Raw genomic sequence first — 230686 nt, 5'->3', positions numbered from 1 at the left:
CTGGTGGAGGACGTGGATGGCCAGGAGTACATCGACTTCATCGGCGGCCTGGGCGCCAACATGCTGGGCCACAATGACCCGGCCGTGCTGAACGCCATCCGGGAGCACCTGGAGGAAGGGGTCCTCCACTCGCTGCCCACGCCCGTGGAGGTCTCCGCCGCCCAGACGCTGGTGGACCTCATCCCCGGCGCGGAGATGGCGCGCTTCTTCAAGACGGGCGCGGATGCCACGTCCGCCGCCGTGCGCCTGGCGCGCCACATCACCGGCAAGCAGAAGATCATCACCGTCGGCTACAACGGCTGGCACGACCACTTCATGTTCGACACGCCGGGCGTCCCGGCCGCGCTGGCCGCGCTGACCCTCCGGTTGCCGCTCTTCACGCCCCCGGACGAGCCGGCCCTGCTGGCCGCCATCGAGCAGAACGCCAGCGAGCTCGCACTGGTGCTGCTGTCGGTGCCCTACAACCGGCCCCTCACGTCGACCTTCCTGCAGCAGGTGCGCGCCACCTGCACCGCGAACAACGTCCTGTTCGCCCTGGACGAGGTCGTCACCGGCTTCCGGCTCGCCGTGGGCGGCGCCCAGGAGTTCTTCGACGTCCGCGCGGACTTCGTCACCCTGTCCAAGAGCATCGCCGGGGGCATGCCGCTGTCGGCCATCGCCGGTCCGGCCAAGCACCTGAGCCGCCTGAGCGAGCTCCAGGTGTCCACCACCTTCGGCGGTGAGCTGCTGTCGCTGTACGTGTGCGAGGCGGTGCTGAAGGGCTACCGGGATGGTGCCTACGTCCAGCACCTGGCCCGCCTGGGCCGCAAGCTGCGCGAGGGCGTCAACGCCCAGGCGGAGGCCGCGGGCTCGCCGCTGCGCGTGATTGGCTACGACGCCATTCCCTTCTTCCTGTTCGCCAAGGACCCGGCGGAGCACGCGAAGCAGATGCAGCCCTTCCAGGCGGGCATGGCCCGCCGGGGCATCCTGCTGCGCCGCGACGTCACCTTCCTCAGCACGGCGCACACGGAGGAGCAGATTGACTACGCCATCGAGATGACGGGCGAGGTCCTCCGCTCCCTCGCGAAGCCGGCGGCGGCCTAGCCCTTCGCGTCGTGGTGGTCCGAGGTGCCGCGCTTCCAATAGCCCGTCACCCGGACCCAGCTCTTGTTGGCGCCGCGCTCGTTGATGAGGTGGTCCTTGATGGGGCGCACGGTGTGCGCCTCACCCGCCACCCAGGCGAAGTAGTCCCCCGCGGGGAACTCCAGCTCGCGGATGGCCTGCTGCAGCACGTCCGAGTGCCCCGCCTCCACGCCGTCGCGGTGCAGCCACGTCACCGTCGCGTTGGCGCGGGTGGTGAACCGCTGCTCTTCTGACGCGTCCGGCACCTCGCAGAACACGATGGCGCGCGTCCCCTCCGGCAGCTCGTCCAGGATGCGGCCGATTGCGGGCAGCGCTGACTGGTCACCCGCGAGCAGATACCAGTCGAAGTCCTGCGCGATGAACGTGGAGCCGCGCGGCCCACCCACGGCCAGCAGGTCCCCCACCTGCGCCTTGCTCGCCCACGTCGTCGCGGGCCCCGTGCCGTGCACCACGAAGTCGATGTCCAGCTCGCCCGCGGCGGCGTCGTACCGGCGCGGCGTGTAGTCACGCGCGTCCGGCTTGCGCTCGCCTTCCTTCAGCACCAGCCCCGTGGGCGTCACCGTGGGGATGACAGGCATGCGCGTGCCCTCCTCCGGGAACAGCAGCTTCACGTGGTCGTCCGCCCCGGGGCTGTAGAAGCCCTCCAGGTCCTCGCCCGCCAGGGTGATGCGGACCATCTGCGGCGTCACCCGCGTCACCCGCTTCACCTCCAGGAGGCGGAACTTCACGGGGAACGGTCCCCGCCGATAGACACGCTCAGTCGTCGTCGTCACGAATGCTCCAGGTATCGATATTGACTCTCATTTTCGATACCATGGCCCCCTCAGTCGGGCAACGAATGAAGGAGCCCCGCGGCGTGCCGCCCTTCAGCGAGCGGCCCGCCGCGGGGCCGCCTGGCAGGTGCGCTGAGAGGCCCCGCGCACCTGCCAGGAAGCGAGCTCAGCCGCAGGTCAGGGTCCAACGGCAGTTGTTGGACAGGCACTCGCGGGCGCTGCCGCAGATGGCGCCCTTGGCCTTCTTGTTCTGGCACTTGCCGGCGTTGAGCCCCCAGCCGCAGTACTGGGTGCTGGCGCAGTGGCTATCGTTGGTGCAGGTGGAGGTGGTGGGGTACCAGGACGCGCGGGTCTCCTTCGGCACGTAGGCCGCCACGCCGCTGGTGTCGATGTTCGTCGCGCTGTCCGCCATGCCGGTGCGCGTACCGGTGGCGCGCTCCCACATGCGGATGAACGTCTCGGACGAGCCCTCCAGGCCCGTGGTGTTGACGCCGAGCTGCTTCAAGTCCCGCACCACGTCCGGCAGCAGCCCCACGTGGGCCAGGCCATAGTTGTCGAAGTCCGTGCCCAGCGGCGGCGGGCCGCTGGTGAGCTGCTGCTGGGCCTGGGCCGCCGCCTCCGCGGCGAAGCCGGCCGAGCAGGCGCCGTGGGGACCGAAGCGCGGGCGGGTCTGCTGGATGAAGCCGTTGAGGTCCGCGCCGAAGCCCATGTTCACCTTGAGGCCCAGGCGGCCGAACTCGTAGGCCTGCGCCAGCGAGCGCGTGGAGCCCTGGCAGTTGTTGGCCACCGGCGTGCGGGTGTAGTCGCGCGTCTCGTCGTGCGCGGTGCGCAGGCCGAACATGCCGCCCGTCTGGCGCAGGTAGCGGATGATGGACGCGGGCGTCGTCTTCTCGTTGGCGGCCAGCCCCGGGTGCATCACCTCACGGAAGTGACCGTGGGAGATGTACATGGGGTAGTAGTTGCGGCCCTGGGCAATGGCGTACGTGTCGTTCACGGAGCGCTCGGACATGTGCGCCACGTCGACGAGCATGCCCTTGTTCATCATCTCCGCGACCAGGGCCTTTCCTTCGGCCGTCAGGCCCTTGGTGTTCTTGCAGTTGGCGTCCACGTTGAAGCCCAGCGTGAAGCCGTTGCCCGTGAGGCCGCAGTCGGTGTCGATGTGACAGTTCTCCAGGAACTGCGCGACCTGGAAGATGGCGTTGTGGGGCGCCGCGCCGCCAAAGCGGTTGTCCAACTGGTGCACCGGCTGGATGGAGCGCACGCCCAGCGAGTAGACGCGGTTGAGCTCGGACTGCCAGTTCTTGGTGCCGAACAGCTTGCTCGACTCGATGGAGAGCACCATGGCCAGCTTGCCGGAGGCGATGATCTGCCGCGCGTGCGCCGGCGACAGCGCAATCTCCGCCCACGACGTGCGGGCGTCGAAGTCACGCGCCATCTGCAACTGCACGTCCACGTCCACCATCTCGTCGCAAGGACGCTTGATGTTCTGGTACGGCAGCGCCTTGCAGAGGAACTCGTTGCTCACCAGGGAGATGGTGACCAGGGACATGCCCCCCAGGTGCGCCTGCCGCAGCCAGCCCTCCCAGGCCTGCTGATGCGCGATGGTGTCCCAGCGCGGCCACTGCGTGGGCACGCTCATCCGGCCCAGGTGGAGGCCCGTGTCGCCCTCCGTCCCTTCGACCTGCCCGATGATCTCGGACGCCACCGCGCCGCCCACACCGAACAGCTCTGACAGCACCGGCACGCCGCCCAGGTCCACGCCGCCCGCGTTGGGACACACGTTGAGCATGGAGCCCAGGTCCATGCGGACGCGCGCATGGTCGCTCTCCGGGAAGCCACCGTCACAGCTCACCAGGGAGCCGTTGTGCTTGCCGTGGAACCAACCCCCGCTGAACGCCTCCTCGGCGAACATGTGGTGGTGCATCTCCGCGAAGCCCGGAACCGCGACGGGCTGTGCGACTTCGCCGGTCGCGGACTCCTCGACAGGCACGTCTTCATCCGTGGGCTGGCACCCCTGGCTCAGCGCCATGACGGACATGAGTGAGAGGGACAGGAAACGCCGTGGGGCTGCTCCGATATATCGCTGCATGCAGTGCACCTTTCCGATACCGCGGTGAGGTGCTCCTGGAGTACCAGGAGTGTGTCCTGTTTTTCAATGTTTTCAAGTTTTTCTTGGGACATAAAACTGCCAGGTGTCGCACGATGAATCAGCGGTGGAACCCCTTGTGATGACGACTGTTCCCCTCTTGCGGGGACGCGAGTCGGTGTGAAGCGTCACGTTACAAACGGCGTTCAGGACCCGTGGGCAGGTGAGGTGTGCCCCCGCCATTCACAGATTGACGCTCCAAGAGGGTCTCCACCTCAGGGAGCTGCTGATGACGAAGTCCTGGCGTGTGTTCCCGATGCTGCTGACGCTTGTGGCTGCCTGTGAGCCGCCATCGGTGGAGGACACGCATCCGTCGTCCGATGAAGCGCCCGCGCGGCAGGCAGCGGCCCCACGAACGTGGGAGCCCTGCGGGGACAGCGTGCGCAGGCTCGAGGACCTCCACCCCGGCCGCGAGGGCGCAGCCATCCAGGAGCGCCTCCACGGCGATGGGCTGCTCTTCTTCACCGCGGATGACGGTCAACACGGTGCCGAGCTGTGGGCGAGCAGCGGCACACAGGGCGAAGGAACCCGGCTGCTCCGGGACATCGCGCCGGGGCCGGAGGGCTCCAATCCCACGGACCTCACGCGCGTGGGCGACCGGGTCTTCTTCATCGCGGACGATGGGGTGAATGGCCGCGCCCTGTGGACCAGCGACGGCACGTCCGAAGGGACGTCCCTGGTGAAGCGCGTGCTTCCCGTCGGCGCCAGTCTCGGAGATGGACAGACGCTGGTCGCGTACAAGGGCCGGCTCTACTTCTCCGCCGCCGCGCCGGGTGGCGCGCAGGGCAACGAGCTGTGGACCAGCGACGGCACGGACGTGGGCACCTACGCGGTCGCGGACCTCGTCCCGGGCGAGGACAGCTCCTTCCCTCGCCGCTTCGCCGTTCACGACGGCTCGCTCTACTTCGTCATCAACGTGGGCAATGAGAACTGGCTCGTGCGAAGCGAAGGCGGCGCGGCCTTCACGCCCCTCCTCAAGGTCTTCGAGGACACGGTCATCTTCCGCATGAAGTCCGCGGGCGGAAGGCTCTTCTTCCTGGTGGACCCCGACGAAGGCGAGGCCACCCTCCACGTCACGGACGGCACGGCGGAGGGCACACGCAGCCTGCGCTTCTTTCCGGGCCAGTACCCGCACGACCTGGTGGCGTTCCAGGGCCGGCTCTACTTCAGCGCGGGTGAGGAGGCGCCAGAGGGCGAGGAGCTGTGGGTCAGCGACGGCACGGTGTCCGGCACGCGGCGGGTGAAGGACCTCCGCCCCGGAGCGGAGGGCTCGGCGCCGGCGTTCCTGACGGTGCTCGGAGACCACCTCTACTTCGCGGCGGATGACGGCCGGCACGGCCGCGAGCTGTGGGTGAGCGATGGCACGTCGAGAGGAACGAAGCTCTTCGCGGACCTGGTGCCTGGAACGGCTGGCGCATCTCCCACCGAGGTGACCGCCATCCAGGGCTGGCTCTTCTTCAGCGCGGTGACGGGGCATGGCGGGGAGCCCTGGGTGAGCAACGGCACCGAGTCCGGCACCCGGAAGCTCGACGCGGGGACCGCACGTGAACCACGCGCCTTCATCCGCTCTGGCTGGGACGTGTTCTTCACCGCCGAGGACGCGGCCAGCGGCCGCGAGCTCTACGCCCTGCCCTTCCGTCCCACCAGCGAGTGCGACCACGCGATGCCCTGAGGCCACGCGGTGGCGGCTCAAGTGATGAGCGTGTCTGCCTCATCACCTGAGCCGGAGGAACGATTACGCCTTCCGTGTCATCGCCGCCGCGAGCACGTCGACCGCTGGCGCACGGAGGATGGAGTGGTGGTCGCCGGAGAGTTCGTGCACCTCCACACCGCCTTCCACCAGCGCGCCCCAGCCGCCGTCCGTGCCCGTGGGCACGTGCGTCTCGCTCGCCCGCAGAAGCGTGACGTGGCCACCGTAGCGTCCCGGCTGGTAGTCCCAGAGAGCGCGGAGGTTGCTCTCGTAGACACGGTACAGCGCGTGGAGCTGCTCGGCTCCGACGCCCGGAGGGAGTACGCCGGCGCGCCTCCCCAGCGCCAACAGGCGGCCCAGCAGCGAAGCCTCGTCCGCGGGCTGGGCATCCGCCATCAACTCCGAGACGGGCAGGCCCAGGAGCTGGCCCGTGAACTCCACGAACCGGGCGGCAATCCACTCCGCGCCCACGGGCGCCGCTGGCCGCTGGTCGAAGGCGTAGGCGTCGATGAGCGTCAGCTGCTCCACCTGCTCCCCCTGCTGCTCCAACTGCCGCGCCATCTCGAAGGCCACCACACCGCCCAGGGACCACCCCGCCAGCCGGTAGGGCCCGCTGGCCTGGACGCCGCGCATGGCCTCCACATAGGTGGCGGCCATCGCCTCCACTGTCGCGAGCGGAGCCCGCTCGCCTTCGAGGCCCGGGGCCTGGAACGCGTAGAACGGCTGGTCTGGCCCCAGGCGCCGCGCCAGCTCCAGGTACGGCAGGACGTTGCCGCTGACAGGGTGGACGCAGAAGACGGGCCGCCGCGAACCGCCACTCTGGATGGGCACCAGCGAGGATACGTGCCCGGGTGCCTGTCGGAGCCGAGAGGCCAGCTCCGCCAGCGTCCCCGCCTGGAACAGTGAAACCACGGGCAGGCTCCGCCCGAGGCGCTCACGGATGAGCGACACCAGCCGCATGGCCAGGAGCGAGTGCCCTCCCAGCTCGAAGAAGTCGGAGTGGATGCCGATGGGGCCGGTGCCCAGCAACTCCTCCCAGATGCGCGCGAGCACGAGTTCGAACGCATCCCGAGGCGCCACGTAGGTCCGCGTCGACTCCGGACGGAGGGCGTCCGGCGCCGGGAGCGCCTTGCGGTCCACCTTGCCGTTGGGCGTCAGCGGCAGCGCGGCCAGCACCTTCACCACCGAGGGCACCATGAAGTCCGGCAGCCCGTCCTTCACGAAGCGCCGGAGCGCCGTGACATCGGCCACCGTGTCCGGCTGGGGCACGATGTACGCCACCAGGCGACGCCCTTCGCTCCCGTCCTCGCGCACGAGCACCACGGCCTCGCGCACGTCCGGATGCCTTCGCAACGCCGCCTCGATTTCACCCAGCTCGATGCGGAAGCCACGCACCTTCACCTGCTGATCGATTCGGCCCAGGTACTGCAGCGCGCCCTCCGGCAACCACCGCACGCGGTCTCCAGTGCGGTACAGCCGCGCCCCGGGGCGTGGACTGAACGCGTCTGGAACGAAGCGCTCGGCCGTCAACTCGGGTCGGTCGACATACCCTCGGGCGAGCCCGGCCCCGCCCAGGTACAGCTCTCCCGCCACGCCCTGAGGCACGGGCTGGCCGAGCGCATCCAGCACGTACGCGCGAGTCCCCTCAATTGGTCGCCCCACGGTGGGCTCCCGCGCGGCGTCGCGAAGAGCCACGGTCCAGGTCGAGTACGTCGTGTCCTCGGTGGGGCCGTAGAGGTTGAGCACGCGCTGCACACCGGGTGCGGACTGGTGGATGGCGTCCACCAGGGACTGAGCCAGCGGCTCTCCCGCCAGGTTCACCGTACGCACCGAGTCCGGCATGGCCTGGGCGCGCACCAACTCCGCCATCGCGGAGGGCACCGTGTTGACGAGCGTGACCCGCCGGGCCCCGGGGAGCGACGGCAACTCCAAGGCGTTGCGAGCGAGGACCACGGCCCCGCCACGGAGGAGCGGCGCGAACAGCTCGAACACGGACAGGTCGAAGTTGAGCGACGTGGAGGCGAGGACTCCCGCCAGCTCGTCCGACGAGAAGGCCCGCGTCGTCCAGCGCAGGAACGCCACGGCGCTGCGATGCGCCAGGGCCACGCCCTTCGGCCGGCCCGTGCTTCCTGACGTGAACAGCACGTAGGCCAGATGGTCCGGACTGGCCATGGATACAGGCGCCGCCCCGGCCTTCTCCACGAACTCATTCACATCGTCGAGCGCCAACCGGACCACGTCTCCGTGAGGCAGCGCGTCGAGCAGCGCGCGCTGGCCCACCAGGACGCGAGGCTGGGAGTCCTCGATCATGAAGGCCAGCCGTTGGCTCGGGTAGGCCGGGTCCAACGGGACGTATGCGCCTCCCGCCTTGAGGATGCCGAGCACCGCGACCAGGAGGTCCGCGTTGCGCTCCGCGCAGAGGCCCACGCGAACCTCTGGCCCGACGCCCAACGCGCGGAGCTTCCGCGCCAGCCGGTCCGACCGCAGCATGAGCTCGCGATACGTCAGCACTTCGTCTCCGGCCACCACGGCCACGGCTTCCGGCGTGGCCACCGCCTGCCGTTCGACCAGGGCGTGGATGCTCGTCTCCGCGACTTCGCCGGAGCCGGTGTCATTCCACTCCACCAGCAACCGCCGCGCTTCGGCCGCGTCCAGCAAGGGCAGCGCGAACACGGACCGATTCGGCTCCGCCAGGGCACCTTCCAGCAGCGTCTTCAGGTGGGACAGCAGCCGCGCCGCCGTCTCGGGCTCGAACAGGACGGTGCTGTACTCCAGTCCACCGGAGAAGCCGTCCTTGCCCTCCACGAAGCCGAGCGAGAGGTCGAACCGCGACACCCGGTGCTCCACGGCGACGTGCTTCATCCCCATGTCGGTCTGCGCGTCTCCCCCAGCGTCTGGCGTGCTGTCGAAGGTGAGCATGACCTGGAACAGCGGCGAATGACTGAGGCTGCGCTCCGGACGCAGCGCCTCGACGAGCTTCTCGAACGGTACGTCCTGGTGCGCGTAGGCGCCCAGCGTGACCTCCCGGACCCGAGCCAGCAGCTCGCGGAAGGACGGGCTGCCGTCCAACCGGGTCCTGAGCACGAGCGTGTTCACGAAGAAGCCGATGAGCCCCTCCGTCTCCGCGCGAGTGCGTCCGGCGATGGGCGAACCGACACTCACGTCGTCCTGCCCCGAGTAACGCGCCAGCACGGCCTGGAACGCCGCCAGCAGCACCATGAACGGCGTGACGCCTTCACGGCGGGCGAGTGCATGCACCGCGTCGGACAGCGCACGGCCCAATGAGAAGGGCACGTACGCCCCTTCCAGGGACTGGACCGCCGGACGCGGCCTGTCCGTGGGCAGCTCCAGCAGCCGGGGCGCGCTGTCCAGACGTTGCTTCCAGTAGCCAAGCTGCGCGTCCAGGACGTCTCCCTGGAGCCACTCGCGCTGCCACACCGCGTAGTCCGCGTACTGAAGCGGCAGCTCTGGCAGGCGCGACGGTTGCCCCTGGGAGAAGGCCGCATACAGCTCGGTCAGCTCGCGAACCAGGAGCCCCATGGACCAACCGTCCGATACGATGTGGTGCATCACCAGCACCAACACATGGTCCTGCTCCGACAGCGCGAGCAAGGCGAGCCGCAACAGCGGACCGCTTTCCAGGTCGAACGGGCGCTGAGATGCCTCTTGCGCGATCCGCTGCGCCTCCTCTTCCCGCCGCGCCACTGACAACGAGCGCAAATCCACGATGTCGAGCCGAGCGCTGCCCTGCGGGTCGATGACCTGTACCGGCGAACCGCCCTCGGTCCGGAACGTGGTGCGCAGCGCTTCGTGACGGCGGACCAACGCGTCGAAGCTCTGCTCCAGCGCGGGAACGTTCAAGGCGCCCGACAACCGCACCGACGCAGGGACGTTGTAGACGATGCTCCCCGGCTCCAGTTGCGAGAGGAACCACAGGCGCTGCTGGGCGAACGACAAAGGCAGCGCCGTGTCGCGAGCAACCCGTACCAACGGCGGTGGCTGTGCGCCACCCTCCGTTTTCGAAGTGCGGTCCAGGCGGCGGGCCAACTTCCCCACCGTGGGACACTCGAAGATGTCTCGAAGGGGGAGCTCCACTTGGAGTTCTTCCCGTACGCGAGACACCAACTGCGTGGCCAGCAATGAGTGGCCGCCCAGCTCGAAGAAGTCTCCGTCGAGCCCGACCCGCTCGACCTTCAGGACGTCGACGAAGATTGCGGCCAACGTCTTCTCGGTCGCCGTTTGAGGCGCCACGTACGTCTCGCGCGCCGTGCCCTCCGTGTCCGGCGCGGGCAGCGCCTTGCGATCCACCTTGCCGTTGGGCGTCAGCGGCAGCGCCTCCAGCACCACGTACGCCGACGGCACCATGTACTCCGGCAGCCGCTGCTTCATGTGGCTTCTCAGCGAATTGGCCTCCAGTTCCGCGCCCGCCTGCGCCGTGACGTAGGCCACCAGTCGCTTGCCTTCACTCCCGTCCTCGCTCGCCACCACCACCGCTTCGTTGACGCCACTGTGCTGGGCCAGCGCCGCTTCCACTTCGCCCAGCTCAATGCGGTAACCACGCACCTTCACCTGCGCGTCCGCTCGGCCCAAGAACTCCAACGTCCCGTTCCCCAGCCACCGCACCACGTCGCCCGTCCGGTACAGCCGCTCTCCGTCGCCGTATGGACTCGGAACGAAGCGCTCCGCCGTGAGCTCCGGGCGTCCCACGTATCCCACTGCCAGCCCGTCTCCGCCCACGTACAGCTCGCCAGGCACTCCCACAGGCACTGGACGCATTGCCCCGTCCAGCACGTAGGCCACCGTGTTCTTCACCGGCCGGCCGATGGACACCGAAGCGCCCACTTCCTCCAGCCTCTCCATCCGGTACGTGCTGGAGAACGTCGTGTTCTCCGTTGGGCCGTACCCGTTGATGAGCAGGCCACCTGCCGCCAGTCGCTCCTTCACGCGAGACACCGGCAGCGCGTCGCCACCGGCCAGCAACTGACGGACGTTGGCCAGGGCCTTCGGCTGCCGCGCCTGCATCTGCTCGAAGAGCGCCGCCGTCAGCCACAGCGACGTCACCCTTGAAGACTCCAGCTTCCGGCCCAACTCCTCCAGCGACGGCGTGCCCGCTGGGTACACCACCAGCTTTGCCCCGTGCAGCAGGGCGCCCCACACCTCCAACGTCGATGCGTCGAAGGAGATGGGCGCCAGTTGCAGCCATACTTCCTCCGGCCCGAAGTGCGCGAAGTCCGTCCCCAGCACCAGGCGTGACACCGCTCGGTGCGGCACCCCCACGCCCTTCGGCTTCCCCGTGCTTCCCGACGTGAACATCACGTACACTAGGTTTCCGCCGCCCACGTTGGCCACGGGCGTGCTCTCCGGCTGCAAGGCAATCTGCGCCTCCCACTCCGTGTCTACGCACACCACCAACTCGCCACCCGCGGCCACCTCGTCCGCCAGCTTCTCCTGCGCCACCAGCAGCGCGACGCGTGCCTCTCCCTTCATCCACTCCAGCCGCTCCAGCGGGTAGCTGGCATCCAGCGGGACGTACACGCCTCCCGCCTTCAAGATGCCCAGCACGCTCACCACCAACTCCAGTGAGCGCTCCACGCACAGCCCCACCCGTACCTCGGGCCCCACGCCCATTCCCCTCAGGTGGTGCGCCAACTGGTTCGCACGCCGGTTCAGCTCCGCGTACGTCAGCCGCTGGTCCTCGTACTCCACCGCCACCGCGTCCGGCGTCCGCTGCACCTGCTCCTCGAAGAGCGCACTCAGGCTCGCATCGCGAGGATACGTAGTCGCCGTCCCGCTCCACTCCTTCACCAACCGCTGCTGCTCCTCACTGCCCATCAATGGCAGCTCAAGCAGCCGCTTCTCCGGCTCGGCGACGGCGGCCTCCAACAGCACCTTCAAGTGTCCGAGCATCCGGTCCATCGTCCCGGCTTCGAACAGGTCGCTGTTGAACTCCAACGCCCCCGTCAGTCCGCCTTCGCTCGACTCACTCAACCCGAGCGTCAAATCGAACTTCGACGTCTTTCCAGCCGACTCCGCTGCCTCCAGCTTCAGTCCTGGCAGGGTTACCACGCCTCCTGGCGTGTTCTGCAGCACCAACATCACCTGGAACAGCGGGCTGCGGCTCAGGTCCCGCTCGGGCTGAAGTTCCTCCACCAGCCTCTCGAAGGGCACTTCCTGGTGCGCGTACGCACCCAGCGTCACTTCGCGCACCTGCGTCAGCAGCTCACGGAAGCTGGGATTGCCATCCAAGCGTGTCCTCAGCACGAGTGTGTTCACGAAGAAGCCAATCAGCCCCTCCGTTTCGGCTCGCGTGCGGTTGGCGATAGGGGAACCCACAGAGACGTCGTCCTGTCTCGCATAGCGAGACAGCACCACCTGGAAGGCTGCCAGCAGCACCATGAAGGGCGTCGCATTCTCCTGCTGCGCCAACCCCTTCACTCCCTCCCACAGCCCCTTCGGCCACTCCAATCCTCGCGTGTCCCCTCGGTACGTCTGGACCGCCGGCCTCACCTTGTCCGTCGGCAACTCCAGCGCCGCGGGCGCACCAGCCAGCTGCTTCCTCCAATACCCCAACTGCTCCTCCAGCACCTCCCCCTTCAGCCACTCTCGCTGCCACACCGCGTAGTCCGCGTACTGCACCTCCAGCTCGGAAAGTGGTGACTCCCTCCCCTGCGAGTACGCCTCGTACAGCGCCACCAACTCCCTCACCAGCACCCCCATCGACCACCCGTCCGACACGATGTGGTGCATCACCAGCACCAACACGTGCGCTTCCTCCCCCTCCTTCAGCAGCGTCGCCCTCAGCAGCGGGCCCACCTCCAGGTTGAACGGGCGCAGTGCCTCTTGCTCCGTTCGACGCTGGACCTCCTGGGACTTCTCCGTGCCCTGGAGTGAACTCAGGTCCACGAAATCCAGCGCGCCCATTCCCGCAGGAGAGATGACCTGGGTGGGGACGCCTGCCTCGGAACGGAAGGTCGTGCGCAGCGCCTCATGACGGAGAACAAGCGATTGGAAGCTCCGTTCCAGCGCAGCAACATCAAGAGCCCCCGAGAGCTTCACCGCCACGGGCACGTTGTAGAAGGCGCTGTCGGGATCAAGCTGGTGGAGGAACCACAACCGTTGCTGCCCGAACGACAGGGGAAGCGCGCCGTCACGTGAAGCACGAACCAGCAGAGGACCTCTCAGCGCAAGAGCGGCTCCCGAGTCACCGTCCAGCCGCCTCGCCAGCGTCTCAACAGACCGGGACTCGAAGACCGTCCGAAGCGGCAGTTCGATTCGGAAGGCCTCGCGCACGCGAGACACCAACTGTGTTGCCAGCAACGAGTGGCCGCCCAGCTCGAAAAAGTCTTCTTCGACGCTGACGCGATCGACATTGAGCACCTCGCTGAAGAGGGACGCCAGCTTCTCCTCTGTCGGTGTCCGTGGCGCCTCGAAGTGCGCTGGCTTCAGACCTTGGGCCTCTGGGGCTGGCAGTGCCTTGCGGTCCACCTTCCCGTTGGGCGTCAGCGGCAGTGACGCCAGCACAACATACGCCGACGGCACCATGTACTCCGGCAGCCGCTGCTTCACGTGGCTTCGCAGCGCGCCCGCGTCCAGCCAGGCACCCTCCTGCGCCGTGACGTAGGCCACCAACCGCTTTCCTTCACTCCCGTCCTCGCGGGCGACCACCACCACTTCGTTGACGCCACTGTGCTGGGCCAACGCTGCTTCCACTTCGCCCAGCTCGATGCGGTAACCACGCACCTTCACCTGCATGTCCGCGCGGCCCAGGAACTCCAACGTCCCGTTCCCCAGCCACCGCACCACGTCGCCCGTCCGGTACAGCCGCGCTCCCTCTCCATACGGACTCGGCACGAAGCGTTCCGCCGTCAGCTCCGGACGCCCTACGTACCCCACCGCCAGCCCGTCTCCGCCCACGTACAGCTCACCGGGCACGCCCACCGGCACTGGACGCATTGCCCCGTCCAGCACGTAGGCCACCGTGTTCTTCACCGGCCGGCCGATGGATACCGACGCCCCGACTTCCTCGGGCTTCTCCATCCGGTACGTGCTGGAGAACGTCGTATTCTCCGTCGGGCCGTACCCGTTGATGAGCACGCCGCCCGCTGCCAGCCGCTCCTTCACGCGCGACACCGGCAAGGCGTCGCCACCCGCCAGCAACTGACGGACTTTGGCCAGGGCCTTCGGCTGCCGCGCCTGCATCTGCTCGAAGAGCGCCGCCGTCAGCCACAGCGATGTCACGCCTGAAGACTCCAGCTTGCGGCCCAACTCCTCCAGCGACGGCGTGCCCGCTGGGTACACCACCAGCTTCGCGCCGTGCAGCAGCGCGCCCCACACCTCCAGCGTCGACGCGTCGAAGGAGATGGGTGCCAGTTGCAGCCACACCTCCTCCGGCCCGAAGTGCGCGAAGTCCGTCCCCAGCACCAGGCGTGACACCGCTCGGTGCGGCACCCCCACGCCCTTCGGCTTCCCCGTGCTTCCCGACGTGAACATCACGTACGCCAGGTTGCCCCCGCTCACATTGGCGCTCGAAGTGCTCACGGGATGGTGGGCAATCTGCGTCTCCCACTCCGTGTCCACACACACCCTGGACTCGGCGCCGGAGCGCGCCATGGACTCAAGCAACCGCTGCTGCCCCACCAGCAGCGTGACGCCCGCCTCCTGCTTCATCCACGCCAGCCGCTCCAGCGGGTAGCTGGCATCCAGCGGGACGTACACGCCTCCAGCCTTCAGGATGCCCAGCACGCTCACCACCAGCTCCAGTGAGCGCTCCACGCACAACCCCACCCGCACCTCGGGCCCCACGCCCATGCCCTTCAGGTGGTGCGCCAACTGGTTCGCACGCCGGTTCAACTCCGCGTACGTCAGTCGCTGGTCCTCGTACTCCACCGCCACCGCGTCCGGCGTCCGCTGCACCTGCTCCTCGAAGAGCGCACTCAGGCTCGCGTCGCGAGGATACGTAGTCGCCGTCCCGCTCCACTCCTTCACCAACCGCTGCTGCTCTTCACTGCCCATCAACGGCAAATCAAGCAGCCGCTTCTCCGGCTCAGCGACGGCTGCATCCAACAACACCCGCAGGTGCTCCAGCAGTCGCTCCATCGTCTCGGCTTCGAACAGGTCGCTGTTGAACTCGAGGCCGCCAGAAAGGCCCTCATCCGTCTCACCCAACCCGAGCGTCAAATCGAACTTCGACGTCTTCCCGGACGACTCGGCCGCCTCCAGCTTCAGCCCTGGCAGGCTCACCGCCCCGCCCGGCGCGTTCTGCAGCACCAACATCACCTGGAACAGCGGGCTGCGGCTCAAGTCCCGCTCCGGCTGCAGCTCCTCCACCAGCCTCTCGAAGGGCACTTCCTGGTGCGCGTACGCACCCAGCGTCACTTCGCGCACCTGCGCCAGCAACTCCCGGAAGCTCGCTGTCGGTGACACCTTCGTCCGCAGCACCAGCGTGTTCACGAAGAAGCCAATCAGCCCCTCCGTCTCAGCTCGCGTCCGGTTCGCTATCGCCGTCCCGACGCTCACGTCCTCCTGCCTCGCGTACCTCGACAGCACCACCTGGAAGGCCGCCAGCAGCACCATGAAGGGCGTCGCATTCTCCTGCTGCGCCAACCCCTTCACTCCCTCCCACAGCCCCCTCGGCCACTCCAATCCTCGCGTGTCCCCTCGGTACGTCTGGACCGCCGGCCTCACCTTGTCCGTCGGCAACTCCAGCGCCGCGGGTGCACCAGCCAGCTGCTTCCTCCAGTACCCCAGCTGCTCCTCCAGCACCTCCCCCTTCAGCCACTCTCGCTGCCACACCGCGTAGTCCGCGTACTGCACCTCCAGCTCAGAAAGCGGTGACTCGCGCCCCTGCGAATACGCCTCGTACAGCGCCACCAGCTCCCTCACCAGCACGCCCATCGACCACCCGTCCGACACGATGTGGTGCATCACCAGCACCAGCACGTGCGCCGCATCCCCCTCCTTCAGCAGCGTCGCCCTCAGCAGCGGGCCCACCTCCAGGTTGAACGGACGAAGTGCCTCTTGCTCCACGAGGCGTTTCGTTTCCGGTCCTCCTTCACCGCCGTCCGGAGTTCCGCGCTCCACGACTTCCAACCGCGTCGTTGCAGTGTCGGAGACAAGCTGGACAGGCATCCCGTTCTGAGCACGGAAGGTGGTTCGCAACGATTCGTGTCGACGAACCAGTTCATCAAAGCTACGGCGCAATGCTCCAACGTCGAGGACGCCGGTGAGCCTCACTGCAACCGGCACGTTGTAGAAGGCGCTGCCGGGTTCCAGTTGGTCGAGGAACCACAGCCGCTGCTGAGCGAACGATAGCGGCAAGGCCCCCTGGCGCTGTGCTCGCTTCAGTGGCGGCGCCTGGCGCACCGAGCCCCTCACCTGCGCGTGGTCCAGCCGAAGAGCCAGTTTCTCCACCGTCGGCGATTCGAAGACGTCCCTCAGGGGCAGTTCCACCTGGAAGGATTCGCGGACGCGCGACACCAACTGCGTGGCCAGCAATGAGTGGCCGCCCAGTTCGAAGAAGTCTTCGTCGATGCTGACTCGTTCGACGTTCAGCACCTCGGTGAAGATGGACGCCAGCTTCTGCTCGGACGCGGTGCGAGGCGCCTCGAAGTGCGCTGGCTTCAGACCTTGGGCCTCTGGGACTGGCAGTGCCTTGCGGTCCACCTTCCCGTTGGGCGTCAGCGGCAGTGACGCCAGCACCACATACGCCGACGGCACCATGTACTCCGGCAGCCGCTGCTTCACGTGGCTTCGCAGCGCGCCCGCGTCCAGCGAGGCACCCTCCTGCGCCGTGACGTAGGCCACCAACCGCTTTCCTTCACTCCCGTCCTCGCGAACCACCACGACGGCTTCGTTGACGCCACTGTGCTGGGCCAGCGCCGCTTCCACTTCGCCCAGCTCAATGCGGTAACCACGCACCTTCACCTGCGCGTCCGCTCGGCCCAGGAACTCCAACGTCCCGTTCCCCAGCCACCGCACCACGTCCCCGGTGCGGTACAGCCGCTCTCCGTCGCCGTATGGACTCGGAACGAAGCGCTCCGCCGTCAACTCCGGGCGTCCCACGTACCCCACCGCCAGCCCGTCTCCGCCCACGTACAGCTCACCGGGCACGCACACCGGCACTGGACGCATTGCACCGTCCAGCACGTAGGCCACCGTGTTCTTCACCGGCCGGCCGATGGACACCGAAGCGCCCACTTCCTCCGGCCTCTCCATCCGGTACGTGCTGGAGAACGTCGTGTTCTCCGTCGGGCCGTACCCGTTGATGAGCACGCCGCCCGCCGCCAGCCGCTCCTTCACGCGCGACACCGGCAGCGCGTCGCCACCCGCCAGCAACTGACGGACGTTGGCCAGGGCCTTCGGCTGCCGCGCCTGCATCTGCTCGAAGAGCGCCGCCGTCAGCCACAGCGATGTCACCCTTGAAGACTCCAGCTTCCGGCCCAACTCCTCCAGCGACGGCGTGCCCGCTGGGTACACCACCAGCTTTGCCCCGTGCAGCAGGGCGCCCCACACCTCCAACGTCGATGCGTCGAAGGAGATGGGCGCCAGTTGCAGCCATACTTCCTCCGGCCCGAAGTGCGCGAAGTCCGTCCCCAGCACCAGGCGAGACACCGCCCGATGCGGCACCCCCACGCCCTTCGGCTTCCCCGTGCTTCCCGACGTGAACATCACGTACGCCAGGTTGCCCCCGTCCACGGTGGCGACGGGCGTGCTCTCCGGCTGCAAAGCAATCTGCGCGTCCCACTCCGTGTCCACGCACACCACCAACTCACCACCCGCGGCCACCTCGTCCGCCAGCTTCTCCTGCGCCACCAGCAGCGCGACGCGGGCATCTCCCTTCATCCACGCCAGCCGCTCCAGCGGGTAGCTGGCATCGAGAGGCACGTACACGCCTCCTGCCTTCAAGATGCCCAACACGCTCACCACCAACTCCAGCGAGCGCTCCACGCACAAACCCACCCGCACCTCGGGCCCCACACCCATGCCCCTCAGGTGGTGTGCCAACTGGTTCGCACGCCGGTTCAGCTCCGCGTACGTCAACCGCTGGTCCTCGTACTCCACCGCCACCGCGTCCGGCGTCTGTTGCGCTTGCGCTTCGAACAACCGCGCCAGCGACTCCTCCCGTGGGTAGTGCGCAGCCGTCCCGCTCCACGTCTGCACCAACTGCTGCTCCTCATGGTCCATCAGCGGCAGTTCCCACAGCCGCTTCTCCGGCTCGGCGACGGCGGCCTCCAACAGCACCTTCAAGTGTCCGAGCATCCGGTCCATCGTCCCGGCTTCGAACAGGTCGCTGTCGTAGTTGACCATCGCCATGACGCCGTCCTTCACCTCCTCCATCACCAGAGACAGGTCGAACTTCGACGTCCGCCCCTCCGACTCCACGCCGGAGAGCCTCAGGCCGTCTCCGAGCTTCACCTCCGTCACGGGCGTGTTCTGCAGCGTCAGCGTCACCTGGAACAGCGGGCTGCGACTCAAGTCACGCTCGGGCTGAAGCTCCTCCACCAGCTTCTCGAACGGCACGTCCTGGTGCGCATACGCGCCGAGCGTCACCTCTCGCACCTGGGCGAGCAACTCACGGAAGCTCGATGCCGGAGACACCTTCGTCCGTAGCACCAGCATGTTCGTGAAGAAGCCGATCAGCCCTTCCGTCTCGCCATGCGTGCGCCCTGCGATGGGGGACCCCACGCACACGTCCTCCTGCCTCGCGTACTTGGACAGCACCACCTGGAAGGCCGCGAGCAGCACCATGAACGGCGTTGCGCCTTCACGCTGTGCCAGGGCCTTCACCCGCTCCCACAGGGGGAGAGACCATGCCTGGTCAAGATGACCTCCTCGGAAGGTCTGCACCGCGGGCCGCGGTTTATCCGTCGGCAACTCCAACGATTGAGGCGCCCCATCCAGCTGTCGCTTCCAGTATGCGAGCTGCGACTCCAGCACCTCGCCCTTCAGCCACTCCCGTTGCCACAGCGCGTAGTCCGGGTACTGCACTGCCAGTTCCGGTAGCGGTGAGGGACGCCCCTGCGAGAACGCCTCATAGAGCGCGGTCACGTCCCGCACGAGGACGCCCATGGACCACCCATCAGACACGATGTGATGTGTCACCAGGATCAGCACGTGCTCCTGCTCGGACAGCTTCAGGAGCGTCACGCGCAGCAAAGGACCCCGTTCGAGCTCGAACGGCTGGTGTGCCTCCTGTTCGACCAGGCGAGTGACCTCCGCCGTGCGGACAGCCTCCACCAATGACTCCAGCCCCACGCGTCGGAAGGCCAGCACCGGCTCGGCGGCGATGACTTGAACGGGCTTTCCATCACGGGCGCTGAACGTCGTCCGCAGCGATTCGTGGCGCCGCACGAGCTCCACGAAGCTCCGCTCGAGCACCTCGGCGTGGAGCGGTCCCTCTACCCGAAGGACGGCCGGCACGTTGTAGGAGGCGCTCCCTCGCGCCATCTGATCCAGGAGCCACAGCCGTTGCTGCGCGAACGACGGAGGCAACACCCGGCTTCCATCCGCTCGTGGCTTCAGAGGCGGAGCGGTGACCGACGCCCCCGTGCGAACGGCATGGTCAACCCGCTCGGCCAGAGCCGACAGCGTGGGAGCCTCGAACAGTTCACGGAGCGGCAGCTCGGTTTGGAAGGTGCTCCGAACCCGCGAAACCACCTGCGTTGCCAACAATGAGTGTCCGCCCAGCTCGAAGAAATCGTCCTTCGCCCCTACCCGCTCCACACCCAGCACCTGCGAGAAGATCCCAGCGATCAACTCCTCTGTCGGAGTGCGCGGCGCCACATAATCGGGACCTGAGGTGCCCAGCATCGCCACCGGCGCGGGCAGCGCCTTGCGGTCCACCTTGCCGTTCGGCGTCAGCGGCAGTGACTCCAGCACCATATACAGCGACGGCACCATGTACTCCGGCAACCGCTGCTTCATGTGGCTCCGCAGCGCACCCGCGTCCAGCGAGGCAGCGTCCCGGGCCGTGACGTAGGCCACCAGGCGCTTGCCTTCACCACCGTCCTCTCGGGCCACCACCACCGCTTCGTTGACGCCACTGTGCTGGGCCAACGCCGCTTCCACTTCGCCCAGCTCAATGCGGTAACCACGCACCTTCACCTGCGCGTCCGCTCGGCCCAGGAACTCCAACGTCCCGTTCCCCAGCCACCGCACCACGTCGCCCGTCCGGTACAGCCGCTCTCCGTCGCCGTATGGGCTGGGAACGAAGCGCTCCGCCGTCAACTCCGGACGCCCCACGTACCCCACCGCCAGCCCGTCTCCGCCCACGTACAGCTCACCGGGCACTCCCACCGGCACTGGACGCATTGCACCGTCCAGCACGTAGGCCACCGTGTTCTTCACCGGCCGGCCAATGGACACCGAAGTGCCCACTTCCTCCGGGCTCTCCATCCGGTACGTGCTGGAGAACGTCGTGTTCTCCGTTGGGCCGTACCCGTTGATGAGTACACCGCCTGTCGTGAGCCGCTCGTTCACGCGCGACGCCGGCAGGACGTCCCCTCCCGCGAGCACCTGCTTCACCTTGGCCAAGGCCTGCGACTGCCGCGCCTGCATCTGCTCGAAGAGCGCCGCCGTCAGCCACAGCGATGTCACGCCTGAAGACTCCAGCTTCCGGCCCAACTCCTCCAGCGACGGCGTGCCCGCTGGGTACACCACCAGCTTTGCCCCGTGCAGCAGGGCGCCCCACACCTCCAACGTCGATGCGTCGAAGGAGATGGGCGCCAGTTGCAGCCATACTTCCTCCGGCCCGAAGTGCGCGAAGTCCGTCCCCAGCACCAGGCGAGACACCGCCCGATGCGGCACCCCCACGCCCTTCGGCTTCCCCGTGCTTCCCGACGTGAACATCACATACGCCAAGTTTCCGCCGCCCACGTTGGCCACGGGCGTGCTCTCCGGCTGCAAGGCAATCTGCGCCTCCCACTCCGTGTCCACGCACACCACCAACTCGCCACCCGCGGCCACCTCGTCCGCCAGCTTCTCCTGCGCCACCAGCAGCGCGACGCGTGCCTCTCCCTTCATCCACTCCAGCCGCTCCAGCGGGTAGCTGGCATCCAGCGGGACGTACACGCCTCCCGCCTTCAGGATGCCCAGCACGCTCACCACCAACTCCAGTGAGCGCTCCACGCACAGCCCCACCCGCACCTCGGGCCCCACGCCCATTCCCTTCAGGTGGTGCGCCAACTGGTTCGCACGCCGGTTCAGCTCCGCGTACGTCAACCGCTGGTCCTCGTACTCCACCGCCACCGCGTCCGGCGTCCGCTGCACCTGCTCCTCGAAGAGGACACTCAGGCTCGCATCGCGAGGATACGTAGTCGCCGTCCCGCTCCACTCCTTCACCAACCGCTGCTGCTCCTCACTGCCCATCAGCGGCAGCTCGGCCAACCGCGACTCAGGCCGAGCGACGGCGGCATCCAACAACACCCGCAGGTGCTCTAGCAGCCGCTCCATCGTCTCGGCTTCGAACAGGTCGCTGTTGAACTCAAGCGCGCCCGACAGCCCTCCCGCGCTCGACTCTCCCAAGCCCAGCGTCACGTCAAACTTCGACGTCTTCCCGGACGACTCCGCCGCCTCCAGCTTCAGCCCCGGCAGGCTCACCGCCCCGCCCGGCGCGTTCTGCAGCACCAACATCACCTGGAACAGCGGGCTGCGGCTCAAGTCCCGCTCCGGCTGCAGCTCCTCCACCAGCCTCTCGAAGGGCACTTCCTGGTGCGCGTACGCACCCAGCGTCACTTCGCGCACCTGCGCCAGCAACTCCCGGAAGCTCGCTGTCGGTGACACCTTCGTCCGCAGCACCAGCGTGTTCACGAAGAAGCCAATCAGCCCCTCCGTCTCAGCTCGCGTCCTGTTCGCTATCGCCGTCCCGACGCTCACGTCCTCCTGCCTCGCGTACCTCGACAGCACCACCTGGAAGGCCGCCAGCAGCACCATGAAGGGCGTCGCATTCTCCCGCTGCGCCAACCCCTTCACTCCCTCCCACAGCCCCCTCGGCCACTCCAATCCTCGCGTGTCCCCTCGGTACGTCTGGACCGCCGGCCTCACCTTGTCCGTCGGCAACTCCAGCGCCGCGGGCGCACCAGCCAGCTGCTTCCTCCAGTACCCCAGCTGCTCTTCCAGCACCTCCCCCTTCAGCCACTCTCGCTGCCACACCGCGTAGTCCGCGTACTGCACCTCCAGCTCGGAAAGCGGTGACTCCCTCCCCTGCGAGTACGCCTCGTACAGCGCCACCAGCTCCCTCACCAGCACGCCCATCGACCACCCGTCCGACACGATGTGGTGCATCACCAGCACCAACACGTGCGCTTCCTCCCCCTCCTTCAGCAGCGTCGCCCTCAGCAACGGGCCCACCTCCAGGTTGAACGGGCGCTGAACCTCCTCTTCGATCCAGCTCCGGACCGCGGATTCGCGCTCCGTTTCCAACTCGCTGAAGTCGAGCTGCTGGAAAGGCCGCAGCGGCTCCGTTGCGATGACCTGTACGGGTTCACCGCCACTGACACGGAACGTCGTGCGCAAGGACTCGTGCCGCCGTACGAGTTCACCGAAGCTGGCCTCCAACGCGGTCGTTCGCAGACGCCCAGTCAACTTCACCACCGAGGGGACGTTGTAGAACGGGCTGCCTGGCTCCAACTGGTCGAGGAACCACAATCGCTGCTGCGCGAATGACAGCGGCAGCGCATCGCTCCGAGCCGCGCGCGTCAGGGGTGGTGCTCGGACCGCGGCCTCTTCCGTCCCGCGTGAAGCGTCGATCCGTTCAGCCAGCTTCCCCACGGTGGAGGATTCGAAGATGTCTCGTAGCGGGAGCTCTACTTGGAGTTCCTCCCTCACTCGCGACACCAACTGCGTGGCCAGCAGTGAGTGTCCGCCCAGTTCGAAGAAGTCCCCCTCCAGTCCGACGCGCTCGACGTTCAGAACCTCGGTGAAGATAGCGGCCAGCGTCTTCTCGGTCGCCGTTCGAGGCGCCTCGAAGTGCGCCGTCTTCGGACCTTGTGCATCCGGCGCAGGCAGTGCCTTGCGGTCCACCTTCCCATTGGGCGTCAGCGGCAGTGACTCCAGCACCACATACAGCGACGGCACCATGTACTCCGGCAGCCGCTGCTTCATGTGGCTCCGCAGCGCACTGCCCTCCAGCTCCGCGCCCTCTTGCGCGGTCACATACGCAACCAGTCGCTTGCCCTCGCCGTCCTCGCGGGCCACCACCACCGCTTCGTTGACGCCACTGTGCTGGGCCAACGCCGCTTCCACTTCGCCCAGCTCAATGCGGTAACCACGCACCTTCACCTGCGCGTCCGCTCGGCCCAGAAACGCCAACGTCCCGTTCCCCAGCCACCGCACCACGTCGCCCGTCCGGTACAGCCGCTCTCCGTCGCCGTACGGGTTCGGAACGAAGCGCTCCGCCGTCAACTCCGGGCGGCCCACGTACCCCACCGCCAGCCCATCTCCGCCCACGTACAGCTCGCCGGGCACGCTCACCGGTACTGGACGCATCCCCGCGTCCAGCACGTAGGCCACCGTGTTCTTCACCGGCCGGCCGATGGACACCGAGGCCCCAACCTCCTCCGGCCTCTCCATCCGGTACGTGCTGGAGAACGTCGTGTTCTCCGTCGGGCCGTACCCATTGATGAGCACGCCACCTGCCGCCAGTCGCTCCTTCACGCGCGACACCGGCAGCGCGTCGCCGCCCGCCAGCAACTGACGGACTTTGGCCAGGGCCTTCGGCTGCCGCGCCTGCATCTGCTCGAACAGCGCCGCCGTCAGCCACAGCGACGTCACGCTTGAAGACTCCAGCTTCCGGCCCAACTCCTCTAGGGACGGAGTCCCCGCCGGGTACACCACCAGCTTCGAGCCGTGCAGCAGCGCGCCCCACACCTCCAGCGTCGATGCGTCGAAGGAAATGGGCGCCAGTTGCAGCCATACTTCCTCCGGCCCGAAGTGCGCGAAGTCCGTTCCCAGCACCAGGCGTGACACCGCTCGGTGCGGCACCCCCACGCCCTTCGGCTTCCCCGTGCTTCCCGACGTGAACATCACATACGCCAGGTTTCCGCCGCCCACGTTGGCCACGGGCGTGCTCTCCGGCTGCAAGGCAATCTGCGCCTCCCACTCCGTGTCCACGCACACCACCAGCTCGCCACCCGCGGCCACCTCGTCCGCCAGCTTCTCCTGCGCCACCAGCAGCGCGACGCGTGCCTCTCCCTTCATCCACTCCAGCCGCTCCAGCGGGTAGCTCGCATCCAGCGGGACGTACACGCCTCCCGCCTTCAAAATGCCCAGCACGCTCACCACCAGCTCCAGTGAGCGCTCCACGCACAGCCCCACCCGCACCTCGGGCCCCACGCCCATGGCCCTCAGGTGGTGCGCCAACTGGTTGGCGCGGCGATTCAACTCCGCGTACGTCAGCCGCTGGTCCTCGTACTCCACCGCCACCGCGTCCGGCGTCCGCTGCACCTGCTCCTCGAAGAGGACACTCAGGCTCGCATCGCGAGGATACGTCGTCGCCGTCCCGCTCCACTCCTTCACCAACCGCTGCTGCTCCTCACTGCCCATCAATGGCAGTTCAAGCAGCCGCTTCTCCGGCCCAGCGATAACCGTCTCCAGCAGGGTCCGCAGATGCTGGAGCAGCCGGCGCACCGTCTCTACTTCGAACAAATCGGTGTTGTAGTTCGCCGCCACCACCAGGCCATCCGGCACCTCCTCCACCACCAGTGACAGGTCGAACTTCGACGTCCGCCCCTCCGAGTCCATGCCGGAAAGCGTGAGTCCGTCCCCGAGCGCCACCTCCGTCCCAGGCGTGTTCTGCAGCGTCAGCGTCACCTGGAACAGCGGACTCCGGCTCAGGTCACGCTCGGGCTGGAGTTCCTCCACCAGCTTCTCGAACGGCACGTCCTGGTGCGCATACGCCCCCAGCGTCACCTCCCGTACCTGAGCGAGCAGCTCACGGAAGTTCGACGCCGGAGACACCTTCGTCCGCAGCACCAGCATGTTCGCGAAGAAGCCAATCAGCCCCTCCGTCTCTCCTTGCGTGCGCCCCGCGATGGGAGCCCCCACGCACACGTCCTCCTGCCCCGCATACTTGGACAGCACCACCTGGAAAGCCGCCAGCAACACCATGAACGGCGTCGCACCTTCGCGCCGGCCGAGCGCCTCCATGTCGCGCCAGAGTGCCTTGGGCCACACCTCGTGCCGCAGCGCTCCGCCATACGTCTGGACGGCGGGCCTCGTCTTGTCGGTCGGCAGCTCCAGCGCCGCGGGCGCTCCTTCCAGACGTTGCTTCCAGTACCCGAGCTGCGCCTCCAGCACCTCGCCCTTCAGCCACTCGCGCTGCCAGACCGCGTAGTCCGGGTACTGCACCGGCAGTTCCGGCAGGGGGGATGGACGGCCCTGGGAGAAGGCCTCGTACAGCGCCGCGACTTCTCGCACGAGGACGCCCATTGACCAGCCGTCGGACACGATGTGGTGCGTCATCAGCACCAGGACATGCTCCCGCTCGCCGAGCCGAAGCAGCGTGGTCCGCAGCAACGGCCCCTGGGCCAGCTCGAACGGCCGAAGTGCCTCAATGTCCGCTCGGCGCCGTGCCTCCTGCTCCGCGTCAGGCAGCCCGCTCAGGTCCTCGACCGTGAACGCCACCTGCCCCGCGGGTGCGATGACCTGCACGGGCGACCCGCCGTCGGCGCGGAAGGTCGTCCGCAGGGATTCATGGCGACGAACCAGCGCGTCGAAGCTGCGCTCCAGCGCGAGCACGTCGAGCGGCCCCGACAGCTTCACCACCGCCGGCACGTTATAGAAAGCACTCCCCGGCGCGAACTGCTCCAGGAACCACAAGCGCTGCTGTGCGAACGACAGCGGCAGGACGCTCGTCCGTCCCGCCCGCGGCTTCAACGGAGGCGCGGCGAAGCCCGCTCCGGCGCGTACCCAGCGGTCCACCCGCTCGGCGAGCGCGGCCACCGTGGGTGCCTCGAAGAGGTCTCTCAATGGCAGCTCGACACCGAAGGCGCCACGAATCCGGGAGATGGCCTGCGTCGCCAGCAGCGAGTGCCCTCCCAGTTCAAAGAAGCCACTGTGGACCCCAACACGGTCGAGCCCCAGCACCTCGGAGAACAGCCCCGCCACCAGCGCTTCCGTGGCCGTGCGCGGCGCGACGAACGCCTCGGTGTCCACGGCCTGGAAGTCCGGCGCCGGCAGCGCCTTGCGGTTCACCTTGCCGTTGGGCGTCAACGGCAGCGCCTCCAGGATTACCAACGCCTGCGGCACCATGTACTCGGGCAGCGTCTGGCCCAGGAAGTCACGAAGCGCGTCGGCCTCCAGCGTGTGGCCCGGCTTCGATACGGCGTAGCCCACCAGGCGCTTGCCCTCCGTCCCGCGCTCGTGAGCCACCACGACCGACTCACGCACCGAGGGGTGCCGCTCCAGCGCCGCTTCCACCTCACCCAGCTCCACGCGGTAGCCGCGGACCTTGAGCTGGTCATCCATGCGGCCCAGGAACTCCACCCGGCCATCCGCGAGCAGCCGAGCCCGGTCTCCCGTCCGGTACATCCGCGCCCCCGGCTCGTCCGAGTACGCATCCGGCACGAAGCGCTCGGCGGTCAGGTCCGCCCGGCCCAGGTAGCCGCGGCCCACGGTCCTTCCACTGATGCACAGCTCCCCCGGGACACCCACGGGCACCGGGCGCAGGTACGCATCCAGCACGTAGACGCGCGCGTTCGGGATCGGCCGCCCCAGCGGCACCGACGCCGACACACGGCCCCGCGGTCCACGCGCCACCAAGAGCGTGAGCACACCCACGGTCGTCTCGGAGGGCCCGTAGTGGTTGAACACCACCAGGTCCGGTGACAGTTCATGCACCCGGTCCATCAGCGCCCAATCCGAGACGTCACCGCCCAGCACCAGGCGCTGGCGTGGCAATACCCGCTCGGGCTCCCCAGAGGCCAGGAGCGCCTGCAAGTGCGCGGGGACGATCTTCAGGCAGTCCACGGCCTCGCGCTCGAAGAGCGAGGCCAGGGCGGCCGGGTCCGACGCGCCCTCGCGAGACACGAGGTGCAGCGCGCCGCCTCGGCAGAGCGTCGGGAAGACAGCGGTGTGTCCCAGGTCCGCCGCCAGCGTGGACACGGAGGCAAACGACGCGCCTCCCGGCAGGTCCAACCGGCGCGTGACGCCGTCTACGTAGTGCACCAGTTGCCGGTGCTCGATGGCCACGCCCTTCGGCCGCCCCGTGGAGCCAGACGTGAAGATGACGTAGGCAAGGTTCTCCGGCGCCGCCACGGGCTCCGGGTTGCGCTCGCTCCGTTCCGACAGAGAAGACGCGTCCGCATCCAGGCGGACCACCCCGCCCGCGTCCCAGCGCAGCACCTCCGCCAGGGCCGCCTGCGTGACCAGCGCGCGGGCCCCCGCGTCCGCGAGCACGCTTCGGATGCGCTCGGCCGGGAACGTGACGTCCAGCGGCACATAGGCCCCACCCGCCTTGAGAATGCCCCACAGGCCCACCAGGGCACTGGCCGAGCGGTCCAGGTACAAGCCCACGGGAACATCCGGACCGACGCCCAGCGAACGCAGGTGGTGCGCCAGTTGGTTGGCCCGCCGATTCAGCGCGTCGTAGGTCAGCCGCGAGTCTTCCGCGACGACCGCGAGCGCTTCAGGCGTCTTCGCGGCCTGCGCCTCGAAGAGGGCCTGGATGGTGTCGGGAACGAAGTCGGTGCGGGTGTCGTTCCACTCCACGAGCAGCCGGCGCTGCTCCTCTGTGCCCAGCAGCGGAAGCTCGCCCAACCGAGCATCCGGCGTCTGGACCGCGGCCTCCAGCAACACGCGCAGATGGCCCGTCAGCCGGTCCATCGTCTCGGGCTCGAAGAGGTCGCTGTTGTACACGGTGCTGACTGACAACCCCTGCGGTGTCTCGGTCAGCTCCAGGGTGAGGTCGAACTTCGACGTGCGCGAGTCACCGTCCATTCCCGCGAGCGTCAGGCCCGGCAGGTGCAACTCCACGGTGGGCGTGTTCTGCAGGATGAACATCACCTGGAAGAGTGGGCTGCGGCTCAAGTCGCGCTCTGGCTTGAGCTCCTCCACCAGTCGCTCGAAGGGGATGTCCTGGTGCGCATACGCGCCGAGCGTCCGTTCGCGGACCTGCGCCAACAGCTCCCGGAACGTGGGGTTTCCGGCGAGTCGCGCACGAAGGACGAGCGTGTTGATGAAGAAGCCAATCAGCCCCTCCGTCTCGGCCCGGGTGCGGTTGGCGATGGGCGAGCCCACACAAACGTCGTCCTGCCCCGAGTAGCGCGACAGTACCGTCTGGAACGCCGCGAGCAGCACCATGAATGGCGTGGCGCCTTCACGATGCGCGAGCACCTTGACCGACTCCCACAGGTCGCGCGGCCACTGCACATCCCGGCTGGCGCCACGGAACGTCTGCACCGCGGGGCGCGGCTTGTCCGTGGGAAACTCCAGCGCCTGCGAGGCCCCCTGGAGCTGCTCCTTCCACCAGGCGAGCTGTGACGCCAGGACCTCTCCCTGGAGCCACTCGCGCTGCCACACCGCGTAGTCCGCGTACTGGAGCGGAAGCTCCGGCAGCGGCGACGGCAGGCCCTGCGAGCACGCCTCATACAACGCGGCGACCTCGCGGACGAGCACGCCCATGGACCAGCCGTCCGACACGATGTGGTGCATCACCAGCACCAGCACGTGCTCCTGCTCGGACAGCTTCAGCAATACCGTGCGCAGCAATGGGCCGCGCGTCAGGCTGAACGGAAGCGCTGCCTCTTCGGCGATCAGGCGCTGGGCTTCCAGGGTTCTTTCAGCCTCGGACAAACCGCTCAGGTCCACCGCGCGCAGCTGGACTTCCGACTCCGCTGCGATGATCTGAACCGGCGCGCCACCACTGCTCTGGAAGGTCGTGCGCAGCGACTCGTGCCGGAGCACCAGCGCCTTGAAGGCTTGCTCCAGCGCGTCCACCCGCACTGTCCCCGTCAGCTTCACCGCGATGGGGATGTTGTAGGACGAGCTGCCCGGCTCCAACTGGTCGAGGAACCACAGGCGCTGCTGCGCGAACGACAGCGGCAACGGCCCGGTTCGCTCGACTCGCGTCGGCGGCGGCACATGCAGAACCTGTACGCTTTTCGCTGCCGTATCGAGCCGCTGGGCGAGCTTCTCTACCGTGGGCGCCTCGAAGACGTCCCGTAGAGGCAATTCGACGTGGAAGGCCTCGCGAACGCGCGAGACCAACTGCGTGGCCAGCAGCGAGTGCCCGCCCAGTTCGAAGAAGTCCCCGTCGAGCCCGACGCGCTCGACGTTCAGCACCTCTGTGAAGATAGCGGCCAGCTTCTGTTCGGTCGCGGTTCGAGGTGTCTCGAAGTGCGCCGTCTTCGGACCTTCGGCCTCCGGGGCTGGCAGTGCCTTGCGGTCCACCTTGCCGTTGGGCGTCAGCGGCAGCGCCTCCAGCACCACGTACGCCGACGGCACCATGTACTCCGGCAGCCGCTGCTTCACGTGGCTTCGCAGCGCACTGCCCTCCAGCTCCGCGCCCTCTTGCGCGGTCACATACGCCACCAGTCGCTTGCCCTCCCCGTCCTCGCGGGCCACCACCACCGCTTCGTTGACGCCACTGTGCTGGGCCAGCGCTGCTTCCACTTCGCCCAGCTCAATGCGGTAACCGCGCACCTTCACCTGCGCGTCCGCTCGGCCCAGGAACTCCAACGTCCCGTTCCCCAGCCACCGCACCACGTCGCCCGTCCGGTACAGCCGCTCTCCGTCGCCGTATGGGCTCGGAACGAAGCGCTCCGCCGTCAACTCCGGGCGTCCCACGTACCCCACTGCCAGCCCGTCTCCGCCCACGTACAGCTCGCCAGGCACTCCCACCGGCACTGGACGCATTGCACCGTCCAGCACGTAGGCCACCGTGTTCTTCACCGGACGGCCGATGGACACCGAAGCGCCCACTTCCTCCAGCCTCTCCATCCGGTACGTGCTGGAGAACGTCGTGTTCTCCGTCGGGCCGTACCCGTTGATGAGCAGGCCACCTGCCGCTAGCCGCTCCTTCACGCGCGACACCGGCAGCGCGTCGCCACCGGCCAGCAACTGACGGACGTTGGCCAGGGCCTTCGGCTGCCGCGCCTGCATCTGCTCGAACAGCGCCGCCGTCAGCCACAGCGACGTCACGCTTGAAGACTCCAGCTTCCGGCCCAACTCCTCCAGCGACGGCGTGCCCGCTGGGTACACCACCAGCTTTGCCCCGTGCAGCAGCGCGCCCCACACCTCCAGCGTCGATGCGTCGAAGGAGATGGGCGCCAGTTGCAGCCACACCTCCTCCGGCCCGAAGTGCGCGAAGTCCGTCCCCAGCACCAGGCGTGACACTGCTCGGTGCGGCACCCCCACGCCCTTCGGCTTCCCCGTGCTTCCCGACGTGAACATCACATACGCCAGGTTTCCGCCGCCCACGCTGGCGACGGGCGTGCTCTCCGGCTGCAAGGCAATCTGCGTGTCCCACTCCGTGTCCACGCACACCACCAACTCGCCACCCGCGGCCACCTCGTCCGCCAGCTTCTCCTGTGCCACCAGCAGCGCGACGCGTGCCTCATGCTTCATCCACGCCAGCCGCTCCAGCGGGTAGCTCGCATCCAGCGGGACGTACACGCCTCCCGCCTTCAAAATGCCCAGCACGCTCACCACCAACTCCAGGGAGCGCTCCACGCACAGCCCCACCCGCACCTCGGGCCCCACGCCCATGCCCTTCAGGTGATGTGCCAACTGGTTCGCGCGACGGTTCAGCTCCGCGTACGTCAGCCGCTGGGCCTCGTACTCCACCGCCACCGCGTCCGGCGTCCGCTGAACCTGCTCCTCGAAGAGGACACTCAGGCTCGCATCGCGAGGATACGCAGTCGCCGTCCCGCTCCACTCCTTCACCAATCGCTGCCGCTCTTCGCTCTCCATCAGCGGCAAATCGAGCAGCCGGGTCTCTGGCGCACTCACAGCGGCGTCCAGGAACACTCGCAGGTGCCCCAGTAGCCGCTCCATCGTCGCGGCCTCGAACAGGTCGCTGTTGTAGTTCACCGCCACGGAGAACCCGTGCGGCACCTCTTCCGCGAGCAGTGACAAATCGAACTTCGAGGTCTTCTCCTCGGCGTCGACGCCCGTCAGCGTCAACTCCCGCAGTTGGACCTCGGAGAAAGGCGTGTTCTGCAGCGTCAGCGTCACCTGGAACAACGGGCTCCGGCTCAGGTCACGCTCGGGATGAAGCTCCTCCACCAGCTTCTCGAACGGCACGTCCTGGTGCGCATACGCCCCCAGCGTCACTTCGCGGACCTGTGCCAACAGTTCCCGGAAGCTCAACGCCGGGGACACCTTCGTCCGCAGCACCAACGTGTTGACGAAGAAGCCAATCAGCCCCTCCGTCTCCTCGCGCGTGCGGCCCGCGATGGGCGAGCCCACGCTCACGTCGTCCTGCCCCGAGTAGCGCGACAGCACCGCCTGAAAGGCCGCGAGCAGCACCATGAACGGTGTCGCGCCCTCCCTCTGCCCGAGCGCCTTCACCGCGGCCCATCGCTCGGAGGGCCAGAGCGCCTCCTGCATGCCCCCGCGGAACGTCTGCGTCGCCGGGCGAGGCTTGTCCGTGGGCAACGCCAACGCACTCGGCGCTCCAGCGAGCTGCTGTCGCCAGTATCCGAGCTGCGCCTCCAACACGTCGTCTGCCAGCCACGCGTGCTGCCAGACGGCGAAATCACCGTACTGAAGAGGAAGGTCCGGCAACGGGGAGCGCTGTCCCTGGGACAGCGACTCGTAGAGCGCGGCCACCTCGCGCACGAGGATGCCCATGGACCATTCGTCCGACACGATGTGGTGCATCACCAGCACCAGCACATGCTCCCGCTCTCGCAGCTGTAGCAGCGTGGCCCGCAGCAATGGCCCCTTCTTCAGGTCGAAGGGCCGCTGGGCTTCGTCTTCAGCCCAGCGCTTCGCGGCGGCATCACGCTCGGCGTCCTCCAGCGCTTCCAGGGACACCACGGCGAAGGCAAGCGTCGGCTCGGCCGAGATGACCTGCACCGGAGTTCCACCCTCGGCGCGGAAGGTCGTCCGCAGGGGCTCATGGCGGCGTACCAGCTCCTCGAAGCTCCACTCCAGCGCGCGCGGGTCCAACGGGCCCGTCAACTTCACCACCGCGGACACGTTGTAGAACGCGCTCCCCGGCTGGAGCTGATCCAGGAACCACAGTCGCTGCTGCGCGAACGACAAAGGCAGCTCACGGGCGTGCGGCACCGCCGGGCTTCGAAGCACAGGCAGCTCGGCCCCAGACCGCTTCGCCTGATCGATGCGACGCGCCAGCTCCGCCACCGTGGGCGCCTCGAACAACTCCCGCAGCGCGAGCTCCACCCGGAAGGCCGAACGCACCCTCGAGACGAACTGCGTCGCGAGGAGCGAGTGGCCCCCCAGTTCGAAGAAGCCGTCGTGGATGCCTACACGCTCCACGCCCAGCACACGGCTGAAGAATCCGCAGAGCAGCTCTTCCGTCGGGGTGCGCGGTGCGACGTACTGTCGCTCGCTGACGTCCACGTCTGGCGCCGGCAGCGCCTTGCGGTCCACCTTCCCGCTAGGCAGCAGCGGCAGCGACTCCAAGACGACGAACCACGAAGGCACCATCGCCGGAGGCAGACGCTCCCCCAGGAAGGCCCGCAGCGCCGCGGCCTCCACGGCTCCTGACGCATCCGCTGGCACCACGTAGGCCACGAGCCGCGTCTCGTCCGAAGCCTCCTTCCGCGCGACCACCACGGCGACGTGGACGGCCGGGTGCTCCGCCAGCACCGCTTCCACCTCGCCGGGTTCGACGCGGTGCCCCCGCATCTTCACCTGCGTGTCCACGCGGCCCAGGAACTCCAGCGAGCCTCCCGAGCGCCACCGCACCTGGTCACCCGTGCGGTAGAGCCGGGCGCCCGGCGCACGTCCAAAGGCGTCCGGCACGAAGCGCTCCGCCGTCAGGTCCGCCCGGCCCACGTAGCCGCGAGCCAGGCCATCTCCACCGACGAAGAGTTCGCCCGGGACGCCCACCGGGACTGGCTGGCCCTGTACATCCAGGACGTAGGCCTGGGTGTTCGCGATGGGCCGGCCAATGGGCGCGAAGGGGCCTTCGCCCAGGTCGCCGCCCAGCCACGCCGTGGCATCGACCGTGGTCTCGGTCGGTCCGTACGCATTGATGACGGTCGTGGACGGCAGCCGCGCCCGGGCCTGGTGAACGAGCTCCACCGGCAGCGCCTCGCCCCCGGACACCAGCACCCTCAGGCCCGAGGCTCGCGCCACATCTTCATGCGCCAACAAGACGCGCAGCTGTGACGGAACCAACTGGAGCACCGTGACCCGCAGGCGTTCCAACGCGGCCAGCAGCACCTCGGTGTCGCTCTCGGCATCGGGCGGTGCGATGACCAGCCGAGCGCCGGAGACCAGCGTGGCCAGCAGCTCGGGCACCGAGGCGTCGAAGCCAGCAGAGGCCTTCTGCAACACCCGGTCTCCCGTGCCCAGCTTCAACGCGGCGATGAACCACGCCGTGTGTCGAGCCAGTGCGCGGTGGGAGACGAGCACGCCCTTGGGACGTCCCGTGGACCCCGAGGTGAAGAGCACGTAGGCGGCGTTGTCCGCCACCGCACTCGCACGCCAAGGCTCAGCAGCGACTGCCCCAAGGTCATCCTCGAGCAACACCACGGGCATCGAGGCCGCGGGCACCACGTCCCGCAGCGCCCGCTGAGTGACGAGCACCGCGGGCGCCGCGTCCTCCAGGATGCGCGCCAATCGCTCACGGGGAGCCTCCGGCTCCAGCGGCACCCAGGCCCCACCGGCCTCCAGGATGGCGAGCAGCCCCACCACCAGCTCCGGCGAGCGGCGCGCGCAGAGACCCACTCGGACCTCGGGGCCCACACCCAGCCGCCGCAAATGCGCCGCCAGCACGTGGCTGCGCGCCATCAACTCCGCGAAGGTGAGCTGCCCACCCTCCCACGCGAGCGCCACCGTCTCCGGGATGCGCATCGCGAGGTTCGCCAACTGCACATGCACGGGCGTATCGCGCGGATACTCCGCCGCTGTGTCGTTCCATTCGACCAGGAGCTGGTGCCGCTCCTGAGGAGAGAGCAGCGGCAGCTCGGACAAACGGCGGTCCGGGGAGGCCACGGCAGCCGCCAACAGCGTGAGCCAGTGCGCGGCCATGCCCTGGATGGTGGCCGGCTCGAAGAGGTCCGCGTTGTATTCGAAGACGCCGGAGAAGCCCTCCGGCAGGTCCTCCAACGCCAGCGTCAGGAAGAACTTCGCGGCGCCGATCTCCGTGTCCATCGCGCTCATCGACAGCCCGGGCACGAGCGCCTCCGGCACAGGCGTGTTCTGCAGGGAGAACATCACCTGGAACAGCGGCGAGTGGCTGAGGGTGCGCTCCGGCTGGAGCTCTTCCACGAGCTGCTCGAAGGGAACGTCCTGATGCGCATAGGCGCCCAGCGCCGCGTCCTTCACCTCGCGGAGCAGCGTGAGGAACGGCTTCTCCGCGGACGGACGTGCCCGCAGCGCCAGGGTGTTGACGAAGAAGCCGATGAGCCCTTCCGTCTCCGCCCGGTTGCGTCCGGCGACGGGCGTTCCCACCACCAGGTCGTCCTGGCCCGAGTACCGGGCCAACAAGGCCTGGAAGCCCGCCAGCAGCACCATGAACGGCGTCGCGCCATGCCGCTGCGCCAGCGCCTTCACGCCTGAGGACAGCGCCGGAGGGAGGCTCACCGGGAGATTCGCGCCCCGGAACGTCTGCACCGCGGGCAGCGGCCTGTCCGTGGGAATCGAGAGGACCTGAGGGGCTCCTTCGAGCTGCTGACGCCACCAGTCCAGTTGCCGCTGAAGCGCGCCACTCTCCAGCCAGGCGCGCTGCCACGAGGAGAAGTCACCGTATTGCACGTCCAGTTCGGGCAGCGGCGACGGCTGTCCTTCGCGGAAGGCGCCGTAGAGGCCCGCGAGTTCCCGGACGATGACGCCCATGGACCACCCGTCCGAGACGATGTGGTGCATGTTCGCCAGGAGCACATGCTCCGCCTCGGAGCGCTTCAGCAACCGCGTGCGAAGCAACGGTCCACTGGTGAGGTCGAATCCGCGGAGGGCCTCCTCACGCAGCAGTCGATGGACCTCCGCCTCGGCCGCGTCGGACGAGAGCGACGACAGGTCCACCACCGGCAGGGCGTTCACCGCCTGCTGGGAGACGATCTGCACGGGCGTCCCGCCCTCTGTGCGGAACGTCGTTCGGAGGACTTCATGACGGCGCACCAACTCACAGAGCGCGCGCTCCAGTGCGTCCACCGTCAGAGCGCCCGAGAGCCGGATGGCCAAGGGGATGTTGTAGACGGGGCTCCCTGGCTCCAGCTGTTCGAGGAACCACAGTCGCTGCTGCGCGAATGACAGCGGCAGTGCTCCCAACCGTGGCACTCGCTTCAAGGGCGGTGCGTGAAGGGCTGAAGCCCCCGCCTGCACTTCCTCCAACCTAAGGGCCAGTTTCTCCACCGTCGGAGACTCGAATACGTCTCTCAGGGGGAGTTCCACCTGGAAGGACTCGCGGACGCGCGACACCAACTGCGTTGCCAGCAGCGAGTGCCCGCCCAGTTCGAAGAAGTCCCCGTCGAGCCCGACGCGCTCGACGTTCAGCACCTCGGTGAAGATGGACGCCAGCTTCTGTTCGGTCGCGGTTCGAGGTGCCTCGAAGTGCGCCGTCTTCGGACCTTGTGCATCCGGCGCGGGCAGCGCCTTGCGGTCCACCTTCCCGTTGGGCGTCAGTGGCAGTGACGCCAGCACCACATACGCCGACGGCACCATGTACTCCGGCAGCCGCTGCTTCACGTGGCTTCGCAGCGCGCCCGCGTCCAGCGAGGCACCCTCCTGCGCCGTGACGTAGGCCACCAACCGCTTTCCTTCACTCCCGTCCTCGCGAACCACCACCACCGCTTCGTTGACGCCACTGTGCTGGGCCAGCGCCGCTTCCACTTCGCCCAGCTCAATGCGGTAACCACGCACCTTCACCTGCGCGTCCGCTCGGCCCAAGAACTCCAACGTCCCGTTCCCCAGCCACCGCACCACGTCGCCCGTCCGGTACAGCCGCTCTCCGTCGCCGTATGGGCTCGGAACGAAGCGCTCCGCCGTCAACTCCGGGCGTCCCACGTACCCCACTGCCAGCCCGTCTCCGCCCACGTACAGCTCACCGGGCACTCCCACCGGCACTGGACGCATTGCCCCGTCCAGCACGTAGGCCACCGTGTTCTTCACCGGCCGGCCGATGGACACCGAGGCCCCAACCTCCTCCGGCCTCTCCATCCGGTACGTGCTGGAGAACGTCGTGTTCTCCGTTGGGCCGTACCCGTTGATGAGCACGCCGCCCGCTGCCAGTCGCTCCTTCACGCGCGACACCGGCAGCGCGTCGCCGCCCGCCAGCAACTGACGGACACTGGCCAGGGCCTTCGGCTGCCGCGCCTGCATCTGCTCGAAGAGCGCCGCCGTCAGCCACAGCGACGTCACGCCTGAAGACTCCAGCTTCCGGCCCAACTCCTCCAGCGACGGCGTGCCCGCCGGGTACACCACCAGCTTCGAGCCGTGCAGCAGCGCGCCCCATACCTCCAACGTCGATGCGTCGAAGGAAATGGGCGCCAGTTGCAGCCATACCTCCTCCGGCCCGAAGTGCGCGAAGTCCGTCCCCAGCACCAGGCGTGACACTGCTCGGTGCGGCACCCCCACGCCCTTCGGCTTCCCCGTGCTTCCCGACGTGAACATCACATACGCCAGGTTTCCGCCGCCCACGCTGGCGACGGGCGTGCTCTCCGGCTGCAAGGCAATCTGCGCCTCCCACTCCGTGTCCACGCACACCACCAGCTCGCCACCCGCGGCCACCTCGTCCGCCAGCTTCTCCTGCGCCACCAGCAGCGCGACGCGTGCCTCTCCCTTCATCCACTCCAGCCGCTCCAGCGGGTAGCTCGCATCCAGCGGGACGTACACGCCTCCAGCCTTCAGGATGCCCAGCACGCTCACCACCAGCTCCAGCGAGCGCTCCACGCACAGCCCCACCCGCACCTCGGGCCCCACGCCCATTCCCTTCAGGTGGTGCGCCAACTGGTTCGCACGCCGGTTCAGCTCCGCGTACGTCAACCGCTGGTCCTCGTACTCCACCGCCACCGCGTCCGGCGTCCGCTGCACGTGCTCCTCGAAGAGCGCACTCAGGCTCGCATCGCGAGGATACGTAGTCGCCGTCCCGCTCCACTCCTTCACCAACCGCTGCTGCTCCTCACTGCCCATCAATGGCAGCTCAAGCAGCCGCTTCTCCGGCTCGGCGACGGCGGCCTCCAACAGCACCTTCAAGTGTCCGAGCATCCGGTCCATCGTCCCGGCTTCGAACAGGTCGCTGTTGTAGTTCACCATCGCCACGACGCCGTCCGGCACCTCCTCCACCACCAGGGACAGGTCGAACTTCGATGTCTTCTCCTCTGCCGCCAGTCCCTTGAGGGTGATGCCTTTCAGTTGGACTTCGGCGGCGGGGGTGTTCTGAAGCGTCAGCGTCACCTGGAACAACGGGCTCCGGCTCAGGTCGCGCTCGGGATGAAGCTCCTCCACCAGCTTCTCGAATGACACGTCCTGGTGCGCATACGCGCCCAGCGTCACCTCGCGGACCTGCCCCAACAGCGCGCGGAAGCTCAGCGAGGGCGACAGCTTCGAGCGCAGGACCAGCGTGTTGACGAAGAAGCCAATCAGCCCCTCCGTCTCCGAGTGCGAACGCCCCGCGATGGGAGCCCCCACGCTCACGTCGTCCTGCCCCGAGTAGCGCGACAGCACTGTCTGGAACGCGGCCAGCAACACCATGAAGGGCGTCGCGCCCTCGCGCCGGCCGAGCGACTCCACCTCACGCCACAGCGCCTTCGGCCACAGGACATGGAGGTTCGCGCCCCGGAACGTCTGCGCGGCGGGACGCGGTTTGTCCGTGGGCAGCGCCAAGGCCCGCGGCGCGCCAGCGAGCTGCTTCCGCCAGTACGCGAGCTGCGACTCCAGCACCTGCCCCTTGAGCCAATCGCGCTGCCACATCGCGAAGTCCGCGTACTGCACGGACAGCTCGGGCAACCGCGCCGGACGCCCCTGGGACAAGGCCTCGTAGAGCGCGGCCACCTCCCGCACGAGGACGCCCATGGACCAGTAGTCCGACACGATGTGGTGCATCACCAGCACCAGCACGTGCTCCTGTTCGGACACCTTGAGCAGCGCCGTGCGCAGCAAGGGCCCCTGCTCCAGTTGGAACGGACGGCCCACCTCCGCCTCGGTCCGAGCCTTCGCCGCGGCCTCGCGTTCGCCCTCCGGCAACCCGGACAGGTCCACCACCTCCAGCGGCACCTGGGTCTCCGCCGAGATGACCTGAACCGGCGACCCGCCTTCGGCGCGGAACGTGGTGCGCAGCGCCTCATGCCGGCGGACCAACGCCTCGAAGCTTCGTGCCAGCGCACCGACGTCCAGCGCCCCCGCCACGCGCACGGGCGCCCAGAGGTTGTAGGACGTATTCGCCGGGTCGAGCTGCGCCAGGAACCACAGGCGCTGTTGCGCGAATGACAGCGGCGCCGTGCCGCCGCGATCCAGCCGCTTCAGCGGAGGCGCCGGAATGCCCGCGGTCGCCACCGCTCTGGAGATCCGCTCCGCGAGCGCCGCCACCGTGGCCGACTCGAAGACGTCGCGCAGCGGCAGGTCCACCCGGAAGGCTTCACGGACCCGCGCGACCAGTTGCATGGCCAGCAGCGAGTGTCCGCCTACCTCGAAGAAATTGTCGTGCAGCCCCACCGACTCCAGGCGCAGCACCTCCGCCCAGAAGCCCGCGAGCATCTGCTCCACGGGCGTGCGAGGCGCGACGTACGCCTCCCTTCGGGACTCCCTCACCGCCTCCGGCGCGGGGAGCGCCTTGCGGTCCACCTTCCCGTTCGGAAGCAGCGGGAGCCGATCCAGCACCACCACCGCCTGCGGCACCATGAATCGCGGCAGGCGCGACTCCAGGCCCGCGCGCACCTCGCCGCCCTCCAGCACGCGCCCATCACGGGGCACCACGTAGGCCACCAGTCGCTTGTCGCCCGGTGCATCCTCGCGCACCACGACCAGCGCCTCGCGCACGCCCGGCTGCCCGAGCAGCGCCGACTCCACCTCACCAGGCTCGATGCGATGACCGCGCACCTTCACCTGCAAGTCACCCCGGCCCAGGTATTCCAGTACGCCGTCCCGCCGCCAACGCGCCTTGTCGCCGGTGCGGTACAGCCGCGCCCCGTTCCCTTGCGGCGCGGGGACGAACCGCTCCGCGGTCAGCTCCGGCCGGCTGAGATACCCGCGCGCCACACCTTCGCCACCGACGTACAGCTCGCCCACCACGCCCGCGGGGACTGGCTCCAGCTCCCCGTCGAGGACGTAGATGCGGACATTCGTCAGCGGCCGGCCAATGGCCACCTCGCGCCCGGAGTCCTCCGCGTCGGTGGTCAGATCCACGGCCGTGGCCACCGCCGTCACTTCGGTGAGGCCGTACGTGTTCAGCAGAGGAACGGCGCGGCCCACGCGTTGCCGCCACTGCGACACCCGCGTGGGGATGGCGCGCTCGCCGCCAATGACGACCCACTTCAAGCCCGAGGGCAGACGCGCCTTGCCTTCATCCAGGCTCGCCGTCACCTCGTGCCAGAAGGCCGTGGGCAGGTTGAGCTGGGTGATGCCGGCCGCTTCACACCGGGCCAGGAAGACGTCCGGGACGTCCAGCATCTCGGGGGTGCGCAGCACCAGCGTTCCGCCGCGCGTGAGGCACGGGTAGATCTCCTCTGCGCTCGTGTCCCAACTGATGGACGCGAACTGGAGCACCCGGTCGCCCGGCGCCACCGGGCAGACCTGCCACTCCGCGCGAATGAAGCTCACCAACGAGCGGTGCTGCACCACCACGCCCTTCGGCCGCCCCGTGGAGCCTGACGTGTAGAGCACGTACGCCGCGGCTTCCGGTGGCACGACGACGGCCGGCGCGGGCGTCATCCCCTCCGCGTCCGGCGTGAGCGAAGCCACGTCCAACCACACCCGCCCCGGCGCCTCACCCAGCTTCTCGCGGTACGGCTGCCGTGCCACGACCACGAGAGCACCGCTGTCCTCCAGCATGGAGCCCAGCCGCTCCGCTGGATATTCCGGGTCCAGCGGCACGTAGGCGCCACCCGCCTTGAGCACACCCAGCAACGCCGCCAGCAAGTCGACCGAGCGCTCCACGCACACGGCCACCCGGGACTCCAGGCCCACGCCGAGCGTGCGCAGACGCGCCGCCACGAGGTTCGCCCGCGCGTTCAGCTCGCGATACGTCACGGACTCGTCGCCGGACACCACGGCGGTGGCGTCCGGTGTCCGCGCGACCTGCGCTTCGAACAACGCATGGGCACAGGCGTCCGGAGGCAAGGGCTCGTTCACGCCGTTCCACGTCACCAGCAACCGGTGCCGCTCCTCGGCCCGGAGCATCGCCAGCGTCTCCACCGGCCGGTCGGGTGACGTCACCGCCGCGTCGAGCAGCGTCTCCAGATGGCCCAACAGTCCTTCAATGGTGGCCGCGTCGTACAACTCCGCGTTGTACGTGGCCGTCAACGCAAGGCCCTCAGGGCCGCGGGACATCAACAGGGTCAGGTCCAGGTCGGTGCTCGACACCTCCGCGTCGAGCACACGCACGGCCAGCCCTGGCACCTCGCGAAGCGGTGGCGGCGCGTCGACTTCCCCGAAGAGCACCTGGACCATCGGTGTGCGCGTCGGGTCCTGCTCCACACCCAGTGCCTTCAGGAGCGGCTCGAAAGGAACATGCGCGTTCGCGAAGGCCTCCGTCGTGTCCGCCTTCGCGCGGCGCAGCACCTCACGAAAGCCCGGTCTGCCGGAGAGTTCCGCTCGCAGGACCAGCGGCTCGACGAAGAGGCCCACCTGCCCTGTCGTCTCCTGCCGATCCCGGTTCGCAGACGAGGCGCCGATGAGCAGGTCCTTCTGCCCGGTGTAGCGTGAAAGCAGGACCTGGAGCCCGGCGAGCACGGCCATGAACAACGTGGCGCCTTCGGCCTGTGCCAGGGACTCGAGCCGTTCCACCCATGACACGGACAACAGGGCCCCGCGCTGCTCCGCCCTTCCCGTCGCGGAGCGCCGCGGCCGGTCCGTGGGCAGCTCCAGTTCATGCGGCGCGCCGTCCAACCGCTTGCGCCAGAACTCCAGGTGCGCGTCGAGCGCGTCACCGCGGAGCTTTCCCCGCTGCCAGGAAGCATAATCCCCGTACTGGAGCGGCAATGCGGGCAGCGGCGACGGCAGGCCCTGGGCAAAGGCGTCATAGAGCGCCACCACCTCTTGGGTGAGCACGCCCAGGGACACACGGTCGGAGACGAGGTGGTGCACCACCACCAGGAGCACGTGACGCTCCGGTGCCACGCGCAGCAGCACCCCGCGAGCCAGCGGGCCGCGGGACAGGTCGAACGGTGTCTCCAGCTCAAGCTGGATGCGCTGCCGCACGGCGGCTTCGCGCGCCGCCTCCGGAACGTCTTCCAGTCCCTCCACCGTGAGCGGCAGGCGTGCCTGGGAGTCGACGAACTGGACCGGTGTGCCGGAGACCTCGCCGAAGTGTGTGCGCAGCGAATCGTGGCGGCGCGCCACTTCCTGGAGGCTCCGCTCCAGCACGGCCACGTCCAGGCGGCCGGACAGCTCCAGGACCCGCGGCAGGTGGTAGGCCGGCAGCCCGGGTGAGCGCTGTTCCAGGGACCACATCCGCTGCTGGGAGAACGTCAGCGGCAACGCGGGCCGCGGCTTCTTCTCCAACCGCTTCGCGAGCAGCGCGAGCTTCTCCTCGCGCGTGAGCGTGGGCTTCTTGTCCGTCTCGTTCCCCATGGCTCAGCTCTCCGCCTCGGTCGCGTCCAACAGCGCGTCCAGTTCCTCGTCCGACAGTTGGTCCAACGCGGCCGGGTCCAGTGACCTCGACGCCGGTGCGATGGCGTCATCCGCGATCCGCTTCATCGAGCCCGCCATCCGGGACACCATTTCCGCCATGCCGGCGAGCGTGGGTGACTCGAACACCGCCGTCAGCGGCAGCTCCACGCCCAACGCCTCACGCACGCGCGCCACGACCCGCGCGGCCATCTCGGGGTGTCCGCCCAGGGCGAAGAAGTCGTCCCGAGCGCCGATGCGCGGCTGGCCGAGCAGCTCCGTCCAGATCCCCGCCAGCGCCAGCTCCTCCGGCGTCGCGGGGGCGACGTACCCCGCGGGGGCCACCCGCGCCTTGGCCATGGCCTGACGCCGCTCGGCGTCCCCCGGCAATGTCACGTCCGCGAGCCGCTCCACGCCAGAGGCCAGTGCCTCCAGCAGCATGCGCCAGTGCTCCAGCAACTCGGCCACCACGTCAGGGCCATGCAGCTCGGGCGCATAGGCCAGGCTCAAGCGCAGCTTCTCACCGGGAACCACGTAGGCGATGAGCGGGTGGTTTCCCTGCTCATGGCTCTCCACGTCCACCACCTCCAGCCCCGGCACGCCCTGCCCCAGCGAGGTGTCGAGCGGGTAGTTCTCGAAGATGAGCAGGCTCTCGAAGAGCGGCAGGCCCCGGGACATGTCGCTCCAGCCCTTCACCTGGACCAGCGGACTGTGCTCGTACTTCCGCATCTCCAGTTGCCGTGCCTGGAGCTTCTGCAGCCACGGCACCACCCGCGCGTTGGACGACAGGTCCACGCGGATGGGCAGCGAGTTGATGAACAAGCCCACCATGGACTCGGCGTCCGGCAGGTCCACGGGGCGCCCGGAGACGGTGGCCCCGAAGACGACGTCCTCCTGGCCCGCATGGCGTCCCAGGAGCAACGCCCACGCGCCCTGCGTCAGCGTGTTGAGCGTCACCGCGTTGCGCCGTGCGAAGGCCTGAAGCGCGGCCGTGGCTTCTTGCGACAGCCACAGAAGCTCCTCACCCGTGACGGCGGCTTCCATCCCGGGCGCGGCGGCCCTGGCGCCAGGCAGCGGCGTTGGCGTGGTGAAGCCCGCGAGCTCCTCACGCCAGAACGCCTCGGCGCGGGACAGGTCCTGCCGCTGCAGCCAGGCCATGTAGTCGCGCCAGGCCGCGGGGCGAGGCAAGGAGACGTCGCGCCCCTGCGTCAGCGCCGCGTAGCAGGCGAAGACCTCCTGCAACATCACGCCCACGCCCCACCCGTCCATCACCAGGTGGTGGTGGCTCCAGAGGAAGCGATACTCCTCCTCCGCCAGACGGACCACCTCCATCCGGGCCAGCGGCGCGGGCGCCAGGTTGAAGCCACGAGCACGGTCCTCACGAACCAGCGCCTCCAGCCGGGCACGCTGCGCCTCGGCGGGAACACCTCGCAGATCGTGCTCCGTCCAGGGCAGGTCCGCCTTGGCATGAACGACCTGGAGCGGCTCCGGGAGTCCCTCGTGGATGAAGGACGTCCGCAGGACGGCGTTGCGCGCGATGACCACCGCCCACGCGCGTCGCAGCGCGGCGACGTCCACCTTCCCACGTGACGTCCACGCCAACTGCTCGTGGAAGACCCCCGAGCCCTGGGGCGCGAGCGCGACATGGAACAGCATGCCCTGCTGAAGCGACGTGAGCGGGTACAGGTCCTCCACGTCCGGGAACCGCCGCAGCAGGCGGTCCAGGGACGCGGGCGACAGGCGCGCGAGCGGGAAGTCACCCGGCGAACGGCGCGCCGCGTCCGGCGTACTCCGGCCCGCCATCAGCTCACGCAGCGACGCCAGGAAGCTCTCTGCCACAGCTTCGATGGTCGCCCGCTGGTGGACGCGCGTGCTGTAGGCCCAGGCCACCCTCAGTCGGCCCTCGCTCACCACGGCATTCACTTCAAGACGGTGTGGTCGGCGGCCTCCCGCGCCATGCCATGCGCCGCTCGGCTCCTCCGTGAGGGCGAAGCGCTCCGAACCCCGAGCCGCCGCGTCGAGCTGTCCCAGGTAGTTGAACCCCACCTCCGCGCGCGGAGAGGCGCGCAGCGCCTGGGCCGTGTCTTCGCGCAGGTAGCGCAGCAAGCCGTAGCCCATGCCATTCACCGGCAACCGCCGCCGCGCATCCCGCAGCGTCCGAAGCGCGTCGCCTGGACTGCCCGCCTCCGGCAACTCCACCTCCAGCGGGGAGGTGCTCGTGAACCAGCCCACGGTGCGAGACAAGTCCACGTCACCGAAGAGCGCCTCGCGCCCGTGCCCCTCCAGCTCCAGCCGCACGTCGCGGCTTCCCGTCCAGCGGGACAGCGCGCGTGCCACCGCCGTGAGCAGCACCTCGTCCACGCGCGCCCGGTACGCCAGGGGCACTTCGCCCACCAGCGCCTTCGTCTCATCCACGCCCAGCGTCACCGTCACCAGCGCCTCCGAGCCCACCGTGTCGTCGCCGCCTGGCAGGTCCACCGGGAGCGAGGGGACGTCACGCGAGGCCTTCCAGAGCGGCAGCTCGCGCGCCACCTCGTCCGTCCGGGCATGCGCCACCAGCCGCTCCGCCCACGCCTTGAAGGACGTCGTCTTCGGCGGCAGCGACACCGGAGCCCCGCGCTCCAACTGCGAGTACGCCGACTCCAGGTCCTCCAGCAGCGGACGGAGCGACACGCCATCCACCGCCAGGTGGTGCACCACCAGCAGCAGCCGGGACGACCGGCCCGCGCCCCGCTCGAACAAGGCCGCGCGCAGCAGCAGCCCCTCGCCCAGGTCCAGGCTCTGGTGGACCTCCGCGCCCACGGACTCCAACGCGGCGCCCTGCTCCGCCTCCGGCACGGAGGACAGGTCCACGCGCCTCACGGGCACTCGCTCGGGCACTCCCGCGATGGACTGGCGCCAGCCCTCCGGCGTCCGCGTGAAGCGCAGCCGGAGCGCGTCATGGTGAGACACCAGCGTCCGCAGCGCCTCTTCCAACAGCGCGGCATCCACCGGGCGGCGCACCTCCAGCACCGCCGCCAGGTTGTAGTGGTGCGGCTGTGGCAACGCCCACTCGTCGAAGAAGATGCGCTGCATGGGCGTCAGCGGCACGGGCCCCTCCACCAGCCCCTGCTCCGCCGTGCCTGCCTTCGCCGTCCCCGCGGCTGCCGCCAGCTCCACCAACGTCTGCCGCTCAAAGAGCATGGCCGGCTCCAGCTCCAGCCCCAGAGCCTTGGCCCGGGAGACAATCTGGATGCCCAGGATGGAGTCGCCGCCCAGCTCGAAGAAGTTGTCGTGCAGGCCCACACGCTCCACGCCCAGCACCTGCGCCCAGAGCGCGGCCAACGCCTTCTCCGCCTCGGTGCGCGGCTCGGTGAACACCTTTCCGGTGATGCCTCCGCGCGCGGCATCCGGAGCCGGCAACGCCCCACGGTCCACCTTCCCGCTGGGTGACAGCGGAAGCGCATCCAGCGAGACGAAGGCGGCGGGCACCAGGTGGTCGGGCAACCGTTCCTTCATGAAGGAGCGCAGCGCCGAAGCGTCGAGCTCGGCGGCTTGCACGATGTACCCCACCAGCCTCCGCGCCCCCGGTGTGTCCTCGCGCACGAGCGCCACCGCGTCACGCACGTCGGGGTGCTGGCGCAGCACCGCCTCCACTTCCCCCAACTCGATGCGGAAGCCGCGCAGCTTCACCTGGAAGTCGGTGCGGCCCAGGTACTCCAGGCGCCCGTCCGCGAGGAAGCGGACCCGGTCGCCCGTGCGGTACAGCCGCGCCCCCGCCGCTCCCGAGAAGGCATCCGGGACGAAGCGCTCCGCCGTCAGCTCCGACCGTCCCAGGTAGCCACGCGCCACGCCCGGTCCGCCCAGGTACAGCTCGCCCGGAACGCCCGGAGGCACGGGCTGCCCCCATCCGTCGAGCACGTACGCCCGCATGTTCGCGATGGGCCGGCCAATGTCCGGGCGCTCCACGTCCAGCTCGGTGGAGAGCGTCGCGCAGACGGACGCCTCCGTGGGCCCGTAGCCGTTGAGCAGTCGCCGCCCCGGCTTCCAGCGCCGCGCCAGCTCCGGCGAGCAGGCTTCACCCGCGGAGATGACCGTCTCCAGCAAGGGCAGCCCCTCCGGCTCCAGCTGAGACAGGGACGAAGGCGTGAGCGTCACCGTGGTAATGCCCCGCGTCTCCAGCAGCGCGCGCAGCGGTGCCCCCGGCAGCAGTGACTCGCGTGGAGCCAGGTGCAGCTCCGCACCGGCCACCAGCGTGGATAACACCTCCAGGACGGATGCGTCGAACCCGAGCGCCGCCGCCTGGAGCACGCGCCGCCCTGGCTGCACGTCATGCGCCCGGATGATGGTGCCCAGGGTGTTGCAGAGGCCCTGGTGCGGCACCAGCACGCCCTTCGGCGTGCCCGTGGAGCCGGACGTATAGATGACGTACGCCAACTGCTCCGGCAAGGACGCCACTCGAGGTGGCTTTGTCGGATGGCGCGCGATGTGGCGTTCGTCGCCGTCCACCGCGACGAGCAGCTCGCCGCCCGCGGGGAGCACGTCAGCGATGGCATCCACCGTCACCACCACGGACAACCCGGCGTCCCGCATCATGTGCGTCAGCCGTGCCGTGGGATACGCGGGGTCCAAGGGGACGAACGCGCCGCCCGCCTTCAGCACGCCCAGGAGCCCCACCACCAACTCCACGGAGCGCTCCGCGCACAACCCCACGCGGACCTCGGGCCCCACGCCCAGCGTGCGCAGGTGGTGCGCGAGCTGGTTGGCCTGTTCGTCCAGCCGCGCGTACGTGAGCTGCTGGCCCTCGGCCACCACGGCCACGGCGTCCGGCGTCCGGGCGGCCTGCGCCTCGAACAAGCCATGCAGCGTCGCGTCTGTCGCGAAGGGCTCGCGGGTGTCGTTCCACTCCACCAGCATCCGCTGGCGCTCCGCGTTCGACAGCAACGGCAACTCCGACACGCGCTGCGACGGGTTCGCGGCGATGCCCTGGAGCAGCCGGACGAAGCGCTCCCACAGCAGCTCCACCGTGGCCAGGTCGAACAGGTCCGCTGGGTACTCCAGGGCGCCCGTGAGGCCCTGCGGCGTCTCACGCAGCTCCAGCGACAGGTCCACCTTGGTGGCGCCGATGTCCAGCTCCACCATCTTCACGCCCAGCCCTGGCGTGCGGACCTCGACGGGCGGCGTGTTGTGGAACGTGAGCATCGCCTGGACCAGCGGCATGCGGCTTGGGTCTCTCGGCACGCGCAACTCGTCCACCAGCCGCTCGAACGGAATCTCCTGGTGGGCGTAGGCGCCAATGGACGCCGCCTTCACCCGGCGCAGCAGCTCCACGAAGGTGGGGGCTCCCGACAGGTCTCCTCGGATGGCGAGCGTGTTCAGGAAGCAGCCGATGAGCCCTTCCAGCTCCGGACGGTTGCGGCCCGCCGCGGACGTGCCGACGATGATGTCGTCCTGCCCGGAGTACCGGTGCAGCAGCGTCTGGAGCGCCGCCGTCAGCACCATGAAGGGAGTGGCCCCCTCGCGACGGCCCACGGCCCACACCGCGTCCATCACCGGCTTGTCCACGGAGACCTGGAGACGGCCACCCCGGCCCGTCCAGCGCGCGGGCCGCGGGCGGTCCGTCGGCAGCTCCAGCACCTGCGCGCCCGCGAGCTGCTTCTTCCAGTACGCGAGCTGGGCCTCCATGCCCGGCCCCTCCAGCCAGCCCCGCTGCCACACCGCGTAGTCCGCGTACTGAATCGGGAGCTCGGGCAGCGGCGACGGCCGACCTGCCGCGAGCGCTTCGTAGCCCGCGACCAGCTCGCGGAAGAGCACGCCCCCGGACCATCCGTCCGAGGCGATGTGGTGCAGCGTGAGGTGCAGCACGGACACGGACTCGCTGATGCGAATCAGCACGGCTCGCATCACCGGCCCGTGGACCAGGTCGAAGGGCTTGCGCGCCTCGGACAGGGCCTGCTTCAGCGCGTCCGCCTCCCGCGCCTCCAACGTGCCGCCTCGGGCCTCCAGCCGCTCCAGCACCAGGGGCATGGCGTCGGCAATCACCTGGTACGCACCGCCGTCTTCGAGCGCGAAGGTCGTGCGCAGGACTTCATGCCGACGAACCAGCGCGTTCAGCGCGGCCTCCAGGAGGCCTTCGTCCACCGCGCCATCGAGACGCAAGGTGACGGTGTTGTTGTACGCGATGCCCGCCGGGTCCAACTGGTGGAGGTACCAGATGCGCTGCTGCGGGAAGGACAGCGGCAGCGGCTTGTCCCGACCCACGCGCACCACGGGCGTGGCCGTCGCCGCGGAGACCTCCGTGCCCACCGTCTGCCGCGCGGTGGTCCGGGTGCCCACGGCGCCGCGAGCTGGCTGCGAGGTAGAACGCCGCGCCTTCGTTGCACGCGCGGGGGCCACGCACTCCACTGCTCCAGCGTCGCGGAAACGGGCGCGCTGGCCCGTCACGAAGAAGCGCTCATCCGAACCCGGAACGGAGATGAAGCGCGCCCGCGTGGCCTCTGGATCATTCCAGAAGCCCAGCGGAACCGCCGCGCCTCCCAGCGCCAGCTCGCCCACCACGCCCACCGGCACCGGCTCGCCGGACGCATCCCGCACGTACACAGGCGCCGAAGCGGGAGACGGCCACGCCGCGCCCACCAGGGAGGACTCCACCGCCACACGCCGTGCGGACGTGGTGACGTCCCGCGGTTCGCCTCCAAGCACCCAGAGGCGAACGCCCCCCAGCGCGGCCTCGGCGCCAGGAAGCTCCGCCAGGGCACGCGCCTGCGACGGCGCGCAGCGCAGCGTGGTGACGCCCTCCTCTTGCACCAGCGTCAGCAGCGCGCCGAAGCCAGCATCGCCTTCGGCCAGCACCGCCTCCGCGGGCAGGGGCTGCACCTGGCTGCGCTGACGCACGACGTCCAGCAGGCGGAGGCTGGACATCATCGGCGCCAGCTCCACGCCAAAGTCGACGAGACAGGCAATCTCGTCCACGTCCAGGGAGCGCACGCGCTCCACCACGCGCACGCAGTCCTCCACCGAGCCGAAGAGGCCACCTTCCTTGATGTAGTGCTCCACCCCCTGGGCGAGCATCACCTCCACGTCCTCCGGCGTGAGGCCTCGCACGTCCACCTGAAGGCCCTGGCTGGCCACCAGGTTGGCGAACACGTCCACCGAGCTGCGGAAGTACCGCAGCAGCGGCTCGCGCACGGCCTCGCGCACCTCGTCCAGGTCCTGGCCGAGGAAGGTGTGGAGCATCAACGTGACGTGGCCATGGCCCGGTCCATGTCCCGCCTTGCGGTACGTCTCACGGTACAGCGCCACCTTCATCGCCAGCTCGTCCAGGTTGGAGCCCAGTCCGAGCACGTTGGTGAGGATGCCCGCCCCCACTTCACCGGCCTTCCGGAACGTCTCCGGGTTGCCAGTGGACGTCAGCCAGACCGGCAGCTCCGCCTGCTTCGGCTTGGGCCGCAGCGCCAGCTCCACCTCATTGCCCGCGCCGTTGCGCCGCAGCACGGTGCCGCCGCGCCACAGCCGCCGCACTTCCTCCAGCCGCTCGATGAGCACCTCGCGCCGCCGGTCAAAGGTCCCCGGTGAGAGCGAGAAGTCGTTCGCGTGCCACCCCGTGGCGAAGGAGAGCCCCACGCGCCCACGGGACAGGTTGTCCACCACGGACCACTGCTCGGCGACTTCGATGGGGTCATGGAGCGGCAGCACCACGCTGCCCGCGCGAATCTGCACGCGCCGCGTGAGCATCGCCAGCGCGCCGCCCACCACCGAAGGCTGCGGATACAAGCCACCGAAGGAGTGGAAGCGCCGCTCCGGCGTCCAGACAGCGGAGAAGCCGTGAGTGTCGGCGAACTTCGCGCCTTCGAGGAGCAGCTCGTACTTCTCCTCGCCCAGCGAGTCCTCATCGTTGGCGAAGTACGAGAGACTGAAATCGAGAGGCCGCCGCGTGTCCGGCTCGCGGCCCAGGACGGCGAAGCGCGCGGCGAGCCGCTCGGGCGGAAGGACGACGCGCATCCCTCGCGCCAGCGCCCACAGCAGGTCCAGGCCCGACGGGTCGGCCGAAGGACCACCCGCAGCCAACCACACGTCCCCCTCACCCGCGCCCGTCCGAGCATCCAGTGAGGCCAGCACGTGCGCCACGTTGCGGTGGCTCAGCATGACCCGGCCGTGTCCTCCCAGGACCGCGGGCGCTGGAACGATGAACGCCAGTCGCTCCGCGGGCACGGGCTCCATCGCCTCCGCGCTCGAACCGACCGAGTCCACCGCGAGGGCGCGGATTCCCTTCGGCAACGCCGGCACGTCCTGCGTCCGGGGCACCAGCAACAACCGAGGTCCTTGCCCGGGCAGCAGGGACGCCAGCTCCGCGACCTCACCGGCCGTCACGGGAAGACAGGCACCTCCCGCCTCCAGCACGCCCCAGAGCGCGATGACCGACTCCACCGACGGCGTGATGCGCACCGCTACCGGCACGTCACTGCCCACGCCCTCCTGCTTCAACCGGGCCGCGAGACCTCGGGCCCTCGCCGACAACGCCCGCCACGACAGGCGACGGTCGCCCATGCTGAGGGCCACCGCGTCCGGTGTCCGCTCCACCCACGAGGCGAACCGGGCCAGCACAGCCGCATCCGCGAGGTCCCGGTCCGCAATCCTCGACGACAGACTGGACGGCGCCATGCTGGGAACCGCGGCTCCCTCGGGCTGAAGCCGCTGCTCCGAGGGAGCAGGCACCCGCGCAACAGCGCTGCGTTCATCCGGGGCCGCCAGCGGCATCCGTGACACGCGAAGCTCTGGGTTCGCCAAGGCCGCCCCCAGCAACGTCTGGAGGTGGGCAGACAGGCGCGCGATTCGCGGCTCGTCGTAGAGGTCGGTGGCGTACTCGATGAAGCCGTGGAAGCCGCCGCTCTCGCTCTCGTTCAGCAGCAGCGTCAGCTCACCGAGCGTGGCACCGAACTGCGCGGGCGTTCCCGGCACCTCCACCAACTGCATGCCCAGGCCCGCCACGGACGGCGGCGCGGTGGTGACGTGTGCGTGCAGCACCAACGCCGCGTCGCACAGCCGCGAGCGTGCCGGGTCTCTTCCGGCGGCCACCAACGGCAGCAGGTGCTCGAAGGGGACGTCCTGGTGGCTGGACGCGCCGACCGTCGTCTCACGGGCACGCGCCACCAGCTCGCGGAACGACGGGTCACCCGACAGGTCCGTGCGCAGGGCCATCGCGTGAGCCACGAAGCCGATGAGGGGCTCCAGCTCGCCACGGGCACGGTTGCCCACCGGCGTCCCCACCACGATGTCCTCGCGCCCCGAGTACCGGGCGAGCACCGACGCCAGGGCCGCCAGCAGCGTCATGAAGGGCGTCACTCCTTCGCGCTGACTGAAGCCCATCAGCGCCGCGCTGAGCTCACGCGAGAAGGCGACGGGGAAGCGGGCACCGCGCAGCCGCAGGTCCGCCCCACGAGGCCGGTCCGAGGCCAGCTCCAATGACGGGGGCAGGTCCGCCAGCACGTCGCGCCAGTACGCCTCCTGGGCCGCCAGCGCGCCACCCGCCAGCGAGCGGCGCTCCCAGGCCGCCGCGTCCACGTACTGCACCGCCAGCTCCGGCAGCGGAGCAGGCTGCCCCACGAGGAACGCCTGATAGTTCGCCGCGGCCTCCCGGAAGAAGGCCACCATGGACAGCGTGTCCGAGGCGATGTGATGCACCGTGAGCAGCATCAGGTGCTCGGCCTCGGCCAGCCGCAGCAGGCTCGCGCGGACGATGGGCCCCTGCTCCAGGGAGAACGGCCGGACCGCCTCGTCCAGTGCCAACCGCAGCGCCTCCGCCTCCCGATCACCCCCGTGAGCGCGCAGGTCCACCACGGGCACCTGGATGCGGACCTCGGCGGAGAACCGCTGGCGCACGCGCCCGTCCTCCACGCGGTACGTCGCACGGAGCATCTCGTGGCGACGGATGACCTCGTTGACGCTCCGCTCCAAGACTGGAGCGTCCAGCGCGCCTGAGATGCGCACCGCCAGGGGCATGTTGAGGGAAGGGTTGCCCGGGTCGAGCTGCTCCATCCGCCACACGCGCTCCTGCACCACGGACAGCGGCAGCTCACCCGCGCGGTCGATGCGGAACATCACCTCGGAGGCCGCCCTGCCCTCCAGCGGACCTGCCGCCTGGAGCATCGCCTCGATGCGCGCGGAGATGCCCGCTACGGTGGGGGCCTCGAACAGCGCGCTCAGCGGGAGCTGCACGGAGAACGTCTCACGCAGACGGGTGAGCATCTGCGCAGCCATCAGCGAGTTGCCACCCAGCTCCAGGAAGTCGTCATCCAGGCCGACCTCCACCGCCCCCAGCCGCTCGCGCCAGATGTCCATGACGCGCTGCTGGATCTCCCCCACCGAGGCGGGAGCCGTGGTGGCGGAGGGAACCACGGGGCCAGCGCCGGCCAGCGCGGCCCCTCCCACCAGCGTGGAGGCCGTGGGCAACACGAGCGGCGCACCCGACGACTCCAGCCGGCAGGACTTCTCCTCGAACGGATACGTGGGCAACGACACGCGGCGGCGCGGCTCCGCGCCATGGAACTTCTCCCAGGCGATGTCCACACCAGCGGCCCAGAGGTCGCCCAGGGACTGCAGCAGCCCACGAGCATCGCTCTCCGTGGGCCGGCGGCGCAGCGAAGGCGCCACGACTAGCAGCCGCTCCTTGCGCGCCCGCGCACGAGCCAGCGACGTCAGGTCCGTGCCAGGGCCCACCTCCAGCAGGACACTGCACCCATCCCCGAGGAGCGCCTCCAGGCCCGCGGCGAAGCGCACCGGTTGCCGCATCTGCCGGGCCCAGTACGTGGGGTCGGTGGCCTCTTCCGGGCGAATCCACGTCCCCGTGAGGCTGGACACATACGGCAGCTCCGGCGCCTTGAGGCGCAGCGAGGACACCGCTCGCGCCAGGTCCACCATCAGCGGCTCCACGGCGCTGGAATGGAAGGCATGGGCCGACGGGAGCCGCACCAGGCCCACGCCACGACTCGACAGCGAGGCCTGCAACGCGTCAATGGCCTCCACCGGACCGGAGACGACGCACCGGCCCTCGCCGTTGACGGCCGCCAGCGCGAGCCCCTCGCTGAGCAACGGAAGGAGCTCCGCCTCCTCCAACCCCACCGCGAGCATCGCGCCAGCGGGCATCCGCGCCATGAGCGCGCCACGCACCACCGCGAGCCGCAGGCCGTCCTCCGGCGACAACACCCCCGCCACGCAGGCCGCGGCGTACTCACCAAAGCTGTGGCCCAGCACCGCATGCGGCCGGACGCCCCAGGACATCCAGAGTCTGGCCAGTGCGTGCTCGACGATGAAGAGCGCGGGGAGCGCGACGCGGGGGTCCACCAGCTTCTGGGCCGCGACGGTCTCCTGTCCCTGCGCGGGCAGCAAGAGCGCGCGCACCTCCGCGGCGAGCGAGGGCTCCAGCCGCGCCAGCGCCGCGTCCACGTCCTTCCGGAAGCCCGGCTCCACCGCGTGCAGCTCGCGGCCCATGCCCACCGCCTGCGCCCCCTGCCCCGGGAACAGAAAGGCCACGCGGCGATTGCGCCCCGCCTCCACCGCCGCGGGCTTGCGCAGTCGCTCCGCCAGCTCGGCCCCATCCGCCGCCACCACCGCGCGGCGATGCTCGAAGGAGCGACGGCCCATGTTCCGGGTGAAGGCCACGTCTTCCAGCGCCAGCCCCGGCGCGGACTCCACGTGCGTCGCCAGCTCGCGCGCCATCACCTCCAGGGCGGAGGGCGTCCGAGCGGACAACGTCACCACGTGCAACGGACGGTGGCCGCGCGCCTTCTCCGCCTCCGGAGGCGCCTCCTCCAACACGACGTGCGCGTTCGTCCCGCCGATGCCGAAGGAGCTCACACCCGCACGGCGCGGCCCATGCTCCCGCGGCCACGGCTTGAGCGCGGTGTTGACGAAGAACGGGCTGCGCTCGAAGTCAATCTCCGGGTTGGCGCGCTCGAAGTGCAAGCTCGGAGGCAGCTCGCCGTGCTGGAGCGACAGCACCACCTTGATGAACCCCGCAACGCCGGCCGCCGCGTCCAGGTGCCCCAGGTTCGTCTTGAGCGAGCCGATGGCGCAGAACCCCGAGCGCTCCGTCGTCTTCCGGAACGCTCGCGTCAGCGCGGCGATTTCGATGGGGTCCCCCAGCGACGTACCCGTGCCGTGGGCCTCCACGTAGCTGATGTCGTCACCGCCCAGGCCCGCGTAGGCCAGCGCGTCCGCGACGACCTCCGTCTGGCCCTCGATGCTCGGCGCCGTGTAGCCGACCTTCTGCTGTCCGTCGTTGTTGACGGCCGAGCCCTTGATGACCGCGTGGACGTGGTCACCGTCCCGCAGCGCATCCGACAGCAACTTGAGCACCACCACGCCCGCGCCGTTGCCCGCCACGGTGCCACCCGCGCGGTGGTCGAAGGCGCGGCAGTGGCCGTCCGGCGAGAAGATGAGCCCGTCCTGGTGCAGGTAGCCCGTGTGCTGCGGACTGGCGATGCGCACCGCGCCCGCGAGCGCGAGGTCCGACTGCCGCGTCAGCAGGCTCTGGCAGGCCATGTGGATGGCGACCAGGCCGGTGGAGCACGCGGTGTAGACGGCGACGCTCTCGCCCCGGAGCTGGAGCTTGAAGGACGCCTTCATCGCCAGGCTCTCCGGGCCCGCGGTGGCCAACTCCAGGCCCGCGCCCGCGTCCTTCCGGGCCTCGCTCAGCAGGTTCAGCAGGTGGCCGGACGACCCGGCGCCCGCGTAGAGCGAAATGCGGCCCTTGTAGCGCGACGGGTCATACGCCGCGTCCTCGAGCGCCGCCCAGGCGCACTGGAGGAACACGCGCTGCTGCGGGTCCATCCACTGCGCCTCGCGCAGCGGGATGTCGAAGAAGCCGTGGTCGAAGCCGTCCGCGCCTTCGAGGATGCCCCCCGCGCGGATGAAGCGCGGGTGCTTCCACAGGTCCTCGGGGATGAGCGGTGAGCGCTCCAGCGCGTCCTCGGAGAAGAACGAGATGGACTCCACGCCGCCGCGGACGTTGTTCCAGAAGTCACCCAGGTTGCGGGCGCCCGGGAAGCGCCCCGCCATGCCGATGACCGCGATGTCGCTGCTGGAGTCCTCGCCCTGCATGTCATCATGCTCAGCCATTGCCGTGATTCCCTCGCCGGCCCTGTCGACGGATCGCCTGACGCCGCTGCTGGGCGCGATCCTCGTGGGCCTCGTTGTCCTGGGTGTCTGCCGCCGGCTCGCCGTCCCGCTCCAGGGACATGACGAACGCGCGGACCGTGGGATGTTCAAAGAAGCGCGTCGCCGGGACGTCGCGCTTCAGCTCGTCGCGCAGCAACGCGCACGCCTTGACCACGGACATGGAGCTGCCGCCCAGGTCCGCGAAGAAGTGGTCCTCCACGCCGACCCGCTCCACGCCGAGCACCTTCGCCCAGAGCGCCGCCACCTGCCGCTCCAGCGCGGTGGTGGGCTCCACGAAGGCGCTGCCTGCCGGGCGTGAGACCTCCGGCTCCGGCAGCGCGAATCGGTCCAGCTTGCCCACGGGCGTGAGCGGCAGCGCCGCCAGCGGGACCAGCGCGGAGGGCACCATGAACTCGGGCAGCGACTCCGCCAGGAAGTCGCGAAGGCCGCGGGGCTCCAGCGTCTCTCCAGCCCGAGGCACCGCGTAGGCCACCAGTCGCTTGCCTCCCGCGGGGTCGGGTCGCGCCACCACCACCGCCTCGGCCACCGACGGGTGCAGGCGCAGCGCCTCCTCCACCTCACCCGGCTCCACCCGGTAGCCACGCACCTTCACCTGTCCGTCCAGCCGCTCGAGGAACTCCAGCGTGCCGTCCTCGCGGTAGCGCACGCTGTCGCCCGTCCGGTACAGCCGCCCGCCCGCCGCCGCACCGAAGGGGTCCGGGACGAAGCGCTCCGCCGTCAGCTCCGGCCGTCCCTGGTAGCCCCAGGCAAGGCCATCACCGCCGATGAGCAGCTCGCCCGGCACGCCCACGGGAACGGGGCGCAGCTCCGCGTCCACCACGTACACCCGCGTGTTGGCGATGGGTCGGCCAATGGGAATGGCCCCCGGCGCGACGGCCCCCTCCATCACATGGCAGCAGGTGAAGGTGGTGCCCTCGGTGGGCCCATACCCGTTGACCAGGAGACCTCCGCGTCCGAGCCGCTCCCGCACCGCGGCCGGCGGGAGCACGTCACCACCCGCCAGGAGCTGCCGCACGCCATCCAGCGCGTCCGGCCTCGCGGCGGAGAGCGCCTCGAAGAGCGCGGCCGTGAGCCACAACGTGGTGACACCGTGGCGTACCAGGACGTCCCTGAGCGTCTCCACCGTGGGAGGCTGCGCCGGGAAGAGGACCAGCTTCGCGCCGTGCAGCAGCGCGCCCCACAGCTCGAAGGTGGCGGCGTCGAAGCAGATGGGCGCCAGTTGGAGGAAGACCTCGTCCGCGCCCCACCGCGCGAAGCGGGAGCCCAGCACCAGCCGGGCCACCGCGCGCTGCGGCACGCAGACGCCCTTGGGCCGCCCCGTGGAGCCCGACGTGTACATGACATACGCCAGCGACTCCGCTGGCACCGTCACGCGAGGCGAGGACTCGGGCTCACGCGCCACCGCGTCCCAGGCGGAGTCCAGGAGCACCACGTCCGCGCTACCTGATGGCAGCAAGGCCAGCACCGACTGCTGCGCCAGCACCACGGCAAGGCGCGTGTCCTCCACCATGAAGGCCAGGCGCTCGCGGGGGTACGTGGGGTCCAACGGCACGTAGGCGCCACCGGCCTTGAGGATTCCGAGCATCCCCACCACCAGGTCGAGCGAACGTGGGACGCACAGGCCCACCGGAGTCCCCGGCCCCACGCCACGCTTGCGCAGGTACGACGCGAGCTGGTTCGCCCGCCGGTCCAGCTCAGCGTAGGTGAGCCGGGCCTCCTCGCACACCACCGCGACCGCGTCCGGCGAGCGCGCCGCCTGGGTCTCGAAGAGCTCCGCGAGGCACGCCTCTCGGGGGTATGCCACCGCGGTGTCGTTCCACGCCACGAGCAGGCGCTGACGCTCCGCCGGGTCCATCATCGGCAGCTCGCCCAGGCGCTGGCTGGCGTCCGCCACCGCGCTCTCCAGCAACATCCGGAGCCCCTTCATCAGTCGCGCGGCCGTCTCCCGCGTGAAGAGGTCCGCATCGTACTCCAGGGTTCCGGTGAACCCCTCGGGTGCGTCCGTCAGGGACAACGTGAGGTCGAACTTCGCCGTCCCCGAGCCCAGCGCCACGGGGCGCAGGGCCAGCCCTTCCGGCGCGGCGTCCTGGCGCGTGGCTTCGTGGAGCGCGAGCACCACCTGCACCAGGGGCGCGTGGCTCAGGCTCCGAGGCGGTTGCAGCGCCTCCACCAGCTTCTCGAACGGCACGTCCTGGTGGGCGTATGCGTCCAGCGTCGTCTCCCGCACTTGACGCAGGAGCTCACGGAAGGAGCGCGAGCGCGGCAGGTGCGACCGGAGCACCAGCGTGTTGACGAAGAAGCCAATCAGGTTCTCCAGCCCGGGCTGCTGCCGGCCCGCGATGGGCGAGCCCACACACACGTCCTCCTGACCCGACACCCGCGACAGCAGGAGCTGGAACGCCGCCAGCAGGCCCATGAAGGGCGTGACGCCTTCGCGGATGCAGAGCGCGCGGAACGCCTCCGACAGCTCGACGGGGAAACGCACCGCCAACGTGTCGCCCCGGAAGCGCTGCAAGCTCGGCCGGGGGAAGTCCTTGGGAAGCTCCAGGACGGGCGGCGCTCCGGCGAGCTGCCTCCTCCAGTAGCCGACCTGCGCGGAGAGCGCCTCTCCCTGGAGCCACTGGCGCTGCCACACCGCGTGGTCCGCTGGCTGAATCGCGGGCGCGGGCAGCGAGGAAGGCCGGCCCCGCAGCTCCGCGTCGTAGAGCGCCGACAGCTCCCGCACGGCCACGCCCAGTGACCACCCGTCCGAGACGATGTGGTGCAGCGTGAGGGCCAGCAGGTGCGCATCATCGGCCGTGCGGATCAGCAAGGCCCGGCACAGCGGCCCATTCACCAGGTCGAACGGACGGCGAGCCTCCTCCGACGCGGCGTTCACGGCCTGCGCTTCCCGCTCCGCCTCCGGAAGCCCCCCAAGGTCGACCACGGGGAGCGCTACGTTGGCGCTCGGATGGATGACCTGGACGGGCGCTCCCGCGTTGCTGGAGAAGGTGGTCCTCAGGGCTTCGTGACGCAGGAACAGCCCCGCCAGGGCCCGCTCCAGGGCAGGCACGTCCAGCGGCCCGGAGAGCCATGCGGCCCAGGGGACATTGTAAAGGGCCGTGCCCGGCTGGAGCTGCTCCAGCAGCCACAGTCGCTCCTGCATCGCCGACAGCGGCAGGGGGGTGTCCCGGGACACGGGGACGATGGGCGGTGGACGCGCAGAGCCGGCTGACTGACGGGCTTCGCGGATGCGCTCGGCCAGCCTCGCCACGGTCGGGTCGTCGAAGAGGTCCCGCAGCGACAAAGCGACGCCAAAGGTGGCGTGAACCCGCGTGACGACCCGCGTGGCCAGCAGGGAGTGGCCTCCCAAATCGAAGAAGCTGTCGGAGGCTCCCACACGGGAGACGCCGAGCAGTTCGCCAAAGAGCCGCGCGAGCAACTCCTCCTCGGGGCCTCTCGGCGCGATGACCTCCGAGTCGACTGTGGGCGCGGGCAGCGCGCGCCGGTCCACCTTGCCATTGGGCGTCAGCGGAAGGCGCTCCAGCACCATGAAGACGGCAGGCACCATGTACGCCGGCAGGTGCTCGGCGAGGAAGGCCCTCAGGAGCGAAGGCGTGGGCGTCGCGGCGGCCGGCACGACGTAGGCCACCAGGCGCCGCGAGCCCCCTGTTTCATCCTCTCGCGCCAGCACGACGGCTTGCCGGACGTCCGGGTGACGCAGCAGCGCGGCCTCGACCTCGCCCGGCTCCACGCGGAAGCCACGCACCTTCACCTGAGCGTCCACGCGGCCCTCGAACGTCACCGCGCCATCCGCCAACAAGCGGACCCGGTCCCCCGTCCGGTAGAGCCGCGCCCCGGGACGCTCGCTGAACGGGTTCGGAACGAAGCGCTCCGCCGTCAGCGCGGGCCGTCCCAGATAGCCCCACGCGAGTCCATCGCCACCGAGCCACAGCTCCCCCACGCCTCCTGGCGGCACCGGCGCCATGGCCTCGTCGAGCACGTACTGAACCGTGTTCGCCAGCGGCTTCCCGATGGGAATCGACACGGCTCCATCGGGCACGTCCGTGACGAGGTGCCACGTGGAGAACGTGGTGTTCTCCGTGGGGCCATAGACGTGCAGCAGCCGCTCGGGCGCACCTTCACGAAGGACCCGGCGGACCGGCCTCGGGTCCACGGCCTCGCCTCCGAAGTGCAGTTGTCGCAACCCTCGGAAGGCGTCCGGCACCTCCGCGGCCACCTGGTTGAACCAGGCCGTGGTGAGGAAGAGGACACGAATGCCCTCCTCCCGCAGCCAGGACGCGAAGGCGCGCGGAGAGAGCGCCGTCTCCCGGTCCACGCCGACCACTCGGGCACCGTTGAGGAGCGCACCCCAGACTTCGAACGTCGCCGCGTCGAACGAGGCGTTGGACGCCTGCGCCACGCGATCCTCGGGCACCACGCGGATGAAGTCCGTCTCCACCACCAGCCGGACCACGGCCTGATGCGAGACGCAGACGCCCTTGGGAGTTCCCGTGGAGCCGGAGGTGTAGATGACGTAGGCGGCATCCGCCGCGCCGACTCCAGACACCGTCGCTTCAGCGACGTCCCCTTGCGCCGAGACCTCCTCCACCGTGAGGACACGCACGCCCTCTGAAGGCACCGCGCCCCGCAGCCGCTCCTGCGTCAGCAGTACCGGCGCCCCCGCATCCGCGAGCATCCATGCGAGCCGCTCACGCGGGTAGGCCGGGTCCAGGGGCACATAGGCCGCCCCTGACTTGAGGATGCCCAGCATCCCGACAACGAGCTCGGCGGAGCGCTCCACGCAGAGGCCCACGTGCGTCCCTCGTCGGACGCCCATGGCGCCCAGCCGGTGCGCCACCTGGTTCGCCCGCGCGTTCAGCTCGGCGTACGTCAGCGTCGTGCCGCCATACCGCACCGCCACGGCGGCGGGCGTCCGCGCGGCCTGGGACTCGAACAGCGAATGCACCGTGGCTTCGCGGGGATATGCGGTCGCGGTGGTGTTCCACTCCACCAGCACGCGGTGCCGCTCGGCCTCCGACAGCAGGGACACGTCGCCCAGCCGCTGCTCAGGGCGACTCCACATTGCCTGAAGCAGGCCGCGCCAGTGCATCAGCAACCGCGCGGCGGCGGCCTTCGCGATGCGCTCCTGCCGGTACAGCAGCTTCAGCCGCAAGGAGCGCCCCGGCACCACCACCGCGGTCAGTGGATAGTGCGTGCGCTCGAAGGCCGTGAAGTCCCGCAGCTCCAACCCGGCCGCGCCGCGCGCGAGCGCCGCATCCACCGGATAGTTCTCGAACACGAGGAGACTCTCGAAGAGCGGCGTGCCTCGGGGGATGTCGCTCCACCCCTGAAGCCGGGTGAGCGGGACGTGCTCCCGTTGCCCCAGCTCCACCAACAACGATTGAAGCTCGCGCAGCCACGGCAGCAACCCGGCGCCGTGCTGGATACGAGCGCGAACGGGAAGCGAGTGGATGAACAGGCCGACGGCTTCCTCGATGCCCGGAAGCTCCGGCGGACGGCCCGCGAGCGTCGTCCCGAACATGACGTCCTGCCCACCCCCGTAACGGGACAACAGCAACGCCCACGCCCCGTGGACCAGGGAGCTCGGCGTCAGCCCGTGGCGGCGTGCGAACTCCTGGAGCTCAGCGGTGTCGGCCTCGCCCAGCTCCAGCGCGTGCTCACCCGTGTCGCTCGCCGCGGTGGAGCCTCCCTCCGCGGGCAACGGCGTCGGCACTTCGATGCCCGTGAGTTGCTCCCGCCAGAAGGCTTCGTCCTGTTCGGGGCGGCGGCGACCCAGCCATTCGACGTAGGTGCGGAAATCCATCGCTGCGGGCGGCTGCCAGACGGCCCCCGCTGAAATCGCCGCATAGGCCTCGAGCACCTCGCCAAGGACCCGCGCCAGGCTCCACCCATCGAGCAGCAGGTGATGGAAACTCCAGACGAACCGCCAGGCCTGGTCCTCCAGCCGAATCAGCGCCAGCCGCATCAGCGGCGCAGTCGACAGGACAAAGCCCTGCGTCCGGTCCTCACGCAGGAACGCGGCCAGGGACTGCGATTGCTCCTCCGAGGCACGTCCGCGCCAGTCGAACTCGCTCCACACGGGGGTCGCCCGTGCATGGACCACCTGGACAGGCTCCTCCATCCCTTCCCAGAGGAACGACGTGCGGAGGGAGGCATGCCGTTCGGACACCGCCTCCCATGCTCGCCGTAGAGCCCCCGCGTTCAGCGGCCCCCCGAGCGTCCAGCTTCGCTGCTCGAAGTACGCGCCGGTGCCGGGCTCCAGCAGCACCTGGAACAACAACCCATGCTGGAGGGGTGAGAGCGGATGACGCTCCTCCGTTGCGCCCGCGAGGTCCACCAGCGTCTCGACGCAGCGATGCGCCAGGGCTTCGATGCGCTCGCGCGTATGGAGCGCCTCGCTGTAGTGCCAGGCGAACTCCAGGCGCCCGCCAACGACGCGAGCCACCACCTCCAACACATGGCTCCGGAGCCCCTGCGTCCCTTGCGAGGCGCCCGTGGGTTCCGACGCCAGCGTGAACAGCGCCGAGCCCCGCGCCCCCGAGTCAATCTGCCCCAGGTAGTTGAAGAGGACCTCGGACGAAGCACCGGCCTCATGACGGAGGTCGCGCAGCAGGCCATATCCAAGGCCCCTGCCCTTCCGGTGCTCACGTGCCGCGCGAACCGATGCGAGCACGGAGGCGGAAGCAATCCCCTCTGGCAGCTCCAGGCGCACGGGGAACAACGCGGTGAACCACCCCACCGTGCGTGAGAGGTCCACGTCGTCGAACAGCTCGTCACGCCCGTGGGCCTCCAGGTCGATGCGCAGCCGGCGCTCGCCACTCCATCGGGTCAGCGCGCTCGCAACACCCGTGAGGAGCACGTCCTCGATGCCCGGCTGGCGTCCAGCCGCCGAGGTACGAAGCAGCGAGCGCGTCACGTCGGCATCCAGCGCCACCGTGACGACGCGCTCCGAGGCCTGCGAGTTCACCCCACCCGGAACATCCCGAGGAAGCGCGGACACCTTCGCGCTCAGCACGTCCCGCCAGTAGGCCCCCTCCTCCGCGAGCACGTCCGAGGCCGCATGTGCCTCCAGCCGTTGTGCCCAGGCCTGGAACGACGTCGTCTTCGCGGGAAGCGCCACGGGCTCGCCGCGGGCAAGCTGCCGAAGCGCGGTCTCCAGGTCCTCCAACAGCACGCGCCAGGAGACGCCGTCCACCGCGAGGTGGTGGATGACCAGCAGCAACCTCCCCGTCCGGTCCGGACCCCCGTCGAACCACACCGCGCGCAGCAGGCACCCCGCGCTCAGGTCCACCCCCGCCTGTTCCTCCGTGGCGGTGCGCTCCATCGCCTCTGCCTGCGCGGCGACCTCCACTGCGGACAGATCCACGAGCCGCAGTGGCACGTCGCGCCCTGGCTCCGCGCACGACTGCGCCCACCCCGTCTCACTCCGCGACAGCCGCAGCCGGAGCGCATCGTGATGGTCCACGAGGGCCCGCAGTGCACGAGCCAGCACCTCCGGCTCCAGACGCTCACGGGGCTCCAGCATCAACGCCTGGTTGAAGTGATGCGCCTCGGGGAGCTCGCGCTCGACGAACCACCGCTGGATGGGTGTCAGCGGCACGGGCCCGACGACGGGGCCCTGGTCACCCAGGCGACGGGAGCTCGTCGCCACCTGGGCCAGCCCTGCCACCGTCGGATGCTGGAAGAGCTGCCGCGCCGTGAGGTGGATGCCCACCTGCCGCGCCCGCGCAATCACCTGAAGCGCGAGGATGGAGTCGCCACCCAGCTCGAAGAAGCGATCCTCGGCGCCCACCCGCTCGACGCCCAAGACGCCCGCCCAGATGAGCGCGAGCTGAAGCTCCAGCCCGCCCCGGGGCTCGACGTAGGCCGCGCCGCGCCCCTGCATGGCTCGCGCCGGCGCGGGGAGACCACGGCGGTCGAGCTTCCCACTGGGCGACAGCGGGAGCGCGTCCAACGTGACGAAGGCCGATGGCACCATGTGCTCGGGCAGCCGCTCACCAAGGAAGGCCCGCAGCTCCGATGCCACGTCTTCAGAAGACGCGACCACATACGCCACGAGGCGCCTGTCTCCAGGGACGTCCTCTCGAATCGTCACCGCAGCCGCGCGCACGCCGGGGTGCAGGGCCAGCACGGCTTCAATCTCACCCAGCTCGATGCGGAAGCCCCGCACCTTCACCTGGTCATCCAGGCGGCCCAGGTACTCGATGGCGCCATTCGCCAGGAAGCGGGCCTGATCGCCCGTCCGGTACATCCGCGCCCCTGGCTGCGCCGCGAAGGCGTCCGGGAGGAAGCGCTCCGCGGTCAGCTCCGGCCGCTGCCAGTAGCCGCGCGCCAGCGGTGCCCCGCCGATGTACAGCTCACCCGGAACACCCGCCGGCACGGGACGCAGCCGCGCATCCAGCACGTACATCCGCGCGTTGGCGATGGGGCGCCCGATGGGAACGACGGGCCCACGGTCCTCTCGCGAGCAGGCCCACGCCGTCACGTCCACCGCGGCCTCCGTCGGGCCGTAGAGGTTGTGAAGCTCGGCGGGCAGGCACGAGAAGAAGCGGTCTCGCAGCTCGGGAGGCAGGGCCTCGCCACTGCAGAACACCCGTCGCAGGCTGGCGCAGGACACCGCCAGCTCCGGCTCCTCCAGGAACGGCCGGAGCATGGACGGCACGAAGTGCAACGTGGTGATGCGCTCGCGAGCGATGGTGTCCGTCAGGTACGAGGGCTCCCGGTGTCCACCGGGCCGCGCCATCACCAGCCGCGCGCCGGCCAGCAGCGGCCAGAAGAACTCCCACACCGAGACGTCGAAGCTGAACGGCGTCTTCTGGAGGACGCGGTCGCTCGCATCGAGCCCGTAGGCCTCCTGCATCCACAGGAGCCGGTTGCAGATGGCGGTATGCGTGTTCATCGCCCCCTTGGGCCGTCCCGTGGAGCCCGAGGTGTAGATGACGTACGCCAGCCCGCTCCCCTCCACGGCCACGGCGAGACGCTCCTCGCGCTCGCGCGCCACCGCGTCCCACTCCGAGTCCAGGCACACCACGGCGGCATCACCCCGAGGCAGGCGCTCCGACAACCGCGCCTGCGTGAGCAGCACCGGCGCCGCCGCGTCCGCGAGCATGTACTCCAGTCGCTCGCGGGGATACTCCGGGTCGAGCGGCACGTAGGCGCCCCCCGCCTTGAGCACGCCCAGGAGCCCCACCACCAGCTCCAGCGAACGCTCCACGCACAGCGCCACCCGCGTGTCCGGCCCCACGCCTCGGGCCCGCAGGTAACGCGCGAGCTGATTCGCGCGCCGATCCAACTCCCGGTACGTCAGGGTGTCGCCCTCGAAGCTCAGCGCCACCGCGTCCGGTGTGCGGTCCACCTGCGCTTCAATGAGCCGATGCAGGGCACTCACGCCCGGCCGCGGGTGGTCCGTGTCATTCCACGCCACCAGGACCCGGTGCCGCTCCGCCGAGGTCATCAGGGAGAGCGCATGCACCCGCTGCTCCGGCTCACGGACGCCCGCCTCCAGCAGGACGCGCAGGTGCTCCAGCAGGCGCGATGCGGTGTCCGGCTCGAACAGGTCGGCGCTCAGCTCCAGGTTCGCGGAGAAGCCCTCCACCGTGTCCGTGATGATGAGTCGCAGGTCGAACTTCGCCGTGAGGCTCGGCTGGGGTTGGACGTTCAGTCGGAGCCCGGGAATCACCAGCTCCGGCAGCGGGTCCTCCTGCATCACGAGCATGGCCTGGAAGAGCGGGCTGCGGCCCAGGTCGCGCTCGGGCTGGAGCGCCTTCACCAGCTCCTCGAAGGGCGCGTCCTGGTGCGCGAAGGCCCCCAGCACGGTCTCCCGCGCGCGGCCAATCAACTCCCGGAAGGACGGCGCGCCCGCCAGCGACACGCGGAGGACCAGCGTGTTGACGAAGCAGCCGATGAGCCCTTCCAGCTCGGTCCGGTCACGCCCCTCCACCGGAGTTCCCACGCAAAGGTCGTCCTGTCCGCCATGACGGGACAGCAGCGCGGAGAAGCCCGCCAGCAACACCATGAAGGGCGTGGCGCCCTCGCGCTGGGCCAGCGCCTTCAGTGCGCGCGACAGCTCCGAGCCCAAGAGCACGCTCCGACTCACGCCACGGCTGCTCCGCACGGCAGGGCGAGGCCGGTCCGTGGACAGGTCCAGCGCCCGAGGTGCCCCTTGCAGCCGGGTCCGCCAGTACGCGAGCTGCGCCTCCAGCGCCTCGCCGCGCAGCCATTCGCGTTGCCACGCCGCGTAGTCCACGTACTGGAGCGGCAGCTCCGACAGCGGCGCCCCCTTCCCCTGAGAGTAGGCCCGATAGAGCGCCGCCACCTCGAGCACGAGCACGCCCATGGACGCGCCATCCGTCACCAGGTGGTGCAGCACCAACAAGAGCACGTGCTCACGCGCGCCCACCTGAAGCAGCGTGGCGCGGAGCGGCGGCCCCGAGCCAAGGTCGAACGCCCGCAGCGACTCCTCCGCCAACCGCTGCGACAGCGCCTCCGCCTGTTCAGCCCCCGACAGCGCGGTCAGGTCCACCCGCGCCAGCGCGAGCCGGGCCTCGGGATGGATGCGCCAGGAAGGCGTCCCGTCTTCATCGTGGAAGGTGGCGCGGAGGACTTCGTGCCGCCGGACCACTTCTCTCAGCGAGCGCTCCAGCAACGACACCTCGAGCGCGCCCTCCACACGGACGGCCACCGCATCGTTGTACGCGGCGCCGCCGGGTTCGAGCTGCTCCAGGAACCAGAGCCGCTGCTGCGCGAAGGACAGCGGCAACGCCCCTTCATGAGCCCGCGCCACCAACGGAGGCACGCCGGACGCACCCAGGAGACGCGCATCGATGCGCGCCCCCAGGGCCGCGGGCGAGGACGACTCGAACAGCTCACGCAGGGGCAGGTCCACCCCGAACGCCTCCCGAATCCGAGAGGCCGCGCGCGTGGCCAGCAACGAGTGCCCGCCCAGCGCGAAGAAGTCGTCCTCGGCCCCCACCCGCTCCACGCCCAGCAGCGAAGCCCACAGCTCGGCCAGGCGGCGCTCGGTCTCCGTCCGAGGCGCCACATACTCCCGAGCGACGTCGCGGACGCCCTCCGGCGCGGGCAGCGCCTTCCGGTCCAGCTTTCCGTTGGGTGTCAGCGGGAGCGCATCGAGTGACACGAACGCCGAAGGCACCATGTGCTCCGGCAGGGAGCGCCGGGAGAAGGCCAACAGCGCCTCCACCGAAAGCGCCGTCCCCGGCCGGGCGACGACGTACGCGACCAGGCGCGCACCTCCACCAGCCTCCTCCCGCGCCACGACCACGGCCTGCGCCACGTCGGAGTGCCGCGCCAGGATGGCCTCGATTTCGCCAGGCTCCACCCGGAAGCCACGGACCTTGAGCTGGTGGTCCACCCGGCCCAGGAACTCCACCGTTCCATCCGCGCGCCACCGTGCCCGGTCGCCCGTCCGGTACATCCGAGCACCGGCGTCGACGGACACCGGGTCCGGCAGGAAACGCTCGGCGGTCAGCTCCGGCCGCGCGTGGTAGCCCCGCGCGACACCCGTGCCACCGATGTAGAGCTCACCGGGCACGCCCACGGGCAAGGGACGCAGCGCCGCGTCCAGCACGTACAGCGACGTGTTCGCGATGGGCGCGCCAATGGGCACCGGCCCTGGCGAACCATCCACGGCGTGCGACGACGACCAGATGGTGGTCTCCGTGGGGCCGTACATGTTGAGCAGCGCTCCGCCCACGGTGTCCCGCAGCCGCGCCGCCAGCTCCGCGGACAGCGCCTCTCCACCGACGAGCAGCCGCTCCAGCCCCGCGAGCGCCCCGGCCGCGCCGGGCTCCAGGAGCAGCGCCTGGGCCAGGGAGGGCGTGCATTGCAGGTGCGTGACACCGTGCCGACGGAGCTGCGCGGGGACGGTGCTTTCCTCCTGCGCCGACAGCCGGAAGTCCCGCTCGCAGCGCTGCCGCACGGCATCCAGCGCCGGAAGGCTGGCCAGCACGGCATCCGTGTCCACGCCGAAGTCGATGAGGCACGCGACCTCATCCACGCCCAGCGCCTCGATGCGCGCCACCTGCTCCCGACAGGTGCGCGGCGTCCCGAAGAGCCCCGCCCCTTCGAAGAAGCGCCCGAAGGCCCGTCCCACGAGCGCGTCCAGGTCCTCCGGACGAACCGAGGCGGGGTCCAGGTCCACGCCCAAGGTCCGGCCCAGGCCGCGCATCAGGTCCGCGGAGTTGCTCAGGTAGCGCCGCAGCGGCGCCTCGACCAGTTCGCGCACGCGCTCCACGTCGTGCCCCACGAACGTGTGGAGCATCAGCGTCACGTGGCCCTCGCCCTCGTGGCCCGCCTCCCGCCAGGCCTCGCGGTAGAGCGCGATGCGTGCTTCCAGCTCCTCCCACCGCTGACCCAGGAGGTGCGTCAGGACGCCCGCGCCCAGCCGGCCCGCGTCGCGGAAGGTGTCCGGATTGCCAGCGGCGGTCAGCCACACGGGCAGCTCGCGCTGCACGGGGCTCGGACGGATGCGGACATCGACGGGCGTCCCCGCGCCATTGGGGAACGACAGCGCCTCACCGCGCCAGAGCCGCCGCAACGTGTCCAGGTCCCGCCGCGCCAGTTCGCGGCGCTCCGCGTACCGCTCCGGCGCGAGGACGAAGTCATCCGCGTGCCAGCCCGCCGCCACGGAGATGCCGACCCGGCCCTTCGACAGGTTGTCGACGAGCGACCACTCCTCGGCCACGCGCACGGGGTGGTGCAGCGGCAGCACGACGCTGCCGGCGCGGATGGCCACGCGCTCGGTGATGGCGGCGATGGCCGCGCTCGTCACGGACGGATTGGGATAGAGCCCACCGAAGGCATGAAGGTGGCGCTCCGGTGTCCACACCGCCTGGAAGCCGTGGCGGTCCGCGAACCGCGCACCCTCGAGCAACAGCCGGTAACGCTCCGCGCCTGGAGCCCCCTCATCCGCGGCGAAATAGAAGAGGCTGAAGCCCAGGGGCTTCTGGCGCGCCCGGGTCACCCGGCGCGGCGCGGCACCCAAGGCCCCCTGCTCGCCCTGCACTGCGACCTTGAAGCCGCGCGCCAGCGTCCAGAGCAACTCCAACACGGAGATGTCGAAGGAGACGCTCGTCACCGCGAGCCACGTCCCCGGCCCGGCCCCCACGCGCGCGTCCATGCCCGTGAAGAAGCTGACGACGTTGCGGTGTGGAATCAGCACGCCCTTGGGCTTGCCGGTGGAGCCCGAGGTGTAGAGGACGTAGGCCAGGTTGTCAGGCCCCACTGCTCCCGGTGGCGCGGCGTCCGCCTCGCCGGGCACCTCCAGCGGAACCACGGACCTGTCGCCGAACGGAAGCGCGCCCGTTAGATGCCGATGCGCGAGCACCACCGAGGCGCCGGAGTCCTCCAACATCAGCGCGAGGCGAGCCTCGGGATACGACGGGTCCAGCGGCAGATACGCACCGCCCGACTTGAAGATGCCCAGCAGGCCCACGACCAGGTCCGCGGAGCGGTCGGCGCAGAGCCCCACGATGCACTCGGGGCCAACGCCCTGCTCCCGCAGCCGCCACGCCACGGCGTTGGCCCGCCGGTCCAGCTCACGGTACGTGAGCGTCTCGTCACCACACACCACGGCCACGGCGTCCGGCGTGCGCCGCGCCTGCGACTCGATGAGCGCATGGATGCACGTCTCCGGAAACTCCGCCCGCGTGGCATTCCAGTCGACCAGCACCTGCCGCTGCTCCGCTTGTGGCAGGACCGGCAGCACAGCGAGGCGTTGGTCAGGGTCCGCGACAATGGACTCCAGCAGCACGCCCATCCGCGCCACCAGGCGCGTGGCGGTGTCCGCGTCGAACAGGTCCGTGGCGTACTCGAGCCACCCGCCCAGCCCCTCCGGCCCGCGAGCCAGCGACAGCGTCAAATCGTAAGGCGTGGCCCCCGGGTCCACCTCCACGCGGCGCGACTCCAGGCCGGGCAGCGCCAGCCCCGCGCCGGGCTCCGGCTGGAGCACGAACAGCACCTGGAACAGTGGCGCGCGCGATGGGTCCCTCGTGGGCTGGACGGCGTCGACCAGTCGCTCGAAAGGAACGCCGCGGTGGGCAAAGGCCTCCAGCACGCCTTCGCGCGTCTGTCCCAGCAGCTCGCGGAAACGTGATGAGCCGGACACGGACGCGCGCAGGGCAACCAGGTCGAGGAAGCACCCCATCAACCCTTCGAGTCCCGTCCGCTCACGCCCGTTGACGGCCGTCCCAACGCAGAAGTCCGTCTGCCCCGAATGACGCGCGAGCAGCCCATTGAAGGCCGCCAGCAACGTCATGAACAACGTGGCGCGCTCGCTCCGGCCCAGCGCCTCCAGCCGAGCCGTCAGCGCCTCCGGAAACCGCACCGCCACGCGGCCACCGCGATATGACGGCATGGGGGGCCGAGACCGGTCCGCGGGCAGCTCCAGCGCGGCAGGCACACCCGCCAGCCGAGCCTTCCACCAGTCGAGCGACGTGGCGAGGGCACCGTCCGCCTCCACCTCGCGGCGCCAGCGCGCGAAGTCGGGATACTGGAAGGCCAGCGGCGGCAGCGAAGAAGCACCCGCGTACAGCGCGCTCAGCTCACGGGCCAGGATGGCGAACGAGGCACCATCCGAGACGATGTGGTGCATCACCACGACGAGCAGGTGCGCTTGCGCGTCCAATTGAAACAGCGTGGCCCGGAGCAGCGGCCCTCGCGCGAGGTCGAACGGCGCCCGCGCGTCCTCATGGGCCAGACGCAGCGCGGCCTCCTCACGGGCATCCCCCGGGACGTCACGGAGGTCCACCCGGCGAAGCGATGACACCGGCGTCGGTGAGGTCACTTGAAACGGTGTGCCATCTTCGTCTCGGAACGTCGCTCGGAGCGCCGCGTGCCGCTCAACGATGGCACCGAAAGCGCGCTCCAGCGCCCCATCATCCAGCGCCCCGGAGAGCCGTACCGCCGCCGGCAGGTGATACGCGGCGCTTCCCCGCGCCAACTGCTCGAAGAGCCACAGTCGCTGCTGCGCGGAGGAGAGCGGCGCGGGTGTCCCCTCCTCGCCCCGCGTCAGCTCGGCGCCAGCGGACTCCCCACGCGCCGCGAAGACGGTCCGCGCGAGCTCCCCCACCGTTGGGCCTTGAAGCAGCTCCTCCATGCGGAGGACCACGCCCAGGGCCTCGACGTCGTTCGCCAGCTCCACGGCGCCCAGCGAGTCCAGGCCGAAGGACGTGATGGGCGCATCCGTCGCCAGCTCCTCCGGACGGACGCGAAGCCGCGCGGCGATCCGCGCCAGCAACCACGTCTCCAGTGCCTCCACGGTGAGCGGCTCGGACGCGGTGAGCTCAGGCGCGGGAGCTTCAGCCTGGGGCGTCGCTGCTTCCGACTCGCTCCAGGTCAGCAGCGCCCGAGCCGTCCCCGCGAGCAGGTCGGCCCGGCAGGCCCGCCGTTGAATCTTCCCGCTGGACGTCTTCGGCAGCGCGCCGGGCTCGATGAGGACGAGCGTGTGGAGCTGGACCTCGTGCGTCTCCGCCAGGCCACGGCGGACGGCGCCCACCACTTCCTCGGCGGTCCACGGCTTGCGCGAGTCCACCTCGTACATCACCGCGAGCCGCTCCTCGCCGCCCACGTCGATGGAGAACGCCGCGCCACACCCGGGCCGCAGCGCCGGATGGCTGCGCTCCAGCGTCAGCTCCAGGTCCTGCGGGTGCAGGTTGCGCCCGCGGAGGATGATGAGGTCCTTGCGGCGGCCCACGACGAACAGCTCACCGTCCTTCAGCAGGCCCAGGTCTCCCGTCCGCAGGAACCGGGGGCCGCTGTCCGACTCCGCCAGTCGCGCGCCGAACGCCGCTTCGCTCTCCTCGGGCCGCTCCCAGTAGCCCTGGGCCACGCTGGGACCGGAGACCCAGATCTCCCCCACCCGCTCAGGCGGACACACGCGACGCGTCTCCGGGTCCACCACGAGCAGCGTCTGCTCAGGCAGCGTCTGGCCACACCCCACCAGCGGGCGAGCCCCCGGGCCGTCCTCGACCGCCAGCGCCTCGTTCCGCTCCAACGCCTGGGCATCCCACGTTCGCGTGAGGACCCCTTCGCCCTTGCGCCCACCCGAGGCGATCAGCGTGCCCTCCGCGAGCCCGTAGCAGGGATAGAGCGCCTCACGCTGGAAGCCCACGGGCGCGAAGGCCTCCGAGAAGCGCGTCATGACTTCCGGGCGGATGGGCTCGGCGCCACAGAAGGCCAGCTCCCAGCGTCGCAAGTCCAAGCCTTCGCGCTCCGCGGGAGGCACCTTCCGCACGCACAGGTCGAAGGCGAAGCACGGGCCGCCGCTGATGGTGCCACCGAAGCGGGACAGTGACTCCAACCAGAACCGCGGGCGGCGAAGGAACGCGAGCGGCGACAGCAGCGCCACCGGGAAGCCCGCGTAGAGCGGCTGGAGGATGCCGCCAATCAGGCCCATGTCGTGGTACGGCGGCAGCCAGATGACACCCGCGCTGTCCGAGCGGACCTGGAACGCGTGGGAGATCAACGCCAGGTTGTGCAGCAGGTTCCCGTGGCTGAGCTGCACGCCCTTCGGGTCCCCCGTGGAGCCGGACGTGTATTGAAGGAAGGCCAGCGTGTCCCAGGACGGCTCCGGGCGGCGCCACCCCACCTCGCTCCCTTCGGGCAGCGCGTCCGTGGCCACCCAGCGGAGCGCGGCGAGCTCAGGTGCGCCTTCGAAGAGGCCCTCTCCCATCTCCTGGATGAAGGAAGTGGTGAGCACGACGCTCGCGCGCGCATCGCGAATGATGGCGCGCAGCCGCGGCAACGTCCGCTCCAGCCGCATCGGGTCCGGCGGATAGGCTGGGACGGCGACCAGCCCGGCATACAAGCAACCGAAGAAGCCCGCGACGTACTCCAGGCCCGGTGGGTAGAGGAGCACCGCCCGCTCGCCCGCACGCGCCAGGGCCTGGAGCGCCGCGCCAATGCGCCGGGCTCGCAGGTCCAACCCCGCGTAGCTCAGGACCGCGTCGTCCCCGCCATCCTCCAGGAACGTGTACAGCGGCCGTTCGCCCAGGGACTGGGTCTGCGTTTCGAGGAGCTCCAGCAGTGTCGCGGCCGGGTAGGAGCGCATGGTGAGAGGTTCCAAGGGACGGGGCAGTGGAAAAACCGAAGACCTTCGCTAGAGCGGGGGGCGCAGCATAAGCTATGAGCGCCCACATTCCGGTTCTCATCCTCGCGGAAGGAACTCTCGGCGTGAACCTGCTCATCCTGCTGCTGCGCAGGTCCCGTGGCTCCGTGGCGCTCGCCGTCTGTTTCGGGCTGTTGACGGGCGCCGCGAGCGCGGGGCTCATCGCGCACATCAACGGCGTGCTCGCGCGGGGCGGCGCGATTTCGGACCAGGGAACGGTCCTCGGCTTCGCCACGCTCGGAGTCCTGATGCTGGGCTCGCGCATCGGCTCGCAGCTGCTGCTGACGCGGCTCCAGACGAACACCACGTTCGCGCTGCGGGATCAGCTCAGCCAGCGCATCCTCGCGACACCGCTGCGGCGGCTGGAAGAGCTGGGCTCCCACCGGCTGCTGGCGACGCTCGTCGACGACATCCAGGCCGTCACCCAGGGCTTGCTGTGCATCCCACCGCTGCTCATCAATGGCGGCATCATCCTGGGCTGCATGACGTACCTGGCCGTCATGTCGCGGCTGGTGTTCGCGGCGCTGCTCGTCTTCGCGCTGCTGGGCGCCGTCAGCTACCTGCTCCCGCTTCGCCACATCATGGCGCTGCTGAAGGACTCGCGGCAAACAAATGACCGGTTCTTCCGCGACCTGCGCTCACTCACCCAGGGCCTGAAGGAGCTGAAGCTGCATCAGCGCCGGCGCACGGCGTTCCTCGACCAGGAGCTGTTCCCCACCGCCGAGACGCTGAAGCAACTCCAGCAGCGGGTCTCCACGCTCCATGCCCTGTCGACGAGCTGGGGCATGAGCCTGTTCTTCTTCTTCATCGGGCTGCTGCTGTTCGCCCTGCCCGGCATCGCCCCGGTGTCCGCGTCAACGCTGGTGGGCTACACGCTCGCCGTCCTCTATCTCCAGCAGCCGCTGGATGCGTCCATGACGCTGCTGCCCATGCTGGGCGCGGGAACCGTGGCGCTGCGCCACATCGAAGCGCTGGAGCTGCCCAACGCCGACACCGAGAGCACGCCCGTCGCCATCGCGCCTCCCGCCACGCCTTCCCGCATCGACCTCGTGGGCGTCACGCACGCCTACCGCCGCGAGGGCGAGGACCTGCCCTTCACGCTGGGCCCCATCGACCTGACGCTGCGCCCTGGAGAAATCCTCTTCATCGTCGGGGGCAACGGCAGCGGCAAGACGACGCTGGCCAAGCTCATCACCGGCCTCTATTCGCCGGAGTCCGGGGCCGTCCACGTCGACGGGCAACCGGTGACGGACGACGAGCGGGAGCGCTACCGCCAGCGCTTCGCCACGGTGTTCTCCGACTTCCACCTCTTCGACTCCCTGTTGGGGTTGACCGTGGGCGGGCAGGCGGACAAGGCCCGTGCATACCTCGCGCGGCTCCAGTTGGAGCGCAAGGTGCGCATCGACGCCAGCGGCGCGCTCTCCACCACGGACCTGTCCTCGGGTCAGCGCAAGCGACTGGCGCTGCTGACAGCGTTCCTGGAAGACCGCCCCGTGTACCTCTTCGACGAGTGGGCCGCGGACCAGGACCCCCTGTTCAAGGAGGTCTTCTACCGGGAGCTGCTCCCGGACCTGAAGTCCGCCGGCAAGGCCGTGGTGGTCATCAGCCACGACGACCGCTACTTCGACGTGGCGGACCACCTGCTCCGCCTGGAGTCCGGCGCCGTCGCTTCAGGCCCGTAAACCATCCGCTTTACACGCACTCTGAGACAAAGTGCTATTACGCGGAAAATGTCACATGTCGACGGGCACCCAGGCGGGCTGAAGTTCTCAGATGAAATCCAGGCGTTGCACGGTGAGCTGTCCGCGGCGGCGGTGGCGTTCCTGAAGTTCGCGGAGCGGACGCCCGAGTTGTTCGCGCGGCACCGCTTCCAGAAGTTCGAAGCGTCACCGCTGATGTATTACGAGCTGCACCGGTGGCCGCTCCTCATCGACTCGCGGCGCGACCGTGAGCTGGAGGACGTCGCGGTGAAGCTCTGCCGGCTCGTCAAGCGCGGGCCCCGGCTCCTGCTGGACGGAGACCCTCGGCGCATCGCCGACTACTACGGTGTCTCGCCGGAACGGGCCCGCGTGGCGGCGGAGGTCCTGGCCATCACGGAGGACGCGCGCGGCGCGCTCAGCCGCGGGGACTTCATCGACTCGGCGGATGGCCTCAAGTGCCTCGAGGTCAACATGATGGCGGGCCTGGGCGGCTGGGAGACGGGGCTCAAGGCCCAGGTGGTGATGGACCAGCCCGTGCTCCAGCGCTTCACCGAGGAGCAGGGCCTGCGCATCCAGCTCCAGGACACGCTGCGCGCCTTCCTGGGGCATGTCGTCGAGGACGTGCGGCGGACCGTGGCCTGGGAGGGTGAGTGCAACCTGGCCGTGCTCTTCCCCGACAACGAGCTGCCTGAAGCCGCGGGCAGGGAGATGGCGACGCTGCTGCTCAACAGCACGCTGAGCGAGCTGCTCGAGGCGGACGGCGCGAAGGGCGAGGTGCTCATCGGCACCTACAGCGAGGTGGAGGACGCGGAGGGCCACTGCCTCACGATGCGCGGCCGGCGGCTGCATGCCGTGCAGGAGCATGACGCCAGAGAGCGGCTTGAGGTGGTGAGCCCGGCGTTCGACGCCCGCGTCCGCGCCGCGCTCGCCGCGCGCACCTTGTGTCTCTACAACGGGCCCGCGCAGGAGCTGCTCGACGACAAGCGCAACATCGCGCTGCTGTCGGAGAACGCGGCGTCGCCCGCGCTCTCCTCCGAGGAGCGGGAGCTCATCCGCCGGCACATCCCCTGGACGCGCCGCGTGCGGTCCACGCAGACGACCCGCGGTGGCGCGTCCGTATGGCTGCCCGACGAGCTCGCCGCCTCGAAGCGCGAAGGGCTGGTACTCAAGGCGGGCCGCGCCTATGGCGGCAAGTCGGTGCTGATTGGCCGCGCGATGACCGCCGAGGACTGGGACGCCGCCATCCAGGAAGCCCTGGAGCACGGCGGCTGGATTGTCCAGGAGCGCATCGAGCCGCGCCCCTACCACTTCCTGCGGGACGACGGCGCCGTGGGCCCCCACATCCTCATCTGGGGCGCCTTTGTCTTCGGTGAGCGCTACGGCGGAACCATGGTGCGACTGAACCCCACCGGTCAGGGCAAGGACGTGGTCAACGCGACTCAAGGCGCGTTGATGTGCGCGCTCGTCGTCGTCGAGTAACCGCGTGTCTCACAGCGAGACGCGGGGAATGAAAGAACCCCTGGCAATCACGCGCGCTCCAGCCTGCCTCTTATTCTCAATTTTCAAGTAAAATCAATCAAATCGCATTTGTCGCAGCTGGCCGCGCTACTATAGGGTTTGTCACCCTCTTGAAACGCGGACACGTGACGACTCGGCCCGGCTCGAAGCGGCTCCGTAGACGTCGTGTGTCCGGGAAGGAACGCTCGCCGTGAAGCTCAGTGTTCTCGATCATTCCATCGTCGCCAGCGGCACCCAGACACGTGAGGCCTTCCAAAACACGGTAGAGCTGGCCCGAGCCGCCGAGCAGCTCGGGTATCACCGCTTCTGGCTCGCGGAGCACCACGGCTCGGGACACTTCGCGGGCGTGGCGCCGGAAATCCTCGTCGCGCATGTCGCGGCGGCGACGTCGCGTATCCGGGTGGGAACAGGCGGCGTCCTGTTGTCGAACTACAGCCCCTTCAAGGTCGCCGAGGTCTTCCGGCTGCTGGAGGCGCTCCACCCCGACCGCATCGACCTGGGCATCGGACGGACGTCGGGCAGTACGGACCTGGTGGCTCGCGCCCTGGCCTACGGCCCGCCGGCGAGCAACGAGCGCTTCCCCACGAAGCTGGAGGACCTCGTCGCCTTCCTGTCGGGCACCACGCCCGCGACGCCGGAGTTCGAAAAGCTGAGCTTGAAGACCATGGCGCAGGGCATGCCGCAGGTCTGGGCGCTCGGCTCGGGTGAGCAGAGCGCCGCGCTCGCGGCCCGGCTGGGACTGTCTTTCTGCTTCGCGCACTTCTTCAACCCCATCCACGGGGGCCCGGTGACGCGGGGGTATCGCGAGCACTTCAAGCCTTCGCACGTGCAGGCGGCGCCCAACTCCGCCGTCAGCGTCTACGTCATCTGTGCCCCGACCGAGCAGGAGGCCCGGCGAATAGCCCGGAGCAGCGACCTGCTGACCATCAACACGCGCAGGGGCCGGCCCGAAGCGCCCATCCCGTCCATCGAGGAGGCGGAGGCCTACGCCTACACGCCCGAGGACCTGGCCACGCTCGAGTTCGACCGCAAGCGCGTCGTGTGCGGCGCACCGGACCAGGTGAAGGAGCAGTTGACGCGCATGGCCGCCGAGTTCCAGGCGGACGAGCTGCTCATCACCACCATCGTCCACGACCATCGCTCCCGGCTGCGCTCCTACGAGCTGCTGGCCGACGCGTTCTCCCTCACGAGCACGCCGCCCGCCGCCCAGGCAGCCAACTGAGCCACGCCTCCGCGCCCCGCGGAGCCCTGCCCGTCGTCACGGACATTCCCTGAGCCCTGCCGCGTGAGGGCCGCGCGGGGCGTGTGCGTGATGCCGCCGGGCCGCCACCCCACCTCGCTTCTTGAACGTGAGTTCGTCGACAGCCATGAGCGATGACAACCTGAGTGACGGCGACGACCTGGCCATTGCCATCGTCGGAATGGCGGGCCGCTTCCCGGGCTCCCCCGACGTGGAGACCTTCTGGCGGAACCTCTGTGAGGGTGTGGAGGGCATCCGCTTCTTCACGGACGACGAGCTGAAGGCCCGCGGCGTCCCCGAGGAGCGCCTGCGACAGCCGGGCTTCGTGCGCGCCGGGGCCGTGCTGGAGCAGGTGGACGCGTTCGACGCGAGCTTCTTCGGCTATTCGCCGCGCGAGGCCGTGCTGATGGACCCGCAGCACCGCATCTTCCTGGAGTGCGCGTGGGAGGCCATCGAGCGCTCGGGCCACGGACTGGATACGGAGTCGCGCTCGGTGGGCGTCTTCGCGGGGACGAGCCTGAGCACGTACCTGCTCTTCAACCTGCGCACGCACCCGGAGCTGCTCGAGTCGAGCGACAGCTTCCAGGTGATGATTGGCAACGACAAGGACTTCCTCGCCACGCGGCTGGCGTACCACCTGGACCTCAAGGGCCCCAGCCTGGATGTCCAGACGGGCTGCTCCACGTCGCTGGTCGCCACCCACCTGGCCTGCCAGTCGCTGATGGGCTTCCAGTGCGACGTGGCCATCGCGGGCGGCGTGTCCGTGGACGTGCCCCAGCGCACCGGCTACGTGCACCAGCCCGGGGGCATCGCGTCCCCGGACGGACACTGCCGTCCCTTCGACGCGCAGGCGCAGGGAACGCTCTTCGGCAGCGGCGTGGGCGTGGTGGTGCTCAAGCGGCTGGATGACGCGCTGGCGGACGGCAGCCACATCCACGCCGTCATCCGGGCCTCCGCCATCAACAACGACGGCGCCTCGAAGCTCGGCTACACCGCGCCCAGCGCCGAGGGACAGGCGGAGGTCATCGCCCGCACCCACGCGTTGGCGGGCGTGACGCCAGACACGGTGGGCTACGTGGAGACGCACGGCACCGGCACCCTGCTGGGAGACCCGGTCGAGGTCTCCGCGCTGACGAGCGCCTTTCGCGCCGGCACCGAGGCCACCAGCTTCTGCGCGCTCGGCTCGGTCAAGTCGAACATCGGCCACCTGGACGCGGCGGCCGGCGTGGCGGGGCTCATCAAGACGGCCCTGGTGGTGGAGCACGGACGCATTCCCCCCACCCTCCACTGCCACACGCCCAACCCGAACATCGACTGGACGCGCAGCCCCTTCTTCGTGAATGCCGCGTTGAAGGAGTGGCAGACGCATGACCACCGGCGCCGCGCGGGCGTGAGCTCCTTCGGCATTGGCGGCACCAACGCCCACGCGCTGCTGGAAGCGCCGCCGCCCCCGGCCCCCTCCGGCCCGTCGCGGCCGTGGCAGTTGCTGGTCCTCTCCGCGAAGAAGCCGGCCGCGCTCGACGCCATGACCCAGAACCTGGGCGCGCACCTGGCGGCACACCCCGAGCAGTCCCTGGCGGACGTCGCGCACACCCTCCAGATTGGCCGCAAGGCGTTCGCGCACCGGCGCGTGGTGGTCTGCGAGCGTGGCGAGGACGCGGCCACGGTGCTGTCCGAGGTGAACCCCGAGCGCGTGTTCACGGACGTGGCCAAGGACGGTGGCCGCTCCGTCGTGTTCCTCTTCCCCGGCGGTGGCGCGCAGCACCTGCGCATGGGGCAGGAGCTGTACGAGAAGGAGCCCGCCTTCCGCGAGGCCTTCGACGCGTGCGCCGCCCTCCTCCAGCGCCGCGGCGGACCGTCGCTTCGCACGGTGCTGTACCCGGCGGGCGACGCGGACGCGGGCGCGCCCCTGCCCCGCCCCTCCGTGGGCCTGCCCGCGCTCTTCACGGTGGAGTACGCGCTGGCGAAGCTGTGGGAGTCCTGGGGCATCCGGCCCGAGGCGATGATTGGCCACAGCATGGGCGAATACGTGGCCGCGTGCCTCGCGGGCGTCTTCTCGCTGGAGGACGCGCTGGCACTGGTGGCCGAGCGTGGCCGCCTCTTCGAGCAGCTCCCGTCCGGCGCCATGGTGAGCGTGGCCCTGTCCGAAGAGGCGCTGCAGCCGCTGCTGGGCGAGCGCCTGTCCCTGGCCGCCGTCAACGGACCGTCGCAGTGCGTGGTGGCCGGCGACACCGCCTCGGTGGATGCGCTGTCCGCCGACCTGGCCACGCGAGGCATCGAGCACCGGCGCGTCCACATCGACGTGGCCGCGCACTCGCACCTCATCGACTCCATCCTGCCGGCGTTCGCGGCGTTCGTCGGGCGGCTGAAGCTCCAGACGCCGACGCAGCCCTTCGTCTCCGGCGTGACGGGGACGTGGGTGACCGAGGAGGAGGCCACCGACCCGAGGTACTGGGTGCGCCACCTGCGGCAGACGGTGCGCTTCGGTCCGGGCGTGCGCTGCCTGCTGGAGGACCCGTCGCGCGTGCTGCTGGAGGTCGGTCCCGGGCGGACGCTGGGCTCGCTCGCGCGCCTGCAGGTGGAGCGCGGCCAGCCCACCGTGGTGCTCACGTCGATGCGGGCGCCTCGCGAGCCCGGCTCCGACATGCGCTTCGTGCTCACCACGCTGGGCCGGCTCTGGGCGGCGGGCGTCCCCATGGACTGGCGGCGTCTCCAGGCCGGAGAGCAGCGCCGGCGCGTCGTCCTGCCCACCTACCCCTTCGAGCGCAAGCGACACTGGCTGGCGCCGAACGCGGCGGGCCTCCCCATCACCAGCGAGGTCTCCCTCGCCCGGCGCAAGGACGCGGCGGACTGGTTCTATCTGCCGTCCTGGAAGCGCACGCTCGCGCTGCGCGCGACCACCGCCGCGCCCCAGAGCTGGCTCGTCTTCACCGACACCAGCGGGCTGGGAGACGCGGTGGCGACGCGGCTCGCGGAGAGCGGCGGCCGAGTCGCCCGGGTGTCGCAGGGCTCCGACTTCCGCCGCGTGGATGACGGCGCCTTCGAAGTGGACCCCACCCGCCCGGAGACCTACGCGGCGCTGCTGAGCGCGCTCGCCGAGGACGCCTTGCGGCCCGAGCGCATCGTCCACCTGTGGAGCGTGGACTCGGCGGGAGAAGGACTGGCGGGCGTGGAGCACGCCCAGCGCACCGGCTTCTTCAGCCTGCTCTTCCTGGCCCAGGCGCTGGCGGGCCAGGGCGCCTCCGGCCCCGTGCAGCTCACGGTGGTCTCCAGCGGCGTGCAGGCCGTCACCGGGCATGAGGTGCTGGCCCCGGAGAAGGCCACGCTCCTGGGCGCCTGCCGCGTGCTGCCGCACGAGGTGCCGGGCCTGTCGTGTCGTTCAATCGACGTGGAAGCCCCGAGCTGTAGCAAGACGCTCCAGGCCCTGGCGGCGCGGCTGACGTGTGAGCTGGCCACGGGCTCCTCCAACGGCGCCGTGGCGCTCCGAGGCAAGAACCGCTGGGAACAGTCGCTCGAGCAGGTGCGCATCACCGCACCCGCGGCGGATGCGCCGTCACGCCTGCGGCAGCGCGGCACGTACCTCATCACCGGCGGCCTGGGTGGCATCGGGCTGGTGCTGGCGGAGTCGCTCGCGCGGCAGGTCCAGGCACGGCTGGTGCTGGTGGGCCGCAATGCCCTGCCGGAGCGTGACACCTGGGACACCTGGCTCGCCGAGCACGGTGAGCAGGACCGGGTGAGCCAGCGGCTCCGTCAGGTGCGGGCGCTGGAGGCCCTGGGCTCCGAGGTCCTGGTCCTCCAGGCGGACGTGGGCGACGCCGAGCAGATGGCGGAGGTGCTGCGCCGGACACGGCAGGCCTTTGGCGAGCTCCACGGCGTCATCCACGCGGCGGGCGTGCCCGCGGGTGGCCTTGCCCAGCTCCGCACCCAGAAGGCCGTGGAAGACGTCCTGCGCCCCAAGGTGTCGGGCACGTGGGTCCTGCACGCGCTGCTGCGCGACATGCCCTTGGACTTCTTCGTGCTCTGCTCCTCTCGCACCGCCTACACGGCGGAGCCCGGGCAGATTGACCACTGCGCCGCGTGCGCCTTCCAGGATGCCTTCGCCCACCAGGCCGCGGCGACGGGGAGCCTGCCCATCATCTCCCTGGGCTGGGACACCTGGCGCGAGGTGGGTCAGGCCGTGACGACGCAGATGCCGGACGGCGCCAACCCGATGCGGGAGGCGATGCTGGCCCATGCCCTGACACCGGCCGAAGGCGTGGACGTCTTCGAGCGCGTGCTGGCGCAGGCCCCCACGCACATCGTCGTGTCCACCGAGGATTTGCGAGCAGCCATGGCGCGCAGCGCCTCGCTGCTCCAGGACTTGATGGGCCCCATGGAGACGGACGCCGCGCCGACAGCGGAGCGCACGGCGCCCGCCAGCATGGACGAGGCGGAGCGCGAGCTGGCGGACATCTGGCAGCGCTTCCTGGGCGTGGAGAGCGTGGCGCTGCACGAGAACTTCTTCGAGCTCGGTGGGAACTCGCTGATTGGCCTGAAGGTCATCAACGAGGTGAAGCGCCGCTTCGGCAAGGACCTGCCGGTGGTGGCGCTCTTCGAGAACCCCACGCTCAGCGCCATGGCCCGGCTGCTGACTCGGGGGCAGGAGCAGGGCTCGGCCACCACCAGTGACCGGCGAAGCCGCGGAGCGAAGCGCCGGGAGCTCATCCAGCAGCGGCGCCAGTCGGGGAACTGAATGCGCGAGGGGGACAGCGTGTCGGACAACAACACGGGCATGGAGATCGCAATCACCGGCATGGCCGGGCGCTTCCCGGGCGCGCGCAGCCTGGAAGAGCTGTGGCGCAACCTCTGCGACGGCGTGGAGGCCATTGAGCCGCTTTCGGACGAGGCGGTCCTCAAGGCGGGCCTGCCCCCCGAGGTGCTGAAGGATCCGCACTTCGTGAAGGTGGCCTCGCGGCTGGAAGACGTGGCGGGCTTCGACGCGGCCTTCTTCGGCTACACGCCGCGCGAGGCGGAGGTGATGGACCCGCAGCAGCGCCTCTTCCTGGAGTGCGCCCTGGAGGCGCTGGAAGACGCGGGCTACGGCGGGCCGCCTCCCGAGCTGCTGGTGGGCGTCTTCGGCGGACAGGCCCTGAGCACGTACCTGCTGCTCAACCTGCTGGGGAACGCGGAGCTGATGCGCACGGCGGACCCGCTCCAGCTCAACCTGGGCAACGCGGGCAGCTTCCTCACCACGCGGGCCGCCTACAAACTGGACCTGCGCGGCCCCAGCTTCAACATCGAGAGCGCGTGCTCCACGTCGCTGGTCGCGGTCCACGTCGCCTGTCAGAGCCTGCTCAACCAGGAGTGTGACGTCGCGCTGGCGGGCGGCGTGTCCATCAACCTCCAGATTCAGGGCGGCTACCGCTACGTGGAGGGCGGCATCCTGTCGCCGGACGGGCACTGCCGCCCCTTCGACGCGCAGGCCAAGGGCATCGTCTTCGGCAGCGGCGCGGGCGTGGTGGCGCTGCGGCGCCTGGAGGACGCGCTGGCGGATGGCAGCCCCATCTACGCGGTCATCAAGGGCTCCGCGGTGAACAACGACGGCGCCGCGCGCGTGGGCTACACCGCGCCGGGCGTCGAGGGCCAGGCGGCCGTCATCTCCGAGGCCCTGGGCAGCGCGGGCGTATCGGCCGGGAGCATCGGCTACGTGGAGGCGCACGGCACCGGCACCGCGCTGGGAGACCCCATCGAAGTGCAGGCCCTCATCCGCGCCTTTGGCGACGAGGCGGCCGGACCGCGCACCTGCGCCCTGGGCTCCATCAAGCCCAACCTGGGCCACCTGGACGCGGCGGCGGGCGTGGCGGGCCTCATCAAGGCGGCGCTGGCGCTCAAGCACCGCAAGCTGCCGCCCAGCCTCAACTTCGAGACGCCGAACCCCAACATCCCCTGGGACGCGAGCCCTTTCTACGTCAACACGAAGCTGCGCGAGTGGAAGGCCCCCGCCCGCGAGCCCCGCCGGGCGGGCGTGAGCAGCTTCGGCATGGGCGGCACCAACGCCCACGTCATCCTGGAGGAGCCGCCCGCCCGCGCCCCCGTTCCGTCCACGCGCCCGCACCAACTCCTGCTCCTGTCGGCGCGCACGCCCACGGCGCTCGCCTCGCAGGCGTCCCGGCTGGAGGAGCACCTCCGCGCGACCAAGGGCCTGGAGCCCGCGGACGTGGCGTACACGCTCCAGGTGGGCAGGCGCCGCCACCCGCACCGCCGCGCCATCGTCTGTCAGGGGCGTGAGGACGCGCTCACCGCGCTGGGTGACATCAGCCGGCAGCTCTCCGCCACCGAGGAGCGCACCAGCCGCCCCACCGTGTTCATGTTCCCTGGTCAGGGCTCGCAGTACGCGGGCATGGCGCAGGGCCTGTACGAGAGCGAGCGCGGCTTCCGCGCGGACGTGGACGACTGCGCCACCCGGCTCACCCCGCACCTGAAGCTGGACCTGCGCGAGGTCCTCTTCCCCGCCGCCAACCGCGCCGAGGAAGCGCAGCGGCAGTTGCAGCAGACGCGGCTGGCTCAGCCTGCGCTCTTCACCATCGAGTACGCGCTCGCGCGGCTGTGGATGTCCTGGGGCGTGCGGCCCGAGGCCATGGTGGGCCACAGCATCGGGGAGTACGTGGCCGCGTGCCTCGCGGGCGTCTTCACCTTGCCGGACGCGCTGGCCCTGGTGGCCGCGCGGGGCCAGCTCATGCAGGACCTGCCGCCGGGCGCCATGCTCTCCGTCGCGCTGTCGGAGGCGGAGCTGGTGTCGTCGCTGGACGCGCGACTGTCCGTGGCCGCGGTGAACGCGCCGTCGATGACGGTGGTCGCCGGCCCCGAAGACGCCGTGGACGCGCTGAAGGCCCGGCTCGAGGCACGCGGCGTCCAGTCGCGCCGCCTGCACACCTCGCACGCGTTCCACTCGGCGATGATGGAGCCCATCGTCGCGCCCTTCACCGAGCGCCTGCGGCGGGTGAAGCTGTCCGCGCCGCAAATCCCCTTCCTCTCCAACGTCACCGGCACCTGGGTGACGGCCGCCGAGGCGAAGGACCCGGCCTACTGGGCCCGCCACCTGCGTCAGCCGGTCCGCTTCGCCGCGGGGCTTGCGCAGCTGCAATCCGCGCAGGTGCTCCTGGAGGTCGGCCCCGGCCGCACGCTGACCACCTTCGCGTCCCAGCCCGGCGCGCTCCGGCAGGCGCCCACCACGGTGACGTCGCTCCGTCATCCGGACACGCGGCAGGCGGATACGGCCGTGCTGCTCGGCGCGCTGGGACAGCTCTGGCTGTCGGGCGTGGACGTGGACTGGGAAGCCTTCAACGGCGAGGAACGGCGCCAACGCGTCGGGCTGCCCACCTACCCATTCGAGCGCAAGCGCTACTGGGTCTCCCCCGACGGGCACCGCGCCCTGGCCGCCGCGCCGTCCACGGAGCGCGCTCCCGAGACGAAGGAGCCCGACGAGGCTCCGGCCGCGGGCTACTCCCGCCCCGCGATGGCCGTGGCCTACGTGGCGCCCGACACGGAGGACCAGCAGGTGGTGGCGCGTATCTGGGAGGACGTGCTGGGCGTGCGGCCGGTGGGCGTCCACGACGACTTCTTCGCGCTCGGTGGGCACTCCCTGCTGGCCACCACCGTGGTGGGACGGCTGCGGGACACCTTCGGCTTCACGGTGCCGCTGCAATCGCTGTTCGAGGCGCCGACGGTGGCCCGGCTGGCGGCCCTGGTGGCCGAGCAGCGCAAGAGCCCCGGCCATGACGACCCGGAGGTGGAGGCCCTGCTGCGGATGCTGGCGGAGCTCACCGCCAAGGAGGGCGCGGCCAGCCGTTAGCCCCGCGTCCACACCCCTTTCGAGAGACAGCCCATGGCACCTCCCATCTCCCCACCCTTGAAGGCCCTCCTCCTGGCCATGGAGTACACCCCGAACGTGGCCGGCGGTGTGGGCACCTACGTCTACGAGCTGGCCCGCGGGCTGGCGCGCGGCGGGTGCAAGGTCACCGTCCTGGCGTACACGCCCGGCGAGCCCGCGGTGCTCCGCGAGCCCAACCTCACCGTGCACATGATGCCGCCCAGCCGCGGCAGCCTCTCCCAGGCGGGAAAGCTCTCTTTGGTGGGCGGCATCCGCGTCTTCAACGACGACCTGCTTCACCGAGGCCGCGAGCTCATCCGCGAGGAGCAGCCAGACCTCATCCACTTCCACCAGTGGCACACCCACCGCGCCGCGCGAGCGCTGGCCAACGAGGCCGGCGTGCCCGTGCTGGGGACCAGCCACTACATCTCCGAGCCCGCCGAGCGATGGTGGGGACAGACGCCCGACCCGGAGATTCTCGAGGAGGAGCGCAGCTTCTACGACGGGTCGACGAACGTCATCTCGGTGAGTGACTCCATGAGCCAGCTCATCCGGGAGACCTACGGGATGCCGGCCTCGCTGCTGCACACCATCCACTGCGGCATGGACGCGGGCCCCTTCCTCCAGCCCAAGCACTCGCCGGAGGACTACGCGCGCCTGCGCGCCACGGTGGCCACGCCGGATGACCCCGTCGTCCTCTACACGGGCCGGCTGCACCCCATGAAGGGCATCAGCGCCATCTTCGCCGCCGCCGAGCGCGTGCTCGAACGGCGCCCCAACGTGCGCTTCCTCCTGGCCGGTGGCACCGACTCGCGCGAGTCCACGCAGATGGTGCAGACGCTGACCCAGCGCTACGCGCACCTGCGCCACCGCATCAAGCTGCTGGGCAAGCTGCCACGCCAGCAGCTCGGGTTGCTCCATCGCATCGCGGACCTGGCGCTGGTGCCTTCGCTGTACGAGCCCTTTGGCTACACGGCCATCGAGGCCATGGCCTCCGGCCTGCCCCTGGTGGCGACGCGCTCCGGGGGCCCGTCGGAGATCGTCGACCACGAGAAGACGGGCCTGCTGGTCCCCGTCCTCCCTGGCGCACCGGGAGGTCCGCGCGAAGTGGACGTCGAGGCGCTCGCCGCCGCGCAGCTCAACCTGCTGGAAGACCGTGAGCGGGCGCGGCGCATGGGGCTGGCCGGCCAGCAACGCGTGGTGGAGCTGTTCAGCCTGCCGCGCATGGTGGCCGCCAACCTCGCCGTGTACCAGCAGCTCGTCGGCGGACAGGGACGCGAGGTGCGGTCATGACGGATTGGTTGGCCTTCCACGTCCCCGCACCGGCTTCCTGGGTGCGGCTGTTCTGTCTGCCGCACGCGGGCGGCAGCGCCTCGCTGTTCCGCGCCTGGCAGGCGGAGCTGGGGCAGGACATCGAGGTGTGCCCGGTGCAGCTCCCCGGCCGGGAGAACCGCCTGCGCGAGCCGCCCCTGCGCGCGCTGCCGGACGTCATCGCGCCCCTGGTGGACGTGCTGGCGCAGCACACGGACAAGCCCTACGCCCTCTTCGGACACAGCATGGGCGCGCTGCTCGCATACGAGCTGACGCGGGCCCTGCGCGAGCGCGGGCTGCCAGCGCCCCTGCACCTCTTCGTCGCCAGCTACCGGGCGCCGCACACGCTCCAGGCCCACACGCCGGCCACGGCCACGCATGACATCGACGCGTCCGAGGCCCGGCGCCTGGGTGAGTCACGCGCCGTGTCCGGCGAGATGGCCGAAGAGCTGCTGACGCTGATGCGCGCCACCATGCTGGCGGACACCGCCGTGTGCGAGGGCTACTCGTGGAAGCCATGCCCCGTCCTGGCGTGCCCGCTCTCCGCCTTCCGCGGCTTCGACGACTACGTGCTCGATGACGCGACGGAGGCGTGGCGCCAGCTCACCGCAGGTCCGTTCGCCACCCAGACGTTCCTGGGCGACCACTTCTTCCTGCGACAGACGCCGCGCGGCCTGCTGCAGAACATCCGCCGGAGCCTCACCAGGCTGCGGCCCGCCTCGACTCGCTGACCCCCTTTTTCCAAGGAGCCTTCCCGATGAAGTACCTCGTCTACGTCAAGGACCGCACCTCGGGCCCGCAGCCCCAGGATCCCATCGCCCTCAACCGCGCTGTTCGTGACTGGGTGGGCGCCCGCCTCCAGGACGGCACCTTCGACTGTGCCTACTACGTCCTCCCGAAGATGGGCCTCTGCATCCTCAACGCCGACTCGCACGAGTCGCTGCTGACGCTGCTGCGCGCCTGGCCGTCCTTCGCGTTCCAGGAGTTCGAAATCCACATGCTGGCGGACGTGCGCCACGGCATCGACAACAACTTCGAGCGCCTGCAGAAAGCAAGCGCCCCAGGCCAGTCCGAGAGCGCGGCCTGACGCACCACCCGGGAGAGCCGCCATGAGCACCGCCACCGCCCAGAAGGGCGCAGCGCCCCTGGTCCCCGAGCGCATGCCGCTCGACAACCGCCGGGCCTTCTACGAGCGCATCGAAGCCAACAACAAACCCGTCATCCTCACCGACGCCATGAAGGGCTGGCCCGCGGCCGAGCGATGGACCTTCGACTACTTCGCCACGAAATACCGCGACGTGAGCGTCCCCGTGGAGTGGCTGCAGTACAACGCCAAGGACACGGGCGGCGTGGAGCGCGTGGGCCGCGTGCGGAAGATGAGCATGCAGGAGTACGTCGACACGCTGAAGGCGAAGGGCGACGAGACGCCGGGCTACCTCATCGGCAACGACTTGTTCCGCACCCTGCCGGAGCTGCACAAGGACGTCCGCTTCGACGAGTACGCCGTCCAGCGCAAGCTCACCGAGCAGCTCTTCTTCATGGGCCCGCGCGGCACCTTCACCCAGCTCCACCTGGACCGCGCGCACAACCTGCACGCCGTCATGGTGGGCCGCAAGCAGTGGCAGTTGTACTCGCCCAGGCGGGACGCGGAGCTGCGCCCGGCGAAGCTCAGCCACCCGTGGTCCGTCGTGAGCACGCATGACCTGACGCCCCACGGTGGCAAGGCGGACCAGCTCCCCGGTGGCCTCGTCCCGGACTATGACTTCGTCCTGGAGGCCGGGGAGATTCTCTACCTGCCCTACGGCTGGTGGCACCGCGTGTACACGGTGGAGGACGCCATCGCCACCAACTACTGGTGGTGGACCTGGTCGATGCTGGCCAGGCTGGGCCCGAAGCTCATCCCCTCCATCGCCTTGAGCGCGGCGGGCCGCATCCGCAAGCAGCAGAAGCTGGGCCGCGAGTACCGCGAGCAGTAACGCGGCCCCGCGGTCTCACTCCAGTTCGATGAGGGCGCCCACCACGGCGCCCTGCGCGACATTCACCACGCCGGTGCCCCGCTGCATGGGGCACATGCGGAAGAAATGCCCGCCGTAGGTCTCGCCGAGCACGAAGAGCCCCCAGACGACGCTGTGGGGCACCACCGCGCCCTCTGGCCCCAGGGCGTGGATGGGCGTCGGGCGCACGCGCTCCTGCACCACCCAGTCGCCCACGTCGAGCGCCTCGCGCACGGCCGTGTCCCAGTCGGCGGCGGAGGTCGCCCAGCCCACCCGCACGGACTCGCCGCCGTAGTCCCGGCCCGGCTTGAGGACCAGGGACTCGCGCTGCGAGGCCAGCAGCTCCGGAACGAAGTACCGCGTCCCGTCGCGCTCGACGTGCGTCCGTTCGACCCGGCATGTCCAGGGGACGTTCCGGCGCACCAGCTCCCGTTCCGGCTCGGACAGCGCGGACGTCGTCATGTGCTCCCACAGCAGCGTGAGGTTACGCTTGTCGTCGAGCACATCCTGCGCCGGACCGTTGAGCAGACTGACGGTCCGGGCATCGAACGCGGCCTGGGCCCGCGCGACGTAGGCCGCGCCCGCCAGCGCCACCCTGTCGCGCGCGTCGTACTCCACGACGGCGTGCAGCCGCTTGCCCCGGAGCGTGAGGCGCGCGCCGGGCTCGGACTCCACCGAGCCATAGGTGGCCATGAGGACCTCGCCGCGCGCGCCTTCGGGCTGGAGGAGCTCCTGGAGCTGGGCGGTGAAGAACCGGCTCACCTGCTCCGCCGGCCCCGCGTCCGGCAAGGTGCTCGGGGAGAAGAGGATGCCGATGTTGCACTCCCCTTCCCAGTCGACGTCTCGCCGCACGGTGTCGACGAGGTTCGCGAAGAAGTCGCGCAGCGTCCGCGGCTGACGGACGCGCAGCCGCTGCTCCACGGCGAAGCGCTGCATCGCGGGCTGCGCCAGCACCTGCTGGACGTGGATGGCCGTCTCCCAGCCCCCCACACCCGCCGTCATGTTGAACTCCAGGCACTTGAGGGCCGTGCCGTCATGGATGAAGTCACCGCGGCCAATGGCCCCCCGGGCGTCATCCGTCCGCGCCAGGGCCTCGAGCGCCGCGTGGGCCCGCTCATGCGGAATCCCATAGAACGCCGCCGCGCGGTCCGTCGCGCCCAGCAGCCGCCGAGGGGCCCGCTTGATGAGCCGGCAGAGCGCAGGGGCCACCTCCCGCATCTGCCGCGCGACCGGGCCCTCCACGAAGGTGGGCCAGGCATGCAGCTCATACGGGATGAGCGGCGACGCCTCGTACGGCTTGAACGTGTGGCGAGAGAAGACCTCGGGGACGCGCTCGGTGAACTCCAGGAACGCGGCGGCGGCGGGAGAGAGCTGACCGTGCTGCGCTTTGACTTCTGGAGGGAAATGTCCGCCGGGAATCGGCTCGGGCACGCTCATGGGCGTACGGCTCCTTCGTGAACAGGGGTGAAACCGTTGGAATGCCGCGGGCTGCTCAGGACAGCTCGCAGACCAGCCGCAGCTCGCTCGTGTAGCGGCGCTGCGCCGCGTCGGTGAGCCAGAGGTGCTCCGGGTCCGGCAGCATCTCCGAGAACTGGACCCGCGAAGCCGGCGACTTCTCCGCCGTGCTCCGCACCAGCTTCGCCATCATCTCCACCAGCAAGGGGCTGTCGAAGTCCACGAAGCAGGGCTTGCGCTCCGTCGCCACCTTGAAGAACGCGAAGCGCGGAATGCCCAAACCCTGCTGCCAACGCCGGGCAGCAAGCCACTGCGCCAGCGGGTCCGTGAGCCCGGCGAAGCCCAGCTCGGACGCGGGCGCGCTCCAGCGCTCACGGGCGACGACCACGCCATCCACCGTCACCCGAGGCGAGTAGTCATCCGCCAGCGCCAGGTCGAAGATGCTGGCGCAGCGCTGCTCCAGGAACACGGCCATGAACGCCATCAGGCCGAAGCGGCGCCCGCTCACGCGGTCGAGGACCTCCAACGTGCCGTCACGCCGCTCCACCACCATGTCCCCCACGCGAAGCGCGCGAGCGCCCGGCTGGGGCGGCGGCTCCTGCCCGGAGAGGTAGTAGAGGCTGTCACGCGGGAAGAGACACGGCAGCGTGCGCTGGCTCCACTCGGACTTGGGGAACACGGGCACCACGTCGGCCCCGGTGGCGCACCGCTCCGCGAGCGCGAAGAGCTCCTCGGGCGCGGGGTGCTGCTCCACGAAGAGCGAGGAGATGCTGTTGCACAGGTGCAGCTCCCCCAGCACGAGCTGGTAGTCCCCGGCGCGGACGGCCTCCTCGCTGGCCGCGTCAATCATCACGTCCGGCGAGGCATGCCAGCGGCTCCGCCACGCCGGGCCCGCCTCGCCGAAGGCCTCAAGCACCCGGGGCCGGAGCGAATCGACGGTGCGCGTCTGTCGTCGGACCTCCGGCTCCAGCGCGAAGAGCTCACGCCAGCGTCGGCGATGCTCGGCGACGGCCTTGGCCACGGGCATCAGCTCCGCTTCGGTGGCCGGGTCCTTGAGCCCCTGGACGAAGGCGAGCTGGAGCGCGGTGAGCGACACAGGCGCGCCGCCTTCGGACAACCGGTCGAACAGCGCATCCAGCCCCGCGCGCGTGCCCCGGGTCACCTCCCCCACCAGCCACCGCGCGCCGGTCAGCACCAGCTCCAGCACGGACCCGAGCCGGTCAATCACCGGCGCGCCCAGCATCAGCGCGCCGTCGCGCTCACAGTCCTCGTAGATGAGCGTCCGCGAGGCATACGTCTGCCCCGCCGCGCGCGTGGGCGACGCGCCCGTCACCTCCTGGAACACGGCCTCCAGCTCCGCGACCGCCGCATCCAAGGCCGAGGGCGTTCCAGCCGCCGCTTCGACCGCGGCGCGCGCGCGCTCCAGCCGCTCCAACGGCGCCAGCGCTCGGGCCCGCGCGTCGGCGTCCTCGATGGCCATCAGCGCGCCGCGCAGCACCACCTCGGGCCGGAGGACGAGCGACACCTCCCAGCCCCAGACCAGGACGCCGAATCCCACCGCCTGTTCGAGCGCCGTGAAGATTTCATCCTGCGTGGCGAAGGCCGGTGAATCACCGGCCGTGAGCTCCCGAGCGATGCTCACCGCGCTGGCCGAGCCATCACACCGCGACAGCAGCAGCGCCTGCTCCGGGCTCAGCTCCACCGGCGTGGGCATGGGGCCGTGAAGCACGTGGCCCTCCAGCCGGAAGTAGGGCAACAGCCGGGGCGGTGCCCAGTGACGCAGGGACGCGTCGCGCGCCAGCGCGGCGCTGAGCGCGTCCAGGCACCACGTCTCGAAGTAGACCGCGCGCCGGGAGACGAGCCGCTCCCCGGGCGTCCAGCGCAGCCCGTCGTTCGAAGGGGTGAGCCGAGCCCAACCCACGGGGCCAAAGAAGCCGATGGTGTCGTTCTTGGTGCTGTAGCGCTGGACGTAGGAGGCCACCAGTCGCTCGCGCTGCCGGGCCTTGCTGTTGCGCGCGGTGGCGGGAAGGGCCGCCAGCGGCTCCACGCCCGTCTTGTAGGCATGGCGGTTCTGCCAGAGCAGCGCCTCGCTCAGGTGGGATGCTCCCGCCAGTGAGCGCAGCGCCGCGCTGATGGAGAGCAGGTCCGAGTCAAACGCGGCGCGCACGACGTCACCGGGTGTCTCAACCCCGGACGTGAGCCATGTATCGGCCGCGGAGGCCGCTGTCGGAGCCGCGAGCCGGAGCGCATCCTGGGCGGGAAAGCCGGCGCCACGCAGCGCGGCCCAAGGCCACAGGGCCATTCCTGGAGCAAAGGAGACGAGCGCGGGTGCTTCGGGCTTCGCGGAATCCAGAGGCTCGGGTACACCAGTCAAGGAAGTCTGCCCCTTCCGAATAATACGTTTACTCTAGTATAGAGCCTCTCCCTTCCAACCACGAACCTTGTATGAACGCTCAATCATCATTGCCGCGCTTGTCGTATTTCACGGGTCGAGGCGTCGCCGAGAAGATCCGCCTGCTCCTCGCCGAGTCCGGTACGGAGTACGAGGACATCGACCTGGGCCCCTATGACGTGAAGGCCAAGGAGAAGACGCCGGCCTTCGAGGCCCTCAAGGCCGCTGGCAAGCTGGCCTTCGACAAGGTGCCGCTGTGGGAGGAGCCGGACGGCTTCCGCGTGGTGCAGAGCCTGGCCATCCTTCGGCACGTCGCGCGCACCCGCGGCCTCTATGGGAAGGACGCGCGAGAGGCGGCCTCCTGCGACATGGTCATCGACGGCGTCGAGGAAGTGACGGCCCGTGCGCGCAGCCTGACTTCGCTCACGCCGGACCAGCTCTCCGAGCAGCTCCCCATCATCCTGGGCGAGGAGCTGCCGCAGTGGCTCGCGCACTTCGAGCGGCTGCTGAAGAGCAACGGCAGCGGCGACGGCTTCTTCGTTGGGGCCGCCGTGACGGTGGCGGACACCAGCGTCTTCGGCTTCCTGGAGCTGCTCGTGGACAACGGCCTCCAGGACCTCCTGGAGAGCACCTACCCTGGGCTGTTCGGGTTCTTCGAGCGCATGAAGCAGCGCCCCAACCTCGCGCGACACCTCGCCAGCCCCAAGCGGCCCCCCGCTGTCCAGCTCCTCAACGGCTGAGCGACGCCGCGACTCACGAAGCCCCCCGGCCATGACGCTTACCTTGAAATTCCACGACTCCGTCAGCCACCTGGGCGACGCGGAGCTGGATACCCTCACCACTGAGTCGAGCGTCTTCTTCGGCCGGCGCTGGTTCCGCATGCTGGACGCGGTCGACCTGTCCGCCATGGCCCGGGGGGAGCTGTCCCTGCGATATGCCATTGCGTATCAGCAGGGCACTCCCGTCGCGCTGTGCCCGTGTTTCATCACCCGTAGCAAGACCATCTACACGCCCTACTCGCTGGAGCACTTCCTCTTCACCAGTTGGAAGAAGGGCTTCGCCAACGGGCCCGCCTGGAGCCGGGTGGCCGTCGCGGCGGCGGACCTCTACCGCAACGTGGCCTGGCGCACGGGCGCGGGCTTCGATGGCGGGGTCTTCGTCACCAGTCCGCTCAGCATGCGGAGCAGCATCCACTGCGCCGCGCAGTCCGCGGAGGTCGCGAAGCAGGCTCGGGAGCTCATCCTCCAAGGGCTCCGGGAGCTCGCCACCAGCGAGCGGCTGCCGCTCTACTTCTACGGCGTGGAACGGGATGACACGACGCTGAGAGACGCGCTGACGTCCGCGTCGTTCCAGGAGATCTTCATCTACGACGACAACGTCATGGATGTCCCAGGGGACACTTTCGACGCCTACCTGGGCCAATTCAAGAGCGACGTCCGGCGGGTGCTCAAGAAGGAGATCGCGCACGCGCAGAACGCGGGCGTTCGCTTCGAGCGTGTCTCCCGGATGGGCGAGATGGCGGAGCAGTTGGAGCGGTTCTACGAGGTGACGTACTCCAAGTACGGCAACGAGCACCTCCGCCACCCTTCCACGTTCTGGGCAGCGCTCGACCAGCACGTCGCGCCCGAGGCCGAGGCCGTGGTCGCCTACCAGAACGGCGAGCCCATCGGATTCTCCCTGCTGCTCCACAAGCACGACGAGATGTGGTTCTACCGGGTCGGCCGCGCCGAGGCTGGCGCCTCCGAGACGCCGCTGTATTTCAACCTCGCCTTCTACGAACCGCTGCGCCGGGCCTACGAACTCGGCGTCAAGAAGCTCTGGCTGGGCGCCAGCGGATACGAGACGAAGCGGCGCCGGGGCGCGCGCAGGCACGGGCTGTACAGCTACCTGTGGATTCCAGGGCGCTGGTCCCGCGCGGTGCTTCAGCCCTACGTCTCCGCCTACTCTCGCGTGGCCATGGCCATGGCCGCTGGCGGCACACAGAATGGTCGCATCCGCAAGACGCCCTGAAACGTCGAGGTGAGGGCCTGTCGGGCAGCCAAACCTCCCCCGCTCCCGGGCGCGGCTTGTCCTTCGGAGCGGCGTGCCCAGCTTGGTGCCTTCAAGACGGGAACGTGACATGGCTGCCTTGTTCGGAGTGGACCCGCATCGCGGCCTTCCGGCGGCCTGGGGCCGTGCGCTCCTGCTGGGCCTGGGAGTGTCCGGCATCCTCTTCGGTGCATGGGCCCTCCACCGCTTGCGCAAGCGCCTCGGTCCGTAGCCCCGGGCCGTGAGCAGCCCCATCCTTGCGACAGCCGGGCGGGCCACACCGCCAGGGAGAGCGGACATGGAGCTCAAGCAAGCACAGCCCTGGCATGCCCTCCCCTTGGAGGAAGCCGAGTCCCTGCTCGGAACCGGGGCGCTCGGGCTCCAGCGCTCCACGGCCGGCGCCCGGCTGGCGCGGTACGGTCCCAACCGGCTCGCGGAGACCCCGCCGACGAGCCCCCTGGCGCTGCTCGTCCACCAGTTCAAGAGCCCCCTCATCTACATCCTGCTGGCCGCCTGCGCGGTGACACTCGTGCTGGGCGACCTCATCGACGCGGGCGCCATCGCGGCCATCCTCGCCATCAACGCCGCCATCGGCTTCACCCAGGAGCGGCGGGCCGAGGTCTCGGTCCGGTCGCTGATGCGGCTGGTGTCACCCAAGGCGCGCGTCATCCGCGACGGACACGAGTGGGAGGTGGAGAGCCGGGAGCTGGTGCCTGGAGACCTGGTGCTGCTGGAGTCGGGCACTCGGGTGCCGGCGGACCTGCGGGTGGTGTCCACCACGGCGCTGACCGTCGACGAGTCGCTGCTCACCGGCGAGTCCGCCAACGTGCACAAGCGCGCGAGCGTGGTGGCCGCGGACGCGCCGCTGTCGGACCGGGAGGACATGGCCTACACAGGCACGGTGGTGTCCAGCGGGCGGGGGCGCGGCTACGTCGTGGCCACCGGAGGCGCCACCGAGCTGGGGAAGATCGCCGGTCAAATCCAGGGCGAGGCCGTGTCCACCACCCCGCTCCAGGAGCGGATGGACCGGTTCGCCCGGCTGGTGGGACTGGTGGTGCTCGTGAGCTCCGGGCTGAGCTTCCTCATCGGCGTGGTGCGGGGCGAGTCCATGGCGCACATGCTCATGCTCGCGGTGGCGCTCGCGGTGGCCGCGGTGCCCGAGGGCCTGCCCGTGGTGCTCACCATCACCCTGGCGGTGGGGGTAGGCCGCATGGCACGGCGGCGGGCCATCATCCGCAAGCTGCCCGCCATCGAAACGCTGGGCAGCACCACCGTCATCGGCACGGACAAGACGGGCACGCTGACGGAGAACCGGATGACGGTGCAGGAGCTGTGGGCCGGAGGCCGCTTCCTCACGCTGTCGGACGAGGCCCCGCGCAGAGACGCTCGGGCGCGGCCAGTCGAGGGCGCGGAGGACCTGGCCGAGCACCCGCCGCTGTACATGCTGCTGCTCGCGGGGGTGCTCGCCAACGAGGCAGAGGTGTTCCAGGGCGAGCAGGGCGTGGAGACGCGCGGAGACCCCACGGAGGCCGCGCTGCTGCTGGCGGCGGAGCGACTGGAGCTGGCCCACGAGACGGCGCGGGGACACTGGACCTCCTACGCGGAGATTCCCTTCGAGCCCGAGCGGCAGTACTCGGCGAGCATCCGTGAGCGCGACGGCCAGCGGGTGGTGTTCGTGAAGGGGGCGCCGGAGCGGGTGCTGACGATGAGCACCGCGCAGCTCGGTGAGGCGGGCGTGGAGCCGCTGAACGGGGAGGCCGTGCACCAGGCGGCGGCGGCGCTGGCCGGGCGGGGCCTCCGGGTGCTGGCCATGGCGTACCGGCGGCTGGGGGACGAAGGGGCTCGACCGGACACGGTGGGAGACCCCGAGGGCCTCGTCTTCCTCGGGCTGACGGGGATGATGGATCCGCCGCGAGCGGGCGTGCGCGAGGCCATCGCGAGCTGCCAGGACGCGGGGCTCCGGGTGGTGATGATCACCGGCGACCACGTGGCCACGGCGCGCGCCATTGGCCAGGAGCTGGGGCTCGCGAGCGGCGGCGCGGCGATGACGGGTACCGAGCTGGCGGCGCTGGACGACGCGGCCCTCCGGAGGCGGACGAAGGAGGTGGACATCTACGCCCGGGTGGCGCCAGAGCAGAAGCTGCGGGTGGTGCAGGCGCTCCAGGCCGTGGGCGAGGTGGTGGCGGTGACGGGCGACGGCGTGAACGACGCACCGGCGCTCAAGGCGGCCGACATCGGCGTGGCCATGGGCAAGAGCGGCACGGACGTGGCGCGCGAGGCCTCGGACATGGTGCTGGCGGACGACAACTTCGTGAGCATCGCCGCGGCGGTGGAGGTCGGCCGCGTCACCTTCGACAACCTGCGCAAGGCGACGTTCTTCCTGGTAAGCACGGGGGCGGCGTCCATCATCACGCTCATCACCTCCCTGGCGCTGGGCTGGCCGCTGCCGCTGCTCCCCGCGCAGTTGCTGTGGCTCAACCTGGTGACGAAGGGGCTCCAGGACGTGGCGCTGGCCTTCGAGCCCGCGGACCCGGGGGTGATGGCGCGGGCGCCCCGCGCGCGGCGGGAGGGGTTCATCTCCGAGCTGCTGTGGGAGCGCACGGTGCTCGCCGGGCTGGTCATGGCGGCGGGGACGCTGCTGGTGTTCCGGTGGGAGCTGGAAGAGACGGGCTCGCTCACGGTCGCGCAGACGGCGGCGCTCACGACGATGGTGCTCTTCCAGATGTTCCAGGTGGGCAATTCGCGCTCGGAGGCACAGTCCGTGTTCGCGCGCAGCCCCTTCTCCAACCCCATGTTGTTCTGGGCCACGGCCGCCTCACTGGTCGTGCACGTGGGAGCCCTCTACCTCGCCCCGACCCAGTTCGTGCTGAGGGTGGTGCCGCTCACGGACTGGAGCTCGTGGCTGCGCATCGTGGGGGTGGCCTCGACCATCATCGTGGCCATGGAGCTGCACAAGCTGCTGCGGCGGCCAGGGCCGCCCACCGGCGCCGGCTGGCCATGGAAACGCTCCGCGCCACCCGCGACTCCGGGAGCCGCAAGCAGGGGCCTCACCCCCGAAACCGAGCAGCCGCGGGAGTCCCAGTGCGAAGGTTGACGGGGCGCTCTCGGCGCAACGGCCCTCGTGGCGGCGGCGGTCCCTGGAGGCGCCTCAGGCAGGCGCTGCTCGCGCGCATCGGCGGGCACCCAGGCCTCCCGGCTGATGGGAGCGCGGCGCGCCATCGCCGGCCGGCGCAAGAGCGGCGAAGAGTTCCCCGCGGAGGCCAGCATCTCGAAGGTGAAGGTGGATGGGACGACCCTGCTCACCGTCGTCCTTCGCGACATCTCCGCCCGGACGCGCGCGGAGGAGGTGCTCCGCAACAGCGAGGCGCGTTTCCGGACCGCGTTCGAGGACGCCCCCATCGGCATAGCCCTGATCGGGCTGGACGGCCGGTTCCTGAACGTGAACGGCGCCCTGTGCGACATCGTCGGCTACCCGCCGGAGGAGCTGCTCACCCGAACCGTCCAGGACATCACCTGGCAGGAGGACCTGGCGCTGGACCTGGCGAACGCACAGCGCCTGCTCGCTGGAGAGGTCCGCTCCTTCCAGCGGGAGAAGCGCTACCTCCACAGACAGGGTCACCTCGTGAGCGTGCGGCCCGCTGGAGACCGGGGCCCTCGTCCAGGAGGCCGTCGACCTGCACCGCGCGCTCGCGGAGGCCCGCGGCATCCAGCTCACGGCGCACGTCCCAGAGGCCCCTCCTCCCGTCCTCGCCGACCATGACCGGGTGATTCAAATCTTCTCGAACCTGCTGGGCAACGCCCTCAAGTTCACGCCCGAGGGCGGACGAATCTCAGTCCGGGCCGTGCCCGAGGGGCGCATGATGCGCTTCTCCTTGAGGGACACGGGGCGCGGAATTCCCACGGAGCACCTGCACCTGGCCCACCTCTTCGAGGCCTTCTGGCAGGCCCGCGCGGGGAGCAAGGACGAAGCCGGGCTGGGGCTCGCCATCGTCAAGGGGCTCGTCGATGCCCACGGCGGCCGTGTCTGGGTGGAGAGCCTGCCGGGCGTGGGGAGCACCTTCTCCTTCACGCTCCCCACGTCGCCGCGGGACGGACAGCAGCTCACGCACCACGCGTGAGTCGTGCCGGGCTCACTGCGGCGGCGCGGGCTCCACCGTCTCCGGGGCCTCGGGTGGCCTGGCCTCGCCCGGAGGAGGCGGGCCTTCACGCACCGGCAACTCCAACCGCCTCCACGCCGTCATGCCCCCGAGCAGATTCGAGACGCGCGCGAAGCCATGGCTCAGCAGGATGCTCACGGCGAGCCCGGCCCGGTGGCCCACGCTGCACGTCACCGCAGCACATAGCGCAAGCGCAGGCCCTGGCTCCGGAGCACGTCGAGGTACACGCCGACGTCACGTCGCGGATCCACCACGAGCGCCTCACCCTGGCTGCCTAGGACATAGGAGACGTGGGCGAGGCCCGCGGTCTTGATGGCCTGGAAGTACATGGACACGGTCCTCCCTGGCTGAGAGTGGGAGCTCGCACCGGGGTTGGGGAGCACGGGCGCGCCAGGGTGCTGCCCGCCTGGGCCCTCTGGAGCCCAGGGTTCATGCGCCTGCCCGTTCACGCGGGAACATGAAGGCCGGCACCTGCCGGAGCTGTCAGGAGGATGCCGCGTCAGGCGGCGCCGCGCCGGACCTGCCGGTGGAGGGGCGGCGCCGCGGTCCCTGCTCGCGGCGCATGCGCCTTGGCGGCGACGCGCCAGCGCGCGAGCACCAGGGGCAGCGAAGCCACCGCCACGCCGGCGGCGACGCGCGCCCAGTCGTCCACGTCCAGCGGGCGCAGCATCAGCAGGTGCGCCAGGGCCGGCACCTGGATGAGCGAAAGCGACACGCCGGTCGTCAACGCGCAGACCCAGCGCGCCGTGCGCGTCCGCAAGCCCGTGAGCACGGCCGCGAACACGGCGCTCGCGAGCGTGAGCGAGGCCACCGCCGCCGCGCGTCCATGCGCGACGTCGCTCCCCGCGCCCAGGCTCCGGTCGTAGCTCCACACCAGCCCCACGGTCATCAAGCCCCCCACCAGCGCGAGCAGGCGCCAGTCCCCCGCCGAGAAGAAGCGCGCGGCGCCCCGGCGTCTCACGGGCGCCAGGCGCCCCGGGCGCGCCGCGGCCTGGAAGGCCAGCATCGCCGTGGGATGGATGATGAGCTCCAGCCAGACGATGTGGACGGGCAGGTACAGGAGCGGGTAGCCCGCCAGGGGCACCAGCGCCGCCGTCACCACCAGCGGGATGTGGATGAGCAGCAGGTAGAGAAAGCAGGCCTGGAGGTTGCGGAAGAGCTGGCGGCCCTCGGCGATGGCCCGCACCAGTGTGCCGAAGTCATCGTCCAGCAGGACGATGGAGGCCACCTCACGCGCGCTGCGAGTCCCCCGCTCCCCCATGGCGATGCCCACGTCCGCCGCCTGGAGCGCCGGCACGTCGTTCACGCCATCCCCCGTGGCCGCGACCACCTCCCCTCGCCGCTGGAGCGCCGCCACCAGCGCGTACTTCTGCGCTGGCACCGCGCGGGCCACCACGTCCACCTCCGGCACGGCGCCGCCCTCGTTCAGCCGGGCCTCCAGCGCCTCGCCGGTGAGCACCCGGGGCCGCGCGCCACCGAGCCCCAGCTTGCGAGCCACCGCCAGGGCCGTCGCGGGGTGGTCCCCCGTCACCATCACCGTTCGCAGTCCGGCCTCCTCGCACTCCCGCACCGCCTCCCGCACGCCCGGGCGCACCGGGTCCTCGAAGGCTACGAGCCCCAGAAAATGGAACCCCCGGTCTGGCTCACCGCCTCGCCAGGAGGCGGAGTCCAGCGGCTGGCTCGCACAGGCGATGACCTTGCGCCCCTCGGCCGCGAGCGCCGACACGCGCCGCGCCCAGTCCATGCGCGCACCGGCCTCCAGAGTGCAGAGGTCCACGACCCGCTCCGGTGCGCCCTTCACTGCGGCGAGCAGGCGCCTCTCCCCGTCGTCCACCACCGCCGTCTCGCGCCGACGCTCCTCGGTGAAGGGGAAGGTGGCCTGGGTGCTCGGGCGGGCCACGCCGGGCCGGGCGCGCGCGGCCTCTTCGAGCAGCGCGGCGTCGAGCGGGTCCCTCCCCTCCTCGCGCGACGCGAGCGCCGCGGTCCACAGCAGCGCGTCGGCCTGGACGCCCGGTGCCGGCAGCACGCGCGCCACCCGCAAGCGGCCCTCTGTCAGCGTGCCTGTCTTGTCCGAGCAGATGCAGGTGACCCGGCCGATGTTCTCGACGGACACCGAGCGCCGCACCAGGGCCTGCCTCCGGGCCAGCCGGTACACGCCCGCGCCGAGAAAGAAGGTGAAGGCCACCGGAAACTCCTCGGGCAGCGCCGCCACGGCGAGCGTGACCGCGCTCAGCAGCGCATCCATCCACCCGAAGCCCTGGCGCCAGCGAACGAACGCGAGCACCGCGCACATCACCGCGGCAACGCCCATCAGCACCGCCACCAGGTGGGCCACGGCCTGCTGGAGCGGCGTGCGCGCGTGTGCGCCCTGCGTGGCCGAGCGCACGATGCTCCCGTAGAGCGTCTCCCGCCCGGTGAAGACGACGCGCACCCAGGCCGTCCCCGTCAGCAGCCTCGTTCCGGCGAGTCCCCAATGCGAGCCCTCCACCGCCGGCTCGTCTCCCGGAGGGAGACGGGACAGGGGCCGCTTGCGCACGGGCAGCGCTTCGCCGGTGAGTGAAGACTCCTCGGCTTGCAGGCCCTCACCGCGGAGGACCAGCCCGTCGGCGGGGAAGTGCTCACCCGCCTGCACCCGCGCCAGGTCCCCCACGACCAGCTCGTCCGCGGGCACCACCTGCTCGTTCCCCGCGCGCAGCACGGTGGCGCGAGCGGCCAGCCGGCTCTGCAGGCCGGCGGTAGAGGCGCGCGTCCGGCGATGCAGGAAGGCGTCCATGCCGAGCAGCGGGACGATGGCCAGCAGCAGCACCAGCCCTTCCGTGCGCGCGCCCAGCACGAAATAGAGCCCGCTCGTCCCCACGAGGAACCAGAGCATCGGGTCTCCGGCGGTCTCTCGCAGGACGTGGAGCCACGAGCGATGGGGCCGCGCCAGCACGTCATTGCGCCCGTAGCGAGCCCGCCGCTCGCTCACCTCGTCCGTGTCGAGGCCGCGAGCATCGTCCAGCGGCGCGGGAAGGCGCCGGATGGGGACAGGGATTCGCATGGCCGCCGTACCAGGACGAAGCTGGAGGTCAGGGCGGGGGTTGGCAACTCAGCGCGCTGGGCTTGCTTTCCCGGGTGGGGCACGACGGACGACTAGCGGCTCACGCCCTCCCATGAGCACGGCCGTCACCAGGGACACGACCCGCGAGCCACTGTGCCCGTGGCAGACCAGCACGACGCATCCGCCGAGCAGATGGCTCCTCGCACGCGGTGCCCCAGCTTCCTTCACCGCATGAGGCATGCCGCCTCGCGGCGGAGGAGGCATCATGGGCAAGGGTTTCAAACGGCGCCCACCTCACCCTATTGGCGCTCGGGCTCACGCGCTGTGAAGTGCCGCCTGTGGAGTCGGCGACGAGGTGCCTCCGGGCGAGGCCCCTTGTCCACGGAGCAGGTATGCGAGGAGTCCTGCGTGCCGGCGGTCCGGGCAGGAAAGTTCGCGTCCACGGACGTGATCAACCTGACGGAGGTGGCTGGCACGCTGTTCTTCGCAGTTGGCACCGCGCTCTGGAAGAGCGACGCGACGGCGGGCGGCGCGGTGATGGTGCGGGACTTCCCTGGCGACGAGGCGGGCGGAGACCTGCGAGACCTCACTGAGGCGAAGGGCCTGCTCTTCCTCGTGTTCGAGTCCATGGCTGCTTGGGTTCGACCCCGACGCGGTGTTCTACCGCGCGGGTGGGCATGTCTTCTTCACCACCACCAGGAAAGAAGCCACATCGCTCAGGGCCCTGAAGACGGGCCCCTACTGCCCTGTGCCGTAGGCATGGGAGGGAATGACGGTTCGGAGGAGGGCGCGCGCCCTCACCCCTCCTCTGGCCGCATCCATGCATCATGGGCCAGCGGGAGCACGGGCAGCTCGCGGGCAATGGACGGAACATGAAGATGTTCCACCTCCGTCAGGAGGCGCTTGCGCTCAGCCAGACGTAGCAGCGCAAGCCCCTCCACCGAGAAGTTCCACTCCGTCGCCAGCAACTCTGGCGCGACGTGCTGTCTCTCCGCCACGGTGCGTAGGTGCTCATCCCGGTCGGCCAGGAAGCGGTTGAGCGCGAAAGTGAACTCAACCTCGCGCGCCAGAAACAGGGCCTGACACAACTCCAGCCGAATGTCCTCCGCCCCCTGCAGGGCCTTCTCGTACCTGTCGAGCAGCGCCTCGCACGAGGCGTCATCCGCCCCCAGAAAGAACTGCTGCATGAGGAACTCGACGAAGAGGAAGTCCTCCTCGTACTCCTCGTCCCGTGCCCAGGACCTGCGCACATGACGAGCAATCTCTGCCGCCCCCACGAAGTCACCAGCGCCAATGGCATCAAAGAACGGCAGGGCGCGGCTCGTCCGCAGCTCGTGCGGCTCTGCCTGTTGGAGATAGTGGAGGAAGGCGCGACCGCTGCGATGCAGTTCGCGGTGCAGTCTCTCGGAGGTTCCCGTGAGGAAGAGCGCCGAGATACCGACGACACGGTAGTTCCGGCAGAACGCGAGGATGCCTCGGAAATTCACCCGACCGCCAATGACATGCGGAACGAGGTCCCGATTTTCCAGAATGGCATTGCGCTGGTGAATGGAGCTGCGCTCGGTGATCATTGGGTGGCTCGGGTCAGGAAACCTTGTGATGAAGGAGGACACCGCCAACGTCCCCCAGGTCCGAACTGGAGCTGACGAGCGCATGACGTGTCCGCGCATGCCCGCGAGCCAAGGCATGAACGGCGAGACAGAGACCAAGGGCACCACTGGCCGCGCCTGTGTCTCCCACCGCTGTCGCGGGGAAATGCCCCGCCGGGTCGTGCAACCACTCCTGGCTCCGGACCAGCACATGGCCCCACTCACGCGCTCGCCACTCCTCGCCGTTCAGGTCAACGAAGACATCCCCGTTGAAAGGCTCGCTGGGCAGTCCCGACGCGATCACCTGCTGAAGACAGGCGGCCAGCCCAACGCCCGTATTCGGCTTCCCCGTGAACGGAGGGTGCTCTTCACTGCCAGTTGCCGCACTCGCGATGCGGACTGCGCCCAAGACTCCGCGGCGCTGCGCAGCAGCGGGGCTCTCCAAGAGAAAGCACGCCCCCGCCTCCCCCGGCATGAGCCCCACTGGCTGGTCCTCCGCCTTCAACCGGTTCCGCGTTGTCAAACGCTGCAGGGCAAAGGGCTCCAATAAGGAGTCCGCTGCGATGACAAATACCCGCTCCAGCCCCGCTTCAAACCACCGCAGCGCCTGCTGCACTGCACCGGCGGTACCGGCATGCCCCAGGGCGACCACATGCTGGTGCCGTGCGAGAATGGGCCACTGAAGGACCTTGATCATCGGCCGGAGGTAGCGCTGCGCGAGAAACTCGTCGGGAGGTGCAGGCGGGCTCTCGACGGTGTGACTGGGATGGGGGGCCACGACCACCATCCCCGTCTGCTGCCAGGCACGAGTATCATCCGGCGCTGGCAATGGCACCCCCACGAGCAGGTCGCGCAGTGCGCCCCGCGCCAACCGCATCCACCTGCCTGTCCCGACGAAGCCTTCCGTGAATCCGTGAATCGGGTGCGCGGTCAGCGGCACGGTTGCCTGGGAGCTCTCATCCAGCACTCGAACGTAGTGCAGCGGCCGAGGCCGGGTGACTCCGGCGCGGATGGCGGCGGCCGCTGCGGGCGCCGAGTGCCCCACGGAGCTCACGGCGCCCAACCCAGTGATGAGGATTTCCATGGAAGAATCTCCCGCCGTCAGCGAAGGGCGGATGGCCCCTCATCACCGGGTGATGAGGGAGCGAAAGGAGCGAGGCACGGCGCCAAGTGCCTTGGGTCGCAGCGCGGACAGCACACGCGCCTGGCTCCGGGCCCAGTTACGCGTGTCGAGATGAAAGGCCCCCGCCGTGCGGATGGCCATCTCCCACGCAAGCACCGCCCGGCGGTGCATGGGCTCCTGGAACAGTGACTTAAAGGCGACCTCTGGCGTCCAGGGAACTCCTCGGAGGTACCTCCGTCCTGGCTCAAAGCGGGACCGGGCCTCACGCCACCATGCCTCGATGGCCGACACCCGCCAAACGTGCCGCGGAAAGCGCGGAGGCCCGAGCCCGTTGGCCACGAGCTCCTCTCCGGGTGTCACCTCTTCGTCAGCGTCGACGTCCGTATCTGGCGCGTGGGGCGCTCCGACAGCCAACGGCATGCCCGTGATGGCGGCGAACGCATCCGCGGCAAGCCCGCCGGACGCCTCCACCTCCCCCAACAGGGCGTCCGCTGCCGAACGCTGGCCACTGAAGCCCAGCGCCCAGAGGGCGGCCTCCCGTGAGCCAGGCGCCACCAGTGCCGAGCCCAGCAGACTCAGGTCAGCGGCATCACCGCCCATCGCCAGAGCGAGCAAAGCGTGGGTGACTCCAGGGCCACCGGACTCCGCAACCTGCCGACAACGAAGCCAGACACTCTGGAAGCCCAATACGAGCCCGGTCTCCATGGCCGCTTCGAGTACGGGCGCTCGCGCGTCACGCAGCCGCCGCTCGATCAGGGGCTTCGACACACGCCGGTCCGTAAAGCGCGCGGCCCTCAGCACGGAGGCCAACAGCGTCGGCTCGGCATCACTCGGAACGTGGCGAAGCAACCCACCTGGGTCGACTCCCCGGGCCCCCAAGCAATCGAACACCGCAGGCCAGAAGTCCGGATTCAGCACGGGCAGCATGCGAGGCAGCTCCGCATCCAGCCCGACCCGCTCGCAAAGCCCGACCGCACGCAGCATGTCTGGCCCCGACTCCATGTCCCGCGCGCTCAATCGCTCCCAGAACACCTGTGCATCCCGTGGCTCAGGCGAGGCCAGCAACACGTGAACTGCGGCACGAACTCGGCCCGGCTCTCCAGACTTGAGCGCCGGAAGGAGAAGTCTCTGGACTGCAACGTTCCCAGCCAATGAGAGCCCCTCCAGGTGGGCCAGGAGCCGCACCTCATCCCCCGCCGACACCTCTGCGAGCATGAAGTCAGGTGAACTCAGTGACCGCTCCCACTGGGCCCACAGGAACGTCGCTTCGTCGAGGTGCTCCTCAAGAACATCCCACTGGAGGTCTGGACGGCGGTGGGCCAACCTCTCGGCGGATGAGTATGCTGGCGGGTCCGTCACGTTTGCCATGGCCTGGTTCGTCGTTAGCTGTTGAAGGGCAGCTTCTTCCAAAGAATATTCGTGAAGCGCCCTTTGTAGATGGCCTGAGCCAGATCAGTCCTCACCAGGTACTCACTCGAGTCCTTGTCGATGCGAAACAGCGGCGGCGCATCCGAAACCTTGTCACGCTGCAGGACGTGCTTGTTCACCGCGATGACGTTCGTCGAGTCATTCTCATCCCAAACGATGGTGCTGGCCTGAAGGTCCAGGCAGTCATGAGTGCCGATGGGGTTGATGACGAAGTAATCCCGGCTACGCACCCGCTTACGATGGTCGTAGAGCGTGAAGGGCAGACATTCGATGTCGTTCCGGCAGTGCTCTTGGATGACGTCCTTCAACTCCTTGACGACTACGAGCATGCTCTCCGTGTTGCCGATCAAAGAGGCCAGCTTGATGCCCGGCATGTCGAGGCTCATGAAAATCTTCGCATCGACTGGCCAGTCTGAAGCCAGGGGCACTCCCCTCTGAATCCGCCACGAATAACGGTCGATTCCCTCTACGAAGTTGTCGAGCAGGCACAGGTCCTCGTCCGGCTCGCCCATCGTATCCAGCAAGTAGAAATTCATTGAAATTCACACTCCTCCCGGCCGGTCCATCAGTCAGGCATTCCGCCGCCGCTCGAGGCAGTGTCACGCTGCTTGATGAAGTCCCTGAAGTTTTCCAGGGAGCCATCCAGCCCCGTCTGTTTCATCCAGAGTCCCGCGGCGATGATGCCCTCCTTGAGCACCTTCGACAGGTTCTCGATGCCTTGCTTGCCCTGCCCCGTAGGGTTCGCCTGTACCTTCTTCATGGCCATCACCCGCTGCTCTCTGGCCTCGTCCGAGTGGTACTGGGCCTCCGCCCACTTGTTCATCGCCTGAAGCCGGTGGGACTTCGCTCGCTGCTCATGCGTCCCCGCCCTGCCGGACCACCCCTTCTCCGTGTGCGCCTTGGCAAGCGTCTGCTGGCGGTCGGCCTGCTCGTCACTACGATGGGCCTCCTTCTTGCTCTCCTTCGCCGCCTTGTCATTCGCCTTGGCTTCCTCCTCGTGCGCGTCGACGTCTTCCTTCACCACCGCGAGCGCCTTCTTGAGGTGCTTTCTCACGTAGCAGCTATACAAGTGGTGGTTGAACTGTTCGACGGTTCGCTTGTGCTTCGGAAGCGCCAGCGCGAAGGCCTCATCCCGCATCATCGGCAGGATGATCATGTTCACCCTGTCGTTGAGGTTGTACGCCTCCTGCATCAATCCCTTGCGTACCAAGAGGGTGATTTCGTTCTTCTTCGCCGACTCCTTTCCGATACTATTTATGACGATGCTCAGTTCCTCGTTCGGCACCACATGATGTGCTTCGAATGAGTACGGGACGCTGGCGCTGGTCGTGAAGTTGTCGCCGGAGAGGTCCCAAGTCGTCCCAACGGGCGGCTGCTTTGGCATGTCCGACGGCCACTTGTAGAGGTTCTCCTCTTCGTGGCCCGGTTCGATCTTCCGCAGGGACGCCCCCTCCACGCGCGCATGCCAGCGATGGCTGCAGGGCTTGCCTTCCTGATAGGGCGAGACATGCGCGTTGAGGCAGCTCTTCCCGCCTTGCGTGAAGTGATACTTCCCGATGTTCAAGTCGTTCAGGTGCCGCTCTTTCGCCTGTTTGGCCATGGCGGTTCTCCTTAGTTGATCTGAACCTTGCCGCCCTTGATCTTCTGCACCTGTTCAGCCTCGGTGCTTACGTTCACGCCCCGCAGTCGGACTTGTCCGTCACGGCGGAGCGTCAGGCTGGCCTTGCCGCAGCGGATGACGACCTCTTCGCGACCTTCGATGATCACGCGCTTGCCGTCGACCCGCGCCTCGATGGGAACGCGCGACAAGGCGTCATCCAACAGGCGGTCAGTCAAGGGGGTAGAACTCGGCGTCTTCAACAATCCCATGACGAGGGGCAGCGTGGGCTCGCCCTTTTCGAAGAGCAGCACGACACCTTGGCGCTCGCGCGCCGCGCGGAACGCTTCCTCAGCGGACACAGCGACCGTGCTCCGCGCGGGAATGGGCCCCAACCGATTGCCAGGAAAATCCACGAGCAACTCGCCCTGTTCGTCCGCTCCCGCCACCCAGCCTATCCGGGGCTCCACGATCCGCTCGTCTGCTTTGGCCTGGGCAGCCGCTTGCTTTCCGCGCCGTGCTGAAGTCGTCATGTTCAGAGTTTCCTCGCAGCCCGCGAACGCATGTCAATCATAGGCCTTGTTGCAGATCTTGCAGTTGTGCTCCTCCACCACGTTTCCGGCTGCGACCACAGGGCCCTGCATGACCGGAAAGGGCGGCGTGTTCTTGTCGTTGTGGAGCATGAGGTCGAAGGCGCGCGCCACGTTTTTTCCCTCGAACTGAACGTCAAAGGAGAAGTTGACGAACTCGGCCTTGCCCTTTGTCTTGCCGGAGGCCACACCGCCACCTGCGGTGCCCGCCTCATCGCCGGTGCTCATCTTGAAGTTGGAGTCCTTCACGCACACCGGGTTGCCACCCACGGACACCGTCTTGGTGCCCTGGTCAGTGTCCGAGGACTGCGCCACGTTTGGGTAGGGAATGGGAATAGGCCCGCCCGGGCTCGGCGTCTTGCACACGTCCGGGAACGCCGTGGTGACCCCACCGCTCTCCTTCGTCACCACGGACATCTTGTTCACGCCAGTGTTCACGGGCATCGCGTCCCCCTCCGCTTGGCCAGGGGTCACGTTACTCTGATGGCCCGACCCGGTGCGAACTGCCCCATCCCGAAGCCAGGTGGGCCAGCCCTTCATTGGCCCGCATTGGTTCGGATGCCTGGTCCCAAGGTCTCCACTGAGCGCATTCGCAGAAACCAAAAAACAAAGGCCCTGGAATCCTCAGCTTACGCCAAGAACTCCAGGGCCTTCGATGGTCGGGGCGACAGGATTTGAACCTGCGACCACTTGCACCCCAAGCAAGTGCGCTACCAGGCTGCGCTACGCCCCGGCACTGCTGCTGCCGTGAAAGGGTGCGCCCTTATGCCCCCACATGACGCTCAGGTCAAGCAAGAGCAGCAGGGCTCCGTCGGAAAAACTCACCCTTCCATGTCCTCCATTCCCTCTTCGTCGAAGTCCTCGCCACGGGCCTCGGCCGCGTCGGCGGCGGCCTCCTCGCGGGCGTCGATCTCCGCGTGATCCTCGGGCGGCGCCTCGCCGTTCAGGGCGCTCTTCAGCACCTGACTCGGCCGGAAGGTCAGCACCCGGCGCGCCGAGATCTCGATCTCCTTGCCCGTCTGCGGGTTGCGGCCCACGCGCGCCTTCTTCTGGCGCACCTGGAAGTTGCCGAACCCGGAGATCTTGATCTTGTCCCCGCGCTCCAGGGTCTCCTTGAGCGTGTCGAACACGAGTTCCACGATTTCGGCCGACTCCTTCTTCGAGAAGCCGACCTTTTCGTAGACACCCTCGATGATGTCCGCCTTCGTCATGCGAATCCTCGGGAAGCCCTCGGGGCTGAACGCCGGGCACTGTCGCAGCCTTCCCAAAGACGTGTCAACCCTCTGACTTCATTCAGGAATTCAGGCGCGCAACGCAGCTCCCAGCCGCTGCTTCACCTCGTCCACGATGCGCTGGTGCGCCTCGTTGACCTCCACGTCGGTCAACGTCCGCTCGGCCGAGCGGTAGCGCAGCGCGTACGCCAGGTTCTTCCGACCCTGGGGAATCTGCTCACCGGTGTACACGTCGAACACCTGAGCGTCCTCCACCAGCGGCTTGCCCACCTCCAGGATCACCCGACGCACCTCGTCGTTGGGCAGCGCCAGCGGCACCACCACCGCCAGGTCCCGCAGCACCGCCGGGAAGCGCGGCAGCGACCGGTACGCCGGCACCAGCTTCGCGGCCCCGTACAGCGGCTCCGTGTCCAGTTCGAACACGAACACCCCGTCCGGCAGGCCCAGCGCCTTCGCCACCCGGGGGTGCACCTCGCCCACGTGGCCCAGCACCGTGCCGTCCGCGGCCTTCACCTGCGCCACGGCCTTCGGGTGGTACGCCGCCGGCCCCGCGGGCACGTACGTCACGCCCTCCACGCGGAGCGCCCCCAGCAGCCCCTCCACGGCCGCCTTGGCGTCGTAGAAGTCCGCGCGGGCGTCCTTGTGCGTCCAGCTCCGGCCGCCACCGCGCAGGCCCCACACCAGGCCCGCCACGCGAGGCACCTCGCGCGCCGCCGGACGCTGCCCCTGCCCGCCCTCCGCGTCCTGGAAGTAGGCCCGGCCCGTCTCGTAGAGGGCCACCGCCTCCACCTGGTGCCGCACGCTGCGGGACAGGTTCTCCAGCAGGCCCGGCAGCAGGCTGGTGCGCATCACCGACTGCTCCACGCTCAGCGGGTTGACCAGCGCCACCGGCTTCTCCGCCCCACCCAGCACCTCCAGGCTGCGCGGCGCGACGAAGGAGTAGTTCACCACCTCGTCGAACCCCGCACCGGCCAGCGCCTGACGCATGCGGCGCTCGGCCTCGGCGTGCGCGGGCTCCGGCGCCAGCGTGGCCAGCCCCCGCGGCAGCGTCGCCGGGATGTTGTCGTAGCCGTAGATGCGCGCGACCTCCTCCAGCAGGTCCTCCTCGCGCTCCACGTCCACGCGGGCCCGAGGCACCTCGTACGTCGCCTGCCCCGTCCCCTCCTCCACCGCCTTGAAGCCCAGGGCCGCCAGGATGCGGCGGACCTCCTGCTCCGCCACGGCAACGCCCAGCACCTGCTCCACCCGGGCGAAGCGCAGCGTCACCTTCCGCGGCGGCTTCGGCGCCGGGTACGCGTCCACGCGGCCAGGCGCCACCGTGCCCCCCGCCAGCTCCGCGATGAGCTGCGCCGCCCGGTCAATGGCCGGCACCACGGCGTCCAGGTCCGCCCCGCGCTCGAAGCGGTGCGACGCCTCCGTGTGCAGCCCGTGCCGCTTCGACGCGCGCCGCACCGTGGAGCCCTGGAAGTTCGCGGACTCCAGCACCAGCCGCTTCGTGCCCTCGGTCACCTCGCTGTCGCCGCCGCCCATGACCCCGGCGATGGCCTGCGCCCGGTCCTTGTCCGCGATGACCAGGTCATCCACGTCCAGCACGCGGTCCTTGCCGTCCAGCGTCTTGAGCTTCTCGCCGCGCGTCGCCGTGCGGACGACGATCTCCTGCCCGGCCAGCTTCTCCAAATCGAACGCGTGCAGCGGCTGCCCGTACTCCAGGTTCACGTAGTTGGTGACGTCCACCACGTTGTTGATGGCGCGCACGCCAGCCGCCCTCAGCCGGTCCTGCATCCACTGGGGAGACGGGCCAATCGTCACGTTCTCCACCACGCGCGCCACGTAGCGCGGGCAGCGGTCCGGGGCCTCCACGCGCACCTTCACCTGCTCGGACGCGGGCGTGCCCGACTCGGCCGGCTTCGGCTGGGGCACCTTCAGCGCGGAGCCCGTCACCACGCTCACCTCGCGCGCCACGCCCAGGTGGCTGAGCGCGTCCGGCCGGTTCGGCGTGACGTTCACCTCCAGCACCACGTCATCCAGCCCCACGGCCTCCGCGATGGGCAGGCCCACGCGCGTGTCCGCCGGGAGGATGAGCAGGCCGCTGGACTCCTCGCTCAGGCCCAGCTCCTTGGACGAGCAGAGCATCCCGAAGCTGTCCACGCCGCGCAGCGCCGCCTGCTTGATGTCCATGCCGTTGGGCAGCTTCGCGCCCACGGTGGCCAGCGGCACCTTGTCACCCACCTTGAAGTTCTTCGCGCCGCACACCACCTGGAGCAGCGCCGTCCCGCCGATGTCCACCTGCGTGACGGACAGCTTGTCCGCGTTGGGGTGCTGCACGGACTCCTTGATTTGCGCCACCACCACGCCGCGAAGGGCCTCCGCGGGGCGCTCCATTCCTTCAATCTCCAGGCCCGCGGCGGTCAGCTTGCGCGCCAGCTCGTCCACGGACGGCGGCAGCGCCACGTAATCGCCCAGCCACTTCACCGAAATCTTCACAGGTCCACCCTCTTCTTCTACCGGCTGGAACACGGGGGCCCACCAGCGGCCCCCTGGAATCTCAGAACTGCTCGAGGAAGCGCGCGTCGTTCTCGAACATCATCCGCAAGTCGTCGATGCGGTAGCGCAGCATGGCGATGCGCTCCACGCCCATGCCGAACGCGTAGCCCGTCACCTCGTTCGGGTCATACCCGGCCGACGTGAAGACGTTGGGGTGCACCATGCCGCTGCCCAGCACCTCCAACCACCCCGTCTGCTTGCAGATGCGGCAGCCCTTGCCACTGCAGTTCGTGCAGGTGATGTCCACCTCCGCGGAGGGCTCCGTGAAGGGGAAGAAGGACGGGCGGAAGCGCGTGCGCGTGTCCGAGCCGAAGAACGCCGTCACGAACGCCGCCAGCGAGCCCTTCAGCTCGGCGAAGGTCACGCCCTTGTCCACCAGCAGGCCCTCCACCTGGTGGAACATCGGCGTGTGCGTCAGGTCCGAGTCGCGCCGGTACACCCGGCCCGGCATCACCGCGCGGATGGGCGGCTTGCGGTTGAGCATGTAGCGCACCTGCACCGGGGACGTGTGCGTGCGCAGCAGCGCGGAGCTGTCCGCCTTCTTCGCGTGGCCCAGGGTGGCCTCGTCCACGTAGAAGGTGTCCTGCATGTCCCGCGCGGGGTGGTCCTTCGGCAGGTTCAGCGCCTCGAAGTTGAAGTAGTCCAGCTCAATCTCGGGGCCGCTGGCCACGTCGAAGCCCAGCCGCGAGAAGGTCCGGACAATCTCCTCCATCGTCCGCGACACGGGGTGCCGGCTGCCCAGCGCCACGCCGCGTCCGGGCAGCGTCACGTCCAGGCCCGGGCCCTGGAGCTGGGCCTCCAGCGCGGCCGCCTCGGCGCGCTCCACGGCCTGGGCGAGCAGCGTCTCCAGCTCCGCCTTCACGCTGTTGGCCACCTCGCCCAGCGAGCGCCGCTCGTCCGGGGGCAGCTTGCCCATGCCGCCCAGCACGCCGGACAGCTCACCCTTCTTGCCCAGGTAGCGGACCCGCAGGGCCTCCACCGCGGACAGCTCCGACGCGCCGCCAATCTCCCGCCTCGCGGACTCCGCGAGCGCCAGCAACCGATCCCGCATGGACTTCCGCCTCCATTCCAGTTCCCCGCGCGCGCCTGGCGCCGAGGCAAAAAAAAGGGCCGCCCCGAAGAGGCAGCCCGTTCACTCATCCGGACAGGGTGGCCAGCGTCAGCCCACCACCCCACCCGTTCTGTCTCCAGCCTTGGGGGCTGGAGGTGTCTCAGGCCGCCTTCGCGATGTTGGCGACGGCCGCAAAACCCGACGGATCCACGATGGCCATGTCGGACAGGACCTTGCGGTCCAGGCCGATCTTCGCCTTCGCGAGGCCCGCGATCAGCTTCGAATAGGAGAGGCCCACCGTGCGGGCGGCCGCGTTGATGCGGACGATCCACAGGCGACGGAAGTCCCGCTTGCGCTGCATGCGGTCGCGGCTGGCGTAGTCCAGCGCCCGCTCAACCGCCTGGTTGGCGCGCTTGTAGCAGTTCTTCCGACGGCCGCGGAAACCCTTGGCCAGCTTCAAAATCCGATTACGACGACGACGGGCCTTGACGCCCTTCTTTACGCGCATGACTGCCTCACTTCGGACTGCGTAGTTTGGAAGCCCCCCGGCGCAGGCTTACTGCCGCTCCGACGAGGCCACGTAATCCCTGACTCCAGAACCGCGAAATCAGCCCCCGTAGGGGAACATCTCCTTGATGACCTTCTTCGCGTCCATGTCGCGAAGATGGCCGGTGCCGCGGCCGGTGCGCTTGGACTTCGGCGTCTTTGAGAACGTGAAGAGGTGCTTCGCGAAGGCCTTGCCGTGCTTGACCTTGCCGCTCTTCTTCACTTCAAAGCGCTTCTTCGCGCTGCTGCGGGTCTTCAACTTCGGCATCGTCCTGATCCTTCCATGCCCCGTGCCGTTGGACTTGAGCGGCAGGTGCGAGAACTCTCGAAAGATGGGGAACTTGGGCGGGCTCCCCTCGAAAGTGCGCCAAGATACTTAGGTGCAACAGGGAGTCAAGGCCCGTCAGCAAGCCGCCAGGCGTCCTGACCTCCCGATCACGGCAGGGCCGCTTCCTTCGCCAGCAGGGCCTCGAAGTCCGTCAGCTTCATCGTCTTGAGGTCCTCGCCGCCGTACCGCCGCGGCGACACGCCCTCGCCCGACACCTCGTTGTCGCCCACCACCAGGGTGAACGGCACCTTCTGGAGCTGGGCCTCGCGGATCTTCGCGTTCATCGACAGGCCGCGCTCGTCGAACTCCACCCGGTAGCCCTTCGCCCGCAGGGTGTCCCGCACCTGCCGGGCGTAGTCGTTCTGCCGGTCCGCCACCGTCACCAGCACCGCCTGGATGGGCGCCAGCCAGGCCGGGAAGGCGCCGGCGAAGTGCTCAATCAGGATGGCCGTGAAGCGCTCGAACGAGCCGAAGATGGCACGGTGGAGCACCACGGGCCGGTGCTCGGCGTTGTCCTCGCCCACGTAGGTCAGGTCGAAGCGCTCGGGCGCCAGGTAGTCCAGCTGCATGGTGCCCAGCTGCCACCGGCGGCCGATGCTGTCCGACACCGCGAAGTCGATCTTCGGGCCGTAGAACGCGCCGTCCCCGGGGGCCAGCTCGTACTGCAGGCCCAGCGACTCCAGCGCCGCCGTGAGGCCGCCCTCTGCCCGGTCCCACAGGGAGTCATCCCCCAGGCGCTCCTGGGGCCGCGTGGACAGCTTCACCGCGTAGGTGAGGCCCACCGCCTTGTAGACGTGGTCCAGCAGCTTCACGAAGCGCCGCACCTCTTCGGTGATCTGCGCCTCCGTGCAGTAGATGTGCGCGTCGTCCTGCGCGAACTGGCGCACGCGCGTGAGGCCGCCCAGGGAGCCCGCCGCCTCGTTGCGGTGCAGCACGTCCTGCGTGTGGTAGCGCAGCGGCAGGTCGCGGTAGCTGTGCTTCTTGAAGCCGTAGAACAGGTGGTGCGACGGGCAGTTCATCGGCTTGAGCGAGAAGTCATGCTCCCCCGACTCGCTGTCGAGCACGAGGAACATGTTCTCCTTGTACTTGCCCCAGTGGCCGCTGGTCTCCCACAGCCCCTTGTTGAACATCAGGGGCGTCTTGATCTCCACGTAGCCGTCGTTCTGCGTCAGCTGACGCATCCAGTTCGACAGCGTGGTGTAGAGCGTGGTGCCCTTCGGGGTCCAGAAGGCGGAGCCCGGCGAGTACGGGTGGAAGTGGAAGAGGTCCAGCTCCTTGCCCAGCTTGCGGTGGTCGCGCTTCTTCGACTCCTCGATGCGGTTCAGGTACTCCGCCAGCTGCTTCTTGTCGAAGAAGGCCGTGCCGTAGACGCGCTGGAGCATCGGGTTGCGGTGGTCCCCGCGCCAGTACGCGCCGCTGGAGGAGAGGATCTTGATGATGCCGATCTTCCCCGTGCTGGGCGCGTGGGGCCCCAGGCAGAAGTCCACCCAGTCGCCGTGCGTGTAGAGCGTCAGCGTCTTGGCGCCCTTGGCCGCGATGTCCTTGACGATCTCGACCTTGAACTTCTCGCCCTTCTCCTCGAACAGGCGCACGGCCTCGTCCATGGAGATCTCGGTGCGGACGAAGGCCATGTCCCGCTTCAGCTCGGCGTTCGCCTCGGCCTCGATCTTCTCCAGGTCCTCGGGCGTGAAGGGCTTCTCGCGGAAGAAGTCGTAGTAGAAGCCCTCCTCCGTCGCGGGACCGATGGTCACCTGCGTGCCCGGGAAGAGCGTCTGCACCGCGCTGGCCACCACATGGGCGGCGTCGTGGCGGATCAGCTCCAGGGACTCAGGGCTCTTGGGCGTGAAGATCTGCAGCTTCACGTCCTCGTCCAGCTTGCGCGCCAGGTCCATGTCCTGGCCGTTCACGCGCGCGAAGAGGGCGGCCTTCGCCAGGCCAGGGCCGATGCTCTCCCGCACGAAGTCCGCGATGGTGGTGCCCCGGGCTGTCTGCTTCTGCGAGCCGTCGGGGAGCGTCACCGTGATGATGTCGGACATACGAACCTCGGAAAAAAAGCGGGCGGCAGGCTCTTTGGAAGCCATGCCGCCCGCTGAAAGTCACTCACTGATGATGGGTCGTAGTGGGATCGAACCACTGACCCCTACCGTGTCAAGGTAGTGCTCTACCGCTGAGCTAACGACCCTTGGCGTTGCAGCCGCTTTGGTGGCGCGGGGAATAACAGCGGGCTCCCCCAGCTGTCAAGGAAACACAGAAGCCTTCATCAACTCTTCCCGCGCACCTTCGGATCCGCCAATTCCAGCAGCGCGTGGATCCGCGACATGACGGCATCGAACATCGCCGGGGTCAGCCGCCCCGTCTGCGTGTTCTGCTGGCTGACGTGGTAGCAGCCCAGCAGCGTCCGGCCGCCCGGCAGGGGCAGCGCCGCCCCATGGCCGAACGCGGGCTTGGGCGATGGCAGCGCCATCCCCTGCCGCGCCAGGGCCACCAGCGCGGCGTTCCAGCCGATGGCCCCCAGCGCGAGCAACACCCGGCCCGGCAGCAGCGCCAGCTCGCGATCCAGGAACGGCGCGCAGCGGGCCAGCTCGTCCGGGAGGGGCTTGTTGTCGGGCGGAGCGCAGCGCGCCGCCGACACGATGAAGGCGTCCTTGAGCCGGAGCCCGTCGTCCCGGCGCTCGCTGAGGGCCTGGTTCGCGAAGCCCGCGCGGTGCAGCCCGGCGTAGAGGAAGTCACCCGAGCGGTCCCCGGTGAACATCCGCCCCGTCCGGTTCGCCCCGTGGGCCGCCGGCGCCAGCCCGACGATGATGAGCCGGGCCTTCGGGTCTCCAAAGCCGGGGACGGGCAGGCCCCAGTAGCTCCAGTCGCGGTAGGCGCGGCGCTTCACCCGCGCCACCTCCTCCCGCCACGCCACCAGCCGGGGACAGGCCCGGCAGTTGGAGATCTCCTGGTGCAGCGCCTCCAGCTTCGTCACGGCGCCTTGGGCTCCCCCGTGTAGAGCCGCGTCCGGCGGTAGCGATCCACCACCACGATCAGCACCACCTTGAGGATGGCCGCCACCGGCACCGCCAGCAGGATGCCCACGAAGCCGAACAGCTCACCGAAGGCGAGGATGGCCAGGATGACCGCCACCGGCGCCAGCCCGACCTTCTCCCCCACGATTCGCGGGGTGATGACGAAGCCCTCCAGCATCTGCCCGATGACGAAGGTGGCCGCCACCGCCGCCAGCTGCCACGGCCCCTGCCACGACAGCATGAGTCCCACCAGCGACAGCACGATGCCCACGCCCGTGCCCAGGTACGGCACCATGTTGCCGAAGCCGGCAATCACGCCGATGACGATGGCCATGTCGATGCGCGCCGCGGACAGGCCCGCCGCGTAGATGACCGACAACACGCCGCCCACGATGAGCTGGCCACGCACGAAGGCGGAGAGCACCTCGTCCACCTCCGCGAAGCGCCGGCTCACCAGCCCCACCGCGCGCCGGGGCAGCAAATCCCTCACCATGCCCATCAGCCGGGGGTAGTCCTGCAGGAAGAAGAAGGCCAGCACCGGCACCACCGACAGGCCCAGCAACGTCACCACCAGCCGCGCCGTGTTGCCCGCGAAGCTCGCCAGGATGCGCGCCGCCACCGGCCCCGCGCTCTGGACCAGCTCCGACGCCTGCTTTCCCAACTCGGCGGTGCGCTGACGCACCAGGTCCGGCAACGAACGCCCCAGCAGCTCCTCCAACCTTGGCACCACCTGGGTGCTCGCGCGGTTGAAGAAGTCCGGCAGCTTCGACGCCTCCTCCCGGAACACCGGGATGAGGTACAGCACCGCGCCCACCAGCATCAGCGTCCCCGCCGCGAAGACGAGCGTCGTCCCCCACGTGCGGTCCAGCCGCCGCTTCTCCAGCGCGGTGACGATGGGATTGAAGATGTACGCGCCCGACAGCGCGAGCAGCACCGGCACCGCCACGCCGCCAAAGACGGAGAGCAGCGCGAACACCAGCCCCAGCGAGCCCACCATCACCGCCGACCACCACAGGTCGATGCGCCGGGCGTCGAACTCAGACAGGGCGCTCTCGGCCACCGCCACGGGCTCGGCGGCTTGCGCGCGGGCCGGCTCGGTCGGGGCCTTGTCCTGCCCTCGCGGCGGCACCTCGTGAAGCACGGGGGCGGACCGGGCCGGGCGCGGCACGGCCGCGGCGGCGGGTTTCACGGCGGCGGGGGGATGACCTTTCCTGCGGCGTCCGATGGCGCTCTCCTCTTCAGTCCCAGCTACGGCGGCTGCATGTCCTGATTGCACGTCACGAAAGCACAGGAAACAGGCTTTCGTGGAAGCCCGCTCGCTCTACAACCGGCGCGGCTTCACTCCGAACCGGCGCCCTTCGACCCCGAAGCCCGGAGCTGGATGGTCAGCCGCGCGCGCGCCCGGCTGGGCTCGAAGTACGTCGTATAGGGCCAGTACCCCTGCTTCTTCACTTCAATCTCGTGCAGGCCGCTGCCCACTCGCAGCGCCTTGGGGGAACCCGAGAAGTCACTGCAGAGCCCCTGCCAGACGCCATCCAGGTACACCTCCGCGTCCACGGGCTCACACAGCAGGGCCAGGTTGCCGCTGGGGTTCTGGGCCTCCGCCATCAGCTCGCGGGCCTTGAGCAGGGACTCGGGCTCCTGACGCTTCGCGCACCCAGCGAACGTGGACACCAACGACACCAGCAGAAGCTTCCGCATCAGCTCGCCGAGGACCTCGAAGTCACTGCGTGACAATCACGACCCGGCCCTCGGCCAGGAAGCGGGTGTTGGCCTCGGCGAGCGCCTTCGCGTCCTCCGAGGCGAGCACCAGGTCGGAACCCTTGGAACCCTTGGCCTTCACCACCAGGGGCTTGTCCCCCACCAGCGCGGCCTTCTTCGCCGCATCCAGGCTCTGGAACCACGCGGCCACGGCGGTCGCGGCACGGCGCTCGGTGGCCAGCGCCGCCGCGCCATACAGCGCCTTGCCACTGTCATCCAACAGGCGGGGCGCCAGCACGGGTTGCACGCCGAGCCCTCGCGCATCCACCACCAGGCCCGTGTACTTCTTCGCGCCCGCGCCGTTGATGGCGATGACGGTGTCCGTGGCGGGCGGCGAGAACAGCGACGCGGTGAGGGCCGACAGCGGCACCTCCACGTCAATCTCCACGCCACTGTCGGAGAAGAACCGCCGGGCGACGACCTTGTAGCCGCCCATCGCGGCCTCCACCCGCTCGCGGACGTCTTCGCGGGCCAGCTCGTCCGCCACGGTGCGGCCCGCGCTGACGTGGAGGCGCCCGGCCTGGTCCATGAGGTTCTGGACGGCGGACTGCCTGGCGGTCCGCTCGGCGCCCAGCCGGGCCTGTCCGGGGTTGGAGGCCTTCAGGTCGGGAGCACCCGCTCCCGTGGCCCGCAGGACCAGCCCTTCCCAATTGACGCCCGGTGCCCCCGGTGCCGTTTTCACGGCGGCGACGGCGGGCTTCGGGGCCTTCGCTTCCTTGCCCTGGCCGAACGCCGTCAGTGGCACGGCCAGCAGCATCCCCCACAGCGAGTGTCTCACGGGAAATCCTCCAGCCCCTCGTCCGATTCGCGGGTCGAGTCAGGGCAGAATGGCTTCCCATTCAACGGGCCTGCTTCCGGGGAAGTCAAGGCAGGCCACCGCGGCACGGCGGGTAGGCGTCAGTTCTCGTTGCCGTGACGGTCGACGTAGGCGTCGATCATCTTGCGGTGGCGGTCGGTGAGCAGCGTGAAGCGCACACCGGAGCGCTCGCGCTTGACTCCCAGCTCCGCCCACTCACGCACCACTTCACCCTCGGCGTAGATGATCTCCTCCGAACCCGGGAGCTGGAACTGGAGCCCGATGCGCTTGGCCTCGTGCTGAGGCTCGAGCAGCCGGGCGAGGCTCAGCCCTTCCTGGCTGATGTCCGCGGCTCGCGACATGTACGGCACGCCACCCATGTACTTGTTCAGGTAGATGTCGAGGGGCGCCCGCTTGTTCTTCCGCTTGTCGCTCATGGCTTCTTCGCCTCCGTCAGTGGTGCAACAGGTTGCTCCGGGGGTGAAGCAACCTGGATGCAGGGTAGAGGCGCGCGCTGAACTCGCAAGAAAACGGACGGCGCGCGGAGGCCTCGCGTGCTCGCTGTGCTTCCCCGGTGAATTCTTCGCGCGGGCTTGTGTCTACCGAGCGCGCGGCCACGCTCTATAGTGCGCCGGTTTTCATGAAAGGTGGATGCATGCGATCGATGTGGACGGCGGCCCTGGTGTTCGCGCTCGGCGCGACGGGCGCTCAGGCGCAGGACTCGAAGTCGGCGAAGAAGCCCGCGGCCAAGGCCGCACCGGCGACTCCGTCCGCCGCGCTGTCCGAGGAAGACCAGGAGACGCTCTACACGCTCGGCCTCTCCATTGGCCGTGACTTGTCCCTCTTCGCGCTGTCGCCCGAGGAGCTGAAGGTGCTGCAGCAGGGCCTGGCCGACGGACTCGGGGGCAAGACGTCCGACATCGACCCGAAGGACCAGGCGCAGCGGATTCAAGCCTTCGCCAAGAGCCGGCAGGCGCTCGCGGGCAAGGCCGCGCTGGAGCGCGCCGCGAAGGAGCCCGGCGCGGAGGTGCTCCCCTCCGGCGTCGTCTACAAGCAGGTCCAGGCGGGAACCGGCCGCAGCCCGCGCGCCGTCGACACCGTCAAGGTCCACTACGAGGGCCGGCTGGTGGACGGCACCATCTTCGACACCTCCGCCCGACGCGGAATCCCCGTCGAGTTCCCGCTCAACGGCGTCATCCCCTGCTGGACGCAGGGCGTGGCGAAGATGAAGGTGGGCGGCAAGGCGAAGCTCACCTGCCCCGGCAACACCGCCTACGGCGAGCGGCCCCCCTCCGGCTCGCGCATCCCGCCCAACGCCGTCCTCACCTTCGACGTCGAGCTCATCGACATCCCCGGCGACACGTCCCGGCAGCCGTAGGTCAGCGACTCAAGGCGGCCTCGGCGGCGCGGAGCAGCGGCTCCGCGCTCACCGGGGCCCCGGTCGCATGAACCATCCACAGGTCCGGCGTCACCGAACCGTAGGTGGCCATGCGTTCGAACTCGGCGCCCAGCGGCCCCTTGCGCTTCAGGTGCTCCTCAATCTGGAACGCGATGAGGTGGCCCAGCGGATAGTCGGGCAGGTAGAGCGGGTAGCTGATCATGTGGCTGTAGACGGCCAGCAGCGTGCTCCCCTCCCCGCCCAGCACCGGCGCGAAGGACTGGTTCCACACGTCGCGGGCGATTCCCACCACCGCCTCGCGAAGCTGTGCCGGCGTGGCCTCCGGGTGCGCGTACAGCCAGTGCCACACCGCCATGTCCACCCACGCGATGCCCGCGCGCTCCCACGTCTGCCACAGCTCGCCAAGCACCCGCTCCCGCTCGCTCGCCGCGTCTGGCGTGCCCAGCCCGAGCAGCGCCAGGTCGCGCGACTGGAACACGAAGGCCAGCGCCTCCGTGAAGGCGTTGTTGGGCACCCCCGCGAGCAGCGTGTGGTCCACGCCGTAGAGGCTGAACACCTGCTCCACGTTGTGCCCCAGCTCGTGCACCGCGATGTTGTAGCCCTTGTAGTCCATGCCCCCCTTCTCCACGCGCGTGCGCAGCCGGGGGAAGTCGCCTCGCCGCAGCGCCGGCTGCGCGTGCCCCGCTCCGCGCGACGCGTCCACGCGGATGCGCTCCGCCAGCCACACGGCCTTCGCCTTCGTGAAGCCCATGCCCTGGAGGATGCGCGGCAGGTCCTTCGCGAACGCCTCCGCCGTGGGGTAGCGCTTGCGCGTCAGCGCATCCAGTTCGGACTCCGGCCGCTTGCCGCCCGGATTGAAGCCCGAATACCAGAGGTCCTGCGGCTCCAGCTTCCGGCCCAGGCGCGCTTCAATCTCCTTCGCCACGCGCGGCACCAGCGGGGACTCCAGCACCTGCGTCAGCAGCGCCCGGACGCGCGCCTCCGGCAGCTCGCGGCCCAGCTCGAAGCTCCGGGCGATTCGCGTGGGCGCCACCGGCACATAGGGGTCCGCCTGACGCGCCGCCTGGAACGTGGCCAGCAGGTGCGCGTAGCGCGTGTCCGGCTCCGGTGACGCGTCCGGCTTCGTCGTGCGCGCGGGCGCATCCGCCTCCACCGTCTCCGGCGGGGCCACCGTGACGGTGTTGGTGAAGGGGTCCCAGTCCAGCCGCGGGTTGTCGATGACGGCCGCGGGAATCGTCTGGGTGACAATGCGCTCCATCACCTGGACGATCATCCGCTGCTTCAGCGCGCCCGTCGCCGCATCGGAGTAGTCACCCTTCAGCTCGTCACGCAGGTTCCAGTGGCTGATGAGCCGCAGCCCCTTGGGGAAGGGCCGCCGCCCCTGCCCATCCACCAGGTGATGCATCCAGAGGTTGTATTCGGCGATGTACAGGTTGGCCGCGGCGCTGGCGCGCGAGGACGCCTGTTCAACCTCCGCGGGGACGCGCTGGTTGAAGCGCCCGGCCAGCCGAGTCTCGGCCCACTGACGCCGCGTCCATGACGGCCCCTGCTCCACGCGCTCCGCCAGCGTGGTGAGCGGGAAGTTGAGCAACACCACGAACCCCACGCGCGCGCGGAACAAGTCCATGGTGACGTGGGCCGCCGGATTGTAAGCCGCCACCAGGGGCTCCACCGGCAGCAGCGGCCCCAGGTCCAGGTCGGTGTACCACTGGAGCTCGCGCCCGATTTCGTACAGGTGCCCGTCGAGCTGCTCGAACAGCCGCTCCAGCCGCTGGAAGGTCGCGTCGAGCGCCTTCGGGTCCGACAGGAACTGTTCACGCGCGAAGGCCGCGAGGTCTCCGTCCTCCGGCCGCCACATCGTCGCCACCTGCTCCACGCCCCGCTCGATGCGGGCCCGCTGCGCCTCACCGTGCCGCGCCACGAGCTCCGCCTTCAGGGCCGCGACGTCGAACGTGGACAGCATGGCGGCGGACTCCTTCTCCGGGACATTCACAGCGGGCGGTGCCTCGGACGCGGCGGCGGGGAGGGCGTCCGCGTCCGTGCTCGGCGGCACGGCGGGCGTGGTGGAGCACCCCAGCGCGGCGAGGACGGGCAGCAGCCAGGCGCGTGAGCGGCGGAACTTCGTCGGCATAGGCACGGAGCGCTCTCCAAAAGCACGAAGGGCCCGACCCCGTGGGGCCGGACCCTCATGCTGCATCAGAAGCAGTTCGAACGACGCTCGGCTCAGGCCGACCGGACGTTCTGGGCCTGCAGGCCCTTGGGGCCGCGGGTCACTTCGAACTCCACCTTCTGGCCCTCCTGAAGGGTACGGAAGCCATCCATGTTGATGGCGGTGTGGTGGCAGAACACGTCCTCACCACCACCGTCCTGAGTGAGGAAACCGAAACCCTTCGCATCGTTGAACCACTTCACGGAACCAGTAGCCATTTGCGCTCTTCTTCTTTCGTCACGGACGCGAATATCCGCCGTCCGGTCCTACGAGCGAACTCGCCTAGACGGCATCAATTTAAGCGGGGTCGCCCGGCGCGTCTACTCCCGTCCGTCACCAACCGCACTTCTGGCCCTGGTTCTGCGCCTGGAGCCAGGTGCGCAGCGGGCTGAAGTAGTCGAGCAGCGGACCGGCATCCATCTGCCGGGTCCCCGTCATGGCCTGGAGGGCGTCGGGCCACGGCTTGCTCGCGCCCAGCTCCAACATGGCCTGGAGCCGCTTGCCGGCCTCCTTGTTCCCATAGATGGAGCACTCGTGGAGGGCGCCCTTGTAGCCAGACGCCTCGCAGAGCGCCTTGTGGAACTGGAACTGGAGGATGCGCGCCAGGAAGTACCGTGTATATGGAACGTTTGCGGGCACATGGTACTTGGCCCCCGGGTCGAAGTCCTGCTCCGAACGGGCCACCGGCGCGGCGACGCCCTGGTACTTCTCCCGCAGCGTCCACCAGGACTTGTTGTAGTCCGCCGGCTGCACGCGGCCGGAGAAGACCTCCCAGCGCCACTGGTCCACGAGCAGACCGAACGGCAGGAAGGCAATCTTCTCCAGCGCGTCCTTCATCTGCAGGTTGATGAGGTTCTTCTCGTTCTTCGGAACGGCTTGCAGCAGCCCCACCTGCCGCAGGTAGCCCGGGGTGATGGAGAGCGTGAGCGCGTCACCAATGGCCTCGTGGAAGCCGTCGTTCGCGCCAGCCTGATAGAGGACCGGGAGCTGGTAGTAGTACGTGTAGTAGTAGTTGTGGCCCAGCTCGTGGTGGATGGTGACGAGGTCCTCCTCCGTGGGCTTGATGCACATCTTGATGCGCAGGTCGTTGCTGTAGTTCACGTCCCAGGCGCTGGCATGGCAGACGACGTCGCGGCCCTCCGGCTTGGTGAACTGCGAGCGCTCGAAGAAGCTCTTCGGCAGCGGCTTGAGGCCCAGCGAGGTGAAGAACGTCTCACCCAGCTTCACCATGCGCATCGCGTCATACTTCTGCTGCTTCAGCGCCGCGTCCACGTCCAGGCTGGCCTGTCCGGGGAAGGGCTCCACCAGCGGGTAGATGTTGTTCCACTCCTGCGCCCACATGTTGCCCAGCAGGTGCGCGGGAATCGGCTTGCCGTCGGGCACCTTGTCGGCGCCGTATTGCTTCGCCAGCCGGCCGCGCACGTAGCAGTGCAGGTCGTCGTAGAGCGGCTTCACCTGGCCCCACAGGCGCTGGGCCTCGACCTCGAACTCGGCCGGCGACATGTCGTACGCGGAGCGCCACAGCGTGCCCAGGTCGTTGAAGCCGATGTCCTTCGCGCCCTCGTTGGAGATGGACACCAGGCGCTCGTACAGCGGCCGCATGGGCCGGGCCACGGAGTGCCAGCCCTGCCATGCGTCCAGCAGCTCGTCGTAGTCGCGGCTCTCCGCGATGACGTCGGACAGCACCTCCAGGTCGCGGCACTTCCCCTTCCCGTCCGGCCCGCAGTACTTGCCCTTGCCGTAGAGGCCCTCCAGCTTCGCCGCCGTGGCGGCCAGCTCCGACCGCTTCTCCGCATCCGACGGCGCCGGCAGCGCCTGGGACACCTTGAGCAGGTGCAGCATGCGCGCGGTGTCCGCGTCCAGCGTCAGGCCGACGAAGCGCCGCGCCTCCTTGATGGCGCCGTTGACGTAGGCCAGCACCTCTTCGTTGACGAAGGCGGCGTTCTGCTCGGTGTCGTCGGTGATGTGCGTGGACTTGATCCACTCCGCGGTGGCCTGCTTCGTCCACAGGCGCTTGAGGTCCGCGTTCACCTTCTCCGCGAAGGCCTTCGCCTCTTCCGGCGTGGGCTGCGACGCGGCGGCGGGAGACTCGGCGGGCGTGGGCGCCTCGCGCGTCACTTGTGAATCCTGGGCACACCCCAGGAAGGCGGGCAGCGCCATGGCCGCGGCCGCACGCAGGAGGGAATTCAGGGGACGTTTCCGGTTCATGGCCGCGGACCGTAGAAGAACCCGCGTCTGATGACACCCCGAAACTGGGCGCTCCCCTGCCCCTGGAGGCACCGCACTGTCGCGAAGCTCGCACTCCACCGACGCGGCGCGACACGCAGGAGATGGACCCGCGCTCACGGCTGCCTCGCTCGCCCCGCCTCCGCCCGGCCGGAGACCTTGCGGGCGGTGCACCCCTGCCGTCCGTGTCACCCGGAGGCGTTACACCTTCGTCCATGTTGCTCGGCCACATGAAGGACCCGCGTTGGCCCGCGTCCGAAGAAGCGCTGGCGCACGCCCGCCACTTCCTGACGGAGCTGAAGGGACACCGCGTGGTGGTGGCGCCCCACCCCGGTGTGGATGGGCTCGCCGCGGCGGTGCTGGCAATCCGCGCGCTCCAGGCAGTGGGCGCGCGCGTGACGGCGCGGGTACCGGGCAAGGGCGAGCATGCGTTCTCGCCGGTGTTTCAGGAGCGCCTGCGTGCGGCGCCGCCCGATGCGTTGGTGGTGCTCGAGATGCTGGCCCCGTGGGACGACTCGAGAGTCCCTTCGGCTGCTCCCACGCTCGTCGTGGCGCCGCGGGCAGAGGCGGCCACTGCGCCTGGCTCCATGGTGCTCTCCGCGAGGGACCTGGAGCCCGCGGTCAACTGCAGCCTGCTCACCTATGCGCTCGTGTCGCCCCAGGTCGTGCCGGGCCCGCTGGAGTGGCTGGCTGTCCTGGGGACCGTGGCGGCGCAGGGCGTGGATGCCCCCATCCCGTTCCTCAAGGACGCGCTCCGTCGCGCCGGACGCACCGCCGTGACGGAGTCCGTGGCCCTGCTGAACGCGGCCCGGCGGTCCTCGCGGTTCGCCGCGCCGCAAGCGCTGGAGGTCCTCCTCCGTGCGGGGAGCGCCACGGACATCACCCGGGGAAATGTCCCCGGCGTCGACACGCTGCATGACTGCCGGCTGGAAGTGCAGCGCGAGGTGCTGCGGTGCTCGAAGACGCCGCCGCGCATCGCCAGTCCCGTGGCCTTGCTGCTGTTCAGCTCGGAGGCCCAGGTCCATCCGCAGGTCGCGGTGCGCTGGGCCCAGCGGCTCCCCGAGCACCTCATCATCGCCGCCAATGCGGGCTACCTGCCGGGCCGCGTGGACTTCGCCGTGCGCAGCCACGTGCCGATGGACCTGGACGCGCTTCCGCCGAACACGCGAGGGGGCAGCCTGTCCCGGGAGGAGTTCCTCCGCTTCGCCGCCCGCCTGGGCTTCAAGGGCCTGCGCGACATCGACGTGGAGCGACGGGGCGCATTCCCCGGCTGATGCGGTATGACGCGGCCGTGATGCCCCGTCCTCTCCTCCCCCTCCTCACGGTCCTCGCGCTCACCGGCTGCGGCGACACCCCTTCCGACGATGGCGACGCGTGTGAGCGCTTCAGCTTTCCGCTGTCGGAGCCGAGCCCCTCACACCACCTCGACACCTGTTCGAGCGACGGGTGCGGCAACGGGGAGAACCCGCCCAACTCCGGCCTCCACTGCGGCAACGTGGCTCCGTGCGGGCTCTCCTCCGAGCCCGTGGCCCCCTGCCTCTATGTCCACAACCTGGAGCACGGGCACGCGGTGTTCCTCTACAACTGTCCGGACGGGTGTCCGGACGAAGTGGCGAAGCTTCAGGCCGCGGCGGCGGCGGCGCCTCGCGGTGGCAACGGCGTCCGCCGGGCCCTGGTGGCGCCGGCGCCCCAGCTTCCCCGGCGCGTGGCCGCGATGCTGTGGCGTCGGACGTACCTGGCTGACTCCGCGGACCCCGACGCCCTTCGCTGCCTGATGCAGCTCCAGGACCGCGGTGCGCCGGAGCCGGGGCTGACGTGCCCCGCGCCCTGAGCCGCACGTGCCGTCACGTGGGCAGGAAGCCGCTCGCATCGGGCAGCCCACTGCCGGAGGTATCGACGCCCATGGCCGTCAGGATGCCGGAGAAGATGTCCGCCTCGTTCGACTCCCGCTTCCCCTGCGCGGGCGCTCCCGTGCGCGGATCGAAGCCGTAGGTCAACGTCGTGTGCGGATCGATTCCGCCCAGCACGGTGTTGCCCCGGAGCATGGGTGAGAGCATCAGGAAGCCATTGTTGAGGTCATGCCCGGTGCCGAACTCCGTGGCATTCAACGCACGGGGCCGGGTGCGGCCGAACTCCGTGGCGACATAGATGAGCGTGCGGTCCCAGAGGCTCTCACCGGACTCCGCGTCGAACGGCTCCGCCTTGAGCAGGTCGATGAGCCGGTCCACCACGCGCAGGACGCGCGCCCACATGAAGGCCTGCCCGGTTCGGTGGTCGTTGTGGCTGAAGTCGAAGGCCAGCGGCGGGTTGGCGATACCCGTCTCCCCGCCCACCGCGACGTTGAACGAAGGCCCCAGCGTCACCGTCACTGACACCCGGTGCTTGAGCAGCAGGAAGGCCAGCGCCGCCTGCCCTTCCACCGGATCCGTGAAGTAGTCCGGGAAGGCCGCGCGAAGGCGCGCTCCGTCCGGGGAGCTGGACAGTCCGTACTCGGACAGGGGAATCCGCGGCGGCGCGTCCGGCAGCACGTTGAGGCGGTTGATGAGGTCCTTCAGCTCCAGCGCGGGCTGCCCGACGCCGCGCTGTTCATTCCACCGCCGGAGCGCGGGCGCGTTCTCGAACGTCTGACCGAAGACGGACCGCGCATCGAGCGTGTTCCGCGTCTGGCGCGCCAGGGCCACCACGTCCTCCGGCGGCACGTCCTTGAGCCCCTTGCGCCCGTCGAGCCCCAGGGGCCACAGCGACGGGTTCGTCACCACCTCGCCGTAGCAGTGCGCGGGCAGGGAGGCGTCCGTCCCCCGCTCGGCGTACCCGCCCATGCCCATGTTCACGTTGGGGATGGGAAACCCCGCGCCGTACTGCAAGGCCACGCACTCCTGCAGCGTCCTTCCCCGCCACGCCGAGTTCCCCGTCAGGCTCCGCTTCTGCGCGATGACGTGGTTGACCGAGGTCCCCACCGACGTCGCCACCAGCATCGACGCCTTGTGCTTCGTCACGAAGGGCAGCTGGTCCGTCCTCACCGGCACGGGGATGTTTCCAAGCCGCGGACTGCTCACCTGAACCGCCCTGAAAGGCGAGTCCAGCACGCCCTGCACCTGACCGTCCGCGAACGTGTTGAGCCGGGCCGCATCCGGCCCCGCCTCCGACGCCCGGACCGCCAGGAAGCTGTCGATGATGGAGGCGCCGCCCGCCGCCCCCACGACGATGAGGAATCGGGGCTTTCCGTCGAGCCGCGCCTGACGGGCTCCGCCACGCTGCCCCAGCGAATCGGGCGTATCGAGCGCCTCGCGGCACCCTGTCAGCAGCGGCCCCAACACCGTCGAGCCCGCGGCGCACAGCGACAGCGCCCTCACCAACTCCCGGCGCGAGAGCCGGCCATCTTTGCGAAGTGACATGGGAGGCTCCTTCAGAAGAAGACGGACTCAGCGGAGGAGAGGACGGCGAAGCAGACCGCGGTCATCCAGTCGCGGCCGGGGCGCGTGCCGCCCGCCGCTTCGATGTCCGCGGCGAGCTGAATCCAGGCGTCCACCTCCTCCGCCTCGGCGTCACGCTGGAGGCCGCGTTGGTAGAGCGCGTGGATGGCGGCTCGGACCGGCGGCCCGGCCCGGTCCTCCAGCCGGCCCTGGGCATCCAGACCGACGCCCTTGAAGAGGACGGCCGCCGTCGGCGCGCTCACATCGAGCGCGACGCGCTGGGTGCAGCCCGCCAGGGCCATTCGCTCCACGGCGATGGGCGTCGTCACCCCCGTGACGGGCAGTGGCTCATAGAAGCCGCTCTGGTACGGCTCCACGCCGCCCAGCGTGACGGTGTGGACGAACGTCGCGCACGGGTACTGCCCCAGCTCGTTGCACAGCCCCGCCGGAGGCAGGTCGAGCGCCGCCGCGAAGTCCGTCGTCAGCCGTTCGGGCCCCTTGAAGCGAAGGTTGTTCCGGGTCGACCTGGCGACAGCCACGGGCGTGCCCGCGTCCGATTCGTTCCCCTCAGGAGGGACTCCGGCATCCACGTCCAGCACCGTGGCAATCGGCTGCCGCGTGCAGCCAGCGAACGCGAGCACCGCCATGACCACCAGCGTTTCAGGGCGCACCGTAGGCCTCCGTGCGAATCAGGTCATGAAGCATGCGCTGCACGCTGTACTGATGCGTGTCCTTGAAGCGCCGCCACAGGGTGACGAACTCGGCCTGCTCCTCGGCCGTCGGCGGGTGACCCACTAGCAGCTTCCAGTAGTCGGTGACGGCGGCGCTGGCGAAGGCGTCGCTGTTGGCGCCGACCTGGGCCCACTCGACCAGGTCTCTCACGGGCTGGCCCAGCAGGAAGCCGGACTCCGGTATCTGGGTGATGTCGGGCGCCTCGGTGCTGAAGTACCGCTCGATTCGGCCGGGCACGTAGCGCGCCGAGGCGGCGCCGGCGATGCCGTTGTAGTTGCGGAAGGGATAGCTCAGCGGGTCCAAGGTCGCATGGCAGGCGGCGCAGGCCGGCGCCTGGACGCCCTTGGCGTCGTAGTCCCGAGGCTCACCGGGGATGCTGTAGAGCCCCTCCTGGAGCGCGATGTCGAGCCCCAGGTAGGCGCGGTAGCTCTGCGACGCGGCGTTCCGAGGCAGCGCGGTGAACATCACGAAGGACGTGAGGCTCCACGCCGACGTGAGGTTGCCGGCGCGGCGGCCCTCCTCCACGAACTGAGAGGGCAACGACGGCGTCGCGGTGTAGCGCGTGGGCTCCGTCTGACGGCTCACGAAGTACGTCGCCGTCATCACCTCGCGCGCGTCGTGGTGGTCGAGCTGGGCGTAAGCGTAGAGCGCGTAGTCGTCGTAGTAGTCCGCGAGCGGAATCGGGCCCGCGTCCTCGCCCGACTTGATGGAGCCCACCGGACGAATCTTCGGGTGGGCCAGCTTCCAGAGCTGCCCGTCCTTGCCTCGCCAGAACTCGCTGCCCGTGCAACGCTCCAACTCCGCGTCGATGAACTCGCGCTTGCTGTCATCCCCGCGCGCGGCGAAGGCCTGGAGCTCCGCGTAGGTCGGCGACCGTCCGCAGAAGTCGAGCAGCACGCGCCGGTAGGCGAAGCGCAAGTCGTAGCGGCAGATGTCGTAGCCGGGGTTCTGCCCCGCCACGCAGTCCCCGGGCTCCGAGGCGGGCACACTGGCCGGGTCCGCGGGCAGCGTGCCGCGCAGCAGCTCCTCCACGTTCGTCACGCCGTCGCCATCCGCGTCCTCTGGCTCGACGGCGCGCAGCGCGGCGGGCAGGGCCAGGGAGAAGCCGCCATCCGAGAGCGGCCTGGGCGCACCGGGCGCCAGGTGGGGCTCCAGCGCGGCGCCGAAGACGTTCCGCTGCGGCGGGGCCGTATGGCAGAGCGTGCAGGCCGGCTGCTGTCCGGTACAGGCCGGCGCCGAGGGATACGTGGCACAGACCACGCCTCCCGCTGGCGGTTTGGCGAGCGCGGCCCACGGCAGACAGAGGACGGCGCCCAGGATGAGTCGTCGAATCACGCAACCTCCTCGCGAGACGTTGAACAGATGAGCCGTGAAAAGGTTGCGGTGCGTTCTTGCGCGAACCGCGCCAACTCGCCCAATCATGACAAGAGGTGTCAACAATCCTCCGTAGGCTCTCCCCGTGGTGCGCACATTCCAGGAGGAAGCAGGCATGCGGGACATGAAGGATTCGCTGAAGGGACGCGTGGCGCTGGTCGCGGGCGGCACGCGCGGGGCGGGCCGGGGCATCGCGGTACGGCTCGGCGCGGTGGGCGCCACCGTCTACGTCACGGGCCGGACGACTCGAGCGCAGCGCTCGGAGCAGAACCGGCCGGAGACCATCGAGGACACCGCCGAGCAGGTGACGGCGGCGGGCGGGCTGGGCATCGCCGTGCAGACGGACCACCTGGTGCCCGAACAGGTCCAGTCCTTGGTGGAGCGCATCGACCGGGAGCAGGGCCGGCTCGACGTACTCGTGAACGACATCTGGGGCGGCGAGCACATCTTCGAGTGGAACAAGAGCGTGTGGGAGCACTCGCTCGACAAGGGGCTGCGGCTGCTCCGGCTGGGCGTGGAGACGCACCTCATCACCAGCCACTTCGCCCTGCCGCTGCTCATCCGCCGCCCGGGAGGGCTCGTCGTCGAGGTCACCGACGGCACCGCCGACTACAACGCGACGAACTACCGCATCTCCACCTTCTATGACCTCGCGAAGGCCTCAGTCCTCCGGTTGGCCTGGAGCCAGGCGCGGGAGCTGAAGCCCCATGGCGCCACCGCCGTCGCGCTGACGCCGGGCTGGATGCGCTCCGAAGGCATGCTGGAGCACTTCGGCGTCACCGAGCAGAACTGGCGCGACGCCACGGTGAAGGAGCCCCACTTCGTCATCTCGGAGACGCCGGCCTATGTCGGCCGCGCCGTGGCCGCGCTGGCCGCTGACGCGGACAAGGCCCGGTGGAACGGCCAATCCCTGTCCAGCGGCCAGCTCGCGCGCGTCTACGGCTTCACGGACCTGGATGGCAGCCAGCCCGATGCCTGGCGCTACGTCGTCGAGGTCCAGGACGCGGGCAGGCCCGCCGACGCCACGGGTTACAGGTAGACACTGTCCAAGGTGGGTCTTCCAGGACCGCAGCCCAGGTGCTATTGATTTCCTCGTAATACTAGTTTTGCGGCCATTTCAGTCCGCAACACCCCCCTTGCGAGGAGACACCTTTGAGACACCTGAGAACCGCGGTCCCCGTGGCACTGCTGGGCCTGCTGGCGGCGTGCGGCGGCCCGGTGGAGTCGCAGCCCGAGGTCGCCAGCGCCGAGTCCGCGCTGAACTGCGCCTCACTGAGCCGGGCCGTCCATCACCGCATCAAGCCGTCCACCGGAGACAGCCTCTACACGCTCAACGCGAACGAGGCCGCCAACGCCGCCACCACCTGGGGCTACACGGAAGACCGGGGCGTGGCGTTCCTCGCCGCGGCCTCCACGGGGACGGGGCTGTCCCCCGTCTACCGCATCTACAGCCCCAGCCGGCAGGAGCACTTCTGGACCATCGATGAGGCCGAGCGGAACGACCTCATGCAGAACGGGGGCTACACGACGAACGAGAACGTCGGCTTCTACGCGTCGAAGACGGCCGCGGCGTGCCTCGTCCCCGTGTACCGCTTCTCCAACACCACGCTGCGCAAGCACCGCTTCGCCATCACCGAGGCCCAGCGCGACGCGCTCGCCTCCGCCGGCTGGGTCAACCAGGGCATCAAGTTCTACGCCGCACCCGAGTCCGCGCCGCCGGTCGACACGAAGTTCACCTTCGCCGTCATCCCCGACACACAGAACGAGGTCCTCACCACCCCCCCCACGCGGCTCGTCCACCGGTACCAGTGGCTGGTGACCAACCGGGCCTCGCTCGACCTGCGCTTCGTGCTGCACACGGGCGACGTCGTGAACTGGGACACGCCGGACCACGTCCAGTACGTGCGCGCCAGCGAGGCCACCGAGCTCCTGGACGCCGTCGGCCTCCCCTACGTCTACGCCATTGGCAACCATGACACGGCGGCCGTGTGCCCCGGCGGAAGCGCCTGCCCCGGCAACGTCAACGCCAACCTGCGCGACACCTCCACCTTCAACGCGCATTTCCCGCTCACGCGCTTCACCGCGCTGCAGGGCGTCTATGAGCCGGGGAAGATCGACAACTCCTACCACACGTTCTCCGCGGGCGGCCTGGACTGGCTGGTGCTCAACCTGGAGCTGTGGGCGCGCACCGGCGCCGTCGACTGGGCGAAGACGGTGCTGGCGCAACATCCGCGTCACAACGTCATCGTCAACACCCACTCCCACCTGAACGGCGGCGGCGCCATCGAGCAGCGCAACGGCGGCTATGGCAACAACAGCCCGCAGTACGTGTTCGACCAGCTCATCAAGCAGTACGCCAACGTGCGGTTCGTCTTCTCAGGGCACACGGGCAACGCCGCGTACCTGGCCAGCACGGGGGTCCACGGCAACGTCATCCATCAAATCCTGACGGCGTATCACGAGAACACCTCGAACCTGACGCGGCTGGTGGAGGTGGACACCGCGGCCAACACGTTCTCCACGCGGGTGTACTCGCCGATGACGAACGCGGAGAAGCAGGACGGCTCCAAATTCACCATCAGTAACGTGAGCTGGGTCCGCTGATGCTTTAGGGTAGGCGGTCCGTGACGTCCACGCCCGCCTCCCCTGCCCTCGTCTCCCGTGATCGCATCCGAGCCATCGACTGGCTCCGGGGCATCGCGGTGCTCTTCATGGTCCAGACGCACACCCTGGCCCTGCTCATGCCCGAGCTGCGGCAGAGCGAATGGGTCGCGCGGCTGCTGCGCGTCGACGGGCTGGTGGCCCCCGCGTTCATCTTCTCCGCCGGCTTCGCCACCGCGCTGATGATGGTCCGCAGCGCCGCCAGCGGCGTGCTCCGCGAGCGCGTCCACCGCAACCTCCGCCGCGCTGGCGAGGTGCTCGCGGTGGCCACCCTGGTCAACTGGGCGTGGTTCCCCCTGCTGCGCGAGCCGCAGTGGCTCTTCCGCATGGACATCCTCCAGTGCGTGGGCCTGTGCCTGCTCACCGTCCTGCCGGTGGCCGCGCTGCTCTCCGCGCGCCCCAAGGTGCTGAGCACCGGCGCCTTCGTGCTGGCCATGGCCACCTTCGCCGTGTCGCCCCTGGGCGAACAGGTGGATGGCCCCTGGGCCACGCTGACGGAGAAGTCCTCCTTCGCGCCCTTCCCGCTGCTGCCCTGGCTGGGCTACGCGTGGCTGGGCGTCTTCGCGGGAACGGTGGCGGGCGCCTGGGGCCGCGCCGGGCTCATCAAGGCGCTGCTGGTGCTGATGGGCCTGGGCTTCACCGGCGCGGTGCTCGGTGACTTCCTCTACGACCTCTACCCGCCCCACCGCTTCTTCGTCGCCAATCCGTCCAACGCGGCGGCGCGCTTCGGCTGGGTGAGCACGGTGCTGCTCGTGTTGACGTGGCTGGAGGCTCGAATCCCCCCGGACGCGGCGCCGTCCAGGCTGCGGCGCTTCGTGGAGGTGTTCGGCACGTCGTCGCTGTCCGCGTACTTCTTCCACGAGATGCTGCTCTTCTACCAGGTGGGCGGCGTCTTCTCCTTCCAGCGCTTCTGGGGAGACCGCAGCGGCTGGGGCCAGTACTGGGTGCTGACAGCCGTCATCATCGGCCTCACCTTCGTCCTGTGCGTCGCCACGGACCGGCTGGAGCGCGTGCTGCGGCCCGCGCTCCGGACCCTGTCGGGGCGGCTGTTCCGGCAGGGCCCACACGCCTCCGCCGGACGCTGACTCAGGGGCCCGCGGCGGAGAGCGACTCGAAGGCGGCGATGACCTCCTTCGGCGCCTGCACCAGCTCGATGAGCACGCCCTCTCCGCCGAAGGGGAACTGCTCGCTGCCCTTGGGGTGGATGAAGCAGATGTCGAAGCCCGCGGCGCCCTTGCGGATGCCGCCGGGGGCGAAGCGCAGGCCCTGGGACTCCAGCCACCGCACGGCCCCAGGCAGGTCGTCCACCCAGAGGCCCACGTGGTTGAGCGGCGTCTCCTGGACGCGGGGCTTCTTCTCCGGGTCCACGGGCTGCATCAGGTCCACCTCCACCTTGAAGGGGCCCGCGCCCGCGGTGACGATGTCCTCGTCCACGTTCTCGCGCTCGCTGCGGTAGGTGCCGTGAGGCGTCAAGCCCAGCAGGTCGACCCAGAGCTTGCGGAGCGGCGCCTTGTCCGCGCCTCCAATGGCGATCTGCTGGACACCCAGAATTCGAAATGGCCTGGCGGTCTGCATGGCGCGGCACCCTGTCAGACGGGGGTGCTCCAGACAAGGACACCCGGCGCGGGTGTTCGCCGGAAAATTCATCCGGCTGTAGACCCATTTTCTCGGGCCATGCGTTTTCGGGAGGCGACCTACTCACCGACCTTGGAGCCTCGATGTCCCCCTTCTCGCTGAAGCGCCAACTGACTGTCTGGGGAAGTGCCCTGCTCGTCGCCGGCACCCTGCCCGCATGCCACAGCCGCAGCCCCGCCGCCGACGAGCGCGCCACCGTCGAGCGGCCCGCTCCCGCGGCCCCGCAGGCCAGCGCCGCGCGCGTCCAGGAGTACGAGGAGTCCACCAGTGACCGGGACATGGCCGAGCCCGCCGTGGGCACGGCGACCCCCGCGGGTGCCCCGCCGCCGCCCGCGGTCGCCAGGCCCATGCCGCGCTCACCGGCGCCGGAGGCCGCCAAGCGACGCGAAGCGCGCCCCATGAAGTCGGAAGCCGACGCCTTGGCGGGCGCGCCCATCAAAGGCCAGCCCCGGGACGACGCCGCCCCCGCGGGCGGCAACACCTTCGAGGCCTGGAAGGCCAACGCCTTCATCGAGACGGCCAAGGACCCGCTCTCCACGTTCGCCGCGGACGTGGACACCGCGTCGTACACGGTGTCGCGCCGCTACCTCGTCAACGGCCAGCTCCCGCCCGCGTCCGCCGTCCGCGTGGAGGAGTTCGTCAACTACTTCAAGTTCCGCTACGCGCCCCCGGAGACGGGCGCCTTCGCGGTGCACCTGGAGGGCGCGCCCTCCCCCTTCAATGCCCAGCGCCACTTCCTGCGCGTGGGCGTGCAGGGCAAGGTCGTCTCGCGCTCGCAGCGCAAGCCCGCGCACCTCGTGTTCCTCGTGGACACCAGCGGCTCCATGCACTCGGAGGACAAGCTGCCCCTCGCCGTGCAGGCCATCAAGGTCGCCGTGAAGAACCTCAATGAGAACGACACCGTCGCCATCGTCACCTACGCGGGCAACACCCGGGACGTGCTGCCGCCGACGCCCGCCACCGACGTGAAGCGCATCCACGCCGCGCTCGACTCGCTCACGGCCGGTGGCGGCACGGCGATGGGCTCCGGCATGGAGATGGCCTACCGCCACGCGGTGAAGAAGGCCTCCGGCAGCGTGGTGTCCCGCGTCATCGTCCTCACCGACGGTGACGCCAACATCGGCCGGAACGTCAGCGCCAACGCCATGCTGGACAGCATCCACAAGTACACGGCGGAGGGCGTCACCCTCACCACGGTGGGCCTCGGCATGGGCAACTACCGCGACGACCTGATGGAGAAGCTCGCGGACAAGGGAAATGGCAACTGCTACTACGTGGACAGCCTGCGCGAGGCGAAGAAGGTGTTCGAGACGCAGCTCACCGGCACGCTGGAGGTCATCGCCAAGGACGTGAAATTCCAGGTGGAGTTCAACCCCGCCGCCGTCCGCCGCTACCGGCTGGTGGGCTATGAGAACCGCGACGTCGCCGACCACGACTTCCGCAACGACAAGGTGGACGCGGGCGAGATTGGCGCCGGCCACAACGTCACCGCCGTGTACGAGGTGGAGCTGACCGGTGAGGCCACCCAAGCGCTGGCCACCGTCCGCGTCCGCGCCAAGGCGCCCAATGGCACCGAGGCCTCCGAGCGCGAGTTCCCCTTCGAGCGCACGAAGCTGCGTGAGACGCTGGCGCAGGCATCGCCGGACTTCCGCTTCGCCGTCGCCGTGGCCGCCACCGCGGACGTCCTCCGCGACAGCCCCTCCGCGGAGGGCTGGAGCCTGGCCACCGCCGAGAAGCTGGCCGCGGGCGCCACCGAGGGTGACGCCGACCGCAAGGAGTTCGTGCGGCTGGTGACGCAGGCCCGCGCCCTCAAGGGCGCCTCCGTCCAGGGCCGCTGACACCGGGGCACAAGCCCGCATGCACGTCGGGGTGGAGGGTGCCTGGGACCCTTCCACCCCGTTGCCGTTTGCCGGGGTATGCTGAGCGGCCATGCACCCTTTCCGCTCGCAGTCCCGACGCTTCCTCCTCCCTGTCGCCACGGCGTTCCTCGCCTGTGGCGGTTGCAGTGACGACCCGTCTGGCGGCGGCGCGCCGCTGGGCGAGGAGCAACAGGGAATCGCCACCTTCTACGACGCCAACGGCTCCGGCAACTGCAGCTACGAGCCGACGGGTGACTTGATGGTGGCCGCCATGAACACGCCCCAGTACGCCAACAGCGCGGCCTGTGGCCAGTGCGTGGACATCACCGGGCCCAAGGGCTCGGTCCGCGTGCGCATCGTGGACCGGTGCCCGGAGTGTGAATCCGGCCACCTGGACCTGAGCCGGGAGGCCTTCGCCCGCATCGCGGAGATGCAGCAGGGCCGGGTCAACATCACCTGGACGCCGGTGTCCTGCGACGTGGCGGGGAACCTCGAGTACCACTTCAAGGACGGCAGCAATCCCTGGTGGACCGCCATCCAGGTCCGCAACCACCGCCTGCCCATCCAGAAGCTGGAGTGGCGGCGCGGCACCGGCGGCTGGCAGGACGTCCCGCGCGAGAGCTACAACTACTTCGTCAACTCGAGCGGCATGGGCGACGGCCCCTTCTCCGTGCGCGTCACCGCGGCGGACGGCCAGCAACTGGAAGACACGCTGGACAGAGTCCTCGACAACCGCAGCGCCGAGGGCTCTGGCCAGTTCCGCTAGCGCGCCTCAGCGCCGCAGCATGGAGCGCAGCAGCTCCAGGGCCTCGGTGACGTTCTGCCAGACCTGGAGCGACTTCATGACGCCCTCGCCCTCGCCCTGGACGGCGCGACGCGAGGCGCGCTCCAGCGGCAGCAGCACGCCCTCCACCAGCTCGATTTGACGGCTGAGCTCGGCGGGTGACGGCCCGCTGAGCGCGGTGCGCTGCAGGGCCTCCGCGGGCACGCTGGCGGACACATTCACGGGCCGCTCCGCCAGCGCGGTGATGGCGCGGGAGAGCTGCTCCATGTACGGGCCGAAGTCGGGCGCGGGCACCGGCGCCGCCATGCGCACGGTGGGCGCGGACTCCGGCGGCTCCGCGGGCCGCTCGGCTTGCGCCGCCACCCGCTCCGTCAGCGCCTTGAGCAGGTGCGCCATGTGCTTGAGGTACGGCGTCAGGTCCGGCCCCGCGGCCACGGGGGCCAGGGGTGCGGGCACGGCCATCGCGACCTTCACGGACTCGCGGCCCACCTTCGCCACCTCCAGCACGGCCTCGCGCAGGGACTCCAGGCGAGGCAGCACCTCCACCACCGGCCCCGGCTGCTCGTCACGCGCCTGGCTGGCGGAGACGTGGTTGGCCGCCTGCACCACCGCGTCCCGCACCGCGCCCAGCTGCTCCTCGATGCCGCTGAGCTGACCGGTGACGCGGGCCACGGGGTCGTCTTCCTTGCCGCCCATGCGCTTCACGCGCGCGAAGCCCTGCTTGATGTCCTCCCAGCGCTTCGCCTTCTCCGGCGTCAGGCGCCCACGCATCTCCGCCAGCTTGAGCAGGTTCTGCTCCGCCGCCGTCGTCAGCGTCTGGGACTCGCCCTGGTAGTGGTCGTCGATGAGCCGCTCGAGCTCGTCGTCGGTCATCGCGGAGACAATCTTCTCCGTCAGCTTGTTCATGTTGCGGTAGCTGCCCTGCAACTTGAACGCGGGCTCGGCGCGGAAGCGCTCGTCCTGCGCCGCCGAGGCGATGTACTGCAGGTTCACCTTCAGCAGCACCGACTGGGCCCGGAACATGCGCTGGAACACCGCGACGATTTCCTGGAGCTCCGCCGCCGCGTAGCCGTGCTTCAGCTCGCCCGTCTGGACCTCCTCGCCCTGCGCCATGCGGATGAGGCGGTGCGTGTCCGCCGGATCGCGCGTGGCAAGCGGCGCCGTCACCGTGTTCGACGTGAGCGCGTTCTCGATGTAGCTGAGCGCGAACAGGTGCTCCTTGCCGTCGAGGATGTCACCCAGGTTGTAGGTGTCCGCGCGGTTGGCGAGCATGTCCGGGATGCGGAAGCGCTCACCCGTCTCCGTGTAGGGGTTGCCGGCCATGACCACGCAGAACTTCTTGCCGCGCAAGTCGTAGGTGCGCGTCCGGCCGTTCCACACGCCTTCCACGCGGCGCTGGCCATCGCACAGGGAAATGAACTTCTGGAGCAGCTCCGGGTCCGTGTGCTGGATGTCGTCAAGGTAGAGCATCACGTTGTTGCCCATCTCGAAGGACAGGTTGATGCGCTCCACCTCCTGCCGGGACGTGGCGTTGGGCGCCTCGGCCGGGTCCAGCGACTTCACGGAGTGCCCCAGCGCCGGGCCGTTCACCTTCACGAAGGTGAGCCCCAGGCGGCTGGCGACGTACTCCATCAGCGTCGTCTTGCCGTAGCCCGGCGGCGACATGAGCAGCAGCATGCCCATGCGGTCCGTGCGCTTGTTCTCGCCCGCCGCGCCCAGCTGCTTCGCCAGGTTGGAGCCGATGAGCGGCAGGTACACCTCGTCGATGAGCCGGTTGCGCACGAAGGACGACAGCACCTTCGGCGTCAGCTCCTCCAGGCGCAGCTTGCGGCGCTCGCGCTCCAGCAAGTCCCTCAGCAGCGCGCGGTAGGCCTGGTACTGGGGCACGCGCACCTGCCGGAACTCGCCCAGGCGCGCCAGGAACTCGTCCAGCCGCAGCGGCAGCTTCCGGTCCTGGATGCGCGAATGGTTGCCCAGCAGCGCGGAGACCTCGGTGGCCGTCAGCGCGCCCGCCGTCTCGCGGTCCAGCTTGGCGCCGGTGAGCAGCAGCACCGCCGTCTCCAGCGCCACGTGGACGGAGTCACCCGGACCGCCCTCGCGCTGCGCGAGGTAGCCGTCCAGCCACACCCGGGCGAGCTCCAGCCGGGCGCCCAGGTCCTTCTCCAGGCCGCGCAGGTCGTCCTCGAACGCGGACCGCGTCCCGTGCCGGTCGAGCTCATGCAGGAACGCGTCCCGCAGCGCCACCGCCTCGCCGCTGGTGGTGAAGCGCGGGTGCTCCGCGCCCAGCTCCTCGACGAGGTAACGGCCCGCCTGCCGCGGCTCGGCCGGCGAGTGCGCCAGGCCGTTCGCGGTGAGGAACGCGGCGATGCGCTCACCCAGGGCCTCGCCCACCTCGGCCAGGCTGCCGCCGGACGCGAACGTGGTGCGCAGCCGCGCCAGGCTGCGCGCGCGCCGCTGGAACAGGGTGCGGGCCGCCTCGTCCGCGTCGAAAGCCCAGTACAGCGCCGCCCAGGCGCGCGGCACCGGCGCGAAGCGCAGCAAGCCAGCGCCCTGGTGCAGCCCCAGCAGCTTCTCCAGGATGGAGACCGCGTCCGAGTCATGGACGCCGCGCTCGTAGCCCTCGTCGAAGCGGTCGGCGGCGTACGCGCGCACCTTCTCCAGCAACGTGCCGCTGATGAGCGCCTCGTGCAGCGCGTCCAGCGACTGGCCACGCGTGCCGTCCTCCGCGTCCGCCAGCAGGCAGCCCGCAAGGTACTCGGAGCGGTACACGCCCGGCGACTCGGAGACCAGGTGCTGATCCCAGAGCTCGCGGTACTTCAGCAGCTCCGCGTCCTCCACCTTCTGCGCGTAGTCCGTGCCGGTGAGCTGGAGGTACAGCTCGCCGTCGCGCGGCAGCAGCGTCAGGTCCAGCGGCTGCGTGTTGACGTTGAAGCGGTGCGTCCCCAGCTTGATGACGTTGTCGCCGTCCGCGAACAGGTCCTGCCTGTCCCTCAGGGCGCGCAGCGCGTCCTGCTTGGCGGACTTCACGCGCGACAGCACCTCGTCCGCGCGGACGCTGTCCTGAAGCTCCATCAGCTGGTCGGCCAGCTGGCGCAGCTTGAGGATCATCGCGTCGGAGGCGAAGTAGCCGTTGAGCTCGTCGTCCTTCTTGAAGGACCTGGCCCGGCGCTGCACGCCCTGGAGGATGCGCTCCGCGGCGCCGAAGAGGCTCTGCGCCCGGCGCTGCCGCTCGTCCAGCAGCGACTGCTTGCGCGCGCCGAAGGCCTCCAGCAGCTCCTCGCGCTTCTGGGTGATCTGCTCCAGGAACTCGTCGAACTCGCCGAAGCGGCCCTCCAGCTCCTCCAACTGCACGGTGAGGCGGGACATCGCCTCGTCGCAGCGCTCCGGGCTGTCCGCCTGCGACAGCGCGCTTTCGATGCTCTGCCCCAGCAGCTTGAACTGCGCGCCGAACTCCGCGCGCTTCTCCCGGCCGGACAGCTCCTTGCGCTTGGCCGCGAGGCTGGCGCGCACGCGGTTGAGGCGGCTGAACAGCTCGGAGATGCCCTCCAGGATGCGGGCGCGGGCCAGCGGGTCCCCCACCTGGAGCCCGCCGACGACCTCGCCCAGGACCTCCAGGCCGTGCGCCGTCCGGTCCACGTCCTCGCCCAGGGGCGCCAGCTCCACGGACGTCTGCACCGGCTCCAACTGCGCCAGCAGCACATCCAGCCGTTCGGCCAGCGGCGCCAGCGCCTCGCCTGTCTGGAGGAACTCCACACAGGCCGTGCTGACCCGGTCGGACGCCTCCACCACCGCGGTCTCCAGGACGTCCACGCGTCCCAGGTCCATGTAGCGGATGTCCTTCAACGTAATCAGGTGCCCACGCTGCTTGCGCAGGTCCGCCAGCGCCTGCATGAAGGCTTCCGCGTTCGTGAGGTTCTCCGGCTGGACACGCACGAGCAGCGTTTCCTGCTCGACCTCCGCGGCCGACAGCGCCTCGGTGGCGCGCTTCTGCATCGCGACCACCTTCTCGAACTCATCGATGATGAGCTCGGAGGTGCGCCGCAGGGTCTCCACCGGCGCCTGGAGGCCCGTCTCCTCATGGCCCAGCCAGTAGTACGCGTCCAGCGCGCGGGTGGCCGAGGACACCAGGTCCTCATACGTGCGCCGGGTGGGCTTCTCCGACTTCGCGACGCGCTGAAGCGTGAGCGCGTCGGAGATGCCGCGCACCAGCTCCGCGTTGCCCACCTTGCCCAGGTAGCCCGGGGCCGGCGGCGCCGCCGCGGCGTGCTCCGCGGACACGAACGGGGTCTGCCACACCTGCATCGGGTGGACGCGCGTGGGCTCGTCCGACGTGGAGCGGAAGATGACGAGCTGCCCGTCGGCGAACAGGCTCATGCCGTGCGCGACCAGGGGGTTCTGCACCTCCTTGCGCACCAGGTTGTACGGGAAGAGGACGTAGCAGCCGTCCGTCCGCCGGTGGAAGATGTAGAGCACGTCCTCGCCGTTGGGCGAGCGGATGGCGCGCTTGAACTCCATGCCCTCCGACGCCGCGGCGCCGTCGAAGACCTTGAAGTCCCCCGTCTGGAGGTAATAGCCGCCCGGGAAGACGATGCCCTGGTCCTCCGGCAGCCGCACGCACGCCTGGCCAATGGCGTCGATGCGCACCACGTGCTGCGTGCGCGAGTTGAAGACGAGGTAGCGGTGCGCCTTCTCCCGGAACGGCAGCACGCGCAGCAGGATGAGCGTGCCCACCTTGGCCCAGGCGAACTCGGCGTCGTCCAGCGACTGGTCCGGGTCATCCACGGGCTCGTTGTAGATGCCCATGCCGGTGGAGGTGTTGTCCTCCACCTTGATGGTGAGGTCGCCCTTCACCGTCTCCACGAACACCTGGTCCAGCACGTTGACGTGCGGGTGCTGGCCGGTGACGTAGTGGTCCCGCGTGGCCACCGTCCACTCGAAGTCGTGCGACGGCGGGAAGACGTGGTCGCGCTCGCCCTGGTTGTCCAGGTAGGTGGCGCGGCCCTCCACGTCCAGGCTGAAGCGGAAGACCTTGATGTCGCGCAGCGACTGGCCCGTCTGGAAGATGGCCAGCAGGCGCGAGTCCAGCTTGCGAACCTGAAGGAGCTTCGCGTCCTTGTAGTACTTGTAGAGCTCGCCGAAGTCCTTCACGAAGCGCGGGTCCGCCAGGAACCCGCCGGCCTCGGAGTCGGGCACGGTGGAGAAGTCGTACCCGTCGGCCGTCTTCTCGAACTTGTGCAGGGAGAACACGTCGGACACCGACGTCTCCCGCTTCAGGCCGATGAAGACGTTGTAGCCGAAGAGCAGGTACTTGCCGACGCTGGCGATGTCGCACGGGACGCAGTTGTGCTCGGTGCGCACCCGCTCGTTGCCGATGACGGCCAGCTCCGTCCCACCGAAGAGCGCCTTGCGCCGCACGTTGAGGTCCGTCGCCTTCGCGCCCAGCACGTCCGCCTGCGACAGAAGCCGCGAACGGATGACCTCGTAGCTGCCGCCTTCCAGCGCCGCTTCGCCCGCGGGCGCCGCGCCCTTGCCACCGTCAGTTGCCATGAATGTTCACCGGAAAAGCGAAGACCCCCACCCCCGCACCCTCCCGAGCGGAGGGGCGCCACCCCGGAGGGGAGGCCGGAGTGAGGGTCGTCTTACGGCCGTGCCACCGCCGCCTGTTCACGGCGGTGGCCCATTGGGACTGTCAGCCCTGCTTGTCGACCGTGCCCGGCCGCGCCACGTCTTCCACCAGCGCCTTGAGGCCGGCGGAGGTCGCGGCGACGGGGCTGGCCGCCATCTTGTGCAGCAGCGCGGCCACGGCCAGGTTCTGCGCGTCGTTGCTCAGGCCCGGCTTGGAGAGAATCTCCTTCAGGTCGGCCGGCAGGTCCTTCTCGCCGTTGAGGTAGCCGCCCAGCGCCGTCTTCAGCGCCTCGCCGTGGTCCAGCGCGCCGTCCACCGCGGTGCCGAACGACACCGCCTTGACGAAGCGCTCGAAGAACTGGCCGTCGCCACCGACGATGTTGAACTTCGCGTTGGCGAACGCCTTGGACAGCACCTCGGCCTGCGCGTGCGCGATGTCCTTCTTCGCGCGGATGGACTCCAGCTCCACGTCGCGCTCCTTGCTGAGCTTGAGTCGGAACTCCTCGTGCTCGCGGCCGACGCCGTCCATCAGCTTCATGGACGCGGCCTTCTCCGCCAGGCCGCGGGCCTCCGCCAGCAGCTTCTCCTGGATGGCAGCGGCCTCGGCCAGCTGCTTCTCACGCGTGGCGATGGCCTCCGCCTCGCCGCGCTTCTGGATGGCGCCGGCTTCCGCCTCCAGCACGCGCGCGTTGGCCAGACCCTTCTCCTGCGCACCCGCGGCCTCCGCCAGCAGCTTCTCGCGGACGATGTTCGCCTCCGCGTGGCCCTGCTTCTCGATGGCGCCCGCCTCGGCCTCCCTCACGCGGACGTTGACCATGCCGAGCTTCTCCTGCGCCTGCGCGTCGGCCTCCTTCACGCGGACCTCGGCCAACCCCTGGGCGGCGGCCTCCGCCTGGACGCCCTCGGCCAGACGGACCTTCGCCTTCGCCGTCTTGTCCGCGGCCTCCAGCTCGGCCTCGGCCAGCGTCAGCTTCTCCTTGGCGGTGAACTTGGCCACCTCGTTGGAGGCCTCGGCCGCCTTGATGTCCTTGACCAGCTTCTCCTGCGCCTGCGCCTCGGCGTTGATGAGCAGCGCGTCCTTGCGGCGGGTGGCCTCGGCCTTCACGCGCAGGTCCTTGATGCGCTCCTCCTCCTCCGCCACCGTCTTGTCCACGACGATGCGGGCGCGCACCACGTCGGCGATGAGCTTCTTCTCGACTTCGAGCGCCTTCTCCTTGGCGATGCGCTGCAGCTCCGTCTCACGCTCGCGGTTGATGGCTTCCAGGGCGCGGTCCTTCTCCACGCGCTCGGTCTCCACGGCCACCACGCGCTCGCGGTTCTTCTGCGCGACCTCGATCTGCCGGGACTTGTTCTGCTCGTTGATGTTGATTTCTTCCTCGGCCTTGATGCGCGCCAGCTGGGCCTTGGCGTACTCCTCCTGCTTCACGCGCTCGGCCTCGGCCGTCTCGCGGGCCTGGATGCTGTCGATTTCGCGCCGCTGCTTCGCGGCGGCCTCTTCACGCTGGCGCTCGAGGGCGAAGATGGCCTCATCCGCCTCCACGTTGCGCTTGGTGACGGCCATGCGCTCGTCCTGGCGCAGCTCGTTGGTGAAGACGTTCTGCTTCGTCGTCAGCTCGGTGATCTTCCGGATGCCCTGCGCGTCGAGGATGTTGTCCTTGTCCAGCATCTCGACCGGGGTCTGCTCCAGGAAGTCGATGGCGCAGTCCTCCAGCATGTACCCGCTGAGGTCACGGCCGATGACGTTGACGACCTGGTCCTTGATCTCCTCACGCTTGGTGTAGAGCTCCTCGAAGTCGAAGCTCTTGCCCACCGTCTTGAGAGCCTCGGAGAACTTGGCCTCGAAGAGGTTCTCCAGCGTCTCCTGGTCGGAGGCGCGCGCGCAGCCGATGGTCTGCGCCACCTTCAGCACGTCCTCGCGCGTCTTGTTCACGCGGACGAAGAAGGTGACCTTGATGTCACCCCGGATGTTGTCCTTGCAGATGAGGCCTTCCTTGCCGCGGCGGTCGATCTCCACCGTCTTCAAGGAGATGTCCATCACCTCGGCCCGGTTGATGATGGGGAACACCACCGCGCCGGTGAAGGTGACGACCGGCTCGTTCTTCAGCGTGTTGACGATGAGCACCTTGCCCTGGTCCACCTGCCGGTAGAGCCGGACGATGGTGAGGAGGATGCCTCCGAGGAGGATGATGCCACCGATGCCGGCAGCGACCGCGGTAATGGGGTCCATGGCCATTTCCTGATTGATGATGACAGCGGGCCTTGTATCAGGCGCCGGAGGTCCCCCGCAAAAGCCCTCCGGCGTCGAATGTGACGGTCGCCCCCTCGGCGCGACCGGTAAGACTCAGCCTCGTGCCTTCACGCGAGCCAAGGCCGCGGCGCGGGCCGGGTCCTGGAGCTGCTCCAGCTCCTCCGGCAGCAGCCAGTCGACCGGCTCCACTTCGTAGACGCGCCGTTCCGCGTCGTACGCGAGGATCAGCGCCGGCTGGCCTCGCTTGAGCTCATTGGGCTTCGCGCAGACGACGTTGAGGATGACTCCCGCCCCGCCGTCCTCGAAGGTCGCGTGGCCCGTCCTGCCCGTCACGCTGCCGCTGGAGATGGTGCACACCCGCCCCATCAGCGCGTCGCGCCCCGGGGCGCGTTTGGTCACGAACACCGGCCGCAGGGGCCGGACCGCGAAGCCCGCCGTCACCGTTCCCGCCGCGAAGCACCCCAGCCCCAGCCCGCTGCTCAGCAGCCACGACGGCACCACCCCGCCCAGCGCCGCGTGCAGCGGCTGCGCGCTCATCACCGACAGGAACCAGGCGATGAACGCCACGAAGCTCACGGACACGGTGATGGGGATGCCCGCGAAGCCCATGGCCGCCAGGACTCCGCCACCGTCGACGTCGAAATCCGCATCATGGGCGCCCAGCGCCTTCGCGCCGCCCAATGCCTTGCCACCGCCTTCAATGGCCCCGCCCAATGCCTTGCCACCCCCTTCGATGGCCCCGCCCAATGCCTTGCCCCCTTCGATGGCCCCGCTCAGCGCCTTGCCGCCGGACTCCAGCGTGACGTCCCCATCGAACAGGTCGATGCCGACCGCGCCCGCGATGACGAACAACCAGTACGTCATCACCACGCCGAGGACGATGGTGAAGAGGGCGGTCGGGAAGGCCAGGATGGTGTCGATGAAGGCGCTCATGCGGCTTGGGCCCACTCTAAACGAAGGTCATTCCAGTCGAAAACGTACCTTGCGCTTTTCTGCCCAGCCCCTGAGCGGGCGGCCCGGCGGCGCCTGTTCGGAGCAGGCCCCGCTGAACAGGCTCGCCACGCCCCGGCAGCGCCGGAGGGGGGCGGACCGCTGAGCCCCCGCCTCACGGCGACCGGCGGTGGCTCAGGCCACCACGGCTTCGACGACGCTGGGCGGCATCGTCGTGGGGAAGACGTTGGACAGTCTCAGGCCCGCCTTCTCCAAGAGCGCCGTGTACTCCGGGCCCGTGCGCTCCCGGCCGCCCACGAGCACGAGCATGGCCAGGTCATAGAGGTTGCCGAAGTGCGGCACGTTGTCGCCGGGCAGCACCGTCTCCACGATGAGCAGCCGCGAGTCGGGGCGCATCGCCGCGCGGATGCACTTGAGGATGCTCAGGCTCTGCTCGTCATCCCAGTCATGGAGGATCTGCGACAGGATGTAGACGTCCTGGCCTTCGGGGGCGATGCGCTGGAAGAAATCACCGGCGACGACGTCACACCGCGACGACAGCCCCTGCTCGGCGATCCGCTCGCGGGCCTCCACTGCGACGTGAGGCATTTCGAAGACAGTGCCGCGGACGCCGGGGTTGGCCTTGAGGATGTGCGTCAGCAGCATGCCCGTGCCACCGCCCACGTCGACGATGCTGCGCGCGGAGGAGAAGTCATACCCGTTCACCACCGCGGGCGCGTTCAGCGTCTGGTACGCGGCCATGCTGCCATTGAAGATGGCGGCGACGTCGGGGTGTGTCGTCATGTAGTTGAAGAACGAGTCGCCCATGAACTTCTCGACCGTGGGCTTGCCCGTCTTCAAGGCGGTGGCCAGGTCTCCCCACGCCTGCCACGACAGGATGTGGCCATGCGCCCGGAGCGAGCCATACACGGAGCCGGGGTTGTCCTTGCGAAGCATTCCGCCCAGCTCCGTGAGGGCCCAGCGCTGCGTGGACTCATCCTTCACGAGCACGCCCAGGCCGCTGAGCAGCCGCAGCAGCCGGCGCAGCGTGGGCGCATGCGTCCCGCTGGCCTCGGCGAGCTCCTCCACCGTCTTGGGCGTATCACCGATGATATCCGCGAGCTCGAGTTCCGCCATGATTTGAAGGCTTCGGGAAACCCAGAAGCCATAGACCATTTGCGTCATCTGCAGAGCGGCGGGCGGAGGCGCGTGAGAGGCTCGAGGTTGCTGGCTCATGTGTCCGTCTCCAAGGAGTTGAGAAGCATCGGCAAGGCTGCAACCTATAAGGTAGGCTGTAAAACTGCTACGGTTCTCTTGTTCACCCTGAAGTCCGAGCCCCCCGTGCGCGCTTACATCACCCGCCGAGAGGCCTTGCCCCGCACCGCGCTTCATGACCTGCGAACCGCCCTGCTCGGCTCGCGTTTCGTGGCCCGCAGTCCGTTGATGGGGACGTTCCAGTCCAGCCGCGGGTTTGCCTTCATCTTCACGCACGAGGGCCGTGCCACATTGGAGGCCCGCTTCCCGTTCCTGGCGACCTACCTGGCCCGCGTGCTGGACCCGGCCAGCGCGACAGGACTGTTGCCCTGGCACGAGCGGCTCTGGGGTTCGCGGCGGGAGCGGCCCGTCCCCAATGCATTCTATCTCAACCTCCTGCTGCTCGATGCGGGGCGCGGCGTGGGGCGACACATCGACGCGACACTCCAGGAGCCCAGCGGCGTCCCCGACGCGACGCCCCGGCACGTGAGCGTGCTCTACCTCCAGGTCCCCGAGCGCGCCCAGGGCGGAGAGCTGCGCCTGCTCCACCACGACACCCCCGTGGGTGAAATCCGCCCCCGCGAGGGCCTGCTGGTCCACTTCCGCGGCGACCTCCAGCACGAGGTGCGGCCCTTCACCGGAAGCCAGGAGGGCGCGAGCCGCGCCAGCCTCGTGTGTGAGCAATACACCTTCCCGCCCGAGGCGCTCGCCAGAATCCCCGCCTTCCGCATCCAATCCAAGGCAGGCTTCGCCGCATATCTCGACCACCAGCGCGAGCAGCCCGGTGGCGGCTTCGTTGGCACGTTGGAATAGCTTTCATCCCGAACCGAGGAGGCACCGTGGCCGTCGATCCCCAGCCCACCGACGTTGAACGCTTCATGCAGGAGGACCCGGGAGGCCCCGTGGTCATGTTGAACCTGGTGCGCTTCAAGGAGGGCGGCCGCGCGTCCTATGAGGCCTACGCGAGCGCGGTGATGCCCTTCATCCAGAAGGCGGGCGCCCAGCCCCTCTACGCGGGAGACGGCTCCACGGCGCTGGTGGCCGAGCCCGGGCAGACGTGGGACGCGGTGCTCCTGGTCCGCTATCCCAGCCGCGCCGCCTTCCTGCAAATGGTGGCGGACCCGGAGTACCAGCGGGTCTCACACCTGCGCACGGAGGCGCTCCAGGAAGCCGTGCTCCAGGCCACCACGCCCTGGGCCACCGCGCCGGAGCCCTGAGTCAGGGCTTCGCGGGCGGGCCCCCCGCGTCCGCGGGCATCCGCAGGTCCGCCGTCTCCGCGAAGGTGGGCGGGCGGCGGTGCTTCGACGCCTGCTCGTAGGCATAGGCCAGCTTCAGCAGGAGGGGCTCGCTCCAAGCCCCGCCGATGAAGGACAGTCCCACGGGCAGGCCGTACACGAACCCCGCGGGCACGGTGATGGAGGCGTAGCCCGACACGGCCGCGGGCGTGGAGCTGCTGCCCAGCCAGTGGTCGCCGTTGATGGGGTCGATGAGCCCCACGGGCGCCTGCGTCGGCGCGACCAGCGCATCCAGCTTGTGCTTCTTCATCACCGCCTCCAGCCCCTGTGCACGCGACAGGCGGCGGCAGGCCTGGAGGGCCTTGAGGTAGGCCTTGTCCGTCAGGGGCCCCTTGGCCTGCGCCATGTGGAAGATTTCCTGGCCGAAGTACGGCAGCTCCGACGACGCGTTCGCTTCGTTGTAGCGGATGAGCTCCGCGAGCGTGCGCGGGGCCGTCCCCTCCTCCAGCGTCGCCAGGTAGGCCTCCAGCCCCGCCTTGAACTCGTAGAGCAGAACGTCCAGTTCGGGGGCGTCCAGCCGTGCCGCCGTGGGAATCGGCGCCGGGTCCACGAGGATGGCGCCGCGGGACTTCATCAACGCCAGGGCCTCCTCCACGAGCGCGTCGGTGGCCGGGTGGTAGCCGAAGAAGCGCTCCCGGGGCACGCCGATGCGGGCGCCCTTCAGCCCGTCCACGTCGAGGAACCGGGTGTAGTCCGCATGGGCCTTGCCCCGGCTCGCCGCCGTCGCCGCGTCCGCCGGGTCCACGCCCGCGAGCACGCTGAGCAGCGCCGCGGCATCCGCCACGGTGCGCGTCATGGGGCCGGCGGTGTCCTGGCTGTGGGAGATGGGGATGATGCCGGCGCGGCTCACCAGTCCCACTGTCGGCTTGAGCCCCACCAACGCGCTGGCCGCCGAAGGCGACACGATGGAGCCATCCGTCTCCGTGCCCACGGACACGGCGCAGAAGTTGGCGGCCGTGGCCGCGCCCGAGCCCGAGCTGGAGCCCGAGGGCGTCCGGTCGAGCGCATACGGGTTGCGCGTCTGGCCACCCCGCGCGCTCCAGCCGCTGGCCGAGCGCGTGGAGCGGAAGTTGGCCCACTCGCTCAAGTTCGTCTTGCCCAGGATGACCGCGCCCGCGGCCCGCAGGCGCTCCACGATGAACGCGTCCCGAGGCGGCCGCGCGCCCACCAACGCCAGGGAGCCCGCCGTCGTCTGCATCCGGTCCGCGGTGGCGATGTTGTCCTTGAGCAGTACCGGGATGCCGTGCAGCGGGCCACGCGGGCCCTTCTCGCGGCGCTCCTGGTCGAGCGCCGCGGCCGTGGCGAGCGCGTCCGGGTTCAGCTCGATGACGGAGCGCAGCGGCAGGCGCCCGCGCGAGTCCCAGTCGGCGATGCGCGCGAGGTAGCGCTCCGCGAGGCCTTGCGCGGTGAGCGCCCCTGTCTTCATCGCGGACTGGAGGTCCACCACGGTGGCCTCGGCCAGCTCGAAGGGTTGCGCGGGCGTCGGGGCCGCGGAGGCGGAGACCTCCAGTGAGGCGAGCGCCGTGGCGGCGGCGGTTCCGCCCAGGAGCACGCGGCGGCTGAGGCCCACGGGGGCGCCGGGAGAGGCAGCGGTCTTCTTCATCGTGAAGAGGCTACCGCACGCCGGGGGAACGCGAAGGGTCGCAACCTCGGTGGGGCTTCGTTAGGTTCGCGGGCCGATATGGCCTCCCACCTCACGCTCCTGGCCGGGCCGGACGCGCTCCGGCTCATACGCGAACGGGGCTTGCGCGGAGATGACGTGGACGTCGTCCCCGGCGCCTCCGGCGGTCCGAAGTGGCTGGTGCTGGCGGGACTGGACCGGGCGCTCTTCGCCGGCCTCTTCCAGAACCGCTCGCGCCCCCTCCACCTCATCGGCAGCTCCATTGGCAGTTGGCGGCTCGCCTGCGTGGCCCAGAAGGACCCGGTGCTGGCCTTGCGCCGCTTCGAGGCGGCGTACATCGACCAGCGCTATCCGCCCAAGCCCACGCCCACCCAGGTGAGCGAGACCTGCGAGCGCATCCTGGACGCGCTGCTGGGCGAGGACGGCGAAGCGGAGATTCTGGGCCACCCCTGGGCGCGGCTGCACGTCGTCACCGCGCTGTGCCGGGGGGCGGTGGGCCTGGAAGGCCCGGGGGCGCAGCTCTTCGGGCTCGTGCTCTGCGGCCTGGGCAACCTGGTCAGCCGGCGGACGCTGGGGCTCCACATGGAGCGCGTCATCTTCCATACGGCCGGGGACACCAGCCCCTTCGCTGGGCTCAAGGACCTGCCCTCCACCCACCTGCCACTGACGCGGGAGAACCTGCGGCTGGCGCTGCTGGCGTCAGGCTCCATCCCCCTGCTCTTCAGCGGCGTGCGCATTCCCGGCGCGCCCGCCGGCGTGTTTCGCGATGGCGGCGTGGTCGACTACCACCTGGACCTGGACTTCGGCCTGGGCTCGGGACTGGTGCTGTATCCGCACTTCTACCCGTACGTGGTGCCGGGCTGGTTCGACAAGTCGCTGCGGTGGCGGCGGGCTCGGCCCCAGAACTTCCGCAGGGCGCTGCTCATCGCCCCTTCCCCGGAGCTGGTGGCCCGCCTCCCCGGAGGCCGGATTCCGGACCGGGTCGACTTCGAGCGGATGAAGGACGCAGAGCGCATGCGCGCCTGGAACCAGGTGGTCTCCGAGAGCGAGCGCATGGGCGACGAGTTGCACGAGCTGATGGCCACCGGACGCCTCGCGGAGCACGTGCGGCCCCTCTGAGGTCCGCGGCACCTCGGCCCGGCAAAAACCGACGGCCGGCCCCCTGAATCCAGGAGCCGGCCGCCAGGAACTTCCTTTTCAGTCGGCGTTCCGCGACGCCCGGACACTCACTTCATCCGGGCCCCGCGAATGGCCTCCTCCCACCCGGAGGCAGGAGGAGGACCCGCGCGTCTCAGCTCTGACGACGGCGGCGCAGCAGGCCGAGCAGCGCCAGGCCGATCATGCCGACCGGAGCGCCCGCGCCCGTCGCGGAGCAGCCACCACCGTCATCACCACCGCCGTTGCGGGCGGAGAACTGCACGGTGGTGCTGTTCTCGAGGCCGGCCTCGTCCGTCACCGTGAGGCGGAACGAGAACGACGCCGTCTGGTCGTTGGTGTCAGGCAGGTTGACGACCGCAACCGCCTGGTCCGCGCCGGAGATGGTCGCGTTCGGACCGGAGACCTGCGTCCAGGCGTACGTCAGCGCATCACCGTTCGCGTCGCTGGAAGCCGAGCCGTCGAGCGTGGCCGACGTCTGGTTGCCAGAGACCACCGCGCGAGCGGAGGCCACCGGCGCGACGTTCTCCTCGGGCGCGGCGGTGACGCGGACGATGGTCACGTCGGTCGACGTCGCGATACCGTCGGAGACCGTGAGCAGGAAGGCCAGCTCACCCGCGGCCGGCGCGGTGAACGTCGGCGTCAGGGCGTTGGCGTCGGACAGCACCACGTCCGGGCCGCCGATCTGCGTCCAGACGGTGGTGAGCGTGTCGCCGTCGGCGTCGGTCGCCGTGCCGTTGAGCGTCACGGTGGCGCCCGCGTCGACAGTGGCGGTCTCACCCGCGTCAGCGTCCGGAGCGGTGTTCTCCGGGATGACAACCGGATCCGCCGCCACGATGACGCGCACGACATCGCTGGTGGTCGAGGTGCCGTCGTTGACCGTCAGGATGAAGCCCAGCGTGTCACCGTTGGCCGTGCTGGGCGCGGTGAACGAAGGCGTCAGGGTGTCGCCACCCGTCAGGGTCACCTGCGTGCCACCAATCTGCTCCCAGTGGTACGTCAGCGTGTCACCCTCGGCGTCGCTCGCGGAGCCGCTGAGCGTCACGATGTCGCCGGCTTCCGCCGTGGCATCGAGGCCCGCGTTCACGGTCGGCGGCGCGTTCACCGGCAGAGAACCATCGATGATGGTCACCGGCACCGCCTTGGTGGCAGTGGCCGAGCCGTCCGTCGCCGTCACGGTGAACTCGTACGAGCCCGGGAGCGGCGTGGCGAAGGAGATGGCGGACGTGTCGGCGCCATTGATGGCGACCGTCGAACCACCCGTCTGCTCCCAGCTGTAGCTGAGCGCATCACCGTCCGGGTCGACCGCGGAGGCCGTCACGGTGACAGTGCCCGCGTCGAAGCTCATGGACGTGTCGGAGACGATGGGCGCGAGGTTCACGTGGGTGACCGTCACGGACACCGTGTCGTTCGTGCTGAGGATGCCGTCGCTGACCGTCAGACGGAAGACCAGCGTCTCATCCAGCGTGACCTCGGGCGCGATGAACGTCGCCGTCGGCGTGGTGTAGCCGCGAACCGCGACCGGCGTACCGGAGACCTGGGTCCACAGGTACGTGAGGGCGTCGCCGTCCTCGTCGCTGGCGGAGCCGCTCAGCGTGTACTCAGCGCGCTCCTCGACCGTGCCGTCGAGGCCCGCGTTCACGGTGGGCGCGCGGTTGGGCGGCGTCACCGTCACGTTCACCGAGTCAATGGTCGAGTTCGTGCCATCAGAGACGGTCAGGTGGAACACCAGCGTGGTGACCGTGGAGACCTGGGGCGCCGTGAACGACGCCGTCAGGGTGTCGGCACCCGACAGGGTGACCGACGGGCCCGCCGTCTGCGTCCAGGCGTAGGTCAGCGTGTCACCTTCCGGGTCGGTGGCCGAACCGGAGAGGGTCACCTGATCGCCCACCAGGACCGCGGCGTTCGCACCGGCGTTGGCGGTGGGCGCCGCGTTCGGGACACCGCACACGCCGTCCTCCGTCGCGATGGTGGTGAACGGGGTGTTGGTGATGCCGGTGAACTCGAGGTCATCCAGCAGCCAGCCCGTGTAGCCGAAGCTCATGTCCGTACCGACGCGGAAGCGGATCTGCACCGTCCTGCCAGCGTAGGCCATGCCCAGGTCGATGGTCGCGGGCAGCATGCCCGGGAACTCCGGGTTGTAGCTCGACAGCGCGGGCTTGCCGGCCAGCGGGTTCTCGTTGCCCGGGTAGTCCTCGAGCACCGAGTTGTGGATTGGCTCGCCGATGTCCACCCAGGTGTTGCCACCGTCGTCGGAGATTTCGACCGTGGCGCCGTCGTAGTCATCCTCGAAGTCCCACGCGTGCATGAAGTTGAGCACGAAGGGCTCGGTCGCACTGACGTACAGCTCCGGGGTGATGAGACGGACGTCGGCGAACGAGGCGGTGTTCTCCGCGTAGAACGTGCGGTTGCCGTCCTCGAAGGTGACCACGCTGAAGTCGGCCGGGGTCAGGTCCTCGTCGTACTCGGTCACCCACGGCAGGCTTTCCGGGCTGGTCTGCACGTCCTCGATGTTGGAGGTCGCACGCCGCTCGTCGTAGTGCGTCGTGAGCTCGACGCTCCCGGTGACATCACCCGGAGTCGCCTGGCCCTCGTCGCGCACCGCGACGTCGATGGTCACCAACTGCTGGTCGGTCGCGCCGTTGAGCGTGACCGGGATGGAGATGGTGGCCTCGCTGAACACGGGGATGGCCGGGAAGTTCGCCTCGCCACCGTTGCCAAACTCGAGGCCCGCGAAGGCGGACGTCAGCGTGGCGCTGGAGGCGGACGCCGTGCTGGCACCCACGTTGCGCACGGTGACCTCGATGCGGCCCGTCTCGCCGTTGTCGAGGATGCCGTCGTAGTCGCAGTTGCCGCCTTCCACGTCGTCGATGAACTCGGCCGACACGAACTGGATGGCCGAGCCCACGACGAAGCTCTCCACCACACCGGCGTGGTTCGTGGAGAAGCGGTCCGGAGCCAGGGCACCAACGCCCGCGCCGCGCTTGGCGAAGGCATTCCAGAACCGCTCGGCGTCCGCCGGGTCATTGGCGTAGGCCGAAGCGATGACGGCGTCACGCGCCTCCATGTACGTGGGGGTCGCCGGCGTGAGCTTGTACCCGTTGACCAGGTAGCTCTTCATCCGCTCCTGCGCCTCCTGGAACGGATGCGCGCGGAGCAGCGCCGTGTAGCACTCCCACAGCATCGTGGCCCAGATCTCGCCGGAGTTGTGGAGCTGCGAGTTCGGCAGACCCGTGTTGCCGTTGAACGGCACGCCCGTGGGCAGCGCCACGCCGTCCATGATGTGACGGAACGACAGCGCGTTCTTGGTCTGGTCCGAGGAGTACGTGCCACGGCGGATGCCGTAGAACTCGGAGTTCGCGTCCGCGCGCGTGGCGTAGCCCGCGGCGGCGTAGGCGCCGTTCCAGTTCGCGTTGGACGGGACGTTGATGTCCTCGGCGCGAACCATCATCAGCAGGGCGGTGAAGTCACCCCAGCCCTCGCCCATCGCGCGGCCCTGGTTGTTCACCAGACCGGACGAGTTCGCGATGAGGCGGTTGCTGATGTAGTGACCCCACTCGTGCGCCACGATGGCGTTGTCGATGGTGCCGTCGATCCACCGGGTCGGGCCCCGGTACATCGTGACATTGAGACCCGCGATGGCGCCCCGGAGCAGGTTGCCGTCGTCCAGGTTCACGCGAAGCGTGGGGATGGTGATGGTGGTCGACGTGCCGCCCAGATCGATCGTCGGACCCGCGACGTTGTCGTGGATGATGACGCCGATGGCGCCCGCGTTCTGAGCGTTCTGTACCTTGGCGGTGAAGTCGCAGCTGCCGCGGTCGATGATGGCGATGTTGCCAGCGACCTCGGCCGCGTTGGTCAGCGCGGTGCAGCCGTCACGGTCCGTCGGACCCGTGGTGTTGGCCTCGTCCTGCGCCGACACCACGTTACCGGTGAGGTCGAACGTCTGCGGACCGAAGGTGGAGGACACGCCACCCTGGTAGTCACCCGCGACCTCCGCAGGCGCGTTCGCCGTCAGGCGCGAGTCGCGCGGGCCGGAGAACAGGTACATCTGCATGCGCGGCGACGCACCATCCGCCGGCGTGAGCATGTTGGCGTTGTCGGTGCCGCTGTAGTCCTGCGCCTGCGCCTGCAGACGGTCACCCGCCACGCCGCCACGCCCGAAGTTGTCCTGCTGGGCGTTGCCGGAGGCCTCGTCGAAGCCGGCGTCGTAGTACCAGTCGTGGAGCCAGTTGTTCAGGAAGAACAGGCTGGTCGTCGCCGCGGCGATCTGCTCCGAGTTGGCGTCCGGCTGGATGTTGAAGTCGATGGTCCGGTCGAACACGCCCGGAGCCGTGACGGAAGCACGGAGGTCGCCGGTGTTGAAGTAGTCCGGCGCGGTGAGGTCCGCGTACGCATCGACGTTGTTACCCGTGGTCTCCGTCGCGCCGTCCGGCAGCCAGGGATCGTTCTGGCTGAAGGGGAGGCTCTCGAGCGTGATCAGGTTCGCCGGCACGTAGGGCGACTGATAGCCGTCCGGGAAGCCGGTGGGGTGCGGCGTACCGCCGCTGCCAATCGGACCGTCATGCGGCGTGTACGGCGGCGTGGCGTCCGAGAACACGCGGTAGCTGAACTCCGCGTGCGCCTTCAGGTCGTTGCGCATCAGCAACTGGCCGTCGGCGGCGGAGATGACGTACGCGAAGTAGTCGGAGTTCACGCTGTCCGCGCGGCCCGTGTTGATCTCCACGTAGTACGCGGGGACCAGCTTGCCAGGCAGCGGGAAGTAGACCTGCTTCGCGCGGGCGGGGATGACAAACCCCTCCTCGAGCGGACGCGCGTAGCTGGCCAGCGTGAAGTGCGAGTACTTGTCGCCCTTCTTGGCGTCGCTCACGCGGGTGAGCAGGCTGCGGTCCAGCGCGGCGCCCGTGAGGTCCTTGTACGCGGCGGCAATGGCCTCGGTCGCCGGCAGCGTGAAGCGCGCCTTGGACTTGGGCATCTCCGCGGCGGCGTGCTTGGAGAGGCTGCCGGAGATGGCAACCACCTCGTTGTGCTTGTTCAGCAGGACCTTCAGCGACTGACGGAAGACCTCGATACCCGAGGATTCCTGGGCCAGCGTCACGACCTTCACGCCCTGCGTGTTGGTGCTGACGTTCGTGACCTTCGCGCCCGCGGCCTCAAAGGAAGCCAGGCCATAAAGCGGGGCGTGGGCAGCAATCTGCGCCAGCGCCGCCTTGGCGGGAGACATCTTCGCGTACCCGGCGCTGAGCTTCTTCTGCTCCGCGGTCGGGTTCGTCCAGATGAACGTCGGGGAACCGGTCAGCGAGTCCTTGTGGGCGACCCGCGCCCCCTTGAGGCTGCTGTTGACCGGCTTGAACCCCGCGGCGGCACGACCCGCGGGCTTCGCGTCCTGGAGAGCATCGTAGTTCGGCAACGTCCGGGCGACGGAACTGGTACCGGACAGTACCAGGGCAAGCCCGGACAGCGTGGCAACCAACCTTCTCACGTGGGGAAACTCCATTTTTACGACGGCGGGGGTAGCCGCCTTCATTACAGCCTGGGCCGAAGGTTCCGGCCCCATCGCCGAAACACCCAGTCACGGTCAGAAGGCGACCGAGTGACAGATTGTCACCTGGTCGAGAGATTAGTGCCCCAGCAGATGTAAGTTAAAAGGCGACACGCGCATTTTTCCCAAAGGAGCGCAGAATTCCGTAATTACGGCAGGTTGCGTAGAAGATGGAGGAGCCATGAGCAGCGGTTATGGCCGTGCAGGGGTTTCGGGAGTGGTTTTCTGGACACCTGCGCCTGGCGCGACTGGGTGCCTGGGCACCGAGGAACGCCCGTTCACACCACCGAGACGCGCTGACACGACGCCGGCTCCGACGCTCGCGGGCTACGGCTGTGATGCGAGTGGCAACGTCACTCGCGCGGACGCAGACACCCTCCGCCAGCGACCCTCAAGGAAATCGCGCAACGTCATGGGCCGGCGCGGCGTGTACTCGGCATTGACCGGCTCACGCAGCCTCCCCTTCCCCGCGAGCTGCGAGAGCAGGCTCAGCTGCGCGGAGGACGCCTGGACGGACACGTCTTCGGGCCGCGCGCGCATGAGCTGCCGGCGAAGGTCCTCCACGCTGCCCCTGCACACGCGGCGCAGGCGCTGACCGGTCAGCGCTTCATACAGGGCGGCCACGTCGTTCACCGTCGCCACGTCCCCCACGAACGCCAGCCGCTGGCCCGCGGCGAGAGGCTCCGCCACCACCTCCGCCACCCATCGCGCCGCATCCGCCATCGCGGTGACGTCGAAGGGCTCGTCTCCCGTCCCCCAGTACGAGACAACGCCGCGCTCGAAGTCGAACACCTGCGCTTGCGGTGACAGCGCCGTCTCCATGAACGCGCCACACAGGACGAACGTGTGCGGCACGCCACTCTTCACCACGGCGTCGGCGACATGGCGGTGCGCATCCATGAAGGCGTCACCCGCGTCGGCGTCGGTGTAGTCCAGCGAGTAGTCCGAAGGGATGAAGCGGACGACGCCGTGACGCCGCGCGGAGTCCAGCAAGCGGAGCTGCCCCTCCACCCGTACCTCGGGCGGCCCGCTCACGGCGGAGACCACCGCGTCCACACCCTCCAACGCCGAATCGAGCGAGCGCATGTCCTCCAGCGTTCCGCCCACCAACGTCACCCCATGCTCGGCCAGGCCCCTCAGCGCGTCGCTACGTGTGCCCGGACGCACCAACACGTGAAGGTGGATGCCGGGCCGCGCCAGCAGTGCCGACGCCAACCTGCCGCCAAAACGCCCCGTCCCTCCGACCAGCAGGACATGCGTGATGTCGGTGTCCATGGACTCCTCCTCGTCGTTGTCGGCGGCGTGAGCCGCACATCACCGGTGGGGGCAATCCCCTACGAGGAAGATGGACCGTGGGGCTGGGTACGCCTTCACCAGCGAACACAACGCGCTCGGCTGGATGTTGAGCAACCGTGGTGGCGGGCGGTGGCCGTGGCGAGTCGCGCAAAAGAAATCGGCCCGGCCATTCCAGAAGAATGACCGGGCCGACCTGAGTTGCGGGGGCAGGATTTGAACCTGCGACCTTCGGGTTATGAGCCCGACGAGCTACCAGGCTGCTCCACCCCGCGTCATGTTTTGGATTCAACCCTTCAAAGCACAGGAAATTGCGGGGGCAGGATTTGAACCTGCGACCTTCGGGTTATGAGCCCGACGAGCTACCAGGCTGCTCCACCCCGCGTCATGTCCTGAGATTCAACTACTCGAAATCCGACTGTGATTCCAGTCAACCTTCGAAGTACAACGAATTGCGGGGGCAGGATTTGAACCTGCGACCTTCGGGTTATGAGCCCGACGAGCTACCAGGCTGCTCCACCCCGCGGCAGAGAGAGGCGAGGCGGTAAGTACCGTCCCTCGCCTGTACCGTCAACACCTTTCTCCAGCGCTGACCACATCCACGAAGTCAGCGCTGGAGACAGGGATTTACTTGCGCGCCTTGCTGAGCAGATCCGCGAAGGTGCCGAAGCCCTTCTTGCCCGCGCCCTGCGGCTGCTGCGTCTTCTGCCAGGCCTCCACCTCGGCCCGCTCCTCCGCGCGGATGGCGGCGGTGACGGACAGGCGGATCTTCCCAGACGCGTCGATGTCCAGGATGGCCACCTTCACCTCCTGGCCCAGCGAGTAGTGCTTGCGCAGGTCGGTGCCACGCTCGGTGCCCGTCTCGCTCGCGGGCAGCAAGCCCTTGCCGCCCGGGAACGCGAGGAACACGCCGTACGGTTCGATGCGATCCACCTTGCCCACGACGACCTGGCCCACCTTGGGGCGGGGCGCGGCGGCCTGCGCCGGAGCGGCGGCCTCCGCGGCGGTCGCCGAGCGCTCCTCGGGAGGACGCTGCGCCTCTTCCTCGGAGATGCGGCGCAGGCCGATGCGCTTCTCGTGCGCGTCGATCTTCTCCACCGACACCCAGAGGGTCTCCCCTTCCTTCACCACGTCGCGGGGGTGCGCGATGCGGCGGTCGCTGAGCGCGGAGATGTGGATCAGCCCGTCCACGCCCGGACGCAGCTCCACGAAGGCGCCGAACTGCTGCAGGCGGACGACCTTGCCCTGGAGGCGGTCGCCTTCCTTGATTTCGGACAGCGCCTTCTGGAACGGATCCTCCTGGCGCGAGCGCATGGACAGCGTGATGCGCTCCTTCTGCTTGGCCTTGTCCGGCGAGTTCGGCTGGCCGGCCTCCATGCGGAGGATCTCGACCTCGACGTCGTCACCGACCTTCACCACGTCGCTCGGGTGACCGACGCGGGTGTACGAAAGCTCGGAAACGGGAATCATGCCCTCCACGCCGCCCAGGTCCACGAACACGCCGAAGTCGCGCACGCCGGTGACCTTGCCCTTGACGATCTTGCCCTGGGCCAGGTGCTTGCGCGTCTCCGCCGCCAGCTGCCGCTGCTCGTCCTCCAGCAGCGCGCGGCGCGACAGCACCACGTTGCGCTCGCGGACCTCGCTCACGCGGAACTGGAGCTTCTCGCCGATGTACTGGTCCGGCTTCTCCACGTAGCGCAGGTCCAGTTGGCTGATGGGGCAGAACGCGCGGATGTCACCGATGGCGACCTCCACACCGCCCTTGTTCACGCTCAGCACCAGGCCCTCGACGGGCATGCCGGACGCGCGGGCCTCGGCCAGCAGGGCCAGGTTCGCGCTGCCCTTGGCCAGCGCGCGGCTGAGGAGGATGCCCTTGGCGCCCACCTCCACCACGTGCGCGTCGATGGTGTCACCCACGCCGAAGCGCAGGATGCCCTCATCGTCCTTCAGCTCGCGAAGCTCGATCATCGCCTCGCTCTTGGCCGCGCCTTCCACCGACACGAACGCGGTGTCCGCGCCGAGTTGGAAGATGGCGCCACGGACCTTCTCGCCCACGCGCAGGCCCTTGCGGCTGGGCGTCCCACCCTCCTTGGCCTGCGCCTCGAACATCTCGGCGAAGGACTGGGATTCGGGCACTTCCTCATACAGCGCGGGGGTCGGCGCCGGCGTCGGCGTCACCGGGCGCGGCGTGGGGGCCGGCGTCGCGGCGGAGGACTCGGCCGCGGCGGTCGTCTCCTCGGCCGTCGCGGTCGCCTCGGCGGGAGCATCCCCCGCCGGGCCGCGCGTCTCGATGGCACCCGACGCCCGCTTCACGACGACCATGGGGCCCGACGGACGACGGTCGCCTCCGCCACGGCGCTCGCCCCCACCACGGGGCCCCCGCTCGTCGCGCGGCGCACCGCCCGCCGGACGCGGCTGGGCCTCGCGCTCGCCACGGCCGCTGCCGCCGCGCTCGCCTCCACGGCCACCGCCACGTTGTTCGCCCCGACCGCCCTCGCTGCGAGCTCCCCCGGAAGGGATGCCGAGCATCACGTCACCGAAGGTGGCCTTCGGCTTCTTGGGACCCATCCCGCCAGAATTGGAACCGTTCTTCTCGTCGCTCACTGCGAGACCTTCCTGAAGCGAATTCGACCCTGGCTTCCCGAGAAGCCGGGCCCCGGTGAAAAAGGCGGCGCACTCTACACGCGCGCCATGTCCGGAGGAAGCCGGATGACGCACATGGCGTTGACGCCAACGCTCCGTCCATAACGGAGGCACCGCGTCAGAGCATCCCCCACCTGATGATTGCAACGCCAAACGACGGCCGTTTGCCAGGCAAGGAGTCAAGCAATTCCAATGGATTAGCGCACCAGGCGCAGCTTCCGCCCCACCTTGCGCAACACCGTTCCCGCCTCCGGGATGCCCAGGGCCGCCGACATGCCGAAATAGACGGCACCGAACGGGAGCGCCACCGCGGCGAAGCCCAGGACGGGGTGCAGGCGCGGCGGCAGGAGAAAGGCCCCCCCCCACTCCGCCGTCACGCCGGGCATCGGCCCGAGCAGCGAGGTGAGGCCCATCTTGATGCCCACCGCCACCACTCCGGCCACCACGGCGGCGCCCCACAAGCGAGGCAGCAGCCCTGACGGCACGCCGACCGGCCCCAACTGCTTCACCAGCTTGCGGCGCAGCAGCCCGGCCTCCAACCAGGCCACAAGACCACTCGCCAGGGTCAGGCCCAACGCGCCCAGGTGCTGCGGCACGCCGAGCCATCCTGGCAGCCGCAGGCCCAGCACCCATGCGCCCAGGGTGCCCACCAGCACGCGCACCACCGCGAAGCGCAGCGGCGTCTTTGGATCCTTCAGCGCGTAGAAGGCGGAGGAATAGAGGCGGCCCACCGTGGAGGCAACCAACCCCAGCGCCGCCCCCATGAGCAGGTACCAGAGGTAGCGCGAGTCCGCCGCGTCGAAGCGCCCTGTCTGCAGCAGCGCCGCCGCCACCATGTCGCCCAGGAAGAGGAAGGCCGCCGCGGATGGGACGACCCAGAAACAGATGCGGCGTGCGCCGCCGTCGATGCGCTGGCGCAGCTTCGCTGCCACGTCCGCGCCCTCACCCGTGGCGCGCGACATCTCCGGCAGCTCCGCCGCGGACACCGCCATCCCAAAGAGGCTCACCGGGATGAGGTAGAGGGTCTGCGCGTAGAGCAGCGAGGACAGCGCGCGGTTGGAGATGAGCGACGCGAAGGCCGTGTCCACCCAGGCGCTGACCTGGACCACGCCGCGCCCCAGCACCACCGGCCCGAAGTTCTTCAGCACCTGTCGCACGGGCTCCGCCGCCAGCGACAGCGTCGGGCGGAAGCGGCCCAGCAACTTGAGGACGGAGGGCACCTGCACCGCGAACTGGAGGAAGCTGCCCAGCACCACTGAGTAGGCCAGCACCGAGACCAACGCCGCTTCCTCGGAGCGGCCTCCCGCGGCCACCAACGCGGCGATGATGACCAGGTTCCAGACGACGGGCGCCAGGTATGAGAGGAGGAAGCGCCGGTGGCTGTTGAGGATGCCCAGGCACCAGGCGCTCAGCACCAGCATGCCCGTGCCGGGGAAGAGGATGCGCACCAGGTGGACGGCCAGCTCCCGCTCCTGGCCCTGGAAGCCGGGCGCGATGACATCCACCAGGAACGGGGTGAACACCATGCCCAGCGCCACCACCACCGCCGTGGCCAGGGACAGGATGCCAAAGACGGCGCCCGCGACCCGGTCCGCCGTCTCCGGGTCCTTGCGGCCCAGGAGCTGCGCGTAGACGGGAATGAACGAGCCGGAGAGGACGCCCTCGCCGAACAGGTTCTGCAGGAAGTTGGGAATGCGCAGCGCCGCCTTGAAGACGGCCGCGGCCTCCGCGTTGCCCAGGTAGTGGGCGAAGACGCGCTCGCGCACCAGGCCCATCAGCCGGGAAGCAAGGATGCCGGCGGCCACCAGCGTGGCGCCGCCTCCTGAGCGCTCGGGACGAGGAGGCGCGAGTGGCGCGACCGGAGGGGGCGAAGACTCGGGCGAGGACGTGGTCACGAGAGCGGCGGACTCTACGCGGGCCGTTCGGTGGCATGAAGCCTGAAACCCCGTCTCCCTGTTTCGCTTGACGCCGAACCCCCTGGATTGCAAGGGTCCGTTTCAATGGCCGGCCCTCCCGACAGTGACTTGGACGACGTGGCGCGCATCCGCCTCGTGCTGGCACGTGAGCTGGAGACGATCAACGAGTACGAAGCCTTCGCTCGCGCCGCCTCCCACCCGGAGGTCCGCGCGTTCTTCCAGCACCTGGCCGCCGAGGAGAAGGAGCACGTCTCCGAAGCCGTTCACATGCTCCGCATGTTGGACAGTGGTCAGAACGACCTCTTCGCCAAGCCCTTCGTCCCCGGTCATTTCCAGGCCGCCGAGGCGCCCGCCCCCGCCACCGTCCAGGTGCCCGCTCCGGACGGCCCGGCGTTCTCCGTCAATGGCCGCCATGGCCGGCTCCCCTCCGAGCCGCCAACGTCCCTGCCGCCCCAGCGGCTGCTGTACGGCCTGCCCGCGCCGCCGCCCGCCGTGGAGTCGCACCCGCTCACCGTGGGTTCGCTGCGCCGGGGCGGCGGTGGTTCCGGCAGCGGTCGCTGAAGCATTCTTCCCCCCTTTCAAGTCGATGCCCCTGGAGCCCCATTTCATGCCTGACTTCCTTGGACATGCCGAGAACCCGCTCCGCGAAGAGGAGTGGGCGCGTCTGAACGAGACTGTCATCCAGGTCGCCCGGCGTTCGCTGGTGGGCCGGCGCATCCTGGACATCTACGGGCCGCTGGGCGCCGGGGTGCAGACGGTGCCCTACGACGAGTTCCAGGGCGTGTCGCCCGGCGCCGTGGACATCGTCGGCGAGCAGGAGACCGCGATGGTCTTCACCGATGCTCGCAAGTTCAAGACCATCCCCATCATCTACAAGGACTTCCTGCTGCACTGGCGCGACATCGAGGCCGCGCGCACGCACAACATGCCGCTGGACGTGTCGGCCGCCGCCGGCGCCGCCGCGCTGTGCGCGCAGCAGGAAGACGAGCTCATCTTCTACGGTGACGCGCGCCTGGGCTACGAAGGCCTGATGACGGCCAACGGCCGGCTCACGGTGCCGCTGGGTGACTGGACGTCGTCGGGTGGTGGGTTCCAGGCCATCGTCGAGGCCACGCGCAAGCTCAACGAGCAGGGCCACTTCGGCCCCTACGCCGTCGTCCTGTCGCCGCGGCTGTACTCGCAGCTGCACCGCATCTACGAGAAGACGGGCGTGCTGGAGATCGAGACCATCCGCCAGCTCGCGTCGGACGGCGTCTACCAGTCCAACCGCCTGCGCGGGGACTCTGGCGTGGTGGTGTCCACCGGCCGGGAGAACATGGACCTCGCGGTGTCCATGGACATGGTGGCGGCGTACCTGGGCGCCTCGCGGATGAACCACCCGTTCCGCGTGCTGGAGGCGCTGCTGCTGCGCATCAAGCACCCGGACGCCATCTGCACCCTGGAGGGCGCTGGCGCCACGGAACGTCGTTAGTTCCGGCCGCCCGCGGTCACGACTCCCACCATGGCCAAGGTCCTGGTCATCGACGACGAGGCGAACCTCCGCAAGGTGCTCGCCGCGATGCTGCGCCGGGACGGCTTCGACGTCACCGTGGCGGAGAACGGCGAGCAGGGGCTCGCCGAGTTCCACAAGAACGGCGCGGACATCGTGGTGACGGACCTGGTGATGCCCAAGGTGGGCGGCATGGAGGTGCTCGGCACCATCCGCGCCGCCAACCCGGACGTCCCCGTCATCATCATCACCGCGCACGGCACGGTGGACTCCGCCGTGGACGCCATCAAGGCGGGCGCGTTCGACTACATCACCAAGCCCTTCGACCAGGCGGAGCTGTCCTCCGTCGTCGCCAAGGCCGCGAAGACGAACGAGAGCGCCCGCCGCTCCGTGCGCCCGGACGTGAAGGCGCGCGCGGCCATCATCGGCGACTCGTCGACGATTCAAGAGGTCTACAAGATCATCGACAAGGTGGCGGACACGCCGTCCACGGTGCTCATCACCGGGGAGAGCGGCACCGGCAAGGAGCTCATCGCCACCGCGCTGCACGGGGCCTCCAGCCGCCGTGACAAGCCGTTCATCAAGATCAACTGCGCCGCCATCCCCGCCACGCTGCTGGAGAGCGAGCTCTTCGGCTACGAGCGCGGGGCCTTCACCGGCGCCGTCACGTCCAAGCCCGGCCGCTTCGAGCTGGCCGACGAGGGCACCCTCTTCCTGGACGAGATTGGCGAGATTCCGGTGGAGATGCAGGTGAAGCTGCTGCGCGCGCTCCAGGAGGGCGAGTTCGAGCGCGTGGGCGGCATCAAGACGACGCGCGTGGACGTGCGGCTCGTGGCCGCCACCAACCGCGACCTCCAGGCGGAGATTGAGGCCGGCCGCTTCCGCAAGGACCTCTACTACCGCCTGGCGGTGGTCCCCATCTCCCTGCCCGCCCTGCGCGAGCGCCGCACCGACGTCCCCATGCTCGCCCGGCACTTCGTGGAGAAGTACAACCGGCGCCTCAACAAGAAGATTGAAGGCATCGCCGACGACGCCATGGCCCTGCTCCAGGGCTACGCGTGGCCGGGCAACATCCGCGAGCTGGAGAACCTCATCGAGCGCGTGCTCCTGTTCGCGGACGGGCCCCTCATCACCGCCCGTGATTTGCCGGAGCCGGTCCGCCAGGGAACGAGCGTCCAGGCGGGCGCCAACCTGGCCAGCGCGGTGGCCTCCATCGACGTTCCCACGGGGGAAGTCGGCCTGAAGGACATCGTCCGGATGAAGGCCGCCGAGCTCGAGCGGGACCTCATCGTGAAGAAGCTCGAGGAGACGGGTGGCAACGTCACCCGGGCCGCTCGGCTGCTTCAAATCAGCCGCAAGTCACTCCAGACGAAGATGAAGGAGTTTGGCTTGCGCGACACCACACCCGACGGGCTGGAAGACGGCTCGGACGAATAGACCGCGAGGAGGCGGAATTCCGCTTCGCGCGCGTCGGTTCCGGGCCCGCCCAGCCACTTCAACTCAGGGAGCTTGTATGCGGCCGAACCTTCCCACCCTCGGTGCCCCTCCGAAGCGCAGTCCCTTCGGCACGGTGGTCGCCGTGTCACTCATCCTCGGCGGTGCCGCCGGCGGCGTGTGGTGGTGGAAGCAGCGGATGGTTCAGGCGACGGAAGAGGCCGCGGCCCAGCGGCCCAACGCCGTCCCCGACGCGGGCACCGTCGCCGCGGCGCCCACGCCGGCGCCCGTACCCACGGACCCGGTGAAGGCCGCGGGCCTGGAGCGCGTGTCGGTGAGCATCAACGGCCCCCTGGAGACGGCGCTCGTCAACGCCGCGGGCTCCGACGTGGGCCCGGCGCTGGCGCAGGTGGTGACGCGCACCCTGGTGTGGTGGGTCGCCGTGCCCGGGGAAATCCTGCGCGGTGACACGCTGGAGGTGCTCTTCCAGCGCCGCACCAACGAGGAGCCCCTGGTGCACGCGGTGCGCTTCACCAGCGCCAAGCTGGGCAAGACGATGAGCGCGTATCGCTACCAGGCCGACGGCGAGCCCAACGCCCGGTACTACCTGTCCGGCGGCGACGAGCTGGAGCTGCGGCTGGAGCGCTCCCCCATTGACGACTACGAGCAGGTGACGTCCCTGCTCCGCGACGGACGCCGGCACAAGGGCGTGGACTTCCGCACCCCGGTGGGCACGCCCATCAAAGCCCCCTTCAACGGCGTGGTGAAGCGGAAGAACTGGAACTTCCGCAGCAACGGCAACTGCATCGAGCTGGTGGAGTCGGGCGGCAAGGGTCGCCGCGCGCTGTTCCTCCACCTGGACGAGGTGGACAAGAGCGTCAAGCCGGGCGCCCGGTTCTCCGTGGGCCAGGTCATCGCCAAGAGCGGCAACACGGGCCGCAGCTTCGCCCCCCACCTGCACTACCAGCTCATGACGCAGGATGACCGGGTGCTGGACCCCTACGACCAGCACAAGACCTTCCGCCGCGCGTTGGCCGCGCAGCACCGGCCGGGTTTCGAGGCGGAGATGCGCCGGATGGACGGATTGCTGAGCGCGTCCGTGGTGGCCGGCAAGTAAATGCCACCCGTTTCTTGACACTCCTTCGACGGCACGGCTAGCTGGAAGCCCCCCGGGCTTGCCGGAAGGCCGGGGAGATTTGCCGTCGGAGGTCGGATGCACAGGCTTCGCGTCGTACTTGCCGCGCTGACGCTGGGCGCGCCGTTCGCCGCCAGCGCGGCGGACATCACCCGGATTGCGTCGTCGCTCGAGGAGGACGACCCGTTCGACCTCTTCATCGACGTCGGCTTCGAGCGCACGCAGAACCGCGCGAAGATTGTCCGCGAACAGCTGGCCCCCGCCGGGCAACCGGGGGGCCGCGTGGATGCAACGGAGCTCTGGTACAAGGGCGTGGACGCCCGGCTCAACCTGGAGTTGTCCGTCGGACTCTACAGGGACCTGGAGTTCTCCTTCGCCCTGCCCGTCGTCTTCTCGCAGAACGAGCGCTGGGACTTCACGTCCAACTCGTCGCCCGAGACGTCCACCATCACCAACAACTGCCTGAACGCCAACGGCTCCGTCATCCCGGGCTGTCTGGATGGCTCGGCACCGCCCAACGCCCTGTTCGACGTGCCGCAGGAGAGCTTCCGCGGCGGCCTGGGCAACATGCGCTTCGGCCTGGCCTACGCCTTCTTCAACCAGGAGAAGGACGAGACAAAGCCCACCTGGATTGTCGGCCTGGAGTACGAGGCCCCCACCGCAAAGCTGCGTGACGCGGCCGCGGACACGACGAATCCGGACAGCCGCGGCAACATCGGCGACCGCGTCCACAAGTACCAGCTCTACACGGCCTTCTCGCGCCGCCTCGGCGCGGCCGAGCCGTACTTCAAGGCGCACTACACCATCCCCGTGCGCGGCCCGGGTGCCTACTCCAACTGTGCCCAGGCCGAGTCCAACCCGGACAACCTGGGCGCCCCGGGCAACTGCTTCCAGGGGCCGTGGAACCGCAAGGAGACGGGCATCAACGCCCCTCACACCGCGGGCATGCTGTTCGGCGTGGAGCTGGTGCCCTTCAACCGGCCGGCGAAGTCGCAGCGCTTCGCCCTGGACGTCCGAGGCATCGGCAACTACGTGGGCAGCGGCCGCTACTACAACGAGCTGAGCGCCGCCCTGCGCAAGCTGCTCACCTCCGAGGACTACTTCCAGGTGGGTGGCATGCTGGGCGTCACCGCGAACCCGTCGAAGGCCTTCCAGATTCGCGCGTCCGGCATGTTCCTCTACAACACCAACCACGCCCTCACCGCCGAGGAGCCGGGGCGCGACGTGAACAACGACGGCGCCGTGGACCTGCAGCCCGGCTCCCCCGAGCTCAACCCCAACTTCGACTGGCGCTACGACCTGGTGTCCCGCCGCTTCCTCGCGGTGGAGAGCACCACGTTCCGCTTCGACCTGAGCGCCACGTTCAGCTTCTAGCGGGGCCCGGGTGGGCGCCGGTGACGGCGCCCACCTGACGGACTCAGCGCTTCAGCGAAAGCCCCAGCCGGTAGACGTCCTGACCGGCCCAGCCCGCGCGGCGGGCCAGCTCGGTGCTCAGCGCCTTGAGCTTCTCGCCGCGAGACAGCCCCTCCTCCAGGGCCCGGCGCAATTCCTCCTCGGACCAGCGCGTCTCGCCGGTGCGGCCTTCCACCAGCACCACCACCTCGCCCCGGGGCGCTTCCACCGCGTAGCGCGCGGCCAGCTCGGACAAGGTGCCCCGGGCGAACTCCTCGTGCAGCTTCGTCAGCTCCCGCGCCACGCACGCGCGCCGGTCGCCCCAGGCGTCGAGCAGGTCCGGCAGCGTCTCCGACAGGCGGCGTGGGGACTCATAGAGCACCAGGGTGGCGGACAGCTGCGCCACCTCTTCCAGCATGGCCCGGCGCTCGGCGCCCTTGCGCGGGACGAAGCCCAGGAAGTGAAAGCGCCCCGTGGGCAGCCCGGAGGCGCTCAGCGCCGCGACCAGGGCCGTGGGGCCTGGCACCGGCACCACCGTCAAGCCGCGCTCCAGCGCCTCGGCCACCAGCTTCTCGCCCGGGTCGCTGATGGCGGGGCTGCCCGCGTCCGTCACGAGCGCGCAGTCCTCCCCTTCCCCAATCCGGTCCAGGATGCGCCCGGCTCGCTGCCCTTCCGCGAAGGCAGGCAGGCTCACCAGGTCCTTCCCGCCAATGCCGAAGTGGTCGAGCAGCACCCGCGAGTGCCGCGTGTCCTCACATGCGATGAAGCGCACCGCGCGCAGCGTCTCCAACGCGCGCGACGTGACGTCCCCCAGGTTCCCGATGGGCGTCGCCACCAGATAGAGCGTTCCAGCCATGGCGTCGTCCTCTCACATCCCCGCGTCGAAGGCGCCAGGGATGTGCTCCACGGTGGCGCGCTCCCCGCGCCCCACCACCGAAATCACATCGAAACGGAGCATCCGTCCGCGCAGGTCATGCGCGAACAGGTAACGCAGCGCCGCCTTCACCACCCGGCGCTGCTTGGCGAAAGACACGCTGTGGGAGGGGTCGCCCCAGGTGGCCGTGGAGCGCATCCGCACTTCCACGAAGCACACCAGGTCGCCACGCTCGGCGACCACGTCCAGCTCCCCGAAGCGGCAGGTCCAGTTGCGATGCCGCACCCGCCACCCCTGCGCTTCCAGGAAGCGCACCGCCGCCTCCTCCCCCGCATTCCCGTACTCCCGCCGCTCAGCCGGCGCCGCCGCCCGTCGCATCCACCCCTCCCCTGACGGCCCTCCGCATGGAGGCAACCCGCCACGTCGCCTCAGACGTTAACGGGGCCGTCTGACATCTGCGCGAAGCCCGGGTGCGAGGTGACGTGCAGCACCTGCGTCAGCGTGCCCAGGTGCTTCAGCATCCGGGCGATGAGGGGCAGCTTCACCTCCTCCATTCCCGTGAAGACGTCCTCCAGGAGGAAGGGGCGCTTCACGCGGGCGCTCGCCTTCTCCACCACCGTCAGCCGCAGGGCCAGGTAGTACAGGTCCAGGTCCTTCGCGGGGAGCTCGCCCACCGGCACCCGCCGGCCCGCCGTCAGGGCGAAGGCCTTGCCCTCGCGGTCCCACTCGATGCCCTGGTACCGCCGGTCCGTGAGCGCGGTGAGGTACTGGACGCACCGCTCCTTCAGCATCGCCTGCACGGACAGGATGTCCGTGGTGAACACGTCCGCCGCCTGGGACAGCAGCACGGGCGACGGGTCCTCCAGCGACTCCACGGGCACGGAACCATCCGGGCCCGGCGCGGCCGGTGGCGGAGGCGCCTTGGCCAGGGCGATGGACTCCTTCAGCCGCCCCAGCTCACGCTCCACCTCGCGCACGTCGCGGACGTAGGTGCCCTTCTGCGTCAGCTCGTCGTTGAGCGCCTCCGCCTCCGCCTTCAGCGACTGCACCTGGGCGGCCGCCGCGAGGTAGTCCGGATCCGACTCCATCGTCTGCAGTTGGTCCTGCAGCTCCGCGACGCGCGCGCCCAGCAGCTCCTTGCGCTCCAAGGCCGGGGCGATGTCCTCCAGCTCCTCCACTTCGAGCGCCTTCTGCGCCATGCGCAGCGGCGCCGCCTCCGCCTCGTACTCCTCGAGGATCTTCTTCTCCCGGATGTCGAAGCGGTTCTCCTTGCTGCCGTGACGCGTGGCCTTCTGCAGGTCATCCACGTAGCGCAGCGCCAGGAAGGCGGCGACGCCGAAGGCCGGGATGTCCAGCAGCGCCAGATAGCGGAAGGTCCGGTCCACACCGAAGCCCAGGCCCACGGCCAGCGCCAGGAACAGCACGCCCGCGCCCAGGCCGGCCCAGAACCCGGTGTTCCGCGTCAGGGGCGGCACCGCGACGGGACGCGCCTCCGCCTCGTTCTCCCGGTCCGCGTTGAGGCGCGCCAGGGCCTCGTCACGCCGGGCAAGCACCTTGGGGTGGCGCTTCAGGCGATTCACGATGTCCTGGGGCAGCCCCAGGGACTCGGGCGTCGGCGCCGCGCGCCAGGCGGCCTCGGCCTCGGAGATGGCCACCTTGAGCCCCTCGGTGCCCTTCAGCTTCTGCTCGGCGTCGAAGATCTGGGAGGCCACGCCGTCCGCCTTGAACTGAAGGCTGTCCACCTCCGTGGAGGCGGCCAGCTCCTGCTCCAGCGCGCGCAGCTTCGCCTCGGCGGCGGGGATGTCTTCCGCGGGCAGCACCGTGGACGCGGACGCGAGCGACGGAAACCTGCCGGACGTCTTCGGGTCCACCTTCGCCGCGGCGGCAGCGGGCTTCCTCGGGCGGCGCGAGGGAAGCTGCGCGGGCTGAAGGCAGTACACCTGCTCGAACGTGGTCTTCGGCGGAAGTCCCGCCTGTCCGCGAAGGAACTGGCTGATCTCCGACGCGTCCGACGAGACGAGCTCCGGCTGCTGCGTCGTGGCGTTCATCCGGTGCAGCGTCCCGGAGCCGCCCAGGTCGCGCAGCACGCGGTACGTCACCCCATCCACTCCGACGAACGTCAGGGCCGCCTTGCCCGACTTCGCACCGGCGGCAATGAAGCTGGCGTCACTGCCGCGCCCGTCCGCGAAGAGCAGCGCGAGCGACAAGCCCGCCAGGGGGCTCGACTCCGCCGAGGGCGGCTTGAGGACGAGGTACCCCGCCTTCAGGGCAAAGCGACCGGCGGGAGAGAAACCGCGGACGTTCTGGACGGCGACTTCGGCGAATTGCATGGCCCGAGCATGTTAGCGCGAATGAAAAAAGGAGCGTCCGGGTTCGGACGCTCCTTTTCACTGCCCAGGCGCGGGAAGCGCTCAGGAGGCCGCGGCGGCCTTCTTGGCCGGCTTCGGCTCTTCGATGACGTCGACGCGCGCCGCCTTGCCCTTGAGCTCACGGAGGTAGAACAGGCGCTTGCGGTTCACCTTGCCGCGCGACAGGACCTCGATCTTCTCGTAGCGGGGGCTGTGCAGCGGGAAGACGCGCTCCACGCCGACGCCGAAGGAGAGCTTGCGCACCGTGAACGTGGCGCGGTGGGCGCCCTTGGTCTTCCGGATGACGATGCCCTCGAACGCCTGCACGCGCTCCTTCTCGCCCTCCTTGACCTTCCAGTGGACGCGCACGGAGTCACCGGTGTTGAACACGGTGACATCCTGGCGCAGGAACTTGGCCTCGATGTGCTGAATGGCGGCGTTGCGCATGACAAACTCCGGAAAACTTGAACTGACGCGATGGTCGCGTGAAGAGCGGGCCGTACTAACAGAGAGAGCGGTGTCGGACAAGCCCAGATGATCCAACCCGCTAGCAACGCTCAGGGTTACAGCTCTTCCTCCCGCCGAGCCAGCAGTTTCTGGTCGGCCTTCGACAACTCCACGCCGGCATACAGGTCCGGGCGGCGCGTCTGGGTGAGCACCAACGACTTCCAGCGGCGCCAGCGGGCAATCCGGGCATGGTCGCCGGACTGAAGCGCGGCCGGCACCTCGACGCCCCGGAAGACAGGCGGGCGGGTGTAGTGGGGATGCTCCAGCAGGCCTTCCTCGAAGCTCTCCGTGACGGACGAGTCCACGTTGCCCAGCACGCCGGGCACCAGCCGCGCCACCGCGTCCACCACCGTCATGGCCGCCAGCTCGCCGCCGGTGAGGACGAAGTCACCCATGGACAGCTCCCCGTCGAGGTGCGCCATCACCCGCTCGTCCACGCCCTCGTAGCGGCCGCAGACCAGGATGAGGCCCGCCTCGTGACGGACCAGCTCACGCGCCGTGGCCTGGGTGAAGGTGGGCCCTCGGGGGCTCATGAGCAGCACCCGGGCGCCCGGATGCCGCGTCCTGGCCGCCTCAATCGCGGCGACCAGGGGCTCCGGCTTCATCACCATGCCGGCGCCGCCGCCGTAGGGCGCGTCGTCGGTGACGCGATGCCTGCCCTCGGCGTACTCGCGGATGTCGGTGATGGTGGTGACCAGCAGGCCCTTCTCCTGGGCCTTCCCGAGGATGCTGGCGCCCAGGTAACCGGACACCATTCCGGGGAACAGCGTGAGGATCTCCACCGGATACGGTGGGCTCATTCCGCGTCCTCCGGGCCTCCACCCGGCTGGGCGCCCTTGCGTCCCGCCTCCACGTACTCCGGTGGACGGATGACGATGCGCCGCGCCTCGAGGTCCACGGAGGGGACGAACTCGTCCGCGAAGGGCACCACCAGCTCCTCGCGCCCGGAGGCGCGAATGACCAGGTTGGGCACCTCGCCGGTGGCCCAGATCTCCTCCACCCGGCCCAGCGCGTTCCCGTTGGCGTCCACGGCGTCGAGCCCCACCAGGTCACCCTGGAAGAACTCACCCTCCGCGGGCGGCTCCAGGTCCTCGCGGAAGACGAACACCTTGGAGCCCACGAGCGCCTCCGCGTCGGTCCGCGACGCCACGCCCTCGAGGACCACGATGTCCTCCTTGGGCGTGGGCCGGAGCGCCTCCAGCCGCATCTCCCGCTCCACACCGGCGCGCGTCCGCACCCAGATGCGGTCGACGGTGTCGAGCGTCTCTGACGCCGGATCCAACGCGCGGATGGCGACCTCGCCCCGCATCCCGTGAGCGCGCGAGACGTAGCCCAACTCCAGGAGGGGAGGGGTCGTCACGGCGTGGAATCCGGAGCGCCTGCCGCATTGCGCCGGTCGTCGAGAATCTCCAGGCGGACCTTCTGCCCGGACTTCTGTGCGGCGGCATTGAGCAGCGTCCGGAGGGCATTCACGGTGCGCCCGTCACGGCCAATGACCTTGCCAACGTCCTCGGCGGAGACCTTCAGCTCGAAGAGCCGGGCCCCTTCCGCCTCGGAAATGCGCAGGCTGACCTGGTCAGGATGATCGACCAGGGCCCGCGCCAGATAGTTGAGTAGCTGCTCCACGTCCACGCGGGCGTGGCTCAGACCGCGGGAGCGGGCTTGGCCTTGCCGGCGACCTTGATCAGGTCCGCGACCGTCTCAGACGGCGTCGCGCCCGTCTTCAGCCAGTAGTTGAGGCGCTCCTCGTTGAACTCCACCTTCGGCGGCTCCAGGTTCGGATCGTACGCGCCCACGGCCTCGATGAACTTGCCGTCCCGGGGGTTGCGGGAATCGGTGGCGACCACGTGGTAGTACGGCTTCTTCTTGGCGCCCGCGCGGGCAAGACGGAGGACAACGGCCATTGAATGCTCTCCAACGAACAGGATACGTCTTAGGAAAGGGGTGGCGCTCTTAACGCCGCTCCCGCTGGATTGTCAAGGAAGCTCGGGACCTTATGTCGTACTGTCGGCCCCGGCTGGTGTCTCGCCGCGATTGGCGAGCTGCCCGCAGGCGCCGGCGATGTCCCGGCCCCGATTCCTGCGGATGTAGGCGGCGACATGGCCGTCCGCGAGGATGGCGCGGAATTCCTCCGCCCGCTCCTCGCCTGTGGTGTGGAACCCCAGGCCGGGGTTCTCGTTGTAGGGGATCAGGTTCACCTTCACCGGGATGCCCTTGAGCAAGTCGATGAGCCGGTGCGCGTCCTCGTCCGCGTCGTTGAAGCCCTTGATGAGGACGTACTCGAAGGTGATGCGGCGGCCCTGACGCAGCGGGAACTTCCGGCAGGCGTCCAGCAGGGCCGCGATGTTCCACTTGCGGTTGACGGGCATCGTCTTGCTGCGCTGCTCGTCGGTGCTGGCGTTGAGGGAGATGGCCAGCTTGACGTCCGTCTCCTTGCCGAAGCGCTCAATCATCGGCACCAGCCCCACGGTGGAGACGGTGATGTGCCGGTGGCTGAAGTTGGGCCCGTCCCCGGACTGGAGGATGGCGAGCGCCGTCTTGAGGTTCTCGAAGTTGTGGAGCGGCTCGCCCATCCCCATGAACACCAGGTTGGAGAGCGGGCGCAGCGTCTCGTGGCCCTCGTTCTTGCGGACCTCGCGGTTCACCGCGTGGACCTGGGCGACGATCTCGCCGGGGGTCAGGTTGCGCTTGAGCCCCATGGTGCCCGTCATGCAGAAGCCGCAGGCCATGGCGCAGCCCACCTGGGTGGACACACACAGCGTCCGGCGGTCCTCGGTGGGCATGTAGACGGATTCGATGTAGCGCCCGTCCCGCGTCTTCCACCGGTACTTGATGGTGCCGTCCGTGCTGCGCAGCTCACAGTCCTTCACCAGGGGGACGATCTCCGCCTGGGCCTTGAGCTTCTCGCGCAGGGCCTTGGAGAGGTCCGTCATCTCGTCGAACGAGGTGGCGCCGCGCTGGTGCAGCCAGCGGTAGAGCTGCGGGGCGCGAAAGGCGCGCTCACCCAGCTCCTCGGTGACGAAGCGCGACAGCGCCTCCAGCGACAGGCTGGCCACGTCCACCAGCCTGGCGGGCGCGGGAGCCGGCAGCGGCTCGGTGACTGGCAGGGAGGTGGCGGAGGTCTCTGACATCGTCGTTGCGCTTAACGGTGGGCCCAGGGGCGTCCCTTCCCACACCTGGGCACGGCAAGTCAAAGGAGCCCATGCTCCCCTGCCCGCCCCGTGGACACTACCCGGTTGTGTCTCCAGAAAGAACAGCGACCCGGGCCCGCACCTTCTAGGGCACGGACACCGGGCCTGGGACGGCGGCCCCGCCAGGGGCCGGCCGGCTACTTCTGGTACGGGTAGGCGTGGATCTCCGTCTCCCGGAAGAAGTACGCGATTTCAATCTTCGCGTTCTCCAGGCTGTCGGAGCCGTGCACCGTGTTCTTGTCGATGCTGGTGGCGAAGTCCTTGCGGATGGTGCCCTCGGCCGCCTGCGCGGGGTTGGTGGCGCCCATGATGTCCCGGTTGCCCAGGACCGCGTTCTCACCTTCCAGCACCATCAGGACCACCGGGCCGGAGATCATGAACTGCACCAGGTCCTTGAAGAAGGGCCGGGCCTTGTGGACCGCGTAGAAGCCCTCGGCCTGCGCCTGGGACAGCTGCTGCAGGCGGATGGCGACCGGCTTCAGCCCCTTCTCCTCGAAGCGGCTGATGATCTTCCCGATGACGCCCTTCTCCAGGCCGTCCGGCTTGATGATGGACAGCGTACGCTCGATAGCCATGTGACTGGCTCCTTCTCGTGTTTCCGTTGGGGTTTAGCGCTTCTTCGGAGCGCCCCGCTTGAGGGCCTCCTGAAGGGTGGTGCCCAGCTCGGCGGGGCTGGCGGCCATCAGGATGCCCGCGGCCTCCATGGCCTTGATCTTCTCGGTCGCCGTGCCCTTGCCACCGGAGATGATGGCGCCGGCGTGGCCCATGCGCTTGCCCGGGGGCGCGGACTGGCCCGCGATGAACCCGGCGATGGGCTTGGTGAACTCGCGCGCGACGTACTCGGCGCCCTGCTCCTCGGCGTCACCGCCGATTTCGCCAATCATGATGACGGCGTCGGTGTCCGGGTCCGCGTTGAAGAGCTTCAGCACGTCCACGAAGTCCGTGCCGTTGACCGGGTCACCGCCGATGCCCACCGCGGTGGACTGGCCCAGGCCCAGCTGGGTGAGCTGGTGCACGGCCTCGTAGGTCAGCGTCCCGGAGCGCGACACCACGCCGATGCGGCCCGGCTTGTGGATGTGGCCCGGCATGATGCCGATCTTGCACTGCGCGCCGGGGGTGATGACGCCCGGGCAGTTGGGGCCCACCAGGCGGACGCCCGGCTTGCCCTGCAGGTAGCGCTTGGCGCGCACCATGTCGTTGACGGGGATGCCCTCGGTGATGGCGATGATGAGGGACACGCCCGCGTCCGCGGCCTCCATGATGGAGTCAGCGGCGAAGGGCGGCGGCACGAAGATCACGGACGTGTTCGCGCCCGTCGCCTTCACTGCCTCGGCCACCGTGTTGAACACGGGGACCTTGCCCTCGAAGGTGGTGCCGCCCTTGCCCGGAGTCACACCGGCGACGAGCTTCGTGCCGTACTCGAGCATCTGCTTCGCGTGGAACGAACCCGCCGAGCCGGTGATGCCCTGGCAGAGGACCTTCGTGTTTTCGTTGACGAGGATGGCCATGGCGTTCTTTCAGGAAAGAGTGCGCGGGACTACTTCGCCGCGGCGACGGCCTTCTCCGCCGCCTGACGCAGGTTGTCCGCCGGGGTGATGGCGAGGCCGGAGTTGCTCAGCAGCTCCTTGCCCTTCTCCACGTTGGTGCCTTCCAGCCGCACCACGAGCGGGACCTTGAGCTGGACCTCCTTCGCCGCGGCGATGATGCCCTCGGCGATGACGTCGCACTTCATGATGCCGCCGAAGATGTTGACCAGCACCGCCTTCACGGCCGGGTCCGCCAGGATGAGCTTGAAGGCCGCGGTGACCTTCTCCTTGTTGGCGCCGCCGCCCACGTCCAGGAAGTTGGCCGGGCTGCCGCCCACCAGCTTGATGGTGTCCATGGTGGCCATGGCCAGGCCCGCGCCGTTCACCATGCAGCCGATGTTGCCGTCCAGCGCGATGTAGGCCAGGTCCCACTCCTTGGCCTGGATCTCACGGGGCTCCTCTTCGGCCAGGTCGCGGTACTCCAGCAGGTCCTTGTGCCGGTAGAGCGCGTTCTCGTCGAAGGTCACCTTCGCGTCGAGCGCCACCACGCCGCCATCCTTCAGGATGACCAGCGGGTTGATCTCCACGAGCGAGGCGTCCGTGTCGATGAACATCCGGTACAGCGCCGAGCAGAACTGCGCGAACTTGTTCACCGTGGGGCCCGACAGGCCCAGCCCGAAGGCCAGCTTGCGGCCCTGGAAGTCCTGGAAGCCCACGGCCGGGTCCACCGACTCGCGGAGGATCTTCTCCGGGTGCTTCTCCGCCACTTCCTCAATCTCCACGCCGCCTTCGCGGGAGGCCATGAAGGTGATGCGGCTGGTGGCGCGGTCCAGCGTCACGCCCAGGTACAGCTCCTGGCCAATGGCCAGGCCTTCTTCGATGTAGACTTTGTGGACCGTCTGGCCTTCCGGCCCCGTCTGGATGGTCTTGAGCTTCATGCCAAGCATCTGCTTGGCCAGCTCCTTGGCTTCCGCGGGGCTCTTGGCCAGCTTCACGCCGCCGCCCTTGCCGCGGCCACCCGCGTGGATCTGGGCCTTCACGACGACCACGGAGGTGCCGAGCTCCTTCGCGGCGGCCTCCGCGTCATTGGCGGAAACGGCGAGGATGCCCTTGGGCGTGGGCACGCCGTACTTCCGGAAGATTTCCTTGCCCTGGTACTCGTGGATCTTCATCGAGGCTCCGGTGGAGACGAGGGAGACAGCCTGAACAGAGGCGTCAGCGCCGGGCCCTCATTGCGCAGAAAACGACGGAGCGCAAGACCGTTTGACCCCGGTGCACCTGCACCGTCCGACAGGGTGCATGGCAGATAATCAGGGATGTCCGCGAAGATGAGCCTTCCTTCACCGCGGCTGGCCCAACGGCGGCGGCCCCGCCCGGCGTCTCAGGTGGACGCCGGCCCGGGGCCGCTTGAAGCCAGAGAAAGCCAGGAAGTCGCGGGCGAGCGCCCTACCCCGGACCGCCGCCGTGGGCCTTGGGGGATTCGTCCTGGAAGAAGATGTCCTTGATGGTGAGCTTGGTCACCTCGCGGTTCATCACCGCGATGGACGTGACGAGCGGAATCTCCTTCGGGCAGACCTTCACGCAGTTCTGCGCCTTGCCGCAGTCCTGCACGCCGCCGGGCCCCATGAGCGAGCGCACGCGCTCCTCGGAGTTCATCTTGCCCGTGGGGTTCATGTTGAACAGGCGGGCCTGGCTGATGGCCGCCGCGCCCACGAAGTCATTGTCCTGCGTCACCTGGGGGCACGCCTCCAGGCAGCTGCCGCAGGTGATGCACGTGGACAGCACGTACATCACCGACTGGTCCACGGGCGCCTGGCGCTGGCCCGGCCCCAGGTTGTGCGTCCCGTCGATGGGCACCCAGCCCTTGATGCGCTTGAGCGCGTCGAACATGCGGTCGCGGTTCACCGTGAGGTCTCTCACCACGGGGAACTTGCTCATGGGCTCCAGCGTGATCGGCTGCTCCAGCTTGTCGATCAGCGCCGAGCAGGCCATGCGCACGCGGCCGTTGATGTTCATGGCGCAGCTGCCGCAGATCTCCTCCAGGCAGGCGGCGTCCCAGATGACCGGGGCGACGCGCTTGCCCTCCACGGTGACGGGGTTGCGCTGGATCTCCATCAGGCACGAGATGACGTTGGCGCCCTTCACATAGGGGACCTTGAACTCATCGAAGTGGCCTGGCTTCGCGGGATCATCCTGCCGCCAGATGCGGAAGGTGATGGTCTTGGTGGTGACAGCGGATGCCTGTGCAGTGTCCATGTGGCTCGACCCTTCACTTCCAAATCAGTTGAGTGGTTCCCGTCTCAGGCGTACCAGCGCGGCTCGGGGTCCAGCACGGGCGTGGCGATGTCCTCGTAGTGGATCTTCGGACCGGCCTCGCTGTACGTCGCGACGGTCGTCTTGGCCCACTTCTCGTGGCGCGCGCGCCACAGGCTCATCCACTCCGGGTCCTGCGTCGGGTCCTTCGTCTTCGGCTCGGGCAGCGAGAAGTCCGGCTTGTAGTGGGCGCCGCGGCTCTCGTCGCGGAGCAGCGCGCTGGTGGCGATGACCTCGCCCAGCTCGAACATGTTCCACAGCTGGTTGGTGTACGACAGCGCGCGGTTGGCCACGTTGCCCGTGTCCAGCACGTTGACGTTGTTCCAGCGCTCCTTGAGCTCGCGGATCTTCTCGATCGTCTTCTTCAGGCGGTCGTTGTAGCGCACGACGGTGCAGTTCTCCGTCATGGTGTCGCCCAGCTCCTTGGCGAGCCCGTACGGGTTCTCCGTGCCGCTCATCTTGAGCATGGTGGCGAACCGGTCCTGCCAGTACTGCTTCGCGGCCTGGAAGTGCTTCTCCGGCATCGCCGCGGCGCTGGTGCCCTGGCTCTTGGCGAAGGACGCCATGGCCGGGCCGCCAATCATTCCGGAGTAGATGCACGACAGCAGCGAGTTGGCCCCCAGGCGGTTCGCGCCGTGGAAGGCGTAGTCCGCCTCGCCCGCGGCGTAGAGGCCGGGGATGGTGGTGGACTGGTTCTTCGGGCTGCCCTCGGCCGGCGTCAGCGTCTTCGGGTCGGCCTCGAAGTTCACGTACAGGCCGCCCATGGAGTAGTGCATGCCCGGGAAGATGACCATGGGCACCTTGCGCGGGTCGTCACCGACGAACTTCTCGTAGATCTCCATGACGCCCTTGATCTTGGCGTCGAGCACGGCCGCGGGGATGTGCGTGACGTCCAGGTACACGCCGTCCCGGCCGTTGATGCCCATGCCCAGCTCGCGGCAGACCATGAAGATCTCCCGGGTGGCCACGTCGCGCGGCACCAGGTTCTTGTACTTGGGGTACTTCTCTTCCAGGAAGTACCAGCGCTCGGCCTCCGGGATCTGCTGCGGCGCCCGCGTGTCGCCCTTCTTGCGGGGCACCCAGACGCGGCCGCCCTCGCCGCGCACCGACTCGCTCATCAGGCGCAGCTTGTCCTCGCCCGGGATCGACGTGGGGTGCACCTGGATGAACTCACCGTTGGCGTAGCGCGCGCCCTCCATGTAGGCGCGGCCCGCGGCGGTGCCGGTGTTGATGATGGAGTTGGTGGAGCGCCCGAAGACGATGCCAGGGCCGCCCGTGGCGAGGCACACGGCCTCCGCCGGGAAGGTGCGGATCTCCATGGTGCGCAGGTCGACGGCCACGCTGCCGATGCAGCGCCCGCTGTCGTCCTTCACCGTGCCGAGCCACTCCCAGTACTCGTACTTGGTGACCTTGCCCTCGGCCTCATAGCGGCGGACCTGCTCGTCCAGCGCGTAGAGCAGCTGCTGGCCCGTGGTGGCGCCGGCGAAGGCCGTGCGGTGGTGCAGCGTTCCGCCGAAGCGGCGGAAGTCCAGCAGACCTTCCGGCGTGCGGTTGAACGTCACGCCCATGCGGTCCAACAGGTAGATGATGCCGGGCGCGGCATGACACATGCCCTTCACGGAGACCTGCTCCGCGAGGAAGTCGCCGCCGCGCAGCGTGTCCTTCACGTGGATGTCCGGGTGGTCACCCTCGCCCTTGGTGTTCACCGCGCCGTTGATGCCACCCTGGGCACAGACGGAGTGGGAACGCTTCACCGGGACGAGCGAGAGCACATCCACCTGGTGGCCCGCCTCAGCGAGCTTGATCGTCGTCATCAGCCCGGCGAGACCGCCGCCCACCACCGTGAACCGCGCTGCTGCTGCCATCATCGTCTCCTTGACTGCCGGACGCCGGACACTGCTCGGTTGAGCCGGCCCGCCAGGTGGCGCGCCAGGGCCCGGACGTCCCGTGCGAGTTCTACAGGCTAGTTAACTTGGTGAAAACGCGCTGCAATCATGGCGTCCGGGGCAATTAGCCCGCGTCATCCACGGCATCAGGCACAGGGCCCGCCGGGTTTCCCCAGCGGGCCGCACGTGGCCGTCCAGCGACTACAGCTTGACGGAGTCGACCGTCTTCTTGACCGACTGGAAGGACTTCTCCAGCTCGGCCTTCTCTCCGTCGTTCAGTTCGACGGTGTGGATCTTCTCCACGCCGCCCGCGCCGATCTGCACGGGGACGCCGAAGAAGTAGCCGTTGATGCCGTACTGGCCCTCCAGCAGGGCGGCGGCCGGCAGCACGCGCTTGCGGTCCTGCAGGAAGCTCTCCGCCATGGCGATGGCGGAAGCGGCGGGACCGAAGTAGGCGCTGCCCGTCTTGTACAGGCCCACCAGCTCCGCGCCGCCCTCACGGGTGCGCTTGATGATGGCGTCCAGCTTGTCCTTGGCGATCAGCTGCGTCAGGGGCACGCCGCCCACCGTGCTGTGGCGGACGAGCGGGACCATGTCGTCGCCGTGGCCGCCCAGCACCAGTGCCTCCACGTCGCGGATGGACGAGCCGAGCGCCTCGGCGACGAAGCACTTGAAGCGGCTGGTGTCCAGCACGCCCGCCATGCCCGCGACCATGTGCTTGGGCAGACCCGAGATCTTGTGGAGCGCGAACACCATCGCGTCCAGCGGGTTGGCCACGTTGATGACGAAGGCGCCCGGGGCGTGCTGCTTGATGTTGCCCGCCACGTCCGTCATGATCTTCAGGTTGATGTCGAGCAGGTCCTCGCGGGACATGCCCGGCTTGCGCGGCATGCCGGCCGTGATGATGATCACGTCCGAGCCGGCCACGTCCTTCCAGTCGGTGGTGCCCTTCACGCGGCAGTCGTAACCGTCGACCGCGGCCAGCTGGTTGATGTCCAGCGCCTTGCCCTTGACCAGCCCCTCGGCCGCCGGGATGTCGTACAGGACCACGTCACCGAGCGACTTCTGCACGGCGAGCAGCGCCAGGTTGCCGCCGATCTGACCGCCGCCGATGAGGCCGATCTTCTTCTTGCCATTCTGAGCCATGGATTCGCCTCTCCTGGGTCCCCAGAGGGGACTACATGTTCTTGATGATGGCCTGCCCGAACTCGGAGCACTTGACCTCGGAGACGCCGCTCTGCCCTTCCTGCTTCATCAGGCGGGCGAAGTCGTAGGTCACCGTCTTGCTGGCGATGGCGCGGTCCATGCCCTGGATCATCAGGTCGGCCGCCTCGTGCCAGCCCAGGTGCCGGAACATCATCTCACCGGAGAGGATGACCGAGCCCGGGTTCACCTTGTCCTGATCCGCGTACTTGGGCGCCGTGCCGTGCGTGGCCTCGAACACCGCGTGGCCCGTGACGTAGTTGATGTTGCCGCCCGGCGCGATGCCGATACCGCCCACCTGCGCCGCCAGCGCGTCCGACAGGTAGTCGCCGTTGAGGTTCAGCGTGGCGATGACGTCGAACTCGTCCGGACGGGTGAGGACCTGCTGCAGGGTGATGTCCGCGATGGAGTCCTTGATCAGGATCTTCCCGGCGGCCAGCGCGGCCTTCTGCTCCGCGTTGGCGGCGTCCTCGCCCTTGGCGGCCTTGGTGGCCTCCCACTGGTCCCACGTGTAGACCTTGTCACCGAACTCCCGGGCGGCCAGCTCGTAGCCCCACTTGCGGAAGGCGCCTTCGGTGAACTTCATGATGTTGCCCTTGTGGACCAGCGTGACGCTCTTGCGCTTGTGGTCCACGGCGTACTGGATGGCGGCGCGGATCAGCCGGTCGCTGCCCTCGTGGGACACCGGCTTGACGCCCAGGCCCACGTCGGCCGGGAAGCGGATCTTCCCGAACTCCTTCGGGAACTCCTGCTTCAGGATGCCCAGGAACTTCTCCGCGGCGGCCGTGCCAGCCTCGAATTCGATGCCCGCGTAGATGTCTTCCGTGTTCTCACGGAAGATGGTCATGTCGACCTTCTCCGGCGTCTTCACGGGGCTGGGAACGCCCTTGAAGTAGCGCACGGGACGCAGGCAGACGTACAGGTCCAGCATCTGCCGCAGGGCCACGTTCAGCGACCGGATGCCGCCGCCCACCGGCGTCGTCAGGGGACCCTTGATGCCCACCAGATAGGTGCGGAACGCCTCGACCGTCTCTTCGGGCAGCCAGTTGTTGACCGCCTTGAAGGACTTCTCGCCGGCCAGGACTTCGTACCAGGCGATCTTCTTCTTGCCCTTGTAGGCCTTCTCCACCGCGGCGTCGAACACCGCCTGGGACGCACGCCAGATATCGCGGCCGGTGCCGTCGCCCTCGATGAAGGGGATGATCGGGTTGTCCGGGACGGACAGCTTGCCGCTCTGCAGGGAGATCTTCTCTCCGGATGACGGGGGCGCCATGGATGTGCTCCTGAGAAGGTGTGACCGTGTAAGAATCGGCGCGGGATAGTCGAGAACCCGCCCCGCGACGTCAAGGAGTTTGGCCACGGGCCGACGCGGAACGACTTATCGGAGCCAGCGGCCGAGCGCGGAATAACGGCCTGTCCCCGCACGCGCACGAAACGACACGGCCGACATTCCCGGCGGCGCAACGAAAAAGGAGGGCCAGGCACTGTGGCCCGCCCTCCTCTTGCTCTTCAGTGGATCAGCGGCGGGCACGGCGGCCCGCCCGGACTACCAGCTGGACATCCCCGGCGCGGGCAGCTCCACCGTCACGGTGATGCCGGCGGCCGCGCTGCTGGCCACCTCCAACGTGCCACCCATGGACTCCGTCAGCTCTCGGGCCCGGGCCAGCTTGCGGTGCAGCGGCCCCACCAGCATGGGCGACAGGAAGACGGCCTGGAGCTCCCGCGCGGACAGCGACGCCCCCGCGACCTGGACCTGGAAGCGAGGCGGCAGGTCCCCGAAGTCGTCCGCGGCATCCACCGCCACGCGAACGCCCTGCCCGTTCGAGGCATCCGCGGCGTGCGCCAACAACAGCAGCAGCACCTGCTGCAGCCGCCGGTGACTGACATTAGCGGGGACCGGGTCCTCAGGAAGCTCCAGGGAAACCTGGACTCCTCGCAAGCGGCGCGTGACTGAGAGGAGTTCCACCGCGCCGCCAACGACCTCCGTGACATCCACTCGGAGTACGTCTGGCGAGTCCACCGGCATCAGGGCCGTGGCGCGGCCGTGAACAGGCGCCTGGCGTTGCTCCGAGGCCCGCGTCCCTCCCACAGCGTTCACGACAGCACTCATCCCTCACACCTCCCGCTCGCTGTACTGAGGGAACTCTAACGAGCCGGTCTGACGAACGCCATTTCACTACGAGAAAGTACGCACAGCCTGCCAGACTTATGACATTACAGCCGCGCAGCATCTTCGCCGTATGAGTGTGCCGTAGCGGTGAATCGCTTCGTAAGACTTGGAAGTAGGTGCTGTCACCTACGACCCACGGACGTCCATTCCGCCAGCCAGAAAACAGCCTGACTGCACAAATCCGATTTGACTGTTCCTCGGAAATTCGTATGATGCGGACCTATAGCGATTCGCCGCCTAACGCAGCACCGCTGGAGCGAGGAGGAACAACCGTGCTTGCAATTTCGACGACTGCATCTGGGGTTCCTCAGCACCGGAGAAGGGGGCGCCTGTTCATGGAAGGGGGAAACCCGCTCTCCGACCGTCGGTCGGTCGAGTTCCGCAGTCGTGACGCGCTGTTCAACGTGATTCCGCTGCCGCCCGCCGAGGCCGCGCTGGATGATTCGGGCTACTCCCTGCACGGGACGGACGCGGATGCCATCACCTGCTGCGTGGGTACGCCGGATGGCGCCATTGGCGTGGTGACGCGGCTGAGCCCCACCGTGGTGTGGGTGATGCCCACGGGTGAGGTGGACACCTCCGACGCGCGCGGCCTGCCCATCTATCTGTCCGGCTGTGGCGTGACGCTGGGCCCCATCCGTGGCGCCTACATCCGCACGGACGCGGAGACGGCCGGGTCCCCGGTGGGGCTGCAGTTGGTGAACGTGTCCCTGGAGCAGGGCCGTCAAATCCTGGCACTGCTGGCGGACGCGCTGAAGCGTGGCGTCGCGGAGCCGGCCGCGTCCGCCCTCCCGGTGCAGGACACCATCGACGAGGCCGAGCGCATCCGCGCCATCCTGCTGGCCATCAGCACCGCGGGCAACAAGGGTGTGCTGCGCCGCATGGGCCGCACCGTCCGCCTGGTGTTGGAGCGCTACAACGCGGAGACGGAGCAGTTGGAGTGGCACGCCGAGGACCCGGTGGCCGACTGGGGCGAGGCGCCCTACGACATCGACGTCATCGGCCACAACAGCGCGTACCGCATGCGCCTGGAGGCGGGAGCGCCGGACGGCCAGCGCTTCACGTCGCCGCTGCCAGACGTCCTCTTCCGCATCCGTCACCGCTGGCACCGCCGCACGCCCGCGCCCGCGGGCGTGCGCGTCACCTTCCACCACCCGCTGTGGCGTGAGCAGGGGGAGATGGAGCGCGCGGTGGTGGACCTGTCCTTCTCCGGCATGTGCATCCGCTGCCGCCCGGAGGACCTGCTGTTCCCGGGGCTGTTGCCGCCCCTGCTCGAGCTCCACACGCCGGACGGCCAGTCCATCAGCCTGCGCGGTGAAATCCGCTACGTCACCAGCACGCGCGCCGACGGCGCCGTGCTGTGTGGCCTGAGCGTGTCGCCCTACTCTTCCGACGAGGCGCGCTGGGTGCGCTTCGTCTCCCAGACGACCAACCCCAACACCTGCACCAGTGACGTGCAGGAAGAGGGGCTCTGGGATGTCTTCACGCTGTCTGGCTTCTTCAGCCTGGCGAACAAATCCTCTCAGGAGTTCGACGCGCTGAAGCAAGCCTTCAGCCACATGGCCAAGCGCGCCGCGGAGGTTCCGCAGCTCTTCTGCCAGGCCGTCTGGCCTTCCGAGCGCGGCCCCGAGGCGACGCTGTCCATCATGAAGTCGTACCGGCACACCTGGATGGGACACCAGGTGGCCAAGCGCCCGGGCAAGCCCGCCCTCAAGGGGCTGGAGCCGGGCCGCATCATGCACGACCTGTACGTGCGCTGCTTCGAGCACCCGCAGAGCGACCCCGACTTCCGCTGGGCCGTGGCCTACGTGGAGGGCCTCAACCCATGGATCGCGCGCGCGCACGTCCGCTACGGCGAGCGGCACATGGCGGCGAACCCGGAGCTGGCCTTCACGCGCAAGATCCACATGATGGACGTCTACACGCACGAGCAGACGGGCCGGCTGCACGAGGGCATCACCATCAGCCCCGCCACCTCCGCCGAGCTGACGCTGCTGACGGACCACATCGCCCACTCGCGCCCGTCCTGCTACGTGGAGGCGCTCGACTTCACGCGCGACCGCATCGACATGCGCGCGGTCCAGGGTCAGTGGAACACCTTCGGCCTGGAGCGCGAGCGCGAAGTCCTCATCGCGCGCCGCAACGGCGTGGCCCTGGGCGCCGCCGTCCTGGAGCTGGGCCAGCCGGGCACCAACCTCTACAGCCTGCTCGACATGGCACGGCTGTTCCCCCTGAGCGACGCGGGGCCGTCCACCTACGTCGCCTTGGTGGATGCGGCACGCCGTTGGTACGCCGCCCGCCACCGCCGTTCGTTCCACTATCTCTGTGAGGACGACGGCGGGCAGTACGTACAGGACGCCGGGATTCACGCAGGTCCGGACCCGTACATGTGGATCATCTCCGCGAAGTTGATCCCCGACTATCTCGAACACATCAGTGAAGTGTCCATCGGGCGCCGAAGCGCCCCCAACTCTCGCCAGGGATAACGAACATGAGCAAGCCACTCGTGGAGGAGCTGTACACGCCCAACCTGACCGCCGTCCGTGAGCGCATCAAGACGGACCCCCGGCTCAAGGTGCTGCTGGACGACAAGGCGGACCCCGCGCTCTTCGAGGCCTTCCTCATCACCTGGAACTCGCTGGGCGTCTACATGACGGAGCCGGTGGACGGGTGGATTCGCCGCGCCGGTGAGGCCACCGTGAAGGTGGGCCTGGATGACGTGGGCCAGAAGCTCATCGCCCACGCCAAGCACGAGGCCGGCCACCACCTGATGATGGTCGAGGACACCAAGCACCTGGTGGCCCGCTGGAACGAGCGCCGCAGCCCCAAGCTGAACGTCGAGGAGCTCCTGGCTCAGCCGCCCACGGCCGCGATGAAGGAGTACCGGGAGATTCACGAGAACACCATCACCGGCGAGATGCCCGCCGCGCAGGTGGCCATCGAGTACGAAATCGAGGGCCTGTCGACGGTGCTCGGCCCCGTGATTCTCGAGCAGGCCAAGAAGGTCTGTGGCGAGGAGATCCTCCAGGGCATGTCCTTCCTGAAGGAGCACACGGAGATTGATGTGGGTCACACCGCGCTCAACGAGGTGATGCTCGACAAGCTCCTGGCCCAGGTGCCGGACAAGGCGCCCATCATCGCCAAGACGGGCGCCAGCGCGCTCGACATCTATCTGCGCTTCATGGGCGACTGCGTGGAGCGTGCCGGGAAGCTGGTCCAGTCCGCCGCCGCGGCCTGAGCCTCCCCGCGCCCCCACGTCACCGTCGTGTGGCGCCCCGGCCCGGGCGCCTGTTGTCTTCCCGCAGCCGCGCGCCTCAGCCCGCCCGCCGGACCTCCGCGCCGTTCGGACGCGAGGGAGGTCGGACGCGGCCCTTGAGCGAGCCCAGGAGGTGGCCCCGCTTGCCGCCTCCCGCGATACCGAACACGTAGCGGTCCGGCCGGAGCACCACGAGGTCGGCCGCGTACCGCGCGAACCAGGCGCCCAGGCGGCCGTCCAGGTCCACCAGCGTGCCCGCGCCGCCGGTTCCCGCGCGGTCGGCGGCGGCCACCTGCCACCAGCGGGCCCCGAGTTCGTCCGCCAGGGCCCGTGCCTCGCGCTGCGCTTCCTGGGAGGCGCCTGGGCGCGTGAGCACCGCGAACCCTTCGCCCAGGCAGTCATCCAGCAGCGCCGTCTCCCCGTCGGGGCGCTCCACGCGCGGCTGCGGGAAGTAGGAGCCCTCCGGCACGTCGCCCTTCTCGCGTTGGGCGCCGTGCATGAAGCCCCTGCGCAGCGGCATCTCCGGCTTCACTTTGTAGTCGCGGATGAAGTCACCCAGCACCGGCAGCCGGTACATCACCTGGATGAGCGCGTTGCGGACGCGAGCCATCACCCGCCCGCCCGACATCATCACCCGGCCCATGGCGTCCGAGCCGCGAATCACCTCCGACACATGGCCACGCCGCTCTTCCTCGTAGGTGTCGAGCAGCGACGCATCCGCCGCGCCCGCGAGCACCCGCCCCAGCTTCCAGGACAGGTTCGCCGCGTCCCGGAGGCCCGCGCAGAGCCCCTGCCCCAGGAACGGCGGCATCAGGTGCGCCGCGTCGCCCAGGAGGAACACGCGGCCCACCCGCCACTGCTCGGACATGCGGCTGTGGTACGAGAAGATCTTGACGGATTCGAGCTCCACCGAATCCGGGTCCAGGTAGTAGCCAATCAGCCGCCGCACGTTTTCGGGCGAGCGCGCCGCCTGCAGGTCCGCATCCGGCTCCAGGATGATGTCGAAGCGAATCTCGTTCGGCGCGGTGCGCGCGATGAAGCCCCGGCGCACGGGGCCACACAGGTAGCTGGTGAAGTCCGGTTCGGGTGAGGACGTCTTCACGGTGATGGCCAGCGAGTGCTCCAGCGCCGTCGTCCCCACGAGCGTCAGGCCCAGCCGCCGGCGGATGGAGCTGTGCGAGCCGTCGCACGCGAGCAGGAAGCGCGCGCGCACGTTGACGGCGCGCTCCCCCGCGACCTCCTTCACGCGGGCGGTGACGCCCTCTTCGTCCTGGACGAAGGACTCCACCTCGTGGCCCAGCCACAGGTCCACATGCGGGAAGCGCTTCAGCCCCTGGCGAAGCACTGATTCCATGCGCGGCTGCTGGAAGAAGGCCGCGGGCACGTAGCCGAACGGCCGGTCCAACCGCGTGAAGTCCACCTCCGCCAGCGAGCGCAGCGAGTCATCCAGGTACTGCAGCCGCTTGCACGGATAGAAGCCCGCGCCCAGGTCGCCCACCAGCCCCGTGGACTGGAAGATGCGCTGGCCCTCGTCATCCACACTGATGGCGCGCGACTGGCCATGAGGCGTGACTTCACGCTCCACCACCAGCGTCCGAATCCCCTGCTGTCCCAGGAGGTTCGCCGCCATCGCTCCCACCGGACCACTGCCCACGATGATGACATCAACGGACTCCGGAGCCATCTCTCCCTCCCGTTGCGAGAACACATGCTGAGCTGCCGTTGAGTCTTTTCGATATCAAAATCCCTCGCGCGTTGTCTCTTCAACTCTTCAACGACGGGCGTGGAAATCCTTGCATGTTTGAGTTTTGACCTTGGGAGTGAAAGGTTGCAGCCGTATCAGCAATGGCGGGGGGCCCGGCGCGGACGGCGCAGGAATGTTCACGCGTCCCAGGTCCGCGCAGGAAGTGCGGGCCCCTCCTCGGAGGGCAGGCAGTCACGCGGGAACACGACAGCCCGGAGTGACTTTTGAAAGATGGCGACCATGTCCCCGGGTTGAGACGGCGACCCTTGTCGGGAAATCGCCACCGATTGCCAGCTTCAACGCGCGGCGTCGTGATTTTCGCGACTTGAAAAGGTCGGATATGCCCGAACACTGCGGCGCGAAGGAGCACGCACATGGAATGGCTTGAGTTCTCCTGTTGGTCCCCGGAGGTCGAAAAGCAATTGGCGATGCAGGCGGCCCGCCTGGGCACCTTCGAGCATCGGGGCGCGTCGGCCTCTCGCCGGCCCGGGGCTGCCACCACCGTGTCGGCCACCTGCCGACTGAGCACCGTCCTGCGGCAGTTCCCGCGGACCAATCCCTGGGGCCACCCCATCTCGGAGTGCTGAGCCCCGTGGGTCAGCGGAGGGCGTGCCGTCTCAGGACGGTGCGCTCGACCTTCCCCATGGCGTTGCGAGGCAGCGCGTCCACCCAGACGAAGCGCGCGGGCGTCTTGAAGCCCGCCAGGGACTGACGGCACCACGCCGCCAGTGCCTCTTCCCCGGGTTGCGGCTGCCCCAGGCGCGGCGCGATGAAGGCCACGGGCACTTCGCCCCAGCGGTCGTCCGGGAAGCCCACCACGGCGGCTTCCTGCACCGCGGCGTGATGGACGAGCACCGCTTCCACCTCCGCCGGGTAGATGTTCTCCCCGCCTCGGACGATGAGGTCCGTGCGGCGTGACAGCACGGTGAGCCGTCCCCGCGCATCCAGCACTCCGACGTCCTTCGTGCGCAGCCAGCCGTCCCGAACCGCCTCCTGGGTGGCCTCCGGACGCCGCCAGTACCCGGCCATCACGGTGGGCGCGCGCACCTCGATGTCGCCCTCCGCTCCAGCGCCGAGGACTTCGCCCCCCTCGCCGACGATGCGCACCTCGACACCCGGCAACGGGACGCCGGCGGTGCGGCCGTCCGCCTGGTCCGGGCGCTCAGTCGTCACCTGTGAGCACGCCTCCGTCAGGCCGTAAGTCTGAAGGGCGCTCAGGCCCGCGGCGCTCGCCCGCGCGAGGAGCGGCAAGGGCACGGGCCCTCCGCCTATCAGGGCCAGGGCGAAGGAGTCCGGCATGCGCCGCTCCCCCCGCGCGTCAAGCACCCGCTCCAGCGTCGTGGCGACGAGGCTCGCATGGGACACGCCCTCCCCGTCGATGGCCCGGTTGGCCGCATCGGCGTCGAAGCGCTCCTGCAGGACGAGGCAGCCCCCCTCGTAGGCGGTGCGGGTGAGCATGGCGATGCCCCCCACATGGAAGAGCGGCAATGTGCCCAGCCAACGCGGGGATGGGTGCGCCCCCAGGTTGGCAGCGGACGCCCGTGAAGACGCCCGGAAGTTGCCCTCCGTCAGCACGGCCCCCTTGGGCCGGCCCGTCGTCCCGCTGGTGAAGAGCACGACCCGGGGCGATGAGGACTCCAGGGGCTGACACGTCGAGGCGCCCGTGGACGCGGCCTCCGCGAACGACTCGAGTGGCCGCGCACCAGGAAGTCGCTCCACCAGGGTTCCCAGCGCCAGCGTCAGTCGGGGCTGGAGGTCCTCGACCATGGGCGCCAGCTCCGCGGCCGTGAGCCGGGCATTGAGCGGCGCCAGCACCGCGCCCAGCCGGCCCAGCGCCCAGAAGAGGCACACGGAGGCGGCGTGGTTCGTCGCCAGCGAGGCCACCCGGTCCGAAGCTCCGACACCCTCCGCCTCGAGTGCGGCCACCCACCGGGCGACCTCCGCATCCAGCGCGCCGTAGGACCAGGAGCGGCCCGCGAACGTCAGGGCCTCCGCCTCGGGGTGACCGCGGGCGCCTTCTCGAATGGGACACGCCAGGACCGGCATTCCGTCACCTTGGGGCCTCTTTGGCCGTCACACCCAGGACAGGGAGCTCAGTCCGAGCCCCGGGGTGCTCGACAGGGAGATGACGCCTCGCCGCGGATGGTACGGGTGTCCTTCTGGCTCCCTCACCAGCAAGCGCCCCACCGCGAGCCCGGAGGCCAGCGCGCCCGAGGGCAGCGCCGCCGCGAGGTGTGCCGCGCCGGCCCGAGCGACCACGCCATCAATGGAGCTGGTGACATAGGCCTGCATCCCGAGCCGCGCCGCGCGCATCGCGACCACGAGGCACGGCAACAGCCCGCCCAGCACCATGGGCTTCAGCACCACCGCGCCCACCGCCGGCCCACCGCCCAGCAACGGGTCCACCGTCAGCAAGGCCCGGAGCGCATCGGGAGAAGCCAGGGACTCGTCCGCGGCCACCGGGCATGGGGCGCGGCGCTGAACGCGCCAGAGCGCCGCGAGGTCCTCCGGCGGCGTGGGCTGCTCCACCAGCTCCAGGCCATACCAGCCCAGCCGGTCCAAGGCGCGCTTCGCGTCGGGCTCGGACCAGCCGCCGTTCGCGTCCAGGCGGAGCTTCACGTCCGGCCCCACCGCGTCGCGCACGGCCTTCACGCGCGCCTCGTCGGCGTCCAGCGGACGGCCGGCGACCTTCAGCTTCAAGGTCCCGAAGCCCTCGGCCACGGCCTGACGGGCCTCTTCCGCCAGGGCCTCGGGGGTGTCGGCGCCCAGCAGCGCGTTCACCGCCACTTCCGTCCGAGCCTCCTCCGCCAGCAGCCAGCACAGCGGCACACCCTGGCGTTGCGCGAGCAGGTCCAGCAGCGCCAGCTCCAGCGCGTGCTCCGCGGCCGGCATGGGGCCCGCTGGCGTCACCCGCCGTGCCCGGATGCGCACGCCGTCGCCTCGCGCCACGGCGGGGGGAAACGGCGACAACGTGTCCTCGATGGCCCGGACCGAGTCACCCAGGAACTGGCCCTTCAGCTCGGACAACCAGGCGTTCAGCGTCACGCCGCAGTCTTCGAGCGACTCGGTGCCGAACGCCGGTAGCGGCATCGCCTCGCCCAGGCCTTCGCGCCCCTCCTCGTCGACGAGGCGGATGAGGAAGCCTTCTCGCGCCGCGTGCACCCCTTGAGACGTCTTCAGGGGCTGGCGCAGCTCCAACCGGAGGGGAATGAGCGAAACCTGGGCAATCCGCATGGACTCACATCATCGCAGGTAGAGGCCCAACGCGAACAGCACCCCAAACACGAGCTGCAGTCTGGCCGTGGACCCCAGGGCCGGATTCAACGCCGCCCCCTCCTGCTTCAGCACCCGCTGCAGCGGGGAAACCGCCAAGGGCAGGCTCAGCAGGGACAGGAACACCCAGGGGCTGGCCAGCTTCAGGGCGTACATCGCGAAGGGCGTGGCGTACGACAGCACCAGCAGGAGGAGATACTCCGCCTTCCCCACGCCCGTGCCGAAGCGGACCGCCAGGGTGCGCTTGCCAGCCTTCACGTCCGTCGTCACGTCGCGCAGGTTGTTGACGACGATGAGCATGGTGCCGCTGGCGCCCACGGGCACCGCCGCCCACCACGCCGCCGGGTCCACCGTCCCCGCCTGCACGTAGTAGGTCCCCGTCACCGCCACCAGGCCGAAGAAGATGAAGACGAACACGTCTCCCAGGCCGTTGTAGCCCAGGGGGAAGGGGCCGCCCGTGTACGCGTAGCCACACAGCAGCGACGCCAGGCCAATGGCGATGATGGGCCAGCCGCCCACCGCCACCAGGTACAGGCCCACCGCCGTGGCCAGCGCGAAGCACACGCCCGCGCCCGCCAGCACGGTGCCCGGCGCGATGAGGCCACTCTGCGTCACGCGCCGAGGGCCCAGCCGCTCGTGTGTGTCGGCGCCCTTCTTGAAGTCGTAGTAGTCGTTGATGAAGTTGGTGCCAATCTGGATGAGCACCGCGCCCAGCAGCGCCGCCAGCGCCGGCAGCAGGCGCCCCACGCCCGAGCCGAACGCGAGCCCCGTGCCCACCAACACCGGCACCAGCGCCGCGGTCAGCGTCTTGGGACGCGCCGCCATCACCCAGTGCTTCACCCCGGGACGGGGCTTCACCGACAGCGGGCCCGGCGCCGGAACCGACGTGCTCACGACGTCACCCGTCCCTCGCTCACGGCCACGGGACTGTCGAACTGCGGGGCCTCGTACCAGGGCGTCTGGAGGAACCCGAGGACTTCACGGGCATACGCCTCCGGCGCTTCCAGGTGCGGAGCGTGGCCACAGCCCTCGAAGGCGTGGCGCCAGACCACCGGCAGCTCCGTGGCCATGCGGCGGGCAAGCTGGGTGAACTTCGCATCCAACGCGCCCGTCAGCAGCAGCGTGGGCAGCCGCTGGGCGTGCAACTCGGGCCAGAAGTCCGGCTGAACGCCCAGGCCCAGGCACTCCAGCGCGCCCACGAGCCCCTCCGCCGTGCAGGCGCGGCGCTGTGAGCGCAGCGCGTCCTTGCGCTCCTGCGGAAGCTGGCGCAGGCCGTCGAACAGCGGCAGTTGCTCCCAGCGCTCCACGAAGGCGTCCACGCCTCGCGAACGAATGAAGGCCGCGAGCTGTCCGTCCGCCTCACGCCGGGCCGCGCGCTCCTGGCGCCGGTGCAGCCCGGGTGAACCACTCTCCATGATGAGCCGGCCGAAGCGGTCCGGCGCGCGCACGGCCGCCGCCAGCGCCACGCGGGCCCCTTGCGAATAACCCAACAGGTCCACGGGCCCATGGCCCAGCGAGTCCACCAGCGCGACGAGCGCGTCCACCGTTTCCAGGAAGGCCTCACGCCCCCGCTGGTCCGGCAGCGGCGTGGCCCCATGACCGGGAAGGTCCACCACCACCGCGCGCACGTCGCTGCCCAGGAGCGGACGCAGCCCGTCGAATGACCTGCGGCTGCCGGTGAAGCCGTGCAGCAACACGAGCGGACGGGAGCCCTCACCCCACGTCTCGTAAGCCAGCTTCACGCCCATGGTCCTTCTCCCAGTGAGGCCGCCATTCGAGCGAACAGCCGCCGGTGCTCATCCACATTCGCGGTGCGGTCCACTCGCACCTCCACCAGGTGGAGCCCGCCCTCCAAGCCCTCGCGCACGGCCGACCTGAGCGCGACGGGCGTCTCCGGCCGATGGAACCGGGCCCCGCCCAGCGCCGCCGCGTGGGACAGGTCCACACCGTGAGGCGTCCCGAAGAGCGTCTCGAACGTCTCCCGAGGCGCGGCCTGGGCGATGGGGAGGAACGAGAAGATGCCGCCGCCGTCGTTGTTCACCGCCACCACCGTGAGCGGCACCCGCGTGCGCGACGCGGTGACGAAGGCCCCCACGTCATGCAGCAACGCCAGGTCCCCCGTGAGCAGCACCGCGGGTCGGCCCGCCGCCGCCGCCATGCCGAGCGCGCTGGAGACGATGCCGTCAATCCCGTTGGCCCCCCGGTTGGCCAGCACCCGCAGCGGCACCGTGCCCGCCGGGGCGAAGGCGTCCAGGTCGCGGATGGGCATGCTGCTGGACACGAAGAGCGGCGCGCCCGCTGGAAGCGCCGCCACCACTTCACGAGCGATGCGTGGCTCGGAGAGCATGTCAGCCTGCTCCGCGAACGCGGCCTCCAGCGCCGTGCGCACCCGCTGCTCCGCGGCCAGGAAGCCGCGCGCCCACGGCCCCACGCCGCGCGTGAGCCCTCGCGTCAGGGCCTCGCAGGCCGCCACCGCCGAGCCCTCCACCACCGTGGAAGCACGGTGCGCCGGGTCGAACAGCCCGCCCCCGTCGCTGAAGAGGACGATGTCCGCGCCCGAGCCGTCCAGCCACTGCTGAGGCGCCTTCGGCGTGAGCCCCCCACCGAAGCGCAGCACGAGCTCCGGACGGTGCGCCTTCGCGAACGGCGCGTGCCGCAACATCGCGTCGTAATAGGACAGCGTGAGCGGGCCGCCGCCATAACGCGCCTGCGAGGTGGACTCAGCCAGTACGGGGTAGCCCGTGGCCTGCGACAGCGCGCTGATGGCCGCCGCGAAGCCATCCGCTTCATCGCGCGGGCCACACACGATGACGCCGCGAGGGGTCGCGGCAATCCGGCGACGAACCTCGTCCAGGGTGGCCGCGTCCGGCACCGGCTCCGGCGGGACGATGCGTGTCAGCGGCGCACCGGCGCGGCCTGACTTCGCGAGCGCGCTCAGGGACGCCTCGGCGAAGGGCTCGGCGATGGGGGCCAGCGGCTCGCGGAACGGGACGTTGAGCTGCACGGCGCCACGCGGGGCGCGCCACGCGCTGACGACCGCTCGGGCGACGGTGGCACGCAGGTGGATCAACGCCGCGTCATGCGCCTCGGGCTGACCGAGGTCCGCGTAGAAGCGGGCGTGCTCTCCGAAGAAGCGCGCCTGCGGCACCGTCTGCGGCGCGCCCCAACCCTGAAGCTCCAAAGGCCGGTCCGCCGTCAGCACCACCAGGGGCACGTGAGACAGCGCGGCCTCGATGACCGCCGGGTAGAAGTGCGCGCCCGCGGTGCCGCTGGTGGCCACCACCACAGCCGGCGCGCGCGACTGCTTCGCGAGCCCCAGTGCGAAGAAGCCCGCGCTGCGCTCGTCGATGACGGACCACGTTCGCAGCCCCTCCGTCCCGGCGCACGCCAGCGCCAGGGGCGAGGACCGGGAACCCGGGCACACCACCGCGTGACGAACCCCACCGCGCACGAGCTCTTCCAGCAACGCGCGCGCCCACAGCACGTTGAGGTTAGCGTCGGACGACATCCCCGCCTCCCAAGGCCCTCAACATGGCCAGGCTCTTCATCTCCGTCTCCCGCCACTCCGAGTCCACGTTGGAGCCAGCCACCAGCCCCACGCCGACGAACAGCCGGGCCTTCGCGCCCTTCACGCGCGCCGAGCGCAGCGCCACCATCAGGTGCGCGCGTCCAGGGCCCACCCAGCCCACTGGCCCCGCGTACCAGCCACGGTCCAGGCCTTCGTGCTCCACCAGGAACGACAGCGCGCGCTCACGGGGCGTGCCGCCCACCGCCGGCGTGGGATGCAGCGCCTCCACCACCTGCGCCGGCGTCACCCCGGGCCGAAGCTCGGCGCGAAACCCCGTCCGCAGGTGCACCACGTTCTTCAAGGTCAGCAGCGCGGGCTCCGCGTCCGACGACACCTGCTCCGCCAGCGGCTTCAACGCGGCGACCAGGTAGCGCACCACCGACGCGTGCTCGCGCACGTCCTTGTCGTGTCCCCGCAGGCCGTCCGCCTGGCCAGGCGCGGCCGTGCCCGCCAGGGCCTCCGTCTCCAGCACCTGCCCGTCCACCCGGCACAGCGTCTCCGGCGTGGCGCCCAGGAAGCACGTGTCGTCCGGCGCGCGGAACAGGAAGGTGGCGCAGCGGGGATTCTGCTCGCGCAGCCGCGCCAGCACGTCCACCACGTCAAAGGGCGCGGACCCCTCCGCATCCAGCGGGCGCGCCAGCACCACCTTCTGGAGGTGCCCGGACGCAATCGCGTCCAGCGCGCGCTGCACCCGCGCCTCGAAGTCCGGCCGCGAGGCACGCAACTCCAGCGCCACGGGCTCGCCGCGCGCATGCCGGTACGACTCCGGAAAGCAGGCACAGACGCGCTCCAGCCGCGAGCGCACCAGGTCCTCGCCCCCACGGCCTTCCTGCGCGAAGGCCACCACGCACACGCCGCGCGCCGTGCGGAACACCAGCACCTCGGGCAGCGTCCAGCGCGTCACACCGTGCGACGCCCACGCCGTATCCACCGTGCCCGAGACACCGAAACGGATGCCCCCAAACCAGGGGCCCGGCATCGCCTCCGGAGCTTCGCCCAGCCAGCGCACCCGCGCGCGCCCGAGCGAGGCCAGCACGCCAGGAATGTCGGAGGCGTCCTGCGCCTCCACCACCGCCGCCTCGCCCCACCCCGCCGCCGCTTCCTGCGCCAGCGGACGCTCCCAATAGACGGTCGGAACGCCCAATACGTCCGCACCCGCGAGCGGATCCACCACCGCGAGGGGCGTCATTCCTGCCACCCAGCGCTGGCTCTCAACGGGATTGAGCGTCTTCATCAGCGTTCCTCATCGGCGATTGCGGCGCAATCACCTTCGGTTGTCTTCTAAGCCATCTCGGCTATACATGCACCAAGGAGTTCAAAACCTCTTGAACTCCATGAAGGAGAGGGTCCGTGGGAGGCAAGCGGCCAGACGAACCAGCCGGGTCCGGACGGGCCCCGGGCGCGCTGCGGGTGCTTCGCGCGGAGCGGCCCGAAGGCACGCGCGTGCGCGTGGGTCCCGTGGAGGTCGGCGGCCCCGGGTTCGTCGTCATGGCCGGCCCCTGCGCGGTGGAAGGCGCGGAGCAGGTGCAGCACGCGGCCTCGGTGGTGGCCGCCGCGGGTGCCCATGTCCTGCGCGGTGGCGTATTCAAGCCTCGCACCAGCCCCTACGCGTTTCAGGGCATGGGCGAGCCGGGCCTGCACGTCCTGGCGGAGGCCGGGCGGCGCCACGGCATGCCCATCATCAGTGAGGTGATGGAGTCGGCGCAGATTCCCCTCATGGAGGAGTCCACGGACATCCTCCAGGTGGGTGCGCGCAACATGCAGAACTACTCGCTGCTGCGGGCGCTGGGGAAGGTGCGCAAGCCCGTGCTGCTCAAACGAGGCCTGTCGGCCACGCTGCAGGAGTGGCTGCTGGCGGCCGAGTACATCCTCGACGGCGGCAACGAGCAGGTCATGTTGTGCGAGCGCGGCATCCGCACCTTCGAGACGGAGCTGCGCAACACCCTGGACCTGGCGGCGGTGGCCTGGGCGAAGCAGCGCTCCCACCTGCCCGTCATCGTGGACCCGTCCCATGCGACGGGGGACCCGGCGCTCATCCTCCCCATGTCGCTGGCGGCCGCGGCCGCGGGGGCGGACGGATTGTTGATTGAAGTCCACCCGAAGCCCGAGCTGGCCATGTGCGATGGGCACCAGGCCCTGACGCCCGAAGGCTTCGAGACGTTGATGCGGCGGCTGCCAGCCGTGCTAGACGCGGTGGACCGACACCTTTGGCGGCCGGAAAGCCCGGCCCAGGTCGTGAGGGCGCGATGAGTACTGAAGTCCGTGAGATGTTCTCTTCCATCGCCACGAAGTACGACGTGACGAATGAGGTCCTCTCGTTCGGCATCCACCGGCTGTGGCGCCGGAAGGCCGTCCGGCTCAGCACCGCGAAGGAGGGAGACCGCGTCCTCGACTGCGCTTCGGGCACCGGCGACCTGGCCCTGGCCTTCAAGCGCAAGGTGGGCGTCTCCGGCCGCGTCGTGGGCACGGACTTCTGCCCGGAGATGCTGGAGAGCGCTCCCGCCAAGGCGGAGAAGGCGGGCCTCCAGGTGGACTTCCAGGTGGCCGACGCGATGGACCTGCCCTTCGCGGCAGACAGCTTCGACGTGGCCTCCATCTCCTTTGGCATCCGCAACGTGGATGACCCGGTGAAGTGCCTGAAGGAGATGGCGCGGGTGGTCCGGCCCGGTGGCCATGTGGTGGTGCTGGAGTTCGGCCAGCCCACGGGGGCCTTCGGGGCCCTGTTCCGCTTCTACAGCAAGACGGTGATGCCCGCCGTCGGTGGGCTGCTGACGGGCAACCGCGCCGCGTACCAGTACCTGCCCAAGACGTCCGCCGCCTTCCCGGCGGGCGACAAGTTCCTGGAGTTGATGGACCAGTCCGGGGCCTACGCGGCAAAGTCCGCGCATGCGCTCACGTTCGGCACCGCCTACATCTATGTCGGCACCGTCCGCTGAGGAGCGGCGGTACCTCGTCGAACAGATTCTCGCCTCGGTGGATCCCCGGCTCGCGCCGGAACTGAGGGTGGCGGTAGCCCGCCCGGGCCCCTCCCCATTCCCCGTCTCCGGACAGACGGTGGTGCTCGCCGGCCACCGAAGCGCGGGCAAGTCGCGCCTGTTGCCAATGGTGGCTCGCATGCTCGCGCGGCCCGGGCTGGACCTGGACGCGCACCTGGAGCGCCTCCACGGCCGCCCGCTGCGCAGGTGGGTGGCCGAAGCGCCGCAGGCGTTCCGGACCGCCGAACGTCAGGCCCTGCTGGACCTGCCGGCCGGAGCGCTGGTGGCCGTGGGAGGTGGCTTCCTGTCCCACCACCCGGACGCGTTGACCGGGCGCTTCACCCTGGTCGTCCCCGTGTGTTTCGACACCTACCGTGAGCGGCTGCTCACGGACCGGACGCGCCCGCGGCTGCGCGCCGACGTGTCGCTCGAAGAAGAATTGTCCGCCGTGTTCCATGAGCGCGAGGTGCTGCACGCCCGCGTCCCCACCGTGGCCCTGGAGGACTTCCTCCGAGGCTGCCTTGCCCCCGAGGTGCCCCTGTGACGCCCGCCCGGCGCGTCGTCACCCTGCCCCCCACCCTGCTCGGCGAGGACGCCGTCCGCTTCGCGCGTGACGGCCAGCGCCGTGGGGCGGACGTCCTGGAGATCCGCACGGATCTGCACGCCCCTGACGCGCTCGACCCGGAGGCGCTGGCGGCGGTGCTGCCGTTGCTCGTCTCCGAGCGGGGCAAGCCGCTGCCCGCTCGCTGGGTGGCCGCGGCCTGGCGCGTGGACCGGGACTTGATGGACGCGTCGGGGCAACAGGGTTCGCTGGCGGCACCGCCGGGAAAGCTGCTCGCGTCGCACCACGCGAGCCGGCAGCTGTCCACCGCGGAAGCGCTCCAGTTATGGGAGCGTGAGCTGCCCGCCGACGCCCAGGTGAAGCACGTGGAGCCGATGACGGACCCGGCGCACCTCGTCACGCTGCTGGAGACGCAGCGGCGGATGGCGGAGCGCTTCGGTGCCACGCGCGTCACGGTGCTGGGAATGGGCGCGGTGGCGCTGCCCACGCGGGCGCTGCTCGCTCGGGACAACGTGTTGGACTACGTCGCGGCGGGAGGCGCCTGGGTCGCGGCGCCCGGGCAGCGGCTGCTGGATGACGCCGTGCGGGAGCTGCGCGGCGCGGACCGGTACACGGTGGCGCAGCCGCCGCGGCTGGGCATCCTGGGGACGTCCATCCTCCACTCGCGCTCGCCCCGCATCCACCGGCAGCCCTTCGACCGCATCGACCTGCCGGAGGACGGGCCCGTGGAGGCGGTGGTGGACGCGCTGCTGCCGCACTACGGAGGCTTCGCCGTCACCAGCCCCTTCAAGCTGCGGCTGGCGAAGCACACGGGGTCCTCGCTGGACGCCATCAACACGCTGGTCCGCCGGGGCGACCGGTGGGAATCCTTCAACACCGACACGTTCGGCGCCCGTACGGTGCTCGGGCGGCTCGGGGCTCGCGAAGTCTTCGTCCTGGGAGACGGGGGCGCCACGTCGGCGCTCCGGTCCGTGGCGGCGGAGCTGAGCTGTGACTTGCGCGTCTTGCGACGCGCCGACATCCAGGCGCCTCTCACAGGGGCGGGCGTCTGGACGTGGCCCGATAGGGTGCCCGCTCCTGACGACCTGCGCTTCGACGGGGCCCGTGTGGCGGTCATCGCCTACGGCGCCCCGGGCCGGCGCATCGCCGCGGAGATTGTCCTCCGCGGCGGTACTCCAGTCTTGCTGGGTGCGGCGTGGTTCGTCGCGCAAGCCCGGCGTCAGCGCCAACTCTGGGAGTCCGCGACATGAATACCTTCGGCGAGCTGTTTCGCCTGACGACGTTTGGAGAGAGCCACGGCCCCGCGCTCGGCGCCATCCTGGATGGTTGCCCCGCCGGCGTGCCCCTGACGCGCGAGCAGATTCAAGTCGCGCTGGACCGTCGGCGCCCCGGCCAGTCCACCCTCACCACCGCGCGCAGCGAGCCGGACCAGGTGGAGCTCCTGTCCGGCGTCTTCGAGGACAAGACGCTGGGCACGCCCATCGCCGCCATCGTGCGCAACACGAACCAGCGCTCGGGTGACTACGAGAAGCTGAAGGCCGAGGACCGGCCCGGCCACGCGGACGCCGTGTGGCGCGAGCGCTTCAAGCACCGAGACCACCGCGGCGGCGGCCGCACCAGCGGGCGCGAGACGCTCTGCCGCGTCATCGGCGGCGCCATCGCCGAGGCGTACCTGGCCCGTGACGTGCCCTCCATCCGCACCGTCGCCTACGTGTCCCAGGTGGGCAACCTGGTGGCCGCCGTCCCCGCGCCAGGCCTCACCCGCGAGCAGGTGGACGCGCACGCCACGCGCTGCCCGGACGTCACCCTCCGCGACGAGATGTCCCAGCGCATCCTCACCGCGAAGGAGGCGGGCGACAGCCTGGGTGGCGCCATCGACGTGCGCGTGGAGGGCCTGCCGGTTGGTTTGGGCGAGCCCATCTTCGGCAAGCTCAAGGCGCGCATCGCCCAGGCGCTGGGCAGCATCGGCGCCGTCACCGGCGTCGTCTGGGGCCCACCCGACCTGCTCGAGCGCATTGGCCAGCCCGGCATCCAGTTCCACGCCGTGAAGGACGCGTATGGCGGCATCCAGGGTGGGCTCGCCAACGGTGAGCCGATGCAGCTCCGCACCTTCTTCAAGCCGCCCGCGACGCTCCAGGAGCACGCGAAGGGTGGCCGCCACGACCCCTGCATCATGCCCCGCGCCGTCCCGGTGCTGGAGGCCATGGTGTCGCTGGTCATCGCCGACCTCGTCCTCCACATGAACGCGAGGCCGCACGCCCTATGAGCGCTCTTCCTCCCGGGGCCTACCGTCCGCCGTCTGACCGCTGGGGCACCTTCGCCCGGCTCGCGAAGAACCTTCCCGAGGGCAGCATCGCGGTGGTGGACCGCACCGTCGCGAAGCTCCACCCCACCCTCCTCCCCACCCTGGAGGCGCGAAAGCCCCGCGCCATCATCCAGCTCACCGGCGGCGAGAGCGCCAAGACGTTCACCGCTCTGGAGAAGGTCCTGGCGAGCGGCCTGGCCCTCCCGCGCTCCGGCACGCTCGTGGCCGTGGGCGGCGGCACCATCGGTGACGTCTCCACCGTGGCCGCGCACCTCCTCAAGCGCGGCGTGCGGCTGGTGCAGGTCCCCACCACGCTGCTGGCGGCGGTGGACAGCAGCGTCGGCGGCAAGGGCGCTGTCGACATGACGGTGCGCGGGCGTGTGGTGAAGAACCCCGCCGGCGTCTTCCACTACGCGGACGAAGGCTGGGTGTGCCCCGAGTTCTTCGACAGCCTCTCCGATGCGCAGCGCCGCGAGGGCGCGCTGGAGGCCTGGAAGATGGTGGTCAGCCTCGACGCGCCGTGCTTCCGCCGCTACGTGCGCAAGCCGCCCGCGCTGGAGAAGCTGGTGAAGGACGCCCGCGCCCTCAAGGAGAGCATCTGCGCGCAGGACCCGTACGAGCACGCGGGGCTGCGCCGGGTGCTCAACTTCGGCCACACCTTCGGCCATGTGCTGGAGAGCGTGTCCCGCTTCAAGCTGTCCCACGGTGACGGCGTGGGCCTGGGCATGCTGCTGGCCCTGGACGTGGGCCGGCACCTGGGCGTGACACCGGAGCCCGTGGCCGCCGAGGTCGAGGCCGCCCTTTCCAATGGCCCCGGCGTCCAGGGCCGCGAGCGCGCCGCCGCCCTCCTCCGCCGCGCGCCGATGAAGGACGTGCTGGCGCTGCTCACCGCCGACAAGAAGGCCGGCGCCAGGGGCGAGCTGCGCATGGTGCTGCTGACCGCCATTGGCGACACCGAGGTGCGTGACGTGGACGAACCGAGCTGGCGTGCCTTGTGGCCCGCTTGGACGAAGGGGGTGCGCCCATGAGCACGGCGAAGGCTTCGCGTATCCGGGTGGACCCCTCCTCGCTGCGCGCCGCGCCCCTCACCCCGCCCGTGTCCAAGTCGGACGCGCAGCGGGCGCTGGTGCTGGGGCACCTCACGGGCGCGTGGCCGCTGCCCTCGGTGCAGGCCGAGGCCGACGAGGACCTGCCCGCCGACGTGCGCGTGCTGCGCCGGGGCGTCGAGTCCCTGCGCCTGCCGCCGGACGCCGTGCGCGACATTGACTGCGCGGACGGCGGCGCGCCCTTCCGCATCCTGGCCACCCAGGCGGCGGTGACGCCCGGCGCACAGGCGCGCTTCACCGGCACGCCCCGCCTGGGCGAGCGGCCCCACGGCCCGCTCTTCACGTCGCTGCGCGAAGCCCTGGCGCCGGCGGGCCTCACGCTCACGGAGGGCACCCCCTGGCCGGTGGAGCTGCGCGCGCCCCGTGACACGTCGAGCGTCCCCCCCGTGTTCCGCGTGCCCGGCGCCCAGAGCAGCCAGTACGCCTCCAGCCTGCTGCTGGGCTGCGCGGCGCTGTACCTGCGCGAGCGCCGCCCCTGGCGCGTGGAGATTGACGGCCCCCTCACGAGCGCGGGCTACCTGGAGCTGACGCTGACGTGGCTGCGGCGCTTCGGCTTCGACGTCCAGCGCTCACCGTCGAGCTACACCGTGGCCGGGTACGCGGCGCCCCCGGCCGTCCCGGCGCTTCCGGGGGACTGGTCGTCCCTGGGCTACCTGCTGCTGGTGGCCTGGAAGACGGGCGGCACCGTGGTCCGCGCGGACACGGGCAGCGCCCACCCGGACGACGCCATGGTCCGGTTGATTGAGCAGGTGGGCCTGCGCGCGGTGCCCACCGGTGCGCCCTTCACCCTGAAGGTGGAGGGCCCGCTGTCAGGGGGCCTGCGCGCCTCCGGCGAGGAGTGCCCGGACCTGCTCCCCACGCTGGCCGCGCTCGCCTGCGTGCTTCCAGCGCCCTCCACGCTCACGGAGGTGGGCATCCTCCGCGTGAAGGAGAGCGACCGCCTGGAGGGTATCCGGACGCTCGTGAAGGCGTTCGGCGGAACCACGGAGCTCCAAGGCGAACGGCTGCTGATCCAACCACCCCGCATGCCACCCTCGGGCTTCGCGATGAGCAGCGAGGGGGACCATCGTCTCGCGATGACGGCTGCGACACTGTGTGTCCTGTCCGGCGCGCCGCTGACACTCACCGGTCCGGAGTGCGTGGAAAAGAGCTTTCCTGGGTTCTGGCGGCAGCTGTCCGGGGTGGGTGTTCGGATAACTGATGCACGCTGAGACCCTCAGTGTCCGACCAGCAGACTTATCGTTCTTTTTTGTTGAAAGCACTCTGCGCCCTGTGAAATCTCCGCCCCATGGCCAAGGACACGCTGACGATCACCGACAATCGGACCGGGAAGACCTACGAGGTCCCGGTCGAGAACGGCTGTATTCGCACCAATGCTCTCCGCCAGATCAAAACGGGCGACGATGACTTTGGGCTGATGGGCTACGACCCGGCGTTCCTCAACACCGCCAACTGCAAGAGCGCCATCACCTTCATTGACGGAGACAAGGGCATCCTCGAGTACCGGGGCTACCCCATCGAGCAGCTCGCCGAGAAGTCGAGCTTCCTCGAGGTCGCCTACCTCCTGCTCAACGGTGAGCTGCCCACGGAGAAGGAGCTGCAGCAGTTCAACCACCTCGTCACGCACCACACCTACGTGCATGAGAACGTGAAGAGCTTCATGGACGGGTTCCGCTACGACGCGCACCCCATGTCCATGGTGAGCTCCACGGTGGCGGCGCTGTCCAGCTTCTACCCCGACGCGAAGAACATCAAGGACCCGCTGAGCCGCCGCATCCAGATCACGCGGCTCATCGCGAAGATGCCCACCATCGCCGCGTTCTCCTACCGGCACACGATGGGCCTGCCCTACATCTACCCGGACAATGATTTGTCCTACGTCGCCAACTTCCTGGCGATGATCAAGCGCATCGGCACGGCGACCTACAAGGTCCACCCCGTGCTCGAGCGCGCGCTCGACATCCTCTTCATCCTGCACGCGGACCACGAGCAGAACTGCTCCACCACGTCCGTGCGCACGGTGGGCTCGTCGGAGGTGGATCCGTACTCGGCGGTGAGCGCGGGCATCGGCGCCCTCTACGGCCCGCTGCACGGCGGCGCCAACGAGGCGGTGCTCCGCATGCTCCGCGACATCGGCCACATCTCCAAGATCCCGGAGTTCATCAAGTCGGTGAAGAGCGGCGAGGGTGAGAAGAAGCTGATGGGCTTCGGTCACCGCGTCTACAAGTCCTACGACCCGCGCGCGAAGGTCATCAAGCGCGTGGCCGACGAGGTCTTCGAGGTGACGGGCAAGAACCCGCTGCTGGAGATCGCCGTCGAGTTGGAGCGCATCGCGCTCGAGGACGAGTACTTCGTGAAGCGGAAGCTGTACCCGAACGTCGACTTCTACTCGGGCCTCATCTACGAGGCGATGGGCTTCCAGGTGGAGATGTTCCCGGTGCTCTTCGCCATCCCCCGCACGGTGGGCTGGTGCGCGCAGTGGGAGGAGATGGTGACGGACAACGAGCAGAAGATCGCCCGTCCGCGACAGGTGTTCACGGGCGCCCCGCGCCGCGACTACGTCCCCATGAAGCAGCGCGCCGCCAAGTAACCTGTGGCACCCGGCCCGCGCTGCTCGCGTGGGCCTGAAGCACGAAGGGGCGAGGAACCGCGAGGCTCCCCGCCCCTTTCGCTTTTCCCGCGGCGACGGCGCGCTCAGCCCGTCCGCGAACCGCCCCGCGGAGACTCGTCGTAGAGCGACTCCACGAGGCCAGCGTATTTCTCCGCCACCACGTTGCGGCGCACGCTCAGCTTCGGCGTCAGCTCGCCGCCCTCCACGGAGAAGTCCCTCGGCAGCACCGCGAAGCGCTTGATGGTCTCGAAGCGGGACAGCTTCGGATTCACCTCGCGCTCCACGCGCTCCTGGAGGAACTGGCGCAGGCGGGCGTCCTCCGCCAGTTGGGCCGCGTCCTCCGGCCACCCCTGCGCCTTGGCCAGCGCCCGCGCCTTCTCCGCGTCCAGCGTCAACAGCGCCACCAGGAAGTTGCGGCGCTCGCCCAGCACCACCGCCTGCCCCACGCCGGGCAAGGCCCTGAGCAGCTCCTCGATGTTGGAGGGCGACGTCTTCTTCCCGCCCGAGGTGACGATGATGTCCTTCTTGCGGCCGGTGATCTGGACGTAGCCGTCCGCGTCCAGTTGGCCCACGTCACCGGAGTGCAGCCACCCGTCCGCCAGCAGCTCGGCGGTGGCCTCCGGGTTCTTGTAGTACCCCATGCAGACGTTGCCGCCGCGCACCAGCAGCTCGCCGTCGTCCGCGATGCGCAACTCCACCCCCATCATCGCCTGGCCCACGGAGCCCAGCCGCGTGTGAGACTCGGTGTTCACCGTGCCGGGGCCCGTCACCTCCGTCATGCCCCACACCTCGTGGATGACCATGTCGATGGAGGCGAAGAAGTCCAGCACGTCCCGGCCAATGGGCGCCGCCGCCGTGGCGAAGAAGGACACCCGCTCCATGCCGATGCGCTCCTTCAGCGGGGCGAAGACGAGCTTCCTGGCGAGCAGATACTGGGCCTCCAGCGTCATCGGGACGCTCTGGTGGTGCATCACCCGCGCATGCCGCTCCGAGGCGACGTGGCGGGCCCAGGCCACCACCCGGCGCTTCGAGGGCGGCTGCGAGGCCAGTCCCTCCTCCGCCTTCGCCTTGAACTTCTCCCACACGCGCGGCACGCCGAAGAAGAACGAGGGGCGCACCTCCCGCAGGCTCTGCGGCATCGTGTCCACCGACGCCGCGAAGTACACCTGCACCGCGCTCAACAAGGGGCTGTGGAGGGAGATGATCTGCTCGGCGATGTGTGACAGCGGCAGGTACGACACGAGCGAGGACGCGTCAGGCCGGCCGAACGTCACCGAGTCCGTGAGCTGCTTCGCCGTCCACACCAGGTTGTGGTGGCTGAGCATCACCCCCTTGGGGTGGCCGGTGGTGCCGGAGGTGTAGATGAGCGTGCCCATGGCCTCCGGCTTCAGGGCGTGGACGCTGTCCCAGTAGGGCTTCTCGTCCGCGCCGGTGCCCAGGGCCATGACGTCCGCGTAGCGCAGCACACCCTCCGGGAGCGGGAGCACCGTGGGCGCGTCGATGATGACGACGTGGCGCAGCTTCGGCAGCCGCTCGCGCAGGGCCAGGGCGGTGCGCAGGTGCTGCGCGTTCTCCACCACCAGGAGCGTGGCCTCGCAGTGCCCCAGGATGTACTCCAGCTGCTCCGGGGCGCTGGTGGTGTAGAGACCGACAGGGACGCCCCCCATGGCGATGGCCGCCAGGTCAGCGACGTGCCACTCCTCGCGGTTGAAGCTCAGGATACCCACCGGCTGGCCCGCACCCACCCCCAGCGCGTGCAGACCCAGGGCGAAGCGCCGCACCCGCTGCGCATATTCAAACCACGAGGTGGGCGCATAGGCGCCCCCACGGCGCGTCCACAGGGCCGGGCGCTGCTCCTGCTGCGCGGCCCGGTCATGGAGCGCGTGCACCACCGTCTTGGGAAGGTCCATGCCCTGAACGCTAGCGGATGCAACGCCCCGCACCAATGTCCCGACGTCTCGGACGTTGACAGCTAGTTGGAGTGCTTTGTATGCCGCGCTCGACCATGAGCATCGACTTCACCTGCCAGAAGTGCGAGGCGAGCTTCGAGCTGGACGCTCAGGACCTCATTGAAGGGACTGAGAAAATCGTCTGCCCGCATTGCGACGCCAAGGCGCCCGCCAACCTCACGGAGGACTTCGTCGCAGCGCTCACGGAGATGCGCGCGCAGATCGCCGCGCTCGACAAGCGGTTCGCCGTGTCCATGACGTTGGAGTCCGAGGACCTGGAGGACATGCTCGACGAAGACGACGAGGAGGACGACGAGGACGACTCGGAGGACGACGACCTCGATGAGGACGAGGACGAGGACGTCGACGACGAGGAGGACTACGACGAGGACGAGGACGACGACGACCGTCGTTGAGCCTGTCCGCCTGCCCTCCAGCCCGGGGAGCGCCCCACGCAGCAGGGGGTAACCGGGCCTGGAGCGCAACCCTCCCGGCAGATGGCCGGGTGCGTAGCTTAAAAGCGTGAAAACGCCCAACCGCGCCACTTTGTTCGTCGCACCTCTCTCGGCCGTGCTTCTGGCGCTCGGAGGGCTGCTGCTGTTTCCCGCCTTCACCCCACCGGTAGCGCTGGCGGCCCTGGGAGGCGCTCAGGGCCAGCCCTGTGTCACCGAAGGGAAAGACGACCCGAAGGCCTGCTCCGAGTTGGTTGAGCTCGAGGTGCAGGACGTCGTCCCACTGGAGGAAGCCCAGGCCCACGCCGTGGTCCTGGCCACCAAGGACAAGGGCATCGTCCTCCCGGTGTTCGTGGACGAGGCCTCGGCCATCTCCATCGCCTTCCGGCTGGCGGAGCGCCAGCCACCCCAGCCGCTCGCGCAGGACCTGCTGGACGACGTGGTGACGGAGCTGGGAGCCAAGGTGACGGAGGTCCGCATCGACGACCTGCGTGACAACGTCTACTCGGGCCGCGTCTTCCTGGAGCAGGGCAAGAAGAAGATGACGCTGGACGCCCGGCCGTCGGACTCCATCGCCATGGCGCTCACCAGCCACGCCCGCATCCGCGTCACCCGCAAGGTGCTGACGCTGGCCGGCATCACCCGCGAGGAAATCGAGGGGCTCCAGCAGGAAGGCCCCGGCGTGGGCGGCAGTGGTCCGCTGGACGCGCCCGGCTTCCCTGCCCCGGGCGCCCCGAGTGAGCCGCCCATCGACATGGACATGGAGGCCCTGCCGCCGGGCCACCCGATGCTCAAGGCGCCGCCGCTGGGCACGGGCAAGGAAATCGAGCTCTAGGTCCTGACGCGCGGCACTCGCGAGAAAGCCCGGCCCCCCTCCCAGGGATGCCGGGCTTTCTCTCTCTGCCATCATCGGCAGAAGAGTTAGTCCCGCAGGCGCGAGGCTGTCAAGCCGGGCCCCTGGCCGCCTAGGATGCACGGCCCTATGCGCAAGGCGAAAATCATCTGCACCCTGGGCCCCGCTTCGGACACGCCCGAGGTCATCGAAGGGTTGATCCGCGCGGGCATGAACATGGCGCGGCTGAACTTCTCGCACGGCACGCACGAGGAGCACCGCCGCCGGGTGGAGATCATCCGGAAGGTCGCCAAGCGCCTGGGCACGCCGGTGGCCATCCTCCAGGACATCCAGGGGCCGAAGATTCGCCTGGGCCGCTTCGAAGGCGGGCAGCTGCTGGTGAAGCAGGGCCAGGCCGTCACGGTGACGACGCGCAACGTCCTGGGCCAGGACGGCGTCATCCCCACCCCCATCAAGACGCTGGTGAAGGACGTGGCCAAGGGCCATGAAATCCTCCTGGACGACGGGCGCGTGCGGCTGCGGGTGCTGCGCGTCCACGGGCAGGACGTGTTGTGCCGAGTGGAGGTGGGCGGGGTGCTCAAGAATCACAAGGGCCTCAACCTGCCCGGCTCGCCCATGTCGGTGCCCACGATTACCCGCAAGGACGCGGCGGACCTGGCCTTTGGCCAGGAGGTGGGCGTGGACTACGTGGCGCTGTCCTTCGTCCGCACGCCGGAGGACATCAAGAAGGCGCGCGCGCACGTGGCGAAGCTGAAGACGCCCCTCATCGCGAAGATTGAAAAGCCCCAGGCGGTGGAGCGCTTGGAGGAGATCGCCGCCGTGGCGGACGGCATCATGGTGGCGCGTGGCGACCTGGGCGTGGAGATGCCGCTGGAGCGCCTGCCGGCCATCCAGAAGCACATGGTGAGCGCGGTGAACCGCATGGGCGGGCTCGTCATCGTCGCCACGGAGATGCTGGAGAGCATGGTGGCCAACGCGCGCCCCACCCGCGCCGAGGTGTCCGACGTGGCCAACGCCATCCTCGACGGCGCGGACGCCGTCATGCTGTCGGGCGAGACGGCCGCGGGCAAGTACCCGATTGAAGCGGCGTCCACCATGGCGTGCATCGTGGAGGAGACGGAGCGCAGCGTGGTGAAACACTCGCACCACTCGCCCTTCGAACGCTCCGAGGACCTGGGCACCGGCGTGGCCGCGGCGGCCGTGGCGGCGGCGACGCAGCTGGGCATTGGCACCATCGTCGCCTACACGGAGAGCGGCCACACCGCGCGCATCATCTCCGAGTTCCGGCCCCAAGCGCGCATCATCGCCCTCACGCCGAACGAGGCGGCCGTGAATCGCATGGCGCTCTACTGGGGCGTGACGGGCCTGCAGGTGGCGCGTGTCTCCACCACCGACGCCATGCTCACCCAGGTGCGTCAGCTGTGCCGGAAGGAGAAGCTCTGCGCGCCCGGCACGCCCGTGGTGGTGGTGGCCGGCGTCCCGCTCAACGTCCCGGGCAACACCAACCTGATGAGCATCCACCGCGTCTGAGCGGGCCAGCGACGGGCCCCGGGACGTGCAGTCACCGGGGCGCCGCGGCTGGCGGGCTCAGAGGATCTTCTGCTCGAAGTCGTAGATTTTTTCGACGGCGAGCTGCCGGTAGCGCTCCACGTTGAGCGCGCGGCGGGCGCACTCCCACACCAGCTCGTTGGGCGTGCGGTCCGGCTCCTTCTTCTTGCGGCGCTTCACCTCCGCCTTGATGGCCTTCACGGCCATGCGGGGGTGGTAGCAGAACGCGGCGGAGAACAGCAGGTGCCCACCGAAGGGGATGAGGCGCGCCTCGATGATGTCCCCCGTCTCCAGACCCGCGACGTGGCGGCGCTCCGTCACGTCGAAGTCCTTGCCGGAGTACAGCTCGCGCAGACGGACCTCGCCCTTGCCCAGCTTGCGGACCTCGAAGAGGCCGTGGACCGTCTCCGTGAAGCTCCGGAAGGCGTTGGCCTCCTCGGGCGCGGAGCCGGCCAGGCGCTGCTCGTAGAACTCCGTGGCCGGCGTCTTGTTCGTCAGGGACGAGACGCGGTCATAGAGGTAGTAGTCCAGGAAGGACGCCATCCGCAGCTCGAAGAGCTTGTCGTCCTCGAAGACCTCGCCCGTCAGACGGAAGTACTCCGCCTTGGCCTGGAGCAGGTCCTCCTTGCGCGACTCGGCACTGCCAAAGGCGATGAGCTGATCCAGATACGGCTGATAGGAGAGCGGTGACAGCGACGAGGTCATATTCGGTGGCGCCATCCTACTCCGCCATCAGCTTCGCGAACCTGCCGAAGAGATAGCGCGCGTCATGGGGGCCGGGCGAGGCCTCGGGGTGGTACTGCACGCTGAAGGCCCGCGCGTCCGGGACGCCCAGGCCCTCCACCGTGCCGTCGTTGAGGTTGATGTGCGTCACGACGGCCAGGCCCTTGAGGCTGGCGTCATCCACGGCGAAGCCGTGGTTCTGCGCGGTGATTTCCACCTTGCCCGTCGTGAGGTCCTTCACCGGCTGATTTCCGCCCCGGTGGCCAAACTTCATCTTGTACGTCCGGCCGCCCAGGGCCAGCGCCATGATCTGGTGGCCCAGGCAGATGCCGAACACCGGCACCTTGCCCAGCAGCGCCGCCACGGTGCGGTCCGCGCCCTTCACCGCCGCCGGGTCTCCAGGGCCGTTGGCCAGGAAGACGCCGTTCGGCTTGCGCGCCAGCACCTCCTCCGCCGTGGTGTTGGCCGGCACCACCGTCACGCGGCAGCCCACGTCCACCAGGAAGTGCAACATCGACTTCTTCAGGCCGTAGTCGTAGGCCACCACGTCGAAGCGGGGCTCGGCGGGCGTCTGCACCTCTCCCAGGCCGGTGAAGACGTCCGGAGAGGGCTGGGTGAAGGTGTAGACCTCCTTCGTGGACACGCCCGTGGCCAGGTCCAGGCCCTCCATGCCGCGCGCGGTGCGGGCGCGCTCCACCAAGGCCGCGGGGGACAGGCCCTCGCTGGAGATGACGCCCATCTGCGCGCCATGCTCGCGCAGGTGACGCACCAGGCGGCGGGTGTCGATGCCCTCGATGCCGGCCACGCCGTTGCGCTTCAGGTACGCGTCCAGCGACTCCTTCGCGCGCCAGTTGGACGGCTGCTCGCTGAGGGCGCGCACCACCATGCCCACCGCGTGCACCCGGGCGCCCTCCTCGTCCTCCGGGTTGGCGCCGACGTTGCCCATCTCCGGGTACGACATGGTGACAATCTGGCCCACGTACGAGGGGTCCGTGAGGACCTCCTGGTAACCGTACATGGTCGTGTTGAACACCACTTCACCCACCGTTTCGCCCACCGCGCCAAACGCGCGGCCTTCGAACGTGGTGCCATCCGCCAGGGCGAGCACTGCCCGCTTCGTCATCACCGCGACTCCTTGCTCTGGCCGACCTGGCCCGTGTCGAACACCTTGTGGCCCGTCACCCACGTCTGGATGACGCGCCCCTTCTGCTGCCGGCCATGGAACGGGGTATTGCGGCTGCGGGAATGGAACTGGTGGGCGTCCACCGTCCACTCCGCGTCCGGGTCCACCACCGTGACGTCCGCCGGCGCTCCAGGCGCCAGGTGACCGCCCGGCAGGCCGAACGCCTTCGCCGGCCCGTGCGTCAGCAGCTCCACCGCGCGGTTCGCGGTGAGCACGCCCGCGTGCACCAGCTCCAGCGTCAGTCCCAGCGCCGTCTCCAGCCCCACGATGCCGTTGATGCCCTTCTCGAACTCCACCTGCTTGTCCAGCACGCCGTGCGGCGCGTGGTCCGTGGCGATGGCGTCCACCGTCCCGTCCACCAGCGCCTCGCGCAGGGCCCGCACGTCGGTGTCCGCGCGCAGCGGCGGGGCCATCTTCGCGTGGGTGTCGTAGTCCCCCACCGCCCGGTCATCCAGGATGAAGTGGTGCGGCGCCACCTCGCAGGTGACGCGCAGGCCGCTCCGCTTGGCCTCGCGGATGAGCCGCACGCTGCCCTCGCAGGACACGTGCGCCACGTGCAGCCGGCCCTTCGTCTCCTCCAGCAGCACCAAATCCCTGGCCACCATGGCCACCTCCGCCGAAGCGGGGATGCCGCGCAGCCCCAGCCGCGTGGAGGTGGTGCCCTCATGCATGGCCCCGCCCGCGGACAGCGTCAGGTCCTCCTCGTGGACCATGACGGGCACGTCGAACTGGGTGGCGTACTGGAGCGTGCGCCGCATCAGCGACGCGTTCATCACCGGGCGGCCGTCGTCGGTGATGGCCACGCAGCCGGCGGACACCAGCTCGCCCATCTCCGCCAGCTCCTCGCCCTTGAGGCCCTTGGTGATGGCCCCGGCGGGATAGACGTGACACAGGCCCGCGGCGCGGGCGCGGTTCAGCACCAGCTCCGTCACCATGGCGCTGTCGTTGACCACCTTGGTGTTGGGCATGGCCACCACGGCGGTGAAGCCGCCCGCCACCGCGGCGCGGCAGCCGGTGAGGACCGTCTCCTTGCCCTCCTCACCCGGCTCGCGCAGGTGGACGTGCAGGTCGATGAAGCCCGGCAGCACCCACTTGCCGGTGGCGTCCACCACCTCCGCGCTGGAGGGCACCGGCAGCGGGGCCTCCGACACCTCCACCACCTTGCCGTCGCGGACCAGCACGTCGCGGACGCCATCCACTCCGTTGCGCGGGTCGATGACACGCCCCCGCCTGAAGAGCACCGTGGAGCTCATGCCGTACACACCTCCAGGATGGCCCGCCGCACGGCGACGCCGTTGGACACCTGCTCCAGGATGACGCTGCGGGGCCCGTCCGCCACCGCCGGCGCCAGCTCCACGCCCCGGTTGATGGGGCCCGGATGCATCACCACCGCGTCCGCCTTCATCCGCTCCTCGCGGGCCACGCTGAGGCCGAACAGCCGTGCATATTCACGCGTGGACGGCAGGAACGCCTGCCCCTGCCGCTCCAGTTGGATTCGCAGGCACATCACCGCGTCCGCGTGCGGGAGCGCCGCGTCCAGGTTGTGCGTCACCTCCGCGCCCAGCGACTCCAGCCCCGGCGGCATCAGCGTGGGCGGGCCGCACATCACCACCCGGGCACCCAGCGCCTTGAGGCAGTGCAGGTTGGAGCGGGCCACGCGGCTGTGCAGCACGTCCCCCACGATGAGCACCGTGCGCCCGTCCAGCGAGCCCCAGCGCTGACGCAGCGTGAAGGCGTCCAGCAGCGCCTGGGAGGGGTGCTCGTGCGTGCCGTCCCCCGCGTTGATGACGGCGCACTTCACGTGCTTCGCCACCAGGTGCGGCGCTCCGGACGAGCGGTGACGCATGACGATGGCCACCGGCCCCGTCGCCTCGATGTTGCGGGCGGTGTCCAGCAGCGTCTCACCCTTGGACACCGAGGAGCCGGTGTGCGTCCAGTTGAGCACACTGGCGCCCAGCCCCTTCGCCGCCATGTGGAACGACGTTCGGGTCCGGGTGGAGTCCTCGAAGAAGAGGTTCGCCACCACCTTGCCGCGAAGCAGGTGGGTGGTGTCGGGAGCGCCGGGGAGGTGTGCCTTCGCCCGGTCGAGCAGTGACTCCAGCTCGTCCCGGCGCCAGCCTTCGATTCCAAGCAGGTGTCTCATGGCCGGGGGCGCCGCGTACCCCGGGCCGTGCGGCACGTCAAGCGTCGTGCGCGGCGCGCCGGCCTGCCTGCTTCCAGCGAGCGCCTCAACGGACCGGTTCGAAGAACCGATCCACGCGCAGGCCCGTGCCACCGAACAGGCCGTGCAGCAGCCCGTGGTAGCCCAGCGACAGCCACACCACCATGGCCTTGCCCTTGATGTGGCCGTAGGGGACGTACTCCGCCTTGCCGTACCCCGTGACGCCCAGGCCGTGGCGGCTGTCCGCGCTGTTGTCCCGGTTGTCACCCACGGCGAAGACGTGCCCCGGAGGGACCTCGTAGGGGCCTTCCCGGCGCGGCATGCGCGGCAGCGTCTGCAGCGCGGCGTGCGCCACGCCGGACAGGTCCTCCTCGTAGAGGGTCTCCTGCTGGTCGTACCAGCGCCCGTCGTCGGTGATGTTGTGGACGGTGAACGCGTTGGCGACGAGCTCGCGCTGCTGCGGCTGGCCGTTGATGTGGATGACGCCGTTGATGAACTCCACCACGTCGCCCGGCACGCCGACCACGCGCTTGATGTAGTCCACCGACTCGTTCACCGGGTTGTTGAAGACGATGACGTCTCCCCGCTCCGGCGGCCTGACGATGACGAACGGCACGAAGTTGAGGAACGGGACGCGCACGCCGTAGATGAACTTGTTGACGAAGACCTGGTCGCCAATCTCCAGCGTGGGCAGCATGGAGCCGGAGGGGATGCGGTACGGCTCCACGATGAAGGTGCGGAACACCAGCGCCACCAGCAGCGCCTTGCCGAACCCACCCAGGAAGTCCATGGCGGACTGCTTGCGGAACGCGCCCAGGTGCTGCGCGGTGAGCGCCTCCAATCCCTTGACCTCGGTGCGCAGCGCCTCCGCGTCACCCGCGGCGGAGGCCTGCTCCACGCGCAGCGCCTGCTCGGCGATGCGCTCCAGCACCGGCCCCGCCACCTTCGCGCTCACGCCGGGCTTGCGGAGGATGCGCTCGTTCTCCTCCAGCAGCTCGTTCGCTTCGTGGCGCACGCCCCGCAGCGCCTTCTCCCTGGGGGAGACGTTGCGCCACACCAGCAGGGCCACGAAGTAGAGGACCAGCAGCAGCCCCAGCCCCTTCATCACCGGCTGGGCCCACGCGGCGGAGGCGCGCGAGTACTCGATGAGCACCGTGTACGGCACGTACAGCAGCGCGAGGATGATCAACGGCGCCCAGAGGCTGGTGAGGCGCTCGCGCCACACCAGCCCACGGTGGGCGCGAAGCATCTCCGGCGTGCGGCGGGCCGCCATCGCCTCGGAGAGCTTCGCGGGAGGGGTGGCGGAAGGCATGGCCGCGTTCATGGGCTACTGCTCCGACTTGAGGACCGCGAGGAAGGCTTCCTGCGGAATCTCCACCGTTCCGACCTGCTTCATGCGCTTCTTGCCCTCCTTCTGCTTCTCCAGGAGCTTGCGCTTGCGGCTGATGTCACCACCGTAGCACTTGGCGAGCACGTTCTTGCGCATGGCGGAGATGGTCTCACGCGAGATGATCTTCGCGCCAATCGCCGCCTGGATGGCCACCTCGTACATCTGCTTCGGGATGACCTCCTTCAGCTTCTGGCACACCTCGCGGCCACGCAGGTACGCGCGCTCGCGGTGCACGATGACGCTGAGGGCGTCCACCGGGTCCCCGTTGATGAGGATGTCCAGCCGGGCCAGGTCGGATTCGATGTAGCCGGCCAGCTCGTAGTCGAGGCTGGCGTAGCCGCGCGACACGCTCTTGAGCTTGTCGAAGAAGTCGAACACGACCTCCGCCAGCGGCATCTCGTACGTCACTTGCACGCGCTGGCCGCTGCTGCCCAGGTACTTCATGTCCTTCTGCACGCCGCGGCGCTCCTGGCACAGCTTGAGGATGGCGCCCAGGTGGTCGTTGGGGACGTGGATGTGGCAGGTGAGGATGGGCTCCTCGAACTTCTCGATGTGCTGCACCGGCGGCAGCTTGGCCGGGTTGTCCACCAGCAGCGTGTCACCCTTGCTGGTGGTGATGCGGTACACCACGCTGGGCGCGGTGGTGATGAGGTTCAGGTTGTACTCGCGCTCCAGGCGCTCCTGGACGATCTCCATGTGCAGCAGGCCCAGGTAGCCGCAGCGGAAGCCGAAGCCCAGCGCGGTGGACGACTCCGGCTCATAGGTGAACGCCGAGTCGTTGAGCACCAGCTTCGCCAGCGCGTCGCGCAGGTTCTCGTAGTCCGCGGAGTCCACCGGGAAGATGCCGGAGAACACCATGGGCTTCACTTCCTTGAAGCCAGGGAAGGGCTCGGACGTGGGACGCGCCTCCTCGGTGACGGTGTCACCGACCTTGGCGTCCTGCAGCTCCTTCACGTTGGCCACGAGCACGCCCACTTCGCCCGCGATGAGCTGCGTCACCGGACGGGAGAACGGGCTGAACACGCCCAGCTCCTGGACCTCGAAGACCTTGTTGGTGCTGAACAGCTTGATCTTCTGCCGCAGCTTGAGCGTGCCTTCCAGCACGCGCACCAGCGTCACCACGCCCCGGTAGTTGTCGTACCAGGAGTCGAAGATGAGCGCCTTGAGCGGCGCGTCCGCCGAGCCGCTCGGCGGCGGCACCGTCTTGACGACGGACTCCAGGATGTCCTGGATGCCGATGCCCTCCTTGGCGGAGCACGGCACCGCGACGGACGCGTCGATGCCGATGACGTCTTCAATCTCCGTGCGGGTGCGCTCCACGTCCGCGCTCGGCAGGTCGATCTTGTTGATGACCGGGATGATTTCCAGGTTGTGGTCCAGCGCCATGTAGACGTTGGACAGCGTCTGGGCCTCCACGCCCTGCGTCGCGTCCACCACCAGCAGCGCGCCTTCGCACGCGGCCAGGCTGCGGCTGACCTCGTAGGCGAAGTCCACGTGTCCTGGCGTGTCGATGAGGTTGAGGACGTACTGCTTGCCGTCCTTCGCGGTGTAGTTCATCCGCACGGACTGGGCCTTGATGGTGATGCCCCGTTCGCGCTCGATGTCCATGTTGTCGAGGAACTGGGCTTGCGCCTCGCGCTTGGTCAGGGTCCCCGTCTTGTCGAGGAGACGATCCGCCAGCGTCGACTTTCCATGGTCGATGTGGGCGATGATGCAGAAGTTGCGAATGTGCGCGTTTTCAGCCGGCATGTTCAGGGCGCTCGTCGGAAGAAGCGGGCGTGCGTAACAGGGAATCGCGCGAAAATCTACGCGCACGCGTCCGCCCGATGAGCAACCCACCAGGGGAGCTTGTTTGTTCCCCAGTCATCAGCGCCCATCCCGGGCGAACGCCCCTGGGACAAGCCCCGAGCCCCCGCCCGGCACGCCCGGTCCCCGGCCCTCACGGCCGGCCCGGGTACGCGCATGGGAAGGGGTACCGCCCTCCCCCGCCTCGGATGGAAGCGGGGGCACCGGACGCCGCTCAGCCGTGCGCGCGAGCGGGCGCGCCAGCCTTCTGACGGAAGTACTCGATGGTGCGGCGCAGGCCCTCGCGCACGTCGACGCTTGGCTCCCAGCCAAGCACCTTCCTGGCCAGCGCGTTGTCCACGCAGGAGCGCAGCTGCTCCCCCGGCTTGCCGGGCGCGTGCGCGACGGAGACGCTGGAGCCCGCCGCCTCGGCCAGCAGCGCGTAGAGGCGGTTGATGTCCGTCTCCACGCCCGTGCCGATGTTGATGGCGCCCACGTAGTCCTTTTCGAAGGCCAGCCGGTTGGCGCGGGCCACGTCCGGACCGAAGACGAAGTCGCGGGTCTGCTTGCCCTCGCCGAAGATGGTGCACCCCTGATTGGCGATGAGCCGCTGGCTGAAGATGGCCACCACGCCCGCCTCGCCGTGCGGGTTCTGCCGCGGGCCGTAGACGTTGGCGTAGCGGAGCGCCACGTAGGGCAGGCCGTACTGCGCCCGGTAGTAGCCCAGGTACAGCTCACCGGACGCCTTGGAGACGCCGTAGGGCGAAATGGGCCGTGTGGGGTGGCTCTCCGGCGCCGGGAACACGTCCTGCTCGCCGTAGATGGCGCCGCCCGTGGAGCTGAAGATGACCTTCTTCACCCCGGAGACGCGGGCGGCCTCCAGCAGGTTGAGCATGCCACGGATGTTCACATCCGCGTCGAAGCTCGGGTCGTCCACGCTGCGGCGCACGTCCATCTGCGCCGCCAGGTGGCAGAGCACGTCGGGCTTCTCGGACTTGATGAGCTCCGACGCCTCGCGGCTGCGGATGTCGTGGACCGCCAGGCGCACGCGCGGGTCCAGGTTCTCCCGCTTGCCGCCGGACAGGTCATCCAACGCGATGACCTCGTGTCCACCGCGCAGGAACTCATCGCACACATGCGAGCCAATGAAGCCCGCGCCACCTGTCACCAGGACCTTCACGCAACCTCCCACCTGCAGGGCTTGCAGCAACGACGCGCCGGCAAACTATGCCGCGGGCTTCGTGCCGGCAACCTCTCGGAACCACGCAATGGTCTCCCGAAGACCGTCTTCCAGCGGCACCTTCGGCTCCCAGCCCAGCAGCGTCCGGGCGCGGGTGATGTCCGGCTGCCGCTGCTTCGGATCATCCTTGGGCAGCGGCTTCTCGATGATGGTGCCCCCCCCGCCCGCCGCCGCGCGCACGGCCTCCGCGAACTGACGGATGGTCATCTCCCGGGGGTTGCCGATGTTCACCGGGTTCGGCTCGTCCGACAGCATCAGCCGGACCAGCCCGTCCACCAGGTCCTTCACGTAACAGAACGAGCGCGTCTGGCTGCCGTCCCCGAAGACGGTGAAGTCCTCGCCCTTGAGGGCCTGGCCCACGAAGGCCGGCACCACGCGGCCGTCGTTGAGGCGCATGCGCGGGCCGTAGGTGTTGAAGATGCGGACGATGCGGACCTGCACGCCCTTGGTGCGCCCATAGGCCGCGGTGATGGCCTCCGAGTAGCGCTTGGCCTCGTCGTACACGGACCGGGGGCCAATGGGATTCACGTTGCCCCAGTAGTCCTCGCGCTGCGGGTGCACCAGCGGGTCGCCGTACACCTCCGACGTGGAGGCCATCAGGAACACCGCCTGGTTCGCCTCCGCCAGCTTCAGCCCGTTCTCCGTGCCGATGGAGCCCACGCGCAGCGTCTCCAGGGGGAGCTGCGCGTAGTCGATGGGCGAGGCCGGCGAGGCCATGTTGAAGACGTAGTCCAGCGGCCCCTCCACCGGGATGCGCTCGGTGATATCCGCCTTCACGAAGGAGAAGCCCGGCCGCCCGTTCAGCGTGCGCAGGTTCTCTTCGTTGCCGGTGATGAGGTTGTCCACGGCGATGACCCCCGCCGCGCCGTCATCCAGAAGACGCTCACACAGGTGCGACCCGACGAAGCCGGCGCCGCCCAGGACCGCTACCCGCTTGCCACGCATGCTCTTCACGTCACGCCTCTCTCTCACAGCTCGTCGAACGTCGACTGCCCCGGCAGCTGCGCCTTGTACTTCTCCAGGACCAGGTCGATGCCTTGGCGGATGTACTCGGCCACGGGCACCTTCGTCTTCTGGTTCAGCGCCTTGAGGAGCTCGTTCTGCTCCGGGGTGATGTAGATGGTGGTGCTGACTTTCTTTCGGGCCATGGCGATATGTGAAAATATATGGAATGACGTGTCGCGCGAAAGCATCTCGTGCGAATGACGTCGCCAGGCGGCCCCCGGACGCTGGGAGTTCTCCATGCCACGCTACAAGCAGTTGATTTTCCTGGGCTTCATGGCCTCGGGTGCCCTGGCCGGCTGTGCCAGCGGCAAGTCGGCGGAGCAGGACGGCGCCGCCAGGGGCCGGCAGGCCGGGGAGGCCATCCGCCCGGAAGGCGCGGCCAACGAGGAGGTCACCCCGCAGGACGCCAACGGCGACGGCCGCCCGGACGTGTGGACCTACACGGTGGACGGACGGAAGGTGCGCCAGGAGCTGGACCTGAACTGGGACGGCCGCGTGGACCTGACGCGCTACTTCGACGCGAGCGGCGTCAAGGCGCGCGAGTCGCTGGACCTGGACTTCGACGGCCGCGTGGACTCCACCTACTTCTACGAGAAGGGCGTCAACACGCGCCGCGAGCGCGACACCAACGGCGACGGCCGCCCGGACAGCTTCATCTACTACGAAGGCGGCAAGCTGGTGCGCAAGGAGCGCGACACGCGCGGGGCCGGCCGCATCGACTACTGGGAGTACTGGGAGGGGGGCCAGGTGGACCGCATCGGCGAGGACCTGGACGGGGACGGCACGGTGGACAAGTGGACCCGCAACCCGAACAACACGGCCCGCGAGTAGGCGGGCCGCCGCGGTGGACAGCGGCTACGGGTTGCTGGTGCCGGTGCGCCCGTAGGCGTCCTCGAGCCGGACCACGTCGTCCAGCTCCGGGGTGCTGACCTCGAGGATGTCGCAGTCGGTCAGCGCCACCATGCGGTGCCTGGTGAGCGGCTTGATGTGGTAGCTCTCACCGGGGTTCATCTCCTTCTCGATGAGCCCCTGGCCCTCGTCGACGACGAAGAGCAGCTTGCCGCTCTGCACGTGGATGGTCTCATCCTTGCGGTTGTGGAACTGCAGGCTGAGCTTGTGGCCCTGCTTCACGTGCAGCAGCTTGCCCACGTAGCGTTCGGTGTGAGCCCAGATGAGTTCGTATCCCCAGGGCTTCTCCACCCGCTTCGTCGTCGTCATGGCGCTTTCCGTCTTCCTCGTCCCGCTCTAGTTCGTGCCGGCCACGAATGCGTCGAGCGAAGTCTCACGCTTGAAGTCTGACAGATACCGGGTGGCCGCATCCCGCGAGGCGAAGCTTCCCATGCGGACGCGGTACCACGTCCCCTTGCCAGCCACTTCGGCCGTCAGGATATAGGGGGCATATCCCCGGTCACGCAACCGGGCGGCGAAGCGGTCGGCTTCCTGCCGGTCCTGGAACGCAGAGAGCTGGAGCGTGAAGGCCCCACCCTTCACGGCCTGCGCGGGCGGCGAGGCGGGCTGCGCCGGCCGCTGGGTGGCGCGGGCAATGGCCTCCTTCAGGCCGCCGCCCTCCGTGGTGGTGGTGCGCGTGGGGACGGCGGACGCCTCCACCTTGCCCGACACCGGCACCGCCTTCGCGGGGACCGGCGCCGTGGGCGCCTCGGCGACGACGACGCGCTCCGGCTCGGACTCCTCCGGCGGCAGCTCCCCCGTGTCCGGGTCCGGCGTGGGCGCCAGGGACGGGCGCTGCGCGGTGGCCGGCTTCGGCTCGGGCGGCTTCGGCTTCTCCGCCGGCGGCGGGGCCTTGGCGACGGCGGGCTTGGGGGGCGGCGGCGCCACCGGCTCTGCAACGGCCTTGCGGGTCAGCTCATCCGGGAAGGTGAGCGGCTGCTCCTGCTGCACGTTCTGGAGCGCCTGCGCGTTGGCATCCAACGCGGAGAGCAGGTCCGGCGCGGCCACGGCATCCGCGTTGCCCGCGAGCTTCTTGCCGACGACGACCCCCAGCACGAAGACAGCGCCCATCACGACAATGCCGGCGATGAGCAGGCTGACGATCTGCCGGTTGTCCAGCGAGACGTCGAACTTCTCCTTCATCCGGTGAGCATCACGCATGGCTTGAAAGTCCTCGGGCGCGGTCGCGACGGCCACACGAAATCCGTGTTGCGGCCTGTAGCGACGGCATGGAGGGCAAAGTACGCCCCACCCCTGGGTCGGTCAAATTCGCGGAACGACTCCGAGCCTCACCGTCAACCCGTGACGGGCACGGAGCGCGGGGACCCCGCGGCGAGCGGCAGCGACGACAGCGCCTCGCCGGGAGGGGTGTCCGGAGCGGGGGAAGCCGCCGTGGCGGGTGGGGCGTTGAGCCGCTCGCGCAGCTCCTTGCCGGCGGCGAAGGACAACGTGCGCCGCGCGGGCACCGACACGCGCTGGCCCGTCTTGGGGTTGCGGCCCGTGCGAGCCCGGCGCGCGCGGACGCAGAAGACGCCGAAGCCCCGCAGCTCGATTCGCCTCCCGGCGATCAGCGCCTGGGACATCTGCTCGAAGACGGCGTGGACGATGGCCTCTACCTCACGCCGTGGAACATGCGGTGCACGCTCCACGATGCGCTCGATGAGCTCACTGCGCGTCATGCACACCTCCCGCTGGGCGACCGCGGACTCTACCGAAGCGGGCCCCCGAAGGACAAACCGCCCTCCCCGCCCCTCACCGCAGCCGGACGTCCGCGGGCCCTTCGACTTCAATTTCACGCCCCTGCTGCGTGCGAAGGACGACCTCCGCGCCGTCGGGCACCACCAGACGCACCGTGCGGCCCAGGGGCACCTCGCCCCCTTCCAGCAGCACGGCGGAGGCCAGGTCGTCCGTCTCCGCCACGATGAAGCCGTCCTCCACGATGGCCACCAGCCCGCCCTCGCCCAGGTTGCCTGCGTGGATGTGTGGCACGCGGGGGCGCAGTGGCGGAGGCGGCAACGGCTTGCGAGGGCCATCTCGCGGCGGTTCGTCGGTGGCCTTGCTGGGCGACAGCCCGTTGGGCGTGAAGAAGGCGGCGAAGTAGCCGTTGGCGTTGTACGGGTCCTCCTGCTGGGCGCTCGCGGGCGTCACCTGCACCTGGGTGTAGCGCGCGGCGATGATGCGCAGCGGGCGCGGCGCCTCCTGGAGCTTGCCCTCCACGAGGTGGCGGGACGGCAGGTTGACGCCATGGAGCTTCGCCTCGTCCGCGTCGCCCACCTCCAGCGTGTCGCCCTTCTCCAGGAAGCGCAGGCCCCCGCCGAAGAACTCCAGCACCGCGGGGCCGGTGGCCTTCAGCTCGTCATGCCCCAGCAGTTGCGAGCCGACGGCGATGGGCCGCCACTGCTTGCCCTCCGCGCGCAGCACCGGCGCACCGGCGGCGAGCAGCCCCGCGACGGGTTTGTCCGAGCGCTCCTTGCAGCCCGCGGCCACGGAGACGGTGACGACCGCTATCAGACATCCCACGAGGCGCTGCGCCATGTGCCGCACCCTCCGAGGCACCGCGAGGTCAGACAATCCAACCACCGCCGAGCACGCGGTCCTGATGGTAGACCACCGCGGCCTGCCCGGGGGTGACGGCGCGCGCGGGCGCGTCCAGCTTCACGGAGACGAGCCCGTGCGGCGAGACATGCACCCGCCCCTGCGCGCCCGAGTGGCGATGCCGGATGCGGACCTCCACCGGCTGACTGGCCGGAGGCGGCCCGTCCACCCAGTGGGGCTGGAGCAGACCGAAGTTGTCGCGGCCGGTGCCCTCGGCGGGGCCCACCACCACGCGCTGCGTCTCCGGCTCCAGCCGGTGGACGTAGCGAACCTCGCCGCCCCCCAGGTTGAGCCCCTTGCGCTGGCCCACGGTGTAGCGGTGGATGCCCTGGTGCGTGCCGAGCACGTTGCCCTCGGTGTCCACGATGTCTCCGGCCGGCTGCGGCCCGGCGACCTTCTCCACGAAGCCCGCGTAGTCGCCGTCCGGCACGAAGCAGATCTCCATGCTCTCCGGCTTCTGGCTGGTGACCAGGCCGTGCCGCTCCGCGACGGCGCGGACCTCCGCCTTCGTCATGCCGCCCACGGGGAAGAGGATGTCGCGCAGCTCATCCTGGCCGAGCGTGAAGAGGAAGTAGCTCTGGTCCTTGGCGGCGTCGACGGCGCGGCGCAGGACGAAGCGGCCGTCCACCTCCTCCACGCGGGCGTAGTGCCCCGTGGCCAGCCGGGCGCCGAGCGCGCGGGCGCGCTTGAGGAGGAAGTTGAACTTCACGTCCCGGTTGCAGGCGACGCAGGGGATGGGCGTGCGCCCGCCCAGGTACGACTGGACGAAGGGGTTGATGACCCGGTCCTGGAAGATCTCCTCCGCGTTGGCCACGTAGAAGGGAATCCCCAGCGTCTGGGCCACGGCCCGCGCGTCATCGATGTCATCCGGGCTGCAGCAGCTCCCGCACGTCGCCTTGCCCTCGTAGGACCAGACGCGCAGGGTGATACCGATGACCTCGTGGCCCTGCTCCTTGAGCAGGGCGGCCGCGGCCGAGGAATCCACCCCGCCGCTCATCGCAACGACGACTCGCATGGTGCTCCTTCCTACACGCCCGCGCGTCCGGGCGCACGCGGGGAGGACGCGAGGAGCGTCCTTTCCCGACACCCGTCACGCCGCGCGGCCCGCCGGCTCAGCGAGCAGCCTGCGCGTGCCACGCCTGCAGCCGCTGCCGCAGGGCGTCGGCCGTGTTCAAACCCGGCTCATCCAGGACGGACTCGACGAGGAACCGGGTGGCCTCGCCCACGATGGGAGACGGCCCCACGCCCAGGGCGGCCATGATGTCGCCTCCCGTCAGCGCCAGGTCCTTCGCCGTCAATGGAGGCTTCGCGGCGGCGAGCGCCTCCACGCGAGCGATGAGCGCCTCCACCTCCTGAAGCGCCGCCGGCTGGCGGACCCCGACCCGGGCACGGACGACCGCTGCCCACAGCGGAAGCCGCGGCGGTCCCAGATGGGCCAGGAGTCGGCGAAGCGCGGCGTCCGGCGCCCCTACCCGCGTCTCCGCCTGCGCGTGCTCGACGAGCAGCGCCACCAGGTCCGCCACCTTGTTGGGGAACTTCAGCCGCAGGCCGATGTCACGCGCCTGGGCGCGGTCCACCAGGTCGGCCAGCAGCACCGCGACACGGACCTCCACCTCCAAGGGCGAAGCCTGCACCGCGGCCCGGGCGGACGCGGCGACCGGGGCTTCCGCGCGCGCCAGCTCCGGGAGGAACACGTCCAAAAGCCCGGTGTCCGCGAGCAGTCGCAGGCCGCGCTCCGCACGGGGTGACAGGAGCAGCTTCACCAGCTCCTCACGCACCCGCTCCAGCGCGACCTTGCGGAAGACGCCGAGCGTGGCGGGGATGGCGTCCCGGGTGGCGGCATCGAGCGAGAAGCCGAGCACCGCGGCGAAGCGCACGGCGCGCAGGGGGCGCAGGCCGTCCTCGGAGAAGCGCTCCAGCGCGGAGCCCACGCAGCGGATGAGCTGCGCCTGGAGGTCCGACTGTCCACCGAACGGGTCCACCAGCTCGCGGTCCAGCGGGTTGTAGGCCATCGCGTTGATGGTGAAGTCGCGCCGGGACAGGTCCTTGACGATGTCGCGCTCGAAGGCCACCGAGCTGGGCCGGCGGCCGTCGAGGTAGTCCCCCTCCGAGCGGAACGTCGTCACCTCCACGTGCGTGCCGTTCTGGAGGACGGTGACGGTGCCGTGCTGGATGCCCGTGGGGATGACCTTGCGGAAGGCGCCCTGGACTTCTTGCGGCAGCGCGCTGGTGGCCACGTCGAAGTCCTTGGGGTGGACCTGGCGCACCATGTCCCGGACGCAGCCGCCCACCAGGTAGACGGCGTGGCCCAGTTCGCGCAGCCGCGCGATGACGTCCAGCACGGGCTGGGGGATGTCTGCGTTGTGGAGGTTCGCGATCATGACAGCCGGGGCCAGGACGACATGCCCGCGGGCCCAGGGGCGCGTTGTACCGGCCAGCCTCCCGCGTTCCAAGCGCCGAGACGGGTGGCGCCGTGCACAAGCAATCCAAAGAAAACCATTTATCCCAAGACCAACTTCCGGCACCGTTCCGTATGTTCGATATGGGGTCGAACAGGCCGGAAGTGGAGTCACATGACGGAGTCGCCCAGGTGAAGCTGCCGGGGTGGAGCGCTCGAGTCCTGGGCCATGCCCACCTGGAAGGGCCCGACGGACTGCGCGTGAGGCTGGACCGCCGAGCCGCCACCCTCCTGGCCTACCTGGGCATGGAGGGCCCCGCGTCGAAGGCCGCCGTGTCGAACCTGCTATGGCCGGACTCGCCGCCCGCCGCCGTGCGCAACAACATGCGCCAGTTGCTGCGCCGGCTCCGGCTGAGCTGCGGGGGGACGGACCTGGTGGACGGGGACTCCCACCGGCTGAGCCTGTCGCCAGACGTCACGCTGGACCTCGCGCGGCTGAAGTGCGCCGCGGGCAAGCCCCTGTCCCCCGAGGTCCTCCAGGCGCTGCTGCGGGGCACCGACGTGGGCCTGCTGACGGGGGTGAGCTTCGACGACTGCGACGAGCTGTCACGGTGGCTGGACGGGGCCCGCGCCGCCGTCGAGGGCTGGGTGCGCAATGCCCGCGAGGCCGAAGTCCAACGCCGCATGGACGCCAGGGACTGGCCCGCCGCGTTGGCCCTGGCCCAGGCCTGGGTGCGGCAGGAGCCGGAGTCCGAGCAGGCCGGCCGTCACCTCATCCGCCTTCACTACCTCCGGGGTGACCGGGGCGCGGCGCTCGCGGCCTTCGAGCGGCTGCGCAGCACGCTGTCACATGACCTGGGCGTCTCTCCCATGCAGGAGACACTCACCCTGGTGCGCGACATCGAAAGGGATGCGGCGTGGACCGCGGCCCCCCTCCCCACCCGAGCCCTCCTGCCCGTGAGCGTGCTGCGCCCGCCCGTCCTCGCGGGCAGGCAGCACGCCCTGCGCCAGCTCCAGGAAGGCCTGGAGGCGGGGCAGTTGCTCTTCGTCGCGGGAGACGCGGGCAGCGGAAAGACACGGCTCGCCGAGGAGTTCGCGGCGTCCGTGGGGACGTGGTTTCGGCTCGAAGCCCGCCCGGGTGACCAGGAGGTGCCCTATGCCTCCCAGACGCGCGCGCTCCGGGCCCACCTGGCCCGACGCCCCGGCGTGGTGATGCCGGACTGGGTCCGCACGGAGCTGTCGCGCCTCGTGCCGGAGCTGGGCAATGGGACCGCCCTGCCACCGCTCACCTCCGAGGCCGACGCGCTGCGCTTCCACGAGGCCCACGCGGAGGCGCTGGCCCTCTTGCACGAGGGTGACCACGTCATCGTCGTCGACGACGTCCAGTACTGGGACCAGGCCAGCGCGAAGCTGTTCGTGTACGCGCTGACCCGGATGATGGAGCGGAAGTACGAAGCGCCGGCCCGCGCGCCCGTCTTCATCGACTGCTACCGCGAGGGAGAGCTGCCGCCCTACTCCGAAGCCAACGTGCGCAAGCTCGTGGACACGGGGCTCGCGCGCGTCATCGAGGTGGGGCCGCTCGCGCCCGAAGAGGTCCGGCAGCTGCTCGCGGGACTGGCGCTTCCGGGCGCGGAACCTCACGCGGAGGCGCTGACGCGCTACACGGGGGGCAACCCGCTGTACATCATGGAGACGCTGAAGCACCTCATCGAGACGGATGCCCTCCACCGGGACTGGCCGCGCCGGCTCCCACCTCCGGGCCGCGTGGGGCCGCTCATCCAACGCCGCCTGGAGCGCCTCACGCCCCTGGCCCGGCTCACGGCGCAGCTGGCGGCGCGCGCCGACCTCCACTTCCGGGCCGCATTGGCGCCCGAGGTGCTCCAGGTCAGCGCGGCGGAGCTGCACGCGGCGCTGTCCGAGCTGGAGTCCGCGCAGCTCCTCGTGGCGGAGCGCTTCACCCACGACCTGGTCCTGGAAGCGGTCCACGCCAGCGTGTCCGACTCCGCCGCTCGCTTCCTGCACGGGCGGCTGGCGCGCGTCTTCGAGCGGGACGGCGCGCCCGCCATCGTCCTGGCGCACCACTGGATGGAGGCGGGGCAGGAGGACCGCGCCCTTCCCTTCCTGCTCGCCGCCGCGCACGCTGACGAACAGTTGCTGCCCAAGGGACAGGCCGCCGGACACTACGCCCGCGCGGCGGCGCTGCTTGAAGCCGCAGGGCGTGGAGACGAGGCCGCGAACGCTCGCGCGGCCGAGTCGCGCTGTCGCCAGTCGGAAGGCGCCTCCACGCCGGGTGCTGCCGGCGTGGAGCGCTGAGACGTCACGTCAGGGGCAGTAGGTGCAGTAGAAGAACTGGCCGTTGATGGCGTACTGCGATGTCTCGCCCACACACGTCACGGAACAGTCACTGGCCGTCGTGCACCGGCCCACCTGCCCCTCCCGCTCAATGGGAAAGGACGTCCAGTAGGTGGTAACCCGGGGACGGTACAGCGTCGTGCACGCCTGCGCGGATACCTCGGCGGGCGCGGACACAGCCTCCGGGGCGGTGGGGATTGCCCCCTCTTCATTCAGGTCCACGCCCTCGCCACACGCCACCAGGACACCAGCAGCAGCCAGGGACACCGCGACAGCCGAGATGTTTCGCACGGGCAAATCCTCTCAGTGAAGTTGCACGACATGCGCATCCTGCCGCAGTAGTCTGTTTCAACCCAGGAAGAAGTGTGCTCCATGGAAGTCATGCCGACCCCTCGACAGGTAGGATTCCGACATACCTGAGAGGTGCGGGCGCGGCTCGGGATTGAATGGACGTGGGCCGTGTTGACATGGGGACGCACCGCTTGGGTTATCGCCGCGAAACATCCACTCACGAGCCCTTTGACAGGCTGTCCTGGGCGGTCGGCCACAGGTGTGCTAACGCCACGGCCGTCCGCTCCGCGGTCCCCTGAAGCAGCCGGCAGCGACCACAGGCACTCATCGACATGCCAAGAACCCGTAGCCTTCGTTCCGCCCCGCCTCATCACTCCACGCGAATCACGCGCGTTCCCGCCTCATCCCTGCCGCCGCTGGAACGCGCGTTCCGCACCGTGCTGGCCGAGGAGCTCGCCGGGCAACTGTCGCCGTTGACGGACACGCTCGTGCGCATCGCGGAGAGCCTGTCTCCCAGCGGTCCCCGCCGCCAGCCGCGGCGTGAGCTGCCGGAGGAGGCGCTGGACGTCCTGGCCTCGTCGCTCGCGACCCTGGATGCGGGGCCCGAGGAAGAAGCCGCTCCGGAAGCCCGGCCCTGCGCCGTCATCGGCTGCAAGCGGCCCGTGCGCAGCCTGGGCTACTGCGCGGCCCACTACCAGAAGCGGCGCCTCATGGTGGCGTCCGGCCGCCTGCACCACGCGTGGACGGAAGACGCCGCGCCGAACAGCATTCCGGACGTCATCCTGGGGCGGAAGCGCCGCGAGTCCGCGGAGGCGATGGAGACCGTCGCCATCACCCCGGCGCCCGTGCGGCCCAGCGAGGGGCCTCGCGTCTGGGTCCGCAAGAAGGGCGTCAGCCCCGTGGTCCCGACGCCCAGTGGCGACAGCCAGCCCGTCTTGCAGTTGGCCCAGGCCTCGGTGATTCCGACCGCGCAGCGCTCCGAGCGCGAGCAGGTGGCGTCCATCGTCGAGCAGTGGGCCAGCGAGTTCCGGGCCAACAAGCATCGCTCGTGACGAGCCGTGCCCCGTCGAGTCCCATGGGCCAGACGGGGCAGCGTGGCCTCCAACGCATCGCAGCATCCGTGGGGGCGTCCGCCAATAGCGCCGCCCATGACGGTCGCATGACAGTGGGCGGGCATGGTTCCAGGGACTCGAATCGGCGGCAGCCGCCGCCGTGCCAGCCCTGGACCTCCGAATGGACTCCGCGACCCGCAGCAGCGCCTTCACCTCACTCTCCCGAGACGCCGAGCGGAACCTGATCGCCCGCACGCGGCCCTTCGCCGCGCAGGACCCGCGGCGAAGTTGGTGGGAAGTGGGCACCACCTTCGTGGCCCTGCTGGGCGCCATCGCGCTCGCCACCCTTCCTCCCTGGTGGCCCCTTCGCGTCGTGGGCAGCGTGGTGCAGGCGCTGGTGCTGGTCCGCTCGTTCATCCTGGTCCACGACTACCTGCACGGTTCGCTGCTGTCGGGCTCGCGGCTGGGAAAGGCCCTGTTCCACACCCACGCGGTGCTGTTGCTGACGCCGCCGCGCGTCTGGAGCGAGACGCACAACCACCACCACGCGAACACGGCCCGGCTGGCGGCCTCCTCGTCGGGGACGTTCACCACGTGGACGGCGCAGCAGTGGCGTGAGGCCACGGCGCTGGAGCGGCTGGCCTACGTGGTGGAGCGGCATCCGCTGGTGATGCTCTTCGCGTATCCGCTCGCGTTCTTGAGTGGGCTGTGCATCGTGCCGTTCGTGAAGCACCCGCTGCGCTACTGGAGCGCGGGCTTCGCCGTGCTCCTCCACGTGGCCATCAGCGTGGCGGTGCTCTCCTTCGGGGGCCTGGGTGTGTACCTCACGGCGATGGCGCTGCCGCTGTCCATCGGCTACGCGCTGGGGGCGTACCTCTTCTTCTCCCAGCACAACTTCCCGGACGTCGCGCTGCGCGAGGACCCGGACTGGACACACGCGAGCGCGGCCCTGGAGGCGTCGAGCTACCTGGCCTGTGGCCCCGTCATGGCGTGGTTCACCGGGAACATCGGCTACCACCACGTCCACCACCTCAACCCGCGCATCCCCTTCTACCGGCTGCCGGAGGCCATGGCCGCCATTCCGGAGCTCCAGAACCCCCGCACCACCACCCTGCGCCCCAGGGACGTGCTGGCCTGTCTGCGACTCAACGTCTGGGACGGGGAGCGGGGGCGCATGGTCCGGTTCCGGGACGTTCCCGCGTCCCGCTGAGGGCGCCTGGAAGGGCCCCGAGGGGGCCGCGGGTTGGAAACGGTGATGCTGGCGCGTTGCGCGCGCCGGGCCGCCTGCTATAACGCACACCGCTGTGCATGCGCCCCGCCTTGGGGAGCATGGCTGGATCTTCCTGGCGGGCCTCCTCCAGAAAGCGCAGTGACTTGAGAGCACGACCCCGTAGCTCAGTTGGATAGAGCGGCGGTTTCCTAAACCGCAGGCCACAGGTTCGATTCCTGTCGGGGTCACATCCTAACCGCCCGTCCTCACTGGGGATTCGGGCGGGGGATGGAGCAAGTGCCGCTCCCGCTGATGGCGCCGTGGCGCTGGCGTGGCGTAGCGGCAAGGTTAGACACTCGCCGGGCCATGCCGTTCATCGGCCCGATGCGACTGGCGCCCCCTCTTCCCCGCAGCCCCGCCGGAGCCTCCTGCCGGCCAAGTTCACCCTGAAGTTCCGCCGCCTTGATGAGGCGGGCGAGAGCTGGGAGGTGGACTACGGCGCCGGCACCGTGCGCGCCAAGAGCCGCATGGCCGGCCTGCTGGCCGCCTTCACCAAGGCCCTCGGGGAAGTCCGCCGCGTCGCGGACGCTGGACGGCAGTCCCAGCCCCACGGACTCCGCTCCCCGGCGGACCACGCGCAAGACCGGGGGAGCACGGTGAGCGCCCCGAAGAAGCACACCAAGGCC

Annotated in this window: 137 protein-coding genes and 6 tRNA genes (2 of these 143 cut by a window edge); 53 read left to right on the top strand and 90 right to left on the bottom strand. The window is 69.6% G+C overall.

Going from position 1 to position 230686, the window contains the following annotated elements; genetic code table 11:
• Positions 1-1083: the 3' portion of a myxochelin B biosynthesis transaminase MxcL gene (gene mxcL / locus KGD87_RS07365; RefSeq protein ID WP_284666767.1), read on the top strand. The gene continues 192 nt to the left of window position 1, outside the view; the window shows 1083 of its 1275 coding nt (coding positions 193-1275); its start codon lies off the left edge, out of view; it ends in the stop codon at positions 1081-1083.
• On the opposite strand, the gene KGD87_RS07360 is transcribed toward mxcL, so the two are convergent.
• Entirely contained in the window at positions 1080-1895 is an 816-nt protein-coding gene (locus KGD87_RS07360) for a siderophore-interacting protein (protein ID WP_284666766.1), read from the bottom strand. The genes mxcL and KGD87_RS07360 overlap by 4 nt on opposite strands.
• Before the next feature lie 166 nt (positions 1896-2061).
• A complete protein-coding gene (locus KGD87_RS07355) occupies positions 2062-3984 on the bottom strand; it encodes a membrane dipeptidase (RefSeq protein ID WP_284666765.1) in 1923 nt (640 codons plus the stop codon).
• A gap of 286 nt (positions 3985-4270) precedes the next feature.
• Between KGD87_RS07355 and KGD87_RS07350 the strand changes: the two genes are divergently transcribed.
• Positions 4271-5713 (top strand): ELWxxDGT repeat protein, encoded by a 1443-nt coding sequence (locus tag KGD87_RS07350; protein ID WP_284666764.1) that lies wholly within the window; start codon positions 4271-4273, stop codon positions 5711-5713.
• Positions 5714-5776: 63 nt separating this feature from the next.
• Here KGD87_RS07350 and KGD87_RS07345 read toward each other — a convergent pair whose 3' ends face one another.
• Genes KGD87_RS07345 through KGD87_RS07335 form a run of 3 tightly spaced genes read right to left on the bottom strand, consistent with a single transcriptional unit; the run spans position 5777 to position 71849 of the window.
• Complete coding sequence (locus KGD87_RS07345; RefSeq protein WP_284666763.1) at positions 5777-41587, bottom strand: non-ribosomal peptide synthase/polyketide synthase; 35811 nt, start codon at positions 41585-41587, stop codon at positions 5777-5779.
• A 3-nt stretch (positions 41588-41590) separates the two neighbouring features.
• A complete protein-coding gene (locus KGD87_RS07340; protein WP_284666762.1) occupies positions 41591-54718 on the bottom strand; it encodes a non-ribosomal peptide synthetase/type I polyketide synthase in 13128 nt (4375 codons plus the stop codon).
• On the bottom strand, positions 54711-71849 hold the full coding sequence (locus KGD87_RS07335; protein WP_284666761.1) for a non-ribosomal peptide synthase/polyketide synthase: 17139 nt from the start codon (positions 71847-71849) through the stop codon (positions 54711-54713). The genes KGD87_RS07340 and KGD87_RS07335 overlap by 8 nt, the downstream gene beginning before the upstream one ends.
• 122 nt (positions 71850-71971) lie before the next feature.
• Here KGD87_RS07335 and KGD87_RS07330 point away from each other — a divergent pair, with 122 nt between their 5' ends.
• The 9 genes from KGD87_RS07330 (at position 71972) to KGD87_RS07290 (ending at position 87500) form a co-directional block, all read left to right on the top strand.
• On the top strand, positions 71972-73588 hold the full coding sequence (locus tag KGD87_RS07330; protein WP_284666760.1) for a cyclic peptide export ABC transporter: 1617 nt from the start codon (positions 71972-71974) through the stop codon (positions 73586-73588).
• A 48-nt stretch (positions 73589-73636) separates the two neighbouring features.
• On the top strand, positions 73637-75085 hold the full coding sequence (locus KGD87_RS07325) for a hypothetical protein (RefSeq protein ID WP_284666759.1): 1449 nt from the start codon (positions 73637-73639) through the stop codon (positions 75083-75085).
• A 229-nt stretch (positions 75086-75314) separates the two neighbouring features.
• Complete coding sequence (locus KGD87_RS07320; protein ID WP_284666758.1) at positions 75315-76346, top strand: LLM class flavin-dependent oxidoreductase; 1032 nt, start codon at positions 75315-75317, stop codon at positions 76344-76346.
• A 145-nt stretch (positions 76347-76491) separates the two neighbouring features.
• The gene (locus KGD87_RS07315; RefSeq protein WP_284666757.1) at positions 76492-81096 is read left to right on the top strand and encodes a type I polyketide synthase; all 4605 of its coding nucleotides are present in this window, start codon (positions 76492-76494) and stop codon (positions 81094-81096) included.
• On the top strand, positions 81097-84195 hold the full coding sequence (locus KGD87_RS07310) for a type I polyketide synthase (RefSeq protein WP_284666756.1): 3099 nt from the start codon (positions 81097-81099) through the stop codon (positions 84193-84195).
• Positions 84196-84228: 33 nt separating this feature from the next.
• Positions 84229-85506, top strand: a complete 1278-nt coding sequence (locus tag KGD87_RS07305) for a glycosyltransferase family 4 protein (RefSeq protein ID WP_284666755.1) — start codon at positions 84229-84231, stop codon at positions 85504-85506.
• Positions 85503-86255, top strand: coding sequence for a thioesterase II family protein (locus tag KGD87_RS07300; RefSeq protein ID WP_284666754.1), 753 nt, complete (start codon positions 85503-85505; stop codon positions 86253-86255). The genes KGD87_RS07305 and KGD87_RS07300 overlap by 4 nt, the downstream gene beginning before the upstream one ends.
• Positions 86256-86281: 26 nt before the next feature.
• The gene (locus tag KGD87_RS07295; RefSeq protein ID WP_284666753.1) at positions 86282-86611 is read left to right on the top strand and encodes a hypothetical protein; all 330 of its coding nucleotides are present in this window, start codon (positions 86282-86284) and stop codon (positions 86609-86611) included.
• Between the two features lie 22 nt (positions 86612-86633).
• On the top strand, positions 86634-87500 hold the full coding sequence (locus tag KGD87_RS07290) for a cupin-like domain-containing protein (RefSeq protein WP_284666752.1): 867 nt from the start codon (positions 86634-86636) through the stop codon (positions 87498-87500).
• Positions 87501-87515: 15 nt separating this feature from the next.
• On the opposite strand, the gene KGD87_RS07285 is transcribed toward KGD87_RS07290, so the two are convergent.
• Positions 87516-88955: a hypothetical protein gene (locus KGD87_RS07285; protein ID WP_284666751.1), complete on the bottom strand. Its 1440-nt coding sequence runs from the start codon at positions 88953-88955 to the stop codon at positions 87516-87518.
• A gap of 55 nt (positions 88956-89010) precedes the next feature.
• Positions 89011-91140 (bottom strand): lantibiotic dehydratase, encoded by a 2130-nt coding sequence (locus KGD87_RS07280; RefSeq protein WP_284666750.1) that lies wholly within the window; start codon positions 91138-91140, stop codon positions 89011-89013.
• Positions 91141-91418: 278 nt separating this feature from the next.
• On the opposite strand from KGD87_RS07280, the gene KGD87_RS07275 reads away from it, so the two are divergent.
• The 6 genes from KGD87_RS07275 (at position 91419) to KGD87_RS07250 (ending at position 97511) form a co-directional block, all read left to right on the top strand.
• Positions 91419-92105 (top strand): glutathione S-transferase, encoded by a 687-nt coding sequence (locus KGD87_RS07275; protein ID WP_284666749.1) that lies wholly within the window; start codon positions 91419-91421, stop codon positions 92103-92105.
• 31 nt (positions 92106-92136) lie between these two features.
• Positions 92137-93375, top strand: coding sequence for a GNAT family N-acetyltransferase (locus tag KGD87_RS07270; protein ID WP_284666748.1), 1239 nt, complete (start codon positions 92137-92139; stop codon positions 93373-93375).
• 109 nt (positions 93376-93484) lie between these two features.
• The gene (locus KGD87_RS07265; RefSeq protein WP_284666747.1) at positions 93485-93625 is read left to right on the top strand and encodes a hypothetical protein; all 141 of its coding nucleotides are present in this window, start codon (positions 93485-93487) and stop codon (positions 93623-93625) included.
• Positions 93626-93691: 66 nt separating this feature from the next.
• Entirely contained in the window at positions 93692-96487 is a 2796-nt protein-coding gene (locus tag KGD87_RS07260) for a cation-translocating P-type ATPase (protein WP_284666746.1), read from the top strand.
• Between the two features lie 105 nt (positions 96488-96592).
• A complete protein-coding gene (locus tag KGD87_RS07255) occupies positions 96593-97153 on the top strand; it encodes a PAS domain S-box protein (protein ID WP_284666745.1) in 561 nt (186 codons plus the stop codon).
• Positions 97154-97157: 4 nt separating this feature from the next.
• The gene (locus KGD87_RS07250; protein WP_284666744.1) at positions 97158-97511 is read left to right on the top strand and encodes a sensor histidine kinase; all 354 of its coding nucleotides are present in this window, start codon (positions 97158-97160) and stop codon (positions 97509-97511) included.
• A gap of 12 nt (positions 97512-97523) precedes the next feature.
• On the opposite strand, the gene KGD87_RS07245 is transcribed toward KGD87_RS07250, so the two are convergent.
• From KGD87_RS07245 to KGD87_RS07135, 23 genes are all read right to left on the bottom strand, one after another.
• Positions 97524-97724 (bottom strand): rhodanese-like domain-containing protein, encoded by a 201-nt coding sequence (locus KGD87_RS07245; protein ID WP_284666743.1) that lies wholly within the window; start codon positions 97722-97724, stop codon positions 97524-97526.
• Positions 97721-97885: an MBL fold metallo-hydrolase gene (locus tag KGD87_RS07240; protein WP_284666742.1), complete on the bottom strand. Its 165-nt coding sequence runs from the start codon at positions 97883-97885 to the stop codon at positions 97721-97723. The genes KGD87_RS07245 and KGD87_RS07240 overlap by 4 nt, the downstream gene beginning before the upstream one ends.
• A gap of 164 nt (positions 97886-98049) precedes the next feature.
• Positions 98050-100590 (bottom strand): cation-translocating P-type ATPase, encoded by a 2541-nt coding sequence (locus KGD87_RS07235; RefSeq protein WP_284666741.1) that lies wholly within the window; start codon positions 100588-100590, stop codon positions 98050-98052.
• Between the two features lie 797 nt (positions 100591-101387).
• Positions 101388-102161, bottom strand: coding sequence for a hypothetical protein (locus KGD87_RS07230; protein WP_284666740.1), 774 nt, complete (start codon positions 102159-102161; stop codon positions 101388-101390).
• 13 nt (positions 102162-102174) lie between these two features.
• Positions 102175-103263, bottom strand: a complete 1089-nt coding sequence (locus KGD87_RS07225) for a hypothetical protein (RefSeq protein ID WP_284666739.1) — start codon at positions 103261-103263, stop codon at positions 102175-102177.
• A 42-nt stretch (positions 103264-103305) separates the two neighbouring features.
• Positions 103306-104670 carry a TIGR02270 family protein gene (locus tag KGD87_RS07220; protein WP_284666738.1) on the bottom strand — a complete coding sequence of 455 codons (1365 nt, stop codon included), beginning with the start codon at positions 104668-104670 and terminating at the stop codon, positions 103306-103308.
• Between the two features lie 14 nt (positions 104671-104684).
• Positions 104685-105266: an imm11 family protein gene (locus tag KGD87_RS07215; RefSeq protein WP_284666737.1), complete on the bottom strand. Its 582-nt coding sequence runs from the start codon at positions 105264-105266 to the stop codon at positions 104685-104687.
• A gap of 29 nt (positions 105267-105295) precedes the next feature.
• Positions 105296-106330, bottom strand: coding sequence for an AHH domain-containing protein (locus tag KGD87_RS07210; RefSeq protein WP_284666736.1), 1035 nt, complete (start codon positions 106328-106330; stop codon positions 105296-105298).
• Between the two features lie 11 nt (positions 106331-106341).
• The gene (locus KGD87_RS07205) at positions 106342-106860 is read right to left on the bottom strand and encodes a DUF6484 domain-containing protein (protein ID WP_284666735.1); all 519 of its coding nucleotides are present in this window, start codon (positions 106858-106860) and stop codon (positions 106342-106344) included.
• Between the two features lie 33 nt (positions 106861-106893).
• Complete coding sequence (locus KGD87_RS07200) at positions 106894-107361, bottom strand: DUF4150 domain-containing protein (RefSeq protein WP_284666734.1); 468 nt, start codon at positions 107359-107361, stop codon at positions 106894-106896.
• A gap of 212 nt (positions 107362-107573) precedes the next feature.
• Positions 107574-107650, bottom strand: a tRNA-Pro gene (locus KGD87_RS07195).
• 88 nt (positions 107651-107738) lie between these two features.
• Complete coding sequence (locus tag KGD87_RS07190; protein WP_002639669.1) at positions 107739-108128, bottom strand: integration host factor subunit alpha; 390 nt, start codon at positions 108126-108128, stop codon at positions 107739-107741.
• A 90-nt stretch (positions 108129-108218) separates the two neighbouring features.
• Positions 108219-110633 carry a phenylalanine--tRNA ligase subunit beta gene (gene pheT, locus KGD87_RS07185; protein WP_284668594.1) on the bottom strand — a complete coding sequence of 805 codons (2415 nt, stop codon included), beginning with the start codon at positions 110631-110633 and terminating at the stop codon, positions 108219-108221.
• A 61-nt stretch (positions 110634-110694) separates the two neighbouring features.
• Positions 110695-111744, bottom strand: coding sequence for a phenylalanine--tRNA ligase subunit alpha (gene pheS, locus KGD87_RS07180; RefSeq protein ID WP_284666733.1), 1050 nt, complete (start codon positions 111742-111744; stop codon positions 110695-110697).
• Between the two features lie 160 nt (positions 111745-111904).
• A complete protein-coding gene (gene rplT / locus KGD87_RS07175) occupies positions 111905-112252 on the bottom strand; it encodes a 50S ribosomal protein L20 (protein WP_163784423.1) in 348 nt (115 codons plus the stop codon).
• 99 nt (positions 112253-112351) lie between these two features.
• On the bottom strand, positions 112352-112558 hold the full coding sequence (gene rpmI / locus KGD87_RS07170) for a 50S ribosomal protein L35 (RefSeq protein WP_163784424.1): 207 nt from the start codon (positions 112556-112558) through the stop codon (positions 112352-112354).
• 167 nt (positions 112559-112725) lie between these two features.
• Positions 112726-114654, bottom strand: a complete 1929-nt coding sequence (thrS, locus tag KGD87_RS07165) for a threonine--tRNA ligase (protein ID WP_284666732.1) — start codon at positions 114652-114654, stop codon at positions 112726-112728.
• 74 nt (positions 114655-114728) lie between these two features.
• Positions 114729-114800: transfer RNA gene (locus KGD87_RS07160), tRNA-Val, on the bottom strand.
• A 78-nt stretch (positions 114801-114878) separates the two neighbouring features.
• On the bottom strand, positions 114879-115586 hold the full coding sequence (locus KGD87_RS07155; RefSeq protein WP_284666731.1) for a uracil-DNA glycosylase: 708 nt from the start codon (positions 115584-115586) through the stop codon (positions 114879-114881).
• Positions 115583-116815, bottom strand: coding sequence for an AI-2E family transporter (locus KGD87_RS07150; protein ID WP_284666730.1), 1233 nt, complete (start codon positions 116813-116815; stop codon positions 115583-115585). The genes KGD87_RS07155 and KGD87_RS07150 overlap by 4 nt, the downstream gene beginning before the upstream one ends.
• A 149-nt stretch (positions 116816-116964) precedes the next feature.
• Positions 116965-117327: a PEGA domain-containing protein gene (locus KGD87_RS07145; RefSeq protein ID WP_284666729.1), complete on the bottom strand. Its 363-nt coding sequence runs from the start codon at positions 117325-117327 to the stop codon at positions 116965-116967.
• Positions 117328-117349: 22 nt separating this feature from the next.
• Positions 117350-118165: a TP0624 family protein gene (locus KGD87_RS07140; protein ID WP_284666728.1), complete on the bottom strand. Its 816-nt coding sequence runs from the start codon at positions 118163-118165 to the stop codon at positions 117350-117352.
• Positions 118166-118284: 119 nt separating this feature from the next.
• Positions 118285-118620: a PilZ domain-containing protein gene (locus tag KGD87_RS07135; protein WP_163781047.1), complete on the bottom strand. Its 336-nt coding sequence runs from the start codon at positions 118618-118620 to the stop codon at positions 118285-118287.
• A gap of 218 nt (positions 118621-118838) precedes the next feature.
• Between KGD87_RS07135 and KGD87_RS07130 the strand changes: the two genes are divergently transcribed.
• Positions 118839-119561: an FKBP-type peptidyl-prolyl cis-trans isomerase gene (locus KGD87_RS07130; RefSeq protein ID WP_284666727.1), complete on the top strand. Its 723-nt coding sequence runs from the start codon at positions 118839-118841 to the stop codon at positions 119559-119561.
• Between the two features lies 1 nt (position 119562).
• Here KGD87_RS07130 and KGD87_RS07125 read toward each other — a convergent pair whose 3' ends face one another.
• The 3 genes from KGD87_RS07125 to KGD87_RS07115 all read right to left on the bottom strand — a co-directional run bounded on the left by KGD87_RS07125 (position 119563) and on the right by KGD87_RS07115 (position 123999).
• Positions 119563-121713, bottom strand: coding sequence for a hypothetical protein (locus tag KGD87_RS07125; RefSeq protein WP_502888009.1), 2151 nt, complete (start codon positions 121711-121713; stop codon positions 119563-119565).
• Positions 121714-121805: 92 nt separating this feature from the next.
• The gene (locus KGD87_RS07120) at positions 121806-122009 is read right to left on the bottom strand and encodes a cold-shock protein (RefSeq protein WP_163781045.1); all 204 of its coding nucleotides are present in this window, start codon (positions 122007-122009) and stop codon (positions 121806-121808) included.
• Positions 122010-122124: 115 nt separating this feature from the next.
• Positions 122125-123999 (bottom strand): M2 family metallopeptidase, encoded by a 1875-nt coding sequence (locus KGD87_RS07115; RefSeq protein ID WP_284666726.1) that lies wholly within the window; start codon positions 123997-123999, stop codon positions 122125-122127.
• Positions 124000-124247: 248 nt separating this feature from the next.
• On the opposite strand from KGD87_RS07115, the gene KGD87_RS07110 reads away from it, so the two are divergent.
• Both KGD87_RS07110 and KGD87_RS07105 read left to right on the top strand, forming a co-directional pair.
• Positions 124248-125291 (top strand): serine/threonine-protein kinase, encoded by a 1044-nt coding sequence (locus tag KGD87_RS07110; RefSeq protein WP_284666725.1) that lies wholly within the window; start codon positions 124248-124250, stop codon positions 125289-125291.
• Positions 125292-125311: 20 nt separating this feature from the next.
• Complete coding sequence (locus KGD87_RS07105; protein WP_284666724.1) at positions 125312-125848, top strand: thioredoxin-like domain-containing protein; 537 nt, start codon at positions 125312-125314, stop codon at positions 125846-125848.
• A 13-nt stretch (positions 125849-125861) separates the two neighbouring features.
• Here KGD87_RS07105 and KGD87_RS07100 read toward each other — a convergent pair whose 3' ends face one another.
• From KGD87_RS07100 to KGD87_RS07090, 3 genes are read right to left on the bottom strand one after another with little or no spacing between them, the layout of a single operon-like run.
• Positions 125862-127412, bottom strand: coding sequence for a DUF1501 domain-containing protein (locus KGD87_RS07100; protein ID WP_284666723.1), 1551 nt, complete (start codon positions 127410-127412; stop codon positions 125862-125864).
• 11 nt (positions 127413-127423) lie between these two features.
• On the bottom strand, positions 127424-128101 hold the full coding sequence (locus KGD87_RS07095) for a hypothetical protein (protein WP_284666722.1): 678 nt from the start codon (positions 128099-128101) through the stop codon (positions 127424-127426).
• A complete protein-coding gene (locus KGD87_RS07090) occupies positions 128091-129497 on the bottom strand; it encodes a hypothetical protein (RefSeq protein ID WP_284666721.1) in 1407 nt (468 codons plus the stop codon). The genes KGD87_RS07095 and KGD87_RS07090 overlap by 11 nt, the downstream gene beginning before the upstream one ends.
• A gap of 154 nt (positions 129498-129651) precedes the next feature.
• On the opposite strand from KGD87_RS07090, the gene KGD87_RS07085 reads away from it, so the two are divergent.
• The 3 genes from KGD87_RS07085 to KGD87_RS07075 all read left to right on the top strand — a co-directional run bounded on the left by KGD87_RS07085 (position 129652) and on the right by KGD87_RS07075 (position 133282).
• Positions 129652-130575 (top strand): SDR family oxidoreductase, encoded by a 924-nt coding sequence (locus tag KGD87_RS07085; protein WP_284666720.1) that lies wholly within the window; start codon positions 129652-129654, stop codon positions 130573-130575.
• A gap of 113 nt (positions 130576-130688) precedes the next feature.
• Complete coding sequence (locus KGD87_RS07080) at positions 130689-132140, top strand: metallophosphoesterase (RefSeq protein ID WP_284666719.1); 1452 nt, start codon at positions 130689-130691, stop codon at positions 132138-132140.
• 20 nt (positions 132141-132160) lie between these two features.
• Complete coding sequence (locus tag KGD87_RS07075) at positions 132161-133282, top strand: heparan-alpha-glucosaminide N-acetyltransferase domain-containing protein (RefSeq protein ID WP_284666718.1); 1122 nt, start codon at positions 132161-132163, stop codon at positions 133280-133282.
• Between the two features lies 1 nt (position 133283).
• Here the strand turns inward: KGD87_RS07075 and KGD87_RS07070 are convergent, their stop codons facing one another.
• Positions 133284-133772, bottom strand: coding sequence for a VOC family protein (locus KGD87_RS07070; protein ID WP_284666717.1), 489 nt, complete (start codon positions 133770-133772; stop codon positions 133284-133286).
• A 143-nt stretch (positions 133773-133915) separates the two neighbouring features.
• Between KGD87_RS07070 and KGD87_RS07065 the strand changes: the two genes are divergently transcribed.
• Positions 133916-135670, top strand: a complete 1755-nt coding sequence (locus KGD87_RS07065) for a vWA domain-containing protein (RefSeq protein ID WP_284666716.1) — start codon at positions 133916-133918, stop codon at positions 135668-135670.
• Between the two features lie 91 nt (positions 135671-135761).
• Positions 135762-136457 carry an expansin EXLX1 family cellulose-binding protein gene (locus KGD87_RS07060; protein ID WP_284666715.1) on the top strand — a complete coding sequence of 232 codons (696 nt, stop codon included), beginning with the start codon at positions 135762-135764 and terminating at the stop codon, positions 136455-136457.
• A 6-nt stretch (positions 136458-136463) separates the two neighbouring features.
• Here KGD87_RS07060 and KGD87_RS07055 read toward each other — a convergent pair whose 3' ends face one another.
• From KGD87_RS07055 to KGD87_RS07040, 4 genes are all read right to left on the bottom strand, one after another.
• On the bottom strand, positions 136464-142022 hold the full coding sequence (locus tag KGD87_RS07055; RefSeq protein WP_284666714.1) for a DNA repair ATPase: 5559 nt from the start codon (positions 142020-142022) through the stop codon (positions 136464-136466).
• A 142-nt stretch (positions 142023-142164) separates the two neighbouring features.
• Entirely contained in the window at positions 142165-144327 is a 2163-nt protein-coding gene (locus tag KGD87_RS07050; RefSeq protein WP_284666713.1) for a hypothetical protein, read from the bottom strand.
• Between the two features lie 114 nt (positions 144328-144441).
• Positions 144442-145281, bottom strand: coding sequence for a hypothetical protein (locus KGD87_RS07045; protein WP_284666712.1), 840 nt, complete (start codon positions 145279-145281; stop codon positions 144442-144444).
• A gap of 192 nt (positions 145282-145473) precedes the next feature.
• Positions 145474-146454 (bottom strand): methyltransferase, encoded by a 981-nt coding sequence (locus tag KGD87_RS07040; RefSeq protein ID WP_284668592.1) that lies wholly within the window; start codon positions 146452-146454, stop codon positions 145474-145476.
• A 165-nt stretch (positions 146455-146619) separates the two neighbouring features.
• Here KGD87_RS07040 and KGD87_RS07035 point away from each other — a divergent pair, with 165 nt between their 5' ends.
• Both KGD87_RS07035 and KGD87_RS07030 read left to right on the top strand, forming a co-directional pair.
• Positions 146620-147345 (top strand): 2OG-Fe(II) oxygenase, encoded by a 726-nt coding sequence (locus KGD87_RS07035; RefSeq protein ID WP_284666711.1) that lies wholly within the window; start codon positions 146620-146622, stop codon positions 147343-147345.
• Positions 147346-147371: 26 nt separating this feature from the next.
• A complete protein-coding gene (locus KGD87_RS07030; protein WP_284666710.1) occupies positions 147372-147749 on the top strand; it encodes a DUF1330 domain-containing protein in 378 nt (125 codons plus the stop codon).
• A gap of 1 nt (position 147750) precedes the next feature.
• On the opposite strand, the gene KGD87_RS07025 is transcribed toward KGD87_RS07030, so the two are convergent.
• The gene (locus tag KGD87_RS07025; RefSeq protein WP_284666709.1) at positions 147751-149430 is read right to left on the bottom strand and encodes an amidase; all 1680 of its coding nucleotides are present in this window, start codon (positions 149428-149430) and stop codon (positions 147751-147753) included.
• A 78-nt stretch (positions 149431-149508) separates the two neighbouring features.
• Between KGD87_RS07025 and KGD87_RS07020 the strand changes: the two genes are divergently transcribed.
• On the top strand, positions 149509-150567 hold the full coding sequence (locus tag KGD87_RS07020; protein WP_284666708.1) for a patatin-like phospholipase family protein: 1059 nt from the start codon (positions 149509-149511) through the stop codon (positions 150565-150567).
• Positions 150568-150739: 172 nt separating this feature from the next.
• On the opposite strand, the gene KGD87_RS07015 is transcribed toward KGD87_RS07020, so the two are convergent.
• The 7 genes from KGD87_RS07015 to murJ form a co-directional block, all read right to left on the bottom strand.
• Positions 150740-156100 carry a myxosortase-dependent M36 family metallopeptidase gene (locus tag KGD87_RS07015; protein WP_284666707.1) on the bottom strand — a complete coding sequence of 1787 codons (5361 nt, stop codon included), beginning with the start codon at positions 156098-156100 and terminating at the stop codon, positions 150740-150742.
• A gap of 372 nt (positions 156101-156472) precedes the next feature.
• Positions 156473-157420 (bottom strand): aromatic alcohol reductase, encoded by a 948-nt coding sequence (locus tag KGD87_RS07010; protein ID WP_284666706.1) that lies wholly within the window; start codon positions 157418-157420, stop codon positions 156473-156475.
• 219 nt (positions 157421-157639) lie between these two features.
• Positions 157640-157713: transfer RNA gene (locus KGD87_RS07005), tRNA-Met, on the bottom strand.
• 36 nt (positions 157714-157749) lie between these two features.
• Positions 157750-157823: transfer RNA gene (locus KGD87_RS07000), tRNA-Met, on the bottom strand.
• Between the two features lie 67 nt (positions 157824-157890).
• Positions 157891-157964: transfer RNA gene (locus tag KGD87_RS06995), tRNA-Met, on the bottom strand.
• Between the two features lie 101 nt (positions 157965-158065).
• On the bottom strand, positions 158066-160006 hold the full coding sequence (locus tag KGD87_RS06990) for a S1 RNA-binding domain-containing protein (protein ID WP_284666705.1): 1941 nt from the start codon (positions 160004-160006) through the stop codon (positions 158066-158068).
• A 272-nt stretch (positions 160007-160278) separates the two neighbouring features.
• Complete coding sequence (gene murJ / locus KGD87_RS06985) at positions 160279-161976, bottom strand: murein biosynthesis integral membrane protein MurJ (RefSeq protein ID WP_284666704.1); 1698 nt, start codon at positions 161974-161976, stop codon at positions 160279-160281.
• A gap of 105 nt (positions 161977-162081) precedes the next feature.
• Between murJ and encB the strand changes: the two genes are divergently transcribed.
• The 5 genes from encB (at position 162082) to KGD87_RS06960 (ending at position 167429) form a co-directional block, all read left to right on the top strand.
• Positions 162082-162558, top strand: coding sequence for an encapsulin nanocompartment cargo protein EncB (encB, locus tag KGD87_RS06980; protein WP_284666703.1), 477 nt, complete (start codon positions 162082-162084; stop codon positions 162556-162558).
• A 46-nt stretch (positions 162559-162604) separates the two neighbouring features.
• On the top strand, positions 162605-163468 hold the full coding sequence (gene encA / locus KGD87_RS06975) for an encapsulin nanocompartment shell protein EncA (protein ID WP_163785885.1): 864 nt from the start codon (positions 162605-162607) through the stop codon (positions 163466-163468).
• Between the two features lie 30 nt (positions 163469-163498).
• Entirely contained in the window at positions 163499-164923 is a 1425-nt protein-coding gene (locus KGD87_RS06970; protein WP_284666702.1) for a sigma-54-dependent transcriptional regulator, read from the top strand.
• Positions 164871-166037 carry a peptidoglycan DD-metalloendopeptidase family protein gene (locus KGD87_RS06965; protein ID WP_284666701.1) on the top strand — a complete coding sequence of 389 codons (1167 nt, stop codon included), beginning with the start codon at positions 164871-164873 and terminating at the stop codon, positions 166035-166037. Before KGD87_RS06970 ends, KGD87_RS06965 begins: the two co-directional genes overlap by 53 nt.
• Positions 166038-166133: 96 nt before the next feature.
• A complete protein-coding gene (locus KGD87_RS06960; RefSeq protein ID WP_284666700.1) occupies positions 166134-167429 on the top strand; it encodes a hypothetical protein in 1296 nt (431 codons plus the stop codon).
• A 43-nt stretch (positions 167430-167472) separates the two neighbouring features.
• Here the strand turns inward: KGD87_RS06960 and rsmI are convergent, their stop codons facing one another.
• The 17 genes from rsmI to KGD87_RS06875 all read right to left on the bottom strand — a co-directional run bounded on the left by rsmI (position 167473) and on the right by KGD87_RS06875 (position 183393).
• The gene (gene rsmI / locus KGD87_RS06955; protein WP_284666699.1) at positions 167473-168303 is read right to left on the bottom strand and encodes a 16S rRNA (cytidine(1402)-2'-O)-methyltransferase; all 831 of its coding nucleotides are present in this window, start codon (positions 168301-168303) and stop codon (positions 167473-167475) included.
• A gap of 12 nt (positions 168304-168315) precedes the next feature.
• Positions 168316-168699 carry a YraN family protein gene (locus KGD87_RS06950; RefSeq protein ID WP_284666698.1) on the bottom strand — a complete coding sequence of 128 codons (384 nt, stop codon included), beginning with the start codon at positions 168697-168699 and terminating at the stop codon, positions 168316-168318.
• Positions 168700-168749: 50 nt separating this feature from the next.
• Positions 168750-170651 (bottom strand): ATP-binding protein, encoded by a 1902-nt coding sequence (locus KGD87_RS06945; RefSeq protein WP_284666697.1) that lies wholly within the window; start codon positions 170649-170651, stop codon positions 168750-168752.
• A gap of 81 nt (positions 170652-170732) precedes the next feature.
• On the bottom strand, positions 170733-171116 hold the full coding sequence (gene rplS, locus KGD87_RS06940; protein WP_163782362.1) for a 50S ribosomal protein L19: 384 nt from the start codon (positions 171114-171116) through the stop codon (positions 170733-170735).
• Between the two features lie 116 nt (positions 171117-171232).
• Complete coding sequence (trmD, locus tag KGD87_RS06935; protein ID WP_284666696.1) at positions 171233-171976, bottom strand: tRNA (guanosine(37)-N1)-methyltransferase TrmD; 744 nt, start codon at positions 171974-171976, stop codon at positions 171233-171235.
• Positions 171973-172536, bottom strand: coding sequence for a ribosome maturation factor RimM (gene rimM / locus KGD87_RS06930; protein WP_284666695.1), 564 nt, complete (start codon positions 172534-172536; stop codon positions 171973-171975). Before rimM ends, trmD begins: the two co-directional genes overlap by 4 nt.
• The gene (locus KGD87_RS06925) at positions 172533-172808 is read right to left on the bottom strand and encodes a KH domain-containing protein (RefSeq protein ID WP_284666694.1); all 276 of its coding nucleotides are present in this window, start codon (positions 172806-172808) and stop codon (positions 172533-172535) included. The genes rimM and KGD87_RS06925 overlap by 4 nt, the downstream gene beginning before the upstream one ends.
• 11 nt (positions 172809-172819) lie before the next feature.
• Positions 172820-173080 (bottom strand): 30S ribosomal protein S16, encoded by a 261-nt coding sequence (gene rpsP / locus KGD87_RS06920; protein WP_002640623.1) that lies wholly within the window; start codon positions 173078-173080, stop codon positions 172820-172822.
• Positions 173081-173170: 90 nt separating this feature from the next.
• Positions 173171-174307 (bottom strand): dual-specificity RNA methyltransferase RlmN, encoded by a 1137-nt coding sequence (gene rlmN, locus KGD87_RS06915; RefSeq protein WP_284666693.1) that lies wholly within the window; start codon positions 174305-174307, stop codon positions 173171-173173.
• 197 nt (positions 174308-174504) lie between these two features.
• Entirely contained in the window at positions 174505-174942 is a 438-nt protein-coding gene (gene ndk, locus KGD87_RS06910; RefSeq protein WP_140791557.1) for a nucleoside-diphosphate kinase, read from the bottom strand.
• Positions 174943-174975: 33 nt separating this feature from the next.
• Positions 174976-175875 carry a succinate--CoA ligase subunit alpha gene (gene sucD / locus KGD87_RS06905; protein ID WP_284666692.1) on the bottom strand — a complete coding sequence of 300 codons (900 nt, stop codon included), beginning with the start codon at positions 175873-175875 and terminating at the stop codon, positions 174976-174978.
• A 29-nt stretch (positions 175876-175904) separates the two neighbouring features.
• On the bottom strand, positions 175905-177065 hold the full coding sequence (gene sucC / locus KGD87_RS06900) for an ADP-forming succinate--CoA ligase subunit beta (RefSeq protein ID WP_163782368.1): 1161 nt from the start codon (positions 177063-177065) through the stop codon (positions 175905-175907).
• A 274-nt stretch (positions 177066-177339) separates the two neighbouring features.
• Complete coding sequence (gene sdhB / locus KGD87_RS06895; protein ID WP_284666691.1) at positions 177340-178149, bottom strand: succinate dehydrogenase iron-sulfur subunit; 810 nt, start codon at positions 178147-178149, stop codon at positions 177340-177342.
• Positions 178150-178193: 44 nt separating this feature from the next.
• Positions 178194-180071: a succinate dehydrogenase flavoprotein subunit gene (sdhA, locus tag KGD87_RS06890; RefSeq protein ID WP_350102493.1), complete on the bottom strand. Its 1878-nt coding sequence runs from the start codon at positions 180069-180071 to the stop codon at positions 178194-178196.
• A gap of 222 nt (positions 180072-180293) precedes the next feature.
• Entirely contained in the window at positions 180294-181238 is a 945-nt protein-coding gene (mdh, locus tag KGD87_RS06885) for a malate dehydrogenase (protein ID WP_284666689.1), read from the bottom strand.
• Positions 181239-181269: 31 nt separating this feature from the next.
• Positions 181270-182568 (bottom strand): NADP-dependent isocitrate dehydrogenase, encoded by a 1299-nt coding sequence (icd, locus tag KGD87_RS06880; RefSeq protein WP_284666688.1) that lies wholly within the window; start codon positions 182566-182568, stop codon positions 181270-181272.
• Between the two features lie 273 nt (positions 182569-182841).
• The gene (locus KGD87_RS06875; RefSeq protein ID WP_284666687.1) at positions 182842-183393 is read right to left on the bottom strand and encodes an ATP-binding protein; all 552 of its coding nucleotides are present in this window, start codon (positions 183391-183393) and stop codon (positions 182842-182844) included.
• Positions 183394-183800: 407 nt separating this feature from the next.
• Between KGD87_RS06875 and KGD87_RS06870 the strand changes: the two genes are divergently transcribed.
• On the top strand, positions 183801-185951 hold the full coding sequence (locus tag KGD87_RS06870; protein WP_284666686.1) for a hypothetical protein: 2151 nt from the start codon (positions 183801-183803) through the stop codon (positions 185949-185951).
• Between the two features lie 5 nt (positions 185952-185956).
• A complete protein-coding gene (locus KGD87_RS06865; protein WP_284666685.1) occupies positions 185957-186703 on the top strand; it encodes a hypothetical protein in 747 nt (248 codons plus the stop codon).
• Between the two features lie 76 nt (positions 186704-186779).
• Here the strand turns inward: KGD87_RS06865 and KGD87_RS06860 are convergent, their stop codons facing one another.
• A complete protein-coding gene (locus KGD87_RS06860) occupies positions 186780-188405 on the bottom strand; it encodes a bifunctional 3-(3-hydroxy-phenyl)propionate/3-hydroxycinnamic acid hydroxylase (RefSeq protein WP_284666684.1) in 1626 nt (541 codons plus the stop codon).
• Between the two features lie 434 nt (positions 188406-188839).
• On the opposite strand from KGD87_RS06860, the gene KGD87_RS06855 reads away from it, so the two are divergent.
• Entirely contained in the window at positions 188840-189052 is a 213-nt protein-coding gene (locus KGD87_RS06855) for a hypothetical protein (RefSeq protein WP_284666683.1), read from the top strand.
• Between the two features lie 10 nt (positions 189053-189062).
• Here KGD87_RS06855 and menE read toward each other — a convergent pair whose 3' ends face one another.
• From menE to KGD87_RS06825, 6 genes are read right to left on the bottom strand one after another with little or no spacing between them, the layout of a single operon-like run.
• Positions 189063-190511, bottom strand: coding sequence for an o-succinylbenzoate--CoA ligase (gene menE / locus KGD87_RS06850; RefSeq protein ID WP_284666682.1), 1449 nt, complete (start codon positions 190509-190511; stop codon positions 189063-189065).
• Positions 190512-190538: 27 nt separating this feature from the next.
• Complete coding sequence (menC, locus tag KGD87_RS06845) at positions 190539-191699, bottom strand: o-succinylbenzoate synthase (protein WP_284666681.1); 1161 nt, start codon at positions 191697-191699, stop codon at positions 190539-190541.
• A 9-nt stretch (positions 191700-191708) separates the two neighbouring features.
• Positions 191709-192632, bottom strand: coding sequence for a 1,4-dihydroxy-2-naphthoate polyprenyltransferase (locus KGD87_RS06840; protein WP_284666680.1), 924 nt, complete (start codon positions 192630-192632; stop codon positions 191709-191711).
• A complete protein-coding gene (menH, locus tag KGD87_RS06835) occupies positions 192629-193486 on the bottom strand; it encodes a 2-succinyl-6-hydroxy-2,4-cyclohexadiene-1-carboxylate synthase (RefSeq protein WP_284666679.1) in 858 nt (285 codons plus the stop codon). Before menH ends, KGD87_RS06840 begins: the two co-directional genes overlap by 4 nt.
• Entirely contained in the window at positions 193477-195246 is a 1770-nt protein-coding gene (menD, locus tag KGD87_RS06830) for a 2-succinyl-5-enolpyruvyl-6-hydroxy-3-cyclohexene-1-carboxylic-acid synthase (RefSeq protein WP_284666678.1), read from the bottom strand. Before menD ends, menH begins: the two co-directional genes overlap by 10 nt.
• The gene (locus KGD87_RS06825; protein WP_284666677.1) at positions 195230-196540 is read right to left on the bottom strand and encodes an isochorismate synthase; all 1311 of its coding nucleotides are present in this window, start codon (positions 196538-196540) and stop codon (positions 195230-195232) included. The genes menD and KGD87_RS06825 overlap by 17 nt, the downstream gene beginning before the upstream one ends.
• Positions 196541-196656: 116 nt before the next feature.
• Between KGD87_RS06825 and aroF the strand changes: the two genes are divergently transcribed.
• The 8 genes from aroF (at position 196657) to KGD87_RS06785 (ending at position 204844) form a co-directional block, all read left to right on the top strand.
• Positions 196657-197556, top strand: a complete 900-nt coding sequence (aroF, locus tag KGD87_RS06820) for a 3-deoxy-7-phosphoheptulonate synthase (protein WP_284666676.1) — start codon at positions 196657-196659, stop codon at positions 197554-197556.
• Positions 197553-198242 carry a bifunctional demethylmenaquinone methyltransferase/2-methoxy-6-polyprenyl-1,4-benzoquinol methylase UbiE gene (gene ubiE, locus KGD87_RS06815; RefSeq protein WP_284666675.1) on the top strand — a complete coding sequence of 230 codons (690 nt, stop codon included), beginning with the start codon at positions 197553-197555 and terminating at the stop codon, positions 198240-198242. The genes aroF and ubiE overlap by 4 nt, the downstream gene beginning before the upstream one ends.
• Positions 198243-198309: 67 nt before the next feature.
• A complete protein-coding gene (locus tag KGD87_RS06810) occupies positions 198310-198825 on the top strand; it encodes a shikimate kinase (RefSeq protein WP_284666674.1) in 516 nt (171 codons plus the stop codon).
• Complete coding sequence (locus KGD87_RS06805) at positions 198822-200093, top strand: shikimate dehydrogenase (RefSeq protein WP_284666673.1); 1272 nt, start codon at positions 198822-198824, stop codon at positions 200091-200093. Before KGD87_RS06810 ends, KGD87_RS06805 begins: the two co-directional genes overlap by 4 nt.
• Positions 200090-201109 (top strand): chorismate synthase, encoded by a 1020-nt coding sequence (gene aroC / locus KGD87_RS06800; protein WP_284666672.1) that lies wholly within the window; start codon positions 200090-200092, stop codon positions 201107-201109. Before KGD87_RS06805 ends, aroC begins: the two co-directional genes overlap by 4 nt.
• Complete coding sequence (locus KGD87_RS06795) at positions 201106-202176, top strand: 3-dehydroquinate synthase (protein ID WP_284666671.1); 1071 nt, start codon at positions 201106-201108, stop codon at positions 202174-202176. The genes aroC and KGD87_RS06795 overlap by 4 nt, the downstream gene beginning before the upstream one ends.
• On the top strand, positions 202173-203465 hold the full coding sequence (locus KGD87_RS06790; protein WP_284666670.1) for a carboxyvinyltransferase: 1293 nt from the start codon (positions 202173-202175) through the stop codon (positions 203463-203465). Before KGD87_RS06795 ends, KGD87_RS06790 begins: the two co-directional genes overlap by 4 nt.
• A 77-nt stretch (positions 203466-203542) precedes the next feature.
• A complete protein-coding gene (locus KGD87_RS06785; RefSeq protein WP_284666669.1) occupies positions 203543-204844 on the top strand; it encodes a citrate synthase in 1302 nt (433 codons plus the stop codon).
• 104 nt (positions 204845-204948) lie between these two features.
• Here KGD87_RS06785 and KGD87_RS06780 read toward each other — a convergent pair whose 3' ends face one another.
• The gene (locus KGD87_RS06780) at positions 204949-206775 is read right to left on the bottom strand and encodes an AMP-dependent synthetase/ligase (RefSeq protein WP_284666668.1); all 1827 of its coding nucleotides are present in this window, start codon (positions 206773-206775) and stop codon (positions 204949-204951) included.
• Positions 206776-206855: 80 nt separating this feature from the next.
• Between KGD87_RS06780 and KGD87_RS06775 the strand changes: the two genes are divergently transcribed.
• The 3 genes from KGD87_RS06775 (at position 206856) to pyk (ending at position 209649) form a co-directional block, all read left to right on the top strand.
• A complete protein-coding gene (locus KGD87_RS06775; protein WP_284666667.1) occupies positions 206856-207230 on the top strand; it encodes a hypothetical protein in 375 nt (124 codons plus the stop codon).
• A gap of 130 nt (positions 207231-207360) precedes the next feature.
• Complete coding sequence (locus KGD87_RS06770) at positions 207361-208101, top strand: bifunctional nuclease family protein (RefSeq protein WP_284668591.1); 741 nt, start codon at positions 207361-207363, stop codon at positions 208099-208101.
• 147 nt (positions 208102-208248) lie between these two features.
• Complete coding sequence (gene pyk / locus KGD87_RS06765; protein WP_284666666.1) at positions 208249-209649, top strand: pyruvate kinase; 1401 nt, start codon at positions 208249-208251, stop codon at positions 209647-209649.
• A 57-nt stretch (positions 209650-209706) separates the two neighbouring features.
• Here pyk and KGD87_RS06760 read toward each other — a convergent pair whose 3' ends face one another.
• The 9 genes from KGD87_RS06760 to KGD87_RS06720 all read right to left on the bottom strand — a co-directional run bounded on the left by KGD87_RS06760 (position 209707) and on the right by KGD87_RS06720 (position 219297).
• Positions 209707-210372, bottom strand: a complete 666-nt coding sequence (locus KGD87_RS06760) for a DUF7986 domain-containing protein (RefSeq protein WP_284666665.1) — start codon at positions 210370-210372, stop codon at positions 209707-209709.
• A 16-nt stretch (positions 210373-210388) separates the two neighbouring features.
• A complete protein-coding gene (gene carA / locus KGD87_RS06755) occupies positions 210389-211513 on the bottom strand; it encodes a glutamine-hydrolyzing carbamoyl-phosphate synthase small subunit (protein WP_284666664.1) in 1125 nt (374 codons plus the stop codon).
• Positions 211513-212826 (bottom strand): dihydroorotase, encoded by a 1314-nt coding sequence (locus KGD87_RS06750; protein WP_284666663.1) that lies wholly within the window; start codon positions 212824-212826, stop codon positions 211513-211515. Before KGD87_RS06750 ends, carA begins: the two co-directional genes overlap by 1 nt.
• Positions 212823-213716 (bottom strand): aspartate carbamoyltransferase catalytic subunit, encoded by an 894-nt coding sequence (locus KGD87_RS06745; RefSeq protein ID WP_284666662.1) that lies wholly within the window; start codon positions 213714-213716, stop codon positions 212823-212825. Before KGD87_RS06745 ends, KGD87_RS06750 begins: the two co-directional genes overlap by 4 nt.
• A gap of 85 nt (positions 213717-213801) precedes the next feature.
• Positions 213802-215058 (bottom strand): signal peptidase I, encoded by a 1257-nt coding sequence (gene lepB, locus KGD87_RS06740; RefSeq protein WP_350101633.1) that lies wholly within the window; start codon positions 215056-215058, stop codon positions 213802-213804.
• Between the two features lie 3 nt (positions 215059-215061).
• Positions 215062-216873, bottom strand: coding sequence for a translation elongation factor 4 (lepA, locus tag KGD87_RS06735; protein WP_284666660.1), 1812 nt, complete (start codon positions 216871-216873; stop codon positions 215062-215064).
• Positions 216874-217144: 271 nt separating this feature from the next.
• Positions 217145-218089, bottom strand: a complete 945-nt coding sequence (locus KGD87_RS06730) for an NAD-dependent epimerase/dehydratase family protein (protein WP_284666659.1) — start codon at positions 218087-218089, stop codon at positions 217145-217147.
• A gap of 45 nt (positions 218090-218134) precedes the next feature.
• A complete protein-coding gene (locus KGD87_RS06725) occupies positions 218135-219094 on the bottom strand; it encodes a UDP-glucuronic acid decarboxylase family protein (protein ID WP_284668590.1) in 960 nt (319 codons plus the stop codon).
• A gap of 23 nt (positions 219095-219117) precedes the next feature.
• A complete protein-coding gene (locus KGD87_RS06720; protein ID WP_002640579.1) occupies positions 219118-219297 on the bottom strand; it encodes a ribbon-helix-helix domain-containing protein in 180 nt (59 codons plus the stop codon).
• Between the two features lie 94 nt (positions 219298-219391).
• Between KGD87_RS06720 and KGD87_RS06715 the strand changes: the two genes are divergently transcribed.
• Entirely contained in the window at positions 219392-219985 is a 594-nt protein-coding gene (locus tag KGD87_RS06715) for a hypothetical protein (protein WP_284666658.1), read from the top strand.
• 24 nt (positions 219986-220009) lie between these two features.
• Here the strand turns inward: KGD87_RS06715 and KGD87_RS06710 are convergent, their stop codons facing one another.
• The 6 genes from KGD87_RS06710 to KGD87_RS06685 form a co-directional block, all read right to left on the bottom strand.
• On the bottom strand, positions 220010-220372 hold the full coding sequence (locus KGD87_RS06710; RefSeq protein WP_502888008.1) for a cupin domain-containing protein: 363 nt from the start codon (positions 220370-220372) through the stop codon (positions 220010-220012).
• A gap of 27 nt (positions 220373-220399) precedes the next feature.
• Complete coding sequence (locus KGD87_RS06705; protein ID WP_284666657.1) at positions 220400-221263, bottom strand: SPOR domain-containing protein; 864 nt, start codon at positions 221261-221263, stop codon at positions 220400-220402.
• A 134-nt stretch (positions 221264-221397) separates the two neighbouring features.
• A complete protein-coding gene (locus tag KGD87_RS06700; protein WP_502888007.1) occupies positions 221398-221898 on the bottom strand; it encodes an HU family DNA-binding protein in 501 nt (166 codons plus the stop codon).
• The gene (locus KGD87_RS06695) at positions 221855-222637 is read right to left on the bottom strand and encodes a hypothetical protein (RefSeq protein ID WP_284666655.1); all 783 of its coding nucleotides are present in this window, start codon (positions 222635-222637) and stop codon (positions 221855-221857) included. The genes KGD87_RS06700 and KGD87_RS06695 overlap by 44 nt, the downstream gene beginning before the upstream one ends.
• Before the next feature lie 28 nt (positions 222638-222665).
• Positions 222666-223712 (bottom strand): tRNA 2-thiouridine(34) synthase MnmA, encoded by a 1047-nt coding sequence (gene mnmA / locus KGD87_RS06690; RefSeq protein ID WP_163786875.1) that lies wholly within the window; start codon positions 223710-223712, stop codon positions 222666-222668.
• 97 nt (positions 223713-223809) lie between these two features.
• Positions 223810-225078 (bottom strand): CCA tRNA nucleotidyltransferase, encoded by a 1269-nt coding sequence (locus KGD87_RS06685; protein WP_284666654.1) that lies wholly within the window; start codon positions 225076-225078, stop codon positions 223810-223812.
• A gap of 152 nt (positions 225079-225230) precedes the next feature.
• On the opposite strand from KGD87_RS06685, the gene KGD87_RS06680 reads away from it, so the two are divergent.
• Positions 225231-227408 carry an ATP-binding protein gene (locus KGD87_RS06680; RefSeq protein ID WP_284666653.1) on the top strand — a complete coding sequence of 726 codons (2178 nt, stop codon included), beginning with the start codon at positions 225231-225233 and terminating at the stop codon, positions 227406-227408.
• 9 nt (positions 227409-227417) lie between these two features.
• Here the strand turns inward: KGD87_RS06680 and KGD87_RS06675 are convergent, their stop codons facing one another.
• Positions 227418-227738, bottom strand: coding sequence for a hypothetical protein (locus tag KGD87_RS06675; RefSeq protein ID WP_284666652.1), 321 nt, complete (start codon positions 227736-227738; stop codon positions 227418-227420).
• A gap of 437 nt (positions 227739-228175) precedes the next feature.
• Between KGD87_RS06675 and KGD87_RS06670 the strand changes: the two genes are divergently transcribed.
• The 4 genes from KGD87_RS06670 to KGD87_RS06655 form a co-directional block, all read left to right on the top strand.
• Positions 228176-228790, top strand: a complete 615-nt coding sequence (locus KGD87_RS06670; protein ID WP_284666651.1) for a cell wall protein — start codon at positions 228176-228178, stop codon at positions 228788-228790.
• Between the two features lie 181 nt (positions 228791-228971).
• Positions 228972-230000: a fatty acid desaturase family protein gene (locus tag KGD87_RS06665; RefSeq protein WP_284666650.1), complete on the top strand. Its 1029-nt coding sequence runs from the start codon at positions 228972-228974 to the stop codon at positions 229998-230000.
• Between the two features lie 174 nt (positions 230001-230174).
• A tRNA-Arg gene (locus tag KGD87_RS06660) sits at positions 230175-230248 on the top strand.
• Positions 230249-230320: 72 nt separating this feature from the next.
• A protein-coding gene (locus KGD87_RS06655) for a hypothetical protein (protein ID WP_284666649.1) crosses the window boundary here: on the top strand, positions 230321-230686 show its beginning. Its footprint extends 435 nt past the window's final position; only the first 366 of its 801 coding nucleotides appear in the window; its start codon is at positions 230321-230323; the stop codon falls past the right edge of the window.

It is taken from the genome of Myxococcus sp. SDU36 (assembly GCF_030168875.1).
Classification (GTDB): domain Bacteria; phylum Myxococcota; class Myxococcia; order Myxococcales; family Myxococcaceae; genus Myxococcus; species Myxococcus vastator.
The sequence above is the reverse complement of the archived record's forward strand: the minus strand, read 5'-3'. Positions and strand labels throughout refer to the sequence as shown.

Coding starts and splice junctions, on each gene's coding strand:
- KGD87_RS07205 (WP_284666735.1), bottom strand. CDS start 106,860: ATGACGACTTCAGCACGGCGCGGAAAGCAAGCGGCTGCCCAGGCCAAA.
- KGD87_RS06715 (WP_284666658.1), top strand. CDS start 219,392: ATGCCACGCTACAAGCAGTTGATTTTCCTGGGCTTCATGGCCTCGGGT.
- KGD87_RS06705 (WP_284666657.1), bottom strand. CDS start 221,263: ATGCGTGATGCTCACCGGATGAAGGAGAAGTTCGACGTCTCGCTGGAC.
- KGD87_RS06785 (WP_284666669.1), top strand. CDS start 203,543: ATGGCCAAGGACACGCTGACGATCACCGACAATCGGACCGGGAAGACC.
- KGD87_RS07335 (WP_284666761.1), bottom strand. CDS start 71,849: ATGCGCTCCTACCCGGCCGCGACACTGCTGGAGCTCCTCGAAACGCAG.
- KGD87_RS06745 (WP_284666662.1), bottom strand. CDS start 213,716: ATGAGACACCTGCTTGGAATCGAAGGCTGGCGCCGGGACGAGCTGGAG.
- KGD87_RS06945 (WP_284666697.1), bottom strand. CDS start 170,651: ATGCAATTCGCCGAAGTCGCCGTCCAGAACGTCCGCGGTTTCTCTCCC.
- KGD87_RS07305 (WP_284666755.1), top strand. CDS start 84,229: ATGGCACCTCCCATCTCCCCACCCTTGAAGGCCCTCCTCCTGGCCATG.
- rpmI (WP_163784424.1), bottom strand. CDS start 112,558: ATGCCGAAGTTGAAGACCCGCAGCAGCGCGAAGAAGCGCTTTGAAGTG.
- KGD87_RS07110 (WP_284666725.1), top strand. CDS start 124,248: ATGAAGGACCCGCGTTGGCCCGCGTCCGAAGAAGCGCTGGCGCACGCC.
- KGD87_RS07325 (WP_284666759.1), top strand. CDS start 73,637: ATGTCACATGTCGACGGGCACCCAGGCGGGCTGAAGTTCTCAGATGAA.
- encB (WP_284666703.1), top strand. CDS start 162,082: ATGGCCGGCCCTCCCGACAGTGACTTGGACGACGTGGCGCGCATCCGC.
- KGD87_RS07270 (WP_284666748.1), top strand. CDS start 92,137: ATGACGCTTACCTTGAAATTCCACGACTCCGTCAGCCACCTGGGCGAC.
- KGD87_RS07055 (WP_284666714.1), bottom strand. CDS start 142,022: ATGGCAACTGACGGTGGCAAGGGCGCGGCGCCCGCGGGCGAAGCGGCG.
- menC (WP_284666681.1), bottom strand. CDS start 191,699: ATGCGGATTGCCCAGGTTTCGCTCATTCCCCTCCGGTTGGAGCTGCGC.
- KGD87_RS06760 (WP_284666665.1), bottom strand. CDS start 210,372: ATGACCTCGTCGCTGTCACCGCTCTCCTATCAGCCGTATCTGGATCAG.
- rplT (WP_163784423.1), bottom strand. CDS start 112,252: ATGCGCGTAAAGAAGGGCGTCAAGGCCCGTCGTCGTCGTAATCGGATT.
- KGD87_RS06950 (WP_284666698.1), bottom strand. CDS start 168,699: ATGCGACGGGCGGCGGCGCCGGCTGAGCGGCGGGAGTACGGGAATGCG.
- KGD87_RS07085 (WP_284666720.1), top strand. CDS start 129,652: ATGCGGGACATGAAGGATTCGCTGAAGGGACGCGTGGCGCTGGTCGCG.
- KGD87_RS06750 (WP_284666663.1), bottom strand. CDS start 212,826: ATGAGCTCCACGGTGCTCTTCAGGCGGGGGCGTGTCATCGACCCGCGC.
- lepB (WP_350101633.1), bottom strand. CDS start 215,058: ATGAACGCGGCCATGCCTTCCGCCACCCCTCCCGCGAAGCTCTCCGAG.
- menD (WP_284666678.1), bottom strand. CDS start 195,246: ATGTCGTCCGACGCTAACCTCAACGTGCTGTGGGCGCGCGCGTTGCTG.
- KGD87_RS07060 (WP_284666715.1), top strand. CDS start 135,762: ATGCACCCTTTCCGCTCGCAGTCCCGACGCTTCCTCCTCCCTGTCGCC.
- KGD87_RS06860 (WP_284666684.1), bottom strand. CDS start 188,405: ATGGCTCCGGAGTCCGTTGATGTCATCATCGTGGGCAGTGGTCCGGTG.
- KGD87_RS07230 (WP_284666740.1), bottom strand. CDS start 102,161: ATGATCACCGAGCGCAGCTCCATTCACCAGCGCAATGCCATTCTGGAA.
- KGD87_RS06990 (WP_284666705.1), bottom strand. CDS start 160,006: ATGGGTCCCAAGAAGCCGAAGGCCACCTTCGGTGACGTGATGCTCGGC.
- KGD87_RS06970 (WP_284666702.1), top strand. CDS start 163,499: ATGGCCAAGGTCCTGGTCATCGACGACGAGGCGAACCTCCGCAAGGTG.
- KGD87_RS07125 (WP_502888009.1), bottom strand. CDS start 121,713: ATGCCGACGAAGTTCCGCCGCTCACGCGCCTGGCTGCTGCCCGTCCTC.
- KGD87_RS07065 (WP_284666716.1), top strand. CDS start 133,916: ATGTCCCCCTTCTCGCTGAAGCGCCAACTGACTGTCTGGGGAAGTGCC.
- KGD87_RS06795 (WP_284666671.1), top strand. CDS start 201,106: ATGAGCGCTCTTCCTCCCGGGGCCTACCGTCCGCCGTCTGACCGCTGG.
- KGD87_RS06725 (WP_284668590.1), bottom strand. CDS start 219,094: ATGCGTGGCAAGCGGGTAGCGGTCCTGGGCGGCGCCGGCTTCGTCGGG.
- lepA (WP_284666660.1), bottom strand. CDS start 216,873: ATGCCGGCTGAAAACGCGCACATTCGCAACTTCTGCATCATCGCCCAC.
- KGD87_RS07100 (WP_284666723.1), bottom strand. CDS start 127,412: ATGTCACTTCGCAAAGATGGCCGGCTCTCGCGCCGGGAGTTGGTGAGG.
- KGD87_RS07215 (WP_284666737.1), bottom strand. CDS start 105,266: ATGAATTTCTACTTGCTGGATACGATGGGCGAGCCGGACGAGGACCTG.
- KGD87_RS07210 (WP_284666736.1), bottom strand. CDS start 106,330: ATGGCCAAACAGGCGAAAGAGCGGCACCTGAACGACTTGAACATCGGG.
- KGD87_RS06720 (WP_002640579.1), bottom strand. CDS start 219,297: ATGGCCCGAAAGAAAGTCAGCACCACCATCTACATCACCCCGGAGCAG.
- KGD87_RS07135 (WP_163781047.1), bottom strand. CDS start 118,620: ATGAGCGACAAGCGGAAGAACAAGCGGGCGCCCCTCGACATCTACCTG.
- KGD87_RS06960 (WP_284666700.1), top strand. CDS start 166,134: ATGCACAGGCTTCGCGTCGTACTTGCCGCGCTGACGCTGGGCGCGCCG.
- sdhA (WP_350102493.1), bottom strand. CDS start 180,071: ATGGCAGCAGCAGCGCGGTTCACGGTGGTGGGCGGCGGTCTCGCCGGG.
- KGD87_RS07300 (WP_284666754.1), top strand. CDS start 85,503: ATGACGGATTGGTTGGCCTTCCACGTCCCCGCACCGGCTTCCTGGGTG.
- rlmN (WP_284666693.1), bottom strand. CDS start 174,307: ATGTCAGAGACCTCCGCCACCTCCCTGCCAGTCACCGAGCCGCTGCCG.
- menH (WP_284666679.1), bottom strand. CDS start 193,486: ATGGGCGTGAAGCTGGCTTACGAGACGTGGGGTGAGGGCTCCCGTCCG.
- pheS (WP_284666733.1), bottom strand. CDS start 111,744: ATGCGGGATCGGTTGCTGGCGCTCGCGGAGTCCGCGAGGCGGGAGATT.
- sucD (WP_284666692.1), bottom strand. CDS start 175,875: ATGGCCATCCTCGTCAACGAAAACACGAAGGTCCTCTGCCAGGGCATC.
- KGD87_RS07045 (WP_284666712.1), bottom strand. CDS start 145,281: ATGAGCGCCTTCATCGACACCATCCTGGCCTTCCCGACCGCCCTCTTC.
- KGD87_RS07025 (WP_284666709.1), bottom strand. CDS start 149,430: ATGAAGAAGACCGCTGCCTCTCCCGGCGCCCCCGTGGGCCTCAGCCGC.
- rsmI (WP_284666699.1), bottom strand. CDS start 168,303: ATGGCTGGAACGCTCTATCTGGTGGCGACGCCCATCGGGAACCTGGGG.
- KGD87_RS07355 (WP_284666765.1), bottom strand. CDS start 3,984: ATGCAGCGATATATCGGAGCAGCCCCACGGCGTTTCCTGTCCCTCTCA.
- sdhB (WP_284666691.1), bottom strand. CDS start 178,149: ATGGACACTGCACAGGCATCCGCTGTCACCACCAAGACCATCACCTTC.
- KGD87_RS06780 (WP_284666668.1), bottom strand. CDS start 206,775: ATGGACCTTCCCAAGACGGTGGTGCACGCGCTCCATGACCGGGCCGCG.
- KGD87_RS07340 (WP_284666762.1), bottom strand. CDS start 54,718: ATGGCTGAGCATGATGACATGCAGGGCGAGGACTCCAGCAGCGACATC.
- trmD (WP_284666696.1), bottom strand. CDS start 171,976: ATGAGCCCACCGTATCCGGTGGAGATCCTCACGCTGTTCCCCGGAATG.
- KGD87_RS06825 (WP_284666677.1), bottom strand. CDS start 196,540: ATGAAGACGCTCAATCCCGTTGAGAGCCAGCGCTGGGTGGCAGGAATG.
- KGD87_RS07275 (WP_284666749.1), top strand. CDS start 91,419: ATGAACGCTCAATCATCATTGCCGCGCTTGTCGTATTTCACGGGTCGA.
- sucC (WP_163782368.1), bottom strand. CDS start 177,065: ATGAAGATCCACGAGTACCAGGGCAAGGAAATCTTCCGGAAGTACGGC.
- KGD87_RS07040 (WP_284668592.1), bottom strand. CDS start 146,454: ATGGTCTATGGCTTCTGGGTTTCCCGAAGCCTTCAAATCATGGCGGAA.
- KGD87_RS07225 (WP_284666739.1), bottom strand. CDS start 103,263: ATGGAAATCCTCATCACTGGGTTGGGCGCCGTGAGCTCCGTGGGGCAC.
- KGD87_RS07345 (WP_284666763.1), bottom strand. CDS start 41,587: ATGGGGAACGAGACGGACAAGAAGCCCACGCTCACGCGCGAGGAGAAG.
- encA (WP_163785885.1), top strand. CDS start 162,605: ATGCCTGACTTCCTTGGACATGCCGAGAACCCGCTCCGCGAAGAGGAG.
- KGD87_RS07105 (WP_284666724.1), top strand. CDS start 125,312: ATGCCCCGTCCTCTCCTCCCCCTCCTCACGGTCCTCGCGCTCACCGGC.
- KGD87_RS06790 (WP_284666670.1), top strand. CDS start 202,173: ATGAGCACGGCGAAGGCTTCGCGTATCCGGGTGGACCCCTCCTCGCTG.
- KGD87_RS06870 (WP_284666686.1), top strand. CDS start 183,801: ATGGAAGGGGGAAACCCGCTCTCCGACCGTCGGTCGGTCGAGTTCCGC.
- menE (WP_284666682.1), bottom strand. CDS start 190,511: ATGCCGGTCCTGGCGTGTCCCATTCGAGAAGGCGCCCGCGGTCACCCC.
- KGD87_RS07350 (WP_284666764.1), top strand. CDS start 4,271: ATGACGAAGTCCTGGCGTGTGTTCCCGATGCTGCTGACGCTTGTGGCT.
- KGD87_RS07050 (WP_284666713.1), bottom strand. CDS start 144,327: ATGGACCCCATTACCGCGGTCGCTGCCGGCATCGGTGGCATCATCCTC.
- rplS (WP_163782362.1), bottom strand. CDS start 171,116: ATGCGCAACGCCGCCATTCAGCACATCGAGGCCAAGTTCCTGCGCCAG.
- KGD87_RS07260 (WP_284666746.1), top strand. CDS start 93,692: ATGGAGCTCAAGCAAGCACAGCCCTGGCATGCCCTCCCCTTGGAGGAA.
- KGD87_RS07265 (WP_284666747.1), top strand. CDS start 93,485: ATGGCTGCCTTGTTCGGAGTGGACCCGCATCGCGGCCTTCCGGCGGCC.
- KGD87_RS06695 (WP_284666655.1), bottom strand. CDS start 222,637: ATGGCGCAGCGCCTCGTGGGATGTCTGATAGCGGTCGTCACCGTCTCC.
- KGD87_RS07145 (WP_284666729.1), bottom strand. CDS start 117,327: ATGCGGAAGCTTCTGCTGGTGTCGTTGGTGTCCACGTTCGCTGGGTGC.
- KGD87_RS07255 (WP_284666745.1), top strand. CDS start 96,593: ATGGGAGCGCGGCGCGCCATCGCCGGCCGGCGCAAGAGCGGCGAAGAG.
- carA (WP_284666664.1), bottom strand. CDS start 211,513: ATGACGAAGCGGGCAGTGCTCGCCCTGGCGGATGGCACCACGTTCGAA.
- KGD87_RS07310 (WP_284666756.1), top strand. CDS start 81,097: ATGCGCGAGGGGGACAGCGTGTCGGACAACAACACGGGCATGGAGATC.
- KGD87_RS07220 (WP_284666738.1), bottom strand. CDS start 104,670: ATGGCAAACGTGACGGACCCGCCAGCATACTCATCCGCCGAGAGGTTG.
- ubiE (WP_284666675.1), top strand. CDS start 197,553: ATGAGTACTGAAGTCCGTGAGATGTTCTCTTCCATCGCCACGAAGTAC.
- KGD87_RS07115 (WP_284666726.1), bottom strand. CDS start 123,999: ATGAACCGGAAACGTCCCCTGAATTCCCTCCTGCGTGCGGCCGCGGCC.
- KGD87_RS06680 (WP_284666653.1), top strand. CDS start 225,231: ATGTTCGATATGGGGTCGAACAGGCCGGAAGTGGAGTCACATGACGGA.
- KGD87_RS06685 (WP_284666654.1), bottom strand. CDS start 225,078: ATGATCGCGAACCTCCACAACGCAGACATCCCCCAGCCCGTGCTGGAC.
- KGD87_RS06775 (WP_284666667.1), top strand. CDS start 206,856: ATGCCGCGCTCGACCATGAGCATCGACTTCACCTGCCAGAAGTGCGAG.
- KGD87_RS07235 (WP_284666741.1), bottom strand. CDS start 100,590: ATGCGAATCCCTGTCCCCATCCGGCGCCTTCCCGCGCCGCTGGACGAT.
- mnmA (WP_163786875.1), bottom strand. CDS start 223,712: ATGCGAGTCGTCGTTGCGATGAGCGGCGGGGTGGATTCCTCGGCCGCG.
- KGD87_RS07070 (WP_284666717.1), bottom strand. CDS start 133,772: ATGCAGACCGCCAGGCCATTTCGAATTCTGGGTGTCCAGCAGATCGCC.
- KGD87_RS07295 (WP_284666753.1), top strand. CDS start 86,282: ATGAAGTACCTCGTCTACGTCAAGGACCGCACCTCGGGCCCGCAGCCC.
- KGD87_RS07010 (WP_284666706.1), bottom strand. CDS start 157,420: ATGGACACCGACATCACGCATGTCCTGCTGGTCGGAGGGACGGGGCGT.
- thrS (WP_284666732.1), bottom strand. CDS start 114,654: ATGTCCGACATCATCACGGTGACGCTCCCCGACGGCTCGCAGAAGCAG.
- pyk (WP_284666666.1), top strand. CDS start 208,249: ATGCGCAAGGCGAAAATCATCTGCACCCTGGGCCCCGCTTCGGACACG.
- KGD87_RS07190 (WP_002639669.1), bottom strand. CDS start 108,128: ATGACGAAGGCGGACATCATCGAGGGTGTCTACGAAAAGGTCGGCTTC.
- KGD87_RS07120 (WP_163781045.1), bottom strand. CDS start 122,009: ATGGCTACTGGTTCCGTGAAGTGGTTCAACGATGCGAAGGGTTTCGGT.
- ndk (WP_140791557.1), bottom strand. CDS start 174,942: ATGGCTATCGAGCGTACGCTGTCCATCATCAAGCCGGACGGCCTGGAG.
- KGD87_RS07290 (WP_284666752.1), top strand. CDS start 86,634: ATGAGCACCGCCACCGCCCAGAAGGGCGCAGCGCCCCTGGTCCCCGAG.
- KGD87_RS06865 (WP_284666685.1), top strand. CDS start 185,957: ATGAGCAAGCCACTCGTGGAGGAGCTGTACACGCCCAACCTGACCGCC.
- aroC (WP_284666672.1), top strand. CDS start 200,090: ATGAATACCTTCGGCGAGCTGTTTCGCCTGACGACGTTTGGAGAGAGC.
- rpsP (WP_002640623.1), bottom strand. CDS start 173,080: ATGGCCGTTGTCCTCCGTCTTGCCCGCGCGGGCGCCAAGAAGAAGCCG.
- KGD87_RS07015 (WP_284666707.1), bottom strand. CDS start 156,100: ATGGAGTTTCCCCACGTGAGAAGGTTGGTTGCCACGCTGTCCGGGCTT.
- mdh (WP_284666689.1), bottom strand. CDS start 181,238: ATGGCTCAGAATGGCAAGAAGAAGATCGGCCTCATCGGCGGCGGTCAG.
- KGD87_RS06710 (WP_502888008.1), bottom strand. CDS start 220,372: ATGACGACGACGAAGCGGGTGGAGAAGCCCTGGGGATACGAACTCATC.
- KGD87_RS07130 (WP_284666727.1), top strand. CDS start 118,839: ATGCGATCGATGTGGACGGCGGCCCTGGTGTTCGCGCTCGGCGCGACG.
- KGD87_RS07285 (WP_284666751.1), bottom strand. CDS start 88,955: ATGAGCGTGCCCGAGCCGATTCCCGGCGGACATTTCCCTCCAGAAGTC.
- KGD87_RS06855 (WP_284666683.1), top strand. CDS start 188,840: ATGGAATGGCTTGAGTTCTCCTGTTGGTCCCCGGAGGTCGAAAAGCAA.
- KGD87_RS06665 (WP_284666650.1), top strand. CDS start 228,972: ATGGACTCCGCGACCCGCAGCAGCGCCTTCACCTCACTCTCCCGAGAC.
- KGD87_RS07200 (WP_284666734.1), bottom strand. CDS start 107,361: ATGCCCGTGAACACTGGCGTGAACAAGATGTCCGTGGTGACGAAGGAG.
- KGD87_RS07020 (WP_284666708.1), top strand. CDS start 149,509: ATGGCCTCCCACCTCACGCTCCTGGCCGGGCCGGACGCGCTCCGGCTC.
- KGD87_RS07315 (WP_284666757.1), top strand. CDS start 76,492: ATGAGCGATGACAACCTGAGTGACGGCGACGACCTGGCCATTGCCATC.
- icd (WP_284666688.1), bottom strand. CDS start 182,568: ATGGCGCCCCCGTCATCCGGAGAGAAGATCTCCCTGCAGAGCGGCAAG.